The organism is Faecalibacillus faecis (genome assembly GCF_003024675.1).
GTDB classification, from domain to species: domain Bacteria; phylum Bacillota_I; class Bacilli_A; order Erysipelotrichales; family Coprobacillaceae; genus Faecalibacillus; species Faecalibacillus faecis.
Genome location: NZ_PYLP01000002.1, coordinates 57,672 through 270,256 on the forward strand (window position 1 = coordinate 57,672; position 212,585 = coordinate 270,256).

The 212,585-nt window shown below is 29.9% G+C and carries 250 protein-coding genes, 1 other RNA gene and 4 pseudogenes (1 of these 255 only partly in view); 192 read left to right on the top strand and 63 right to left on the bottom strand.

Features of this window, described 5'->3' with window-relative positions; translation table 11 throughout:
* The 3 genes from pnuC to C7U55_RS02160 form a co-directional block, all read left to right on the top strand.
* Positions 1-607, top strand: the 3' end of a protein-coding gene (pnuC, locus tag C7U55_RS02150; protein WP_106987143.1) for a nicotinamide riboside transporter PnuC. 620 nt of this gene lie to the left of the window's left edge; only the last 607 of its 1,227 coding nucleotides appear in the window; its start codon lies beyond the left edge, outside the window; its stop codon occupies positions 605-607.
* Between the two features lie 119 nt (positions 608-726).
* Positions 727-1,284, top strand: a complete 558-nt coding sequence (efp, locus tag C7U55_RS02155) for an elongation factor P (RefSeq protein ID WP_022001501.1) — start codon at positions 727-729, stop codon at positions 1,282-1,284.
* 17 nt (positions 1,285-1,301) lie between these two features.
* Positions 1,302-2,048, top strand: a complete 747-nt coding sequence (locus C7U55_RS02160; protein ID WP_106987144.1) for an SDR family NAD(P)-dependent oxidoreductase — start codon at positions 1,302-1,304, stop codon at positions 2,046-2,048.
* 39 nt (positions 2,049-2,087) lie between these two features.
* Here the strand turns inward: C7U55_RS02160 and C7U55_RS02165 are convergent, their stop codons facing one another.
* Positions 2,088-3,341: a methionine gamma-lyase family protein gene (locus C7U55_RS02165; protein ID WP_106987145.1), complete on the bottom strand. Its 1,254-nt coding sequence runs from the start codon at positions 3,339-3,341 to the stop codon at positions 2,088-2,090.
* Positions 3,342-3,491: 150 nt separating this feature from the next.
* On the opposite strand from C7U55_RS02165, the gene C7U55_RS02170 reads away from it, so the two are divergent.
* From C7U55_RS02170 to rbfA, 34 genes are all read left to right on the top strand, one after another.
* Positions 3,492-4,163, top strand: coding sequence for a response regulator transcription factor (locus C7U55_RS02170; RefSeq protein WP_048923858.1), 672 nt, complete (start codon positions 3,492-3,494; stop codon positions 4,161-4,163).
* A complete protein-coding gene (locus tag C7U55_RS02175; protein ID WP_106987146.1) occupies positions 4,164-5,537 on the top strand; it encodes a HAMP domain-containing sensor histidine kinase in 1,374 nt (457 codons plus the stop codon).
* A gap of 10 nt (positions 5,538-5,547) precedes the next feature.
* Complete coding sequence (locus tag C7U55_RS02180) at positions 5,548-6,120, top strand: xanthine phosphoribosyltransferase (RefSeq protein WP_106987147.1); 573 nt, start codon at positions 5,548-5,550, stop codon at positions 6,118-6,120.
* Between the two features lie 15 nt (positions 6,121-6,135).
* Complete coding sequence (locus C7U55_RS02185; RefSeq protein WP_106987148.1) at positions 6,136-9,096, top strand: chromosome segregation protein SMC; 2,961 nt, start codon at positions 6,136-6,138, stop codon at positions 9,094-9,096.
* 3 nt (positions 9,097-9,099) lie between these two features.
* Positions 9,100-10,086, top strand: a complete 987-nt coding sequence (gene ftsY / locus C7U55_RS02190; protein WP_106987149.1) for a signal recognition particle-docking protein FtsY — start codon at positions 9,100-9,102, stop codon at positions 10,084-10,086.
* Positions 10,086-10,415, top strand: a complete 330-nt coding sequence (ylxM, locus tag C7U55_RS02195) for a YlxM family DNA-binding protein (protein WP_106987150.1) — start codon at positions 10,086-10,088, stop codon at positions 10,413-10,415. The genes ftsY and ylxM overlap by 1 nt, the downstream gene beginning before the upstream one ends.
* 9 nt (positions 10,416-10,424) lie before the next feature.
* Positions 10,425-11,813, top strand: coding sequence for a signal recognition particle protein (gene ffh, locus C7U55_RS02200; RefSeq protein ID WP_048923853.1), 1,389 nt, complete (start codon positions 10,425-10,427; stop codon positions 11,811-11,813).
* An 86-nt stretch (positions 11,814-11,899) separates the two neighbouring features.
* A complete protein-coding gene (rpsP, locus tag C7U55_RS02205; protein WP_106987151.1) occupies positions 11,900-12,172 on the top strand; it encodes a 30S ribosomal protein S16 in 273 nt (90 codons plus the stop codon).
* Positions 12,173-12,174: 2 nt separating this feature from the next.
* Positions 12,175-12,423, top strand: coding sequence for a KH domain-containing protein (locus tag C7U55_RS02210; RefSeq protein ID WP_048923851.1), 249 nt, complete (start codon positions 12,175-12,177; stop codon positions 12,421-12,423).
* Positions 12,424-12,458: 35 nt separating this feature from the next.
* A complete protein-coding gene (gene rimM / locus C7U55_RS02215; protein WP_106987152.1) occupies positions 12,459-12,959 on the top strand; it encodes a ribosome maturation factor RimM in 501 nt (166 codons plus the stop codon).
* On the top strand, positions 12,949-13,668 hold the full coding sequence (trmD, locus tag C7U55_RS02220; RefSeq protein ID WP_106987153.1) for a tRNA (guanosine(37)-N1)-methyltransferase TrmD: 720 nt from the start codon (positions 12,949-12,951) through the stop codon (positions 13,666-13,668). Before rimM ends, trmD begins: the two co-directional genes overlap by 11 nt.
* A 106-nt stretch (positions 13,669-13,774) precedes the next feature.
* Positions 13,775-14,125 (top strand): 50S ribosomal protein L19, encoded by a 351-nt coding sequence (rplS, locus tag C7U55_RS02225; RefSeq protein WP_048923848.1) that lies wholly within the window; start codon positions 13,775-13,777, stop codon positions 14,123-14,125.
* Between the two features lie 69 nt (positions 14,126-14,194).
* Positions 14,195-14,737 carry a signal peptidase I gene (lepB, locus tag C7U55_RS02230; protein ID WP_396129964.1) on the top strand — a complete coding sequence of 181 codons (543 nt, stop codon included), beginning with the start codon at positions 14,195-14,197 and terminating at the stop codon, positions 14,735-14,737.
* Between the two features lies 1 nt (position 14,738).
* The gene (ylqF, locus tag C7U55_RS02235; protein WP_106987155.1) at positions 14,739-15,596 is read left to right on the top strand and encodes a ribosome biogenesis GTPase YlqF; all 858 of its coding nucleotides are present in this window, start codon (positions 14,739-14,741) and stop codon (positions 15,594-15,596) included.
* Positions 15,589-16,212, top strand: a complete 624-nt coding sequence (locus tag C7U55_RS02240) for a ribonuclease HII (RefSeq protein WP_106987156.1) — start codon at positions 15,589-15,591, stop codon at positions 16,210-16,212. The genes ylqF and C7U55_RS02240 overlap by 8 nt, the downstream gene beginning before the upstream one ends.
* Before the next feature lie 67 nt (positions 16,213-16,279).
* On the top strand, positions 16,280-17,038 hold the full coding sequence (gene dprA, locus C7U55_RS02245) for a DNA-processing protein DprA (RefSeq protein ID WP_227279195.1): 759 nt from the start codon (positions 16,280-16,282) through the stop codon (positions 17,036-17,038).
* A gap of 65 nt (positions 17,039-17,103) precedes the next feature.
* Positions 17,104-19,179, top strand: coding sequence for a type I DNA topoisomerase (gene topA, locus C7U55_RS02250; RefSeq protein WP_106987158.1), 2,076 nt, complete (start codon positions 17,104-17,106; stop codon positions 19,177-19,179).
* Positions 19,180-19,215: 36 nt separating this feature from the next.
* Positions 19,216-20,520, top strand: coding sequence for a methylenetetrahydrofolate--tRNA-(uracil(54)-C(5))-methyltransferase (FADH(2)-oxidizing) TrmFO (trmFO, locus tag C7U55_RS02255; protein ID WP_106987159.1), 1,305 nt, complete (start codon positions 19,216-19,218; stop codon positions 20,518-20,520).
* Positions 20,495-21,409, top strand: coding sequence for a tyrosine recombinase XerC (gene xerC / locus C7U55_RS02260; protein WP_227213187.1), 915 nt, complete (start codon positions 20,495-20,497; stop codon positions 21,407-21,409). Before trmFO ends, xerC begins: the two co-directional genes overlap by 26 nt.
* Positions 21,410-21,554: 145 nt before the next feature.
* A complete protein-coding gene (rpsB, locus tag C7U55_RS02265) occupies positions 21,555-22,388 on the top strand; it encodes a 30S ribosomal protein S2 (protein WP_048923841.1) in 834 nt (277 codons plus the stop codon).
* Between the two features lie 81 nt (positions 22,389-22,469).
* The gene (gene tsf / locus C7U55_RS02270) at positions 22,470-23,351 is read left to right on the top strand and encodes a translation elongation factor Ts (protein WP_106987160.1); all 882 of its coding nucleotides are present in this window, start codon (positions 22,470-22,472) and stop codon (positions 23,349-23,351) included.
* A gap of 55 nt (positions 23,352-23,406) precedes the next feature.
* Positions 23,407-24,123 (top strand): UMP kinase, encoded by a 717-nt coding sequence (gene pyrH / locus C7U55_RS02275; RefSeq protein WP_106987161.1) that lies wholly within the window; start codon positions 23,407-23,409, stop codon positions 24,121-24,123.
* Position 24,124: 1 nt separating this feature from the next.
* Positions 24,125-24,670: a ribosome recycling factor gene (frr, locus tag C7U55_RS02280; RefSeq protein ID WP_106987162.1), complete on the top strand. Its 546-nt coding sequence runs from the start codon at positions 24,125-24,127 to the stop codon at positions 24,668-24,670.
* Between the two features lie 100 nt (positions 24,671-24,770).
* Entirely contained in the window at positions 24,771-25,502 is a 732-nt protein-coding gene (locus tag C7U55_RS02285) for an isoprenyl transferase (protein WP_106987163.1), read from the top strand.
* Complete coding sequence (locus C7U55_RS02290; RefSeq protein WP_106987164.1) at positions 25,502-26,284, top strand: phosphatidate cytidylyltransferase; 783 nt, start codon at positions 25,502-25,504, stop codon at positions 26,282-26,284. The genes C7U55_RS02285 and C7U55_RS02290 overlap by 1 nt, the downstream gene beginning before the upstream one ends.
* 3 nt (positions 26,285-26,287) lie before the next feature.
* The gene (locus tag C7U55_RS02295; protein ID WP_106987165.1) at positions 26,288-27,436 is read left to right on the top strand and encodes a 1-deoxy-D-xylulose-5-phosphate reductoisomerase; all 1,149 of its coding nucleotides are present in this window, start codon (positions 26,288-26,290) and stop codon (positions 27,434-27,436) included.
* Entirely contained in the window at positions 27,437-28,516 is a 1,080-nt protein-coding gene (locus C7U55_RS02300; RefSeq protein WP_106987166.1) for a M50 family metallopeptidase, read from the top strand. It begins immediately after the preceding gene.
* Between the two features lie 54 nt (positions 28,517-28,570).
* Positions 28,571-32,887 carry a PolC-type DNA polymerase III gene (locus C7U55_RS02305; protein ID WP_106987167.1) on the top strand — a complete coding sequence of 1,439 codons (4,317 nt, stop codon included), beginning with the start codon at positions 28,571-28,573 and terminating at the stop codon, positions 32,885-32,887.
* Between the two features lie 99 nt (positions 32,888-32,986).
* The gene (locus C7U55_RS02310; protein ID WP_048923832.1) at positions 32,987-33,454 is read left to right on the top strand and encodes a ribosome maturation factor RimP; all 468 of its coding nucleotides are present in this window, start codon (positions 32,987-32,989) and stop codon (positions 33,452-33,454) included.
* 12 nt (positions 33,455-33,466) lie between these two features.
* The gene (gene nusA / locus C7U55_RS02315) at positions 33,467-34,762 is read left to right on the top strand and encodes a transcription termination factor NusA (RefSeq protein WP_106987168.1); all 1,296 of its coding nucleotides are present in this window, start codon (positions 33,467-33,469) and stop codon (positions 34,760-34,762) included.
* 11 nt (positions 34,763-34,773) lie between these two features.
* A complete protein-coding gene (rnpM, locus tag C7U55_RS02320) occupies positions 34,774-35,028 on the top strand; it encodes an RNase P modulator RnpM (RefSeq protein ID WP_106987169.1) in 255 nt (84 codons plus the stop codon).
* A complete protein-coding gene (locus tag C7U55_RS02325) occupies positions 35,021-35,323 on the top strand; it encodes a L7Ae/L30e/S12e/Gadd45 family ribosomal protein (protein ID WP_227213814.1) in 303 nt (100 codons plus the stop codon). The genes rnpM and C7U55_RS02325 overlap by 8 nt, the downstream gene beginning before the upstream one ends.
* Before the next feature lie 4 nt (positions 35,324-35,327).
* A complete protein-coding gene (infB, locus tag C7U55_RS02330; protein WP_106987170.1) occupies positions 35,328-37,172 on the top strand; it encodes a translation initiation factor IF-2 in 1,845 nt (614 codons plus the stop codon).
* 13 nt (positions 37,173-37,185) lie between these two features.
* On the top strand, positions 37,186-37,533 hold the full coding sequence (gene rbfA / locus C7U55_RS02335) for a 30S ribosome-binding factor RbfA (RefSeq protein ID WP_048923829.1): 348 nt from the start codon (positions 37,186-37,188) through the stop codon (positions 37,531-37,533).
* 67 nt (positions 37,534-37,600) lie between these two features.
* Here rbfA and C7U55_RS02340 read toward each other — a convergent pair whose 3' ends face one another.
* The 4 genes from C7U55_RS02340 to C7U55_RS02355 form a co-directional block, all read right to left on the bottom strand.
* Positions 37,601-38,707 carry a site-specific integrase gene (locus C7U55_RS02340; RefSeq protein ID WP_106987171.1) on the bottom strand — a complete coding sequence of 369 codons (1,107 nt, stop codon included), beginning with the start codon at positions 38,705-38,707 and terminating at the stop codon, positions 37,601-37,603.
* Positions 38,708-38,771: 64 nt separating this feature from the next.
* Entirely contained in the window at positions 38,772-38,963 is a 192-nt protein-coding gene (locus C7U55_RS02345) for a hypothetical protein (RefSeq protein WP_106987172.1), read from the bottom strand.
* Between the two features lie 4 nt (positions 38,964-38,967).
* Positions 38,968-39,423, bottom strand: a complete 456-nt coding sequence (locus C7U55_RS02350; RefSeq protein WP_106987173.1) for a hypothetical protein — start codon at positions 39,421-39,423, stop codon at positions 38,968-38,970.
* A gap of 150 nt (positions 39,424-39,573) precedes the next feature.
* The gene (locus C7U55_RS02355) at positions 39,574-39,981 is read right to left on the bottom strand and encodes a TIR domain-containing protein (protein WP_106987174.1); all 408 of its coding nucleotides are present in this window, start codon (positions 39,979-39,981) and stop codon (positions 39,574-39,576) included.
* Between the two features lie 60 nt (positions 39,982-40,041).
* Between C7U55_RS02355 and C7U55_RS02360 the strand changes: the two genes are divergently transcribed.
* Entirely contained in the window at positions 40,042-40,287 is a 246-nt protein-coding gene (locus C7U55_RS02360) for a hypothetical protein (RefSeq protein ID WP_193446925.1), read from the top strand.
* Here C7U55_RS02360 and C7U55_RS02365 read toward each other — a convergent pair whose 3' ends face one another.
* From C7U55_RS02365 to C7U55_RS02375, 3 genes are all read right to left on the bottom strand, one after another.
* On the bottom strand, positions 40,288-41,208 hold the full coding sequence (locus tag C7U55_RS02365) for a DUF4231 domain-containing protein (RefSeq protein WP_106987175.1): 921 nt from the start codon (positions 41,206-41,208) through the stop codon (positions 40,288-40,290). It abuts the gene before it with no gap.
* Positions 41,209-41,233: 25 nt separating this feature from the next.
* Positions 41,234-42,070 (bottom strand): DUF4145 domain-containing protein, encoded by an 837-nt coding sequence (locus C7U55_RS02370; protein WP_106987176.1) that lies wholly within the window; start codon positions 42,068-42,070, stop codon positions 41,234-41,236.
* A 100-nt stretch (positions 42,071-42,170) separates the two neighbouring features.
* Positions 42,171-42,830, bottom strand: a complete 660-nt coding sequence (locus C7U55_RS02375) for a helix-turn-helix domain-containing protein (protein ID WP_106987177.1) — start codon at positions 42,828-42,830, stop codon at positions 42,171-42,173.
* A gap of 162 nt (positions 42,831-42,992) precedes the next feature.
* Here C7U55_RS02375 and C7U55_RS02380 point away from each other — a divergent pair, with 162 nt between their 5' ends.
* From C7U55_RS02380 to C7U55_RS13490, 14 genes are all read left to right on the top strand, one after another.
* On the top strand, positions 42,993-43,205 hold the full coding sequence (locus C7U55_RS02380; protein WP_106987178.1) for a transcriptional regulator: 213 nt from the start codon (positions 42,993-42,995) through the stop codon (positions 43,203-43,205).
* A gap of 37 nt (positions 43,206-43,242) precedes the next feature.
* Positions 43,243-43,425 (top strand): hypothetical protein, encoded by a 183-nt coding sequence (locus C7U55_RS02385; protein ID WP_106987179.1) that lies wholly within the window; start codon positions 43,243-43,245, stop codon positions 43,423-43,425.
* A gap of 17 nt (positions 43,426-43,442) precedes the next feature.
* Positions 43,443-43,598: a hypothetical protein gene (locus tag C7U55_RS13480; RefSeq protein ID WP_155522369.1), complete on the top strand. Its 156-nt coding sequence runs from the start codon at positions 43,443-43,445 to the stop codon at positions 43,596-43,598.
* Between the two features lie 15 nt (positions 43,599-43,613).
* Entirely contained in the window at positions 43,614-43,805 is a 192-nt protein-coding gene (locus tag C7U55_RS14200) for a helix-turn-helix transcriptional regulator (protein WP_106987180.1), read from the top strand.
* 390 nt (positions 43,806-44,195) lie between these two features.
* A complete protein-coding gene (locus C7U55_RS02395; RefSeq protein WP_106987181.1) occupies positions 44,196-44,435 on the top strand; it encodes a MerR family transcriptional regulator in 240 nt (79 codons plus the stop codon).
* Positions 44,436-44,610: 175 nt separating this feature from the next.
* Positions 44,611-44,745, top strand: coding sequence for a hypothetical protein (locus tag C7U55_RS14070; RefSeq protein WP_275666238.1), 135 nt, complete (start codon positions 44,611-44,613; stop codon positions 44,743-44,745).
* An 18-nt stretch (positions 44,746-44,763) separates the two neighbouring features.
* Complete coding sequence (locus C7U55_RS14075) at positions 44,764-44,895, top strand: hypothetical protein (protein ID WP_275666239.1); 132 nt, start codon at positions 44,764-44,766, stop codon at positions 44,893-44,895.
* A 217-nt stretch (positions 44,896-45,112) separates the two neighbouring features.
* On the top strand, positions 45,113-45,367 hold the full coding sequence (locus tag C7U55_RS02400; protein ID WP_106987182.1) for a hypothetical protein: 255 nt from the start codon (positions 45,113-45,115) through the stop codon (positions 45,365-45,367).
* Between the two features lie 60 nt (positions 45,368-45,427).
* Entirely contained in the window at positions 45,428-45,640 is a 213-nt protein-coding gene (locus C7U55_RS02405; RefSeq protein ID WP_318025903.1) for a 3D domain-containing protein, read from the top strand.
* 2 nt (positions 45,641-45,642) lie between these two features.
* A complete protein-coding gene (locus C7U55_RS02410; RefSeq protein WP_106987184.1) occupies positions 45,643-46,023 on the top strand; it encodes a hypothetical protein in 381 nt (126 codons plus the stop codon).
* Complete coding sequence (locus tag C7U55_RS13485; protein WP_155522370.1) at positions 45,989-46,156, top strand: hypothetical protein; 168 nt, start codon at positions 45,989-45,991, stop codon at positions 46,154-46,156. The genes C7U55_RS02410 and C7U55_RS13485 overlap by 35 nt, the downstream gene beginning before the upstream one ends.
* Positions 46,137-46,850, top strand: a complete 714-nt coding sequence (locus C7U55_RS02415) for a lambda-exonuclease family protein (RefSeq protein ID WP_106987185.1) — start codon at positions 46,137-46,139, stop codon at positions 46,848-46,850. The genes C7U55_RS13485 and C7U55_RS02415 overlap by 20 nt, the downstream gene beginning before the upstream one ends.
* A 21-nt stretch (positions 46,851-46,871) precedes the next feature.
* The gene (locus tag C7U55_RS02420; RefSeq protein ID WP_106987186.1) at positions 46,872-48,317 is read left to right on the top strand and encodes a DUF1351 domain-containing protein; all 1,446 of its coding nucleotides are present in this window, start codon (positions 46,872-46,874) and stop codon (positions 48,315-48,317) included.
* A complete protein-coding gene (locus C7U55_RS13490) occupies positions 48,317-48,457 on the top strand; it encodes a hypothetical protein (RefSeq protein WP_155522371.1) in 141 nt (46 codons plus the stop codon). Before C7U55_RS02420 ends, C7U55_RS13490 begins: the two co-directional genes overlap by 1 nt.
* Here C7U55_RS13490 and C7U55_RS02425 read toward each other — a convergent pair.
* A complete protein-coding gene (locus C7U55_RS02425) occupies positions 48,454-48,633 on the bottom strand; it encodes a hypothetical protein (RefSeq protein WP_106987187.1) in 180 nt (59 codons plus the stop codon). The two genes, C7U55_RS13490 and C7U55_RS02425, sit on opposite strands and share 4 nt — an antisense overlap.
* Positions 48,634-48,690: 57 nt before the next feature.
* On the opposite strand from C7U55_RS02425, the gene C7U55_RS02430 reads away from it, so the two are divergent.
* The 58 genes from C7U55_RS02430 to C7U55_RS02725 all read left to right on the top strand — a co-directional run bounded on the left by C7U55_RS02430 (position 48,691) and on the right by C7U55_RS02725 (position 86,905).
* The gene (locus C7U55_RS02430; RefSeq protein ID WP_106987188.1) at positions 48,691-49,680 is read left to right on the top strand and encodes a recombinase RecT; all 990 of its coding nucleotides are present in this window, start codon (positions 48,691-48,693) and stop codon (positions 49,678-49,680) included.
* Positions 49,681-49,696: 16 nt separating this feature from the next.
* Positions 49,697-50,026 (top strand): cyclic nucleotide-binding domain-containing protein, encoded by a 330-nt coding sequence (locus C7U55_RS02435; RefSeq protein ID WP_106987189.1) that lies wholly within the window; start codon positions 49,697-49,699, stop codon positions 50,024-50,026.
* A gap of 230 nt (positions 50,027-50,256) precedes the next feature.
* Positions 50,257-50,772 carry a replicative helicase loader/inhibitor gene (locus tag C7U55_RS02440; RefSeq protein ID WP_162297393.1) on the top strand — a complete coding sequence of 172 codons (516 nt, stop codon included), beginning with the start codon at positions 50,257-50,259 and terminating at the stop codon, positions 50,770-50,772.
* Positions 50,744-51,208, top strand: a complete 465-nt coding sequence (locus C7U55_RS02445) for a single-stranded DNA-binding protein (RefSeq protein WP_106987191.1) — start codon at positions 50,744-50,746, stop codon at positions 51,206-51,208. The genes C7U55_RS02440 and C7U55_RS02445 overlap by 29 nt, the downstream gene beginning before the upstream one ends.
* A gap of 141 nt (positions 51,209-51,349) precedes the next feature.
* The gene (locus C7U55_RS02450; RefSeq protein WP_106987192.1) at positions 51,350-52,144 is read left to right on the top strand and encodes a hypothetical protein; all 795 of its coding nucleotides are present in this window, start codon (positions 51,350-51,352) and stop codon (positions 52,142-52,144) included.
* Positions 52,119-52,595 carry a RusA family crossover junction endodeoxyribonuclease gene (locus tag C7U55_RS02455; protein WP_162297394.1) on the top strand — a complete coding sequence of 159 codons (477 nt, stop codon included), beginning with the start codon at positions 52,119-52,121 and terminating at the stop codon, positions 52,593-52,595. Before C7U55_RS02450 ends, C7U55_RS02455 begins: the two co-directional genes overlap by 26 nt.
* Positions 52,596-52,632: 37 nt before the next feature.
* A complete protein-coding gene (locus tag C7U55_RS02460; RefSeq protein WP_106987194.1) occupies positions 52,633-53,118 on the top strand; it encodes a Cas9 inhibitor AcrIIA9 family protein in 486 nt (161 codons plus the stop codon).
* Positions 53,096-54,478 (top strand): PcfJ domain-containing protein, encoded by a 1,383-nt coding sequence (locus C7U55_RS02465; protein ID WP_162297395.1) that lies wholly within the window; start codon positions 53,096-53,098, stop codon positions 54,476-54,478. The genes C7U55_RS02460 and C7U55_RS02465 overlap by 23 nt, the downstream gene beginning before the upstream one ends.
* A gap of 186 nt (positions 54,479-54,664) precedes the next feature.
* Complete coding sequence (locus C7U55_RS02475) at positions 54,665-54,889, top strand: hypothetical protein (RefSeq protein ID WP_106987197.1); 225 nt, start codon at positions 54,665-54,667, stop codon at positions 54,887-54,889.
* Positions 54,879-55,250, top strand: coding sequence for a hypothetical protein (locus C7U55_RS02480; RefSeq protein ID WP_106987198.1), 372 nt, complete (start codon positions 54,879-54,881; stop codon positions 55,248-55,250). The genes C7U55_RS02475 and C7U55_RS02480 overlap by 11 nt, the downstream gene beginning before the upstream one ends.
* Positions 55,251-55,256: 6 nt before the next feature.
* Positions 55,257-55,511: a hypothetical protein gene (locus C7U55_RS02485; protein WP_106987199.1), complete on the top strand. Its 255-nt coding sequence runs from the start codon at positions 55,257-55,259 to the stop codon at positions 55,509-55,511.
* Positions 55,511-55,780 (top strand): hypothetical protein, encoded by a 270-nt coding sequence (locus C7U55_RS02490; RefSeq protein WP_106987200.1) that lies wholly within the window; start codon positions 55,511-55,513, stop codon positions 55,778-55,780. The genes C7U55_RS02485 and C7U55_RS02490 overlap by 1 nt, the downstream gene beginning before the upstream one ends.
* Positions 55,781-55,790: 10 nt before the next feature.
* Complete coding sequence (locus C7U55_RS02495; RefSeq protein WP_106987201.1) at positions 55,791-56,003, top strand: hypothetical protein; 213 nt, start codon at positions 55,791-55,793, stop codon at positions 56,001-56,003.
* Positions 55,996-56,190, top strand: coding sequence for a hypothetical protein (locus C7U55_RS02500; protein ID WP_106987202.1), 195 nt, complete (start codon positions 55,996-55,998; stop codon positions 56,188-56,190). The genes C7U55_RS02495 and C7U55_RS02500 overlap by 8 nt, the downstream gene beginning before the upstream one ends.
* Complete coding sequence (locus tag C7U55_RS02505; protein WP_106987203.1) at positions 56,187-56,516, top strand: hypothetical protein; 330 nt, start codon at positions 56,187-56,189, stop codon at positions 56,514-56,516. Before C7U55_RS02500 ends, C7U55_RS02505 begins: the two co-directional genes overlap by 4 nt.
* Positions 56,506-56,859: a hypothetical protein gene (locus C7U55_RS02510; RefSeq protein WP_106987204.1), complete on the top strand. Its 354-nt coding sequence runs from the start codon at positions 56,506-56,508 to the stop codon at positions 56,857-56,859. Before C7U55_RS02505 ends, C7U55_RS02510 begins: the two co-directional genes overlap by 11 nt.
* The gene (locus C7U55_RS02515; RefSeq protein WP_106987205.1) at positions 56,843-57,025 is read left to right on the top strand and encodes a hypothetical protein; all 183 of its coding nucleotides are present in this window, start codon (positions 56,843-56,845) and stop codon (positions 57,023-57,025) included. The genes C7U55_RS02510 and C7U55_RS02515 overlap by 17 nt, the downstream gene beginning before the upstream one ends.
* On the top strand, positions 57,022-57,204 hold the full coding sequence (locus C7U55_RS02520) for a hypothetical protein (RefSeq protein ID WP_106987206.1): 183 nt from the start codon (positions 57,022-57,024) through the stop codon (positions 57,202-57,204). Before C7U55_RS02515 ends, C7U55_RS02520 begins: the two co-directional genes overlap by 4 nt.
* A gap of 149 nt (positions 57,205-57,353) precedes the next feature.
* Positions 57,354-57,851 (top strand): hypothetical protein, encoded by a 498-nt coding sequence (locus C7U55_RS02525; protein WP_106987207.1) that lies wholly within the window; start codon positions 57,354-57,356, stop codon positions 57,849-57,851.
* A gap of 343 nt (positions 57,852-58,194) precedes the next feature.
* Positions 58,195-58,812 carry a terminase small subunit gene (locus C7U55_RS02530; protein WP_106987208.1) on the top strand — a complete coding sequence of 206 codons (618 nt, stop codon included), beginning with the start codon at positions 58,195-58,197 and terminating at the stop codon, positions 58,810-58,812.
* A complete protein-coding gene (locus C7U55_RS02535) occupies positions 58,799-60,085 on the top strand; it encodes a PBSX family phage terminase large subunit (RefSeq protein ID WP_106987209.1) in 1,287 nt (428 codons plus the stop codon). The genes C7U55_RS02530 and C7U55_RS02535 overlap by 14 nt, the downstream gene beginning before the upstream one ends.
* The gene (locus C7U55_RS02540; RefSeq protein WP_204638380.1) at positions 60,085-61,416 is read left to right on the top strand and encodes a phage portal protein; all 1,332 of its coding nucleotides are present in this window, start codon (positions 60,085-60,087) and stop codon (positions 61,414-61,416) included. Before C7U55_RS02535 ends, C7U55_RS02540 begins: the two co-directional genes overlap by 1 nt.
* The gene (locus C7U55_RS02545) at positions 61,417-62,910 is read left to right on the top strand and encodes a minor capsid protein (protein ID WP_106987210.1); all 1,494 of its coding nucleotides are present in this window, start codon (positions 61,417-61,419) and stop codon (positions 62,908-62,910) included.
* The gene (locus C7U55_RS02550) at positions 62,903-63,088 is read left to right on the top strand and encodes a hypothetical protein (protein WP_106987211.1); all 186 of its coding nucleotides are present in this window, start codon (positions 62,903-62,905) and stop codon (positions 63,086-63,088) included. Before C7U55_RS02545 ends, C7U55_RS02550 begins: the two co-directional genes overlap by 8 nt.
* Positions 63,089-63,134: 46 nt before the next feature.
* A complete protein-coding gene (locus C7U55_RS02555) occupies positions 63,135-63,428 on the top strand; it encodes a hypothetical protein (RefSeq protein ID WP_106987212.1) in 294 nt (97 codons plus the stop codon).
* A gap of 58 nt (positions 63,429-63,486) precedes the next feature.
* Positions 63,487-63,705 (top strand): hypothetical protein, encoded by a 219-nt coding sequence (locus C7U55_RS02560; RefSeq protein ID WP_106987213.1) that lies wholly within the window; start codon positions 63,487-63,489, stop codon positions 63,703-63,705.
* A gap of 31 nt (positions 63,706-63,736) precedes the next feature.
* Positions 63,737-64,045 (top strand): ribosomal-processing cysteine protease Prp, encoded by a 309-nt coding sequence (locus C7U55_RS02565; protein ID WP_162297396.1) that lies wholly within the window; start codon positions 63,737-63,739, stop codon positions 64,043-64,045.
* 137 nt (positions 64,046-64,182) lie between these two features.
* Entirely contained in the window at positions 64,183-64,806 is a 624-nt protein-coding gene (locus tag C7U55_RS02570) for a DUF4355 domain-containing protein (RefSeq protein ID WP_106987215.1), read from the top strand.
* Between the two features lie 17 nt (positions 64,807-64,823).
* The gene (locus C7U55_RS02575; protein ID WP_106987216.1) at positions 64,824-65,723 is read left to right on the top strand and encodes a hypothetical protein; all 900 of its coding nucleotides are present in this window, start codon (positions 64,824-64,826) and stop codon (positions 65,721-65,723) included.
* Entirely contained in the window at positions 65,723-65,977 is a 255-nt protein-coding gene (locus tag C7U55_RS02580; protein ID WP_193446926.1) for a hypothetical protein, read from the top strand. The genes C7U55_RS02575 and C7U55_RS02580 overlap by 1 nt, the downstream gene beginning before the upstream one ends.
* Before the next feature lie 2 nt (positions 65,978-65,979).
* Positions 65,980-66,303: a phage head-tail connector protein gene (locus C7U55_RS02585; RefSeq protein WP_106987217.1), complete on the top strand. Its 324-nt coding sequence runs from the start codon at positions 65,980-65,982 to the stop codon at positions 66,301-66,303.
* Entirely contained in the window at positions 66,300-66,608 is a 309-nt protein-coding gene (locus tag C7U55_RS02590; RefSeq protein ID WP_106987218.1) for a hypothetical protein, read from the top strand. The genes C7U55_RS02585 and C7U55_RS02590 overlap by 4 nt, the downstream gene beginning before the upstream one ends.
* Positions 66,601-66,951: an HK97-gp10 family putative phage morphogenesis protein gene (locus tag C7U55_RS02595; RefSeq protein ID WP_204638381.1), complete on the top strand. Its 351-nt coding sequence runs from the start codon at positions 66,601-66,603 to the stop codon at positions 66,949-66,951. The genes C7U55_RS02590 and C7U55_RS02595 overlap by 8 nt, the downstream gene beginning before the upstream one ends.
* 8 nt (positions 66,952-66,959) lie before the next feature.
* Positions 66,960-67,376 carry a DUF3168 domain-containing protein gene (locus tag C7U55_RS02600; RefSeq protein WP_106987219.1) on the top strand — a complete coding sequence of 139 codons (417 nt, stop codon included), beginning with the start codon at positions 66,960-66,962 and terminating at the stop codon, positions 67,374-67,376.
* The gene (locus tag C7U55_RS02605) at positions 67,366-67,914 is read left to right on the top strand and encodes a phage major tail protein, TP901-1 family (protein ID WP_239985141.1); all 549 of its coding nucleotides are present in this window, start codon (positions 67,366-67,368) and stop codon (positions 67,912-67,914) included. The genes C7U55_RS02600 and C7U55_RS02605 overlap by 11 nt, the downstream gene beginning before the upstream one ends.
* A gap of 49 nt (positions 67,915-67,963) precedes the next feature.
* Positions 67,964-68,341 (top strand): tail assembly chaperone, encoded by a 378-nt coding sequence (locus C7U55_RS02610; RefSeq protein ID WP_106987220.1) that lies wholly within the window; start codon positions 67,964-67,966, stop codon positions 68,339-68,341.
* Positions 68,342-68,439: 98 nt separating this feature from the next.
* Positions 68,440-68,667, top strand: coding sequence for a hypothetical protein (locus tag C7U55_RS02615; RefSeq protein WP_106987221.1), 228 nt, complete (start codon positions 68,440-68,442; stop codon positions 68,665-68,667).
* Between the two features lie 6 nt (positions 68,668-68,673).
* Positions 68,674-71,730, top strand: a complete 3,057-nt coding sequence (locus C7U55_RS02620; protein ID WP_106987222.1) for a tape measure protein — start codon at positions 68,674-68,676, stop codon at positions 71,728-71,730.
* The gene (locus C7U55_RS02625; RefSeq protein WP_106987223.1) at positions 71,731-73,281 is read left to right on the top strand and encodes a distal tail protein Dit; all 1,551 of its coding nucleotides are present in this window, start codon (positions 71,731-71,733) and stop codon (positions 73,279-73,281) included.
* Positions 73,278-77,471, top strand: coding sequence for a phage tail spike protein (locus C7U55_RS02630; protein ID WP_106987224.1), 4,194 nt, complete (start codon positions 73,278-73,280; stop codon positions 77,469-77,471). Before C7U55_RS02625 ends, C7U55_RS02630 begins: the two co-directional genes overlap by 4 nt.
* A gap of 1 nt (position 77,472) precedes the next feature.
* Positions 77,473-77,727, top strand: coding sequence for a hypothetical protein (locus C7U55_RS02635; RefSeq protein ID WP_106987225.1), 255 nt, complete (start codon positions 77,473-77,475; stop codon positions 77,725-77,727).
* The gene (locus C7U55_RS02640) at positions 77,717-78,097 is read left to right on the top strand and encodes a hypothetical protein (RefSeq protein WP_106987226.1); all 381 of its coding nucleotides are present in this window, start codon (positions 77,717-77,719) and stop codon (positions 78,095-78,097) included. The genes C7U55_RS02635 and C7U55_RS02640 overlap by 11 nt, the downstream gene beginning before the upstream one ends.
* 18 nt (positions 78,098-78,115) lie before the next feature.
* The gene (locus tag C7U55_RS02645; RefSeq protein ID WP_106987227.1) at positions 78,116-78,379 is read left to right on the top strand and encodes a phage holin family protein; all 264 of its coding nucleotides are present in this window, start codon (positions 78,116-78,118) and stop codon (positions 78,377-78,379) included.
* 10 nt (positions 78,380-78,389) lie between these two features.
* Positions 78,390-78,698 carry a hypothetical protein gene (locus C7U55_RS02650; protein ID WP_106987228.1) on the top strand — a complete coding sequence of 103 codons (309 nt, stop codon included), beginning with the start codon at positions 78,390-78,392 and terminating at the stop codon, positions 78,696-78,698.
* 29 nt (positions 78,699-78,727) lie between these two features.
* The gene (locus tag C7U55_RS13870; protein ID WP_239985142.1) at positions 78,728-79,168 is read left to right on the top strand and encodes a crAss001_48 related protein; all 441 of its coding nucleotides are present in this window, start codon (positions 78,728-78,730) and stop codon (positions 79,166-79,168) included.
* 12 nt (positions 79,169-79,180) lie between these two features.
* On the top strand, positions 79,181-80,167 hold the full coding sequence (locus tag C7U55_RS02665) for a peptidoglycan recognition protein family protein (RefSeq protein ID WP_106987229.1): 987 nt from the start codon (positions 79,181-79,183) through the stop codon (positions 80,165-80,167).
* 439 nt (positions 80,168-80,606) lie between these two features.
* Positions 80,607-81,062, top strand: a complete 456-nt coding sequence (locus tag C7U55_RS02670; RefSeq protein WP_106987230.1) for a Panacea domain-containing protein — start codon at positions 80,607-80,609, stop codon at positions 81,060-81,062.
* Entirely contained in the window at positions 81,062-81,532 is a 471-nt protein-coding gene (locus C7U55_RS02675; RefSeq protein ID WP_106987231.1) for a hypothetical protein, read from the top strand. The genes C7U55_RS02670 and C7U55_RS02675 overlap by 1 nt, the downstream gene beginning before the upstream one ends.
* A gap of 366 nt (positions 81,533-81,898) precedes the next feature.
* Positions 81,899-82,777 carry an aldose 1-epimerase family protein gene (locus C7U55_RS02680; protein ID WP_106987232.1) on the top strand — a complete coding sequence of 293 codons (879 nt, stop codon included), beginning with the start codon at positions 81,899-81,901 and terminating at the stop codon, positions 82,775-82,777.
* A gap of 39 nt (positions 82,778-82,816) precedes the next feature.
* A complete protein-coding gene (locus C7U55_RS02685) occupies positions 82,817-82,984 on the top strand; it encodes a sporulation protein Cse60 (protein WP_106987233.1) in 168 nt (55 codons plus the stop codon).
* Positions 82,985-83,034: 50 nt separating this feature from the next.
* Positions 83,035-83,187 (top strand): DUF1540 domain-containing protein, encoded by a 153-nt coding sequence (locus C7U55_RS02690; RefSeq protein ID WP_106987234.1) that lies wholly within the window; start codon positions 83,035-83,037, stop codon positions 83,185-83,187.
* A gap of 64 nt (positions 83,188-83,251) precedes the next feature.
* Entirely contained in the window at positions 83,252-83,740 is a 489-nt protein-coding gene (locus tag C7U55_RS02695) for an MACPF domain-containing protein (protein ID WP_106987235.1), read from the top strand.
* Positions 83,724-84,440: a pseudouridine synthase gene (locus tag C7U55_RS02700; RefSeq protein WP_106987236.1), complete on the top strand. Its 717-nt coding sequence runs from the start codon at positions 83,724-83,726 to the stop codon at positions 84,438-84,440. Before C7U55_RS02695 ends, C7U55_RS02700 begins: the two co-directional genes overlap by 17 nt.
* Before the next feature lie 12 nt (positions 84,441-84,452).
* Positions 84,453-85,112: a tRNA (guanosine(46)-N7)-methyltransferase TrmB gene (gene trmB, locus C7U55_RS02705; protein ID WP_106987237.1), complete on the top strand. Its 660-nt coding sequence runs from the start codon at positions 84,453-84,455 to the stop codon at positions 85,110-85,112.
* On the top strand, positions 85,105-85,425 hold the full coding sequence (locus tag C7U55_RS02710; protein ID WP_106987238.1) for a thioredoxin family protein: 321 nt from the start codon (positions 85,105-85,107) through the stop codon (positions 85,423-85,425). Before trmB ends, C7U55_RS02710 begins: the two co-directional genes overlap by 8 nt.
* Before the next feature lie 16 nt (positions 85,426-85,441).
* Positions 85,442-86,176: a hypothetical protein gene (locus tag C7U55_RS02715; protein WP_106987350.1), complete on the top strand. Its 735-nt coding sequence runs from the start codon at positions 85,442-85,444 to the stop codon at positions 86,174-86,176.
* A 3-nt stretch (positions 86,177-86,179) separates the two neighbouring features.
* Positions 86,180-86,497, top strand: a complete 318-nt coding sequence (locus tag C7U55_RS02720) for a holo-ACP synthase (protein ID WP_048923823.1) — start codon at positions 86,180-86,182, stop codon at positions 86,495-86,497.
* A 96-nt stretch (positions 86,498-86,593) separates the two neighbouring features.
* Positions 86,594-86,905: a hypothetical protein gene (locus C7U55_RS02725; RefSeq protein WP_106987239.1), complete on the top strand. Its 312-nt coding sequence runs from the start codon at positions 86,594-86,596 to the stop codon at positions 86,903-86,905.
* Between the two features lie 303 nt (positions 86,906-87,208).
* Here C7U55_RS02725 and C7U55_RS02730 read toward each other — a convergent pair whose 3' ends face one another.
* Positions 87,209-87,703: a helix-turn-helix domain-containing protein gene (locus tag C7U55_RS02730; RefSeq protein WP_164488709.1), complete on the bottom strand. Its 495-nt coding sequence runs from the start codon at positions 87,701-87,703 to the stop codon at positions 87,209-87,211.
* Positions 87,704-87,974: 271 nt separating this feature from the next.
* Between C7U55_RS02730 and C7U55_RS02735 the strand changes: the two genes are divergently transcribed.
* From C7U55_RS02735 to C7U55_RS02760, 6 genes are all read left to right on the top strand, one after another.
* Complete coding sequence (locus tag C7U55_RS02735; RefSeq protein ID WP_106987240.1) at positions 87,975-88,439, top strand: MarR family winged helix-turn-helix transcriptional regulator; 465 nt, start codon at positions 87,975-87,977, stop codon at positions 88,437-88,439.
* Positions 88,426-90,648 (top strand): ABC transporter ATP-binding protein, encoded by a 2,223-nt coding sequence (locus C7U55_RS02740; protein ID WP_106987241.1) that lies wholly within the window; start codon positions 88,426-88,428, stop codon positions 90,646-90,648. Before C7U55_RS02735 ends, C7U55_RS02740 begins: the two co-directional genes overlap by 14 nt.
* The gene (locus C7U55_RS02745; RefSeq protein WP_106987242.1) at positions 90,641-92,491 is read left to right on the top strand and encodes an ABC transporter ATP-binding protein; all 1,851 of its coding nucleotides are present in this window, start codon (positions 90,641-90,643) and stop codon (positions 92,489-92,491) included. Before C7U55_RS02740 ends, C7U55_RS02745 begins: the two co-directional genes overlap by 8 nt.
* Positions 92,492-92,567: 76 nt before the next feature.
* Positions 92,568-93,284, top strand: coding sequence for a GntR family transcriptional regulator (locus C7U55_RS02750; protein ID WP_162297397.1), 717 nt, complete (start codon positions 92,568-92,570; stop codon positions 93,282-93,284).
* Positions 93,285-93,345: 61 nt separating this feature from the next.
* Positions 93,346-93,804, top strand: coding sequence for a COG2426 family protein (locus C7U55_RS02755; protein ID WP_022001761.1), 459 nt, complete (start codon positions 93,346-93,348; stop codon positions 93,802-93,804).
* Positions 93,805-93,843: 39 nt separating this feature from the next.
* Positions 93,844-94,884 carry a molybdopterin-binding protein gene (locus C7U55_RS02760; RefSeq protein ID WP_106987244.1) on the top strand — a complete coding sequence of 347 codons (1,041 nt, stop codon included), beginning with the start codon at positions 93,844-93,846 and terminating at the stop codon, positions 94,882-94,884.
* Here C7U55_RS02760 and C7U55_RS02765 read toward each other — a convergent pair.
* Positions 94,847-95,728 carry a LysR family transcriptional regulator gene (locus tag C7U55_RS02765; RefSeq protein WP_106987245.1) on the bottom strand — a complete coding sequence of 294 codons (882 nt, stop codon included), beginning with the start codon at positions 95,726-95,728 and terminating at the stop codon, positions 94,847-94,849. The two genes, C7U55_RS02760 and C7U55_RS02765, sit on opposite strands and share 38 nt — an antisense overlap.
* 110 nt (positions 95,729-95,838) lie before the next feature.
* On the opposite strand from C7U55_RS02765, the gene C7U55_RS02770 reads away from it, so the two are divergent.
* The 27 genes and pseudogenes from C7U55_RS02770 to C7U55_RS02885 all read left to right on the top strand — a co-directional run bounded on the left by C7U55_RS02770 (position 95,839) and on the right by C7U55_RS02885 (position 118,181).
* Positions 95,839-97,116, top strand: coding sequence for an adenylosuccinate synthase (locus C7U55_RS02770; RefSeq protein ID WP_106987246.1), 1,278 nt, complete (start codon positions 95,839-95,841; stop codon positions 97,114-97,116).
* A 15-nt stretch (positions 97,117-97,131) separates the two neighbouring features.
* Positions 97,132-98,679: a glutamine-hydrolyzing GMP synthase gene (gene guaA / locus C7U55_RS02775; protein WP_106987247.1), complete on the top strand. Its 1,548-nt coding sequence runs from the start codon at positions 97,132-97,134 to the stop codon at positions 98,677-98,679.
* Between the two features lie 688 nt (positions 98,680-99,367).
* Complete coding sequence (locus C7U55_RS02780) at positions 99,368-99,553, top strand: hypothetical protein (RefSeq protein WP_048923804.1); 186 nt, start codon at positions 99,368-99,370, stop codon at positions 99,551-99,553.
* A complete protein-coding gene (locus C7U55_RS02785; RefSeq protein ID WP_106987248.1) occupies positions 99,550-99,861 on the top strand; it encodes a hypothetical protein in 312 nt (103 codons plus the stop codon). Before C7U55_RS02780 ends, C7U55_RS02785 begins: the two co-directional genes overlap by 4 nt.
* 125 nt (positions 99,862-99,986) lie before the next feature.
* Positions 99,987-100,798, top strand: a pseudogene (locus tag C7U55_RS02790) (DUF362 domain-containing protein).
* A 139-nt stretch (positions 100,799-100,937) separates the two neighbouring features.
* A complete protein-coding gene (locus tag C7U55_RS02795; RefSeq protein WP_106987249.1) occupies positions 100,938-102,062 on the top strand; it encodes an aldo/keto reductase in 1,125 nt (374 codons plus the stop codon).
* 272 nt (positions 102,063-102,334) lie between these two features.
* Positions 102,335-102,481 (top strand): hypothetical protein, encoded by a 147-nt coding sequence (locus tag C7U55_RS13495; RefSeq protein WP_155522372.1) that lies wholly within the window; start codon positions 102,335-102,337, stop codon positions 102,479-102,481.
* Between the two features lie 48 nt (positions 102,482-102,529).
* Complete coding sequence (locus tag C7U55_RS02800) at positions 102,530-102,916, top strand: hypothetical protein (protein ID WP_106987250.1); 387 nt, start codon at positions 102,530-102,532, stop codon at positions 102,914-102,916.
* 58 nt (positions 102,917-102,974) lie between these two features.
* On the top strand, positions 102,975-103,382 hold the full coding sequence (locus C7U55_RS02805; RefSeq protein ID WP_106987251.1) for a DUF3842 family protein: 408 nt from the start codon (positions 102,975-102,977) through the stop codon (positions 103,380-103,382).
* A gap of 152 nt (positions 103,383-103,534) precedes the next feature.
* A complete protein-coding gene (gene larE, locus C7U55_RS02810) occupies positions 103,535-104,338 on the top strand; it encodes an ATP-dependent sacrificial sulfur transferase LarE (protein ID WP_106987252.1) in 804 nt (267 codons plus the stop codon).
* Positions 104,301-105,047 (top strand): nickel pincer cofactor biosynthesis protein LarB, encoded by a 747-nt coding sequence (gene larB / locus C7U55_RS02815; RefSeq protein WP_048923797.1) that lies wholly within the window; start codon positions 104,301-104,303, stop codon positions 105,045-105,047. Before larE ends, larB begins: the two co-directional genes overlap by 38 nt.
* A complete protein-coding gene (gene larC / locus C7U55_RS14080; RefSeq protein WP_275666240.1) occupies positions 105,047-105,835 on the top strand; it encodes a nickel pincer cofactor biosynthesis protein LarC in 789 nt (262 codons plus the stop codon). The genes larB and larC overlap by 1 nt, the downstream gene beginning before the upstream one ends.
* Positions 105,836-105,837: 2 nt before the next feature.
* Positions 105,838-106,236 (top strand): nickel pincer cofactor biosynthesis protein LarC2, encoded by a 399-nt coding sequence (larC2, locus tag C7U55_RS14085; protein WP_275666241.1) that lies wholly within the window; start codon positions 105,838-105,840, stop codon positions 106,234-106,236.
* A gap of 10 nt (positions 106,237-106,246) precedes the next feature.
* Entirely contained in the window at positions 106,247-106,954 is a 708-nt protein-coding gene (locus tag C7U55_RS02825) for a class I SAM-dependent methyltransferase (protein WP_106987253.1), read from the top strand.
* A complete protein-coding gene (locus tag C7U55_RS02830) occupies positions 106,954-107,892 on the top strand; it encodes an ABC transporter permease (RefSeq protein WP_106987254.1) in 939 nt (312 codons plus the stop codon). The genes C7U55_RS02825 and C7U55_RS02830 overlap by 1 nt, the downstream gene beginning before the upstream one ends.
* Entirely contained in the window at positions 107,870-108,682 is an 813-nt protein-coding gene (locus C7U55_RS02835; protein ID WP_106987255.1) for an ABC transporter permease, read from the top strand. The genes C7U55_RS02830 and C7U55_RS02835 overlap by 23 nt, the downstream gene beginning before the upstream one ends.
* The gene (locus tag C7U55_RS02840; protein ID WP_106987256.1) at positions 108,679-110,196 is read left to right on the top strand and encodes an ABC transporter substrate-binding protein; all 1,518 of its coding nucleotides are present in this window, start codon (positions 108,679-108,681) and stop codon (positions 110,194-110,196) included. Before C7U55_RS02835 ends, C7U55_RS02840 begins: the two co-directional genes overlap by 4 nt.
* Positions 110,193-110,951 carry an ATP-binding cassette domain-containing protein gene (locus tag C7U55_RS02845; protein ID WP_106987257.1) on the top strand — a complete coding sequence of 253 codons (759 nt, stop codon included), beginning with the start codon at positions 110,193-110,195 and terminating at the stop codon, positions 110,949-110,951. The genes C7U55_RS02840 and C7U55_RS02845 overlap by 4 nt, the downstream gene beginning before the upstream one ends.
* Positions 110,938-111,666, top strand: a complete 729-nt coding sequence (locus C7U55_RS02850) for an ABC transporter ATP-binding protein (protein ID WP_162297398.1) — start codon at positions 110,938-110,940, stop codon at positions 111,664-111,666. Before C7U55_RS02845 ends, C7U55_RS02850 begins: the two co-directional genes overlap by 14 nt.
* Before the next feature lie 100 nt (positions 111,667-111,766).
* A complete protein-coding gene (locus tag C7U55_RS02855) occupies positions 111,767-112,387 on the top strand; it encodes a TetR/AcrR family transcriptional regulator (protein WP_106987259.1) in 621 nt (206 codons plus the stop codon).
* On the top strand, positions 112,387-113,148 hold the full coding sequence (locus C7U55_RS02860) for an ABC transporter ATP-binding protein (RefSeq protein WP_081918938.1): 762 nt from the start codon (positions 112,387-112,389) through the stop codon (positions 113,146-113,148). Before C7U55_RS02855 ends, C7U55_RS02860 begins: the two co-directional genes overlap by 1 nt.
* On the top strand, positions 113,148-114,329 hold the full coding sequence (locus tag C7U55_RS02865) for an ABC transporter permease (protein WP_106987260.1): 1,182 nt from the start codon (positions 113,148-113,150) through the stop codon (positions 114,327-114,329). The genes C7U55_RS02860 and C7U55_RS02865 overlap by 1 nt, the downstream gene beginning before the upstream one ends.
* Positions 114,316-115,461, top strand: a complete 1,146-nt coding sequence (locus C7U55_RS02870; protein ID WP_106987261.1) for an ABC transporter permease — start codon at positions 114,316-114,318, stop codon at positions 115,459-115,461. Before C7U55_RS02865 ends, C7U55_RS02870 begins: the two co-directional genes overlap by 14 nt.
* A gap of 4 nt (positions 115,462-115,465) precedes the next feature.
* Entirely contained in the window at positions 115,466-115,612 is a 147-nt protein-coding gene (locus C7U55_RS13500) for a hypothetical protein (RefSeq protein WP_155522373.1), read from the top strand.
* A complete protein-coding gene (locus C7U55_RS02875) occupies positions 115,591-115,833 on the top strand; it encodes a DUF3781 domain-containing protein (protein WP_106987262.1) in 243 nt (80 codons plus the stop codon). Before C7U55_RS13500 ends, C7U55_RS02875 begins: the two co-directional genes overlap by 22 nt.
* Before the next feature lie 558 nt (positions 115,834-116,391).
* Entirely contained in the window at positions 116,392-116,835 is a 444-nt protein-coding gene (locus C7U55_RS02880; RefSeq protein ID WP_032089980.1) for a MarR family winged helix-turn-helix transcriptional regulator, read from the top strand.
* Positions 116,835-118,181: an MATE family efflux transporter gene (locus tag C7U55_RS02885; RefSeq protein WP_106987263.1), complete on the top strand. Its 1,347-nt coding sequence runs from the start codon at positions 116,835-116,837 to the stop codon at positions 118,179-118,181. Before C7U55_RS02880 ends, C7U55_RS02885 begins: the two co-directional genes overlap by 1 nt.
* A gap of 209 nt (positions 118,182-118,390) precedes the next feature.
* On the opposite strand, the gene C7U55_RS14310 is transcribed toward C7U55_RS02885, so the two are convergent.
* Together C7U55_RS14310 and C7U55_RS02895 are read right to left on the bottom strand one after the other, a co-directional pair.
* Entirely contained in the window at positions 118,391-118,672 is a 282-nt protein-coding gene (locus tag C7U55_RS14310; RefSeq protein ID WP_048923781.1) for a hypothetical protein, read from the bottom strand.
* Positions 118,673-118,860: 188 nt separating this feature from the next.
* Complete coding sequence (locus C7U55_RS02895; RefSeq protein WP_106987264.1) at positions 118,861-119,214, bottom strand: hypothetical protein; 354 nt, start codon at positions 119,212-119,214, stop codon at positions 118,861-118,863.
* A gap of 115 nt (positions 119,215-119,329) precedes the next feature.
* On the opposite strand from C7U55_RS02895, the gene C7U55_RS02900 reads away from it, so the two are divergent.
* The 3 genes from C7U55_RS02900 (at position 119,330) to C7U55_RS13725 (ending at position 123,093) form a co-directional block, all read left to right on the top strand.
* On the top strand, positions 119,330-120,220 hold the full coding sequence (locus C7U55_RS02900; RefSeq protein ID WP_106987265.1) for a hypothetical protein: 891 nt from the start codon (positions 119,330-119,332) through the stop codon (positions 120,218-120,220).
* Positions 120,221-120,434: 214 nt separating this feature from the next.
* The gene (locus C7U55_RS02905; RefSeq protein WP_204638382.1) at positions 120,435-122,417 is read left to right on the top strand and encodes an AAA domain-containing protein; all 1,983 of its coding nucleotides are present in this window, start codon (positions 120,435-120,437) and stop codon (positions 122,415-122,417) included.
* On the top strand, positions 122,371-123,093 hold the full coding sequence (locus C7U55_RS13725) for a C-terminal helicase domain-containing protein (RefSeq protein WP_204638383.1): 723 nt from the start codon (positions 122,371-122,373) through the stop codon (positions 123,091-123,093). The genes C7U55_RS02905 and C7U55_RS13725 overlap by 47 nt, the downstream gene beginning before the upstream one ends.
* Positions 123,094-123,236: 143 nt before the next feature.
* Here the strand turns inward: C7U55_RS13725 and C7U55_RS02910 are convergent, their stop codons facing one another.
* Positions 123,237-124,196, bottom strand: coding sequence for an HNH endonuclease domain-containing protein (locus C7U55_RS02910; protein WP_106987266.1), 960 nt, complete (start codon positions 124,194-124,196; stop codon positions 123,237-123,239).
* 279 nt (positions 124,197-124,475) lie between these two features.
* Here C7U55_RS02910 and C7U55_RS14165 point away from each other — a divergent pair, with 279 nt between their 5' ends.
* The 33 genes from C7U55_RS14165 to C7U55_RS03065 all read left to right on the top strand — a co-directional run bounded on the left by C7U55_RS14165 (position 124,476) and on the right by C7U55_RS03065 (position 151,477).
* Positions 124,476-124,694, top strand: coding sequence for a beta/alpha barrel domain-containing protein (locus C7U55_RS14165; protein WP_204638384.1), 219 nt, complete (start codon positions 124,476-124,478; stop codon positions 124,692-124,694).
* Between the two features lie 27 nt (positions 124,695-124,721).
* The gene (locus tag C7U55_RS14170) at positions 124,722-124,937 is read left to right on the top strand and encodes an oxidoreductase (protein ID WP_204638385.1); all 216 of its coding nucleotides are present in this window, start codon (positions 124,722-124,724) and stop codon (positions 124,935-124,937) included.
* Positions 124,938-125,001: 64 nt separating this feature from the next.
* A complete protein-coding gene (locus tag C7U55_RS14095) occupies positions 125,002-125,454 on the top strand; it encodes an oxidoreductase (protein WP_204638386.1) in 453 nt (150 codons plus the stop codon).
* A gap of 271 nt (positions 125,455-125,725) precedes the next feature.
* A complete protein-coding gene (locus C7U55_RS02920) occupies positions 125,726-126,157 on the top strand; it encodes a recombinase (RefSeq protein ID WP_106987267.1) in 432 nt (143 codons plus the stop codon).
* 17 nt (positions 126,158-126,174) lie between these two features.
* Complete coding sequence (locus tag C7U55_RS02925) at positions 126,175-127,017, top strand: spermidine synthase (RefSeq protein WP_106987268.1); 843 nt, start codon at positions 126,175-126,177, stop codon at positions 127,015-127,017.
* A gap of 267 nt (positions 127,018-127,284) precedes the next feature.
* On the top strand, positions 127,285-127,800 hold the full coding sequence (locus C7U55_RS02930; RefSeq protein ID WP_106987269.1) for a hypothetical protein: 516 nt from the start codon (positions 127,285-127,287) through the stop codon (positions 127,798-127,800).
* A 17-nt stretch (positions 127,801-127,817) separates the two neighbouring features.
* Positions 127,818-128,012, top strand: a complete 195-nt coding sequence (locus tag C7U55_RS02935; RefSeq protein ID WP_239985145.1) for a chloride channel protein — start codon at positions 127,818-127,820, stop codon at positions 128,010-128,012.
* A 102-nt stretch (positions 128,013-128,114) separates the two neighbouring features.
* A complete protein-coding gene (gene lepA, locus C7U55_RS02940) occupies positions 128,115-129,923 on the top strand; it encodes a translation elongation factor 4 (protein ID WP_106987270.1) in 1,809 nt (602 codons plus the stop codon).
* 117 nt (positions 129,924-130,040) lie between these two features.
* Entirely contained in the window at positions 130,041-132,173 is a 2,133-nt protein-coding gene (locus tag C7U55_RS02945; RefSeq protein WP_227279068.1) for a penicillin-binding transpeptidase domain-containing protein, read from the top strand.
* 72 nt (positions 132,174-132,245) lie between these two features.
* Positions 132,246-132,395, top strand: coding sequence for a 50S ribosomal protein L33 (rpmG, locus tag C7U55_RS02950; RefSeq protein ID WP_022001550.1), 150 nt, complete (start codon positions 132,246-132,248; stop codon positions 132,393-132,395).
* A 33-nt stretch (positions 132,396-132,428) separates the two neighbouring features.
* A complete protein-coding gene (locus tag C7U55_RS02955) occupies positions 132,429-133,052 on the top strand; it encodes an MBL fold metallo-hydrolase (RefSeq protein ID WP_106987271.1) in 624 nt (207 codons plus the stop codon).
* A gap of 78 nt (positions 133,053-133,130) precedes the next feature.
* Positions 133,131-134,087 (top strand): ATPase, T2SS/T4P/T4SS family, encoded by a 957-nt coding sequence (locus C7U55_RS02960; protein ID WP_106987272.1) that lies wholly within the window; start codon positions 133,131-133,133, stop codon positions 134,085-134,087.
* Positions 134,080-135,081 carry a type II secretion system F family protein gene (locus tag C7U55_RS02965; RefSeq protein ID WP_106987273.1) on the top strand — a complete coding sequence of 334 codons (1,002 nt, stop codon included), beginning with the start codon at positions 134,080-134,082 and terminating at the stop codon, positions 135,079-135,081. The genes C7U55_RS02960 and C7U55_RS02965 overlap by 8 nt, the downstream gene beginning before the upstream one ends.
* 40 nt (positions 135,082-135,121) lie before the next feature.
* On the top strand, positions 135,122-135,430 hold the full coding sequence (locus tag C7U55_RS02970) for a competence type IV pilus major pilin ComGC (RefSeq protein WP_106987353.1): 309 nt from the start codon (positions 135,122-135,124) through the stop codon (positions 135,428-135,430).
* On the top strand, positions 135,417-135,827 hold the full coding sequence (gene comGD / locus C7U55_RS02975) for a competence type IV pilus minor pilin ComGD (protein WP_162297399.1): 411 nt from the start codon (positions 135,417-135,419) through the stop codon (positions 135,825-135,827). Before C7U55_RS02970 ends, comGD begins: the two co-directional genes overlap by 14 nt.
* Positions 135,811-136,035, top strand: coding sequence for a type II secretion system protein (locus C7U55_RS02980; RefSeq protein ID WP_106987275.1), 225 nt, complete (start codon positions 135,811-135,813; stop codon positions 136,033-136,035). The genes comGD and C7U55_RS02980 overlap by 17 nt, the downstream gene beginning before the upstream one ends.
* Positions 136,011-136,421, top strand: a complete 411-nt coding sequence (locus C7U55_RS02985) for a prepilin-type N-terminal cleavage/methylation domain-containing protein (protein ID WP_106987276.1) — start codon at positions 136,011-136,013, stop codon at positions 136,419-136,421. Before C7U55_RS02980 ends, C7U55_RS02985 begins: the two co-directional genes overlap by 25 nt.
* Entirely contained in the window at positions 136,402-136,776 is a 375-nt protein-coding gene (locus C7U55_RS02990; protein ID WP_106987277.1) for a hypothetical protein, read from the top strand. The genes C7U55_RS02985 and C7U55_RS02990 overlap by 20 nt, the downstream gene beginning before the upstream one ends.
* 68 nt (positions 136,777-136,844) lie before the next feature.
* Positions 136,845-137,402, top strand: coding sequence for an elongation factor P (gene efp / locus C7U55_RS02995; protein WP_048923711.1), 558 nt, complete (start codon positions 136,845-136,847; stop codon positions 137,400-137,402).
* Positions 137,403-137,473: 71 nt separating this feature from the next.
* Positions 137,474-137,935, top strand: coding sequence for a SpoIIIAH-like family protein (locus tag C7U55_RS03000; RefSeq protein WP_106987278.1), 462 nt, complete (start codon positions 137,474-137,476; stop codon positions 137,933-137,935).
* 60 nt (positions 137,936-137,995) lie between these two features.
* Positions 137,996-138,310, top strand: a complete 315-nt coding sequence (locus C7U55_RS03005) for an Asp23/Gls24 family envelope stress response protein (RefSeq protein ID WP_106987279.1) — start codon at positions 137,996-137,998, stop codon at positions 138,308-138,310.
* Positions 138,311-138,397: 87 nt separating this feature from the next.
* A complete protein-coding gene (nusB, locus tag C7U55_RS03010; RefSeq protein WP_106987280.1) occupies positions 138,398-138,796 on the top strand; it encodes a transcription antitermination factor NusB in 399 nt (132 codons plus the stop codon).
* A complete protein-coding gene (gene xseA / locus C7U55_RS03015) occupies positions 138,789-140,114 on the top strand; it encodes an exodeoxyribonuclease VII large subunit (protein ID WP_106987281.1) in 1,326 nt (441 codons plus the stop codon). Before nusB ends, xseA begins: the two co-directional genes overlap by 8 nt.
* Before the next feature lie 4 nt (positions 140,115-140,118).
* Entirely contained in the window at positions 140,119-140,343 is a 225-nt protein-coding gene (gene xseB / locus C7U55_RS03020; RefSeq protein ID WP_048923706.1) for an exodeoxyribonuclease VII small subunit, read from the top strand.
* The gene (locus tag C7U55_RS03025) at positions 140,336-141,184 is read left to right on the top strand and encodes a polyprenyl synthetase family protein (protein ID WP_106987282.1); all 849 of its coding nucleotides are present in this window, start codon (positions 140,336-140,338) and stop codon (positions 141,182-141,184) included. Before xseB ends, C7U55_RS03025 begins: the two co-directional genes overlap by 8 nt.
* A complete protein-coding gene (dxs, locus tag C7U55_RS03030) occupies positions 141,185-143,062 on the top strand; it encodes a 1-deoxy-D-xylulose-5-phosphate synthase (protein ID WP_106987283.1) in 1,878 nt (625 codons plus the stop codon).
* A complete protein-coding gene (locus C7U55_RS03035; RefSeq protein WP_106987284.1) occupies positions 143,043-143,843 on the top strand; it encodes a TlyA family RNA methyltransferase in 801 nt (266 codons plus the stop codon). Before dxs ends, C7U55_RS03035 begins: the two co-directional genes overlap by 20 nt.
* A gap of 14 nt (positions 143,844-143,857) precedes the next feature.
* Positions 143,858-145,501 (top strand): DNA repair protein RecN, encoded by a 1,644-nt coding sequence (gene recN, locus C7U55_RS03040; RefSeq protein WP_106987285.1) that lies wholly within the window; start codon positions 143,858-143,860, stop codon positions 145,499-145,501.
* Positions 145,502-145,555: 54 nt separating this feature from the next.
* Positions 145,556-146,521 carry a SpoIVB peptidase S55 domain-containing protein gene (locus C7U55_RS03045; RefSeq protein WP_106987286.1) on the top strand — a complete coding sequence of 322 codons (966 nt, stop codon included), beginning with the start codon at positions 145,556-145,558 and terminating at the stop codon, positions 146,519-146,521.
* Between the two features lie 201 nt (positions 146,522-146,722).
* The gene (gene spo0A / locus C7U55_RS03050) at positions 146,723-147,526 is read left to right on the top strand and encodes a sporulation transcription factor Spo0A (protein ID WP_106987287.1); all 804 of its coding nucleotides are present in this window, start codon (positions 146,723-146,725) and stop codon (positions 147,524-147,526) included.
* Between the two features lie 37 nt (positions 147,527-147,563).
* A complete protein-coding gene (locus tag C7U55_RS03055; RefSeq protein WP_106987288.1) occupies positions 147,564-148,742 on the top strand; it encodes a DNA polymerase IV in 1,179 nt (392 codons plus the stop codon).
* A 631-nt stretch (positions 148,743-149,373) separates the two neighbouring features.
* Positions 149,374-150,303, top strand: a complete 930-nt coding sequence (locus C7U55_RS03060) for a site-specific tyrosine recombinase (RefSeq protein ID WP_106987289.1) — start codon at positions 149,374-149,376, stop codon at positions 150,301-150,303.
* Positions 150,293-151,477 carry a phosphopentomutase gene (locus tag C7U55_RS03065; RefSeq protein ID WP_106987290.1) on the top strand — a complete coding sequence of 395 codons (1,185 nt, stop codon included), beginning with the start codon at positions 150,293-150,295 and terminating at the stop codon, positions 151,475-151,477. The genes C7U55_RS03060 and C7U55_RS03065 overlap by 11 nt, the downstream gene beginning before the upstream one ends.
* Positions 151,478-152,083: 606 nt before the next feature.
* Here the strand turns inward: C7U55_RS03065 and C7U55_RS03070 are convergent.
* Positions 152,084-152,518 carry a hypothetical protein gene (locus C7U55_RS03070; protein ID WP_106987291.1) on the bottom strand — a complete coding sequence of 145 codons (435 nt, stop codon included), beginning with the start codon at positions 152,516-152,518 and terminating at the stop codon, positions 152,084-152,086.
* Positions 152,519-152,564: 46 nt separating this feature from the next.
* Complete coding sequence (locus tag C7U55_RS13440) at positions 152,565-152,789, bottom strand: hypothetical protein (RefSeq protein WP_146139605.1); 225 nt, start codon at positions 152,787-152,789, stop codon at positions 152,565-152,567.
* A 101-nt stretch (positions 152,790-152,890) separates the two neighbouring features.
* Between C7U55_RS13440 and C7U55_RS03075 the strand changes: the two are divergent.
* Positions 152,891-153,160: pseudogene (locus tag C7U55_RS03075) on the top strand (ATP-binding protein); the annotation flags it as partial.
* A 374-nt stretch (positions 153,161-153,534) separates the two neighbouring features.
* Here the strand turns inward: C7U55_RS03075 and C7U55_RS14100 are convergent.
* On the bottom strand, positions 153,535-153,657 hold the full coding sequence (locus tag C7U55_RS14100; RefSeq protein ID WP_275666242.1) for a hypothetical protein: 123 nt from the start codon (positions 153,655-153,657) through the stop codon (positions 153,535-153,537).
* Positions 153,658-153,891: pseudogene (locus C7U55_RS14205) on the bottom strand (DUF4230 domain-containing protein); the annotation flags it as partial.
* 641 nt (positions 153,892-154,532) lie between these two features.
* Here C7U55_RS14205 and C7U55_RS03085 point away from each other — a divergent pair.
* Entirely contained in the window at positions 154,533-155,204 is a 672-nt protein-coding gene (locus C7U55_RS03085) for a hypothetical protein (RefSeq protein ID WP_106987294.1), read from the top strand.
* A gap of 1,042 nt (positions 155,205-156,246) precedes the next feature.
* Here the strand turns inward: C7U55_RS03085 and C7U55_RS03095 are convergent.
* The 9 genes and pseudogenes from C7U55_RS03095 to C7U55_RS03135 form a co-directional block, all read right to left on the bottom strand.
* Complete coding sequence (locus C7U55_RS03095; protein ID WP_106987354.1) at positions 156,247-156,561, bottom strand: PTS sugar transporter subunit IIB; 315 nt, start codon at positions 156,559-156,561, stop codon at positions 156,247-156,249.
* Positions 156,562-156,915: 354 nt separating this feature from the next.
* Positions 156,916-158,013, bottom strand: a pseudogene (locus C7U55_RS03100) (IS256 family transposase); the annotation flags it as partial.
* A 127-nt stretch (positions 158,014-158,140) separates the two neighbouring features.
* Entirely contained in the window at positions 158,141-158,500 is a 360-nt protein-coding gene (locus C7U55_RS03105; RefSeq protein ID WP_106987297.1) for a hypothetical protein, read from the bottom strand.
* 141 nt (positions 158,501-158,641) lie between these two features.
* Entirely contained in the window at positions 158,642-158,866 is a 225-nt protein-coding gene (locus C7U55_RS03110) for a hypothetical protein (RefSeq protein ID WP_106987298.1), read from the bottom strand.
* 271 nt (positions 158,867-159,137) lie between these two features.
* Positions 159,138-160,550 carry an amidophosphoribosyltransferase gene (gene purF, locus C7U55_RS03115; RefSeq protein ID WP_106987299.1) on the bottom strand — a complete coding sequence of 471 codons (1,413 nt, stop codon included), beginning with the start codon at positions 160,548-160,550 and terminating at the stop codon, positions 159,138-159,140.
* An 86-nt stretch (positions 160,551-160,636) separates the two neighbouring features.
* Entirely contained in the window at positions 160,637-162,001 is a 1,365-nt protein-coding gene (locus C7U55_RS03120; protein WP_106987300.1) for a PFL family protein, read from the bottom strand.
* Between the two features lie 12 nt (positions 162,002-162,013).
* Positions 162,014-162,286, bottom strand: a complete 273-nt coding sequence (locus tag C7U55_RS03125) for an ACT domain-containing protein (RefSeq protein ID WP_106987301.1) — start codon at positions 162,284-162,286, stop codon at positions 162,014-162,016.
* Between the two features lie 104 nt (positions 162,287-162,390).
* Positions 162,391-162,705 (bottom strand): PTS sugar transporter subunit IIB, encoded by a 315-nt coding sequence (locus C7U55_RS03130; RefSeq protein WP_048923694.1) that lies wholly within the window; start codon positions 162,703-162,705, stop codon positions 162,391-162,393.
* Between the two features lie 74 nt (positions 162,706-162,779).
* Positions 162,780-163,097, bottom strand: coding sequence for a PTS sugar transporter subunit IIB (locus tag C7U55_RS03135; protein WP_048923693.1), 318 nt, complete (start codon positions 163,095-163,097; stop codon positions 162,780-162,782).
* A 155-nt stretch (positions 163,098-163,252) separates the two neighbouring features.
* On the opposite strand from C7U55_RS03135, the gene C7U55_RS03140 reads away from it, so the two are divergent.
* On the top strand, positions 163,253-163,792 hold the full coding sequence (locus C7U55_RS03140; protein ID WP_162297400.1) for a metallophosphoesterase family protein: 540 nt from the start codon (positions 163,253-163,255) through the stop codon (positions 163,790-163,792).
* Positions 163,793-163,802: 10 nt separating this feature from the next.
* Here the strand turns inward: C7U55_RS03140 and C7U55_RS03145 are convergent, their stop codons facing one another.
* The 8 genes from C7U55_RS03145 to yqeH all read right to left on the bottom strand — a co-directional run bounded on the left by C7U55_RS03145 (position 163,803) and on the right by yqeH (position 170,800).
* A complete protein-coding gene (locus C7U55_RS03145) occupies positions 163,803-164,141 on the bottom strand; it encodes a helix-turn-helix domain-containing protein (RefSeq protein WP_048923690.1) in 339 nt (112 codons plus the stop codon).
* Positions 164,142-164,259: 118 nt separating this feature from the next.
* Complete coding sequence (locus C7U55_RS03150) at positions 164,260-166,563, bottom strand: peptidase U32 family protein (RefSeq protein ID WP_106987303.1); 2,304 nt, start codon at positions 166,561-166,563, stop codon at positions 164,260-164,262.
* 11 nt (positions 166,564-166,574) lie between these two features.
* Complete coding sequence (locus C7U55_RS03155; RefSeq protein WP_106987304.1) at positions 166,575-167,261, bottom strand: 5'-methylthioadenosine/adenosylhomocysteine nucleosidase; 687 nt, start codon at positions 167,259-167,261, stop codon at positions 166,575-166,577.
* Positions 167,262-167,264: 3 nt separating this feature from the next.
* Positions 167,265-167,978 carry a class I SAM-dependent DNA methyltransferase gene (locus tag C7U55_RS03160; RefSeq protein WP_106987305.1) on the bottom strand — a complete coding sequence of 238 codons (714 nt, stop codon included), beginning with the start codon at positions 167,976-167,978 and terminating at the stop codon, positions 167,265-167,267.
* Positions 167,978-168,319 (bottom strand): ribosome silencing factor, encoded by a 342-nt coding sequence (gene rsfS, locus C7U55_RS03165; RefSeq protein ID WP_106987306.1) that lies wholly within the window; start codon positions 168,317-168,319, stop codon positions 167,978-167,980. Before rsfS ends, C7U55_RS03160 begins: the two co-directional genes overlap by 1 nt.
* Positions 168,312-169,409, bottom strand: a complete 1,098-nt coding sequence (locus tag C7U55_RS03170; protein WP_106987307.1) for a nicotinate-nucleotide adenylyltransferase — start codon at positions 169,407-169,409, stop codon at positions 168,312-168,314. The genes rsfS and C7U55_RS03170 overlap by 8 nt, the downstream gene beginning before the upstream one ends.
* Positions 169,406-169,693: a ribosome assembly RNA-binding protein YhbY gene (gene yhbY / locus C7U55_RS03175; RefSeq protein ID WP_048923686.1), complete on the bottom strand. Its 288-nt coding sequence runs from the start codon at positions 169,691-169,693 to the stop codon at positions 169,406-169,408. Before yhbY ends, C7U55_RS03170 begins: the two co-directional genes overlap by 4 nt.
* 12 nt (positions 169,694-169,705) lie before the next feature.
* Positions 169,706-170,800: a ribosome biogenesis GTPase YqeH gene (yqeH, locus tag C7U55_RS03180; protein ID WP_106987308.1), complete on the bottom strand. Its 1,095-nt coding sequence runs from the start codon at positions 170,798-170,800 to the stop codon at positions 169,706-169,708.
* Between the two features lie 134 nt (positions 170,801-170,934).
* Here yqeH and sigK point away from each other — a divergent pair, with 134 nt between their 5' ends.
* A complete protein-coding gene (gene sigK / locus C7U55_RS03185; protein ID WP_106987309.1) occupies positions 170,935-171,627 on the top strand; it encodes an RNA polymerase sporulation sigma factor SigK in 693 nt (230 codons plus the stop codon).
* Between the two features lie 9 nt (positions 171,628-171,636).
* On the opposite strand, the gene parC is transcribed toward sigK, so the two are convergent.
* Both parC and parE read right to left on the bottom strand, forming a co-directional pair.
* Positions 171,637-174,249, bottom strand: a complete 2,613-nt coding sequence (gene parC, locus C7U55_RS03190) for a DNA topoisomerase IV subunit A (RefSeq protein ID WP_106987310.1) — start codon at positions 174,247-174,249, stop codon at positions 171,637-171,639.
* Positions 174,250-174,258: 9 nt separating this feature from the next.
* Positions 174,259-176,181: a DNA topoisomerase IV subunit B gene (gene parE, locus C7U55_RS03195; protein ID WP_106987311.1), complete on the bottom strand. Its 1,923-nt coding sequence runs from the start codon at positions 176,179-176,181 to the stop codon at positions 174,259-174,261.
* A 104-nt stretch (positions 176,182-176,285) separates the two neighbouring features.
* On the opposite strand from parE, the gene plsY reads away from it, so the two are divergent.
* On the top strand, positions 176,286-176,891 hold the full coding sequence (gene plsY / locus C7U55_RS03200) for a glycerol-3-phosphate 1-O-acyltransferase PlsY (RefSeq protein ID WP_106987312.1): 606 nt from the start codon (positions 176,286-176,288) through the stop codon (positions 176,889-176,891).
* A 27-nt stretch (positions 176,892-176,918) separates the two neighbouring features.
* On the opposite strand, the gene C7U55_RS03205 is transcribed toward plsY, so the two are convergent.
* The 17 genes from C7U55_RS03205 to C7U55_RS03285 form a co-directional block, all read right to left on the bottom strand.
* A complete protein-coding gene (locus C7U55_RS03205) occupies positions 176,919-177,545 on the bottom strand; it encodes a histidine phosphatase family protein (RefSeq protein ID WP_106987313.1) in 627 nt (208 codons plus the stop codon).
* Between the two features lie 24 nt (positions 177,546-177,569).
* Positions 177,570-177,770, bottom strand: coding sequence for a YneF family protein (locus tag C7U55_RS03210; protein WP_022001278.1), 201 nt, complete (start codon positions 177,768-177,770; stop codon positions 177,570-177,572).
* A 16-nt stretch (positions 177,771-177,786) separates the two neighbouring features.
* A complete protein-coding gene (locus C7U55_RS03215) occupies positions 177,787-178,149 on the bottom strand; it encodes a sporulation inhibitor of replication protein SirA (protein ID WP_162297401.1) in 363 nt (120 codons plus the stop codon).
* A gap of 68 nt (positions 178,150-178,217) precedes the next feature.
* The gene (gene tkt, locus C7U55_RS03220; RefSeq protein ID WP_106987315.1) at positions 178,218-180,194 is read right to left on the bottom strand and encodes a transketolase; all 1,977 of its coding nucleotides are present in this window, start codon (positions 180,192-180,194) and stop codon (positions 178,218-178,220) included.
* An 83-nt stretch (positions 180,195-180,277) separates the two neighbouring features.
* A complete protein-coding gene (locus C7U55_RS03225; protein WP_106987316.1) occupies positions 180,278-180,508 on the bottom strand; it encodes a DUF896 domain-containing protein in 231 nt (76 codons plus the stop codon).
* A 21-nt stretch (positions 180,509-180,529) separates the two neighbouring features.
* A non-coding RNA gene (gene ssrS / locus C7U55_RS03230) (6S RNA) lies at positions 180,530-180,689 on the bottom strand.
* Between the two features lie 33 nt (positions 180,690-180,722).
* Positions 180,723-182,006, bottom strand: a complete 1,284-nt coding sequence (yfmH, locus tag C7U55_RS03235) for an EF-P 5-aminopentanol modification-associated protein YfmH (RefSeq protein ID WP_106987317.1) — start codon at positions 182,004-182,006, stop codon at positions 180,723-180,725.
* Positions 182,006-183,268, bottom strand: a complete 1,263-nt coding sequence (gene yfmF, locus C7U55_RS03240) for an EF-P 5-aminopentanol modification-associated protein YfmF (RefSeq protein ID WP_106987318.1) — start codon at positions 183,266-183,268, stop codon at positions 182,006-182,008. Before yfmF ends, yfmH begins: the two co-directional genes overlap by 1 nt.
* Positions 183,269-183,357: 89 nt before the next feature.
* The gene (locus C7U55_RS03245) at positions 183,358-184,323 is read right to left on the bottom strand and encodes an ABC transporter permease (RefSeq protein ID WP_106987319.1); all 966 of its coding nucleotides are present in this window, start codon (positions 184,321-184,323) and stop codon (positions 183,358-183,360) included.
* A complete protein-coding gene (locus C7U55_RS03250) occupies positions 184,323-185,414 on the bottom strand; it encodes an ABC transporter permease (protein WP_106987320.1) in 1,092 nt (363 codons plus the stop codon). The genes C7U55_RS03245 and C7U55_RS03250 overlap by 1 nt, the downstream gene beginning before the upstream one ends.
* A complete protein-coding gene (locus C7U55_RS03255) occupies positions 185,404-186,936 on the bottom strand; it encodes an ABC transporter ATP-binding protein (RefSeq protein ID WP_106987321.1) in 1,533 nt (510 codons plus the stop codon). The genes C7U55_RS03250 and C7U55_RS03255 overlap by 11 nt, the downstream gene beginning before the upstream one ends.
* 98 nt (positions 186,937-187,034) lie before the next feature.
* Entirely contained in the window at positions 187,035-188,096 is a 1,062-nt protein-coding gene (locus C7U55_RS03260) for a BMP family lipoprotein (protein WP_106987322.1), read from the bottom strand.
* Between the two features lie 93 nt (positions 188,097-188,189).
* Entirely contained in the window at positions 188,190-190,499 is a 2,310-nt protein-coding gene (locus C7U55_RS03265) for a DNA translocase FtsK (RefSeq protein WP_106987323.1), read from the bottom strand.
* Positions 190,500-190,560: 61 nt separating this feature from the next.
* The gene (locus tag C7U55_RS03270) at positions 190,561-192,255 is read right to left on the bottom strand and encodes a ribonuclease J (RefSeq protein ID WP_106987324.1); all 1,695 of its coding nucleotides are present in this window, start codon (positions 192,253-192,255) and stop codon (positions 190,561-190,563) included.
* A 78-nt stretch (positions 192,256-192,333) separates the two neighbouring features.
* On the bottom strand, positions 192,334-192,924 hold the full coding sequence (locus C7U55_RS03275; RefSeq protein WP_106987325.1) for a dipicolinate synthase subunit B: 591 nt from the start codon (positions 192,922-192,924) through the stop codon (positions 192,334-192,336).
* Positions 192,917-193,522 carry a hypothetical protein gene (locus C7U55_RS03280; RefSeq protein ID WP_106987326.1) on the bottom strand — a complete coding sequence of 202 codons (606 nt, stop codon included), beginning with the start codon at positions 193,520-193,522 and terminating at the stop codon, positions 192,917-192,919. The genes C7U55_RS03275 and C7U55_RS03280 overlap by 8 nt, the downstream gene beginning before the upstream one ends.
* Before the next feature lie 45 nt (positions 193,523-193,567).
* Entirely contained in the window at positions 193,568-193,894 is a 327-nt protein-coding gene (locus C7U55_RS03285; RefSeq protein ID WP_106987327.1) for a hypothetical protein, read from the bottom strand.
* A gap of 79 nt (positions 193,895-193,973) precedes the next feature.
* Between C7U55_RS03285 and C7U55_RS03290 the strand changes: the two genes are divergently transcribed.
* On the top strand, positions 193,974-194,444 hold the full coding sequence (locus C7U55_RS03290) for a hypothetical protein (protein WP_106987328.1): 471 nt from the start codon (positions 193,974-193,976) through the stop codon (positions 194,442-194,444).
* On the opposite strand, the gene C7U55_RS03295 is transcribed toward C7U55_RS03290, so the two are convergent.
* The gene (locus C7U55_RS03295) at positions 194,410-194,985 is read right to left on the bottom strand and encodes a DJ-1 family glyoxalase III (protein ID WP_106987329.1); all 576 of its coding nucleotides are present in this window, start codon (positions 194,983-194,985) and stop codon (positions 194,410-194,412) included. The two genes, C7U55_RS03290 and C7U55_RS03295, sit on opposite strands and share 35 nt — an antisense overlap.
* A gap of 140 nt (positions 194,986-195,125) precedes the next feature.
* Here C7U55_RS03295 and coaBC point away from each other — a divergent pair, with 140 nt between their 5' ends.
* Both coaBC and C7U55_RS03305 read left to right on the top strand, forming a co-directional pair.
* Positions 195,126-196,304, top strand: a complete 1,179-nt coding sequence (gene coaBC, locus C7U55_RS03300; RefSeq protein WP_106987330.1) for a bifunctional phosphopantothenoylcysteine decarboxylase/phosphopantothenate--cysteine ligase CoaBC — start codon at positions 195,126-195,128, stop codon at positions 196,302-196,304.
* Between the two features lie 2 nt (positions 196,305-196,306).
* Entirely contained in the window at positions 196,307-197,077 is a 771-nt protein-coding gene (locus C7U55_RS03305; RefSeq protein ID WP_106987331.1) for a type III pantothenate kinase, read from the top strand.
* 70 nt (positions 197,078-197,147) lie between these two features.
* On the opposite strand, the gene C7U55_RS03310 is transcribed toward C7U55_RS03305, so the two are convergent.
* Genes C7U55_RS03310 through C7U55_RS03320 form a run of 3 tightly spaced genes read right to left on the bottom strand, consistent with a single transcriptional unit; the run spans position 197,148 to position 200,614 of the window.
* Entirely contained in the window at positions 197,148-197,768 is a 621-nt protein-coding gene (locus tag C7U55_RS03310; RefSeq protein ID WP_106987332.1) for a DUF421 domain-containing protein, read from the bottom strand.
* A 49-nt stretch (positions 197,769-197,817) separates the two neighbouring features.
* Entirely contained in the window at positions 197,818-200,274 is a 2,457-nt protein-coding gene (locus tag C7U55_RS03315) for a heavy metal translocating P-type ATPase (protein WP_106987333.1), read from the bottom strand.
* A 1-nt stretch (position 200,275) separates the two neighbouring features.
* Positions 200,276-200,614, bottom strand: a complete 339-nt coding sequence (locus C7U55_RS03320; RefSeq protein ID WP_106987334.1) for an ArsR/SmtB family transcription factor — start codon at positions 200,612-200,614, stop codon at positions 200,276-200,278.
* A 107-nt stretch (positions 200,615-200,721) separates the two neighbouring features.
* Here C7U55_RS03320 and C7U55_RS03325 point away from each other — a divergent pair, with 107 nt between their 5' ends.
* Positions 200,722-201,249 carry a cysteine hydrolase family protein gene (locus tag C7U55_RS03325; protein WP_106987335.1) on the top strand — a complete coding sequence of 176 codons (528 nt, stop codon included), beginning with the start codon at positions 200,722-200,724 and terminating at the stop codon, positions 201,247-201,249.
* A 111-nt stretch (positions 201,250-201,360) separates the two neighbouring features.
* Entirely contained in the window at positions 201,361-202,389 is a 1,029-nt protein-coding gene (locus C7U55_RS03330) for a branched-chain amino acid aminotransferase (RefSeq protein ID WP_048923013.1), read from the top strand.
* Between the two features lie 76 nt (positions 202,390-202,465).
* On the opposite strand, the gene C7U55_RS03335 is transcribed toward C7U55_RS03330, so the two are convergent.
* Positions 202,466-203,800 (bottom strand): citrate synthase, encoded by a 1,335-nt coding sequence (locus tag C7U55_RS03335; protein ID WP_106987336.1) that lies wholly within the window; start codon positions 203,798-203,800, stop codon positions 202,466-202,468.
* Positions 203,801-203,939: 139 nt separating this feature from the next.
* Here C7U55_RS03335 and C7U55_RS03340 point away from each other — a divergent pair, with 139 nt between their 5' ends.
* Positions 203,940-206,285 carry an HAD-IC family P-type ATPase gene (locus C7U55_RS03340; RefSeq protein ID WP_106987337.1) on the top strand — a complete coding sequence of 782 codons (2,346 nt, stop codon included), beginning with the start codon at positions 203,940-203,942 and terminating at the stop codon, positions 206,283-206,285.
* Positions 206,286-206,321: 36 nt separating this feature from the next.
* On the opposite strand, the gene C7U55_RS03345 is transcribed toward C7U55_RS03340, so the two are convergent.
* Positions 206,322-207,092, bottom strand: a complete 771-nt coding sequence (locus C7U55_RS03345) for an HD domain-containing protein (protein ID WP_106987338.1) — start codon at positions 207,090-207,092, stop codon at positions 206,322-206,324.
* Between the two features lie 54 nt (positions 207,093-207,146).
* On the opposite strand from C7U55_RS03345, the gene C7U55_RS03350 reads away from it, so the two are divergent.
* Both C7U55_RS03350 and C7U55_RS03355 read left to right on the top strand, forming a co-directional pair.
* Positions 207,147-207,587 carry a GAF domain-containing protein gene (locus C7U55_RS03350; protein WP_106987339.1) on the top strand — a complete coding sequence of 147 codons (441 nt, stop codon included), beginning with the start codon at positions 207,147-207,149 and terminating at the stop codon, positions 207,585-207,587.
* A 31-nt stretch (positions 207,588-207,618) separates the two neighbouring features.
* On the top strand, positions 207,619-208,782 hold the full coding sequence (locus C7U55_RS03355; RefSeq protein WP_106987340.1) for a polysaccharide deacetylase: 1,164 nt from the start codon (positions 207,619-207,621) through the stop codon (positions 208,780-208,782).
* Positions 208,783-208,785: 3 nt separating this feature from the next.
* On the opposite strand, the gene C7U55_RS03360 is transcribed toward C7U55_RS03355, so the two are convergent.
* From C7U55_RS03360 to C7U55_RS03370, 3 genes are all read right to left on the bottom strand, one after another.
* A complete protein-coding gene (locus C7U55_RS03360) occupies positions 208,786-211,314 on the bottom strand; it encodes a translation factor GTPase family protein (RefSeq protein WP_106987341.1) in 2,529 nt (842 codons plus the stop codon).
* A gap of 17 nt (positions 211,315-211,331) precedes the next feature.
* Positions 211,332-212,042 carry a tRNA threonylcarbamoyladenosine dehydratase gene (locus C7U55_RS03365; protein ID WP_204638388.1) on the bottom strand — a complete coding sequence of 237 codons (711 nt, stop codon included), beginning with the start codon at positions 212,040-212,042 and terminating at the stop codon, positions 211,332-211,334.
* 51 nt (positions 212,043-212,093) lie between these two features.
* Positions 212,094-212,585 (bottom strand): family 4 glycosyl hydrolase (locus C7U55_RS03370; protein ID WP_455550091.1); only part of this gene is annotated, 492 nt, incomplete at its 5' end.

Consider the following 212,585-nt stretch of genomic DNA (forward strand, 5'->3'; position numbering starts at 1 on the left):
ATTCTTAAATATTTTATGTGAATTACTGATATCTAAACAATCAAGGTATAATTTCTTAGTTTCTGTCTTGGTAGAAATTGTAGAAATTGTTTCTTGTGTTGTTTTAATGTATCGTTTTGCGACAATGGCAACAACTTTATTTTTCTGGCTACCTATTGATATTATTAGTTATATTAACTGGTCTAAACATCGCGATGATGAAGAAGATGAACTTACAATGGTAAGAAAATTAAAAGGATATCAAGAAGTTTTAGTTATTATTGGTATTATTGTTTGGACAGTTGTTGTAGGTTATTTTATTAGTGGTTTAGATATCGCTACTGATTTTTATAACAATAAAACATTAGAAACAGCAATTATTTATATTGATGCTTGTGCTTCAGCAGTTGGAATCGCCAACGGTCTCTTTATTTTCTTTAGATTAAGAGAACAATGGATTGCTTGGTATATATGTGCATTTTTAGAAGCAGTAATTAACATAATGTCAGGACAATATGTTTTACTTGCTTTAAAACTGGGTTATTTTACAAATACAACTTATGGATATATTAAATGGAGTAGATATATCAAAGAACACCAAAATAAAGAAAAAGTATCTTTATTTTAAAAAATAATTTAAAATAAAATATTTTCAAAGCACGAGGAGTTTTTCAGGAGTACTTGAGAATGTTGATTGAAACTGTTACAATAAGACGTGTAAAAAATTATTAATAGGAGAGATAGTATATGGCAATTAGTGCAGGAGATTTTAGAACAGGATTAACTTTAATTATTGATGGTGATCCTTGTCAAGTGTTGGATTTCCAACATGTTAAACCTGGTAAAGGAGCGGCTATTTTAAAAACTAAAATGAGAAACTTGAAAACAGGAGCTATTCAAGAAAAAAACTTCAATGCTTCAACTAAATTTGATCAAGCTAATATTTCTAAAAAAGCAGCTCAATTTTCTTATGAAGCAGATAATACTTTCTACTTCATGGATATGGAAACATATGATACATATGAATTATCTGAAGAACAAGTTGGTTATAATAAATACTTTATTGTTGAAGGAACTGAAGTTTATTTAGTATTCTTTGAAGGATTATTATTAAATGTTTCTGTTTCTGAAAAAGTAGAATTAACTATTGTAGAAACAGATCCAGCTATCAAAGGAGCACCATCTAACCAAACAAAAGACGCTAAAACTGAAACAGGTCTAACTCTTAGAGTTCCTCAATTTATTGAACAAGGTGAAAAAATCGTTGTTTTTTCAGCTGATGGAAAATACGCAGGAAGAGCTTAATAAAGCTCTTTTTTATCATGGGTAAAGTTGTATTAATTACAGGTGGTGCTAAAGGTATTGGTAAAACCATTGCTTTGGAATTAGCAAAAAATCGATATGATATCGTTATTAATTATTTAACTTCTCATCAAGAAGCAAAATGTTTAAGAGAATACATTATTCAACAATATCATGTACGTTGTTTGGCTTTAAAAGCAGATGTTTCTAAAGATGATCAAGTTGGAAAGATGATAGAAGAAATTGATAATCAATTAGGTGGCGTTGATATTTTAATTAACAATGCAGGAATTGATTTGTCTAATTTATTTCATTTAAAAACAGCAGATGAATTTAGAAAGACCTTAGATGTCAATGTTGTAGGTGCTTATAATTGTAGTAAAAGTGTTTCAGCACATATGCTTAAACAAGACTATGGACGTATTATAAATATTTCCTCGACAAATGGGATGAATACATATTATCCTATGTGTATTGATTACGATGCTTCAAAAGCAGCACTTATTTCTTTAACTCATAATTTAGCGTTTGAGTTTGGACCTTATATTCATGTAAATTGCATTGCACCAGGATTTATTGGTACAGAAAATGAACTTGATGGTTATGATGAAGAATTTTTAAAAGAAGAACAAGAAAAAATTATGGTTAAACGCTATGGCAAACCTGAAGAAGTGGCTTATTTAGTGAAGTTTTTGATTAGTGATGAAGCTGATTTTATAAATAATTCGATTATTCGAATTGATGGCGGACAAATAGGGAGTATGTAAAAAAGACTCAATTGTTGATTCAACAGTTGAGTCTTCTTTTTATTTGTTTTTCATTTGTGTTAAAGCAAGTAAGATGGAAAGTTTCCCGTATTCAATTGATAAACCACCTTGCATATATAAAGTATAAGGTTCTTTTACAGGAGCATCGGCACTTAATTCAATGGTACTTCCTTGCGTAAAACTTCCACTAGCCATCACTTCATCAAAGGGATAACCAGGCATTGGGGCAGGAAGAACACGTACAAAGGAATCGATTGGACTTGATGATTGAATTCCTTGAGTAAAATTCACTAATTTTTCTTTACTATGTAAATCTAAAGTTTGAATAAGATCTGTTCTTTTTTCATTGTAACGAGGTGATACATGTTCATATCCTAATTTTTCTAACATGTATGAAGTAAAAATAGCTGTTTTTAATGCATTTTTTACAGCGTTTGGTGCCATGAATACACCTTTAAAGAAAGCGTTGTTAAGATTAAAGTTAGCACCTAAGTCTTTACCAATACCAGGAGCGGTAAGTCTTTGTGCAACTTCATAAACTAAATCTTTATTACCAGCTACATAACCACCTGTTGGAGCAATTCCACCACCTAAGTTTTTCATTAATGATCCGACAACAATATTAGCACCAATATCTCCTGGTTCTTTTGTTTCTACAAGTTCACCGTAACAGTTATCCACCATAATAATGACTTCTTGATTAACTTTTCTAATTTTATGAATAATTGATTCTATTTTATCGATTGTAAGTGATAAACGTTGACTGTATCCACGAGAACGTTGAATTTCAACAAGTTTTACATTTTTTTGTTGAAGTCTTTCAATAATACTTTTTTCATCAAACTCATTATCAATTAAATCAATTTGTTCATAATTAACGCCATAGGCTTTTAACGATTGATTGGAATTACCACTTATACCAATCATTTCTTGTAAAGAATCATAAGGTTCACCGCTAATAGAAATCATGGTATCACCGTGTTTTAATAAAGCAGAAAGCGTTAAATATAAAGCGTTTGTTCCTGACATGATTTGTGGTCTTACTAAAGCATCTTCGCATCCTAAAATAGAGGCGAAAATTCTTTCTAATTTATCTCGACCCTCATCGTAATTTCCATAACCATTGATATCTGTAAAATCACTATAAGAAACTTGATTTTCTATAAAAGCAGATAAAACTTTATTTGAATTAATAAGACATGTTTCATCTACTTTAGCATAGATTTCTTTTAAATCGCTATCTGATTGTTTTGCTAAATCTAATAAATCTTGATCTATTTTTTCTAATATCATTTCTACATCCCCTTTAATCTTGCTCTATTATACAATAAATATTTTTTTTGTGTATCTTTATTGATAAAGTTCTTGTAAAGTAAATCTTTGTAAGATTGTATTATTTTATGGTTTTATGATATAATTTTGAATTGAATTGAGGTGTAGAAAATGAAACCAAAAGTATTAGTTGTTGATGATGAACAAGATATTAGAGAATTACTCAAGTTTTATTTAAATAAAGAAGGTTATGAAGTCTTAGAAGCCGGTGATGGGGAAGAAGCCTTAAACATTTTTGAAAACGAATATGTGGATTTAGGAATCATCGATGTCATGATGCCTAAAATGGATGGTTTTGAACTTGTTGAAAATATGAAAGAGTTCAAAGATGTTCCATGTATTATGCTTACGGCCAAAGGTGAAAGCAAAGATAAATTACGTGGTTTTTCTTCTGGGGTTGATGACTATGTCGTTAAACCTTTTGACCCAAATGAATTAATGGCGCGTGTAAAAGCAATTATGAAAAGATATGATATTAATACATCGCATATTATTCATTTAAAAGATGTTGAATTAGATGGGGATAAATATGAAATTAGATATAAAGATGAATGTATTCATTTGCCATTAAAACAATTTGAATTGCTTTTTGAACTTGCTAAACATCCAAATCAAATTTTTTCAAGAGAACAATTAATTGAAAAAATTTGGGGAATGGATTATGACGGATTTGATCGAACGGTTGATGTACATATTAAAAGAATTCGAGAAAATATTGGTCATTTACCAGGATTCAATGTTGTAACAGTACGTGGTTTAGGTTATAAAGTTGAGGTTGATTAAATGAAATCCATTTATTCTAAATTAATTTTTGGCTTTTTCATTACCATTGTTGCATCATTTTCGGTAGCTGGTTATGTGTCATTAAAATTGAATGATGAACAAATTGAATCAACGGTAGAAGAAGATTTAATTACGACCAATGACTATGTTATAAAAGTTATTTCTAATGGAAATATAGAAAATAAAGATGATATTATAGATCTTTATGCTAAAAGTAGTGAGATGGCAATTACTTGTTATTCCCTGAAGGATGGTTATGTTGCTTATGGAAATAAGAAATATAATCCATCTCCAGAGGAAATGACGCTTTTTTTTGAAAAAAAAGATGAAAATTTTTCAAAAAAATTAAGAGATGAAATCCTATCTTATGGAACAAAGAATAATATCAACGGGGTAGATTATTATATTTATGTTCAAAAAGATACAAGTGGACAAAAAAGTGCGATTGCCAATTCAGCTATTTTGATTTTAGGATGTGTCTTTTTAACAGGAAGTATTGTTTTCCTAGTGATAGCTGATATTATTGTTAAACCATTGACGCGTCTTACGAATGCTTTGAAAGAGTTAAGTAATGGAAATTATGACGTACGTGTTGATAATGTAGGACAGGATGAAATTTCAAAATTGAATCAAGGTTTCAACCAAATGGCGAGACAGCTTGCAAAACAAGATGAAACACGACAAAAATTCATTTCAGATATTTCACATGAGTTCCAGACACCATTAACTTCGATACAAGGATTTGCGAATATTTTAAAAGAAGAAGATCTTCCTAAAGAACAACGCGTGAAATATGCAAATATTATTTTATATAATAGTAAAAGGTTATCTTCTTTAGCGAAAAATATGTTACAATTGACCTTGCTTGATAGAGAAGAAATAGAATTAGAAATTTCTACGTATTCACTTATTGAACAAATGAATCGTGTGATTTCTACTCAAGAAAACCAAGCAATGGAAAAAAATATTGAAATAGAGTTCCAAGTTCCTAAAAAAGATATTGTTATTGATGGTGATGAACAAAGATTAGAACAAGTCTGGACAAATATTGTTTCTAATGCCATTAAATATACAAATGATGGGGGATTAATTACAATCTCTATGAAAAAGACTTCTAAAGAAGTAGAAGTTTCTATAGAGGACACGGGAATTGGAATGTCTAAAGAAGTTGTTTCTCATATCTTTGAACGTTTTTATCGAGAGGATAAAGCACGTAATGTAGAAGGAAATGGTTTAGGACTTGCCATTGTTAAATCCATTGTCGATTTACATAATGGAAAAATTGATATTCTTTCACAGGTTGATGTGGGAACTGTCTTTATTGTAAAATTACCTATAGAAAAACAAAAATTTATGAATCGTTTGAAATTGTAAGGAGATAAGTATGCAAGAATTAAAAGAAAAGATTTTAACTGATGGAGAAATTATTGAACCAGATATTTTAAAAGTGGATAGTTTTATTAATCATCAAATTGATCCAAAAACATATAGATCGATTGCAGAAGAATTAAAAAGACGTTTTAAAGATGAAAAAATTGATAAAATTCTAACAATTGAAGCTTCTGGAATTGCTTTAGGTTTAGCTTTAAGTTATGAATTAAATGATATTCCTGTTGTTTTTGCTAAAAAAGGAACATCTAAAACAGTTAACGATGATTTATATACAAGTGAAGTTTATTCTTATACAAAGGGGAAAAGATACATTGCTTGCGTTAAAAAGAAGTATTTAAACGAAGGTGAACATATTTTACTTGTGGATGACTTTTTAGCGGATGGAAATGCAATGATGGGACTTGTTGATATGTGCCAACAAGCAAAATGTCAAATTGTTGGATGTGGTATTATTATTGAAAAAGGATTCCAAAAAGGACATCAAAAACTTGTTGATTTAGGACTTAAAGTTGAATCACTAGCGATTATTGAATCTTTTAAAAATGGAAATATTACATTTAAATAAAAGAAAGGAGCATCTATGTATTTAAAAAGAATTGAATTACATGGATTTAAATCGTTTGCGGATAAAGTTAATGTCGAATTTCAACCAGGAATTACAGGAATTGTAGGACCAAATGGTTGTGGTAAATCAAATATTTCAGATGCAGTACGTTGGGTTTTGGGAGAACAATCGGTTAAATCATTAAGAGGAAGCAATATGGCAGATGTCATTTTTGCGGGTTCTGAAGATCGTCGTGCACAAAATTTAGCGGAAGTAACACTTGTCTTTGATAACTCAGATCGAACACTGAATTATGATTATAATGAAGTAGAAATTACCCGACGTCTTTATCGCCAAGGAAATGAAGCAGAATACTTATTAAATAGACAGCAATGTCGTTTAAAAGATATTACAGATTTAATTTTAGACACTGGATTGGGAAGAGATTCGCTTTCTATTATTTCTCAAGGAAATATCTCTAATTTTGCGGATAATCGTCCTGAAGAGAGAAGAGTTATTTTTGAAGAAGCAGCAGGTGTTTCAAAATATAAAAAAAGAAAAATAGAAGCAATCCGTAAATTAGAAAGAACAAAAGAAAACTTGGATCGTATTGGGGATATTGTTTATGAATTAGAAAAACAAATTACCCCTTTAAAAAAGCAAAAAGAAAAAGCTGAAACCTATTTAGAGTTAAAAGAAAAATTAACATCTATTGAAGTGAATGTATTAGTACATGAAATTTCAGAAACCAATGCATCATTAGAAGAACTTTCAAAGATTTTAAAATCATTAAATGAAAAACAAGCTGCATTAGATGCGGAAATCTTGTTAAAAGAAAGTGCAAATGATGAAATTAAAAAGAAGATGTTTGTTTTAGATAATGAGATCAACGCTTTACAAAGTCAACTTTTAGAAGCAATGTCTGAAGTTTCAAGATTAGAAACAAGTAAAGTAGAAGTGGATCAAAAGCGTAAACATGCTTTAGAGTCAAAAGATAACAAGGATATTGCTCATAAATTAGAAAATTTAAAAGCTATTTTAGCGGATGTTGTTGAAGAATATAACAACCGTGTGGGACGTCTTGAAGAAACTGAAAAAGAATTAAATGATTTATCTAATAAACAAAAAAAAATGACTTTAATGATTCAAGAAAAACATCAATCAATAAGTCATTTAACTCAAGAAATTACTAAAGATAAAAATAGACAAGAAATTTTAATTGATTTAGTAGAAAATAAATCAAATTATCATAGTGGTGTTAAGGCAGTGATGTCTCTAAGTAATCAAAATCCTGATATTATTGGTGTTTTTGGTGATCTCATTAAAAACGATCAAGAATATGACCTTGCTATTTCTACAGCGCTTGGAAGTGCTTTACAATTTATTGTAACAAAAGATGATTTACAAGCACGATTAGCTATTAAATTTTTAAGGGATAATAAAGCAGGTCGTGCAACCTTTTTGCCATTAGAAACAATGGAACCACGTTTGCTTCGCGAAGAACATGAAATTTTATGTCCGACTTTAGATGGCTATTTAGGTGTGGTCAGTGATTTTGTTTCTAGTGATAAAAAAATAGAGAATGTTATTTTAAATCAATTAGGAAATGTAATTTTAGCGGATAACATTGATCATGCTTCAGAAATTTCTAAAGCAACATACGCACGTTATAAAGTAGTAACGCTTGATGGAAACATTGTTAATGTTGGTGGTTCTTTAACCGGGGGAAGTGCCAATAAACAACAATCCTCGATTATTCAAAAACGCGAGCTTGAAAAAGTTAAAGAACATTTAAAAGAACTTGAAAACAAACTTGCAAAAGAAAAGAATGAATTGAATTCATTAGAAAATGAATCAAAAGAAATTTCTCATACATTATTGCAAAAACAGATGTCTTATGCAAAATTAGAAGTTGTTGTCCAAAATAAAAAAGAAGAGTTGATTGTAGCCAAAGGGGAATACGAAGACTTATCTCATCAAAATGTTGAATTGGAAGATTTTAAAAGTGGTAAAATCAACAATCAACTTGTTATTGAATTAAATGAAGCGATTCAACATCGTGATCAACTTACAGAACAAATTAAATCAAAACGTGAAATGAGAATGTCTTATGTCAATGAAAATGAACAACTTGAAAATGCATTAAAAACACTTCGTAAAGATTTAAAAGATATTCAAAGTCAAGTTAATGAAAAAGCAATTGCTTCAACTAAACAAGAAGCTTCATTAAATAACTATTTAAATCGTTTATCTAATGAATATGCTATGACTTATGAATATGCCAGTGAAAATTATCAAGAAGAATTAGATATGGAATCAGCACGTTATGAAGTTGCAGTCTTAAGAAATGAAATCAATGCTTTAGGTCATGTCAATCTTGATTCGATTGAAGAATATGAAAAAGTTTCTAAACGTTATGAAGATATGAATGGTCAACGTTTAGATTTAATTCAAGCACAAGATAAAATTATTCAAGCAATTGATGAAATGGATGATATCATGGTTGAAAAATTCTCAACAACGTTTGATAAAATCAATTATCAATTCAATCTTGTTTTTAGAGAATTATTCGGTGGCGGAAGAGCTGAAATCAAATATACAGATCCTAATAATATTTTAGAAACAGGAATTGATATTGACGTTCAACCACCAGGGAAATCAGTTTCCAATATTACTTTGTTTTCAGGTGGAGAAAAGGCATTAATTGCGATTTCATGTTTATTTGCAATCTTAAAAGTACGACCAGTACCAATGTGCATCTTAGATGAAGTCGAAGCTGCACTTGATATGGCCAATGTTGAAAGATTTGCAAAGTTTTTAAGAGAATTTTCTTCGCAAACACAATTTATTGTTGTAACACACCGTGAAGGAACGATGGAAGAATGTGATCTTCTTTATGGAGCAACGATGCAACAAAAAGGTGTTACAAAACTTGTAAGTGTTAAATTAGAAGAAGCTGTTGATTTTTCAAATGATCAACATCAAGGAGGTGTCTAATAAATGGGATTTTTTAAAGATATAAAAGAAAAATTAGTAGGTAAATCGACAAAACAAAATGAAAAATATGTAGCAGGACTTGATAAATCTTCATCAACTTTTTCAGATCGTATTAATGAATTAGCTGCTAGATTTAGAGAAATCAATGATGAATATTTTGAAGAATTAGAAAATATTTTAATTATGGCAGATGTTGGAGTTTCAATGGTTATGAAAATTGTTTCTGAAATCAAAGCAGAAGTCAGAATTCAAAATATCACAGATCCTCGTGAAATTAATGATATTATTGTTGATAAAATGTTTGTAATCTATGCAAATGAAAGTGTTATGTCGACAAAAATCAACTATGCGCCTGAAGGATTAACTGTTATTTTAATGGTTGGTGTCAATGGTGCAGGAAAGACAACAACAATTGGTAAACTTGCGCATCGTATTGTTCATGATGAAGGTAAAAAAGTTATTGTGGCAGCGGGAGATACTTTTAGAGCAGGAGCAATCGATCAACTTGCTGTTTGGGCTGAAAGAGTAGGCGTTGATATTATCAAAGGTAAAGAAGGTGGCGATCCTTCAGCTGTTGTTTTTGATGCTTTAAATAGAGCTAAAGAAACAGGAGCGGATGTCTTAATTTGTGATACGGCCGGAAGATTACAAAATAAAGTGAATTTAATGAACGAGTTAGAAAAGATGAATCGTATCATTAAACGTGTTGTTCCTGAAGGTCCACATGAAACATTACTTGTTGTAGATGCAACAACAGGACAAAATGGTGTTTCGCAAGCAATAGAATTTTCTAAAATTACAGATATTACAGGAATTGTTCTTACAAAAATGGATGGAACAGCTAAAGGTGGTATTGTCTTATCAATTAAAGATCAATTAAATATTCCCGTTAAATTTATTGGATTAGGTGAACAAGTAGATGATTTACAAGAGTTTGATCTGGAACAATACATCTATGGCTTATGTAAAGGACTTGTAGAGGAAGTATAATGGAAGATACATTAGAAAAGAAACAAAGAATGAATTTGTTGATGGATCTTTATGAAGATTTATTAACGGAAAAACAAAGAGAATATCTTGATCTTTATTATCATGAAGATTTATCTTTGTCAGAAATTTCTTTAATTAAAAACGTTTCAAAAAATGCAGTTTTTGATAATATCAAAAAAGCGTGTTTACATTTAGAAAATTATGAAGAAAAATTACAGTTATTAGAAAAACATCAAAAACGTTTAGAAATTATAGATGATCTAGAAAAAGATATTAAAGAAGAACATAAAAACATTGATGAACATTTACAAATGTTAAGAGATTTATAGGAGGTTTATATGGCATTTGATTCATTATCTGAAAGATTGCAGTCTACTTTGAAAAAAGTTTCTGGACAAGGGCAATTAACAGAAAGTAATATGGAAGAAATGTTGACAGAAATCCGTCTTGCCTTATTAGAAGCGGATGTCAACTATCAAGTTGTAAAAGAATTTATTGCGTCAACAAAAGAAAAAGCAATGGGGGCAGATGTTGTTGGTTCGTTAAAACCAGGACAAGTTTTAGTTAAAATCGTTCATGATGAATTAGTACATTTATTGGGTGATGAAGTATCTGAAGTTGATTTTAGCAAAAAGCCGACTGTAATTATGATGGTTGGTTTACAAGGTTCTGGGAAAACAACAACTTCTGGAAAGATTGCAAAATTAATTACAAGTAAATATGGTAAAAAACCATTACTTGTTGCTGGAGATATTTATCGTCCTGCAGCCGTTGATCAATTAGTCACTTTAGGAAAACAATTAGATGTACCTGTTTATGAAAAAGGAACAAGCGAATCTGCAGAAAATATCGTAAGAGGTGCTTTAAACTATGCAGCCTTAAATAATAATGATGTTATCATTATCGATACAGCTGGGCGTTTACACATTGATGAACCATTAATGCAAGAACTTGCAAATGTTAAAGAAATTGCAAAACCAGATGAAATTTTATTAGTTGTAGACTCATTAACAGGGCAAGATATCGTTAATGTTGCAGCTTCATTTAATGAAAAATTAAGTATTACTGGGGCTGTTCTTACAAAATTAGATGGGGATGCTCGTGGTGGGGGTGCTCTTTCAATTAGACACATTACCCATGTCCCTATTAAATTTATTGGTACTGGTGAAAAACTAGATGCGATTGATTTATTCTATCCAGATCGTATGGCTGACCGTATTCTTGGTATGGGGGATGTTGTTTCTTTAGTAGAAAAGGTACAAGATGTTTATGATGAAAAAGAAACAATGAAAGCCATGAAAAAGATGCAATCTGGTCGCTTTGGTTTAGATGATATGTTGGAACAAATGCATCAATTAAGAAAATTAGGGCCACTTTCAGGAATTTTAAAAATGATTCCAGGAATGCCATCAATGCCTAATTTAAATGATGAAACAACAGATCAAAGAATGAAAGAAACAGAATCCATCATTTATTCAATGACATTAGAAGAAAGACGTGACCCAAGCATTATTACGTTATCAAGAAAACAACGTATCGCTAAAGGGTGTGGAAAAGATTTAGCTGCTATCAATCGTCTTTTAAAACAATTTGAACAATCTAAACAAATGATGAAACAAATGTCAAATATGGACAGTGCAACTGGTTTACCAAAAATGGGCGGAGGACACTTTGTAGGTGGACCTAATCGTAAAAAAGTTCGTCATAAAAAGAAAAAGAAAAAATAATTAAAGGTGTCAAGTAAAAAAGCTTGACACCTTATTTTATCTGTGTTAAATTATGCAAGTAATATAAATCAAGGAGGAAATTATAAATGGCAGTAAAATTAAGAATGACAAGAATGGGTGCTAAAAAAAGACCTTTCTATAGAATTGTTGCGGCTGATTCAAGATCACCAAGAGATGGTAGATTCATCGAATTATTAGGAACTTACAATCCTTGCACTAACCCTGCACAAGTTGACTTAAAAGAAGAAGAAATCTTAAAATGGTTAAATAATGGTGCTCAACCATCTGATACTGTTAAAAACTTATTATCTAAACAAGGTATCATGAAAAAATTTGCTGATTCTAAACAAGGTAAATAATTATGGATTACGTAAAAACACTCAAAGATATCGCGATTGAATTAGTTGAAGATAAAGAACATTTAGAAGTAAGACAAATGCCTTCATTAGATGAAAATGTGATTGTTTTATATGTTTATTCAGCAAAAAATGATATTGCTAAATTAATCGGTCGTAAAGGTGTTATGGCTAATTCTATTCGACAATTAATGTCTGTTGCAGGACGTCTTTCTGACAAAAAATTAGATATTAAATTCGAATCATATGAATAGATGTGTTGAACACATCTATTTTTTTTGGAGGATATATGGAAAAACTTAAAATAGGTAAAGTTTTAGGAACGCATGCTTTAAAAGGAGAATTAAAAATACGTTCTTATAGTGATTTTAATGATCAAAGATTTGTAATTGGAAATAAGCTTTATTTAAATAATATTGAAGATCCTTTTATCATCAAGACAGTAAGAATACATAAAGGAAACTATTTAGTAAGTTTTGAAGGCTTACAAGATATTAATTTAGTTGAAAAATATGTTGGTAGTATCGTTTATGGTTTAAAAGAGGATGTTGTTTTAGAAGATAATGAGTATTTTTATGATGATTTGATTGGTTGCAAAGTAAAAGAAAATGATCAAGTAATAGGAACAGTTGAATCTATTTATTTTAATGGAGCACAAGACATTTTAAACGTTAAAACAACTAAAAAAACAATTGCTATTCCTTATGTAGATGCATTTATTGTTGATGAAGATATTGAAAATAAAGTCATTGAAGTTCAATTGATTAAGGGTATGTATGATGAAGATTGATATTTTATCACTTTTTCCAGAAATGTTTGATGGCTTTTTAAAAACATCAATTATTAAAAGAGCAATTGATAAAGAAGTTGTTGATATTCAAATCCATAATTTTAGAGAATTTACACATGATAAACATAAACATGTCGATGATTATCCTTATGGAGGAGGACAAGGAATGGTATTGATGTGTCAACCAATTCTTGATTGTTTAAAGACTTTAACGACAGATGACTCATTAGTGATTTTAATGTCACCGCAAGGAATTACTTTAAAACATGAAGTAGCAACCAAACTTTCTTTAGAAAAACATTTAATTATCATTTGTGGGCATTATGAAGGTTTTGATGAAAGAATAAGAGATTATGTTGATTTAGAACTTTCTATTGGGGATTATGTTTTAACAGGTGGAGAATTAGGAAGTATGGTTACTTGTGATGCTGTTATTCGTTTATTAGAAGGGGCTATTCGTCAAGAAAGCCATGAAGATGATTCTTTTGCAGATGGTTTGTTAGAGTATCCTCAATATACAAGACCTTTAGAATTTGATGGAAATGTTGTGCCTGATGTGTTGCTTTCGGGACATCATGAAAATATTCGTAAATGGCGTAAATATCAATCGTTAAAAAAGACATACTTAAAACGACCTGATTTATTAGAAAATTATGAATTTGATAAAGAAGCATTAGAAATGTTTAATGAAATCAAAAAAAAGAGTTGATATCTTTTTAAAAGATGCTATAATAGGCTAGGTCAGTATGACTGCATATGTTCCGCTGGTTAATCGAATGAACATACAAGACTATAAATGAAAAGGAGAAATAGAGATGAATTTAACATTAGTAGATCAAATTACTAAAAAACAATTAAAATCTGATATCCCTGTATTCAAAGCTGGAGATACTTTAAAAGTTTACGTAAAAATCAAAGAAGGTAACAAATACCGTATCCAATTATTCGAAGGTGTTTGTATCGCAAGACAAGGTAAAGGAATTGCTGAAACTTTCACAGTTAGAAAAATTTCTTACCAAGTAGGTGTAGAAAGAACTTTCCCAGTTCATTCACCAATCATTGATAGAATTGAAGTTGCTAAAGTTGGTAAAGTACGTAGAGCTAAATTAAATTACTTACGTGGATTATCTGGTAAAGCTGCTAGAATCAAAGAAATCAGAAAATAAGAAATGGGCAACCATTTCTTTTTTTTTACTTTGAAATGAGCTATAATACAAAATAGCTATAAAGGAGTAGTGATTGATTTGAATAAAAAGAGAATAAAAGACGTTATTGAATTCCTTATAGTTTGTATGGGCGTTACCTTTGTGTTTCGTTTTGCTATCATGCCAATAAAAGTAGATGGTTCCTCAATGTATCCAACGTTACAAGATCATGATTATGCGTTTATGTCGAGAATTGATTTAAATCATATAGAACGTTTCGATATTGTGACATTGAATTGTAAAAAATTAGGAAATATTATTATAAAACGTGTGATTGGTTTACCTGGTGAAAAAATTGTTTATAAAGATGATCAATTATATATAAATGATGAGAAAATAGAGGAAGCTTTTTTAGATATTTCTTATATAGAACAGGTAAAAAAAGATTATAATATTAGCTGTTTTACAGAGGATTTTGAATATACAATTGGTGATGATGAGATTTTTGTATTAGGAGACAATCGTTTGAATTCTCTTGATTCAAGATTATTAGGATGTTTTAAGGAAAAAGATATTTTATCCAAAAAAGGGTTTGTATTATTTCCTTTTAAAAATATGAAAGAGGTGGATTAAAATGGCACAAATACAATGGTTTCCAGGACATATGGCAAAAGCTAAAAGAGAAATCGCTGAAAAAATAAAATTAATTGATATTGTAGTAGAATTAGTAGATGCAAGAGCTCCTTATTCAAGTAAAAACCCATTATTTAATGGTATTGTCAACAATAAACCTAGATTAATTGTTATGACAAAAGAAGATCTTGCAAATCCAAAAATTACTAAAAAGTGGATTCAATATTATAAAGATCATGGTTATTATGCAATGAGTGTTAATCTTAAACAATTCAATGAATATAAAAAAATTATTCAAGTTTGTAAAGAAATCTTAAAAGATAAAATGGAAAGAGAAGCTAAAAAAGGATTAAAACCTCGGGCGATGAGAGCAATGGTTTTAGGAATTCCTAATGTTGGAAAATCTACATTTATTAATCGTTTAGCCAAAAGGAAAGCAACAGTTACAGGAAATAAACCAGGGGTAACAAAAGCACAACAAATCATTAAAGTTGACAAAGATTTTGAATTATTTGATACACCAGGAGTTTTATGGCCAAAATTTGAAAATGAAACAGTTGCTCGAAATATCGCTTTGATTGGATCAATCAAACAACAAATTTTACCAAGAGAAGATCTATTTATGTATGCTGTAGAGCATTTAGTAAAAAACTATCCAAGAAGTGTTGAAAATCGTTATCAAATAGAAATTGATTTAGAAGGAGATTGGATTGAAAAATGTTATGATGATATTGCTTCTAACAAGAAAATCAAACCAGTTAGAGGAATTACGGATTATGAACGTGTGATGGATATGTTCTTTACGGACTTATTTGATGGTGCTATTGCGAATGTCACATGGGAGTTACCATATGAGTAATTTACTTGAATATGAAAATAAATATTATGATTTAGGTTATAATTATATTATTGGTCTTGATGAGGCAGGAAGAGGACCCATGGCAGGGGAACTTGTTGTTGCTGGTGTTATTTTTCCTAAAGGTTTCTATGATGAACGCATTTTTGATTCAAAACAGTTAACAGCAAAAAAAAGAGAGGCAATGTATCAAATTATTGTTGAAAATGCGCTAGCCTATCATATTGAAGTGATTTCTGTAGAAGATGTTGATCGTTTAAATGTTTATAGTGCAAGTCAAAAGGGTATGGAAAAATGTTGCCAGATATTAAAAAAAGAAAAAATGTTTGCTTTGACAGATGCGATGCCTTTACATGATATTGAGCATCTTTCTATTATTAAAGGCGATACTTTATCCATGTCAATTGCAGCGGCAAGTATACTTGCAAAAGTGACAAGAGATCATTTAATGATTGAATACGCAAAGAAGTATCCTCAATATGGTTTTGAAAAACATAAAGGATATGTTACAAAAGCTCATAAAGAAGCACTTGCTAAATATGGACCTTGTCCGATACATCGTAAATCATTTAAACCTGTTCAAATGGTTATGAAAGAACAAATGTCATTCGACATTTAGTTCTTTTTTATTTTTTTAAAAAAAAGAAGAAAAAAAGTAAAAAATGGCTTATATACGTAGTGAGGTGATGATATTGAAAGAAATCTTACTATTTTTTGCTTTAAAATATGATGGAGATTTTCAAAGTATTTTAAAAGCGCTACAAAGAAAAGAAAAAGTAACGAATCAACAAAGAGAGGAGGCAGTTTCGAAAGTACAATCAAAGTATACAACGATTTTATGTGATGACTACCCAGAAGCATTAAAACAGATTTCATGTCCACCATTTGTCTTGTTTTATCATGGGAATTTGTCATTGTTAGATGAAAAATGTATTGGTGTTATTGGTAAAAGAGTACCAAGTGAATATGGAACAAGTGTAACCGATAAAATAGTGTGTGATTTGGTAAAAAATGAATATACTATTGTAAGTGGTATGGCTCTTGGAATTGATACACTGGCTCATCGCAGTGCCATGAATAATCATGGGAAAACGGTTGCTGTTTTAGGAAGTGGCATTAATTATTGTTATCCAAAAAGAAACAGAGAGCTCTATTTGAAACTTAAAGAAGAGCACTTAATTGTGAGTGAGCATCCTAATGATTATGTGCCACAAGCAAAAGATTTCCCAAGTAGAAATCGTTTAATTGCTGGGCTTAGTGAATCAGTTGTGGTAACAGAAGCGGAAAAAAGATCGGGAACCATGATTACGGTAGGGTATGCCCTTGACCAGGGAAAAGATATTTTTTGTGTACCCTCAAGAATAGGAGATCCTATTGGTTGTAATTTACTGATACAACAAGGGGCAAAACTTATTTTAGATATAAATGATATTATAGAAGAATAGAGAAATGGAGTTGACAAAGTGAAAAAAAACAATAATAATAGTTTTTGCGTAAAGGAGGATACATTATGTACGATAAATTAGTTATTGTGGAATCTCCTTCTAAATCAAAAACAATAGAAAATTATTTAGGGAAGGACTATCATGTTACTTCTTCTAAAGGACATATTCGTGATTTATCTACATCAGGTAAAGATGGTTTAGGAATTGATCAAGAAAATGAATATAAACCAAAATATGTTATTTCTAAAGATAAAAAAGATGTTGTTAAGGAATTAAAGGCTGCAGTAAAAGAAGCAAAAACAGTTTATCTAGCAACCGACCCTGACCGTGAAGGGGAAGCAATTTCTTGGCATCTTGCAGATGTTTTAGGTTTAGATATGGATGCGGATAACCGTGTTGTTTTTAATGAGGTTACAAAAGATGCCGTCGTGGATGCTTTAAATCATCCTCGTAAAATAGATCAAAATCTTGTTAAATCACAAGAAACAAGAAGAGTATTAGATCGTATTATTGGATTTAAGCTTTCTAAACTCTTACAAAGAAAAATTAAATCAAAATCTGCAGGACGTGTTCAATCGGTAGCGTTACGTTTGATTGTTGAAAAAGAACGTGAAATTGAAGCATTTGTTCCTGAAGAATATTGGAAAGTAAAAGCAAACTTTATCAAAGATGATATTGATTTTGTAGCAGAACTTAACAAAAAAGGGACAAAGAAAGTAAAAATTTCAAATGAAGCAGAAGCACTAGAAATCTTTAATGCATTATCAAAATCATTTGTTGTTGATAGTGTTAAAAAGACAAGTAAGAAAAGAGAATCAAAGCCTCCTTTTATTACTTCGACATTGCAACAAGAAGCTTCTTCAAAATTAGGGTTTAAAGCAAGAAAAACAATGATGATTGCTCAAAAGCTTTATGAAGGGGTTCAACTTGAAGATGAAACAGTTGGGCTTATTACTTATATGCGTACCGATTCAACAAGACTTTCTGATGTGTTTGTTGAAAGTGCAACAAACTACATTAAAGAAAAATATGGTGCAAATTATGTTGGAAAAGTAAAAATAAGTAAGAAAAAAGAAAATGTTCAAGATGCCCATGAAGGAATTCGTCCAACAAGTGCCATGCGTACACCAGAATCTGTAAAGGAACATTTAACAAACGATGAATTTAAACTATATTCATTGATTTATGCAAGAGCAATTGCTTCTTTAATGGCTCCTTCAAAATTTGATGCAACAAGTCTTGTTTTAGAAAATAATGATTATTTCTTTAATGCAAGTGGATCTGTATTAAAGTTTGATGGGTATTTACGTGTTTATAGTCAATACGAAAAACAAAAAGATGAAGTCTTACCAGAAGTGGTAGAAAATGAAGTTTTAGAAAGTCAAAATATTGAAAAAACACAACATTTTACAAAACCACCAGCAAGATATACAGAAGCAAAACTTATCAAAGAAATGGAAGAATTAGGTATTGGTAGACCAAGTACGTATGCAATGATTATTGATACAATTCAAACAAGAGGTTATGTTGAACTTGTTGAAAAAGCGTTTAAACCAACTGAAAGTGGTATTCTTACAAGTGATCGTTTAACGCAATTCTTTAATGATATTATTAATGTTGAATATACAGCTCAAATGGAAAAAGAACTTGATGATATTGCAGAAGGCGAAGACGATTATTTTGATGCGATTGATCATTTCATTAAAAAATTCCAGCCATTATTAGATGAAGCAAATGAAAAAATGGAAGTTATTGCCCCAAAGAAAACGGGTGAAAAATGTCCAGAATGTGGACACGATCTTGTAGAACGTCATGGGCGCTATGGTAAATTTGTTGCGTGTGAAAATTATCCAGAATGTAAATATATCAAAAAAGAAAAAGTGGAACCTGAATATACTGGTGAAACTTGTCCAAAATGCGGTAGCCCAATGGTTTTCAAAACAGGGCGTTATGGCAAATTTGAAGCATGTTCAAATTATCCAGAATGTAAATATATTAAAAACTCTAGAAAAAAGGCAGAACCAGTTATGACGGATGAAGTGTGTCCTAATTGTGGATCACCTGTCGTTATTAAAAAAGGACGTTGGGGTGAGTTCAAAGCTTGCTCAAATTATCCAAAATGTAAAACAATTATTAAGTAGAACATCTGTTCTACTTTTTTAAAAAAGGAGAAAGATATGAATCAAAATCAAACAGTACATGTTATTGGAGCTGGACTTGCCGGCGTAGAAGCCGCTTATCAAGTAGCAAAGAATGGAATAAATGTTAAACTCTATGAAATGAGACCGGTTAAAATGACACCAGCACATCATACGGGTAATTTTGCGGAACTTGTTTGTTCAAATTCGTTAAGAGGGGATAATTTTAATAATGCGGTAGGTGTCTTAAAAAATGAAATGGAAAAATTAGACAGTGTTATTATTAAATTTGCTAGAGAAAACAGTGTTCCTGCTGGTGGGGCGTTAGCGGTCGATCGTGAAGCTTTTTCTAAAGCTGTTACTGATTTTATAAGTAATCAGCCCCTTATTGAAGTTATTCATGAAGAAGTTACTACTCTACCTGAAGGACCTACAATTATTGCAAGTGGACCTCTTACAAGTGATGCTTTATCAAATGAAATCAAAGATTTATTAGGTGAAGAATATTTTTATTTCTTTGATGCGGCTGCGCCAATTATTGAAAAGGATAGTGTTAATTTTGATATAGCTTACTATAAATCAAGATATGATAAAGGTGAAAATGAATATATTAATTGTCCTATGACAGAAGATGAATTTAATCTTTTCTATGATGAGCTCATGAAAGCAGAAGTGGTTAAACCAAAAGATTTTGAAGAAAAATTCTTTGAAGGTTGTATGCCATTTGAAGAAATGGCAAGAAGAGGTAAGCAAACTTTATTATTTGGACCAATGAAGCCTGTAGGTTTATCGAAACCTGATGGAACAAGACCTTATGCAGTTGTTCAATTAAGACAAGATAATGTGCAAGCAAGTTTATATAATATTGTTGGTTTCCAAACGCATTTAACATGGCCTGAACAAAAAAGAATTATTCATCTAATTCCTGGACTTGAAAATGCAACATTTGTAAGATATGGTGTAATGCATCGTAATTCATTTATCTGCTCACCTAAATATTTAAATCAAGATTATAGTTTAAAAAATCATGAGGGACTTTATATTGCTGGGCAAATTACAGGTGTTGAAGGTTATGTAGAATCGGCACAAAGTGGAATGATAGCAGGAATGAATATGGTTCGCCATTTAAATAAGCAAGAACCAATTATTTTTCCTCGAGAAACGGTAATGGGTGCTTTATCTTATTATATTACACATTGTGAAGCAGAACATTTCCAACCAATGAAAGCTAACTTTGGTATTTTACCTGATTTAGAAACGCGTGTAAAAAAGAAATTAAGAAAAGAAGCTTATGCTAATAGAGCGGTTGAAGTAATGGATGAATTTATCAATGGACTTAAATAAAGATAAAGAAAGCTTTATGGATTATTTAAAATACCAAAAACATTATTCTGAAAATACAATTGAAAATTATGAAAGAACACTCAATGAGTTTATCGGATTTTTAAACAAAGAAAGCATTGATGCGTTTTCAAAGGTGAAATATCCTTTAATGAGAGGTTATTTAACGTATTTAAATGAAAAGGGTGTATCTAAAAATACGATTAATAATCGTATTAGTTGTTTGCGTTCTTTATACAAATATTTAGTCAAAGAAGAATTGGTTGAAAATAATCCAATGACACTTATTGAAAATGTTAAGATATCTAAAAGAAATCCAGATTTTCTATTTCCAGAGGAAATGATTGAATTATTAGATAGTATTGATACAAGCGATGATTTAGGTGTTCGTAATAAAGCTATGTTAGAGCTTATGTATGCTTCAGGCTTGCGTTGTTCAGAAGTGGTGAATCTAACATTAAATGTGATTGATTTTGATAATCGTATTCTTTTGATTCATGGAAAAGGGAACAAAGATCGTTATGTACCATTTCATGAATATGCTTCTAAATGGCTTATAAAGTATCTTGAAGAAGGTAGGGGTAATCTTGTAAGTCCAAACGAAGGACCGGATTATGTTTTTGTTAATAACAGAGGACAACAAATGACGAATAGAGGCGTTCAAGATATTATTAAAAGAATTGGAAGAAATTATGATCCTACTAAAAAAATACATCCTCATACATTTAGACATTCTTTTGCCACACATTTATTAAATGCGGGTGCAGATATTCGTACTGTTCAAGAATTACTAGGTCATGAAAATCTTTCAACAACACAAATTTATACACATATTACAAAAGAACGTCTAAAAGATGTTTATTTACAGGCACATCCACGAAATAAAGAATAAAAAAGTCTTGTTTTGTGTTGAATGTTATGATAATATACTTAAGGTATTAAAAAATACACACATTATGAATTCATTTATCGAGTGCCTAATGGTGGTAAATGTTTGAAATAATGGAGGAAAAAAACGAAAAAGGAGGAAATTACACATGTCAGTAATTTCAATGAAAAAATTATTAGAAGTAGGTGTTCATTTCGGACATCAAACAAAAAGATGGAATCCAAAAATGGCTCCATACATTTTCACATCAAGAAATGGTATTTACATTATTGATTTACAAAAATCATCTAAAAAAATCGATGAAGCTTATAAAGCAATGAATGAAATCGCTGAAAAAGGTGGAAAAGTTTTATTTGTAGGAACTAAAAAACAAGCTCAAGAAGCTGTTAAAGAAGAAGCTATCCGTTCAGGAAGTTACTATGTTAACTCACGTTGGTTAGGTGGAACATTAACAAACTTTAAAACAATTCAAAAAAGAATTAGAAGATTAATTGAATTAGAAAAAATGGAAAAAGATGGAACTTTTGATCTTTTACCTAAAAAAGAAGTTATCTTACTTAAAAAAGAAGCAGCTAAGTTAGAAAAGAACTTAGGTGGTATCAAAGAAATGAGAAGATTACCAAGTGCTTTATTTGTAGTAGATCCTAAAGCTGAACACAACGCTGTTGCTGAAGCAAGAATCTTAGGAATCCCTGTATTTGGTATTGTTGATACTAACTGTGATCCAGATGAAGTTGATTATGTAATCCCAGCAAATGATGATGCTATTAGAGCTGTTAAATTAATTGTTGCAGCTATGGCTGATGCAATTTGTGAAGCAAAAAGTGAACCTTTAACTGTTGCTTATGTTAAAGATGAAGATGAAAAAGAAGTAACTATGAATGATGCTGTATCTTCTGTTGAAAACAATAATAGAAGAGGGCCAAGAAATAAAGCTGGTAGACCAGCTCAAAGAAGAGAAGCTAAACCAACTCAAGAATAATCAAGGCTGGAAATCATAAATATGTTGTGATGGGAAAGCAAAGCTTTCCCTTTTTAATAAATAAAAATGGAGGACAAAAAAATGGCAATTAGTGCAAAATTAGTAAAAGAATTACGTGAAAAAACTGGTGCTGGAATGATGGATTGTAAAAAAGCATTAGAAGCATGTGATGGTGACATCGAAGCATCATTCGACTGGTTAAGAGAAAAAGGAATTGCAAAATCTGCAAAAAAAGCTGACAGAATTGCTGCTGAAGGTTTATCAGCATTCGCAATCAACGGTAACGTTGCAGCTATGGTTGAAGTTAACTCTGAAACTGACTTCGTAGCTAAAAACGCTGAATTCGTTGCATTAGTAAACACAGTTTGTGAAGCAGTTGCTGCTAACAATCCTGCTGATTTAGAAGCCGCAAAAGCAATCGAAGTTGATGGAAAAACTCTTGAAACTACAATTGCTGAAGCTTCAGGAAAAATTGGAGAAAAATTATCTTTAAGAAGAATTAAAACTTTCACTAAAGATGATAACGAAGTATTTGGTGCTTACTCACATATGGGTGGGAAAATGGTATCAATCGTTAAATTAGCTGATGCTACTGAAGAAAAAGCAAAAGACATCGCTATGCATGTTGCTGCTATCAACCCAAAATACATCTCTCAAGATGAAATTCCACAAGCTGAAAAAGATAGAGAAGATGCTGTACAAACTGAAATTATGGCAAATGATCCAAAATTAGCTAATAAACCTGAAAAAGTATTAGAAGGTATTAAACGTGGTAAATTAAATAAAGTATTCTCTGAATGGTGTTTATTAGATCAAGAATTTATTAAAACACCAAAAGAAACAGTTGCTAAATACTTAGGAAATAGTAAAGTATTAGAAATCGCTCGTTTCCAAGTTGGTGAAGGTATCGAAAAGAAAGAAGAAAACTTTGCTGAAGAAGTAGCTGCACAAATGAAACAATAATTATCAAGGACACTTTAAGTGTGTCCTTTTTTTGAAAGAAGAAGGAGATTATCTTATGAAATACAAAAGAGTCTTATTAAAATTAAGTGGAGAAGCATTAGCTGGTGAAGACAATTTTGGTATTAATGCTAAAACCGTAGCAGATATTGCAAGACAAATTAAAGAAGCTAAAGAACTAGGTGTTGAAATTGCTATTGTATGTGGTGGTGGAAACATTTGGCGTGGTGTCACAGGTGCACAAATGGGAATGGAACGTTCTTCAGCGGACTACATGGGAATGTTAGCTACTGTTATGAACGGTTTAGCTGTACAAAATGCTTTAGAACAATTAGGAATTCAAACACGTTTACTTTCAGCAATTGAAATGCGTCAAGTTGCTGAACCTTACATTAGAAGACGTGCTGTAAGACACTTAGAAAAAGGTAGAATTGTTATTTTTGGTGCAGGAACTGGTAGCCCATATTTTACAACTGATACAACAGCTGCTTTAAGAGCTGCTGAAATTAATGCAGATGTTATTTTAATGGCTAAAAATGGTGTTGACGGTGTTTATTCAGCAGATCCAAAATTAGATGCAAATGCTGTTAAATTTGATGAAATTTCTTATGCTGATGTTTTAACTAAGGATTTAAAAGTAATGGATCAAACAGCTATTACCTTATGTAAAGATAATAATATTGATTTATGTGTATTCAATATGCAAGAAGATGGTAATATTGCCAAAGCTTGTGATGGTCAAAAAATTGGAACAACAATTTCTGGAGGAAAATAAAATGATTAACATGATCTTAGACGACGCAAACGATAGAATGCAAAAAGCTATTGAAGCTTATCAAAGAGATTTAGCTACTGTAAGAACAGGTAGAGCAACTCCAGCAATGCTTGATCGTGTAATGGTTAATTACTATGGTTCACCAACACCAATTAATCAAATGGCTGGTGTTTCTGTTGTAGAAGGAAGACAATTAGTGATCAAGCCTTATGATAAATCTGCTTTAAAAGATATTGAACATGGAATTTATGAAGCTGATTTAGGCTTAACTCCTCAAAATGATGGAGAAATTATCCGTATTACAGTACCTGCTTTAACAGAAGAAAGACGTAAAGAATTTGCTAAAAACGTATGGAAATTTGCTGAACATGCAAAAGTTGCGGTTAGAAATATCCGTCGTGATGCAAATGATGAAATCAAAAAATGTGATGGTAGTGAAGATGAAATCAAAGATGGACAAAATAGAGTTCAAAAATTAACAGATAAATTTGTTAAAGAAATTGATGAAATTGGAAAAGCTAAAGAAAAAGATATTATGACAGTTTAAAAAGGAATACTTCGGTATTTCTTTTTTTCGTTTCTAGGTAAATTTTGTTTTTTGTATGTTTTATGTTATAATCTTTCTTGACTTTAAGGAGGGTAACTCTATGGATAAAGAAGATTATCAATTAGATATGAATAATATACCAGCGCATATTGCTTTTATTATGGATGGTAATGGACGTTGGGCTAAAAAAAGAATGATGCCAAGAACATTTGGGCATAATGAAGGAACAAAAACCATTAGAAAAGTTGCTTTAGAAGCCAATCGTTTAGGTGTTAAAGCAATGACTGTGTATGCTTTTTCAACTGAAAATTTTGCACGTCCAGAAGAAGAGGTACAATTTATTTTTAAATTGCCTAAAAAATTCTTTGAATCTTATTTAAAAGAATTGATAGAAAATAATGTGCAAATTTGTATGATCGGTCACCTTGACAAAGCACCAAAAGCAACAAGAGATATTATCAATAGTGCTATTGAACAAACAAAAAATAATACAGGATTGAAATTATGTTTTGCTTTTATTTATGGTGGTAGGGATGAAATTGTTCATTCTACAAAACAAATTGTTCAAGATGTTCAAGAAGGAAAAATTAGTATTAATGATATTACAGAAGATTATTTTAATTCAACATTAATGTCAGCTAATTTACCTGATGTAGATTTAATGATTCGTACTAGTGGAGAACAACGCTTATCGAATTTTATGTTATGGCAGTTAGCGTATGCTGAATTTATTTTTACACCTGTTTATTGGCCTGATTTTGATGAAAAGGAATTGCATAAATCAATTTGGCTCTATCAAAACAGAGAGCGTCGATATGGAGGATTAAAATAGTGAAAGAAAGAATTAATACAGCTTTATGCCTTATTGCAGTCGTCGTACCTGCTGTTGTTTTTGGAGGAATTTTTTATAAAATTTTGATTGCTATTGTCATGGGGCTAAGTATTTACGAAATGCTTCATATCTGTTCAAGACCACGTATAGGTTTATATATGTATTTTCTTGTAGGAGCATTTTTTGTTGGAGGTTTTTTGTTAAGTAGAGATAGTTTACTTATTTCTAATTACCTTATTTTAGTGTACATGGCTTGCGTTTTGGCTTGTATGATTTTTGATGAAACGTGTAATATTGAACGTGCAGCTTATGTATTTACAATGGGAACACTTGTCTGTGCTGGATGCCATGCTTTGCTTGTTATGCGTTTAAGTTATGGTTGGGAGTATTTATTGCTTCTTGCCATTGCTACTTTTGGAAGTGATACAGGTGCCTACTTTACAGGGATGGCAATTGGTAAACATAAGTTGATTCCTAGACTTTCTCCTAAAAAAACCATTGAAGGATCTATTGGTGGAATTATTTTAGGAAGCGTTTTAGGTCTTATTTTTGCTTATTTTACCGGGATACTTGCTAAACATTGGATCATTGTTCCAGCGGTTATTGTTATGACTTTGACAGGACAAATTGGCGATTTGATCTTTAGTGCGATTAAAAGATATTTTGAAGTCAAAGATTATTCAAAATTATTACCAGGACATGGTGGAATCTTAGATCGTATTGATAGTTTAACGTATAATGTTTTAATATTTAGTTTCTTTTTAATGATTGTGGGGTTATAGAAGATGAAAAAAATTACCATATTAGGAGCAACAGGTTCTATAGGTCAACAAACAGTGGATGTTTGCTTACATCATCAAGATGAATTTGAAGTTGTTGCTGTTTCTGCAGGAAAAAATATTAAATTACTTGAAGAAACAATTAAACAAATCAAGCCAAAGGTTGTTTGTGTTATTGATGAAAAAGATGCACTTTATTTACAAGAAAAATATAAAGAAATCAAATGCGTTTATGGACCTGAAGGACTTGATTATATTGCAACTATAGATGAGGTAGATATTGTCTTAAATGCGATTGTTGGTTTTGCTGGTTTATTACCAACGATCCATGCCATTGAAGCTAAAAAGGATATTGCACTTGCTAATAAAGAAACTTTAGTTGTTGCAGGATATATTATTACAAAATTAGTTAAGGAAAATGGTGTAAAATTATTACCAGTAGATAGTGAACACTCAGCAATTTTCCAATCTTTACAAGGAAATAAAGGAAATAAAATTAAACGTATTCTGTTGACTGCAAGTGGTGGGAGCTTTAGAAATAAAACAAGAGAAGAACTTGTAGGCGTTTCTGTAGAAGATGCTTTAAAACATCCAAATTGGTCAATGGGTGCGAAAATTACTATAGATAGTGCAACACTTTTTAATAAAGGACTTGAAGTTATTGAAGCTAAATGGCTTTTTGATGTTGATTATGATCAAATTGAGGTATTAATTCATCCAGAAAGTATTTTACATTCTGCTGTTGAATATGAAGATACTTCAGTTATAGGACAAATGGGAACACCAGATATGCGCCTAGCAATTCAATATGCTTTAACATATCCAAAAAGAGAAGTTCTTGTTAATGGTGAATCTTTGGATTTGACAAAGATTGGTTCACTTACTTTTATTAAGCCTGATTTTAATAGATTCCATGCTTTAGAACTTGCATATAAAGCAGGAAAAATTGGTGGAAGCTTACCTTGTGTTTTAAATGGAGCAAATGAAATGGCAAATTTGCTTTTTAGAGAAGGCAAAATAGAATTCTTACAAATTGAAGAACTTGTTGAAAAAGCAATGAATGCACATCAAGTTATTCAAGATCCAAATGTATCACAATTATTAGAAATTGATTGTTGGGCAAGAGATTTTGTTTTAAAGGAGATTAATAAATAGATGCAAACGATTATAAATATTATTGTTTTCTTTTTGATTCTTGGAGCTATTGTCTTGATTCATGAATTAGGTCATTTTTTAACAGCAAAACTTTTTGGAGTTTATTGTGCTGAATTTTCTATTGGAATGGGTCCTAAACTTTTTTCAAAGAAAAAAGGTGAAACAGAATATCAAATACGTGCGCTTCCTATTGGTGGTTATGTTGCCATGGCAGGAGAAGCTGATCAAGAAGACAATGAAATCATGAAGGATGTTCCCTATGAACGAACATTAAAAGGAATTAAAACGTGGAAGAAATGTGTTATCATGCTTGCCGGTGTTTTTATGAACTTTGTTTTAGCTCTTGTTTTATTAATTGGTATTTATTCTTTTGTAGAAGTACAAACAAACACTTCAGAAATTGGCAGTGTTGTCAAAAATAAAGGAGCAGCTCTTGCTGGAATTGAAGCCGGTGATGTCATTAATAAAATTACAATTAATAATGAAGAACATATCATTGCCTCTTTCTCTGATATTCAAGAAGTTCTAGATAATGAAAATCTACAATTGGATACAGATACAGTAACCATGAAAGTAGGACTTACAAGAAATAAACATTATTTAGAAAAAAAGGTAACAGCAAAATACAATAATGAAACAAAATCTTATGTCATGGGAATTACAGCTGCAATGAAGCAACTTACTTTTGCAGAAGCAATCCGCCAAGGAATCAATCAATTTATAGAATATGCCTTATTAATTTTTACAACATTAGGTAAATTGATTACAGATATGACACATACAGTTTCTCAACTATCGGGACCGGTAGGGATTTATACAGTTACTGCACAAGTCACACAAACGGGTTCAATTAGTACCTTACTTTCATTAACAGCTTTATTATCTACAAATATTGGAATGTTCAACTTACTTCCAATACCTGGTTTAGATGGAAGTCAAGTACTCTTTGCCCTTATTGAAAAAGTGATTCGTCGTGAAATACCAACACGCATTAAATATGCTTTACAAATGGCAGGGCTTATTCTTGCTTTTGGATTAATGATTTTTGCAACTGTAAATGATATAGGAAAATTCTTTTAAAAAAAGGCTTTTGCCTTTTTTTGTGTTATAATAAATGCTGTTTCGAGGTGGAATATGAATAAATTAATTATTTTATTAAAACAATTGAATATTATAGATCAAGTCAGTATTTTAATGCATGCTAATTTAAAAAAAGTTGTTGTACATCAAGATAATGAATATAGTTTTTATATTGAAAGTAAGGATTTTATTCCTTTTGAAGAATATCAATTATTGATCAATTCAGGTGATCAATTTCCTTATCCTATTGAATTTATTTTTAATTATCCAGATAATTTTTCATATGAACAAGATTGGTCTTATTATTTAGGCTATATTATTGAAAAAATGAAATTATTATCTCCATTATTTACCTCTTTAAAGATAGAAGATATTGAAATTAATCAAGTTATAAAAATAGGGGTTTTAAATGAAATCCAATTAGAACAATACCAACAATTACAAAATAGGATTAAACAATTATTTAAAGAAATTGGTTTAAATAAATCATTTCAATTCTATATTAAAGAAGATGTAGCAGAATTAGAAAGTTTGCTTCAAGAAATGGACAGTTATGAACCTGTTGAAATTGATTTAGCTGACTTCAAAAAAGCAGAAGCACCTAAACCAAAGTTTGATTATAAAAATAATTATCGACGTGAAAAAGGAGAAGCAACTTTTTTAAAACTTCATGAAATTACTAGTCAAACAATGGAAAATAACTGTACGATACAAGGATATGTTTTTAAAACAGAACTTATTAAAACAAGAGCAGGGAAACATATCCAAACTTTATGGATAACAGATTATACAGATTCCATTATGGTAAAACGTTTTGAAAATAATACAAATAATAATATTGATGATATTAAAATATTAGATAAAGGAAAAGTATGGATCAAAGCTACTGGTGAAATTCGCTTAGACAATTACGCAAGAGAGACTGTCATGATGGCACGTTCTATTGAGATTGTTAAAGAACCTGCTTCAAAACAAGATAACGCGAAAGAAAAACGTGTAGAATTACATACACATTCGAAAATGTCTGCTATGGATGGTATTGGTAATATTTCTGATTATATCAATCAAGTTGCCAAATGGGGACATAAAGCGATTGCAGTCACAGATCATGGAAATGTTCAATCTTTTCCAGAAGCTCAAATTGCAAGTTTAAAAGCAGGTATTAAAATGATTTATGGGGTTGAATTAAATATGATTGAACCTTATTTCAATATCGTTTTTAATGAAAAAGACATGTCTATCGAAGATGCAACTTATGTTTCTTTCGACTTAGAAACAACAGGATTTTCTGTGATTCATGATGGTATTACTGAATTTGGTGCGGTAAAAATAAAAAATGGAGAAGTTATTGATCGACTTCAAAGCTTTATACATCCAGGTAAATCGATTGGAACAAGAGTTTCACAACTGACAAGTATTACCAATGAAATGGTTGCTGATGCGCCCTCAATTAAAGAATTCTTACCAAAGATTTTAGAATTCTTCGAAGATTCAATTCTTGTGGCCCATAATGCAAAATTCGATATTGGTTTTTTAAATGAAAGTTTAAAAAGATTAGGTCAAGAACCTATTCAAAATCCAGTTATTGATTCTTTGGCGCTTGCTCGTGCAATCATGAAGCCAATGAAGTCTTATCGCTTAGGAAATGTTTGTCGTGTTTATCGTGTAAATTATGATGATGAAGTAGCCCATCGTGCCGACTATGATGCGGAAGTATTAGGTTCTGTGTTTACGACAATGCTTCATTCTATCATGCAAAATGGTCACTATAATTTACTTGATTTAAATAAATTACAAAAAGACGATGCTTATAAAATCGTTTTCCCATATCATATGACAGCTCTTGCTTTAAATAAAGAAGGTCTTAAAAATATGTTTAAGATTGTATCAGAAGCCAATACAACTTATTTCCATGATGGCTCACGTATTCCTAAAGAAAGACTTGAATATTATCGAAAAGGATTACTTTTTGGAACAAGCTGTTACCGTTCAGATGTTTTTGAAGCGGCTTTGAATTCTTCTGATGAAAAATTAGAAGAACTCTTAAAATTTTATGATTATGTAGAAATTCAACCTTTTGACGATTACTATCATTTGATTGATCGAGGACAAATTGAATCAAAAGAAGATTTAATTATTTCAATTAAAAGATTGATTACAGCTGCTAAAAAACTCGATAAAATTATTGTGGCTACAGGAGATGTTCATTTCTTAAATGAAAAAGATAAAATCTATCGAGATGTTTTTATTTCTCAACCAAAAATTGGTATTGGACATCGCGCGCATCCTTTATGTGACCGTAAAAATCCACGTGCTTTTACACCATCACAATATTTAAGAACAACAGATGAAATGTTGAAATGTTATGATTATTTAACATCTGAAGAATGTTACGAATATGTTGTTACAAATACAAATAAAATTGCAGATATGGTAGAAGAAATTCGACCAATTCATGATAAATTATTTACACCAACAATCGATAATGCAGATGAAAATCTAACAAAAATTTGTTATGATACAGCGCATCGTCTTTATGGTGAACAATTACCTGAAATTGTAGAAAAACGATTAGAAAAAGAATTAAGTAATATTATTAAACATGGATTTGGGGTTATTTATTATATCTCTCACTTGTTAGTAAAAAAATCCAACGATGATGGATACCTTGTAGGATCTCGTGGTTCTGTAGGTTCATCCTTTGTTGCGACAATGTCAGGAATTACAGAAGTTAACCCATTACCACCGCATTATTTATGTTTACATTGTAGCCATAGTGAATTCTTAGAAGAAGGTGTGGTCGCTGATGGGTATGATCTTCCAGATAAGATCTGTCCTGTTTGTGGAAAGCCAATGAAAGGGGAGGGACATAATATTCCATTTGAAACCTTCCTAGGATTCAATGCCGATAAGGTACCTGATATCGACTTAAACTTCTCAGGAGCTTATCAAGCCAATGCTCATGCTTTTACTAAAACGATTTTTGGTGAAGATCATGTCTTTAGAGCGGGGACTATTTCAACAGTTGCGGAAAAAACAGCTTATGGTTATGCCAAAGGTTATGCTGAAACACTTGGGGTTGAAAATGAAATGCGAAGTGCAGAATTAGAAAGAATTGCTCGTGGTTGTGGTGGTGTTAAACGCACAACAGGACAACATCCAGGTGGTATCATTGTTATCCCTAGAGATTATGATGTTTTTGATTTTACACCTTATCAATATCCTGCGGATGATTTGTCAGCTGAATGGCGTACGACTCACTTCGACTTCCATGCAATTCATGATAACGTCTTAAAATTTGATATTTTAGGACACGTCGATCCGACTGTTATTCGTATGTTACAAGATTTAACAGGTGTGGATCCTAAAACAATTCCTACAAATGATACAAAAGTGATGTCACTTTTTACAACGAGTGAAGCTTTAGGTATTGATTTATCTTATATTAATTGTAAGAGTGGAGCGTTAGGTTTACCCGAATTTGGTACAACCTTTGTACGAGGAATGCTTGATCAAACACGACCAACAACTTTTAATGATTTAGTTATTATTTCAGGATTATCTCATGGAACGGATGTTTATCTTGGGAATGCAGAAACACTCATTAAAAATGGAACTTGTACCTTAAAAGAAGTTATTGGATGTCGTGATGATATCATGGTTTATTTAATTGAAAAAGGACTGCCAAATAAAGATGCCTTCGATATTATGGAATGTGTTCGTAAAGGAAAATCGCCAGCAGTTTTCCCTGAAAAGAAATATGAAGAATTAATGAAAAAATATAATGTGCCTCAATGGTATATTGATTCATGTAAAAAAATCAAGTACATGTTCCCTAAAGCCCATGCCGTCGCTTATGTACTTTCAGCGATTCGTGTGGCTTGGTGGAAACTTTATTATCCAAGAGAATATTATGCTGTCTATTTTTCAACGCGTTGTGATTTCTTTGATATTGATACGCTTGTTGCTGGAAAAGATGCAATTCTTGCAAGACGTAAAGAAATTGAAATGTTAAGAGAAAATAGACAATCTTCAAATAAAGATGAAGGATTATGGGATGTTTTTGAAATTGCTTTAGAAATGATTGACCGTGGGTTCCACTTCAGTCCATTAAATTTAGAAAAATCGGATGCAAGTAATTTTATCTTGGACCCTGATGATCCAAGTGGTTTATTACCACCATTTAGCTCTGTTGATTCACTAGGTGAGTCTGTAGCTAAAACAGTTATTGAAGCAAGAGAAAGAGGACCGTTCTTATCGAAAGAAGATGTGATTAAACGTACAAAATTAAATAACTCTCATATTAAACAACTGACAAAAATGGGAGTCTTTAATGGAATGCAAGAAGAAAATCAATTATCACTTTTCTAGTGACTTGATTATCTATTCAGTTTATGCTATATTATTTATAGTTTCATAGATAGAAACGAGTGGGGGAACCCACTCTTTATTATTGAATGGGGTGAAAAAATGGAATTATTAGAAAGTATTAAAAATATGGTATTACCTTTTATTGAACAACATGATTGTTACTTAGATGACATTGAGTATGTCAAAGATGGTAATGATATGTATTTACGTATTTATATTGAAAAGAATGAAGGTTATTTAGATATGGATACATGTGTTGCTGTAAGTGAATTAATTAGTGATAAATTGGATGAAGTTGATCCAATAAAAGAAGAATACATTTTAGAAGTTTCTTCACCAGGTATTGAAAAGCCTTTAAAAACATTTGAACAAGTAGAAAAATCGATTGGGGAATATGTTTATGCAAAATTTAAAAACCCTAAATCTGGTTTACATGAAGTAGAAGGATATTTAAAGTCAATCGAAGATCAACAATTAGAATTTGAATATCTTGTTAAAAACATTAAGAAAAAGATTGTTGTTGATTATGATAATATTCAATTTATTAGATTAGCTGTAAAGTTTTAGGAGGAATTAAAAGTGGCTAGTAAAAAATTTATGGATGCATTAAATCTTTTATGTGAAGAAAAAGGGATTGAAAAAGATGTTTTCTTAGAAATGCTTAAAGAATCAATTGCGAAAGCATATAAGAAAAACTATATGATTCCTGAAGCAAATGTACGTGTTGAAATCAATGAAAAAACAGGAAAATTTAGATTGTTTGAAATTAGAACAGTTGTTGATGATTTAGAAGATGAAGATTTAGAAGTTTCATTAGATGAAGCAAGAGAAATCAATGAGAATTACCAAGTTGGTGATATTATTGAAACAGAAGCTGACGTAGATCATATTGGACGTTTAGCAGCAATTCAAACAAAACAATTATTCAGACAAAAAATACGAGAAACTGAAAAAGAAACATTATATAATGAATTTGCAGATAAAAAAGATGATATCATTACTGGTATCGTTGATCGTGTTGAACCTAAATTTGCCATCGTTAATATTGGAAAAACAGGAGCTTTCTTAGGATTAAATCAACAAATTCCAGGTGAAACATTACGTGAAGGACAACATGTTAAAGTTTATGTAAGTGATGTTGATCGTGGAACTAAAGGAACACACATTGTTGTAAGTAGAACAGAACCTCAATTTGTTAGAAGATTATTTGAATTAGAAGTACCTGAAGTATTCGATGGTACTGTTGAAATTAAATCTGTTTCTCGTGAACCAGGAGAAAGAAGTAAAGTTGCTGTTTATACAGCTGTTGAAGGATTAGATCCAATTGGGTCATGTGTTGGACCTAAAGGATCACGTGTTAAAAATGTGGTTGATGAATTAAATGGAGAAATGATTGACATTATTGAATGGTCAAATGACCCGGTTGTTTATATTTCTCATGCTTTATCACCATCAGATGTTTTAACAGTTTCTGTAAATGAAGAAGCACACAGTGCTTTAGTTATCGTTCCTGATGATCAACTTTCATTAGCTATCGGTAAACGTGGACAAAATGCAAGACTTGCTGTAAGACTTACTGGATGGAAAATTGATATCAAATCATTATCAGAAGCAAAAGAACTTGGTTTAATGGATGCCATTGCACAAAAAGAAGAATCACCTGTTGATGATGATTTCCAAGATGAATTTGCTCAAGAAATGTTAAATAATGAAGAAGTTGTAGAAGAACCTGTTGCTGAACAACAAGCAGATGTTAAAGAAGTTGTTGAAGATGATTACGATGAAGATTTTGAAGACTTCGAAGATGACGATTACAGCAAATATGATGAAGATATCGACTATGATGAATATGACAAATATTATGATGAAGATTAAGGTGGGTTTCTATGAAAAAAATACCGCTTAGGAAATGTCTTGCAACAAATGAACAATTACCAAAAAAAGAATTAATTCGTGTTGTAAGAAATAAAGAAGGTCAAGTTTTTGTTGATCCAACTGGAAAAATGAATGGACGTGGCGCTTATCTTAAAAAAAGTATTGAAGCAATTGAAATTGCTAAAAAGAAAAAGCTTTTAAGTCGTTCGTTAGAAGTTGAAATTCCTGATGAAATATTTGAGGAGTTGAAATCTTATTGTGATTAATAAAAACTATTTAAATATGTTAGGTCTTGCAAATGCAGCAAGAGCGCTTGTAAATGGAGAAACTTTAATTAAAAGTATTTCTGCTAATAAAGTTGAACTTGTTTTAATTGCAAATGATGCAAGTGATAACACAAAAAAGAAAATTACAGATAAATGTCAATTTTATCATGTTGATTATTTTATAGTTGATGATATTGAAACAATTTCAAAAGCAATCGGTAAACATAATCGTGTTGCTGTTGGTATTACAAATCAAGGATTTGCAAAAAAAATTAAAGAAATGATAGGAGGTTGATTTTATGGCAAAACAAAATAAAAAGAAAAAAGGTGCACCAAAGAAAAAACAATTACAATCCAACTTTCCTACTAAAAAAGAAACAGTAGAAGTAAAAGATGGTGTAATTTCTTATGAAGAAGGAATTACAGTTGGTGAACTTGCAGAAAAATTAGGACAAACCCCTGCAAATGTTATTAAAGTGTTATTTTTATTAGGTACAATGGTAACAATAAATTCGGCATTAAATGATGAACAAGTAGAACTTATTTGTTTAGAATATGGTTGTGAATGTGAAAAACATATTCCTGTAGATGAAATCAATTTTGAAAATATTGAAGTAGTTGATGATGAAAAAGATTTACAACCACGTTGTCCTGTTGTTACAATCATGGGCCATGTCGATCATGGGAAAACAACTTTATTAGATACAATTCGTAAATCAGCAGTTGTTGATGGTGAATTTGGTGGAATTACGCAACATATTGGAGCTTATCAAGTAGAAGTCAATGGTAAAAAAGTAACTTTCTTAGATACTCCAGGCCACGAAGCATTTACTGCCATGAGAGCACGTGGAGCTCAAGTAACAGATATTGTTATTATTGTTGTTGCTGCTGATGATGGAGTTATGCCTCAAACAAAAGAAGCTATTGACCATGCCAAAGCAGCAGGAGTACCAATTGTTGTTGCAATCAATAAAATTGATAAAGAAGGTGCTGATCCAGAAAGAATTAAAGCAGAAATGGCTGAAGAAGGATTATTACCAGAAGAATGGGGTGGAGATACAGTTTATTGTGAAATCTCTGCGAAAAAGAAAATTGGTATTGAAGAACTATTAGAAACATTAACAGTTGTTGCTGAATTAGCTGATTTAAAAGCTAATCCAAATAGATATGCTTATGGTAGTGTTGTTGAAGGTAAATTAGACAAAGGACGTGGTGCTGTTGCAACTTTATTAGTTGAAAATGGTACATTAAGGGCAAGTGATCCAATCGTTGTTGGAGCTGCATTTGGTCGTGTACGTCAAATGTTAGATGATAAAGGACGTGTTATCAAAGAAGCTTTACCTGGTACACCAGTAGAAATTACAGGATTAAATGAAGTTCCTGTTGCCGGTGATAAATTTATGGTCTTTGAATCTGAAAAACAAGCACGTAGTGTTGGTGAAACACGTATGAAAGCTAAGATTGAAAAAGATCGTAATTCAGGAGCTGCTTTATCATTAGATGATTTATATTCACAAATAAAAGAAGGTCAAATTATTGATTTAAATATTATCGTTAAAGCTGATGTACAAGGTACGGCAGAAGCAGTTAAAGCGTCCTTAGAAAAAATTGATGTTGATGGTGTACGTGTAAATGTAATCCGTTCAACAGTTGGAGCAATCTCTGAATCAGATGTTATTCTTGCAAGTGCTTCACAAGCAATTATTTACGGATTCAATGTAAGACCTGATGCAAAAGTAAGAAGTAAAGCAGAAGAAGAAAATGTTGAAATTCGTTTACACAATGTCATCTATAAGATGGTAGAAGAAATTGAAACAGCTATGAAAGGTATGCTTGCTCCAGAATATCATGAAGTCGTTACTGGACAAGCTGAAATCCGTCAAGTAATCAAAGCAAGTAAAGTAGGTAATATCGCAGGATGTTATGTAACCGATGGTTCTATTAAAAGAAATAGCGGTATCCGTTTAATTCGTGATGGTATCGTTGTTTATGAAGGAAAACTTGCTTCACTTAGACGTTTTAAAGATGATGTTAAAGAAGTTAACTCTGGTTTTGAATGTGGCTTAAATATTGAAAACTACAATGATATCAAAGAAGGAGATATCATTGAAGGATATGTTATGGAAGAAGTAGAAAAGAAATAGGAGCGAATGATTTATGTCATTAAAAACAGAAAGAATTAATGCTCAAATTCTAAGAGAAGTTTCATTGATCTTACAAAATGAAGTAAGAGATCGTGATTTACGCTTATGTACAATTACAGCGGTTGAAACAACAAATGATTTATCTATTTCCAAAATTTATGTTACTTTTTTAGGAAAAAATTATAATCAAGAAAAAGGAATGGAAGCTTTAGAAAGATCAAAAGGATTTATTCGTAACCTTTTAGCAAAAAAACTAAAAATTAGAAAATGTCCAGAATTGCATTTTGTATTAGATACTTCTTTAGAATATGGAAATAAAATTGAAAGTATTATTAATTCATTACATGAAAAAGACAATTAATGTCTTTTTCTTTTTTAATTAAATAGTTAAAAAACGTTGATATATCAATACTTTTACGAGATTTAATTTAGTTAATTTTCATTTTTGGCATACTTTTGACATCTTTTGCCTTGAAAACGTTATTTATTGTATCTAATTTCTTGGTTTCTTTTAGATGAGTATAGACATTTAAAGTAGTGTTGACATTACTATGTCTAAGCAACTCTTGTGTCGTTTTTATATCAACATCGTTTTCATATAAAGTAGAAGCAAAAGTATGTCTTAAATTATGAAAAGTAAAGTCATATTCTCTTTTTAAAATTCTATCCAAATTACTAACATAGTAGAATTGATTATTTTTTTGACAAATGTATTTGCTATGATGCGTTTTTAGGTATTCTATTAGTAAATCTTTTAATTGATCATTCAAAGGTATGAAGTCCTTTGATTTTTTTGTTTTCAATTTAGAAACAACTTGATAGTCGTTTATATTTCTTCCAGAATATATCAATTGGTTATTAATGCTTATTAAGTTGTTTTCAAAATCAATATCATCTTTTTTTAAGGCTAAGATTTCAGCAATCCTCATACCTGTATAGTATCCAATAGCAATAGTGATTGCATAACAATCTTCTAATTCGTTGTAGGCTTTTAGAAAAACTTCAAAAGGCACAACATTCATTTCTTTTTTTTCTTTTTCTATTACTTTAAGTGTTACTAGTGAAATAGGGGAATTGTCTATATATCCCATTTTAATCGCAAACGAAGTTACATTTTTTATAATATCCTTGATTGCTCTAACAATTGACATTGTTTTATCTTCAAAACCATTGAAAATTTCTTGTAAAAAAGCATAATTACTGAATAATGTTATTTTTGAAGCTCCAAATGAATTTCTAATATATTTTTTAAATGTACGTTCTTTCTTTTCAATGGTATTCAATGCAAATCTATCGCCCTCAGTTTCCATAAACTCCTTGAATACTTCATTAAAAGTTTTATTTGCTTCTTGATTTAAGCTGCCTTTTTCTTTCAATCTAGCCTTCATTTCAGTTTCATGTATCTGCGCCTCTTTTTTTGTTAAAAACCCACTTTTAGAATAATACTTTCTTTTGTCAAATATGTCTCTGTAATAAAAATAAACTTGATAAGTATATCCGTTCTTTGCTTTTTTTGCAGGTCTTTTTCTGATCATATATCACGACTCCTCTCATATTTTGTATAATAAAACGCCCATAACGGAAAAACAGGCGTAATATCTAGTTTAAACTTCTAAACTTATCTGTCTTGAAAGCTTCTATCATTTGCATGATATCAGCCATATCTTCAGGAGATATTTCATGATCAACAGCGAATATAGAATTTTCATATACATTTATATAATCATCTAACAATTCAGGATGGTTATCATAAAGAAAATCTAAATTGTTATCATGGTTGGTTTTCTTCATTTGATTATTGTTTCTTTAACTCAAATGTTTTACTTACACCTTGCATAGATGCAGTAAATGAAATAATACCGTTATTATATGAAAATTCCTTTGTATCATCAGTTGATGCTAAAATAGAAGTCTCAGTTTGCTCATGATTATTGTTTGATGTCCATTTATATTGATTAACATCAGTAGTAGGTGCATCATAAGAACCAACCCAATATATTGCGCTTTTATTTTCGTCAACAAAAACCCAATCAATTTCAATAACGTTATTAGAGATAGTGGCTTTTAAATATGTTCCATCAACTGGATCACATTGCCAAGTTCCTGTTAAATTTAAAGGTTCTTTCTTTTCTTCTTTTTTTGTTGTAGTTGTTTCTTTTGAAGATGGATTGTCTTTTGAACTGCTATTTCCACATGCAGTTAGAGATAGAGCTAAAGCCCCAATTAATGCTAGACTTAATAATTTTTTCATTTGCATTCCTCCTTTTTTATTTGATTTATTTATGCTTGATATGATAAAATTCAATGTGTAAAAGGGCTTTTGAGATGGTTCTTTTTATTAAGGTATTGGTAGTACCTTATTTTTACTCTCCTGTTGGTAGCGGGGGAGTTTTTTTACTTTCTATGCATTCGAATTGCGTTTTACTGCATCAACAACACTTGAACTTTGCCAATTAACTATTTCATCAGCATAGTCTTGAATTTTTTGAGGCATTTTTTCATTTCCCCATGGTTTTACACCTACAATAGGTTTTCCTAACCTTACTGCTTCATCAATTTCATAATCAATCCATTCGCTATGTGCTGCGTACATACCTGCAAGTATTACAACACAGTTGACTTGATTAATTTTGTTTGTGATTTTTTGCTTTAATTCTTTTTTTGAATCAAAATCTACGGGATTAGTAATTGGAATTGAATAATTGATCCAATTGAAATAACTTGCTTCATCAAACCAACCTGTTATTGTTTCATACTGATCAGAGTATTTCCACGAATGACTAATAAATAATCTATGAGTCTTTGACATCTTTTTCACTTCCTTTCTCTAATGAATTTGTTATAATTAACCTTGAAAGGAATTGATATTATGATTAATAAATATACTAAGAAACCAGTAACTATTGAAGCTGTTCAATGGAACGGAGATAACACAAATGAAATAATTTCTTTTTGTGGATCATGTTGTGTTCCAAAACAAACTTATTTAATCATTCAAACCTTAGAAGGTAATCATATTGCTGATATTGGTGACTATATAATCAAAGGAATAAAAGGAGAGTTTTATCCTTGTAAACCTGATATTTTTAAAAATACTTATTCGAAAGCAGACTAATTAGTTTGCTTTTTTTTCGTTTAATTGAGCCCATGTGCCGTTTTCGGTTGCCATAATGCTTTCACATCTTTCAACAAATAACTGTTCATTTGTCATTTCATCAGTTCTTTTATATTCGCCTGATTGATACAAATATAACTCTTTTTCTTGCTTTAATTTTTCACATGTCATTCTAAATTGATAAAATAAGTCGTTATATTTTTTTAGTTTATCAATTGCTTGTAATACTGTTATAGTTGCAGCAAGCAAAGCGGATAAAAATGTAATTATACCTTTGCAATTGGGCAATATATCTATAAAAGCAGGTACAAGGGCAATTAAAGCTGAAATAATAATTGTTGCAAGAGAAATATTCTCATGTTTCTTTTTGTATTCAATTGACTTTAAATCATAATATTTTATTTGATCATCAAGTCTGTCATTTATGTATTTTTCAATTGACATTTTATTTTCTCCTTTTTTATTTTCATTTGGATGTGTACTTGAAACATTATTTTGTTGTTTTGATCCTTCAATATCATCATGTGAAGTATTGTTTTCTTTGTTTTTTTCTTGAAAAGCTGTAAGTATTGTCCAAAGCGTAACACCAAAAGCTATAACTGATAATCCGGAAAATGTATTTGAAACTGTATTAGGATCACCGTTAAAAAACTTCATTATAAAAATTCCTATGGATAGAGAAAGTATACATGTTGCAAATATTATTGCTTCTACATGAGGATTTATTTTACTTAAAAAATAGGAAGATAATTTATTCTTTTTTGGTCTCCATTCATAAATTATTACAAGAAGAATAAGCACTATTACAACTATAAAAAATGAGTAAGATTTACTTATAGGGAAATTTATTCGTGGAATATATCCAAGTAAAGCAATATTAATAATAATCATACATCCTAATATAGATAATAAATACCACATCAGTTTTTCCTCCTTTGCTGGTTATTTATACATTGTCAAATTGCTTGCTTAAAGCTAATAGCCTTTGAGGTTGCTCATATGCTATTTCTAAGATGTATTTAAAAGCTAAATCTATTTTATGTATTAAATCAATATCCATTTTATCTTGGATTGATAAATTACCGTTATTTGTATGAATAGATTCATTTCCTAATTTTTTTATTACTTCAAGAATATTTTTTGGAATACTATATGCCCATTCAGGAGCGTTTTTATTATCAATATCTTTAAAAAAATTATTTAATTTTTTCCCTAACATACCAGCTTTGTAACCATTAAGGTGCATCAACCATTCTAAAGCACTTCTATACATTGAGACTGCAGCGCTATATGCACCTATTGCTCTACATTTAAAAGCTTCTGTTAAATAATATTTAATTTCATCAGGGGTATTAGGAGTAATTGCACCAGTATAGGTATCATATAAAAAAGCATATTTTAATTTCTGGTTAGCATCTAAATAAATTAAAGTAATTACTTGAGAATTACATTGTAAACATGTACATTTTAAAATTATTGGAAATTTAGAGACTGCAATTGACTTTTTTTCTTTTGTTGAATTTAAATTGTTTGGATAAATAGTTCCATGAGGTGCTCCCATTGAGTATCTATAAGGGTTTCTGTCGTCATCAAAATGTTTTAATTCAATTTCCATCCTTCTTTCATCACCACAATGGGGACAAAATGCAATTATTTGATCTTTGTAACTTCTAAATATTTCCCAAAAAAAATCATATAATTCTTCACGAGAATTTATCTTTTCAATTTCTTCTAACTTGTGAATTTTGTAATTTGGATCACTAAATGTAAATTGAGTTTTCATTAAAACACCTCCTAGTTAATACATTAAATAATATCGTTTTGAAAAGTATAAATTTGCAAGTTTTTTATTAAAATAAGTGCATATTTATATAATTTTAATCTTAATAATTGTTACCTAACATTTCATTAGGGTTAAAGCTTACTTCTACCACTTTACCAATTATTTCAGCATGATTATTGTCAAAGTCATCTTTCTTTAATATAAGTGGTTTATTGGTTGGATCAGTAGATAATGGCTGTAATATAACTGTATCATCATCAAAAATAACTTGCTTAACAGTTGCTTCATTACCGTTTACTCTTACTACAGCAATTTGATTATTTTCTACAATAACTTTTTTTACGAGGACGAGTGAACCTTCAATAATACCGATAGCATTCATGCTATTTCCTGTCACACGAAGCCAAAAACATTCAGCACCTTTAGCTTTACTTTTATCAACAGGTTTATAGCCCTCGATATTTTCATCACAATATAAATTATATCCTGCTTTTACAACACCAAGAATTGGTTTAAGAACTTGTTCACTGTTTATTTCATATGTTTCTGTGTTTGAAAAAACAGGTAAAGTATCTAAAAGTTCATCCAGTTTAACATTAAAAATCTCTGCCATTCTTTTTAAATCCATAGAAGATGGGTCACGTTCTTCTTTTTCCCATAAAGCTATTAATGTTTTAGACTTGTTTAATTGGTCTGCAAGCCTTTGCTGTGTTAAATTATTTAATTTTCTAAGTCGTTTGATATTTTCTCCTAAAGGCATAGTCAAAACCTCCTTTGTTAACTTAATGTTAACATCACATTGAAAGGAATTTAAGTGAAAGTAACTAAAAGTAAACAAAATTATTGACAATTACATTACTATAAGTTACTATAGTAATGTAAAAGATGTTTACAAATAGTAATCTTACAAGGGGGTGGTGATATGAATAAAGTAAAAGGATATAGAAATATGCTTAATGAAACTCAACTTGATTGGGCTAAATTACTGAATATTTCTAGAACATCGTTCAATAAGAAAGAAAGTGGGCAAGTACCATTTAATGATCGTGAGAAAAAGAAAATAAAGTCTCACATCAATAATGCTTTACAGAAACAAAATGAAAAGCTGGTAACTATTGATGAGTTATTTTTTTAATCAAAATGTTTACATATAGTAAACGATAAGAGGCTTTATGTTTAAAAAAGGAGAAGTAGCGATGAATGGCTTAAATCAGCAAGAAATTATAGAACTATTAAAACTTTTACAAAGAATGAATCTAAAACAATTAAAAAAATTAAAAGAAATCATTGTTGAAGTAGAAAATGGAACAAAAAGACTAGAAAGTCTCATAAATGATTTCAATAAGTTGGCATAAGAAAGGAGCAAAGAAAAATGGAAAATGTTGAACAAAGATATCCAATTACCATGGCTGTTTTAAGAAATTGTATGGATAGAATAGCAAACTGGAAAAACGTAACCCCACAAGCAAAAACAAGAAAGCAATCGGAAATTGCGGTTGTTATTGTTGCTTTATCAAACACGTTATAGAAAGGATAAATCTAAATGGACAAATTAAGGAAATTCAGGGAGAGCTTGCATATGTCTCAAAAGAACATGGCTAAGAGAATAGGCGTTTCTCCATCGTACTACTACAAAGTGGAAAGTGGTTATCAAAATCCCAGTTATGAATTTCTAGCAAAATTTAAGAGAAGTTTTCCAAATGAGAGTGTTGATCAAATATTTTTCAGTAAATAAAAAAGCCATTAGTAGTGTTGGTACTAACGGCTGCACGATTTGTTTACTTCTTTGATATCCAACACTTATCAAGTCTCAAACTTAAAGCAGTATGCATCTGCTTTGTTACCCTACAATGAGACAAATAGAATTTACCTTAAAGCTACAGTTTATAAAATAGCCGTTTTTCTTGAAAACGTACTAGTCGTTTATATAAATAAATTGGCTGTCACTAGTACAAACAAGCATCACCTGCTAGCACATGAATGTGTAAATTTTATTTTAGAAGAATAGGGGAGTTTAAAGCCGCTTTTAACATGCGACCACCTCCTAACTAGATATTAACTTTCGATATCGTAGTGTAACAATATTTTATCACAATTTGGAAATTTTTGAAAGGAGGAAACACACATGGAAGTCAGACCAACAAAGATGCTCACTGAAAAAGAATTACGTGAAGATCTAGGAATTTCAAGAGACCAGTTACTTAACTTTATTGACCTTGAAATATTTCATCCTATCAGATTAGGGCGTGGTAGAAAGTTCAGTCAACAAGAAATCTTGGAATTTCAAAGAAAGTATGCAGGTCTTGACGTAAGCAATTATCACAAGGCAAAAAAAGCTAAAGAATATGTAGATAGTTTAGCTTAAAACAATTAAATAAATTACTAGTCATCAAAGGGCCAATCTCAACTCCTTTTATAAATAAAAAATTCTTTAGTTTTAACGGTTGGTACTTAAAGTCATAGACATTAATTGTGAAATATTTCATTTTAAACACAAGAGGTTGGTCCTTTGATGGCTGGTAATGGAAAGGAAAAATAGTATGGATAGAGAAAATCAAATAGGTATTATCAAGTTCAAAATCAAAAATGAAAAAGAGTATTTAAAAAAGCTTGTTAAACGTAAAGAAAAAGCTACAGAAGAATTTAAAAATTGTTCACCAAATGAAGCTAATTAAAAAATGTGTGAATTCGATATGGAATGTTCACATGTTTCTGATCAATACATCAGAGTGAAAGCAATTATTGAAGTTGCTTGTGCGTTGGATTTGATTTCAAGCATTGAATTTGAAGAGCTGTCAAGTGAAGTACGTAATTTAGTTCTTTAGAAAAGGAGCAATTGCTATGGAAAGATTATCAGGAAGAGGTCTTGCAACAGTAATAGGTCTTGCACTAATACTTGCAAAGCTATGTGCGATTGGAGTTACAAGTTTTATCGATGCATTTATCAAATGAAAAAATCAGCACTTATCAAAGCACTGATTTAATCAAATAAAAACCAAAATAACCAAATAAATTATAAAAAATAAAAGGAGAAAATGCAATATGAAGCTAACTAAAAAGGCATATTTCTTAATTGGAATATTGCTCTTTGGATGCTTTGCAGGTCCTGTTTGCTATTACGAAAGTAAATTGGATCAATGTAATGAAGCTATCAAGGAGCAACAGGAACAGATGGCGTTGTTAAAGGATTATTACAATGAATCGGTATCTCAAAAAGAGAAGTATCAGGAGCTTTATACAAGTGCTCAAAAAGATAATGAGTATCTGATAAAGCAAGTGGAAGAACTTCAAAAATGAAGAGTTCTCGGCCAGTTCGTTATCACTTATTACTGGCCCGGAGAAGATCGATACGGTCGTTTGACCTCAACAGGTGTTATTGCTGAAGAAGGAAAAACAATTGCAGTAGATCCTTCAGTTATCCCTTATGGCTCCGTAGTCCTAATCAACGGTAATGAATATATCGCCGAAGATTGTGGAGGTGCCATAAAGGGCAATAAGATAGACATTTTTGTTGAAAGTCCAAAGCAACAGAAATATCAAGTAGAAGTCTATATAAAAAGAGAGGAATAGTTATGGATAAAAAATTATTAGAAGACATCATCCAAGCCGCAAAAGCTGCAGGTGCAGATGTCAAGGTTGTTCAAATTGGTTCAACTGAAAAGGAAACAGGAACATATGAAAGACCAGCAGTACCATTACTTAAATTAGAATTAAGCATCAAGAAAGATGGAGATGCGCTTTCGGTATTAGCTGATGCTGATTGGAACATTTTAGGAAGTCTTTTCTTAGAAATGGCTCCAATTGATATTGATGTTGATAAAGTCAAAGAAATGTTTGTACCGGCTAAAAATGCTTTCATGCATTGCAGTAATGAATTGGATAACTACATCCAAGAACAATTTAAAGGAGCATTAGAAGATGAAGAAGAAAGAATTAGAAGAGAAAGTTGCTGATTTAGAAACAAACATCATGTGTTTAAGCTGTAAGGATTTGCTAACTAATGAAGAACATATGGAACTCAATTCAATGGAGCAAAAACTTACCAAATATCAAAAGGATCTAGAAGATGGAAACTACGAACTATGAGAAGTTCTTTCCTAATTGCAATATTGATTATGTCAAGAATGAAGAACATTGGCATCGATTAAGAGGCCAAGGAATTGGCGGTTCTGATGCAGGAATTGTGATGAACGTAAGTAATTACAAGACTCCCTATGAACTTTGGGAAGAAAAAACAGGTCGTAAAAAGCCTGTATTTCAAACAAGTGAAGCAATTGAAAAAGGGAATGCATTGGAACCAGTTCTCATTGAATTGTTCGGTGTGCTCTATAAAAATAAGTTCGAACTAGTTGATACAAAGGATATCAGTTTATCAAACAAGAAATATCCATTTTTAAGAGCAAATCTTGATGGGTCAATGATTGAGATTGCAACTAAAGAAAAATGGGGATTGGAAATCAAATCAACCACTATTCAAAATAGTGCAATGCTCAAAGAATGGACTAATGATCATATTCCAATTACTTATTACTTTCAAGTCCTGCATTACATGATAACCACAGGATTAAGACATTTTGTCTTATATGCAATTTTAGATATCCCTTGGGCTAACAATGGCGCAGGGAAGCAAGAAACAAGAGTTGTTTATCTTCACTATGATGATTTGGTGCTAGATGCAAAATATCTATTTAAAACGGAGTTGTGGTACTGGAACTTAATCGAAACACAAACACCACCACCGTTTTTAGAAAATAGAAACAAAGAATTAAAAACAATTTAAAGATTATCAGGAGGAAAAGAAATGAACGAATTACAACAAGGATTGCTCAATGAATTTGTAGCAGTCAGTATTTCAACCAAAGAAGATTTTGATAAGGTAATCAACTTCTTATCAATCAATAACTGTTTTCTTTCAAATGGGGAACCGGTTATCAAATTACCTTATCCAGGAAACCAACCAATTACAATCTTAATGCAAAACAAGATTGTTTATTGGCAAACAGCATCACAAACAATTGATCCAAGATACAAAGTAGTCAATACGATTGAATTCTTTAGACCAGCGGATGAAGAAAAAGTTATTGAAGCAAAAGCTGAAATCATTGATGAACAAGTAAACATTGATGAAAAGCATCTTTCATTGGAAGTTCAAAAACGTCCTGCAAATGAAGCAATCGTTTCAAATATTGATGACATTGTCAAACTGATTCCAGCAATTGAAGCTAAAAAGGGTGTAGTTGTTGATGAAAGCAACTATAAGGACTTTGTTAAAAAAGGAGAAGGAATGGTTCCATTATATCGTTCGTATGCTAAAAAATTAGATGCTGAAAGAAAAGCATTAGAAAAGGCATATAAAGAGCCTTTAGAAGAGTTTAAGAAAAAAGTAGGTTCAGTCGTTAATGCACTAAATGAAACTGCAGATATGGTCGCTGAAAATGTAGATGTGTATGTAAAGAAACAAAAAGACGCTCTAAAAAAAGAGTATCAAACAGCAATCGACCAATTAAAAAAAGCATTGGTTTCAAAAGGAATGCTTTCTCAAGAATATGCTGATCTATTCGTTTTTGATGAAAAATGGCTAAACACTTCAACATCTAAAAAGAAATTCAAAGAACAGGTAGAAGCACAGTTCAATGATTTAATGGAAAAAGAAAAGAACTACAAATTGAATCTAGAAATGGTCGAAAAAACAATCACAAATGCATGTCATATTGCAAACGTTGATGAAAAACTCATTTCAAGAAAAAAATTTCAATCACTTTTAAAAACTGAAGGACTTCCTAAAGTGACTGAAATGATTACTGATGAAGTAGACATTATCAAAAAACAATCTCAGGCGTTAGCTAAACAAAAAGAAGAATTTGAGAAGAAACAAAAAGAAGTGGAGCTTCAACATCAAAAGGAATTGGAACAAGCAAGAAAACAAGCTATTCACTCAGCTGATGAAGCAACTCAACCAAAATACACACCAGTTAAACGTGGAGATGAAACAATTGCAAATGTAAATGATAAATATGTCGTTACTGAAATCAAACAAACGCCTCCAAAATTTGAAGGTCAAAAATGGAAAAGAACATTTGAATTTGAAGGTGATTTAGCAGCGCTTCAAATGTTAAATCGTTACATGGATGTAATTAAGAGCATCAATCCAACATTCAGCTTTGGAGAAGTGAAACTAACTGAAAAAGAATTAAGTGATCCTCAAACAGGAGTGATCAATAAATATAACGTAAAGGAAGTAAACTAATGAACAGCGTAAAAGAAGTGGCTGAATTAAATAGTTTGAAGGAAATAGCAATTAGAATCCAAAGCGGAAAATGGATAATTCTAAATGTATATTTCCCTCAACCAGATAATCCAGTAATCGTTATGGGGAGAATAGCTTAATAGCTAATTTTCCCTAAACAATAATAAATTTGTTGAGTAGGTACTCCAGGGAACTGTTTAGATTCATATGTAACTGCATAGCAATTTAAAAAAATGTAGTAACCAGTATTTAATAATCTATTGCATTCATATTCTGAATCAACCTCTATTACCTCACTCACAACATTTTCATTCATTTTATCACCTCACTTTCGAGGTAAATTATAACACTAAACAAAAGGAGAAAATAAATTATGGCAGTACAAAGCATGGTACAACAAGCAACTAAAAATCCAGTAGCAACTGGTATCAAAAAATTCAACAATTTAATCAATTCAAGCATCATGAGAACTAAAATCCATCAAATGGTTGGCGCAACTGATTCACAAGAATTTATCACATCAATTACAAGTGCAGTTAATACAAATCCAGCATTAGCTGAATGTGATCCACAAACAATTATCAGTGCAGCATTGCTTGGGCAAAGTTTACATCTTAAACCTAGTCCTCAACTTGGATATTTCTATATGGTTCCTTATAAAAATAAAAAAAGAAATTGTACAGAAGCACAATTTCAAATTGGTTATAAAGGGTATCTTCAATTAGCAATCAGATCAAATGAATATGTTGATATTGATGCTACGGAAATTAGAGAAGGAGAATACAAAGGACGTAATAAGTTAACAGGTAAGCCGGAGTTTGAATTTGTTCAAGATGATGATGTAAGAGAAAATCTACCAGTAGTTGGATATATGGCTTACTTTGAAATGAAAAACGGATATATCAAACGTTTATATTGGTCTAAAGAAAAGATGCTTAATCACGCTGATAAATATTCACAAGCATTTTCTAAAGAAGCAACAACAGGAAAATATCCTAAAGTTTCATTTGCTGATTATGAAGCTGGAAAATATGATCCTAAAACTGAATGGCAATATTCAAGCTTTTGGTATAAGAACTTTGATGAAATGGCTAAGAAAACAATGCTTCGTCAATTATTATCAAAACATGCTTTATTATCAACTGAAGCAATTGAAAAAGCTATCACTTCAGATAATGCAGTAATTGATGAAAACTTAAATCCTCATTTTGAAGATGAAAATGTTGTTGATGGAGTTGCTACTGAAAAAGAAACACATCAAGCAATTGAAGCAAACACAGCTCCAACAATGCAAGATGTAATCAGCGAAGAAAAACAAGCTGAACCAGTTCCAGTAGACAGTTTCGACCCAATGTCAATGTAGTAAAGGAGTCCTTTAGATGGCAAAAGAGGTAGATACAAAAGGCTATGTAAAAATGTATAGAAAAGCACAGGAGGATGAAGTATTCAAAAATCCTTATGCATGGCAGTTATTTACGTACTGCCTCTTCAATGCCACTTTCGATAGTAGATATGGTGAGGTTGGTACGTTGATAACTTCAAAAAAAGAAATATCGGAAGATTTAAATATCACAAGGCCTACTTTAGATAAATTTATGAAATTCCTAAAAGAAAATAAGGTAATTGATTACAAAAGTTTTCGTGGTGGGATAGGTAAAACTGAGATAAAGGTACTCAATTACAAGAAATATCAAGACAGTTCAATGTAAACGAAATATACATTGAAAGTAAATCTAATTTACATTGAATGTAAACGAAATATACATTGAAAGTAAATCTAATTTACATCCTATCTTTATTATATAAGAACGTAAAGAACGTATAAGAACGTAAAGAACGAGTGGTGTGTGCACACTCACAAATAACAATCCTTCGCATACGACTTTGCAGATTGCTATATATAGTAGGCACACAACATTCAGAAAGGAATTTAGAAAATTTGGAAAAATTAGAAATTAAAAAGATTTTGAAATTTTACAAAAGTATTTATCCAAATTCAAAAATAGCCATAACACAAGATACGATTGAAACATGGATGATGATGTTTGGAGAATATTCATATGAACAGGTTCAAAAGGCAATTGTCAAGTTTTCAAAGTCTAACAAATACATTCCTAATCTTGCTGAAATCATTTCTAACATTGACGGAGACATCTATTCAGTAGAAAAGATCAAACCAAATACAGTAATTATTCAGTATGAAGATGATGGCTTTGGAAACTTTCCATTTAGATTTTCAAACTCACAAGAAGCTAGAGAATATTCAAAAAAATTCAAAGACTGCAACTACGATAAGGAAATGGTCAAAATCCTACATGATGAACATGTTAGAAAACGTAATGATGGTGTTCTTACATACAGGGGAGAAGCGAAAGCAAGATTAGAACAAAAACTTCAAAATCAAAATAACAAGGGAAGTAGAAGATATGATAAACAGAGTGGTTTTAGTTGGTAGGATGACACGTGATCCAGAACTTAGAAGAACTCAAAATGGTTCAGCAGTTACAGGTTTTACTTTAGCAATGAACCGTCCAAAGAGAAATGATGAAGAACAACAAGCGGATTACATTTCGTGTGTTACCTGGAACAAGGTTGCTGAGAACGTTGAAAAGTATTGTTCAAAAGGTTCATTGGTTGGAGTTGAAGGAAGACTTCGTTCAAGAACTTATGACAATGTACAAGGTCAACGTGTTTATGTTACTGAAGTTGTTTGTGACTCAGTTCAGTTTCTAGAAACAAAACCTAGAGACAAATATGAAGAACAACAATATCATCAACAAGCACAGGCACCAGCAAACAGTTATCAACAACCTGTTCAAAACCAACAACAAGATAATTTTATGAACGAACAACCATCTTACAACATCATGGAAGATGATATTCAGTTCTAACTAAAATAAAAAACTTAAAATTTTCATTTCTAGTGAGTGTTTGCTATAAAGATGATTAACTTTACCAATTATCTTAAAACATTCGTTAGAATGAAGATTTTGCTATAAAAACAAGAAGTTAAACAAAAAGGAGAAACCAAAATGCTAATAAAAAAGAACGAAGAACCGTTTTTTCATAGATTTCTTTCAATTGCAAAGGAAATCATCAAGAAAAACAGTGCATATCCACCAGTATTTTATGGTGATGATGAAAAACTTTATTTAGTATGTAACAACTATGCAGCAGTTTATGACTTTCAAAGCAATCTTCTCTTAGACGATGAATTAAGAGAATTTGGAAAAATCCCTTATGAACTGTCGGAATTACCAAACGGAGATATGATGCTTTCTAAAGCTGAACATTTCAACTGTCAGGAGTCCTATCTGATTGCAGTTAGAAATTTCTTCAAACATGCAGGGTATCTTTCAAGAAAAGTATTTTCCGTTGAAAAAGGTGATCCATACAAAATACCAAAAATCGTTGAAGTAACAAATCGTTGGATTTCGGAAGACGACAACAAGATTTTAGACAGGATAGGATCTCCTGATATCTACTTGCTGGATGAAGAACGTGATAGTGAATTTACTACCCTGACTGGTGATTGGAACCAATGCTACTTGGCGGCTTATGACCAAATTGAACTTAACGGTGGTCAAACAACAATTGCTATGACAATTTACTTCAATATCAAAGATGATCCTAAAAACAATGCGTATGATCAACAGGAAATGGAGTTTGTTCAACAACCTGCAGAATATGATTCGTTTGAAAATATGGATGTTGAAGAACCTGAAGAAACTTATCGGGAAGAACAGGAACTTGACTCATTGATGAATGAAACAATCATTGAAGAAACAAGAGGTGTTGAGGATGAATTCGACCCAATGCGAGCTTAATCTTGGAATACAAGCGGACTACAAGAAGTTTTGGTTCACTGTACCAGGAGCAATCGTTGGAAAAGGTAGACCAAGATTTACAACACAAGGAAGATTTGTAAGAGCTTATACACCTAAGAAAACAAGAGATTATGAACAAAAAATAGCAATGTATTATCGAAAAACTACAAGTTACAAAAGTAACAAGGCTCTAAGAGTAAAGATATTCGCATACAGAGAAGTTCCAAAATCAACCACTAAAAAATTAAAGAATTGTCTTTTGGATAAAACGTTTTTTTGCACAGTAAAACCTGATATCGACAACATCATCAAAGTAGTTTTGGATGCTCTCAACGATGTTGCTTACTATGATGACATTCAAGTATGTCAATTGGTTATCATGAGAGAATATGCTGAAAATGAATGTTTAAAAGTGTGTATTGAAGAAATTGGAGAAAGAAAACCAAATTAAATAATCAAAAACCAAAATAACAGGAGGATTTAAAATTATGGATTTATGGTCATTATTGGATGAAGAAAAAAAAGAACATGAAAAGGTCAAAAAAGTAAAAAAAGAAGTTGAACAAGTTGCTGATCAACAACCTGCTCCAGTTGTAGAAGACGAAAAACAAGCGACTGGAGAACAAAAACAAGCAACAGTTCAAGCAACTGAAACTGAAAAGCCTAAAACAGAGGAAAAGCCTGCAGGTAAAAAGAAATCCGCAAAAGAAACAAAAAAACCTAAAACACTTGAAGAACAAATTGCTACTGTTCCAGATAATCTAAAAACACCAATTGATAGAATATTTAAATATTTGATGTCCGTACCAGGGATGGATGAAAAAATGAGAAATCCTAAAAAATCAATTACAGATATGTGGCAATTTGTGGAATCTAATGCTAGAAAACAAGCCACAGGAAATACAGCTTGTATTGAAGATGAAGTAGTTTATGGATGGGCGGTGCATTACTATGACGAAGACGACCCAAAATAACTTGGATTCTTTGCTGGAAGAACTTAAAACAGCAAATTTGGAAGATCATTCTAACTATTTAGCAAATGAATATTTTATTTCAGAAGATGGCAATGATGACATATGGAAATACAAGAAAAAATTTCATGGAGTTGTAACTGATTTTGTAACTCGGTACGAACTTTGGAATGGAAGATTGATTGCTAGAGTTTACTTCGTTTGGCAAGGATGGCTAGATAAGAAAAAACAAAAAAGAATTGTTGAAGTACAAAGATACCTTGGTGGGTGTCGAAATAAGTTATCCAGATATGTTTATCAAGGAAATTATGGAATCAAGTGCTTGATCAATTACATGTTTTACACTGAATCAAGATTTCAAGAAGAGTCTAAATGGAATGTAACGAAACATACTACCCTTGATATTTTAGGAGAATGCTATCGTGGTTCGTATTACTATGGCACTTATATTGAAAACGAAGAATATGCAAAGCATGTAGTATCGAAAGAATGTGAAGAATCCAAACATAGGTACTGTGCTTTTTCTTACAGTAAATGGCAAGAATATAGAATTTTTGAATGGCTTGAACTATATGAAAAACATCCTCAAATCGAAATGTTTGCAAAACTTAATCTAACATGGGCTCTCACTACGGGAATGAACTATTTCAGATGGTCAAAAAAAGGCTTGGCAATATTAGGATTAGAAAGTAAAAATGAACTCAAATACTTACAGGCTTGTGGCAGTATTGCTTATTATCGTGAATGCAAAGAAGATATATTTAAATATAACTTGGATACGTATGATAAATTCATTGGCTATTTAAGAATGAGCAGAAACAACATGGAAATCAATAAAAAAAGCCTCAAATACATGATGGATAATAATTTTAATATTTATTTTTATCTTGATTATCTTAGGTTTGTAGAAAAGCTTGGATTGCCTAAAACATCTAAGATACTATATCCACAAAATTTAAGAGAATCACATGATAAATTAGAGAAAAAAATTCAAGTCATTGATTCAATGGAAAAACAAGAGCAGATAAAGAATCGTGTTATCAAGGAACTTTATAAATATCGTTTTGGTGATAATGAATTTATTATTACACCTGCCAATAGTCCATTGGATCTAATAAATGAAAGTAAGGAACTAAGTCATTGCGTACGTACTTACATCGATAAGTATGCAGCAGGAGATACAAGTATCTTTTTGATTAGAAAACGTGAAAATGTAAATCATCCTTACTACACATTGGAATTAAGACGAAACGAAGTTATTCAATTAAGAGGCAAAAATAATTGTAGGCCTACTGATAGTGTTGTTGCTTTTGTTAATAAATGGGCAAAGAAAAATAAGCTTTCAGGGGCATATATAAACTGATGTCAAAGTGTAATGAATTAAGAAAATTACTTTTGGAATGGGGCGAAGATAAATATTTGCCTCTCCAAGAGAAAATTAAGTATCTTGAAAATGAGAATTATCGTTTGAGAATGCAAAATCAAAGAATTCAAGAAAGGAATAAAAGACTTTCAATGATTGTTAAGAAAAGAAGAGAGGAAGCAAATAATGAGAATAGACAGAGGAATTGTTCAATGTGATAGATGCAAGAGAATTTTCAAAACTAAAGAGGTTACAAATTATAAAATCTCATATCAAGCGTATGGTTTTAAAAATGATGGTGGCATGGGACTTGTAACAAAGAAAGCAGAAATATGTTCCGATTGTAATATGGATTTTGATGATTTTATGCGTAATAGACCAGTTAGAGGACGTGATATCAATGACAGGTAAAGAATGGTCAAAATTATGTAAGGAACATGGTGTTGTTGTCATTGATGTAAACCACAAGAATATGACGCATGAAGATGCTATTAAGTTTTTTGATTTATTAAATACTGCAATGGATTATGCTTTTGCTAGAAAATATGATTTGGAAACTGACCAATATGAAGATTATGCATTGCCTGCAGGAGCTACATATTACGAAGATGATATGAACAAGAAAATTGCTTGTTGCGAATGTGGGAAAGAAATCACATATGGAGCTTCTTATACATCGAGAATTATTTTGGATAAATACGGTTTCGGATATGCAGTTTGCAAGGAATGTTATTTTAAAAATGATTTGAAAGATATCGTTAAGAAAGGTTAAGAAATTATGACAGCACAAGAAATGTTTGAAGAAATTGGATTACAAGAATTAAAGTTTAATTCCGAAGAAATGATGTATGATGATGAAGAAAATGACTTATTAAATACATATGTTTCGTTTAATAAATCACGATCTTTTAGAGATGATAGACAAAAACCAAGAAATGAAATTGAAATATTTTTCTTTCCTGATGAATGTATTGATTTTGATAAATTTATTACTGCAGTAAAAAAGAGAATGGAAGAAAAAGGGTGGTTGTAATGGATGATGCTTTATTTGAAATCGACAATATGTGTCATGCTTTAGGGTTTGATCCAAATAAAATTAGAAAAGGTCAAAGAGTTTTTGAATATTATAGAAACTTCTTTGTTGCTAGTGGAAAATACAAAGAAAGCTGGGAAAAGTTAGTTAAATGGGGTTATGCAGGGAAAGCATCTAATGCTATTGTTGACAGTTATTATTACGTAACACAAGCAGGATTAGATTTTTTAAGCAGTATTTATAAGATTAAGTTTAAACCAATGAAATAGAGGTGGCTAGATGAAACAATATTGTAGATATTGTGCTAACTGTACTTATGCTGATGGTGCTTATTGTGGTGTGAAAAAGAAAGTAATGAGAGATAGCACAATCAAATCAATAAACAAGTGCAAAGATTTTCAATTTAATGAAATAGATGTCCTTGATTTTGATAAAACATACAAACCAAGAAAAAAGAAAAATTATGAGCAATTGGGGTGGTTAGATGATTAAACCACTAACACCTCAATTTAGAAGTGATATTCTAGAAAGTTTTAATAAACAATTAGAAGAACTTGATAGTTGTGGAAACAACTCTTATGTAGCTTTACAAAAAAATACAATTAATCAATTTAAAAAATTAATCAAGTCATTGCCTGATGGTTATCCAATTCCAGTTGAGAGGAGAAATGGAAGATGAATAAATATCAAGAAGCACTAAACACATTAAAAGCAAGTGATATTAAATTATATGTTTATGAAGATCAAAAGAATGTCATAGAAGAACATCAACCAACTATTTTTGATTTTTACCATAGTGAAATATTCACTTTGCAAGAGTTGGTTAATAAATGTTGTCAATTAGAAAAGGCACTTGATAAAATGTGCAGAATTTTTGATGAAGAAATACACAATTGCGATTTCTTGTTAATAAGAAACTGTCTTTGTGATAGTAAATGTACACTTTGCAACAAAGAAAAAAGAGTTGAATTAATGAAAGAGTGGGTGATGAAAAATGTTGACTAAAACAAGATGCATGAGTTTATTGGATGATATCGCTGGATATGCTCATAGAGCTAACATTGGTCCTAATGGTATTAATGAAATAAATGAAGATTACAATGGATTGAAAAAGTTAATTGAGGAGCATTTCACTCCTCAACCTCTTGAGTTTAAGAATTTAAAACCTGGTATGTGGGTTATAGATATGTGGACAAGAACTATTTCTAAAATAAAGAGAATAGATGAAAATAGAAATGTCCATTTAAATGTTCAGGAAGAATATGATTACCTTACGCCTTTCAAAGAAAATAGATTTTATCCAATTGTAGTTCCAAATGTAGGAGATAAAAATGAGAAGCACATATAGAAATCTACAGATCATAAAACATGCTTTGCAGTACTATATCTCTAGACCAGACGCCAGCGAGAAAGATTTAGCAAGAGAAAAGAGCTTATTGGAACGTATCGAAGATGAAGTTGAATATTATCAAAAAGCATATCATATTCCAAAAAAAAGAGGTGGGAACAAATGATTAAATATTGTCCAGATTTAACCGGATTTGAAATAAGAGAATCGTATTTACGTGGCGGAGGAACGAATAAAACAGTTATTTTAAATCATTGTTTAAAAGATGCATGCGTCGCTTATAAGAATGGTAAATGCATTAAATACAATAACAATGTAGAAATAATAAAAGAGGAGAAAAAATAAATGAAAAAAGGTGATTGAAATGATAATAAATTTAATACGTTTTGGTGCGGAGTTGCTGCAACTATCCTTGTCGAATTGGCAGGGATAATTGCTTATGCTATTTATCAAGATCATAAAAATTAGTAATTAACTATTTAGGAGGATAAGGGATGAATTTTACAGAAGAAGAAAAAGAAACAATCAAAGAAGTTAAGGATTATCTAAAAGAGCTGAGAAAAATCAATCTAGAAAAGTTTTCTTTGACTTTTGAAATAGAGGACATCCCAAGTCCTCAATCTATAAAATACAGTGATGAAATGCCAGGAGGTTTTTCAAAACCTAAAGGAGAACAAATTACTTCTAATATGTTACGTAGAGAGCTTCTAACAAAGCGTGTGGCGCTATTTAATCAAGAACTGGATAGATTTATGCCATTGTTATATTTGCTCAATGCAGGGCATAGAAACATCATTAGAACGTATGTGTGTTCAAGAGGATATTCTGAAATGATTAGAACGCTTGATGAATCTTATTGCATAAGTGTTTCAACTTACAAAAGAGAATTCCCAAAGGCGTGTTTAGAATTGTCCAAGTATATTAATTTCAATAACGAGCCATCTTTAGAAGAATTGAATAACCGTTTTTTTAACAATATCAAGGGTGAATAATTATGTTCATTCTTTTTATTTTTATCACAAATGATAACTTTTTATTAAAAGTGGACCCAATTTGGACCTAGTTTGGACCTAGTTTGGACCCAAAATGAACCCAAAGTGAGCCCTAATTGGACCCAATTTGGACCTAGTATGAACCCTAATTTCCATGTTATTATGCTATTGTGGTTTTAAGAGAAAAGAAAAAGAACTTTTTTAACCACACAACATTTCGTTCTAAATGGTAAATCTTTGTTAAAAGCTCTATTCTATAGGGCTTTTTTCGTAATTATTTAGAATAAGAAGCTCAAACGCTTTTATTATACATATAAATCATTTTTGGAGGTGGTGATATGGCTTGAAAGAGAAATACGAGTTAGCATACCAGGATTATTTAGATGGGATGAAATACAAAGATATAGCTGCTAAATATGGTGTGTCAGTTAGTGCTGTCAAGTCATGGAAAAGTCGCTACTGGAAGAATAAAAAGTTGCAACCAAAAAAACCAAAGGTTGCAACCAAAAAGGTCGCTAAAAAGATAGCAAAGGAGATAGTTGAAAATGAAGAGCTGAACGAAAGACAACAGCTCTTTTGTGTTTACTTTATGAAGTATCATAACGCTACGAAGGCATACCAACTAGCATATGGTGCTAAGTATTCTACAGCTATGGTAAAAGCTTGTGATTTAAGAAAAGAACCTAAAATACAAAAAGAGATACAACGATTGAAAGAATTAATGTATCAGGAGATTCTTCTTGATCCAAATGATATAGTCCAAAGATATATTGAAATTGCATTCTTGGATGAAAGCGAGATGGATGGGAAAGCAGTGAAAATGTCAGATTCACTAAAAGCACTTGAATGGTTGGATGAACACTTGAAAGATAAAAATGAACAAAACAATATTGGAAATGATGGTTTCTTAGATGCATTAAACGCCAGTGCTAAAGAGGATTGGGAAGATGAAGAAGAGTAGAGCTGTATTCAAATTCAAACCCTTTAGCAAGAAACAACGAAAGGTTTTAAATTGGTGGATTGATAATTCACCAGTAAAAGATAAAGATGGAATTATAGCAGATGGTTCAATTAGATCAGGAAAGACAGTTTCAATGTCTCTTTCTTATATGATATGGGCTATGTCTAATTTTACTGAATGCAACTTTGGAATGTGTGGTAAGACGATTGGTTCATTTAGGCGTAACGTTTTGAATATTTTAAAACTGATGCTATGGTCAAGAGGTTATAAATTGAAAGATCATCGAGCTGATAACATGGTTGAAATCAGCAAAAATGGAATAACCAATTATTTTTACGTGTTTGGCGGTAAGGATGAAAGCTCTCAAGATTTGATACAAGGTATTACGTTGGCTGGTTGTTTCTTTGATGAAGTGGCTTTGATGCCAGAATCATTTGTTAACCAAGCAACTGCTCGTTGTTCGGTTGAAGGTTCGAAGTGGTGGTTCAACTGCAACCCTGACGGACCATTTCATTGGTTTAAAGTTAATTGGATTGATAAAGCAAAAGAAAAGAACATCATTTATTTGCATTTTACAATGGATGACAATCTTTCTTTAAGTGAGAAAATCAAGCAAAGATATAAAAGTCAATGGAGTGGTGTTTTCTATGACAGGTACATCAAAGGTCTTTGGACTGTTGCTGAAGGTATCATTTACGATATGTTCAATAAAGAAAAGCATATTGTTGATGATTGTGATTGTTTGATTGATAACAAAAACTATAGATATGTCAGTTGTGACTATGGTACTCAAAACGCCATGGTCTTTTTGCTTTGGAATAAAGGAACTGATGGCATTTGGTACTGCGTTAATGAATACTACTATTCAGGACGTGACAGGAAAGTTCAAAAAACTGATAGTGAATATGCGGATGATTTGGTTGAATTTCTTGATGGAAAAGAAATATTTCAAATTGTCGTAGATCCCTCTGCAGCATCATTTATTGCTGAATTAAAGAAAAGAGGGTTTAGAGTTAAAAAAGCTAAGAACGATGTATCAAATGGTATTAGATTGGTAAGCACAATGCTCAATCAATGCAAAATTAAGTTTTTTAGTAAATGTAAGAATACAATTAAGGAATTTTCTGTTTATGCATGGGATCCTAAAGCAAGTGCCAGAGGAGAAGATGCACCTATCAAACAAAATGACCATGCAATGGATGCTATCAGGTATTTTATCTATACAATTTTAAAAGGTTCAGGATTGAACACGGATCTGGAAGGAGGTATTTAATGAAGACATTAGAGGTAATTGCAAAAGATGAAATTTTTACCATTTCTGATGATGAAACAATGGACATTAAACATTTGAATAAATATATCGCTAAACATCAGCAATTGAATAAATCAAGATATAAGAAATTAAAGGATGGATATGAAGGCGTCTATCCAATTATGTCGTACCAGGATAAACCACAATACAAACCAGATAACCGTATAATCGTAAACTTTGCTAAATACATAGTTGATACGTTTAACGGATTTTTTATTGGTATCCCAATTAAAGTATCATCAACGGATGAAGAGGTTGCTATTTACATTAATGAATTGGATAAGAGAAACCATCAGGATGATAACAATGCTGAAATTTCAAAAAACTGTAGCATTTATGGTAAGTGTTATGAAATGTATTTTATCAATGAAGAAGCAAAAGTAGGTATTAAGTACATTGAGCCGACCAAGGGATTTATCGTATATGATGATTCTGTTGTTCCAGAGCCAAGATACTTTGTCACATATTATTATGATTCAAACGGAACAATGCATGGCTATCTGAGTAACGATTATTATGTTTATGAATTTAGCAATAAAAGTGGTATGCATTTCGTTGATGATGGTTCGCTTCATGGGTTTGATGGTGTTCCTGTTACTGAATATGTTGAAAACGCTGAACGAATGAGTGCTTTTGAAAGTACGTGGTCAATGATCAATGCCTACAACAAAGCAATAAGTGAAAAGGCAAATGATGTTGATTATTTTGCTGATGCTTATCTAAAAATCATTGGTGCAAAAGTTGATAAAGACGGAATTATTCATATTAGAAATAACAGGATCATTAATTTTGATGAAGAATCGAATACGGTTGATGTAGGATTCCTTGAAAAACCAAATGCGGATGGCTCACAGGAAAATCTTATCAATCGTCTTGAAAGATTGATTTTTCAGATGTCTATGACACCAAACATCAATGATGAAAACTTTGGTACAAGTTCGGGAATTGCTCTTAAATATAAGTTGCTTTCTATGTCAAACTTGGCCAAGACGAAAGAAAGAAAATTCACAGGTGCTCTAGATAGAAGGTACAAGTTGATTTTTAGTAATCCAATCAACACAATTCATGAAGATAAATGGGTTGATATTACTTACAAGTTCAGTCAAAACTATCCGGCAAATGTACTTGAAGAAACTCAAATTGCTCGAAACTTAGAAGGAATTGTTTCTAAAGATACTCAATTATCTTCTCTTTCAATCGTTGAAGATGTTCAAGAAGAAAAAGAAAAAATCAAGCTAGAAGATGAAGTTTCTAAAGAATCTATTGTTGATAAAAGGATGTTTAATCAATAGATGAATAGTGCCGAATATTGGCGTTTAAGAGAAGAAAAACAACGCTTGAAGAATATCAAATACGAAAAAGAATATGATAAGAAGATTAAAGAAATCTATCAAAGAATGATGGATGAAGTACAATCTGAAATCAATAACTTCTACGCTAAATATGCAAAGGATACTGGTATCACAATGGCTGAAGCTAAAAAAAGAGCTTCTAATTTGGATATGGAAGTTTATTCAAGAAAAGCTAAACAGTATGTAGAAGAAAAAAACTTTTCACAACAAGCAAATGATGAAATGAAGCTTTACAACTTAACAATGAAAGTCAACAGACTTGAGTTGTTAAAAGCAAATATTGGTTTGGCTTTAGTAAGTGGCCATGATGAATTAGAAAAATATATGGATAATCTTCTTGAAAATAGAACACTTGATGAAATTCAAAGACAGGCAGGCATTTTAGGATCAACAATTTTAGATAACGCTGATACTGCTCATTCTATTGTCAATGCATCTTTTCATAATGCAACATATAGCGATAGAATATGGATGCATCAAGATTTGCTTAAACACGATCTTGAGAGTTTGCTAGCATCAGGACTTATCCAAGGAAAAAATCCTAATGAGTTGGCCAGATTATTAAGAAAACGTTTTGATGTTAAAATCAGTGATGCACAGCGACTAATGAGGACTGAACTTGCTAGAGTTCAAATTGCTGCGCAGCAAAAATCATATGAAGCAAACGGATTTGATGAATATGAATATATAACATGTGGAATCGGCGATGCGTGTGATACTTGCAGAGCGTTAGATGGCAAGGTTTTTCCAATAAATCGGATGAACATTGGAGACAACGCTCCGCCAATGCATCCAAATTGTCATTGTTCAACAGGCCCTCATATGGATAGAAAAATCTATAATGAATGGCTCGATGGACTTGCAAATGGAAAACACAGTTTGAGATTGGATGAATATAAAAAGATTTCAGATGTAAAAAATGATTTAAAAAAACAAGTCACAGTTCTATCTAAAAGTGAAAAAGAAATTCTTACAAGATATACTGGCAATCTTGCTATGCAAATTAATTTTGCTTTAAATACTGGACGTGAAAGAAAATTCAAAAAGGAAATAGCAATGTTAGATCATGCACTAAGTAAAGGAAAGATTCCAGATGATTTAATTTTATATCGAAAAATAGATAGTAAAGTTCTACTAAATAAAAGAAATGTTTCTGATAATGACATGTTTAGTTTAAAAGGTACTACGAAAACAGAGAAAGGATATTTGTCTACATCATTTAAAAACTTTGATTATAAATTAAGAGATGTAAATCTTGTTATGAAAATTCCAAAAGGTTATAAAGGCGCATTGTATATTGAACCATTAGCAAAAGAAAGTTATAAAAATCAAGATGAGGTTTTGTTTAAAAGAGGTGTGTGCTACAATATATGTGAAGTAAAAAAAGAAAAAGATAAATACACTTTAATAGTGGAGGTAAAGATAAATGATTGATTACGATAAATACCAATTTCATATTAAAGTTATAGGAAGCAAAGAAGAATTTATAAAGCATATTGAAGATTTTAAAAAAGCTGCTCCTTATTATACAGAGGAAGACATAGTAGCAATTCTTGATGAAGAACAAGACAAAAAAATAAGGCCTTCTTTTTGGAATAGACCTTGGATGTAAGCCGACAAATAGTCGGTTTTTATTTTTTCAAAATTAAGGAGTAGATATGGAAGTTAATATTTTAGGAACAACTTATGAAATTGAAAAGCTGGATGAAAAAGATTCATGCATGTTTAAAAATAATGCTGATGCATATGTTGATTACACAGAAAAAAAGATATTTTTGCATAAGGGCGATGTTATGATCAATGTATCATTAAGACATGAATTAGTTCATGCTTTTATGTATGAAGCAGGAATTGAATTTGGGTATCAATTTCATAATGAAGATGTTGTAAATTATATAGCAACTATTTTTCCAAAATTGGAAGAAGCATTTAAAACAACAAAATGTATTTAATGAGCAAGTTTAAATGACTTGCTCTTCTTTTTGCAAAAAAATAGAAAGGAGGGAGTCTATGGCTGAAGGATTAAGACCACATTATCATCAAGAATTTGAATATTATACTATTCAATATTTTGATAAGAAAAGACATGTTATTGTTAAGAAAATTCAATACATGTGTATGATTTGTGGGCGTATCCGACATGAGAAATATGACTGTTACGTACCACCACCTAAATCAAAAACAAAATCATTAGAACGAAATAAGAAGAAATATGGCAATCGTGAGTGATTGTTTTTTATTTTCTAAAAGAGGAATTTATATGATTAAAATTACAGTTGGAATCTCTAAAGAACATATAGCAGTTAAATGTGTTGGTCATGCAAATTACAACATATGTGGTGAAGATATTGTATGTTCTGCAATTTCCACACTCTTACAAACGCTTTGCTATAGTTTGGAAGAATTGACATCAAACAAAATAAACGTTTCTCTAGAAAAAGGAGAAGGATATATAGGTATATATCATCCAACATGTAAAGCAATTACATTAGTTAATGGCTTTGTAATTGGATGTAGAGAGGTAAGTCATACTTACCCTGATTATGTACAATTAGAAATCAAAGAATAGCACTACAATGAGTGCTTTTTATTTTGTCCAAGCATTTACGACATTAAAAGATATGGATGAGTCAGGCGTGGAAACTTTAAGCTACGGAAAAGAGCAGGCGTGTAACTCTCTAAAAGATACGGATAGGAGAAATAAAAATGAAAAAAGAATTAGAAAAATTATTATCCCATAAAAGAAACTTAAATTTACAGTTATTCGCTGAAGAAGGCGGAGATGGTGAACCAGGCAACGATGATCCTGAAGACAAATCAGGAGATGGTGGAAATGATGACAAAAAATACACTGACGAAGATGTAAACAACATCATCAATCGAAAATTTGCTGAATGGGAAAAAAGACAAAAAGAAAAAAGCGCAAAAGCTGCAGAAGCTGAACGATTAAAAAACATGACCGAAGAAGAAAAAAGAAAACATGAAATGGAAGAACTCCAAAAGAAAATCGCCGGTTATGAGAAAGAAAAAGCTATTGGAGCAATGACAAAGGTTGCCAGAGGAATCTTAAACGATTCCAAAATCGTTGTTAATGATGAATTATTAGTAAATCTAGTAGCAGAAGATGCTGAAACAACAAAAACAAATGTAGAAAGCTTTGTAAAAAACTTCAATGATGCTGTTCAAAAAGCAGTAGCTGAAGCATTAAGGGGAAAAACACCTCGATTAAAGGATGGCTCAAAAGAATTGACAAAAGAAGATATTTTAAAAATCAAAAATAGAACTGAACGTCAAAAAGCAATGGCTGAACATCCTGAATTATTTAGATAAAAAAAGGAGAAAACTATATGAGAAAACAATTCAATTTACAATTATTTGCTGCACCAACAAATACAACAGTTACAACTGATTTAGAACCAGGTATTTCTATCGATTATACTTCTAGAATCAGTTCAAATATTAATGAATTACAAGATTTATTAGGGGTTACTGAATTAACACCAATGTCTTCAGGAACAACAATCAAAATCTATAAAATGGAGGTTGGCACAGTTGCTCCTCAAGTTGGAGAAGGTGAAACAATCGGTTTAACTAAAGTAACTAGAAAGAAAGTCAAAGATATTGACCTAGTATTAGAAAAATATCGTAAATCAACTACTGCCGAAGCAATTCAACGTTCAGGACGTAATATTGCTATCAATCAAACTGATGAAAAAATGGTCGGTGTCATTCAAGGACAAATCAAAAAGACTTTCTATTCTACATTAAAAGAAGGTACTGGTACTGCTACTGGTAAAACTTTACAATCTGCCTTATCTGCAGTGTGGGGAGAATTAGTTAAACATTATAAAGATGAAACAGTTACACCTATTTATTTTGTATCTACAGATGATATTGCTGAATATTTAGGTTCAAAAGAAATCACTTTACAAACTGCTTATGGATTCACATACTTAAAGAATTTCTTAGGTTTAGGTGATGTCATCGTTTCACCTGAATTAGAAAAAGGTACAGTATATGGTACTGCCAAAGAAAACATTGCGGGTGCTTATATCCCAACAAACAATGGGGATGTTGCTGATACATTTGGCTTAACAAGTGATACAACAGGTCTAGTAGGTATGGTTCATACTTCTAAAACAGACAATGCAACAATTGAAACATTATTAATGTGTGGTGTTAAATTCTTCGTTGAATATGTTGATGGCGTATTCAAAGGAACAATCACTCCGGGAGATGCTGCTTAATGTATGTTGCAATTAAAAGATTTTCTGATTTAACAGATGATGATCATATTTATGATACTGGTGATGTGTACCCTAGAGATGGCTTTGAACCATCTAGGGAACGTATCATTGAATTGGCAACATCAAAAAATAAACTAGAAACACCACTCATCACTTATATTGAGGATGAAGAAAAAAACATTGAAGAAAATGATAAAGTAGAAGATGAAAAGCAAACGCCTAAGAAAACAACTAAAAAAGCTAAAAGTGAATAGTTATGGCAATCATTGATGATGTAACTGCGTTATTAGGATTTCCTGAAGAAAAACCTAACAGGACATTAGATGTGATTATTCGTCTTACTACTAATCGTTTAAAAACACTATTGGATGTTGAAGAAGTACCAACTGAATTAGAATATATTGTTACTGAAGTTTCAATTGTTAGATATAACAAGATTGGTTCTGAAGGAGTCACAAGTCATTCCGTTGAAGGAGAAACCATGTCATTCAGTGACAATGATTTCAAGGGGTATCTAAATGATATAGAAGTTTGGAAAAATAAAAAGAACGAAGTAAAAGGAGTTGTCAAATTCTTATGAGATATGACACTCCTATTTATTTTCAAAAAGTTACACAAGGTGAGTATGATCCTACTACCGGAGATTATGGAGAGGATACAGTAGATGAAACCTGTGTAATGGCATCTGTCATGGATACAAGGACTGAAACAATGCAAATTGTTTATGGTTCTATCAAGCAAGGAAGCAAAACGATTCATATTCAAAACCATTATGATAAGTCCTACGATTCTATTAGAATTGATAATAAGATTTATCGAGTGGATTATTCTAGAAAACTTAGAAATAAACAGTCGTTTATCGTTCATGAGGTGCAAAATGGGTAGAAGCATAAAAATTACAGGCGTTAAAGAATTAGAGGCTAAACTAAAGAAAAATGCAACTCTTGATGATGCTAGAACTGTTGTTAAGAAAAATGGTGCGGATTTGCAATCGCGAATGACAAGAAATGCGGTCTTTGTCAAAGGATACTCAACCGGTGCAACTAAAAGAAGTATTAGAAGTGCATTTACAGATTCTAATTTGACTGTAACAGTTGAGCCAACAACCAGCTATGCATCTTACCCGGAATATGGGACACGATATATGGCGGCCCAACCTTTTGTACGGCCATCTTTCAACATTCAAAAAGAAATCTTCAAAAGAGAACTAAAGAAACTAATGAAATGAGGTGTGTTATGGATCCTCAACAAGAATTATTCAGTTACTTGTTAGTAACGCTAAAAAAAGAATATCGGGATATGGTTTTTGATGGCTTTATGCCACCTGAAAAAACAACATATCCTTTTATTTATCTTGCTGACAGTCAACAAACTGATGACTATAGCAATAAAACAGCCATCTTCAATAACGTGTATCAAACCATTCACATATGGAATGACTCGCCTAAAAAAAGAGGAACTGTTTCTAATATGGCATTAAAAATAAAAAACATTGTAAGAAGATTGGAATACACGAGCAATTACAAGTGGGAAATTAGAAATATTGAACAAAGAATTTTGGAAGATACGACAACTAAGACACCACTTATGCATGTTGTGTTAGAGTTAGAATTCAAATCTTCTAGTAAAGGAGGAAAAAGAAGTGATCAATAAAATTGATTTGCAATTATTTGCTGATGAAAGTCCTGAAACGATTTCAGGAAAAAAACTTGTCTACTTATTTAGAGTGGCAGAAGATTCAAAAACAGAAAATGCAGGTGCTTTAGCTTTTGTAACCGAAAATGAAAGAACAACATCTAAAGATGCTGATTCTACACAAACGAAAGATGGAAATGTTCGTACACCTGGTGCTGCTGAAATTGAAATCACAAGTACATCATTATTGCCTAAAGGGGATAAGATGATTGATAAATTAGAATCAGCAATGCTAAATGACAAACTTGTAGAATGCTGGGAGGTAAATTTAGCTGAACCTGGTTCTAGCGCAAATAGTGGTAAATATAAATCAAAATATTATCAAGGATATATTACTGAATTAGGAATTTCTTCTAATGCTGAAGATAATGTTGAAGTAAGTATCACTTATGGAGCTAACGGTCAAGGTGCAGATGGATACGCAACGTTGACTGATGAGCAAAAAGAAATTGCATCTTACGTCTATAAAGATGTAATAAAAGAAAGCGGAGAATAGGACGGGTATTTATATCCGTTCTTTTTATTTGGATTGAGAGGAGAAAATTATGGAATTAACTATTGAAAACAAAACATATAATTTTAGATTTGGAATTGGATTTGTAAGATATTTAGATGGAAAATCTTCAATTGAACAAAATGGTGTTCAATTTGGAATTGGATTGGAAACATTGATTCCAAACTTATTAACAGGAAATACTGTTACTTTATCTGATTGTTTATTTGTAGCAAATAGAACTGAAAACCCAAGAGTCACTCAAGAACAGCTTGATAATTATATCGATAATGAAAATACAGATATTGATGGCCTTTTTGACGATGTGTTAAAAGAGTTAAAAAAGTCGAATGCTACAAAGAAGAAAGCAAAGATGATAATGAAAGAGTACGAAGAAAAAATGCAAGAAACACAGGATCAAGCAATGTAGTAACATATGAAGAAATAATCGAAAATTGTTTTCGCTATTTAAACATCAATGATATTGATAAAATCAATAGATTAACAATCAAAGATTATAGATGTTTGATGAAAGGCGCTCAAAAGAAAAAGATTGATGAATCAGAACAGTTATTTCTCTTAGCATGGGTTATCAGACAAGCAAAAGCACAAAAGAAAAGTGGTAGATATGTATATAGAACTTTCAAACAGTTCTTTAATCGAAAGAAAATCGAAAGCAGTATAGAAAATCAAAATAATGAAACTTCTCTCATTGAACGAATTAGACAAGCTGTAGAAATTCAAGGAAGGAAGTGATAATTATTGGAAACATATAGTGTAAAAGCAATACTGAGTGCTGTTGATCAAAACTTTACAAGCACTATGAAAATGGCTAACAGTAGTCTTTCAGGCATTAAAAGTGCAAGTGAAGGAGCTACTAGTTCAATAATGAAAATTGCTAGTGGCATAGGGGTTTTTAAAGCTTTAAGTGCAAGTGCTAACTTAGTTAAAAGTTCTATTTCAAGTGCCATGGGTAGACAAGATACTATGGAAGCGTTCAACCGTACTATCACACAGATTACTGGCAGTGCTGAAAATGCCACTAAGGCATTAGAAGATTTAAAGAAAATCACTAAAGGTACTGCGTATGGATTGGACATTGCAGCAAAAGCAACTCAAAACTTTGTTACTCGTGGTATGGATTTATCAAAAGCAACCAAGTCTGTTGGTATTTGGGCAGATGCAGTCAGCTTCTATGGAAAAGGAACCAATGAACAGTTAGAAACAGTTACGGATGCTCTAGCGAAAATGAGAACTAAAGGAACGGTTGAAATGGACCAATTAAATCGTATGTTTGATATTGGAATTGATGCCGTGGGTATTTATGCAAAAGCAGTAGGAAAGAGTTCTCAAGAGGTTTCAAATAGTTTATCGGATAAAACAATAAGAACTGATGAATTTTTGAATGTAGTAGAGAAAGCTATGGAAGAAGGCACTAATGGTGTTCAGAAGATTGCAGGTGCTGCTAAAGAAGCTGGTGCATCTTGGACAGGAACGATTGATAACATGAAAGCTGCAACAACACGTGGTGTTCTAAGCATCATGCAAGCAATTGATGACATGCTATCAAAAAACAAGCTACCTCAAATGAGAGAAATGATTTCTCAATTTGGGGAAGGTGCTGAAACCACAATGAATACTGTTGCCAATGGCATTAAAAATTTAAAAGACGTTGGAGCACTAATTCCACAAATTGGAGCACTGGGAAGTGCTCTTTTTGTCGTTGGTGGAAGTGTTGATTATATAAAAGCTTTAGGTGGAGGGTTTGATGCTCTTTCACTTAAAACAAAGCTATTTAATAAAAGTTTAGCTGATACAAAAAATAAAATTTCTGTAGTAAGTAAAGTGCTTAAAGGAAATTTGTCATTAGGAACTAATGAATTTAAAAGACTGACGGCTAGTAGCCAAGTTCTTGCCGAAAAGGTAACAATTTTAAAAGGTGCACTTAACGGACAATTTGGATCAGATGCATTTGGAAAATTGAGCAAAACAAGCCAAAAGTTTGCAAATGACATAGAAAACATTTTTCCACGCTTTGATAATATTACAAATAAGCTAGATGAAGTAAAAAGTAAATTTTCAAAATTAATGCCTGATTCAACAAAATCAAGTATTGATAATTTTAAAAATTTAATAAGTGGTAGCATGTCTATTGGAAAAGATAAAGTAAATGCTGTAGGTGATTCAATTGCTCAAATGTCATTCAAATTTCAAAGTGCGACAGGAAGATTTTCAAAAGACGGTCCTAAAATTTGGAAAGTTTTTAACAAACTCTCTAGTGTATCAGGGTATATATCAAACAAGATATCGCCAAAGTTAGGAAAAGCTATAAGTGCAGGATTTAAACAAATTCCTAACGCAGGTGCTAAAGCTTTAACATCAATGACTAGTGCTATGTCAAAAGTATTTGCGATTGCTATGAAATCAGTAGGACCTGCAGCTATTTTAGGATTGGTTGTTGCTGGTTTAGGAATTGTAAATAATCAGTTTGGAAGTCAAATTGATCAGATGATTGCCACGGTTGTTACACAGGCGCCTAAAGTGATTAGTAATTTTGTAAAAGGAATTACCAGTCAAATGCCTATGTTAGCAAGTTCAGGAGCACAGTTACTTGTTCACTTATCAGTCGGAATAGCCAAAACATTACCACTTGTTGTAAATGCAGGTATGCAAATATTGAATTCAATTATTCAGGGAATATCAGCTAACGCTCAATCAATTGTTAAAAGCGCATTGCTAATTGTTGGTACTTTAGGTGGCGCAATATTAAATGCTATACCTCAATTGCTTGGAATTGGATTACAATTCATTGTTTCAATTACACAAGGTATTTTAGATAACATGCCTTTAATATTGGTAGGAATTCAAACTATGATTACCAATATTACAACAGCGATTCAAACACAACTGCCTACAATGATACAAATGGGCGTTCAAATTCTACAAAATATTGCTACCGGTATTGTTCAAATGCTACCTCAATTAGTTGTAGGAGCTATTCAAATTATAACTACACTGATTAATACAATCAGTGAAAATCTTCCTACAATCCTTAATGGTGCAGTAGAAATCATCAATACATTAGTTGATGGTTTAATCAATAATTTACCACAAATAATCGATGCTACAGTTGAATTGATAGGAGCAATTTTAAACGCAATTATTACAAATCTCCCTCAAATCATGACTGCAGGTGTTCAAATTATCTTGAAGTTGGTTTCAGGATTGATTTCAGCAATACCTCATGTTATTTCGGGTGCGGCTAAAATTGCTAAGAAAATTATTTCAACTTTCAAGGATACAAACTGGTTAGAAATCGGTATTAATATCATCAAAGGAATCGCAAAAGGAATTTCTAGTGCTGCTGGTCAGTTATGGAATGCAGCTAAAGGTGTTTTAGGCGGTTTCAAAGACAAAGTTCTAGGGTTCTTTGGTATTCATTCGCCTTCTCGTTGGGGTAAATGGGTAGGAAAAATGATTGATACTGGATTTGCTAAAGGTGTTGGCAATAATATTCGTTTGATTGCAAATCAAGCTCAAAAAATGTTTGATACTGTACAATCTTACGTTTTTGATGTCAATACATTAGGTATGAACCTTTCGCTCGCTGATGGACTTAGTGGTACTTTGAATCGTTATATAGAATACAATGATCGCTATATTGATGATGAAGGTGGTAACGATGATAACACAGAATATAACTTCAATATTACAACTGAAATTGATGGTAAAACAGCTGGTAAAGCAATGGCAAAATACACTAAAGAAGAACTTGATAGGATGGACAAACATTCAAGAAGATTGAGAGGTGATATCTAAATGTTATATGATTTTATAGACACAACTTCGAACATATCAGCAGGTAATTATTTGCCTGCTGAAGCAATGTCTTTTAATGGCGTTTATTTAGAAAATGAGATTGATGGTTATCGAACCCTCTCGGTTCAAGGCAGAGAACTTGCATCTTCTTCAATTAATGACATTGAAATTAATAGTAAAGATGGTACACATTATAAATCAAGAAGGTATGATTCGAGAATTATTACTGTTAAATATCAATTGATTACTAAAAGTAATAGTGAGTTTAGAAAAGCATTTAATAAAATGAACAGCATTTTTGCCGTTGAGCAAGCACAAATTATTTTTAATGATGAGCCAGATAAATTTTTTATTGGAACCACACAAGGAAATCATGAAATTGAAGGTGGTTCAAACTCCGTAATAGGTGAGATTGAAATATATTGTGCGGATCCATTTAAATATAGCGTTAAAGAAAAAACAGTAACTGCTACATTAGATAACGGTTATACTTTTGAAATAGATTACAAAGGAACTAGAAAAGCTTATCCAAAAATCGAAGCTGTAATGCATGGTGACAATGGTTTTCTTGCTTTAGTAAACGATCAAAAGAAAATTCTACAGTTTGGAAATCCTGATGAAGTCGATGGAGAAAATTACACACAAAATGAATACTTATGTCATTTGTCAGATTTTGCTAATTTACCAAACGACTCTCCCGATTATTATAGACCTTATATTAGAACCGGTGGCGGAATGATATATCAAACTTACAATGGAAGTAATTATAACCCTTGTTTGTACATGACATCGGTAGCACAATCAGGACATTTTTGGACAGGAGCTTGCAGATTATTAACAATTCCAGCAGATTCAAATGGCGAAAGAGGAGCAAAGAATTTCTACTGCTATATGAATCAATGGTTCTCTATCGGTATATCAGGTCAAACAGGCATTCAAGAAATATCATTTTTAACGGATGATAACAAAGTAATTTGCGGAGTATCTATCAATAAAACAGACGCTGCAGGGGAAGGTGCCTACGTATCATTCTTTATCAATGGTGATAATGTTGTTAAAAATATGTTATTTTATCCATACGAAGATCAACAGTTAAATATGTTTGATAATGCAAGAGGTCATAATTGTGTTGTAAAAGAAGGCGGAACTATTAAGTTCTATTATCAAGGAACATATTATCAATATACAGTACCAGAAGTAGAAAATATGGTTTGTACAAAGATACAAGTTGGTATGGCTCAATGGGGCGAAAGAAACATGAGTGAACAATGGATATCACATAATTGTATTCGTGCTATCGATTTTCAAAAGATGTATGTAACTAAATGGCGCGATGTCCCAAATAAATTTAGAAATGGAAACAAATTAACCATTGAATGCGAGACTGCAAATGTTTATTTGAATGGTGTTAGAGATCCATCATTAGGTGCTTTAGCAAACAACTGGGATAATTTCTATTTGAAACCTGGATATAACCAAATCAAATTTATACATTCAACATGGGCTACTAAACCTACGGTTACATTAAAATATAGAGAGGTGTTCTTATGATTATTTATTTAGCTGATAGACATATGAACATCGTTGCTACATGTTCAAATAATCTACCAAAGGGCTTAAAATTTCAAAATGATTTAAAAGCAGAAGATGTTGAGTCTGGTGTTGCTACTTTTTCAGTCGATATTTTGTATGATGAAGAAGATGCAGTTAAAACAGCTCAATATTGTGAATCAGGAAACTACGTGCTTGTCTACGATGATAATGGGGAAAATGGATTCTACACAATCATCGAAGCTGAAAACGACAGAAAAGAGCACAGTATTAATATTTATGCAGAAGATGGCGGTTTGGACTTATTAAATGAGGTAGTTGATGCTTATACAGCAGATGGGCCTCATCCAATCGCCTTTTATATTGAAAAATTCTCATACGACAGTGGATTTGAAATTGGATTAAATGAAGTAAGTGACTTGAATCGTACGCTTTCATGGACCGGACAAGACACTTGTACAGCAAGAATCTTAAGTGTTGCAAATTCATTCGATGCTGAAATTGGATTCAGTTTTACTGTCAAAAATATGGCTATTACTCATAAGTATATCAACATCTATAAGAAGCGTGGAAATGAAAATGTTGCTCAATTACGTTTGAATACGGACATTGATAACATCATCGTTAAAAGTTCCATTTCAGATTTGATTACTTGTTTGATTCCAAGCGGTGGAACTCCTGAAGGTTCTGAATATCCGATAACATTAGCTGGATATTCCTATGATGATGGAGATATCTATATTAATGAAATTGGATGGCTTGCTTCAAGGTCGGCATTAGCTAAATGGAGTCGTTATCAATGGGAAACATATGGAAGTTATGGCGGTCATATCGTTAAATATTATACTTACGATACAACAAGCCAATCAGAATTATGCAACAGATCGATTTCTTATTTAAAGAAATACTGCGATATCATTTACAACTATGAAGTAGATATTGCTATACTTCCTGATAATGTTCGAATTGGAGATACCATCAACATTATTGATGAAAATGGTGAACTTTATCTAAGCGCAAGGGTCTTGAAATTAGAAACCTCATCTTGTGATAAAACTGCAACAGCAACATTAGGAAATTTCTTGATCAAATCAGGTGGAATCAGCGAAAAAGTCAAAATGATGGCTGAACAGTTTAAAGATTATGTAGTTAAGCAAAGAGAACAAACTTACAAGACTCAACAGTTAGCTAAGTCGGCTCTAACAAAGGCTAATGAAGCAAGCACTACTGCAACCAATGCAAGTAAGAAAGCGGATGATGCGAAGACAAGTGCTGCTGAAGCTATAACTAATTCGAATACAGCTATTAATCAATCAAATGAAGCAAAGACTGCCGCTAATGAAGCAAAGACTGCCGCTAACGAAGCTAAAGCCAGTGCTTCTGATGCGTTAAATAGAGTTGACTCGGCACAGGAAGATATTAAAAAAGCTAAAGAAAATATCAATAATTTACAAAAAGACATTACATCGACAACTAAAACACTTGATGAAATGGCGTCTCAAGCTGAAAAGACAAAAGAAACTTTGGATGGTCTTAGTGGTGACTTACAAGAGACGAAAGAAACTCTTGAAATGAGCTATGCTAAAAAGACTGATCTAAGTGAAACTGCAGCAAGTCTTAAAGCTGAAATTACTAAAAGTGCAACCGAGTTGTCTACAAACATTGAAAAGACATATGCCGGTAAAAGTGATGTGACTGAGATTGAAGGAAGACTTCAAAGTCAAATTACTCAAAATGCTGAAGGTTTAACAAGTCAAGTTAATAAAATAGCTAAACTTGAAAATGATACGACCGATGCTCAAGAAAAGATTACTGCTGCTCGTAAAGCTGCTGAAGACGCTCAAACGGCAGCCAATGAAGCTCAACAAAAAGCAAATGATGCTAAAACTGCAGCTAAGAATGCTCAAACTTCAGCCGATTCAGCAAGCGCTAATGCTACTGATGCCCAACAAAAAGCAAACGAAGCAAAAGCTACAGCTGAAAATGCGAACAACAGATTACAGTCTGCAGAGTCAGATTTGTCTGCTGCTAAAGAAAATTTAAAAAATGTTACTGCTGATGTCAACGCGACAAAAGAACAAGTTCAAGCTGCCCAAAATGCAGTAACTGAAGCCGAAAAGAATGTATCAAAAGCTCTTCAAGATGCCAATGATGCACAAACTACAGCTAAGAATGCCCAAACGGCTGCCGATAATGCTCAAAGTGCCGCTGACGATGCTCAACAGGTTGCCGACGATGCAAAGACGAAAGCTGAAGGTGCATCTACCGCAGCTGAGATTGCAAAGTCAACCGCACAAAAGGCTCAGGAAACGGTTGCGGCCTTGACAAAACGAATTGAAACTGCTGAAACAAACATTAACCAAAATGCGAAAAGTATTTCGTTGACTGCTCAAAAAGTTGATGAAGTTGGTGATCAGTTAAAAAATAATTATTACTCTAAGATTGAAACTGATGCTGCAATCAAAATCGAATCCGATAAAATCGACAGCATTGTACATAGAGTTGATACAATTGACTCTATATCTAACGAGGCTATTACCCAAGCAACTCAAACTGCGGATAAGTTTAACTGGCTTGTTAAATCAGGTACAAGTGCGACTGACTTCACTTTAACTGATCGTACTGCTACATTGATTTCTCAATATATTAATCTTAATGGATTGGTTACTTTTAGTGGATTGAACTCTGAAACACAATCGAAAATCACTAATGCTTCAACTAATGCCTTAAATGCAATATCTAAGGCAGATTCAGCAAACACCTTACTTTCTTCATGGTGTTCAGCAAATGACAAAACTCTTATTAACGGTGCTAAAATTTATACCAGCTCAATTACTGCTGAAAAAATAAGCGTAAATACTTTAAGCTCGTTATCTGCCAATCTTGGTTCAATTACAGCGGGATCTATCAATATTAATAACAAGTTTATTGTAGACTCAGTTGGTAATCTAAAAGCGACTTCAGCTGAATTAACTGGTAAAATCACAGCTACTAGCGGAACAATTGCTGGTATTAATATTAAATCTGGTCGTCTTTACACGAGTAAAGAATCTATCGTACATCATCAAACAGGAGACCCTGTATCTAGCACCGATGCGAACAGGTGTTATGTGTTGAATACAACAGAGATATATGATACAGGATATTTTAAAGTCAAATCTGATTATACTATACACTCACAACTCGCTGAGGACGGTAATGACTTATCTGGAAGTATTGGTACAAGTATTATTAGAGGTGGATTCTTAACGATTAAACATAGCATTAAGGGTGGCGGATATACAAGTATAAAAGGTCATGAAATTATAGCATCTAGCAATAATTATGGAATCACTACTATTTCTGGCGGATCAATTGGTACAGATACGTTGCTCGTATCAGATAACGGATGGTTTGGTAAACAATATTTTTCAGGTGGTGACTGGGTTGGTTGGTATAATAAGCAAAATGGAACTCGACAAGGATGGATTGGTCATAATAAGACAACGAATTTTTATATAATTAACGAAGCTGGAGGAGAAATCAGTCTGAAGGGCGGGCATGTTCGTATCAATGGATATGTTTTACCGAAACTTCTTCAGACAAACTATACTGATAATAGTTTAGGTCAATTTTGGGATAGCTATGATAACGGTAATGCACGATTAAGGTTGAATGTGTACAGTAAGTACAGAGGCGGATGGGGTAGTGAATATCATTTCATACTGCATTCAAATGGTATGAACTCGTTTAGACCCGGTTCCGATGGGTCTGCTAATCTAGGAACATCAAATTGTAGATGGGCGACAGTATATTCAACAAGCGGTTCCGTAAGTACTTCAGATTTAAAACAAAAAGATGTTATTGATGATTACGATTTCAAAGCGAGAGACTTTATCATGGGGCTTAAACCAATTGCTTATCGATTAAATGCTAAAGGTGCGAGCGGTAAAAGAATTCATATGGGATTTGGGGCTCAACCTGTTTATAAATTAATTAACAATCTTGAACTTGGAGATTTGTCATTAGTAGAAGCATGGAAGATTCGAGAAGATTCAGATATTGAGGAACCTTATTATGGCGAAAAAATGGATGACAAATATTTAAGATGGGGTATGAAGTATGAAGAATTACTTGCTCCATTAGTAGCTTTGGTTCAAGAACAACAAATCAAAATAGAAAAACTAGAAAAGATTATAGGAGGAAACTAGAATGGCTTTAACAGTTAAAGAAACTAAAAATCTCACAATGAGAAAAGAAATTTATGTAGATGATAACTTAATTAAAACATTATCAGCTACTATTGATTCTAATACGAATAATATTTCATTCAGTACAGATTATATTCAAAATATGGAACTTTACAAAGCAAATAAAGTTGAGATTCGAAGAATTGAAGCTGAGTTTGAAGATAGTGCATTTGAGCAACAAGAAAAAATGTTAGGAGATGTCTCAAATGGTAATTAAAGATATTTTAGACAGCATGGAAGCTCTTAACAAATTAAATAATGCTCATGGAATGTCTAGTGTTGTGGCTTTTCGTATTGGTAAAAACATCAAAGCTATTGAAGGCGAAGTTAAAGTATTTGATGATGTTCGTACAAAATTATTAGAAGAATTTGCTAATAAAGATGAAAACGGTAAACCAATCATTGATAAAGACACTAACCAATACAATGTTCCAGCTGATAAATTAGAAGCTTTGGAAAAAGAAATTAAAAAACTTCAAAATGAAGAGGTTAAAGTAGATATTAAAAAACTATCTCTTGATGATGTTGAAAAAGCTGATTTATCTCCAAGAGAGCTTATGTCTATTGAATATATGTTGGAAGATTAGAAAGTGAGGAAAATAAATATGGATCTAAGTTTTATTACTAATTATTTTGTTCCAGTCGTTATGGCTGGATGTTTAGCAACAGGTTACGTTGTAAAAAAATGGATTAAGGATGTAGATAATAAATACATTCCTACAATCGTATTTATTGAAGGTGCAATTTTAAATTGCATTGTAATGAATAATATTACTGTAGAAACAGTAGTAGGTGGTGCTATTTGTGGTTTGGCATCCACTGGACTTCATCAAGCTTTTACACGCTTGATTGAAAATAAAGAAAATTAGAGGTGTGTGTATGCAAGAAATTTTGATGCAAACATACACTATTGCTTTACCTATTGTATTAGGCTATATCGTATGGTTATTACAAAATCAAAAAAAATCACGTGATGCAAATTCACGTGGTACTATGCTTCTTTTAAGGGTACAACTTATTGAATATCATTCCAAATACACTAAAAGAGGGAACATTCCAAGCTATGCATATGAAAATTTCAATGAAATGTATGGCGCTTACCATGATTTAGGCGGGAATGGAATGGTAACTCACATGAAAGAAGAAGTAGAACAGTTACATTTTAATAAAAATGAAGAGAGCGAATAGCTCTCTTTTATATTAGGAGGAGAATAAGTGTGAAACAATATGTAGGAGTTAAATTAATTGAAGCAAAACCAATGACAAGAGGAGATTACAACAAATATCGTGGATGGACTATTCCAAAAGATGAAAACCCTAATGATGAAGGATATTTAGTTAAGTATTCAGACGATTATGAAAGTTGGTCTCCTAAAAAGCCATTTGAAGATGCTTATAGAGAATATGATGTAAATGATTTACCTCAAACAGCCATTGGGATGATTAGTGCAGATTACAAAGAAAGATTTAAAGCTGAATATTATCAAGCAAAAATTCGTTATGACAAATTACATGCTATGACAATTAAATATGAAGCAGGAACTTTAAATTTTACGCCTAGTTGCTCATTAGAACTGTTAAAAGAGCAAAAATCTTATATGGGTAATTATATTAGAACTTTAGAAATTAGAGCTGAAATTGAAGGAATTACATTATAGGAGGGAAATAAAATGTCATATGTATTAAAACAAAATTTAGCAAATCAAGGTAATTATGGAAGTAAAAGAGATACTTCTAAAATCAAATACTTAGTTATTCATTATACAAGTAATGATGGTGATAGTGATGAAGCAAATGGAAAATACTTTGCAAACAATGTAGTAAAAGCATCTGCACATTACTTTGTCGATGATAATTCAGTAACTCAATCAGTTCCAGATGATTATGTTGCTTATGCTGTAGGTGGTAAATGTCAATCAAATCATCATCCAATGTATAAAGTAATCACAAATACAAACTCAATTTCAATTGAAATGTGTGATAATCACAAAGATGGAACTGTTCATATTTGTGATGAAACATTAGCAAATACCTATGCATTAGCAAGAGCTTTAATGAGCAAATACAATATTACTATTGATCGTGTATATCGTCATTATGATGTCAATGGTAAATTATGTCCTAATTGTAATGGATTGTTAGAAGATGCAATTTGGCAAAACTTCAAAAATAACATTGTTAATTCAACTGTTGGAAATCTAGGGACTTCAACAGCAACTACTGTTCCTACTCCTGCAGTCAATCCAAATAAAGATTCAGTCGTATCAAGAGGACAACAACATTCTATTAATTTTACAGGTCATACAATTTCAACTGATGGTATTTGCGGAACAAAAACATTGGCAAACATTGCTCGTTGTTTCCAACATGCGATTAATTTAGATTACAAAGAATCATTAGCTGTAGATGGTGCTTTTGGTACTAAATCAAAAGAAGCGTTAGGAAAACATTATGTTAAAAATGGAGAAAAACAATATTTAGTTACTGCTGTAGAAATTGCTTTAATGTGCCGTGGCTATAATGTAAATGGTGTTGAATGCCCAGGTATTTTCGGTGATGGTTTAGAAAAAGCTGTAAAACAATTTCAAAGAGATAGAGGATTAAACGTTGATGGTGTTGCAGGAAGAAAGACAATTTTAAAATTAATTGGATGTTAATCATTCAAATGATATAATGATTATGGTTAGGGTTTAGTGAATGTTTTTATTTTTCACTATTCAATAAATGAAGTGAAATGATGTCTAAAAACATTGTTTCACTTTTTGCTTTTAAATGATGTATAATTAAGTAGTAAAATATTATATGTATTATAACTATTTATTTTAGTATAATAATTCAACGTCAACACAACTGAATATTTTACATTTGACCTGCTTATAATGGCAGGTCTTTTTTTATTTTGATGTATTTTTTTATAAAATATGACATATAAATAAAATAGAGTAATTTAAAGTAATATAAAGTGTTATAAAGGAGTTTAAAAGGTTTCTAAATGAGAAAAAATGTTGCCAAATTGTGAATAACGTTGCTATAATAACGTTGAAAATGTGAATAACTTTACATTAATGTGACTTGTTTGTATGGAGGAAGATGATTATGAAAGGGAAATATTCTGCTTTAACAGTAGCAAAATGGTTTTTGTGGTACAATGATAAAATTCTAGAAGAAGAAGATGCTGATTTAATATCCAATTTAAAATTGCAAAAATTATTGTATTATGCTCAAGGATGTTATTTAGCATTAAAGAATGAACCATTATTCAATGAGCAAATTGTAAACTGGGCTCATGGACCTGTTGTAGAAGAAATTTATCATGAATATAAAAATAATGGTTCAAATGGAATAGAATATCAAGGGGATTATGATAATTCTATTGATAATAATACAACTGCAGTTTTAGAAGAAGTATATGATATTTTTGGTAAATATTCTGCATGGGGATTAAGAAATATGACTCACCAAGAAGAACCTTGGTTAAAAACGCAAAGAAATGAAGTGATTCCTTTACCTTTGATAAAAGATTATTTTGAAAAAACATACATTACTGACTAATGGGAAAATTAAAACGAAAACAAGAAAATAATAAAATATCTAAGCAAGAAATAAAAATAAAATGTTTGTTTATGAATGACCATGATACGATATTATTTTCTTTTAAGTATCTTACAAATCAAGATAAGTATAATTTAAAAGGATTTAAAGGAAGCAGAAATTTTAGAGACGATATAGATGTCTTAAATGCTTTCCATGATTGTTTAAGTAGAATGAGTACTGATGGATGGGAATCCTTGAGAAATAAAAATAAATTTCAAGGTGGAAGAGAATTATTAGAATATTCTCAAATTAATTTTAATGCACTAGATCCTCAAAATGAATTGGACCTTGCTAAAGATACTAAGGTGTGGGTTATTAGATTTGGAGGAAACAAATATCGTTTAATAGGATATAGAAGCAAAAAATGTCAGGCTATATTTCATATTTTAGGTATAGACCATGACCATTCAGCCTATGATCATGGCTAAATTTCTAATGTACATAAAAAGCCTACTCAATTAATTTGGGTAGGCAATTTTTTTGTTTGGTTTTTAATTTTCTCTATCCTTATAATATATAGGGATAATAATTGCAAAAAAGCAATCAAATTTATTTTTGACATATTTTTGACACATTTCTAACTTGCTATCTACTGTATAGCTACTGTATGTCTACTGGCATTTTGAAATTTTTTATCAAAAATTGGCTAAAACTATGAATGATACTCTACTTGATAGCTACTGTATAGCTATCGACATTTCAAAAAAATAGAAGGTAAAGACAATTAATGTCTTTTTCTTTTTTTATTAAAATTAATCTATGCTATAATGTTTATATAGACAAGGAGGATTATCATGGTAGAATTATCAAACCAATATTTAACAGTAAACTTACACCCAAAAGGAGCAGAAATTATTTCTATTGTTGGAAATCAAGATCATATTAACTATATGTGGAAAAGAGATGCTTGCCAATGGGCCAACAGTGCACCTATTTTATTTCCAATTGTAGGAGCTATTAAAAATGATACATGTCGTATTGATGGAAAAGAATATCATATGACACAACATGGATTTGCCCGTCATAATGAATTTGAAATTAAAAATCAAAGTCAAACTGAAGTAACATTTACACTTGTATCAAATGATGAAATTATTAAACAATATCCATTTTTATTTGAACTTAATGTGACTTATAAATTAGTAGAAAATACATTAACTTGTTTTATTAATGTAAAAAATAAAGATCATCAAACAATTTATTTCCAAGTGGGTGGACATCCTGCTTTTGCTTGCCCATTTATGGAAAATGAATCAAGTAATGATTATTACGTAGAATTTGCTGAATATGAAACACGTAATCAAAAAGTAATTGATGTGGCTAAAAGAGGGATGTCACATGTACAATTACCATTCTTTGATCATGAAAAGAGATTTTTTGTAAGACAACAACTATTTAATAATGATGCGATTGTTATTAAAGATTTTAAATCAGAAAATATTTCAATCAAATCATTAAATCATCAAAAATCAATTGTTTTCCATATGCAAGGATTTGATCATGTAGGTTTATGGACAGCGAAACATGTTGGTGGTTTACTTGCTATTGAACCATGGATTGGACATGCAGATTATGTTGATTTTGATGGTGAATTTAAAGAAAAGGAAAGCTGTGTAGCTTTAGATACTGATAAAGAATTTAATGTTCAATTTGCTGTTGAAATCAATCAATAGTTGACAATTTTTTTAAATGATTTTTGTTAAAATCATTTTATGAAAATAAAAATAATTGAATGTAGTCACGAATTGGATTTGCAAGATGAAATCAATGATTTTTTAGAAAAAGGAAAACGAATTATTGACATGAAGTACCAAGTAGCAATGTGTTTTTCGGCAGAACTGGAATATTCTTTTAGTTGTTTTATCCTTTATGAAGATTAAAAAGTATAAAAAAAAGAAAATTGTTTAAACTCAATTATGGAGGTGAAATCATGGCAAAGGATGTAAGATGTTCTGTTACAACATGTGCTTATCATGATCAAAATGATTGCTGCAAAGCAAATGAAATTCGTGTTTCAAAATGTAATTGTAGTTCGCCTTGTGAAGAACAAGAAACAGAATGTGGAACTTTTAAATTAAAATAGGAAATTTCCTATTTTAATTTTTTTTTACAAGTTTGATATGCTATAATGGAGTGGGTGATTATATATGAAAAGGTTTTTTGTTTTTTTGATACTATTTTTAATATTAACTGGTTGTCAAAACACACAAAATCAAGATACTGTCTCAAAACAGTTATATAATCAATACCGCCAGTATTATCAATTAGTAACATCATCTCATAATTTCCAAACAGAATGTGAGGAATGTTCAATTCAATTGGTTGTTAATAAAACATCGAATGATCAAATTCGTTATGATGTTATTATTAATGCTCCACAAATAGAAATGGATAATATTAAAGCAATTGCATATGTAGAAAAAAAGAATAAAGATATACCAAGTATTGGTTTATTAGAAGAAAATTCTTTTTCTTTAAAACCAAATTATGTAAATAAAGAAGAAGGATTTTATAAAGGAATTAATTTGTCAGGTCTAACAACCAAAACAGAGTTTAAAGTAAAAATCTATTTTACATATGAAAATAACGGAATACTAGAAGAAAGGTATGTAATATTAAATGGCAATGCGTCTTGATAAGCTTTTAGCTCATTATGGTATTGGAACAAGAAAAGAAGTTAAAACGTATATAAGAAAAGGGTATGTTCAAGTTAATGGACAAATCATTAAAAAGGATGATTTTAAAGTAGATTATGAAAAGGATCAAATTCTTTTTGATGGACAACCTATAAATTATAAGCCTTATGTTTATCTTATGCTTAATAAACCTTCAGGTTATGTTTCTGCAACAAAAGATAATGTACATCCAACAGTTGTTGATTTAATAAAAGGTTATCATCAATATGATCTTTTTCCTGTAGGTAGACTTGATTTAGACACAGAAGGATTGTTATTACTTACAAATGATGGTGATTTTGCGCATAAGTTGTTAGCACCAAGCAGACACCATTCTAAATTATATTATGCAAAAGTCGACGGTATTATGAATCAAGAGGATGTACTTGAATTTGAAAAAGGAATGATGATTGATCATTATCAATGTCAAAGTTCACATTTAACAATTTTAAATACAAATGAAAATACATGTGAAGTTTTGATTGAAATTTTTGAAGGAAAATTCCACCAAGTAAAAAAGATGGTGGAAAAAGTAGGAAAGAAAGTAACTTATTTAAAAAGAATACAAATGAGAAATTTGAAATTAGATGAGAATTTAAAACTTGGTGAGTATCGCGAACTAAGTGAAGAAGAGCTCAATGATTTAATGAATGATTTATAAGGAGGATTTTTTGTGAGATTAAGAAACAACCCAAAGGCTTATGATATTATGGAAGAAAATGCGGATTTTGTTATTTTGGATCCTGAATCTCATAAGGGTAAATATCACCAATTATTCAAAGAAAATAAACCTGTGTTTGTTGAAATTGGAATGGGGAAAGGTGATTTTATTTATCAAAATGCTTTAAAGCATCCAGAAAATAATTATATTGGAATTGAAAAGTTTCCAAGCGTTTTAGCGGCAGCTATTAATAAAATAAACAAACAGGAAAAATTAGATAATTTAAAATTGATGCATTATGATGCATTAGAATTATTAAATGTTTTTGAAAAAGGAGAAATTGATCACTTATTTTTAAATTTTAGTGATCCATGGCCTAAAAAAAGACATGCTAAAAGACGTTTAACATCTCCTGATTTTTTAAATGTTTATCGTCAATTATTAAAAAAAGATGGCTTAATTGAATTTAAAACAGATAATAGAGGATTATTTGAATATTCATTACAATCTGTTACAGAAAATCATTATCATCTTGATTACGTGAGTTTAGATTTACATAATTCGCCTGAAGCTGAAGATAATATTATGACAGAATATGAAAGAAAGTTTTCAGTGAATGGACCTATTTATAAAATGATTTTAAGTGATACAATGGAGAAGAATAATGGATAAATTTATTGAAATAAAAACAGTAGATGATTATAAAAAAGCAATTCAAAATAAATCGATTTTATTATTTACAGCGAATTGGTGTCCAGATTGTATGTTTATTAAACCATTTATTGGTGAAATTGTTGAACAATATCAAGATTATATTTTTTATAGTGTTAACCGAGATGAAATGCTTGAATTATGTCAAGAGTTGGATATCTTAGGAATTCCTTCTTTTGTAGCATTTGATCAAGGAAAAGAAATTGGGCGTTTTGTAAGTAAATTAAGAAAGACAAAAGAAGAAATTATTGATTTTATTGATTCATTATCATAAGAAAGGAAGTCTAGTTATGTTTAAAAATTTTTTTAAAAGAGCAAATGATGAAGATATCTTTGAAACTGTAGATCCCATCGTAGAACAAAGAAGAAATGAAAAATTCTCAAAACCATTAATTTATGATGAAGAATTTAAAAAAGAACAAGAAGCAAACAAAAAGAAAGTAGAAGCTTCAAAAAAGGAAAAAGCCAAAGAAGTTCCCAAAAAAAACATAAAACAAACAGCACCTAAAGTTGAAGAACCTATTTCTAAAAAAGGATATGAAATGATTGATATTATTTCACCTATATTTGGAATGAAAGAAGAAAAAATTGAAACAGAAAAGGTAACTAAAAAGCCCTCTGTAAAAAAATCAAAGAAAAAAGATAATTCACTTATTCAAGTTATTTCACCGTATTATGGAAATTTTGAAGAAAAGGTTGTAGAAGAAGAAAGCGAAGCAATCTTAACTTCAGCAAATGAAGAAACAGAAGAAACTATTGAAAATATTGAAGAAAGTGAAACTACAGAAACAGTTGAAGATGAAGAAGAAAAACTTCCAACTGTGGAAGATAATTTAAGAAATATTGCAAACATCGTAAAAGAAGAACAAGATCAATTAAAAATCATTGAAGAAAGAACAGGTGAATTTAAATTAGATTTTGGTGCAAATAAAGATGAAGAAAAGACAACATTAATTGATGAAATCGATGATAATATGTCTTTAGATGAATTAATGAGTTTATATGAAAAGAAGTTTAAGGACTAGGTTATGATTAAAGGTATTGGTGTAGATATTTGTGATTTAAGAAGATTAACATCATTAGATAGCCTTGCTAAAAAAATTCTTCATGAAGAAGAACTAAAAATCTTTTGTCAAAAGAAAAATGAAAAAGCAAAAAGAGAATTTTTAGGTGGTCGCTTTGCAGTGAAGGAAGCGTATATAAAGGCATGTGGTCCCGCATCTTTAAAAGAAATTTGTTGTTTAAATGATCAACAGGGATGTCCTTATTTATTAAACAGAAATGGACATGTTTCTATTTCTCATGAAAATAATTATGCAGTAGCATTCGTAGTGGTAGAAGAGTAATCTTCTACCACTTATGCATTTAAATAGGCTATTTAGCGGTTTTATGATGATACAGGAATTGAATTTATTTACGATGTTATTTAAGGAGGAAAGTAAATGTTAAATTCAATTTCAGTAGTAGGAAGAATCGTTAAAAGTGTTTATCATGTTCATGATAAAGCCTTTATCGATATTGAGGTTAAAAAGCCATTTCCTTTGGAAATAGGTTATGAATCGTGGGATGTTTTTTCAGTTCAATTGTGGAAAGGACTTGAAGGAATGATGGATGATGTAGGTGAAATTGGCATGTTTCTTGCTATTAGAGGAAGACTTGTTGTTAATACAGAAAACGATAAACATTCAATGATAAAAAATACGGTTATTTATGCTGAACTTATAGAAACTTTGAATAAATATTTTTATAAATAAATTACTAAAGTGAAAAGTTAAATTCCACTTTAAAAAAAGAAAAAATAAAAGTAGAATTAAGTCTTTCATAAAGTAGAAATCATAAGGATATTAGGAGCTTTTCCTGATATTCTTTTTATTTTATAGGTTGAATTAAGTTCTTAAAATGTAAAAAATAATGAGATTAGTAGAAACTGAGACTATTTAGAGCACATTAAAGCTATGGGATTTCATCATTTTTTCGAGGTGTAAGACTAAATTCCACTTGGATAATACGTTGGATTGTCAATCTGCTACCTTGTTTCATACATTCTTTGAATGATTTTATTTTTTATCTTTTAATAAGTAGGGTTTTAAAACAATTTGATCTCTTTCGATTTTTTCAATTCCATATTCAATGAATCTTTTATAAAGTTCAGAATTCAAAAACTCCATCATTTCTAAAGGTGATTTTGCCTTTAGATTTTCTTTTGACTGAGAGTTGATATGTGAAACCATGAGATCCGCTTTTTCTTGACAGTTCAATCCCAGTTTTTTCAAATCTATTTCTATAGGACAAATATAACATTTAAAGGGTTTAAAATCAGGACAACCGGAACATACGTGATTGTGAGAGCATTCATCCTTATTTGCGCATGCAGGATTATAAGAAGATTTGTAAGTTTGAAATCTGCGAGATATGATTCCTTTGCCGATGGTAGATTTGTCTTTGCCAAGGGTCAAAGTGATAGCGGTTTTAGTAGGACCGTTTTCGATACCTTTTTCAATGATGATTATGTCTTGATCAGTAAGATGTAGATTTTTATTGTTGGTAGACATAGTGATCGACCTTTCATGAAAGAAGAAAACAGATATCATAATAATTATACAAGAGAAAAAGTAAATTCCACAAAGGAAGTGTAAAAGTAAGTTCAACTGTAAGAGTAAAATCCACTGGAAGTTTGTGAAAGACTAAAATCAACTTTGACATATCTAAAGTGGAATTTAACTTTTCATTATAAAAAAATTAATTAGTGTACTAAATATATTGACATTGATTAGTGCGCTAACTATAATATTTAGCATACTAACTAATAAAAGGAGGCGTCTTATGGATCCATTGGAATTTGAAGATATTAAAGAGATCTTTCTACAATTTAAATCTCTTCATAAAATTATTCATGAATTTACGAGTAAAAAAAGTAGCATAGAAGGCTTATCAGCTGATCAACGTTATTTGTTAGCTCTTATTGATCGATTTGATCATCCAAATCAAAAAATACTTGCTGAATGTTTGAAAATTACACCAGCAACGTTATCAGTAAGGTTACAACGTTTAGAAAAAGCAGGTTTTATTGAAAAAGTTGTAAGTAGACATGATAAAAGAAATGTCACATTACATATTACGGAAAAGGGAAACAAAGAAATTAAAAGTTGTAAAGATGATATGAAAATATTTACCACACGCTTATTTGAAGGAATAAATAAAGAAGATTTAGATAGAATGAAAGCGTATTGTCAAATCTTTGAAAAGAATATTCGTTTGATGAAGGAGGAATTAGATGATCAAGATTAAAGGATATTTAAAGAAATTCTGGTACTTGATCTTAGCTTGTATTTGTTTATTGTTTGTACAAGCACAAACAGAATTAACTTTACCCGATTATATGAGTGATATTGTTTCAGTAGGAATTCAAGCGGGAGGATTTTCTTCACCTATTTCAGATGTCTTAACAGAAGAAACATATCAACATTTATTATTGTTTGTTGATCAAAAAGATCAAAAGACAGTAAAAAACGATTATAAAAAAATCAATAAAGTAGATCAAGAGATGCTTGATACTTTTCCTAAAGCAAAAGGGAAAACAGTATATCAATTAAAAGATTTATCAAGTGATGAAGAAAGTAAGTTAGAAAATATTTTAATGAAACCGATGTTGCTTATTACTTCTCTTGATAGCATGGATACTTCTAGTAAAGAATATCAAGAGAAATTCGGTCAATTACCGCCCAATATGACGGTTTATGATGCTATTTCTTTTATGGATGAAAGTCAAAAAGCAAAGATGTTTGAAGACATTGATAAAAAGATGGATACCATGGGAGAAAGTACTTTGAAAATTGCCGCTGGTAATGGTGTTAAAGCGGAATATAAAAAATTAGGTGCAGATATTGATAAAGTTCAAACGGATTATATTTTAAAAACAGGTTTAAAGATGTTGGGAATTGCTTTAATCGGAACACTTGCTGCGATTTCAGTTGCATTCTTTGCGACCAAAGTTGGGGCAGGGGTCGCTCGTGCTTTAAGAAAAGATGTCTTTGAAAAAGTTGAAAGTTTTTCAAATGAAGAATTCAATCATTTTTCTACAGCTTCATTAATTACACGTACAACAAATGATATTACCCAAGTACAAAATGTAACAATGATGCTTTTACGTATTGTTTGTTTTGCTCCAATTATCGGAATTGGTGCTTTAATTAAAGTTTTAACAGATTCACCTTCAATGGCTTGGATTATTGCAGTTGTTATTCTTGTTATTTTTGGAGTCATGGCTGTTGCTTTTGCTGTAGTTATGCCAAAATTCAAAATTATTCAAAATTTAATTGACCGTTTAAATTTAACAATGCGTGAAAATTTATCAGGAATGCTTGTTATCCGTGCTTTTGGTAATGAAAAACATAGTGAAGATCGTTTTGATAAAGCCAATAAAGATGTTACAAATTTAAACTTATTTGTTAATAGATCAATGGCTTCAATTATGCCAATTATGATGTTTATCTTTAATGTAGTTACTTTAGTGATTGTCTATTATGGTTCTAAACAAATTGATTTAGGAAACTTAGCGATTGGACAAATGATGGCTTTTATGCAATACGCAATGCAAATTATTATGTCCTTTTTAATGATTGCGATGATTGCTATCATGTTACCTCGTGCCAGTGTTGCTGCTAATCGTGTTTATGAAATTATTGAAACTAAGCCGACAATTCAAGATCCTACAAATCCAATTGCTTTAGATGAATGTAAAAAAGGTCTTGTTGAATTTAATCATGTTTCTTTTGCGTATCCAGGAGCAAATGAACCAGTGTTAAAAGATATTGATTTTGTTGCTAAACCAGGACAAACAACAGCATTTATCGGTTCAACGGGTTCGGGGAAATCGACGCTTATTAATTTAGTTCCTCGTTTTTATGAAGTTAGTAAAGGAAGTATTAAAGTTAGTGGTGTTGATGTTCGTGATATGACACAACATGAATTACGTAATCATATTGGACTTGTTCCTCAAAAAGGAAATTTATTTTCAGGAACAATTCGTTCTAATTTAAAATATGGCGCACCAGAGGCAACGGATGAAGAATTAGAAGAAGTCATTCGTATTGCTCAAGCAAAAGAATTTATTGATCAAAAAGAAGAACGCTTAGATACGGAAATTTCACAAGGTGGTACAAATGTTTCAGGGGGTCAAAAACAAAGACTTGCGATTGCTCGTGCTATTGCGAAAAATCCAGATATTTATATTTTTGATGATAGTTTTTCAGCACTTGATTTCAAAACAGATGCTAAACTTCGTCAAGAATTAAATCAGCTAGTGAAAAAGACACAAAGTACAGTTTTATTAGTAGGACAACGTATTGCTTCTATTATGGAGGCAGATCAAATCATTGTCCTTGATGAAGGTCAAATTGTTGGTAAAGGAACACATGATGAATTAATGAAATCATGTCAAGTTTATCAAGAAATTGCTTATTCTCAATTATCTAAGGAGGAACTAAGTCATGAGTAATGAAAGAAGAAGACAAGGGCCTCGTGGACCAATGGGTCATGGAATGAGAGGAAATGGTGAAAAAGCCAAGAATTTTAAAGGAACATTAAAGAAATTATTTGTTTATTTAAAACCTTATTATTTTAAATTAGCGGTTGTTATTATTTTTGCGGTAGGGTCAACGATTTTTACGATTGTAGGACCAAAGATTCTTGCTAAAGCAACAGATAAATTATCTGAAGGAATTATGGCAAAGGTAAGTAATACAGGAGGAATTGATTTTGATTATATTGGTATGATCTGTTTGATTCTTGTTGGTTTTTATCTTGTTAGTGCACTTTTTAGTTTTATTCAAGGATTTATTACATCTTCGATTTCACAAAAAGTTGCTTATGATTTAAGAAGCTCTTTATCTAAGAAGATGTCAAGAATGCCTTTAAGTTATTTTGATAGACATTCTAGTGGAGACACTTTAAGTAGGGTAACCAATGATATTGATACAATTGCTCAATCACTCAATCAAAGTTTATCGCAAGTGATTACATCTTCTGTTACAGTTGTTGGAATCTTTATTATGATGCTTACCATCTCTGTAAAGATGACATTGATTGCTGTACTTGTTTTACCACTTTCCATGTTACTTATTATGTTTGTTATGAAACATTCCCAAAAGTATTTTAGTAGACAACAAAAAAGTTTAGGGGATGTCAATGGACATATTGAAGAAATGTATGGTGCTCATGATGTTGTCAAAGCATTTAATGGGGAAGAAGATTCTGTTAAAACTTTTAATGAATATAATGATGCGCTTTATGATTCAGCATGGAAATCTCAATTTTTATCAGGTTTAATGCAACCTTTAAGTAACTTTGTAGGAAACTTAGGATATGTAAGTGTTTGTTTATTAGGTGGTTTTTTAGCAGGGGGTAATACGATTACGATTGGTGATATTCAAGCATTTATCCAATATGTACGCCAATTCAATCAACCTATTGCTCAACTTGCTCAAACAATGAATATGTTACAAAGTACAGCAGCGGCAGCTGAACGTGTATTTGAATTTTTAGAGGAAGAAGAATTAGAAACTGAAACAGTTAAAATTGAAAAAAATGAAGTTGAAAAATTACATGGTTCAGTTACTTTCAATCAAGTAAACTTTGGTTATCTTCCAGAAAAAACAATTATTCATGATTTTAATATGCATGTTCATGCTGGGCAAACGGTGGCTATTGTTGGTCCAACCGGTGCAGGAAAAACAACGATTGTTAAATTGTTAATGCGTTTTTATGAATTAAATAAAGGCTCTATTATGATTGATGGTCATGATATTAAAGATTTTTCAAGGCATGATTTAAGAAGCTTATTTGGAATGGTTTTACAAGACACATGGCTTTTTAACGGAACAATTAAAGAAAACTTAATGTATGGTAAACTAGATGCCAGTGATGAAGAAGTAAGAAATGCTTGTGAAATGGCGTATGTAGATCACTTTGTCAATACTTTAGAAAATGGTTATGATACGATTCTTGATGAAGAAACTTCAAATATTTCACAAGGTCAAAAACAATTATTGACAATTGCGAGAGCATTTCTAAAAGATCCTAAAATTCTTATTTTAGATGAAGCAACATCTTCGGTCGATACTCGTACAGAAGTTCTTATACAAAAAGGTATGGAAAAATTAATGGAAGGGCGCACAAGTTTTGTTATTGCACATCGTTTATCAACAATTCGTGATGCCAATACAATCATTGTCATGAAGGATGGCGATATTGTAGAAATTGGTAATCATGATGAATTGTTAGAAAAAGGTGGATTCTATGCCTCACTTTATCAATCACAATTTGAAGGTAGCGAAATTTAGAAGCAAAGAAATTTGCTTCTTTTTCTTTTCAAAACATGTTTATATATGGTATAGTACATGCCGAGGGGATGATGTTATGGTGAAAAGAAAACCACAATATGTCAAGATTAAAGAATATATTATTCAAAATATTGAAGATGAAAAATATAATGAAAATGAACAAATTGAAAGTGAACATGCTTTGTGTGAACTTTTTGGTGTTACCCGAATGACAGTGCGCCAAGCTTTAACAGAGTTGATTAATGAAAATGTGATTTATTCTGTACCTAAGGTAGGTTCATTTGTTTGTAAAAAATCCAGATTTAAAAGTTTTGATGGATTAAACAGTGTTACAGAAGATTGTGCTAAGAAAAAAGAAGATTGTACAAGTCATGTTGTTTTAAATGAACTTGAAGAAGCTACAGCTTTAATGAAAAAAGAAATGGCTTTAGAAGATAATAAAGTATGGCACGTTAAACGTGTAAGACTTGTAAACGGAGAGCCTTTATGTTTTGAAGATGATTACTGTAATTATGATTTAACAGGAGATATTCCTTTAGAAGTATCCAGTACATCTTTATTTAATCATTTTGAAAATGATCTCAATTTACATATTGCTTTTTCCGATCAACAAATTGATGCGGTTTTAGCGGGTGAAGAACTAGGAAAATATTTACAAGTTGATCCAGTGACACCTTTGCTTAGAGTTTTATCGATTACATGCTTACATAATGGTAAATGTATTGAATATGGGTATACTTATTATCGTGTAGACAAGTATACTTTTAACCAAGTTGCATATCGTAGAAAATAAAAGGATGTTGTCAAATCCGTTTGGTTTGTTATAATGAGGATGTTAAAAAAGGAGACTTTAGATGAATTATTTATATATTGCATTAATATCAATGGTACCTTTAATTGAACTTAGAGGAGCAATTCCTGTTTCTCAAGGATTAGGATTACCAATTATTCCATCTTATATTGTTTGTATTCTTGCTAATATGGTACCTGTACCTTTTATTTACTTATTTGCTAGAAAGGTTTTAGTATGGGGTTGTGATAAACCAGTTATTGGTAAATTTTTCACTTGGTGTTTAGACAAAGGTGAAAGAGGTGGAAAGAAACTTCAAGAGAAAGTAGGAAGAAGTACTTTTGTTGCTTTATTATTATTTGTAGGAATTCCACTTCCAGGGACAGGTGCATGGACAGGAACACTTGCAGCTAGTATTTTAGATATGGATTTTAAATCAACAACGATTGCCGTTATGCTAGGAGTTTTACTTGCTGGTGTAATTATGATGGTGGTTAGTTTTTTAGGATTTTCATTAATTTAGAAGTGTTTTACGCTTCTTTTTTTGTAAAGGAGGACGGTTATGAATGTAGAAATTATTAATGTAGGAACTGAACTATTACTTGGTGAAATTATCAATACTAATGCAACTTATTTACAAAAAATGTGTAAGGAATTAGGTTTTAATGTTTTCTTTCAAACGGTGGTGGGTGATAATCCACAAAGATTTTTAGATTGTTTAGATATTGCTTTTAATAGAGGATGTGATTGTGTCATTACTACAGGAGGATTAGGACCTACTGAGGATGATCTTACAAAAGAATTATCCGCAAAATATTTAGGATTAGAAATGATTTTTGATGAAGATGAAGTAAAGAAAGTCAATGATAAATGTTGCTTTGTAACACAACTTGATAAAGTTAGTGATAATAACTTTAAACAAGCTTACTTTCCTAAAAATTGTTATGTGTTAGATAATCCTATTGGAACAGCCAATGGCTGTGTGATGTCTAAAGATAAAAAAATGATTGTTAATCTTCCTGGACCACCTAAAGAGATGACTTATGTAGTTGATCATCAACTAAAACCTTATTTAGAAAAATATCGCCAAGCGAAAATTTATACGTACGACTTAGTAACACAAGGCATTGGTGAATCAGCAGCGGCTACTTTGATTGATGATATTGTTCAAAGTCAAAAAGATATTTCTATTGCTTTGTATGCTTCTGAAGAGTATGTAAGGGTAAGACTAGGGGTTAAAGCAAAACATCAAAGTGAAGCCGATGAACTTGTTAAGCAAACAAAGAAAATGATTGAAGAAAAATTAAAGGATTATCTTGTAGAAAATCCTAATTTGTTTGAAGAAGTGATGAAAAAGGTCAATGGTTTTACGATATTAAATGAATGTGATTTTTCATTAAGTGATTATTTTGTTAATAATGGAGGGCCAGTCTTTATTCATTTAACTTTGAAGGAACATCCATTAGGTGAAATTGTTCATGTGTTATTAAAATATAAAGAAAAAGAAATATCTTTCGATATTCCTTTACTTGTCAAAGCAAGTCTTTCTTTACCTAAATTAGAATCTAAATTGATTTATCAAATTGATCAATTAATTCGATAAATTTTAAAGTTGCTTGTGATAAGCTTCTTCTTTTAAGATAAGTATAGCCAATGCTTCTTGAAGGAAGGGGCTTTTTTAATTGTATTTCATAAACTTTATTTTTGTCTAAAAAATCATGAGAGAATTCTTTAACAACACACGCATTTCCTAAATTGGCATGAGTAAATTCTAAGAGTAAGTGATGGGCTCCTAATTCCATTTCAGGATTTAATAAAATTCCATGTTTAGCAAAGTATTTATCAATATAATTTCTTGAATTACTTGATTTTTCTAAAAGAATAAGATTCTTTTTCGCAATTTCTTGATAGCTGTAAAGATGATCATCTTTTTCTTTAGAAATAAAGATATCATGAATTGTTAAACATTCTTTCATCGCTAGACTTTCATCATCAAAAGGAAGATTGATAAAGGCAAGATCAATCGTTCCATTTTTTAAATGTTCAACTGTTTCAATAGAAGTTCCATTGACAACATTGATTTTGATTGTTGGATAAAGATGATGAAATTGTTTTAATAAATCAATTAAGTAATTTTCACAAATTGAATCACCCGCACCAATATTTAACTGTCCTGAAAGTAATTCATTATAATGAGAAAGTTCATTTTCAACACTGGTAATTAAAGCAAGGGCTTCAGTAATGTTTTTATGAAGGAGCATCCCTTCTTTAGTAAGAGTAACGCCTTTGTTTAAACGAATGAAGAGTTGAGTATTGAGTTCTTTTTCTAAAGCATGGATTGTTTGAGAAACAGCGGATTGAGAAATGAAAAGATTTTTGGCTGCTTTTGAAAAAGAAAGGGTAGAAGCCGCTTCGTTAAATATCTTATATTGTTCTAGTTTTATCATATTAGTACTCCTTATATCAAATATATTATATATTAATTTTACTTATATTAAAATATAGCATATAATAAAAATGTATGAAAAAGCCAATGATAGAAAGGTGGAAATGAATTATGGCTGGTGTAGTTGTTGTAGGAAGTATGTGGGGAGATGAAGGTAAAGGAAAAGTTACCGATTATCTTGCACAAAAAGCAGATGTTGTATGTCGTTATGCTGGAGGAAATAATGCAGGTCATACCATTGTTTATGGTGGTAAGAAATTTGCTTTAAAATTAATACCATCAGGTATTTTCTCTGGGCATGAAGTAATCATGGGAAATGGGATGGTTGTTAACCCTAAAGCATTTTTAGAAGAAGTAAAATATTTAAATGATGGTGGTATTGATACAAGCAAAATTAGAATTTCAGATCGTTGTCATGTGATTTTACCTTATCATCTTGAAATTGATGAATTGCAAGAAAAGAGAAAAGGTGATAAAAGTATTGGAACTACAAAAAGAGGTATTGGACCTGCTTATGTAGACAAATATAGTCGTATTGGTATTCGAATGGGAGAATTCATTGATGAAGAATTATTCTTAGAAAGATTAAAAGAAACTTTCCCAATGAAAGTGGCAGAATATCCTGAATTAAAAGATATGTTTACAGTAGAAGGTATTTTTGAAGAATATAAAGAATACGCTAAAATTATTAAGCCTTTAGTTTGTGATACAGGTATGTTATTAGATCAATATTTACGTGAAGATAAAAAAGTCTTATTTGAAGGAGCTCAAGGAGCAATGTTAGATATTGATTATGGTACTTATCCATTTGTTACATCATCACATCCAGGAGCTAATGGGGTATCTGAAGGGGCTGGTATTGGACCTTTATATATCAAAGAAGCAATTGGAATTATTAAAGCTTATACAACTCGTGTTGGATCAGGACCATTCCCAACTGAATTAAATGATGCAACAGGTGATTTAATTAGAGAAAGAGGACATGAATATGGTACTGTAACTGAACGTCCAAGAAGAACTGGTTGGTTTGATGCAGTAGTTGTTAATCAATCAAGAAGAATGTCTTCTTTAACAGGTATTTCATTAATGTTATTAGATGTTATGAGTGGATTTGATACAATCAAAATCTGTAAAGCTTATAAATTAGATGGTAAAGAAATTTATGGTTTACCTGCAACTGTTAAAGATATTGAAAGATGTGAACCTGTTTATGAAGAATTACCAGGATGGAAAGAAGATATTACACATGTAAAATCTTTTGAAGAATTACCAGTAAATTGTCAAAATTATATTCGTAAAATCGAAGAACTTGTTCATTGTCCAGTAAGAATGTTCAGTGTTGGACCAGATAGAGAACAAACAGTTGTTTTAAAAGATATTAAATTTTAATAAAGGAGGTCTTTCATGAAAAGAGAATTAGTCATTGTCATGGATTTCGGTGGGCAATATAATCAATTAGTTGCTCGTCGTGTTCGTGAATGCAATGTTTATTGTGAAATCTATTCTTATAAAACACCTTTAGAAAAAATTAAAGAAATGAATCCTAAAGGAATCATTTTAACAGGTGGACCAAATAGTTGTTATTTAGAAGATTCACCAACTTATTCTAAAGAATTATTTGAATTAGGTATTCCTGTATTAGGTTTATGTTATGGTGCTCAATTAATGCAACATGTTTTAGGTGGAAAAGTTGAAAGAGCAGATGTAAGAGAATATGGTAAATCAATTTTATTAGTTGATCAACCACAATCTAAAATTTTAAAAGGTGTTCCTGAAACATCTACAGTTTGGATGTCACATTTTGATTATATTTCAAAAATTGCACCTGGTTTTGAAATTACAACACATACAAAAGATTGTCCAGTAGCATCTTGTGAAGATAAAGAAAAAGATTTATATGCGATTCAGTTCCATCCAGAAGTTTTACATAGTGAATATGGTAAAACAATGCTTTCTAACTTTGTTTTAGATGTATGTAACTGTGCTGGTGATTGGCGCATGGATTCTTTCGTTGAAGAACAAATCAAAGCTATCAAAGAAAAAGTTGGTGATGGTAAAGTATTGTGTGCTTTATCAGGTGGTGTTGACTCATCTGTTGCAGCCGTTTTACTTTCTAAAGCTATTGGTAATCAATTAACTTGTGTCTTTGTAGATCATGGTTTACTTCGTAAAAACGAAGGGGATGAAGTAGAAGCTGTCTTTGGACCTGATGGAAATTATGAATTAAATTTCATTAGAGTAAATGCACAAGAAAGATATTATGAAAAGTTAAAAGGTGTTACTGAACCAGAAGCTAAACGTAAAATCATTGGTGAAGAATTTATTCGTGTTTTTGAAGAAGAAGCAAAGAAAATTGGAGCAGTTGATTTCTTAGTACAAGGAACAATTTATCCAGATGTTGTTGAAAGTGGTCTTGGTGGAGAATCTGCGGTTATCAAATCACATCATAATGTTGGTGGATTGCCAGATCATGTTGATTTTAAAGAAATTATTGAACCATTACGTGATTTATTCAAAGATGAAGTACGTAAAGTTGGTTTAGAATTAGGAATTCCTGAATACTTAGTATTTAGGCAACCATTCCCAGGACCAGGTCTTGGTATTCGTATTATTGGTGAAGTCAATGCTGAAAAAGTAAAAATCGTGCAAGATGCAGATGCGATCTATAGAGAAGAAATCGCTAATGCAGGATTAGATCGTTCAATCGGTCAATACTTTGCTGCTCTTACAAACATGCGTTCTGTAGGAGTTATGGGTGATGAAAGAACTTATGATTATGCAATCGCCTTACGTGCGGTTAATACTATCGATTTCATGACAGCAGAAGCTGCAGAAATTCCTTATGAAGTATTAAATAAAGTTATGTCACGTATTATAAACGAAGTTCGTGGGGTAAACAGAGTAATGTATGATATTACAAGTAAACCTCCAGGAACAATTGAGTTTGAATAATCCAAATCGCTTAAAAGTGCCTATTTACAGGCACTTTTTTTCGCTGAGAATGTTTTGAGAACAATATTGTTATCTATTATTTTGTGTTGTACTCATTTTTGAGGTCATTTTTTATGAAAAATCGGTATTTCTGCTGAATCTCATGAAAAATTTCATTTTTTTTTGATAATTTTAAAGAATTACTCATTAAAATTTCAAGTTGCTTACAAGTTCGTTTTTAGGTCATTTGGATTTTATGTGGCTTACAAGTATTCGGCGTTCTAAAGTGGCTATCAAATAAATTGGTATTTATGCTTATCATTTTAGTGGGAACACTTTACTTTTCTCTTTCGTTCTCATTGCAAGTATCATTTCTAAAACCCAAATCATCATTTCTTCATCATCATCTTGAATAGAGGAGTACCATACATTTTAACAAATCTCACTAATTCATTGTATAAACTCCTAAACACAAAGTGTTTCCGTAACTGTTATTTCTTTATCTAGTATACAACCAAAGACAAAATTTTTCTTTACTTCATTAAAATATGTATTTATATTGCCTTTTTCCTTTATAAAAAATAATAAAGAAAATATTAAGATAAATAATATCTCTTTCTAATCATTTTTATAAGTTTTACTTATAAATAGACATTGTTTTAAAAGAAATATTAGGATAAAATAATAAAAATTATAAGGAGTAAATAAGATGAAAAACTACATGTTTAAACAATTGGATAAACAAGATGCAAAAGCAATGTTTCAACTCATTCTTGAAAGAATAGATTGGTTCGAACAAAAAAGGATACAACAATGGAAAAAAGGGGATTATGAAATTATTTATCCATTAGAATATTATGAAAAAGAAAGCAAAAAGGACATCTCTATGGATTGATTGATCAAGAAACGAATCAACTTGTATGTGGAGCTGTTTTATTAGAAGAAGATGCGCGTTGGAAAGATCAAGCAAATGCGTATTATATTCATAATTTGGCTTCTAATCCTTATCAAAAAGGAACAGGAAAATTATTCTTTTCTTATTTAGAAAGTTTCACTAAAGAAAAAGGAAAAGAATATTTAAGATTAGATTCTTTACGCGGAAATGAAACTTTGGAAGATTATTATTCAATGCTTGGTTTTGTAGAAAAAGGGACATGTGTTGATAGAAATTATCATGGTATTTTAAGAGAACGAAAACTTTAAAAAATATTAAAAATCCTCTTGACTCTAAACTCAACTTTAGGTTTATAGTTTGTTTGAAAGGAGGATTACTTATGAAATCAAAAGTTTATTTTACAAGAATAATAACACCTGAAAAGGTTTTAGAAATGTATGAAGTATTAGGAAAAAAATTAATAGGAAAGATTGCTGTTAAACTTCATTCAGGGGAAGAAGGAAATCAAAACTTTTTAAAACCTGATTTTTGGAGAGCAATTATTGATAAGTTAAATGGAACAGTTGTGGAGTGTAATACAGCTTATGAAGGATCTAGAAATACAACTGAAAAACATTTAAAAACAATTGAAAAACATGGATGGTCTAAATATTTTGAAGTAGATTTAATGGATGCTGAAGGTCCTGATATGATTCTAGATATTCCTGAAGGAAAAGTGATTCAAAAAAACTATGTTGGAAAAGATATGAAAAACTATGATGGAATGATTGTTTTATCTCATTTTAAAGGACATCCAATGGGTGGTTATGGGGCGCTTTAAAACAACTTTCAATTGGTTGTGCCTCATCTTATGGAAAAGCTTATATTCATGGGGCAGGAGAACCTGAAAAGATTTGGACAGCTGATCATGATTTGTTTTTAGAATCAATGGCGGATGCAGCTAAGTCAGTTCATGAATATTTTAAAGGAAACATTGTTTATATCAATGTTATGAAAAATATGTCTGTTGATTGCGATTGTTGTGCAGTGGCAGAAGATCCATGTATGGATGATATTGGTATTTTAATTTCAACGGATCCAATCGCTATTGATCAAGCATGTATTGATTTAGTTTATGCTAATGATAAGGGAAGAGACCATTTAATTGAAAGAATTGAATCTCGTCATGGTATTCATACCATTGAAGCAGCCTCAGCACTTGGATATGGTTCAAGAGAATATGAACTTATTGAAATAGATGATTAATCTGTTCCATGCTTAAAAGACATAGTGTGCTATTTAAAAGAGGCATTTGCCTCAATTATACAAGAATGATAAAATAATAAAAGGTAAGAATACTTACTTGAAGGCTAATTTAAGGAAAATAAATAGGAGGAAAAAGGAAATGAGTCAAAAGAAATTAGGTTTTGGTTTAATGCGTTTACCATCATTAGATCCAAACGATGCTTCAAAAATCGATATTGAACAAACAAAAAAGATGGTTGACACATTTATCGAAAAAGGTTTTACATATTTTGATACTGCATGGATGTATTGTGGATTTGCAAGTGAAAATGCAGCAAAAGAAGCACTTGTATCACGTTACCCAAGAGATGCTTATACACTTGCAACAAAATTACATTCAGGTTTTATTAAAACAAAAGAAGATCGTGATCATATCTTTAATGAACAACTTTCAAAAACAGGTGTAGAATATTTTGATTATTATTTATTACATGATATTAATACACATAGTATTGAAGTTTATAATGAATTAGATTGCTTTAACTGGATACAAGATAAAAAAGCAAAAGGTTTAGTTAAAACTATTGGTTTTTCTTATCATGATGGTCCTGAATTGCTTGATCAAGTTCTAACAGAACACCCAGAATTTGAATTTGTACAATTACAAATCAACTATCTTGATTGGGACAGTGTTGGTGTTCAATCAAGAAAATGTTATGAAGTAGCTACAAAACATCATAAACCTGTTATCGTTATGGAACCTGTAAAAGGTGGAACACTTGCGAAAGTACCAGAAAAAGTTGAAAAGATGTTTAAAGAATATCATCCGGATATGTCAATTCCTTCTTGGGCTATTCGTTTTGCAGCAAGTCAAGAAAACGTTATGATGGTTTTAAGTGGTATGTCTAATATGGAACAATTAGAAGATAACTTAGGTTATATGGAAAATTTTAAACCATTAAATGAAGAAGAATATGCTTTAATTAAAAAAGCAGTTACTGCCATTAATTCAACAATTACTGTCCCATGTACAGGATGTGCTTATTGCGTTGATGGTTGTCCTATGAATATTGCCATTCCAAAATACTTTTCATTATATAATGCAGATTTACAAGAAGTAGAAGAAAAAGGATGGACACCACAAGGAGAATACTACAACAACTTAACAAAAACCTTTGGTAAAGCAAGTGATTGTGTTGAATGTGGTCAATGTGAAGGAGTATGCCCACAACATTTATCAATTATTCAATACTTGAAAGATGTTGCAGGTCATTTTGAAAAATAACGGAATATAGAAAATTGCTACATAGAAATGAAGAAATAAATATTATTAGTTTAGGGGGAGATTCTTTAGAATAAGTAAGTCAAGAAGTAATCAAATTTACTTACAAATTCATTTTGGTGTTGAATATTCATCAGAAGAGTATGGTTGGACAACGAATTTAAAACCTATTATGGTGCTTTAGATTATATATTAGATTAAAAAAAGCAACTATTCATCATATTGATTTATCATCACATTCGCTAAAACTTGTTCATCAAGTTTTAGATATTGACATGTTTAGTATTGATTCAGCTTATGATTTGAAGTTTGAAGACTTCGCCATTGATGAATTTGATGAACGTATGGATTTATATCGTTGTCTAAAAAAAGAAGGCGTAGGTATTACTGTAATGAAAGCCTTTTGTGGAGGAAAACTTTGAGAAGAAGATGAGTCACCATTTCATTAAGCCTTGACAGAAACTCAATATATGCAGTATGCTTTAGATAAACTGTCTATTTTAACAGTTTTGCCAGGAATTAGAAATGATGATTTAACACGTACTCTTCATTATTTAGAAGTATCTGATGTAGAAAAAGATTATTCAATTTTAAGAATATTTCCAATATTAGAAAATTGTAATCAATTTGTTTATTATAAACATTGTCATCCTTGTTCAAAAGGGTTAGACACTACCTTGATTAATAAATATTATGATCTTGCTCGTTTAAAAGATGAACTTGCTGCAGATCATTATCATCATTTAGCTTTAAAAGCAAGTGATTGCATTGTTTGTCACCATTGTGATAAACGATGTCCATTTCATGTTCAACAAAGTGAACATATGCAAGAAATTACTGATTATTTTCATGAATAAGATATAGAGATACGAAATCGAAAATAAACAAGAAGTTTATTATATATCAGGAGGAAAAATGGAAATTGTTGTTATTGATGGACAAGGGGGCGGAATTGGAAAAAATATTATACAAGTTTTAAAAGAAAAACATCCAGAATATACCATCATTGGTATTGGAACCAATAGTATGGCAACAACACAGCTAAAAAAAGGTGGTGCTGATATTATTGCAACGGGGGAAAATGCTGTTGTTTATAATGTTAAACATGCCTCTATTGTTGTTGGTCCGATTGGAGTTGCTTTTGCAAATTCAATGTATGGTGAAATTACACCAGCTATGGCAAATGCTATTGGAGAAAGTGAAGCGCGTAAATATTTTATTCCTGTTTCTAAATGCAGTGCTCAAGTTGTAGGTGTTGCATCTAAATCAATATCTGAATATATTGATGACCTTGTCGTTATGATTGAAAGATTAGAAAAATAGAGGATATCGTATACATGAAGTATCGATTATAGTTGAAACTATAAACTGCTTATGTATACGATATTTTTTTAAGTAAAATAATAAATATAACTTTTTTCAATATTAAATGAAGCCTTTAAGTAGAAGTCATAGAGGAGTTTAGGGGGATTTATATGAATAAATTAGAATTATTACAAGAAGAATTAAGAAATTATGGAAAAGTTGCGATTGCTTATAGTGGGGGTGTTGATTCCAACTTTTTATTCCATGTAGCTCTTGAAACATTAGGAAAAGAAAATGTTTTACCTGTTTTATGTCGAGGAGCAATGATGTCAAAAGAAGATATTGAAGGTGCTCTTGAACAATTAAAAGATTCAAATCATGTGGTTTTATCAGTCAATCCATTAGACGTAGAAGCTTTTCATTTTAATCATAAAGATCGTTGTTATCATTGTAAAAGAAGCATTATGTCAAAAGTTATTGGCGTTGCTAAAGAACATGACTTTACTTATGTTTTAGATGGGAAAAATAAAGATGATGAAAAAGTGTATCGACCAGGATTAAAAGCTTGTGAAGAATTAGGTATTATTTCTCCTTTAGCGAACAATAATTTAGTAAAACAAGAAATTAGAGATTATTCTAAACAGCTTGGTATTGCTACTTATAATAAACCATCCAATGCCTGTCTGGCTTCTCGTTTTGACTACAATACAGACCTTACTTTAGAAAAATTAAAACTTGTTGAAACAGGTGAAAAATATTTACATGATTTAGGAATGCTTCATGTACGTTTAAGAGTACATGGAGATGTGGCACGTCTTGAAGTAGAACCAGAAGATTTTATGAAAATAATTGAAAATAAAGAATTGATTCAAAATATTAAAAATCTTGGATTTAGATTTGTAACACTTGATTTAGAAGGAATTAGAAGTGGGGGTTATGATATTGAAAACATTAGAAATTCTACAAAAGGTTAAAAATAATGAACTAACAATTGAACAAGCTCAAAAAATGATTGAACAACCCTTAGATTATGCAACGATTGATTATAATCGAAAAAAGAGAACAGGAAATAATGAAGTAATCTATGGGGCTGGAAAAACCAAGGAACAAATCATTGGGATTGTAAAAGACATGTTGGACCATGATATTCATTCTATTTTAATTACACGTGTTGACCAAGAAAAAAGTGAAGCTATCTTAAAAGAATTTCCACAAATGATTTATGATTCTTTATCGCACATTTGTTATATTGATGAAGAACAAAAAGAAATCAATAAAGGAAAAATTGTTGTTGTTTGTGCTGGAACATCAGATTTACCGGTTGCTCGTGAAGCTATGCTTACAGCTCAATTTTTAGGTAACGAAGTTGAACTCATCAGTGATGTGGGTGTTGCTGGTATTCATCGTTTGTTTCATCGTTTAGATACTATTCAAAGGGCAAATGTTTTAGTTGTTTGTGCAGGAATGGAAGGGGCCCTCGCTTCCGTTGTTGGAGGACTTGTTGATAAACCAGTTATTGCCGTACCAACATCCATTGGGTATGGCGCTAACTTTGATGGATTGTCTGCTCTTCTTGCCATGCTTAATAGCTGTGCTAGTGGGGTTAGTGTTGTCAATATTGATAATGGATTTGGGGCAGGATTTATGGCTCATACCATTAATTGTTTAGGAGGAAAGAAATAGTGAAAGTATTATATTTTGATTGTAGTAGTGGAATCAGTGGAAATATGACTTTAGGAGCGTTATCTGAATTGATTGATGATCCTCATTATTTAGTTAATGAATTAAAAAAATTACATGTAGATGGGTATCATATCCATATTTCTAAAGAAAAGAAAAATGGTATTACAGGAACTTATGTTGATGTTCATTTAGAACACGAACATCATCATGAGCATGAACATGAACATTTACACCATGAACACGTTCATCACCATGAACATCGTAATTTATTCGATGTTAATAAAATTATTGATGAAAGTGAAATTGATGAAAAAGCGAAAGATCTTGCTAAACGTATCTTTTTAAGAGTTGCTAAAGCTGAAAGTAAAGTTCATAATGAAAGTTTAGAAAATGTTCATTTTCATGAAGTAGGAGCAATTGACTCTATTGTTGATATTATAGGAACAGCGATTTTATTATGTAAAATCAATCCAGATGTTATTTATAGTAGTGTCGTTAATGATGGATATGGATTTATTGAATGTGCTCATGGAGTGATTTCTGTTCCTGTACCTGCAACGTCTGAAATCTTTGCAGCAAGTAATGCTATCACACGACAAATTGATGTAGATACAGAACTTGTAACACCAACAGGTGCCGCAATTATTGCAGAAATTGCGAGTGAATTTACCGCAATGCCTGCAATGAATGTTCAAAAAGTAGGGTGGGGAACAGGTACAAAAGATTTAGTGATCCCAAATGTTTTAAAAGTTTCTTTTGGAGAAATTAAAAAAAAAACGAAATTATAGTCATGGAAACGAATATTGATGATTGTAGTGGAGAAATGCTTGGTTTTGTAATGGAACAGCTTTTAGATAAAGGTGCATTAGATGTTTTCTTTACGTCTATTTTTATGAAAAAAAATAGACCAGCTTATCGCTTGACAGTCGTTTGTAATGGAGAAAAGATGGATCTTTTACAAAAAGTGATTTTTACGCAAACAACAACTATTGGTATTCGTTATCGTAAGGAACAAAGAACTGTTTTAAAAAGACAAATTAAAGAAATTGAAACACCTCTTGGAAAACTTCAAGTAAAAGAAGTAGAAATTGATGGTGAAAAAAGATGTTATCCAGAATATGAAAGTGCTAAAAAATTAGCGTTAAAACATCAATGTTCTTTACAAGAAATATATCATCTTGTTAAATAAAGGAGAATTTATGACAAGTCAGTTAAATAAAATTGAAGATTATTGGAATCAACGTTCTTTTGGTTATTCTTTGGATAACCAAGAAGAACTTTTACATGATCAAGAAAAATGGATAGAATTAATAAATCGTTATCTAAAAATAAATAAAGGAATGAAAGTGTTAGATTTAGGGTGTGGCCCAGGATTTTTTTCTGTTATGCTTACAAATTTAGGATGCCAAGTTATTGGCATTGATTATAGTGATAAGATGTTAGAAGAGGCTAGAAACAATGCACGCAAGTTTAAGGCAAATGTTGAGTTTCAGAAGATGGATGTTCAAGATTTAGCTTTTCAAGATGAAATTTTTGATTTGATTATCACACGTAATGTAACATGGAATTTAGAAAAGCCTGTACAAGCCTATCAAGAGATGGTTAGAGTTTTAAAAAAACAAGGACATCTTTTAAATATTGATGGCAATCATTATTATCATTATCAAGATCAAGATTATAATAGAGCTGGTCATAGTGATCATCAACATATGGAAGGTATTGATGTTTCTATTATTGATAATATTGCTAAAGAATTAAAGTTATCTTATGTTTTACGACCTCAATATGATATAGAAATTCTAAAAGAAATCGGTTTTCAACAAATTGGAAGTGAAATACTTTCAAAAGAAAAAACAAAGGAAGGAAAAGAATTGATTCGTCAATTCTTAATACATGCGATTAAATAATGAAAAGAATTTTATCATTATTTTCAGTTCTTTTCTTGGTGACACTTGTTACCTTTATTATGACAGATTTGGCACCAAGTGATAGTGCTGAAATGTATTATTTATCTAAAGGAATTACACCTAGCGAGGAAGTTTTAAATGAAACACGACATGAAATGGGTCTCGATAAAAATATTGTTGTTCGCTATGTTGACTGGTTGAATGATTTTGTTCATGGTGATTTAGGTTATTCTTATCATTATGGACAAGATGTGAATCAACAAATGTTATCAAAGTTACCAAATACTTTAAAATTAGCGATATTTTCATTTGTTGTTGTTTTAGCTTTTTCGATTCCTTTAGGAATTTATAGTGCTACTCATCGTCATAGTTTGATTAATTCTATTTTAAAAAATATCGCTTTTTTAGGTTTATCTTTACCTAATTTTTGGTTAGCACTTCTTTTAATTCTGCTTTTTTCAGTAAAGATTCAATTGTTTCCTGTTATTAGTGGAAGTAGTTTAAAAGGTCTTGTTTTACCTGTTTGTTGTTTAAGTTTTCCGCTGATTTGTTCTTATACAAGAATGATTCAAAATGCTATTTTAGAACAATTAAATCAAGATTATGTTATTGGACTCAAAGCACGAGGAATGAAACAATCAGAAATTTTACTAAAACATGTTTTACCTCATGTTTTTACGACACTTTCTTCTTTATTAGGTCTTTCTATTGGACATTTACTTGGTGGAACAGCAATTATTGAAACGATTTTTTCATATCAAGGTTTAGGTAACATGGTTGTAGAAGCTATTCGTTATCGTGATTATCCAATTATTCAAGCTTATGCAATTTATATGGCATTGATCTATGTTTTTGTTAATCTATTTGTTGATATTTTTCAACAAGTATTAAATCCACGATTAAGGAGGCGTTTCAATGAAAAGAAAGTTAAAAATTGAAATTGGTCTTGCTGTTTTGTTATTACTTATTGCTCTATTTGGTTCTTTTTTAGCGCCTTATGATCCTTTAAAAGTCAATTATGATTTTTCCTTACAACCACCAGGTTTATTACATATTTTTGGTACAGATAAATTAGGAAGAGATGTATTGAGTCGTATTCTTTGTGGAGCTAAAACTTCTTTTGGTTTGACTTTTTTGTTGTTATTTTTAATTGTTTTTATTGGAATGATTATTGGCTTAATTGCAGGATTGTCTAATGATAAAGCAGAATCTTTTTTTAATAATATAATTAATGGTTTACTTGCTTTTCCTGATACTATTTTTACCATTACAATAGTAGGAATAGTTGGAGCTGGCCTTTTTAATACAGTGTTTGCTTTAGCACTTATTTGGTGGACAAAATATGCAAGATTGACTCTTGCTCTTGTTAAACAAGAAAAGAAAAAGAGTTATTTAGTGATATCTAAAATGTCGGGTGTCCCACCACTTCAAAGAATCATTCGTTATTTATTACCAAATATTTTATCACAAATACTTGTAACAGCTTTTTTAGATATTGGAAATATGATGATTTCACTTGCAGGTTTAAGCTTTTTAGGACTTGCCAGTCAACCACCGCAACCAGAATGGGGAGCGATGCTTTATGAAAGTAAACAATTTATGCAAGTGGCTCCATGGATGATGTTTTTTCCAGGACTTGTTTTATTTATTTGTGTGCTTATTTTTAATTTATTATCAGAAGATATAAGGGATTATTTGGATCCTAAACATTATGAGGAAAAATTATGAAAAAAATAAAATTATTGCTTTGTTTATTTATGTTAACAACTTTATGTGGATGTTCTAATTCAAACAAAAATGAATCAAGTAAAACACTTAATGCTGCCATGTTTTGGATTTCAACGTCTTTAGATCCAACAAATAATTATGATGGATGGGTTTTAAGTCGTATTGGGGTAGGAGAAACATTGTTAAAACTTAATGAAAAATATGAGGTGGAACCAAGTCTGGCAAAATCCTATGAACAAATTGATGATACAACTTGGAAATTGACTTTAAAAGATCATATCACTTTTTCAAATGGTAACAAAGTTACAGGAGAAAATGTAAAGGCATGTTTAGAAAGAGCTTTTGAAAAAAACACAAGAGCAATCGATTATTTTGATTTAAATCATGTTGAAGCTGACAAACAAGATGTTTATCTTTATTTAAATAAATCAAGTGGAGCAATCTTAAATAATCTTTGTGAACCACTTTTTACTATTTATGATGCAAGTCAAAGTGAAGAAGATATTGCTAAACACCCTCTTTGTACTGGACCTTTTGTAGTGGATGATTTTGTTTCAGAAAAAACAATTGATACAAGTAAAAATAAAAAATATTACGATGGTAAAGCAAAACTTGACCATGTTCATTTTAGTCAAGTGGCAGATTCTGATGCACGTGTTTTAGCGTTACAATCGGGTGAAGTTGATCTTGCAAATACGATTGATTATTCAAGTTTAAAATTATTTAGAAATAATAAAGATTATCAGGTTTTAGAAGTTTTAGGGCCACGTACAAATGTCATTTATATGAATAATGAAACAACATTTTTAAGTGATTTAACGATTAGAAAAGCTTTATCTTATAGTGTAGATCGTAAAAGTATTGTTAAATTGATTGGAGGAAAAGAAGCAACTGGGCTTTATTCAAGTGCTTTACCCTATGGAAATGTTTCTAATGGCTATAGCCTTGATTTAAAAGAAGCCAATCGTCTTTTAGATGAAGCAGGTTATGTTGATACCAATAAGGATGGTATTAGAGAAAAGGATGGACAAGAAATTATTTTAAATTATTATGAAAGTGCGGATCATGGATCGGCAGATGCAAATATTATTGCGCAATCTATGCAAAGCGAAGCTAAAAAAATAGGTATTAAAATCAAACTTAATCAAGTTGAAAATGCGAATGATATTAAAGCAGCAGGAACTTTTGATCTATGTTCAGCTAATGATTCAAGTGCACCTACAGGCGATCCAGAAACCTTTATTCAGCAACGTTATTTATCAACGGGTTCAAGTAATACAGGGCGTTATAAAAACGTAAACCTTGACAATTTGATTCAACAATTTTCCACAATTTATGATTTAAAACAAAGACAACAACTTGCTATTCAGGCAAGTGAAATGATTTTAGATGATGCTGCCAATATTTATGTTTCTTATGTTCCTTTAAATACGGTTACTTCTTCTAAGGTCAAAGGAGCTATTTGTCATCCGGTTGACTATTATATGATTACAAAGGATATTGATCTTAAATGAGTATATTAAATTATCAAAATTTAACATTGACTTACAATGAACAAGAGATTTTACATCATATAGATTTAATAATTCCTAGAAATCAAATTACGGTTATTGTCGGTCAAAGTGGTAGTGGAAAATCAACATTACTTAAAGCAACAATAGGATTGTTAAGTGATGATGCAAAAATTACAGAGGGAAAAATTTTATTTAAAGAAGATAATTTATTAAAAAAGAATTTAGATGGTTATAGGGGAAAGAAAATAGGCGTGATTTTTCAAAATCCTCTCACTTATTTTGATGATTATCAAAATATTGAAGAACACTTCTATGAAAGTTTGCATACACATTTTAAATATTCAAAAAAACAATCACGTAAAATAGCTATTCATTATTTAAAACAAATGGGGTTAGAAGAAACTATTTTAAACAAGTATCCTTTTGAATTATCAGGAGGAATGGCTCAAAGAGTGATGATTGCATTAGTGTTGTGTTTACAACCTTCGCTTGTTTTAGCGGATGAACCGACAAGCAGTTTAGATGTCGTTATTCAAAAACAAATTTTAGATTATCTTTTAAATCTAAAAAAACAAACAACCTTTGTGTTTGTAACACATAACATTCAAGTGGCACGTTATATTGCAGATCAAATTGTTGTCATTAAAGAAGGGATGATTGTAGAAAAAGGGAATGTAGAGACTATTTTTAATGCGCCTAAGCATCCCTATACAAAGTCACTATTACGAAAGGAAAAGAATAATGCGCCTATTTGAAGCTAAAAATCTTACAAAGAAATACGATAAGACTGTTTTAGATCATCTTGATTTTAGTATCAATGAAGGTGAGGTTGTTGGTGTTATTGGTGTTAGTGGGTGTGGAAAAAGTACCCTTGCAAGACTTGTTTCAGGTATTGAAAAACCCTCTTCAGGTTCTTTATTATATCAAGGAAAACCAGTTGATTTTAAAAAGGGACGTAAAGATATACAACTTATTCTTCAAAATTCAATTGAAAGTTTTTCACCAAGAATGAAAATCAGAGTTTTTTTGTATGAACCTTATCATTATTTTTATCATCTTCATAAAAATGAAGCTTTAGATTGTATAAAAAAAATCTTAAAACAAGTAGGAATGGATGAAAGTTGTTTAGAAAAATATCCCCATGAACTAAGTGGGGGACAATTACAAAGAATAGCTATTGCGCGAGCTTTGATTATTCACCCACGATTACTTATTTGTGATGAAATTACCAGCAGCTTAGATCATGTTGTACAAAGAGAAATTATTGAACTCTTAAAAAAGTTTGTTGAAAAGAATCATATCTCTATTCTTTTCATTAGTCATGATCTTTCATTGGTTCATGAGTTTTGTCATCAAGTTCTTGTTTTAAATAATGGAAAAATCATAGAAAAAGGAACAATACAACAATTATATAAAAGTGAAAATGAAGTTGTACAAAATTTATTAAAAGCAGCTTACTTAAATAGTTAGGATATTTTGAAATATCCTTTTTTCTTTACAATGATAAGAAGATATTGTTATAATTATAACAAGAGTTATATATAACGTGAGTTATAGAAAGGAGGCTTTTATGCCGGCAAAAAGAAAAATACAAAAAGAAGATATTTTAAAAGCAAGTATTTCAATTATTAGCCATGAAGGACTAAATGCTTTAAATGCCAGAAAGCTTGCAAAGAAATTAGGCTGTTCAACACAACCACTTTTTTATATTTATGAAAATATGGATGATTTAAAAAAAGATGTGATTGATGAAATTGTAAAGATTTTTGATCGTGAAGTTTTGAAAAGTGAAACAGGTCAATTAGAATACAGAGATATTGGAATCAACTATATTCGCTTTGCCAAAGAAGAACCAGAATTATTTAAGCTTATGTTTAATAATGATATGAATGAAGAAGCTTTTGATTTTATTAATTTGTTTCATTCTACCAATAAAATATTTGAAACGATTTCTAAACAAACGGGTATGTCAAATGAAAATGCTAAACAATTTCATTTAAGAATGTGGTTGTATGTTAATGGGATTGCGAGTTTAGTAGCACATCAAACTGTTGAATTTAATGATGAAGAAATTGTAGATTTGTTGAAGGATCAATATGTTTCAATGCTTCTTTATGAAGTAAAAAAAGGAAATGTAAAAGAAGAAATTTTGGTACAACTTGCTATAAAGAATAGGGAAGGAAAAGAATGATGGAAAAAGTAATAGAGGTTTCACATCTTACAAAAGAGTATAAAAATTTAAAAGCAATTGATGATTTATCCTTTAATGTTTATCAAGGAGAAATTTTAGGATTATTAGGACCTAATGGTTGTGGAAAAAGTACAACTATTAACTCTATTTTATCATTACTTAAATATCAAGAAGGATTTATTAAGGTTTTTGGTAAAGAAATGAAACCTGATTCTTATGATTTAAAAGCAAAAATAGGGGTTATTTTTCAAGAAGTTGCTGTTTTTGATGAATTGAATGTTTATGATAATATCAATTATTTTTGTGGTTTATATATTCGAGATAAAAAACAAAGAAAACAATATGTTGACGATGCAATTAACTTAGTAGGATTAAATGATTTTAAAAAGTTCTTACCTAAACAACTTTCCGGAGGTTTACTTCGAAGATTGAACATTGCCTGTGGTATTGCTCATAAGCCTAAACTGATCTTTTTAGATGAACCAACTGTTGCAGTTGATCCACAAAGCCGTAATCATATTTTAGATGGTATAAAAAAATTAAGAGATCAAGGGGCTACAATTGTTTATACAACACATTATATGGAAGAAGTAGAAATACTTTGTGATCGTATTATTATTTTAGATAAAGGAAAGATCATTGCTCAAGGAACAAGTGATGAATTAAAGAAAGAAGCAAATATTGAGGAAAAGATTGAACGTGTAGGTCCAACTCTTAATGACGTTTTCCTAAAATTAACAGGAAAGGAATTGAGGGATTGATGTTTATTCATAATCTAAAGTATACAGTTAAAATACTTTTTAAAAATAAAGTTCTTATTTTTTGGATGTTTGTTTTTCCTATTATTTTAGGTGTTTTCTTTCACATGGCTTTTGAAAATATTGAAAAAGACGAAGCTTTACAAGTTTTTGATATTGCAGTTATTGACAATAAGGAATATCAAAACCAAACAATTTATCAAGAAACCTTTAAAGAGCTTTCTAATAAAAAAAATAAGGATCAGTTATTTCATATTCATTTTGTAAATAAAAAAGAGGCTAAACAGCTTTTAGAAGATAATGAAATAGAAGGATATGTTCTCTTTAATAAACAAGAACCACAAATTGTGATTAAAGAAAATGGTATGGAACAAACAATCTTGCAATTTGTTATGGATGAAATTAAACAAAATAAGAGGATGATAGAAGATTTAACAAAGAAACAAATTGAAGATGAAATACAGCAAGGAAACTATAATTTTAATGTTCAACAAATTGTACATGATATTCTTCAAAAGCTCAATAACCAAGAAGTATCTTTAAAAGACACATCAAGTAGTCATTTAAGTTATATGCAAATTGAATATTATACATTAATTGCCATGGCCTGTATGTATGGTGGAATGTTAGGTTTAACAGCTATTAATAATCAATTGGCGAATATGTCCGCTAAAGGGAAAAGAGTTTCTGTTTCACCAAATAAAAAAGGAATACTTGTCTTATCTTCAGCACTGGGTTCTTATTTAGTAAGCCTTGTTGGTTTAGCAATCCTTTTAATCTTTTTAAATTTTAGTTTAAATGTTGAATTTGGTAGTCAATGGCTTTATATAATCATTCTTTCTTTAGTTGGTGATTTAGCAGGTATTTCGATGGGAATATTTATTGCTTCTGTTTTTAGAGTTTCTGAACAAGCAAAAACAGGAATTAATATTGCGATTTCTATGTTTTTCTCGGTTCTGTCTGGAATGATGGGTGTTACTTTAAAATATGTTATTGATAAAAATATACCTATTGTTAATCTTATCAATCCTAATAATTTGATTACTGATGGTTTTTATGCTTTATATTATTACAATACATTTAATCGATATATCAGAGATATTTGTTGTTTAGGAGTATTTATTATTGTATGTTTATTTATTTCTTTTAGGACTTTAAGGAGGGAACAATATGATTATATTTAGTACCGTTTTTAAAATCTTAAATAAATTAAAAGGAAACTTAATTCTTTATACAGTGATCTTACTTGCAATTACATTATTTAATACAACTTCTGGTAATATGAATCATTATGAGGCAACAAAACCAGATATTTTGATTGTAAATAAGGATCAAAACAATGAAATAACCAAAGGATTTGTTTCGTATTTAAAAGAACAAGCGACATTAAAAGATATCGACATCAATGATCAAGAAAAAGTAGACGATGCCTTATTTTATCGTGATGTAAGTTATGTTGTGTATATTCCTGAAAACTTTGGTGATGATCTTGTAAATGATAAAAATCCAACGATTGAATATAAATCAAATGGTAATGAAAATGCATCTTTTACCCAAATGTTAATTGAAAAATATATAAAGACAGTAAATCTTTATAAAGAGCATTATCAAGGTAAAGCTTTAAATCAAAAAGTCAAACAAGTGATTAACCAAAAAACAAAAGTAAAACTCAACACATCCTTAGATATTTCTAAATTGAATCAAGTAAATGTTTATTTTAATTTCTTAAACTATGCCTTACTTGCTGGGGGAGTTTACTGTATGACAATGATTCTTGCAAGTTTAAATCAAGAGGGTGTACGAAAAAGAACAATTACGAGCAGTTTTTCATATCGTAAATATAATTGGATTGTTTTTGCTTCCTTAGGTCTTGCTTCTTTTATTGTATGGTTAGCCTATATGATTATTAGTTTTATCTTATTTAAAGAAATTATGTTAAGTGGGAATGGGATTGCTTATATTTTAAATTCATTTGTTTTTTCAATATGTAGTTTGGCCGTAGGATTCTTAATTGGAACTATTACCCATAATAAGCAAGCTATTGGAGGTATTGTCAATGTTGTTGCTTTAGGAACATCGTTTCTTTGTGGATGCTTTGTGCCAATATCATTTATGCCAAGTTATGTTTTAAAAATTGCTCATATTTTACCAACGTATTATTTTGTACAAAATAATGAACTTATTAAAACATTAGAATATTTTAAATTAGAAACATTACAACCAATAATTATTAATGGTATTATTGTTTTAGGATTTACCTTAAGCTTTGTTTTGATTACCTTAATGATTAATAAAAGAAAACAAAAGATAGGGTGAGTGTATGAAAGAATTTTTATTAATTGTTGTCATTGTTATTTTAATGAATACAAAGAAACAAATATCAAAAGATCATTATTTAAGTTTAGGTATGTTAATGGCCTATTTTAAAAAGGACAAGTCATCAAGATGGATAAGAATGAATTATTAATGAATATTTATAAAATTCATACAACACATTTAGTTATATCAAGAATTAAAAGAAATTTAGGAATTGAAGAAGATGTTGTAGAATTTTGTAAGAATAAAGTTTTAGATAAAAAGAGTTTGATATACCGTAAAGGGAAAAATTGGTATATTGAAAATGGTGCTATAAAAATAACAATTAATGCTTCAAGCTATACCATTATTACGGCACATATAATAAAATAGATTTTCACAAGTTGTGCACATTATGCACATTTTATTCACATTGAAATTAAAATATAAAGTTAGGTTATCATCATTTTGATATAGGACAATCATATGGTAATGAAAAAGGTATAGACAAAGATATCCGTAAACATGTCAAGTAACCAAAGAAAGTATAGTTCAAACCATTGAAACAACGGGACTTGGTTATTTAGATAGGATGATTATTCATAGAGCTTAACCTTAGGAGAAAGTCAATCCAAGCAATGATCGTTATCTAGAAGGAAATAAAATTGCTTGTAAAGTTTTAGAAGATGTTTATAAGGAAGGTAAGTTAAAAGCAATTTGTGAAATTTTATATTAAGAATTTCGTGTAGAACACATGGATTTTATTGCTGGTCCAGCTACTAATACTTCTATTTTAGATGAAGATTTAAAAGTGATGTTATTTGGGTTTGCTATAGAGTATAACGATTAAAAGATATTGACAATTTGTTAGTATCTTTTTTCTTGACAATCTTTTTTATAATTATATAATTACCAATGATAATTACCATCGGTAATTAATAGGAGAGATTAATGAAAAGTGAAAAAGTAAAAGAAATGTTAGATAGCTGTTACATGGCTAAAAGGATTTTAGATATGTTGCCTAAACTTCCTGAAGGAGTTTTACCATCCTATGTACGTTATTTAGAAACGATTATCGAACTTGAAGAAAAAAATCAAAAAGTGAAGGTTTCAGATGTGAGTGAAGTTTTAAATCTTCCTCGTCCGGGAGTTACACGTACAATTCATGCAATGGAAGAAAAAGGATATTTAAAAAAAGAAACAGCTAAACATGATGGACGTGTCACTTATGTAACCGTTACAAAAGAAGGAAAAATGATTTTTGAAAAATACAATAAAGATTATTTTCAAAAATTAGCCTTGTGTTTGAATCATGTTTCTAACGATGAAGCAGATTGTATGATTCAAACTATTGAAAAGTTTTATGAAGTTATGTGTGAAGGGAGAGAAAAATAATGGATCACTCTAAATCAGATTTTACGCAGGGAAGTATTTTAAAAAAATTATCATTATTTATGATTCCCGTTTTAGGAGCGCTTATTTTACAAGCGGCCTATGGAGCGGTTGATTTACTTGTTGTTGGAAGATTTGGAACAACAGCAGGACTTTCAGCAGTTTCTACAGGAAGTCAAGTTTTAAACTTGATAACATTTGTGGTAACACAATTTGCGATGGGAATTACAGTTTTAATTGCAAGATATATTGGTGAAAAGAAAATGAATTCGATTGGTGCTTTAATAGGAGGAGCAACGGTAGTTTTTGCAATTATTTCTGCAATCATATTTGTAGTTATGATTACGTTAGCATCACCAATTTCAACTTTGATGCAAGCACCTCAAGAAGCACTTGGTTTAACTGCTACTTATGTGAGAATTTGTGGGGCAGGTATTTTCTTTATTGTTGCTTATAATCTATTATCAGCAATCTTTAGAGGGTTAGGAGATAGTAAATCACCTCTTTTATTTGTGGCAGTTGCCTGTGTTATTAATATTATTGGTGATTTAGTTCTTGTTGCAGGATTACACTTAGATGCAGCAGGAGCCGCCATGGCCACTGTCTTTGCCCAAGCAATCAGTGTTGTGTTTGCTTTAATGTTATTATTTAAAAGAAAATTACCATTTGAAATTACAAAGCATGATTTTGAAATCAATCCACATTGTGTTCGAGCTTTAAAAATTGGGTTACCATTAGCACTTCAAGAATGTTTAACACAAATTTCATTTTTAGCTTTATGTGCTTTTATTAACCGTTTAGGATTAGAAGCATCATCCGGTTATGGTGTTGCTTGTAAAATCGTTAACTTTGCCATGTTAGTACCAAGTTCATTAATGCAATCAATGGCTTCTTTTGTTGCCCAAAATGTGGGTGCTGGTGATGAAAAAAGAGCAAAACATGCAATGTTTACAGGAATGGGTATTGGCTTAATAATTGGTGTTGTTGTCTTTGTCTTAGTTTTATTTAAAGGAGATTTACTTACAAGTATTTTTACAACAGAAAAAGCCGTTATTTTACAAGGTTATGCTTATTTAAAAGGATTTGCTATAGAAACAATTGTAACAGCAATATTATTTAGTATGGTTGGTTATTTTAACGGTCATTATCAAACGGTATGGGTCATGGTACAAGGACTTATTCAAACACTTCTTGTACGTTTACCACTTTCTTACTATATGTCAATTCAACCACATGCAAATTTAACAAATATTGGTTTAGCTGCACCAATTGCGACAATTGTTGGTATTATACTAAATGTATGTTTCTATATCTATTTAAGTAAAAAAATGAAAAAAGAAAATGCTTAGGAAGTGTGAAAAACACTTCTTTTTTTAATAAGAAGAATTTTTTGTGTTGGAGCTACTGTTGCCATTGCTGTTGCAATTGAAGAAGCTGTAAATATTGATGAATATTTTATTGCTCTATCTTTACAATTACACTGAAAATTAATGGATTTTCAGTGTAATTGTAAAACACCTGTTATAAGTATATTAGATGAAAAAATGCTGAATACGTTTTAATCAGCATTATTTTTATTTATAAAATTTTCCATTAAAAAATCTTTAAATTGTTTTTTATGTACATCATTATTCGAAATTTGAATACGTCCACCAAAACCGATGATCCATGAAAAAAATGTACTATTTATAATGTGTCTTACTTGGACACAATAAAGATTTTCATTTATTTTTTTAGGATGAATATCTTTACCAAATTTATCAATCATATTGGAATAGACATTTGGTGTAAATTCAAGTTCAATAACTTCAATTTTCCCTTCACCATACATGTACGTCATATTATTGAGCTTCTTTTCAAATGAGTTTAATTGATAATCATCAAATTTTACATCACTATCTTTAACGATCTCAACATTTTTTACATAGTCTAAACGATATTGAATGCATGTATTTTGATCTTTTGCACCTTGGCATAAAAGATAATATTCATTGTTAGAAAAGACAGTATCGATAGGAGCTAACTCGGTTATTTTATTTTTTCATTAAAGATTAAAGAAGGTTTTTGATAGTCAAAGCGAATTTTTTTCTTTTCTTTGATAGCTTTGGCCTCCATTAAGTCTAGATTTGGATTTTCATAATAAAAGTAATTATTTCTTCCTTCTTTATAAGTTTTAATGATTGTATCTTCATAATAATTATTATAGTTTTCTACAAATTTTTTTACGATTCTAAAATCTATTTTAAAATCATAGCCTTTATCATAAATCAAATCTTGAATTTGATTAATCGTGATTGGATTTTTTTCATCACTATTTTTAATAATTAAATCAATCACAGATATGTATTTAATATAAGAATCACTGTCTTTGTTTCTATTCATTTAAATCACCTCGTATCAATATCATAAATGAAAACATAAGTTAATACCTGCTTATATAAGACGGTATTGGCTTTTTTATCATTATATAATAGATTCAAAGAAAAGGGGGATTTGCATGTTAAAAAGAATCATAAATAAAATCAAATATCATTTGATTAAAGAAATTGTTTTAGTAGATAGTGAAAATATTGGTTATCAAATACCAGAAGAAATACCAAAGCATACATTAGTTTATCTTTTTATTAGTGATCCGTATATTGATGAGAAGATAAAGGATTATAAAAATAATAAACATATAAAACTTATCAATATTTCAAATATCAGAAAAGAATGTATAACAAAAAATATTATGGATTTTTGTATTGTTGTAGAACTTACAAATTTACTTTCTTATGTTTCAAAGAAAACAAGAATTGTCATTTGTTCAAAAGATAGAGGATACGATGCAAGTATTTTATATTTAAAAGAAAAAGATCCAAAACATTCAGTTTCAAGACATCCTGGATCATTTTGTTATTACTATAATGAAGGAAATGAAGATTATCTTTCTATTATGTCAAAGGTAGATGATTCTTTAAGAAAGAAAATATTAAGTTATACATGTATGGATTCTTTGAAATATTCTCTAAGTAAAAATGAAAAGAAATTATTTGTTGTAGAAGAATATATTAATACAATTGGTATGGTTAAAACATTTATTGAATTTGATATTTATCAAATGAGTTATGAACTTTATTATTCTGGAACACATGTTGGATCTTTTGAAAATAAAGAGGATGCTTTATATGAATATCACCAATGTATTGAAAAACTTCATCATATTTATGATAAATATGAATCTCATGAAAGGTTTTTAAAATCAAGACATTTTCACATTAGACATTATATTGAAGAAGCATCAATGCAAAATCTACCATTAGAAGAAGGTTTAATTAATCATTTAGGAAAGGAACAAGGACATTCTGTTTATAAAGAATATGTTAGTTTAAAAGTTAGGAGGTGGTAATTATGTGGACAATATTTAAATTATTTTTTACATCATCATTTTACCATTAAGAGCAATTTGGTGTTTGTTGATGTCACTGTTTGGAATGTATAAGAAATAAAATGCAAAGATTTAATCTAGCAATATGAGACAATTACTTAATAAAGAAAATGAATTTAAAAATTTCTTTTAATAAGGTATGATGTATTTAATAATAGTTAAAGCGGTGATAAAGATGAATACAACAAAATACATGATCATTATAAAAGGTGAAATAAAAACAAGAGATATCAAATTTTTGGAACAAGATGATGCAAGTCACAAAATGAATGTTACGTTTAATAATAGAAAAACATATTCTTATATTTTGGATAATGTTGAATTTCTAGAGAATCCTAAGTTTCTTGATCCAAGAAAATATCATTTAAGTAAGGATGGGAAAAATTTTTTTAGTGTAGAAGCAATTTATGAATTTGTAGGAAAAGATGCAACTTATATTCATGTTTGTTTCAAAAATAATGTGGAAAGAGATTATTATAAAAGTCAATTAGATATTCAAGAATCCTACTTAAATAAAAAAGATGCAGCAAATGTATTTGATTATATTAAAGAAACATCAAAATTAAGTAATTTAAAAAATGAAAGTAATGGGGAACAATTGTTACCTAAAAAGTTTAAAAAAATTTCATTTCTTAGAAGTGATGTTGCACTTACCAAATATCTTAATCCAAAATCATTAAAAGAAAGTATTGATGGAGAATACATGCCTATTTTCCCATTTGGCTGTAATAATAGTCAATATGTTGCAGTTAAGCGAGCTATGGAAAATCAAATAAGCGTGATACAAGGTCCACCTGGCACTGGAAAAACGCAAACAATTTTAAATATTATTGCTAATATATTAATTCAAGGAAAAACTGTTCAAGTTGTTTCTAACAATAATTCCGCAACTGAAAATGTTTTTGAAAAACTCTCATCGTCAAAATATAATTTGGGATTTATTGTCGCAACGTTAGGGAAAAGTGATAATAAAACAAATTTTATTAATAATCAAAAAACAAATTACCCAGATTTTACGTCATGGAAAAGTGATGACATTCAAGATGATTTTATGCAACAGGTTCAAGAAAATTCAAAGAAATTAAAAACAGTATTTGATAAACAAGAAAGATTGGCACAATTAAATCAAGAACTGAATCGTCTTAAAATAGAACGAAAGTATTTTAATGAATATTTAAATGAAACAAATGTAACTGTGGATTATACAAAATATAAAAGAAGTATGAAGTCGAATAAATGGATGAAGTTATGGCAAGAATGTCAAAGTATTTCAGAAGTAAATAAGGATATTAATTTCTTTTTTAAACTTAAATTCTTTTTTAAATATGGTTTATACAATTTTAGTATTTATTCATTAGAAATATCTCAAATTATAACAACTTTCCAAGCTTTTTATTATGAAACAAGAGAAAATGAAGTCTTAAAAGAATTGAATGACATTACAGCATATTTAAATAATACAAGTAATCATTTATTAGATAATTTAACAAATGATTCGATGAAATTCTTAAAAAATTATCTGGCAAACAAGTACGAAAAAAATACTTACAGGCAGTTATTTACATCAGAAGATTTCTTGAAAAATCCTTATGATATATTAAATGAATATCCGGTAATATTAAGTACAACATTTTCCTCAAGAGATAGTTTGAATGATAATGTCGTTTATGATTATGTAATTATGGATGAAGCTTCACAAGTTGATATTGCTACTGGAGCACTTGCTATGTCCTGTGCTAAAAATATGGTCATTGTTGGGGATACAAATCAATTACCAAATGTTGTAGATAAACATACTGAAATACGAGCAGATGCGATATTTAATCAATACAATTTAAGCAAAGGATATCGATTTACAAACAGTTTTTTACAATCTGTTTTAGAAGTTATGCCAAATGTGACACAAACGATGTTAAGAGAACACTATCGTTGCCATCCTAAAATAATTGAGTTCTGTAATCAAAAGTTTTATCGAGGCAATTTGATTATTATGACAGAAGATCATGGCGAAAAAGATGTTTTAAAAGTAATTAAAACAGTAAAAGGAAATCATTCTCGAAATCATTTTAGTCAAAGACAAATTGATATTATAAAAAATGAAATCATACCAAATGATATTACAAATAAGAAAGAAACGGGTATCATATGCACCATATAATAACCAAGTTCAGTCTTTGAAAGAACAAATAGATGGCATTGAACAAGCAACAGTACATAAATTTCAAGGAAAAGAAAAGGATACTATTATTATTTCTACTGTCGAAGATGAAATAACTGATTTTGTTGATGATCCGTATTTGCTCAATGTTGCTGTTTCAAGAGCAAAGAAAAAATTGATATTGGTTGTTACTGGAAATGAACAAAATAAAGAAAGAAATATAATGGATTTAATAGATTACATTCAATATAATAATTTTGAAGTTGTAGAGAGTAATGTTTATTCTATTTTTGATTATTTATATAAACAATACACAAAAGAAAGAAAGTTATTTTTGAACAAAAATAACAGAAAATTAGAATATGATTCAGAAAACCTAATGTATACTTTATTAGAAGAAATATTAAAAAATGATGATTATAAAATGTTAGATTTTGTGTGCCATTTTCCTGTCAATATGCTTATAAAAAATCCTTATTTATTAAATGATGATGAGTGCTTATATGCTATGAATCCAGCAACGCATGTTGATTTTCTTGTTTATAATAGGATAAGCAAAAGAGCAATTCTCGCTATTGAAGTAGATGGCTATGCTTTTCATCAGAAGGAAACAGCACAAGCAAAGAGATATTTGCTAAAAATCATATTTTTGAACTTTATTATATTCCTTTATTAAGATTTTCTACAACAGGTAGTGGGGAAAGAGAAAAAATTATTAATATGCTAAATAAAATCTTAAATATAGGTGATTTAAAATAACAAGATGTACTTTTTATTTTAAAAAAAGTGATATTCAAAAAAGAAGACAAATTGATGTTACTAGATTTTCATAGCTAAATAAAACTTATCAACATAATCATTTTCTATAGCTAAAAGTAATTCATCTTTATACTTGTTATCGTTAATTAATTTAACTAGTCGAGCATTCCTTTCTTTTAAACTCTCTATTACACCTTGAGAAGGAATGATATTTGATTTTGATGAATTATTTGATTTGCTTGTTAAAACTAAGTTCCAAATATCATTACTGTACATGAAAGACCACGGAATGACATGATCAACAGAAATATCATTTTCTTGTAATACTTTTCCAGTATAAAAATCAATTGCTTGATAGTTATTGCTTTTTAAAAGAATATTTTTATATTTTGTTAAACTGCTTCTTTTAATAGTATTATCAGAAATACCTTTTACTTTAGAAGCAATTCTTGGAGAATGATTAAATTTTTCAAGAAGTTGAGCCCATTTAAAATTAATAAGTTGAGATAAAACAAAACTATATTCTTTAAGCGATAGTACTTGTTGTTTAGTAAAAGAAATAAACATGCAATTTTTATCTAAATAATAAAGATCATATTCTTTTTTATTTGCTAATTTAAATCTCCAAGAAACATCATTTTTTAATGTTTTAGCACTGTCGTTTATAATTTTACGATATTGTTTTTCATGTTTTAAAATAGTCTCAGCTTTATCAAACCAAACAGGAACATGAGTACGTTGAATAGATTCATATAGATCAATTAGAAGCTTGACATTTTGAACTAAAACGGGAATTTTCTTTTTGTTTGGACTTTGATCAAGATGAAAGAAATAGGTTTGATTCCAATAATATTTAATCATCTTTTTTGCAATATGCTGAAATGTAAAAGTTACTTGTTCATCTAATTGATTTGTTTCAAAACATAGTTCAATAATAGCTCTTCCCCATGCAAGTTTATATGTATTATCATTATTCATATTTTCTATAATTTCTAACCACTGTTTGATATAGCTGTTCATTTTATTTCTCCAAATATTTAATATTATTTCTTTATAAATTTTAACATAAAGAAAATAGATTTAAAAATTAATTTCTCTATATTTTGTTTGATAGCACTTTTGCATAATGCTATGATTAAGAGAAAAAAAGCAAATGCTTAGGAGGAAAAAGAAATATTTGATAAATTATTTGAACCAATATAGATTCGTGGCATGAAATTAAAAAATCGTGTTGTGATGTCTGCGATAGGTACGCATGAAAGTGTGAAAAGTGAAGGCAGATAAAGTGTTATAGATAAGTTGATTGTTTATCATGTAGCACGTGCTAAGGGTGGTAATGGTTTAAATATGGGTGAGGTTATTGCTGTTGATAAAGCAAGTGCACATTTTGGGTTTTTATTTATAGCTGAAGATAAGTATATTAATGGCTTAAAAAAATTAAATGATGTAGTACATGATGCTGGTGATAAAACATGTATTCAACTTTTGCAAGGAGGTTTAGCTATTGATTTAGATTAAAAAGCAAAAATTCTAGTTCAAAATGATATGCCACTAAGTGTAGAATATACTGTACCAGGAATTACTTCTGAAAGATTATGGGATATTGTTAATAAAATTATTGAGGTAGCTAAATGTTCAGTTGAAGCTGGATTTGATTGTTCAGAATTTCGTTTCGCTCATAATTATTTACCACACTCAATGCCTTCTAGTGAAATCAATCATCGAAGTAATGAATGGAGTGGGAGTTTTGAAGATCAATAGAAATTTCCACTTGAATGTATTAAAGCTATTCGTTAAAATATACTAGAAGCCGTGCCTTTATTTTTTGAAAATAGATTGTCATGATGATATGTTTGAAAGTGGATTAATTATTGAAGAAGTGATTGACTTTTGTAAAGATGCCAAAGAATATGGTGTCGATGTTTTAAATATATCACGTCGAAATATTATAACAGTTGTAACTCTTTATGAAGTAGCTCCTGTAGATATTGAAAATGGATTCAATGTAGAAGATGGTGCATGTATTCGTAAAGAAACAGGAATGTTTACAATGCCTTGTGGACATATCAATACTCCTGAATTTGCTGAAAAGATATTAGAAGATGATAAAGTAGATTTAATTATAATGGCGCGTACGCAACTTACCGATGCAAATTTTTGTAATAAAGATAAAAATGGTCAAATGAATCAAATTCGTTATTGTATTGGATATAATCAAGGTTGTTATGATTGCTTCTGTAATTCTTTGTATGATCCAAGTATCAAACATATTACGTGAATAAGAAATCCAGGATTATTAGAAGAAGCAATAGATAGTCTCTCTATGACTTCACATCCTAAAAAAGCAAATGTTGCTTAGATGCGTTTAGAGATGCATGTTATGCAGTATTAGATATTAATAAATAATAAAACAGGATGAACAACAATTGTGTTGTAATATTCCTGTTTTTAAATTATTTTTAGAATTACTATAGAACAATTATTAAATATGATAAAATTAGATAAAAGGAAGTTGATTATAATAATTTAAAAACAAAGGAGATCTGTCTATGTATTTTAAAGAACCGTTTGACAAAGAAAAAATTGTAAAACAACATGAAGAATTATTAAATATTTTTAAAGAAGATCTTTCAAATCTATCTGATAAAACAATTAAGAAACATATACAAAATGTTGATTTCTTTATCAATGAATATTTATTAAATCGTAATAATGCAAATTATGAAGAAGTTAATAATGAAGTAGATTTGTTCTTTAGAGATTTCTTTATTAGAAAATGTATGTGGTCTTCACCAAATTCTATAAAAGAAACAGCAGCTAGTTTTAAAAAGTTTTATAAATCAATGATGAATCATGATAAATTAAAAAAAGATGACTATGAATGTTTATGCGATACCATTAAAGATGAAATGAAATCTTGGCAAGAATCATGTGATTACTATGATAGCGGAAAACCAAATTGGGATCCGTTTAAATTTTAAAGGTAGGGTAATAAAAATTGTATAACGATAAGATTGAAATAGAAAGTCCTTATGGGCATATTACCATTAGCTATGGTCGACATGATAAGCATCGAGTAAGAGTTCTTGATATAGATGGTGGTATGGAATCAGCAACTTATATAGAAGAAGAATTACAAAATGAATTACTTTTTGAATATATGTATTTATTTGATTTAATGTTTGATGAAAATTATTTAGAAGATAGACAAATTAATGATGTTTTGTTAATTGGTGGTGGTGCTTTTCATTATCCTAAATATTTTTTAGCACATCATCAAGGAAATATTGATGTTGTTGAAATTAACAAAGTTCTTTATGATATTTCTAATAAATACTTCTATTTAGAAGAAACTATTAATAAATTTGATAAGAATAAAAATAGATTTCATTGTTATTTTGAAAACGGAAGAGATTATATAAATAGGAACAAAAAGAAATATGATGCTATTTTAAGTGATGTCTTTATTGGTGAAAATTTAGTATTAGAACTTCATTCGTTGGAAGCAATCAAAAGAATAAAAGAATCTTTAAATCCACAAGGAATTTATATAACAAATATCATTGGTTCATTAAGTGGTAAATATAGTCAAAATATAAAGAATGTTGTAAAAACACTCAAACAATGTTTTAAATATATTTATGTCTTTAAAGCACAAGAAAAGAATGATCATCAAAAAAGACAAAACTTAATCGTTGTTGCTGTAGATCAAGAAGTTCATTTTAATATTATAAGTTATCACAATATTAATCAAAAGAGATATCATCAAGGAATGATCAATCATGTAGATGATTTGGATTTAAGTAATGCTCGTGTTTTGTTTGATGAAAATATTAAATAAAAATACAAGAATCAAACTTTTTTCATCGTTTCATAGATAACTTTTGCTCGATTATTAATATTTAGATTTTATCGAATAATGTCTTTTTTATTTAACAAATAAAGTCTCCCTAATGATATAACAAAAGAAATAAGTAAAGAGGGTGATGTTTTTGTTAAATACTGAAGAAAAGTTTATTCAAAAGAATAACTCTTATGATCTCTCGTCAGATAAATTGGTAACGAAAGTAAATGATTATGGCGATTTTTCACAAGAAGAGTGGGTGTTTTGATTGATAAAATCAAGAATAGTACATTTATTAGAAGAAAAGTAAAAGAATTTACTAAAATAGTAGGAAAAGATATCTCTCAAACAAAGTTAAAAAAACATTTAAGTACTCAATTAGGAATTACAGTTGCCAAGATTTCTGATTTAAAATATCATACGTGTTTAGATGAAGAAACATGTAATCAATTATTTGAACTTATTTTGCAAGAATCACTATTAAAAAATGAATTTGTTGAGATAGTAAAGAGATCTATACAAGATACATCATTAAGAATGAATAAGGGCGCATATGATTTTGAATTATGTTATACTTTTTTAATCGCTAAATTTTACGTGGATTATTATGATTATCAACAACAAAATATAACTTATCTAAAAAATCAAATTAATAATCTCATACATATGTCAAACGAAGAAATAAGTAACTTGGCTGAAGAACTAAATAAAAGTGATAAAGAAGTTCAAGAGAAATATGACCAAGATTTAATAAATGAAAATGAATTAACTGAAAAATAACAGATGCTATTTTACCAATAGAACTATGTGCAGCCTTAGGTTATGTTGCTGTTTTTGCTTCAGCAACGAATACATTAATAGCACCTATGATGATTAGTATAGAAGTGTTTGGTGGAAATAATATGATGCTCTTTATTATTGTTTGCATTTTTGCTTATTTAGTAAATGGAAATCAATCGATTTATGGAGCACAAATGAAACATTTAGATTAAATCATTTTTTTAAAAGAAGCAGCAAATAATTATTTCTATAAATAAATTGTCAATTGCTTTATTTTTTGTTAAAATGAGTTACTGAAAGTCGGTGAATATATAATGGCGATAGAACAACATAAAATAAGAAACTTCTCAATTATAGCTCATATTGATCATGGAAAAAGTACCTTAGCAGATAGAATTCTAGAAATGACAGGAGCTGTTTCTGATCGTGAAATGAAAGCTCAGTTATTAGATAGTATGGAGCTAGAAAGAGAAAGAGGAATTACAATTAAATTAAATGCAGTGCAATTACAATATAAAGCAAAAGATGGACAAACTTATTTATTACATCTGATTGATACTCCAGGTCATGTTGACTTTACATACGAGGTTTCTCGTTCCCTTGCAGCATGTGAAGGGGCAGTATTAGTTGTAGATGCTGCACAAGGTGTTGAAGCACAAACACTTGCAAATGTGTATTTAGCTTTAGATAATGATTTGGAAATTTTGCCAGTTATTAATAAAGTAGATTTACCAAGTGCTAATCCACAACGTGTTATTAAAGAAATAGAAGATGTTATTGGCTTACCTGCAGATCATGCACCTCTTATTTCAGCAAAAAGTGGTCTTAATGTACAAGATGTCTTAGAAATGATTGTAAGAGATATACCAGCTCCTCAAGGAAGTGCAGATAATCCTACACAAGCATTAATATTTGATTCATTCTATGACAGTTATCGTGGTGTCGTTGTTTTTGTAAGAATTAAAGAAGGATCTATTAAAGTAGGTGATCATATTAAATTTATGGCCACTGGTGCCACTTATGAAGTAACAGAAGTTGGGGTAAGAACACCAGCCGAAATCAAAAAAGATGAACTTGTTTGTGGTGAAGTTGGATGGATTTCAGCAGCAATTAAATCAATTCAAAATGTACATGTTGGGGATACAATTACAACTTTAGAAAATGAAAGTTATGAACAATTACCTGGCTATCGTAAATTAAACCCGATGGTCTATTGTGGTCTTTATCCGGTAGATAATTCTAAATATAAAAACTTACGTGAAGCTTTAGAAAAAATCCAATTAAGTGATTCATCTTTAGTATTTGAACCAGAAACATCACAAGCTTTAGGGTTTGGATTTAGATGTGGCTTCTTAGGATTATTACACATGGATGTTATTCAAGAACGTCTTGAAAGAGAATTTGATTTAGAATTGATTGCGACAGCACCATCAGTTATTTATCGTGTTTATTTAACAGATAAAACAATGGTTGAAATTGATAACCCAGCGATGATGCCTGCACCTCAAGTGATTGATTTTATTGAAGAACCTTATGTTAAAGCTTCAATTATGACACCAAATGAATACATTGGTTCTATTATGGAATTATGTCAATCAAAACGTGGTGAGTACGTTGATATTGAATATATTGATGATACACGTAGAAATATCATCTATAATATTCCTTTATCAGAAATCGTATATGATTTCTTTGATAAATTAAAATCAAGTACAAAAGGGTATGCTTCTTTCGATTATGAGTTGATTGGTTATCGTGAAAGTAAACTTCAAAAAATGGATATCTTATTAAATGGAGATGTTGTAGATGCACTTTCTTCCATTGTTCATAAAGATTTTGCTTATAGTCGAGGTAAAGTCATTTGTGAAAAATTAAAAGAAATTATTCCTAAACAAATGTTTGAAGTACCAGTTCAAGCAGCACTTCAAGGAAAAATCATTGCCCGTACAACCATCAAAGCAATGCGGAAAAATGTCCTTGCTAAATGTTATGGTGGAGATATTTCTCGTAAAAAGAAATTATTAGAAAAACAAAAAGAGGGTAAAAAACGTATGAAAGCTGTGGGAAGTGTTGAAATTCCTCAAGAAGCATTCATGGCAATTTTATCTGTTGATGATGAATAGCAGCTTGAGCTGCTATTTTGATATAAAAATGTGAAATTATTGTTTTTAGACCATAATTCAAATTTACTATTTAATTAAAGTATAATATAATACACATGCGGAAGGAGGCGTAATATTTTGAAATTGTTTAATAATAAAAATAACTCAAAAGTACGTTTTCATGGTTTTAGTGAAGAAAAGGAATATCAAAATAGTAAGACAGAAATTATTGTTTCAAAAAGATTAATTGAGCTAATATGTCTGACAATTATTTTGATTATTATATTAATTATTAGACTTGGTTATGTGCAATTAACGCAAGCAGATAATTTAAAAGTGAAGTTGGAAACTTATGGAACTTCAACATTTACAAATGATGCTCCTCGTGGAGAAATCTATGATCGTAATTATACAAAACTTGTAGGTAATGAAAATGTTATATGTGTTAATTATTATGCGCCAAAATCAATTACAGATAAAGAAATTACATACATTGCAAAATTTTTGAGTAAAAAATTAGATATTGATTTTGAACCAAAGAATGTAAATAATGTCACAGAAAGAAATATCAAAGATTATTTTATCATTGCCCATGAAAAACTTGCTGAAAGTTTGATTAGTAATAAAGAGTTGTCACGATTAAAAAAAGATAATCCTGATAGTACGGATTATGAAAAAGCAAAGAAAAATCTAATCGTTTCCAAATTAACGTTAGACTATATTTATCAAAATATGACACATGATGAAATTGAACAAGTTCGTTTTGAATATTTAATGAAACGATGTAAAAAAGGATCTGTGACACTTGCTGAAGGAATTTCTGTTGAAGAAGCGAGTGTTATTGGTGAAAATGCAAATGTTTTAAAAGGTATTCAAATTAGTAGTGGTTGGTCACGTCAATCAATGGTGGATGGACAACTTTCTTCTATTTTTGGAAAAGTAACTACAAAAAGACAAGGATTACCTTCAGAAATGAAAAATGAACTTTTAGCTTTAGGATATACAAATGATAGTCGTGTTGGAACGAGCGGTTTAGAAAAACAATATGAAGATATTTTAAAAGCAACAAATTCATCTTACTCTATTAAATACAATAGTAATGGAGATCCTATTGTGACAAATAGCATTAATGGCCAAAAAGGAAATAATATTCGTTTGTCAATTGATTGGGAGCTACAAGCATTAGCAGACGAACTAATTACTAACGAATTAAAAGCATGTAATAGTTTTAACAAATACTTTGAAAAAATGTATTTTGTAATGATGGATCCCAATACTGGTGAAGTATTAGTGATGTCAGCAAAGAAAATTGATAAAACCACAGGTGAAGTATCTGATATTTCTTCTTTCAACTATTTAGGACAAGTTGAAATAGGGTCTACATCAAAAGCAGGAACACTTTATACAGCTTTTAAAGAAAATATTATTGTTCCAAATACGTATTTTGTCGATGAACCGATTAAAATTAAAGGTTCAAAAGAAAAGAAATCATACAAAAATATGGGAAATATCAATGAAGTTGATGCACTAGCGTGGTCTTCAAACGTTTACATGTTTAGAATTGCAATGAAACTTGCCGATGTCAATTATGTTCCAAATGCGTCCTTAAACGTTGATTTCAATAAATTTGTAAAAACACTTACAATTATTAGACGTGATTTTGGTGAATTAGGTTTAGGAGTAAAAACAGGACTTGATGTACCAAACGAAGGTGATGGATATAAAGGACAAAGATCTGAAGCTGGTTTATTATTAGATGCTTGTATTGGACAATATGATACATATACACCAATTCAATTAGCACAATATACATGCACGGTGGCAAACATGGGTAAAAAAGTACAACCTCATTTCTTAGTTGAATCATTTAAAACAGATGATGCAGGGAACAATGTTTCAACTTATAAATTTAAAACAAATATTCAAGATGATGTTTCTTCACAAGTAGAAGCCTTCCAACAAATCAAAAAAGGAATGCGTGCTTGTGTTACAAGAAGTGATGGAACATCTCATACGTATTGGTCTCAAAAGCCTTATGCGGCTTACTGTAAAACAGGAACTGCAGAAAAATATGATCCTGGTGATAATGTCGATCATCCTAACCACTTACAAATTGGTTATATTTCAGCAACAGAAGATAGTAAACCAATTGTTGCCTTTGCAAGTATTGCTGAACGTGAAGATCGTTCTTCTACTGGTGCTGATTCATCTGCGCCAATTATTGCAAATCAAGTTGTCGATAAATATGTAGAAAAATATGGACTAAATTAAAAAAATGCTAGTATTTCATAAATTATTATGTTATTATGTGTAAGAAAGTTTTAGTGATGCGGAGGTGTAATCATGAGAGATAATATCATTTTAAAATGTACAGAATGTGGTGAAGAAAATTATATCAACACTAAGAATAAAAGAAATCATCCAGATAGAATGGAAGTTAATAAATATTGCCCAAGATGCAATAAAAAAACTGTACACAAAGAAAAAAAATAAGCTTCGGCTTATTTTTTATTATGAGGAAAAAATATGGAAGAACTCAAAATCAAACATATGACACTGGGTCAAATGGCAACAAATTGTTATATTATTGAAAATGGTAATCAGTCTTTAATTGTTGATCCTGGTGCTGAAAGTGAAAAAATAATACAATATTTAAATGAAAACCATTTAAATATTTCAGCTATTCTTTTAACGCATGGACATTTTGATCATATTGGCGCCGTTGATGACTTGGTAAATAAATATCAATGTTCTGTTTATCTTCATGAAAGAGATTATAATTGTTTCTATGATGATGACATTAATTTATCTAATTATTCAAAACCATTAAACATGCAAGCAAAAATAACTCTTGTAAAAGATTTCATAGAATGTGCAGGTTTTAAAATTCAATTTTTAAATTTACCTGGACATACTCATGGTTCTTGTTTTGTGATTTTTCAAGATCATCATATTATCTTTTCTGGGGATGTTATATTTAAAGGTGCTGTTGGAAGATATGATTTTCCTAATTCTTCATTAGAAGAAACAATTGCTTCTATTGAAAAAATTAAAGGTATTTCAGGAAACTATCTTATTTATCCCGGGCATGGACCATCAACAACACTCGATGATGAAAAAAGGAATAATCCGTACTTAAATCGTTTGTAAAAACGATTTTTTTGTTTTTTTTCATTTTTTTGAAGAAAAAAACAAAAAAAGAGCGAATAAACTAGTAGGAGGAACAATATGAACGAGTTATTTGAACAATTAGTCTATGACGCTCTTAAAGAGAAAGTAAGTGATATTCACTTATTATCTAAAGAAAAAGGTATTATAAAGTTTAGAAAGAAAGGGAGGCTTTATGATTACGATACGATTGATTCAAAACGAATGACAAAACTATTAAATTATATTCGTTTTATTTCTAAAATAGATTTAAATTATTTTAGAAAGCCACAAACAGGACATTGTATTTTTGAATATAACAATAGAAAATATAATCTCAGAATTTCATCTTTGATGGGAAAAGAGATGGATTCACTTGTTATTAGAATACTGAATAATCATCAAAAACTTACATTAAATAACTTAACTTATGATTTTCATGTAAATCAATTTCTAAAACAAATAGCAAAACAAGAAAATGGTTTATTTATTATTAGTGGGGCGACGGGATCGGGAAAATCCACAACACTCTATGCTTTACTTGATGAAATCAATAAACATTATCAAAAGAATATTATTACATTGGAAGATCCTATTGAAATTGAAAAAGATTATTGTCTTCAAATTGAATTAAATGAAAAACAAGGAATTAATTATAACGAATCGCTTAAACAAATATTAAGACATGACCCTGACGTAATCATGATAGGTGAAATACGAGATGAAACAACGGCGCAACTTGCGTTAACATGTGCTTTGACAGGTCATTTAGTTTTGACAACACTTCATGCAAGTCATTGTATAAACACATTAAAAAGACTTGTAAATTTGAATATCCAGTTATTAGATTTAGAAGATGTATTAATTGGGGTGATGACACAAAAAATGAACATCAATAAAAAACAAAAAATTGTTGTTGAAAGTGAATTTCTGGATAAGCAAAGTTTACAAAATTATTTTAAAAACAAAAAAGTCAATTATTACGATTTTAAAAAAGCTCATAAAACATTGGTTGAAAAAGGTATTTTAGATGAATAGAGTAACATTAGATTTTATAGAATATATGATTTTCTTTTTAAAGCAAGGATATTCAATACATGATTTGTTGGATTTATGCAAAATGCTTGATTTTAAAAAACAAGTAAGTGATTTGAAAAAATATCTTTATCAAGGAGAAACAGTAGATGAAGCATTACTAAAAATGAATTTACCTGGTTTATTTAAAGAATATTTTTCTTTCTTTAAACATGATTTTTCAATTGACGATGCTTTAGAAAAAACACTCGCTATTTGTAAGAAAAGAGAAGAAATCAAAAAAATTCTTATAAAGAAATTAGGTTATCCACTTTTTATGTTGATTTTTCTCTTTGTTTTTTCTATTTTTGTTGTTTTATTTCTATTACCACAAGTAGAAATTCTATTTATTGATTTTAACATTGAAAAAAGTTTAATTACTGAATTTTTCTTTACACTTCTTAAAATTATTCCTTTGTTTTTGATACTTGTTTTTGTTGTAGTTGTTTCTATTGTTTTGTTTGTAAAGATTTCTGTAACACATCAACATTTTCAATATATTGATTTTATGATCGAACATACGCGATTAGTTAAAAATGTTATTTGTAAGTATTACTCGCTTAAATTTGCTATCTATTACGATGAGTTGCTGATGAATAATTATGATGCAACAACTATTATTGAACTTCTTTATAACAAGATAAAAGATAGCGATATTAAGATGATTGTTTATGAATTGTATAATTCTATTTTAGAAGGAAGAAATATTGATTCTGCCATCCAAGCATTTCCTTATTTTTCAGATGATTTTAAGATGTTTATCGTTCTTATTCATAATAAAAATGAAAAAAAATCTTTAAAAGAGTATATAGATATTTCGTTTATGCAAATAGATCGTTTAATTTCACGTATTATTAAAACAATTGTTCCTTTGATTTATGGATTTGTTGCAAGTTTTGTCATTGTTGTTTATGTATCTATTATAATTCCAATGATGAATGTTGTTTCAACTCTATAAATAAAAATAAAAGAAAGGAAAACTATAGGTGAAAATGATGATAAAAAAAGAAAATGGGTTTACATTGATCGAAATGATATTTTGTATATCAGTTATTTTAGTGATTTTACTTCTTGTTATTCCTGAAGTGACCAGCAAAAATCGTATTGTTAAAGAGAAAAGCTGTGACGCTCAAATTGAAGTTGTCAACTCTCAAATTGTGTTATACGAGATTGAGCATGGAGAACTACCAACAAGCATGTCACAATTAACTTCTGGAAGTCATCCTTATTTAAAAGAAAAGCAAGCTGTTTGTCCTTCTGGACTTGCAATTCAAATTAATGACGGGGAAGCTTATGTTTCAAAATAAAGGATTCACTATGATAGAAATGTTGTTTGTGTTATCTATTATTGTTTCAATAACATTACTTACCATTCCATATTATTTTACACATCAAAATAATTACAATTTTGAAAATGTACAAAAACAAATAGGAATGATGATTGATCAGGCTAAACAAGAATCATTAATTTCTCATCAAAGAATTGATTTATGTTTTACCAAAAAGGAAGTTTATTATTTAAAAGATGAACAAAAGATTAGTTTTCAACTTCCTGATAAGTTCTATTTTGATAAAATTAAAGAGGTTTATTTTAATAAAAATGGTAATATCAATCAGGCAAATCATATTGTTTTGGCTAATAATCAAAAAAAGATAAAAATTGTTTTTCATTTAGGAAGTGGTGAATATGAATTCCAATCGTAAAGGATTCACTTTAATTGAAAGCTTGTTTGCTTTTAGCGTTTTCATTTCTGTTATTGTTTTACTTGTTTCGTTATATACGTTAAATGGAAAAACAAGGCTAAGAATTGAAAAGGAATATCAAGAATATATTTCTATCCAGAGTAATCAAGAACAAAAATTAAATTTAGAAGAGGGAATTGAACAATGTCTAAAAGAGGCTTTACATTAATAGAAGTTTTATTAAGTCTTTTAATTACGTCCTTGATTGTCATTAATTGCTCATTTCTTTATAAAACTCTTTATTTTTCTAATTATGGAAATAAAATAGATGCACGTTTAGAAAATGGAGTAGCTACGTTATCAAAAGAATTAATAACAGCGCATTCTATAGAATATGGAAATAGTTTAACTTTTAAAAACGAAAAAGACGAACAATGCCAGGTTATCTTACAAAATGATCGTTTGGTTTTAACACCAGGGCATAACATTTTATGTAATGCAATCGATGAAGTCCGATTTGAAGGAGGAGATAGTTTGATTCGAATGGAGATTAAAAGAAATGACATTTGGTCTTGTTATATTATAGGAAGTGATTATGAAATTAAAAACGAATAATGGCTCTGCCTTACAAATAACTCTTGTTTTGCTTTTAATTCTATCTTTAAATATTTTTTCTTTATGCCAAATAACAATTTTAAATAGTCGCAGTTTTAAGGGGTTAAAAGAAGTGAACGAAACACGACTTATTGAAAATATATTATTAGCGAATTATAAATATGAAAATAAAAATAGTATTTTATTAAGCGATTATTTAACTATTGACGACTATGCCATTAGTTATACTGTAGATGACATGGGAAATTATTTTTATATCGAAACAACTATAGAAAAAGAAAATAAAAAACATCTATTCCATGTTGAATTAAATAAAGAAAAAAATATTATTCAAAAAATAGAAGAAATTAACTAGAAAAAATATTCCATTCATAATAATTATTTGTTATAATCATCGAGAGTATTAATAAAAAGGAGATTATTATGATTAACGTTAGTGATTTAAAACCTGGAGTTACTTTCCAATTAGATGGAAATTTATATGTCGTGTTAGATTATTCTCACAATAAAACTGCTAGAGCTGCAGCAAATATTAAAGTTAAAATGAAAAATTTACGTACAGGATCAACTACTGAATTAACTTTCGGTGGGAATGATAAAGTAAAAAGAGCTCAAATCGATAAAAAAGAAATGCAATACTTATATAATACAGGAGATGCATTTGTATTTATGGATGGTGAAACATACGAACAAATTGAAATTCCTGCAGAAAACTTAGAATGGGAAAAGAATTTCTTAAAAGAAAGCGCAACTGCTACAATTCGTAGTTTTGAAGGTGAAGTATTAGGTGTTCAATTGCCTGATAAAGTTACTTTACAAATTACAGAAGCTGAAGCAGCAGTTAAAGGAGATACTGCAACTGGAGCTACTAAAAATGCTGTTTTGGAAACTGGTTTCCAAATTAAAGTTCCTTTATTTATTGACGAAGGAGAAATGGTTGTTATTTCAACTGCTGAAGGAAAATATTCAGGTAGAGCTTAAACACTAGATTATTCTAGTGTTTTTTCATATAAAAAAGATTTCTTCATATAAATGATAGAGAGGGGATTTATATGAATAAACAGGCTATTACTTTTTTATCACTTTTTACACTTATTCTTGTTTTATCAGTTTATTATTTAGTTGTTCCACCTATTGATCAACAAACAAATGTTCAAACAAAACAACTTAGTAAAATAGAGGTTCTTCAAAATCAATTGAATGAAAATCATGAAAATACACTTGCTGAAAATAATGATGTAATTGCATCGGCTAAATCATCAAAAAAACAAATACAAGAGGCGTTGACATCTATTGAAAAAACAAATTCAGATATTGAAACTGAAAATACAATATGTAAATTATTAAAAGAAAAAGGGTATAAAGAATGTTTTGTAGAACTTGATGATACTCATTTGAAAGTTGTTATCAAATTAAAAGAAGCAACTTCAAAAGATGCAAATCGCGTCATTAAATGTATTCAAGGGAAATATAATAATATATTTGATATTGAAGTAAAGTTTGTAGAAGACTAAACTTGAATAATTGGACAATTTTATATAAAATATAGGTATATTTAAAGAAGGAGTAATCATATGGAATATTATGTTGTAGAAAAGAAAAATAATTTAGGTGAACAATATATTGAATTATCTGTTTTTCAATCTATTACAACTCATGAAATGAGTAAAATAGAAGGTGTTGATTTTGATGGTGGAAAAGGTGCTGTTAATGTTGAAATTAATGATCATAATCAAGTTGTTATTGATTTAAATATTTGTATTGATTATGGTTTAAATGTTGGAAAAGTTGTTAACCAAATTCAAAGTGAAATTATTAATACTATTGATCGATATATTGGTTTTAGAAATGTAAAAGTTAACATTAATGTTAATAAGATTAAATTTTAGGAATTGTTTAAACGATTCCTTTTTATTTGTTTAAATTGCCTCAAATATATGATAAAATAGTAATATATTTTTGGAAGGAAATGTTTTATGGAAAAAGTAAGAAAAAAATTAATTAGAGAAAAAGCAGTTATTGCTGTTTATCAATATTTATTAACAAATGCAACAGATAAAGAAATTGAAAATTATTTGAATAATTATTATAAACCTAGAATGGAAGATAGAGAAGTGGCTTTATGCAAAACACTTGTATTTAATACAATTTCTCGTATTGATGAATACAAGCCTCTTATTCAAAAACATTTGAAAAAAGGATGGACATTAGAAAGACTTTCATTAATGGAAAAGGCAATTCTTTATGTTTCTATTTATGAACTTAATGATTATTCAAAAGAAATTGTTGTTAATCAAGCAGTTGAACTTGCTAAAAAATACTGTGATGAGGATACTTATAAATTTATCAATGGAGTTTTAGCATCTATTGACTAAAAAATATTTAACGGTTTCTGCGTTAAACAACTATTTAAAAAGAAAAGTAGATATAGATTCTCAATTACAGATTATTTATATAAAAGGTGAGATTTCAAACCTAAAAAGAAATATTAATTCTGGTCATTTATATTTTACATTAAAAGATGAAAAATCAAATATAAGTGCTATCATGTATAAAGGTTTTGCAAAGCAATTAACATTTGATTTAAAAAATGGAGATCATGTCTTAATAGAGGCTAGTGTTTCTGTTTATGCAGTAACTGGCTATAATCAACTTATTGTAAGAACAATTGAACCCGACGGTATTGGTGTTTTGTATTTACAATTTGAAGCTTTGAAAAAAAAGTTGTATCAAGAAGGATTATTTGATTCAAAATATAAAAAAGACATTCCTTTATACCCAGGAAAAATTGCTGTTCTTTCGGCTTATCCAAGTGCTGCTTTAATGGATGTTATGCAAACAATCAAATCAAGATTTCCAATTTGTCGAGTTATCATTTTTCCAATACCAGTTCAAGGAAAAGATGCCTATCTTCATATTGTTAAAACGTTAGAATATGTAGATCAATTAAAATTTAACACGATTATTCTAGCAAGAGGTGGGGGTTCGTTAGAACATTTATTGAACTTTAATGAAGAAACACTTGCAAGAACAATTTTTGACTTGAAAACACCGATTATTACAGGCGTTGGACATGAAACCGATTTTACAATTTGTGATTATGTTAGTGATTTTCGTGCTTTGACACCTACTGCAGCAGCTATTAAAGCGACACCTAATTTATTAGAAATGCAAGATAATTTAATGCAGCTTACAAATTTATTGAAAACAAATATGAAATACAAAATTGAATCATCAAAAAAAGAATTAATTCGTTATGAAAATTATTATTTATTTAATAATCCTGAAAAAATTTATGGTGATTCAGCGCAATATTTAAATCATATTCAAGAAAGATTAATTAATGGGATGAAAAATAGATTACAAACTTCTAAAACAAAGCAAAAAGAATTAAGTCTTGTTTTAAGTTCTCGTAATGAAATCTTTATAAATGAATATAATCAACATATTGCTGCACAAGTCAATTTATTAAAAAAGAATATGAAACATAAAATAAAATACAGTAAAACTGATTTTATGTCTTTGGTTTCAAAATTAAATGCTTTAAGTCCACTTCATACTTTGGAAAGAGGATATGCAATTGTCAGTAAAAATGATAAAAATATTTCATCAATAGATGATGTTTCTAATCAAGATAAAATATCAATTCTTTTTAAAGATGGCTATGTAAATGCAATAGTGCATAAGGAGTGATAAAATGGAAAATATGACATTTGAACAAGCGCTAAATCGATTAGAAGAAATTGTTCAATTATTAGAAAAAGATACAACTTCTTTAGATCAAAGTGTTGATCTATTTCAAGAAGGAATTCAACTTTCTAATTATTGTTCAAAAAAAATAAATAATGTTGAAGATAAAGTCGCAAAAATTCTTTTAAATGGAAAAATTGAAGACTTTGATGTAGGTGAACAACATGAATAATATTGTAAATGAAATTAATCAAAGATTAAAAACGATTTTAAATGATTATCCAAAGAGTAAAGTAAAAGAAGCTATGCTTTATTCTTTACAAGCTGGTGGAAAAAGAATTAGACCTTTTATTGTTTTGCAAGTCATTAGAGCTTATAATCAAAATTATCATGATTATATAGATATCGCGTGTGCTTTAGAAATGATTCATACATATTCTTTGATTCATGACGATTTACCAGGAATGGATAATGATGATTTAAGAAGAGGAAAACCGACATGTCACAAACAATTTGGCGAAGCAACAGCTATTTTAGCTGGTGATGGTTTATTAAATGAAGCAGTAAATATTATTATAAAAACATCTTTGGCTAGTGATTTAAAAATTGCCTTGATTTCTTGTCTTTATCAAGCAAGTGGTATTTCAGGAATGATTTATGGACAAGAATTAGATATTGAAAATGAAAATAAAAAATTATCTATTGATAAACTCAATACTATTCATCATTATAAAACAGGCAAATTGTTATCATGTGCTTTTCAACTTGGTGGTTTGATTGCAAGTCCTCAAGATGTAAAAGTTTTGAAAGAAATTGGATATAAAGTAGGGCTTGCATTTCAAATTCAAGATGATATTTTAGATGTGATTTCTGATAGTAAAACCTTAGGAAAACCTGTTGGCAGTGATGCAAGCAATCATAAAGAAACGTATACGACTTTAATAGGTGTTGAAGCTTCACAAAAAGAAGTAGATAAATTATTTAAAGAAGCAATCAAGCTTGTTTATTCTTTATCAATTAATCATGGCTTAATTATTGAAATTATTGAGCTTTTATGGAAAAGAGTGAGTTAAATGGATTTAAATAAAATAAAAGATCCAAGTTTTTTAATGGAAATGAATATAGATGAATTAAATGAATTGGCATATAAAATTCGTCAATTTATTATTCAATCTGTTTCAAAAACAGGGGGGCATTTGTCAAGTAACTTAGGAATTGTTGAGCTGACAATTGCGTTACACTATGTTTTTAATTCACCAAAAGATAAGATTTTTTTTGATGTTGGACATCAAAGTTATGTTCATAAAATCTTAACGGGACGGGCAAAGCAATTTCCAACATTACGTCAGTTTAATGGCTTATCAGGGTTTCAAAAGCGCTGTGAAAGCAAACATGATGTTTGGGAAGCTGGACATTCTTCTACTGCACTTTCAGCTGCGGTTGCTATGGCGATTGCGAGAGATTTAAATCATGAATATTTTGATGTTATACCTGTTATTGGTGATGGGGCTGTTGTTGGTGGTGAATCTTTAGAAGCATTGAACCATTTAGGATCAATACAAAATAAAGTGATTTTAATTTTAAATGATAACCAAATGTCTATTTCTAAAAGTACGGGTGCGATGAATAACTTTCTCAATAATATACGTATTTCTAATACTTATAATCGTATGAAAGATGATTATCGTACAATGTTACAAAAGGGTAAACTTGGTGAAGGTGTTTATAAAGCAACAAAATATTTGAAAGATTTTGTAAAACATGGTTTTTTAGATGATACCATTTTTGAAGATTTTGGTATGGATTATTTAGGTCCTATTGATGGACATAATATAGGAGAACTTATTCGTGTCTTAAATATCGCAAAAACAAATAAAAAAAGTGTTGTTGTGCACGTTGTTACAGAAAAAGGAAAAGGTTATTCTTATGCAGAAAATGATAAAGAAGGAAAATGGCACGGGACACCACCTTTTAATGTAAAAACTGGAAATGTTCTAACATCTACCAATAAAAAATCTTGGTCATCTATTGTTTCTGATCAAGTATTTCAATGGATGAAAATTGATAAGGATGTTACTGCTATTACACCTGCTATGATGAAAGGATCAGCGATGGATAATCTTTTTAAAGTTTTTCCTGAACGTTGTTTTGATGTAGGAATTGCTGAGGAACACGCCATGACTTTTGCTGCAGGTTTGTCAATATCTAAGAAAAAACCTTTTATTTCTGTTTATTCTTCTTTTATTCAAAGAGCCTATGATCAAATTAATCATGATATAGCTCGTATGAAGTTACCTTGTTTATGTAGTATTGATCGTGCCGGAATTGTTGGTGAAGATGGACCAACACATCATGGTGTTTTTGATATTGGCTTTTTAACACCGATACCTAATATTGTCTATTTTGCACCTAAAGACGCTAAAGAATTAAGAACATACGTTAATACATGTTTCACTAATTTTAATAAACCTTATTTTTTACGTATTCCAAGGGGCAGTATAGATGACCATCCAGTTGATTATCATAATACTTTGAAAATTGGAACGTGGACAATAGAATGTCGAGAAGAAAATTATGAATTAACGATTATTTGTTATGGTGAAAATGTAATGAGAGTTAAAAACATGATTGAAGAAAACCATTTACCTATTCGCTTAATTAATGCAAGATTTATTAAACCAATAGATTATAATATGGTACATACGATTTTTAAAAATGACGAGAAACCAATTATTGTTTATGAAACTGTCTTAAAAACGGGTTCTTTAGGTTCTATATTACTTACATATTGTAATGAAAATCGAATTTTAAGAAGTTTTGAACATATTGCTATTCAAGATCATTTTTCAAAACAAGGAAAAGTTAATGAAATTTTAGAAGATGAACATGTGGATATTAAATCGTTATTATTAAAATGTGAGGAATTACTTAATGGAAAAAAAGAGAATTGATTTATTGTTAGTTGAACAAGGTTTTTTCGATTCAAGAGAAAAGGCTAAACGTGCTATCATGGCAGGAATTGTTCATAATGATCATGAAATAATTGATAAGCCTGGAACAAAAGTGCCAGTTGATATGGAATTATTTGTAAAAGAATCTGTGATGCCTTATGTCTCTCGAGGTGGTTTAAAACTTGAAAAAGCCCTTAAATATTTTGATATAACAATGACAGATCGTGTTATGGTTGATATTGGATCTTCAACAGGTGGTTTTACAGATTGTGCTTTACAAAACAAAGCGAAACGCGTATACGCTGTTGATGTAGGTACGAACCAACTTGTTTGGAAATTAAGAAACGATCCACGTGTTGTTGTTAAAGAAAAAACAAATTTTAGACATGCAACAACTGATTTATTTGAATATGAACTCCCAAATATTGCAACAATTGATGTATCTTTTATTTCATTAAAACTTATTTTTGAACCTTTAAAAGATATTTTAAATGATGGGGACGATATAGTTGCATTAATCAAGCCACAATTTGAAGCAGGTCGAGAAGACGTCGGAAAAAAAGGAATTGTTAAGGATGCTAAAATACATCAAAGAGTCATTGAAAATGTGATTTCTTATGCAAATGAATGTCAATTTAGTATTCAAAATTTAACGTATTCACCAATTACTGGTGGAGAAGGAAATATTGAATTCTTAGCACATTTTAAAGTAGGAGGAACAAATTCTTTACTTCAAGTAGAACAAGTCGTACAAGAAGCACATGATTGTTTTAAAGGATAATGGAGGTGTAATTTATGCTTGAAAGTTTGTACATTGAAAATTTTGCAATTATTAACCAAATTCAAATTGATTTTCATTCAGGAATGACTGTATTAACTGGTGAAACTGGTGCTGGGAAATCAATTATTATTGATGCCATTGGACAACTTTTAGGTCAAAGAACGCAACCAAACTTCGTTAAAGAAAATCGAGATTATGCCTATATTGAAGGTGTGTTTACTTCTAATGAAAAAATAAATACACTTCTAGATGAAATGCATATACCAAGTGATACACAACTTATTGTTTCTAAAAAGATTACAAAGGATGGGAAATCAAGCATTAAAATTAATTATCGTTCAACAACCCAAATGTTATTGAAAACAGTTATGTCAAATCTTGTGGATATTCATTCACAATTTGAAACACACCAATTATTTAAGCAATCTTATCATTTACAAGTTTTAGATGATTATTGTGGAAAAAAATTAAGTATTTTAAAAGAAAAATATTTTAATAATTTTAATCAATACAAAAAGCTAGAAAAAGAGTATAAACAGCTAAAAAATGAAGAATTATCAGATGAACAATATGATTTTTATCTCTCACAAAAAAACGAAATTGATGAACTTCATTTAGATGATTTTGATGAAGAGGAATTTATTAAAGAAAGAAATGAATTAAATAATTTTGAAAAAAATGCTAAACATATTTCACAGTATAAAAATATTATGGATTCTTCTAAAGGAATGATGTCTTTATTTAAAGATGGGTTAAATGAACTTGCATCTATAGATAGTTCTAAAATACAAGACCTTCATGATCAATTATATGATGCTTATTATTCTATTGAAGGAATTAATGATGATATCTATGATTATCTTCAATTATCAAACTTTAGCGAAGAACGATATAATGAGGTTCAAGATACTTATTTTAAACTTAATAAATTAAAACGCAAATACGGGGCAAGTATAGAAAATATATTAGATTTTAGAGCTGAACTTGATAAAAAAATACAATATTTTGAAAACAGAGAGAGTGTTATTTCAACTCTTGAAAGCAAACTTAAAACTAATCAAGAAAATGCATTTAAAATTGCTTTAGATATTTCAAAATTACGTCAAGAAAATGCTCTTATATTAGAAAATGAAGTAAAAGAGATCTTAAAAGATCTTTATTTACCTCAGGTTGATTTTAAATTTCAATTTGAAAAAACAAATTTAACAGAAAACGGTATGGATTCTGTTTGTATTGTTGTTTCTACAAATGTAGGGCAAGTTGCTAAACCGTTACAAAAAATTGCTTCAGGAGGAGAATTATCACGTATTATGCTTGCTATTAAAACAGCATGTCAGCATAATGAAAATAATACAATTATATTTGATGAAGCTGATACTGGTGTAAGTGGTAAAGTTGCTGAAAGCATTGGAAAAATCATGAAAGAAATTTCAAAAAATCAACAAGTAATTTGTATTACACATTTAGCCCAGGTTGCTTGTTTTGCTAATCATCATCTTCAAATAAGTAAGCAATTAAAAAGCAATGATACAAATGTTAAAATAACTATTTTAAGTGATGAAGACAGTATTATCGAACTTGCTAAAATGATCTCTGGTAAAGAAATTACTGAACAATCCATAGCTCATGCAAAACAACTTAAAAAAAATAATGTATAATAAAAAGCATAGATGCCAAACTCAAATGTAGTCTATTGACTACAGGAGGTATCTATGCTTTTTAAAAAGCTTACAATTTCCCTCGTTATATGTTTATTATCCATAATGTGTATCACTCAAATTTATGGTCTTGATGTGATGATTGGTGGAGAATCAATAGGTATTGTTTTAAATTATGATGCTATTTGTATCACAGGTTTTTATGATATTGAAGTAAATCAACAAATAATTGATCCATCTCGTTATTTTAAAATTAATGATTTAATCATTGAAGTAGAAAATCAAAAAGTAACATCAATTGAAGAACTCACAAATAGCATAAAAGCACTTTCAACAAATACAGTTCATTTTATAGTTGAAAGAGAAGGTAAACAAATACCAATTCAAATGGATATCTATAAAAAAGGGGATGAATTTAGTACGGGTCTCTATGTTAAAGATAGTACAAAAGGAATTGGTACAGTTACTTACTATCGAATGGATACAAATGAATTTGCAAGTTTAGGGCATTGTTTAAATGATAATGAAAATATTATTGAACAAGGTAATATTTATGAAGCGCCTATTAGTTCTATTAAAAAAAGTTCAAATTTAGAAATTGGACAAAAAATTGGAAATATTCAAAATTCTAGTCTTGGAAAAATTGAAAAAAATAATGATTATGGTGTCTTTGGAACAGTAGGCTCTTTACCTAAAAATAATGTATATCAAACAGCATCACAAGAAGAAATAAAAACAGGAGATGCTTATTTTTTAACGGTTCTAAAAAATAATGAGATTAAAAAGTGTAAAATACGTATTGATCAGATTATAAAACAAGATCAACCAGCTGAAAAAGGCATTCATTTTACACTTATTGATCAAGATGTTATTGATTTAACCAATGGAATAGTTCAAGGAATGAGTGGTTCACCAATTATACAAAATAATAAATTAATTGGTTGTATAACACATGCAAGTTCACAGAATAATTTGCAAGGATATGGAATGTTTATCCAATGGATGATAAATAATTCGTAAAAAGAGATGTTTTTATCATCTCTTTTTTACGAAATTCGACATTTGTAATGCATATTTAAAAAAATATGTAGATATTTTTAGTATTTCACTAAAACTAAATAAGTAAATTAATAAAAATGAAAAAAATTTTTTATAAAAACTAAACATAAATTGTAATAATTTATATAATAAACGTGTTGGTAGGTGAATAGGGAGGTAATCATGGATAAAAGTAGAATTTATATTATTGAAGAAAATCGTGAGTTGTTAGATAAAATTACAAAGCAAATAAATAAAGTACAAAATTACCAAATTATTGGAACTGCAACTCATGCCGTCGATGCTATTACTTTTTTTGAAACAAACAAATGTGATTTAGTAATCGTCGATTTAATGCTATCGGATATTGATGGTATTGGCGTTCTTGAAAAAGTAAATGAAATTAATAAAGATGCTTTTCAACACGCAATATGCCTTACAAGTTTCACAAGCCCTTTAATAAGTAGTACTCTTGAAAAATTAAATGTGAGCTACTGCTTCAAAATACCTGTCGACTTTGACTACTTTATGGATGTTTTAAAAAAGGTTTTAAATAGTAAAGCAGAGCTAGAAGTCGATAAGAAAAACGAAGATAAAAAAATTCAAAAGATCAAAATTGAAAATGAGATTACAGAGATTTTACATGAAGTTGGTATTCCTGCACATATCAAAGGATATATGTATTTAAGAAGTGCAATCATGACAACTTATTATAACATTGATATATTAGGACAAGTTACAAAAGTGCTCTATCCTGAAATAGCAAGAAGTTATAATACCACTTCATCACGCGTTGAACGTGCAATCAGACATGCTATTGAAGTTGCTTGGAACCGAGGTAATACTGAAGCCATTGATGATATTTTTGGTTATACAGTATCTGCTTCTAAATCAAAGCCAACAAATTCTGAATTTATTGCAATGATTGCTGATAAACTTCGTCTAGCACATAAAACAGCGTTAGCACATAAAGAACGTTATTTTTAATCATAAATATGTTACAATATGCATAAGAGGTGATTAAATGCAAATTATATTTCATATTGATTTAAATGCCTTTTATGCAAGTGCTGAAGTTTCTGTCGATCCAACATTGGAAGGAAAACCACTTGTTATATCTGGAAATAGTCGAAGAGCGATTGTTTCAACAGCCTCTTATGAGGCAAGAAAATATGGTATTCATTCAGCTATGCCATTATTTCAAGCAAAACAGCTTTGCAAAAATTTAGTTATAAAGCCTGTTAATTTTACTTTGTATAGAAATTTATCGCAAAGCTTTTTTGAAATTATACGAAGTTATAGTTCTATTTTAGAAGTTGCCAGTATTGATGAATGTTATGTTGATTTTTCTGATTATTTTTCAAAACATCCAAGTAATCCTGTTTTACTAGCAAAACAAATTCAAAATGAAGTCTATGAACAGTTAAAACTTAAATGTTCTATTGGAATTTCTCCAAATAAATTTATGGCCAAAATGGCTAGCGATATGAAAAAGCCTATGGGAATCACTGTTTTAAATCGACACAATTATAAAGAATTAATGTGGCCTCTTGATATTTCAGATATGTTTGGGGTTGGTAAAAAAACAGCACCTCGATTAAAAGAAGTTGGTATTTTAACGATTGGGGATGTTGCTAATTATGATAATTACAATAAACTAAGGCAAATTATTGGTAAAAATGCTTTATTGCTTTATAGAAAAGCTAATGGAATTGATACAAGTAAAGTAAACTATCAAAAAGGCGAATTAAAATCTGTAGGACATTCAACCACTCTACAATTTGATACAGCAGATGTTGTTGTATTAAATGACACATTAAAAGAATTAACAATGAAAGTTTCTAAAAGAGCAAAAGATAAGAATCTTATTTCAAACTCTATAGGTATAACACTCAAATATTCAAGATTTGAAACAGTATCAAGACAAACACTCATTAACGATTATACCAATGAGTATGAAACCATTATTTCCACAGTTAAATACTTGTTTGATAATAACTTTGATGGTCGTCCTGTTCGTTTATTAGGTGTTTCATTGAATAATACGATCAATCAAACAAAATATTTAAAACAAATGAATTTATTTGAAGATATTAAACATAAATCTTCAAATAATCATATTGAAGATTTTATCAAAAATGTAAATCATAAAAGCAACTATAAATTGATGACAGCAGCTCAGCTATTAAATAAAAAAGAATAACTCACATTAGATATCATATATTTCAGTAGGGAGGAATTATATGATATCTTTTTTCTTTCGTAAAAATAGATTATATTTACATCAATACTTATGCATTAATGTTGTCTATTCAATTTTTTTTCTATGTGTTTTTTTTATGACACGAAAAAACATAAACATTTCTCATCTTTTTTATACATTGATTTATGCAAAAGCCGTTCCTATTAATTCTTATTTACTTTGTACCTCTGTGTACATAGTTATTGTTTTTCTTTCTGCAACCAGTTTTATAGGTGCACCCATCATTTCACTTTCATTAATCTATCGTATAAGTTGTATTATTTTTTCTTTAAAAAGTATAAATTTTTCATCTCAGACGTTTTACAGTATAATAGCTGTCATTATTCCTCAAATTATTTTAGAACTTCTAATAAGCTATATTTTATCGTATATGGGAACATATTTATCTTTACAGTCATTTAAGCTTACTTTTATTCAAAAAGATAACTTCAGATTAAAATTCTTAATAAATTATATGCTCAACTATTTAATAATTGTTGTTTTATGTCTATTTTTATCATGTTTCATAAAAATATATATTTTATAATTTTATTAAAACAATTCAACATGTTATAATATGTTTGGTGATTAAATGAAAAATAAAGATGCTCTTTTAGAATTTAAACAATATTTGATTGTAGAAAAAAATGCAAGTGAACGTACGATAGAAAACTATATAAGAGATGTACAAGCTTTTTTTAATTATATAGAAGCAAACCATCAAATTGATCAGATTGATGATATTCACAAAGAACATATCCGCTTTTATTTAAAAACATTGTCTCATTTATCTGCATCAACCGTCTCAAGAAAAATGGTTTCATTAAGATCATTTTATAAATATCTATTAAAAGAAGAAATTATTGAACGTAACCCTATGGAATCTTTTGATTTACCAAAATCTCAAAAAAAGCTCCCAACAGTGCTTAGCAAACAAGAAGTAAACATACTTTTAAATAGTATAGAAATGAATGATTTTATTTCCGCAAGAAATAGAGCAATGCTTGAATTGCTTTATGCAACAGGAATACGTGTATCAGAACTTGTTTCATTAACGATCTATCAATTGAATTTGAAAATGAAATACTTAAATGTTATTGGAAAAGGTGACAAAGAAAGACTTATTCCTTTAACTGATTATGTTTGTAAAATTATGGGAAAATATATTTATGATTATAGAAATCCTAAATTGGATTTTAAAGATGTTGATTTGCTTTTTTTTAATAACCATTTAAAAAAAGTTTCTAGAGAAGATTTTTATGCAATATTACAAAAAGAAGTAAAAAAAACTTCTATTCAAAAAAAAATATCACCTCATACGTTACGTCATACATTTGCCACTCATTTATTTGAAAATGGTGCAGATTTAAGGTCAATACAAGAATTATTAGGACATAGTGATATTTCAACAACGACAATCTATACACACGTATCAAATGAAAAAATGATAGAAGATTATAATAAATTTCATTTAAGAAGTCATAAAAACATTGAAAAGGAGAGCGATAAAAATGAACTATAAAAGAATATTTGTTATTGTATGTGATTCTATGGGTATTGGAAATGCTAAAGATGCCGATAAATATGATGATTTGGGAACAAATACTGTTCAACATATTTGTGAAAAATGTGATGGTTTAAATGTACCTACATTAGAAAAGCTAGGCTTTGGTTTACTTGGTGATTTTAAAGGAATTAATAAAATTTCATATCCAAAAGCCTATGTAATGAAATTGAATGAAGTATCGAATGGAAAAGATACAATGACTGGACATTGGGAAATGATGGGATTAAAAACAGTAAAACCTTTCATTACTTTTACTGATACAGGATTCCCAGATGAATTTATTAAATTATTTGAAGAAAAAACAGGACGTAAATGTGTTGGAAATATAGCATGTAGTGGTACAAAAATATTAGATATGTATGGTGAACATCAATTGAAAACTGGAGACTGGATTGTTTATACTTCTGCTGATTCTGTATTTCAAATTGCTGCGCATGAAGATATTATTCCATTAGATGAGCTTTATAAAGCATGTGAAATTGCTAGAGAAATTGCTATGGATGATCGTTGGAAAGTAGGTAGAGTTATTGCCCGTCCATATATAGGTAGTGGGGAAGGCCAATTTACTCGTACTGCAAATAGACATGATTATGCTCTTGCTCCATTTGCTAAAACAGCTTTAGATGATTTAAAAGAAAATAATTTTGATGTGATTGGTGTTGGTAAGATACCTGATATTTTTGTTGATCAAGGAATTACTAAAAAGATTAGAACTGTTAGTAATGAAGACGGAATGAATAAAACCATTGAACTTGCTAAAAATGAAGATTTTAATGGACTTGCATTTATTAATTTAGTAGATTTTGATGCAATGTATGGACATCGTAGAAATTCAATTGGTTATGGTCAAGCAATTGAATCATTTGATAATCAATTAAAAATACTTATTGATGAATTAAAAGATGATGATTTACTTATGGTTACTGCTGATCATGGTAATGATCCAACATATAAAGGAACAGATCACACTCGAGAACAAGTACCATTAGTCATTTATTCTAAACAATTTAAAGATCATAAACAATTAAATGAAGAAAATACATTTGGTATTATTGGTGCTACGATATGTGATAATTTTGATGTTAAATATAATGGAATTGGGAAATCCATTTTATCCAAATTGAAATAAAATGGATTCAAATAATAAAAAAATAATTACTACAGCTTTAGCTGCAGATTTTATTGCAGTATTACTATTCATTTTTGCATTACAAACAAAGATAAGTATAATCATTATTCTATTTTATATTATAAATTTATTGTTATACTTATCGAGTTGTGTTGCAATTCTTAAAAATATCAACAAAACCAATAAAACTATATTTATAAGCACATTTATAGTAACACTTATTCCATTTGTCATATCAACAATCTATGTAATTCAAAATACATAAAATTTACATAATATACATTATGCGAAGTATAAAGTATCCATTTTTATCCCTTTGCCTCAAACACTAGTCCCAGTATAGTGTTCCACCGATTGCCCCTCATAAGTGGTATAACTTTAACTGAGGGATAAATCTTAGGAATTCATAATGCGTTTTATGTAAAAAAATCTTAAATTTATCTTAAAAACATAAGAAAACACAACACATTTCTTATATTTATAAAAATTAAAATGTATAGATGCAGCATTCAAAACAGTTGAGATTTATCCCTTAATTATTTTGAAAATACTGCATCTTTTTATATTTTTATAACATCATATAAACAATTAAAACATTCTAGTAATCTAGTTTAATGACGCACTGTTTTTACTTCTATTTGCATTTTGGTACTTAACAACTAGTCCTTGTAATCTTTTGATTTCTTTAAGTGAATCATTATATTGCTTTTGTAATTGTTCGTATTCTGTTTTTAATAACATGTGTTCTACATCATGATTTTTTAATAGTTTGTTTTCTCTTGCTAATTCAGTGATTTTGTTGGTTTTATAGTAGATAAAATCATTAAGAATCGTTTTGTGTTCCTTGTTTCTTTTGTTAATGAATTTATCAATGCATGGATGTGTGTTTGCAACATTTTTACCTAGTCCAACATCAGATAATACTTTTGAAGTAGAAATACCATTAAAATTTACCTTTTTCGTAAATTCTTCTAATTCTGATAATTTATCATTATAATATTCATTTGTTTTTTCTAAACTTTCTAATTCATAATTAGTCAATTCATTAATATCGATATTTAATGCCTTAAGATATTCGTTTAAAGTTTTATTTCTTTATTTTTCCATTGTTCCATTGTTCCATTTCTCTTCTTATTTTTTCATAATTGTCTTTGTAAAATTGTAGTGATGAATATTCAGAAATTAAATTACTTATAGAATTATCATCCATGTGTAATTTCAATTCATCCATTTCTAATTTTGTTCTAATATAATACTTAATATTGTTTAATGATTTTTCAGCTTCTTCATTTCTGTATAGCTTCGAGTCCAAACTATTATAATAATTATCAATTTCTTTTTTGAACTGTTGATAATAAAAGTTAAGATTGAAGATAAAGAAATGTTGATTTGGACAAATAAGGAACTTACAGAAATAAAATAAGACAGTATGAAAGATGTGATCTTTTGATATTGGACGAATGGTTGTTGGTAACGACAAACAACATTGAACAACAAGATATTCTAGAAGTATTAGAAAAAAGATATCGAGTACATTCAACGATTCTATGTTCTCAATTTGATGTTGCAGGATGGCACAGTAAACTTGGCGGAGGTGCATTAGCTGACGCTATATTGGATAGAATTGTATCAAAATCACAAACAATAAAAATCAAAGGTGACAAGTCAATGAGAAGCAGATAAAAATATGTCCTGGCTGGTATTATACAGTCAGGATTTTTAGATGGTCAGGTGCATCGGAATAGTTGGTCAACCTAATCGGAATGAGTGATCAACTAGAGTGGAATAATCAGAAATAGGTATTTATTTGCAACAAATTTTAAAACTAAAAATGTAAAAAAATATTATTCAAAAACTTTCACGACCCCATCTGAAATTTCAAGCACTTACGAACTCTTGGTATATTCCAATAGATATGATGCTGAAAACGGAGATTATGATATGGACACAGTAAGAATATCAAACATTAAACTTGAAGAAGGTTCAAAAGCAACACCGTATGTTGAATAATATAATCACGAAAAAGAAATAGCAGACGAAATTATCTGCTATTTTTTCTATTCTTTAATTGTTTTCCCTGCAAAGTTTGTTTTTGGTTTATCTTTGATGGTATCTTGTTTTGTAAAATTACATTTTACTTTATAATCTTTATAAGTATCGAATTTTGCACGAACAATCATTTCCATTTTTTCTTGTGTTTTAGTATGTACATAATCTAATACGCCATCTTCTATATCTTGTTGTTCAGCATCTTTTTTGTGGTCTGCTCTAAACTTGTCACCATCTTTTATGCTAATTGGATTAAATATATTTGTTTCTTCATCAAAATATTTTAATGATTTATCATCAATAGTATGACTTAATCTGTATATTTCCGGAATGTCAAATGTTACTGTCTTTGTAATATCATTAATTTAAAAGAATATGAATTTAAGTAGAATAGTAAGAAGGATGTAAAACAAAAAGTTAAAAATTAGAAAAAGGTGCAAAAATAAAAAGGACAACTTAATGTCCTTTTTGCTAACGGCAATAATATATTCTACACTTCAAAATTTTGGATTGATAAATTATTTTCTAATATAGTTTTTCTGTCATATTCGCGCTGTTTAAACTAGACGCAAATTTGATTTAATTAATTTTAAACGATAACTATCCTAGTGCTAAATACACTAGTTTTTTGCCATCAGCAAATTAATTTTACCACAAATTAGAAATTTTGAAAACAGGAAAATAAGCAGGTCGTTTTTATTTTCTTATTTTTAAAAAGTTTAAAACGTTTAAAAGATTGAAAAGAAAAAAAGTAATCACCAGCCTGGAAAGTTTGTGATTACTTTTCTATGTAATACGATAAACTAATCAGAGCAATCTTTTTACTCCTCTTATATTTTATTCTTTTATTTTAATTTTTCAATGAACGGGATTTTTATTCTTGAAATTAGTCCTAAAAGTTATATAATCTATATCCCCCCCCCCCGAAGATTTTTGTATCATGCAGGTATAGTGGATTCTTTTTTATGAGTAAAATCTTAAGAAAGGAAATTTTATATCTTAATATATGAAAAAATTTTTCGAAGAATATGGATCCGTAGCAATTATCGTAATTGTTATTGCTGTATTACTTTTAATTGTTGGTAGTGTTAAAGGATTGGATGAAGTCACAGGTAAAGTTAATGGTTTTGGGGTTGCAAGTATTGTTGGTAATGCTTATGCGAAGGCGATTAATAAATTTGATGAAAGTTTTGACAACACATTAAACGGAGCGGACCCTAGTAAAGAAATCGCAAAGAAATTAGGTCTTAATCGATTTGGAATAACTTCAATCAAACAAACATGTAGTGACAAATATTCATACAATCGTGGTGAGCTAGTTGGTTATAATATTGAATATCAGGTTCGTACCTATAGTTTTGCAAGCTATGCTAGACCGGCATTACATGTAATTTCATACTCTAACAGGTTGTATTTTGCAGAAGCTGATTATGATGTGGATTCAGAAAAAAGCATAAATTTAAACCGTTCCGGAAATTTATTTGCAAAAAACAAAGGGGATTCTTCTTTTTTAAATAGCGATGATAGTCGCGACTTTTTAAATAAAATTTCATACACGAATTCCTGTTTAGAAATTGTAAATAGAAACGGAGTCCCAATCTATTTTTCAAATGATGATACTGGTTTTTCGTGTTATGCTTTGGACGGCGAGTGGCATATACTCAATGAAGGTAAGTAAGCTTTTATCATAAAAGCGTAAAACGCAAGAATGAATATTCTTGCAAAATACAGTACTTAAATTAATATATATAACATATCAAAGACTTATAGATTTTCTACTCTTAGATGCTATAAGTTTTTTTCTGTAATTTCAATTTCTGTTATGTTATTAATATCAGATTCTTTGAATGATTTAATATATAATTATCGGTCCATACTCCGTTAGATTTGTTATACATATTATTAAGAACCTCTACAGAATCTTTAACCATACCTTCAAAAACCACATTGCCATTATCTTTAATTATTATTGAATTATCTCTATTAATGATTTTTAAGATATCTATTAATTTTACTGTGCCCATAATTATCATACCCCTTACAACTCTGTTAAAAATATATTAACACTAACAAATCTGCATAATGATAAATTTCCATTAATTAAAAATAAATTGTTTATGAATTTTAAAAATTGATTAAAAACACCTATTATTTTTATTAATTTGGACAATTCTATATGTATAATTTCTAAATATAAATTTTTCTATACAGAATATTTAGTAGCATTTTTATTTAAACAACGATAATATTATTTCAAAGAAAAGGTTTCCGTAAAATGGGAAACGTAGAATTATTCTAATATACATATGCTAATACCCTTATAATGATTAAATTTACAACAGCTTAAAACAACATATCAACTTAATAATTTTAGCTAAAAAGTATCCCTCTTATCTTTAGAAACTTATATACTTTTTATAACTATATAAATACCTCCAAACACTAGTAATATCAATAGGTTTAAGAGATAAGGGATATAAATGAAATTGACATATTGCGAAGTCATCCTAATAAGAAAACATGTCTACTTTTCTAAATAATTTATTATAGTAAAAAACTATGTTATATTTATATGCGAATATGTTACATAAATATAATATAGTTTTTTTGATAATTTACGTGTGTTTGTTTCTTATCATTAATTACAACACTTATGGAAAAATAGCAGTTTTCGCCATAAAAAAAGAGAACCACTTATGATTCTCTGTGTATTAAAATAATTATGCACCCATTAATTTTTTAGCATGTGCGTAAACTTTTTCCCCGTTCATCATACCATAATCTTTCATATCAATAACTTCAACAGGAAGACCAGGATTTACTTTATCAGCTTCTTCTTTGATTTTACCTAAATTAAATCTTACTTGTGGACCAAGTAAAACACAATCAACAGTAGGAATTCTACTCATTCCATCAGACATTGGTAATGCAAAAATTTCTACTTCATCCCCTAATTTTTTTGCAGATTGTTCCATTTTTGTCACTAATAAACTTGTTGACATACCAGCTGAACATACTAACATAATTTTTTTCATATTCATTATCTCTCCTTTAATTATTTTTAATCCTTACTTTTATTTTATATTTAATTCATTTCTTATTCTACTTATAACGTTTATTTGTAAAAAGATTACAAATAAACGTTATAAAAAAAAGAAACATAAAATTTATTTTCACATTCACAAAAAAGCACTTAATATTTTATTAATAAAATATTAAGTGCAGCTCTCTCTTTTAGTGATGTATTATCAACTTTTTAGACTATAAACTTTATATAAATATATATACTTTAATTCAATTTGGATATTCTATCGATAGTGTCAAGAATCTTGTGTAAATTCTTATTTCCTGTAAATTAAGTTTTCAGTAGATAAGGTTAGTTGTTATCTATTAAATTGATTGAATTGTGATACTAAGTATTTTTCCATTGATGTTTCGGTTGGAAACTGTTCCTTCAACTTAAATTTCTTCTTAAGTTGCTTGTTGAAACCTTCAATCAGATTCGTTGAATAAATACTATGTCTTACTTCCTTTGGATAATCAAAATACGTTAATAGATACGTATTTTTATCTAAAATATCAATTACTCTAGGATATTTTCTTTTCCATTTTGAAGTAAATGTTTCAAGATTTGATAATGCTTCTTCTAATTTGGATGCATTATATACTTCTTTGAAATCATCTAGTATTTCTTTTCTATCTGTTACACGTACTTTGGCTGCTATATTTCTAGATATATGTACTAGACATCTTTGAATTTTAGCTGTTGGAAAAGTCTGTTCAATAACTTCTTCCATACCAGCTAGGCCATCTGTACAAAATAACGATACACTTTCTAAACCTCTTGATTTGAAATCTTCTAGAAGTTCTTTCCAAATTTCAGCAGATTCATTGGGTGCTATAGAGTATCCTAAAATCTCTTTTGTGCCTTCAACAGTAATACCAACTGCTATATGCACTGCTTCTTTTGCGACAGTATCTCTTCGTAAGGCCATGCATGTTGCATCCGTATAAACAACAGCGCATTCTTTAGATAACTGTCTAGATTTGAATTTATCAATGTTTTCTATGCATTTATCTGTAATATTGCTTACTGTTTGTTTAGAATAACTAGCACCGCATAAATGATTGACAATACTAGAAATATCTTGATTGGATAATCCCTTATCAAATAGATCAATGATTGTTTGATCAGTAGAATGATCATGTCGACAATATTTAGGAAGCAGACTTGAATAAAATAGACCTAAACGATCTCTAGGTATTTTAATATTGAGTACACCATATTTAGTATTGAATGTACGAATATAGCTTCCATTTCGATAATCTTCATTATTACTTCTGTCATAACGTTCATAATCTATAAATAAAGTTAATTCGTGTTCAAGAATTTCATTGATAGATTTTTCAAGAGCTTCCTCAAAAAGAGGAAGATTATTGTCATTAGTAATTAGATTTTTCATCAAAGATGTAGTAAAATAGTTCATGGGCATATCTCCTTAGATTAATGTTTTGGTCGACTTAATTTTACTAGGAAATATGTCCATTTTCTATAATTGAAAAATCATAATTTACACAAAATATTTTACACTATCGTTCTATCACTTTTATATACTAACTATTTAAAATTTTTAATCTCTCTATACATTGGAATATTTTTTTATCTTGAAAAAATGAATATTGAGATTCTTCAATACATTTTTCTGAACAAAAAATACCAACAAGTAATGCTAAAACAGCTTTTAAATTTAATTTTGAAACATCTACAGCATGCATTTCATTCATACTCCATTCTAAATCATTTTCCTCTAATGTTTTGATAAAACGATTCATTTCTAATTCAGGATGTTTCATTTCAAAACGACATAATTCTTTTTGCAATCTCCATTCGATTAACTTGTATTGATCAAATGACATTGCTTGATTTGATACTTCATTTAATGCGAGTAAAACATTTGTTAATTCAGATAGCACGATAATAAACACTCCTTCCTACTAATAAAATTTAATATCTCTATCAGCATCTATAATTTTATCAAAAAGGATATTTTATAACAAATAATACAATTATTTTATCTTTTTTTATTTAGGATTATTCGACAATTAGAGTGAATTTTATAGAAAATTATCACAAAAAAAGCAATATTTTGTTGTATAATGACGAATTTTAACAAATGAAAAAAGTAATCCACCAGAAAATCTGGTGGTTTTGCTTTCATCGCCCATAGGGCTCAGCATCTCGCTTAAGCCCCCTAGGCCTCTGCTGACCTGACACTTGCTTACTGTCGCTTCTCTCCCCTTAAAAGGGTCGTTAAATTCCATTCGCATTTGTTCAGACATTCTATTCTCTTGTATTTGATTTGTTATATACTCATTGATCTTTTTTGTATTCTTTCTTACTGTATCTACATGGAATTGTTATCATTTATTTGATTCATTCCCTTTTCTCCTTGTATTTAATTTTTTTGCAGTTTGCAGGTCGCAATCTTATTATAATACAAGGAGTTTCTTTATTCATCGCTAAAGCTTCACGGAACCCCTAGACTATTTAGGGGTTTTAGAGTATACAAAAAAGGCTGTTATTTCCAACAGCCTTCCTTTCACTAATCAGTTATTTTTCAAATTTGTTTGCTTTATCAAAGGAATCATATAAATTTGTTACATAATTCCCATTAAAACATGACATACATAATCCACATTTTTGATGATCGAAATGAATTGATTTATGAAGTCCTTCTTCACTAATGAACGCTAAACTATCTGCTTCAATATATTCGCATAATTCATCCACAGACATTTTATTTGAAATAAGTTCTTCGATGGTAGAAGTATCTACCCCATAAAAACAAGGAAATTTAATTGCTGGTGAAGCAATACGAACATGGACTTCTTTTGCTCCCGCATCTTTTAAGTGTCTTACAATTCTTTTTGATGTAGTTCCTCTTACAATTGAATCATCAATCATAACAACTTTTTTCCCACTTACAATAGAGGAAACAGCAGAAAGTTTCATTCGAACACCTTGTTCCCTCATTTCTTGTGTAGGTTGAATAAATGTTCTTCCAACATATTTATTTTTTACAAGTCCCATTTCATAAGGAATACCTGAAGCTTCAGCATAACCGATAGCAGCTGAAATAGAGGAATCAGGAACTCCGATAACAACATCTGCTTCAATAGGATTTTCATAATAGAGTTGTTTACCTGCAAGTTTACGTGTTGTATGTACATTAATACCATCTAAATTACTATCAGGTCTAGAAAAATAAATGTATTCCATTGCACAAATTTTGTCTTGTAATGAATCTTTTGTATAAGTTTTACTAAGTAATTTGCCATCTTTTACACGAACAATTTCACCTGGTTCTACATCACGTACAAATTTAGCACCAATAACATCTAAAGCACATGTTTCAGATGCAAACACATAAGCACCATTAGATAATATTCCAATAGAAAGAGGTCTTAAACCGTATTTATCTCTTGCTGCATAAATACGTCCTTCAAGCATAACTAAAAAGGCAAATGCACCATCTAATTTATCTAAAGAAGCACAGATTCGATCAATCATATGTCCTTCTTGTCTTTTAATTAAATGGCCTAAAACTTCTGTATCTGAAGTAGAAGAAAAAATACTTCCTTGATCTTCCAATTCTTGTTTTAAAATATTTGCATTTACTAAATTTCCATTATGACAAATACTCATTGAACCTTCCATTGTGCGGAAAACAAATGGTTGTACATTAGATAAACCACCACCACCAGCAGTTGAATAACGAACATGTCCAATTGCAACATTACCATTTAAATTTTTCAATTTATCTTGATCAAAAACTTCAGTTACAAGGCCTTCACCTTTATAAATATTCATTTTACCATTACATTCACAACAAATACCAGCAGCTTCTTGCCCCCTATGTTGTAAACTATGTAAACCATAATAACAAATTTGAGCTGCATCTTGATGTCCTACAACACCAAAAACACCGCATTCTTCATGTAATTCTCTATCTTGATGAATCATAATATACCCCCACGTGATGTTTTTATTGTATAATGCGAATTTATTATCGTCAATATTTTTTTATAGAAAAAAATTAGAGTAAAACTCTAATTTTTAAAACTATGAATTGGTGCAGGGATTCTTCCTCCACGATTAATAAACTCAGAACAATCAAAATTATTTACTGGCATGATTGGTGCATAACCTAATAATCCACCAAATTCAACAGTATCACCAACATCTTTACCAGCAACTGGTATAATTCTAACAGCCGTTGTTTTTTGATTAATCATACCAATAGCCATTTCATCAGCAATGATACCAGAAATTGTTGTAGCAGAAGTTTTTCCAGGAATTGCAATCATATCTAATCCTACACTGCACACACAAGTCATTGCTTCTAATTTTTCAAGTGTAAGTGCTCCTCTTTCAACGGCATTGATCATTCCTTGATCTTCACTTACAGGGATAAAAGCACCACTTAATCCACCTACATATGAAGAAGCCATAACGCCACCTTTTTTAACTTGATCGTTTAAAATGGCAAGTGCAGCTGTTGTACCAGGAGCACCAACAGAAGCTAAACCCATTCCTTCTAAACAATCAGCAATACTATCACCAACGGCAGGTGTTGGAGCTAAAGATAAATCAATAATTCCAAATGGAATATTAAGCATCTTTGATGCTTCTTGAGCAACTAATTGACCAACACGAGTGATTTTAAATGCAGTTTTTTTAATAGTTTCACACAACTCACCAAAATCTTTTCCATTGCATTTATTAATAGCATTTTTAACAACACCTGGTCCACTGACCCCAACATTAATAATACAATCCGCTTCGCTTACACCATGAAAGGCACCTGCCATAAATGGATTGTCATCAGGTGCATTACATAACACAACTAGTTTAGCACATCCAATTGAGTCATCTTCTTTTGTAATTTCTGCAGTATCTTTAATAATTTTCCCTAACATTTTTACAGCATCCATATTTATACCTGTTTTTGTTGATCCAACATTAACAGAACTACATACGTTTTGTGTAACTTTCATTGCTTCAGGAATAGATTCAATTAGCATTTTTTCTGCATTTGTCATCCCTTTAGATACAATAGCACTATATCCCCCAATAAAGTTAACTTTTAATTCATGGGCACATTGATCAAGAGTTTTTGCAATTTTAACAAAATCTTTTGGCGATTTACATGCATTTGCTCCAACAAAACCAATAGGTGTAATAGAAATACGTTTATTTACAATTGGAATACCGTATTTTCTTTCAATTTCTTCACCTGTTTTTACAAGATCTTTTGCTATACTAGTAATTTTTTTATAAATATTTTGACATAAAACATCAATATCGTGATCCATACAATCGAGCAAACTTATACCAATAGTAATTGTTCTAACATCTAAATTTTCTTGCTCAATCATTTTATTTGTTTCTGTGACTTCAAATAAATTAATCATTCTTCTTCTCCTTTAAATACGATGCATTTTATTGAAAATATTTTCATGTTGTAATTTAATATTCACACCAATTTCTTTTCCTAAATTTTCAAGCTCATCACAAATAAGCCCAAAATCCTTTGATGAGTTTTGTAATTCAATAATCATCATCATATTAAAGTATCCTTGAATAATTGTTTGCGAAATATCTAAGATATTTAACTTGTTTTCTGCTAAATATGTACATACTTTCGCAATAATACCAACCTGATCCTCACCTACAACAGTAATAATGCCTTTTTCCATAAAGTATCCCCCTATTTTTATATTTTTAGTTATTATATCATAGCTTTTAAAAATAAAAAAGGGTAAAAAAAGTGACTGTCAACCAGCCACCTTTATAAATGAAATTATTCACCCATCATAGCTTTAGCTTTTTTGTAAACAGCTTCACCATTCATCATTCCATAATCTTTCATATCGATTACGTCACATGGTTTGCTTACACCAGCAGCATCCATAGCTTTTTCAATGGTATTTTTTTGGAATCTAACTTGTGGGCCAAGTAAAATACAATCTACATCTCCAACTCTTTTTTCACCTTCAGAAATAGGTAATGCGAAGATTTCTACTTCATCTCCCATTGCAGCAGCAGCTTTTTCCATTTTTGTTACTAATAAACTAGTAGACATACCTGCAGCACATACTAACATAATTTTTTTCATAATATTTAATACCTTCCTTAACTAATTTATAAAAAAGATTATTAAAATAATCTTTTTTAATATATTTTATTTAATTAATCTCCGATTAATTTTCTAGCCATTTCGAAAACAGCTTTACCATTCATTGTACCATAATCTCTCATGTCAATGACTTCAACTGGGATAGGTCCTTTTTTACGACCAGCTGCTAATTTTTCAATAGCACCTTTTTGGAATCTAACTTGTGGGCCAAGTAAGATAACATCAACATCTTCTAATACTCTTGGTGCATCAGAAAATGGTAATGCAAAGATTTTTGCTTCATAACCTGCATCTTTAGCAGCACCTTCCATTTTTGTTACTAATAAGCTAGTAGACATACCAGCTGAACAAACTAATAAAATTTGTTTCATTTTTTAACACTCCTTCTCATTTCTTAACTAAACTTATTTTACCAATTATAGAAATAAATGTAAACCCTTTCCGCTTATTTTTTCTATTTCAGAAAATGGATTTTTTTATAAAAAAATGTATAATATATTTTATATTGATATATTGGAGGTTTTTTATGAGACTACTTGTTGTAAGTGATAGTCACGGATATGATGAAGAATTAGAATTTGTTTTAAAAAATATAACTTATGATGCTGCAATTCATTGCGGAGATTGTCATTTTGATAAAAAAAGTTCTTTTTTAAAATTATTTGATGTTATTGTTCAAGGAAATCATGATGAAGATTTTTTACCATTAGAAATGACTTTTAAAACACCTTTGGGTGAAATATTTATTTGTCATGGTCACACTTTTCATGTCTACAAAGGGTATGATGAACTATCAAGGTATATCAACAAAAAAAATTTTTCAATATGTTTTCATGGACACACGCATGTTCCACATATTGAAAAATTTGAAAACATTCTCTTCGTTAATCCTGGAAGTATCATGTTTAATCGGGGATTAAGTGAATGTGGAAGCTATGCAATTGTTGAAATCAACCATAAAATAGAAGTTACTTTTTATGATTCTAGAACATTAAAAAAAATACCTCAATCTGTTATCGATAAAGATCAAGATATTTTAAATGAATTCAAATTATTTGCTAAATAATTTGAATTTTTTATTTATTTTTTTGACGTTCTTCATTTCTTTTTCTTTTATATTCAATAATAAACATTACTTCTTTCAAGTCGTCATCTGTAAGTTCAGTAAGTAGACGTGCGATATTGGCAATGTTGTAATAATCATATTTCTTGCCACTAATTATTTCCTCGACACTTCTTCCATATAAATTAGAAAAAACTTTTAATTCACTAACTGTAATATCACGTTTACCATTTTCTATATCTGAAATTGCTGAATGAGGAACATTAAGATGCATTGCTACATCTTTTTGTGTTAAGTGTTTAAAATTACGATATGAGCGTAAACGTTTCGCTAATTCAATATCTATTGCCATATAATCACCGATCCTCCTTACAAAAATTTTAGCATTTTCATGAATTACATTCAATTACAAATTAAAAATATAAAAAACTCTTTTTATTTCTAACAAATAGAAAATATCAAAAAAGTGATTAATCTGAAAAATAACCTAAAAAAGTGTCATACTTTCTTTTTTCTATGCTTTTATTTCCTTGAATAATAGATTTAAAATCGACAATAATTCTTTCTATTTCATCATGAGATTCGTCAATAAAATTAAGTAGTAAATAATCTACGTTTAATGTTTGAATCTGATCAAAATAAAAACGATGAGAATGAATAATGTAATTATTACAATAATTATCTGTTATAATTTTAAATTCTTTTGATTTACGATCAATCAATGAATAATGATGTTTTTTACACATTTGACAATTTTTTACTTTCTTTGAAAAATGATAATCAGAAATAATACAATGTTTCATATTCATATTCTTGATTTGTGAATATCCCGTAAAGTAAATTTCTTTATCAATACAATAGTCTTGAATATCTTTTTTTGAAAGTTCATAAGGAACAACAAAAGACTGATTAAATTCAATAGCTGTCAAATTGTTATTAACATTCATATGATATCCTAAAACAATTTCTTTATCTTTTATTTGATGAAGTGCTCCAAAGTCATTTACTTGTATTTTATTACACAAATGATAGTAATCAGAATTTAGAAATTCTTTAAATTGATTTTCATCATATAAAAATGGAACATAAGGCACATATTTGTCATTTTGGCCTTTATATTGATAAAATGGAACAAATACTTCTTTAACTTCACTTAAATCAATACCTTCTAATTGACAAAGATTATTTACTTGTAAAACAATTCCTTTTAAGGCATGTTTTTTTGATTGATATTTATGCAAATGAATATCTTTTCTTTCTCTTGTTTTATCAACAAGTGCTGTTTCCAATTTTGAAATTGCTTCACGTCTTAAGTTATTAAGTTCTTTAATTGGAAAAGTTCCATTTTCAGGGAAATGAATACGAATTATATCTAAAGTAAAAGTTGTATTTCCTAATTTAGATAATTGTTCTAAAATTCTTTCCTTTGATAACGGTGTTTTATAGGCTTCTTCGATGATTGCATCACTCTTAACAGTAACCTTCTCTTTTTTATAAGTTAAAGTTAGAGTAATTGGCGAATGAATCACACCATCTAGTGACATTTGAACAGGAAGTTTAACATGTTCTTGTTTTAAAAATTGCTCTGTTTGACTAACAATCTTTGAATCAACAACTCTAAAAACATCTTGCATTTTTAAACGTGTATCTAATTCAATTGCAACTAGATCACCCTTTTTACCATGATTTACAAGTTTTCCCTTTTTGTATAGTTTTGTAATACTTCTTGTAAAATCATCTTTAGGAAAATAAATACGATCTCCTTGATAAAGTTCTTCTTCTAATAAAATTTGAAGAAGTTTTTTCTTTGGAGAATATTCAACCATTTTGCCTATTTTAACACCTTGGTTACCAGGTATTTTTTTAGCAAGTTCTAAAGAATTATTAAATAAAAATCCTTTAGTGAATCCTCTATTGAAAACCTTTTTCATATTTAATATATCTGTTTCAACAGATTTTTTTTGTTTTAAAAAATAAGTATCAATCGCTTTTCTATAAGCTTTTATAACTTCGCCAACATATTCTGGACGTTTCATACGCCCTTCTACTTTAAATGATTTTATACCTGCTTCAATAAGCTGATCAACATTTTCAATACTGCATAAATCTTTAGGAGATAAAAGATAACAATCATGTAAGGAAACAATTTTATTATCTTCTTTTAATTGATAAGGAAGTCGACAAGGTTGTCCACATTCTCCTTTATTCCCACTACGTTTTGCAATCATTGAAGACATTAAACATTGTCCTGAATATGACATGCATAAAGCACCATGAACAAAAACTTCAATATCAATATCACAATTATGACAAATTTCAGAAATTTCTTTGATAGACATTTCCCTAGCTAAAACAACGCGATCAACCTGTTGTTCTTCAAAGTATTTAACCCCTTCTAGGTTTCGTACACTAGCTTGCGTAGACATATGTATTTCAATATCAGGAAAATTATTTTTTATTAAATGAAATAGACCCATATCTTGAATAATTAAAGCATCTACGTTGATTTCATATAAGTACTGAATATAAGATATAATATCTTCAATTTGTTGATTTGTATAAAGTGTATTAACTGTAACATATAATTTCACATTTCTAAGATGACAATAATTTACTGCTTGTTTCAAAGCCTCATAGTCAAAATTATGTGCAAAAGCTCGTGCACCAAATTTTTGGCCACCTAAATAAATGGCATTGGCTCCATTTTGAACAGCCGCTTTTAAAGCATCAAAACTTCCTGCAGGAGCTAGTAATTCTATATCTTCTTTTTTCATAAAGAGTATCCTTAATCTTTAATAAGTTCAATACATAAACGTGCTGATTGCTCACTTGCTACTTTTAAATATTCGTCAAATTGAATAGACGAAGCCCCTTTACCAAAAACATCAGAAAGTGAGCGTGTAATGATAAATGGAATATTATATTTATAACATGTATGTCCTACAGATGCCGCTTCCATTTCACTACACAAAGCTTCTGGAAAATCATTCTTTATTTTAGACACCTGATTTTCTTGACTGATAAATTGATCTCCCGATACAATAAGACCAACATTTTCTTGAATACCCATACCATCTAAAATTTGAGATGCCTTTTTTACAAGTCCTTTATCTGCAGAAATAAAACGAGGTAAATCTGGTAATTCACCTTGTGGTCTTGCAAAAGCAGATAAATCAACATCATGATAGGCTACCGCATTTGATACAACCACATCTCCAACATTTTGTTCTTGTTTTAATCCACCAGCAGAACCAATGTTAATAACATAATCAATGTCATAATTTGTAAGTAGAAGAGAAACGCAAATTGCTGAATTAACTTTACCAATTCCACCTTGTAAAATAACAACTTCTTTTCCTTCAATAATGCCTTCATAAAAAACAGTATCTAATAGTTTATTTTCTTTTGTTATTTCAGCTTTATTCAATAAAGCTGAAACTTCTTCTTGCATTGCACCAATTATTCCAATCATAGTTTATCCTTTCTTACAAACAAAAATATTTCTTTCACATTCTTCATTATATACGTTAAAATCACTATAAACTTCGATTTCTTTAAATCCTACTTTTTCAAGTAAATCACGATAAATTTCGATATCAAAGGTTTTTTGTGAATGTTCTTCATAAACACGTTCTTGATTAACTTTATCAATGATTTCTACACTATGTTTGACAGACCCTTTTTCTAAATGATCAACATGCCAATGAAAATAAAAATCTTCATCATCATTTTCTTCATCATAATTAGCTAAAATTTTTTCCATTTTATACATTGAATCAACATCAAAGATAAATGTACCATCTTTTTTTAGGGCATCATATGTATTTTGGAAAACATTTTTAACATCTTTTAAATTTGTTACATAATTTAAAGAATCACATAAACATAAAATTAAATCAAGCTTTGTATCAACAACAAAATCACACATATCAACACGTGAAAGCATAACATCTACTTTAAAATCAATACACTTATATTTAGCAACCTCGAGCATATCTTTTGAAATATCTGTTGCACAAACATTTTTCCCTAAGTGTGCTAAACGAATTGCAATTTCTCCTGTTCCACAGCCAAGTTCTAAAACAGTTTGATATTTTTTTACATGTTTGTTGATAAACTGTATGTAATCATTATAAAACTCTTGATCCATCAAACTGTCATAGTAATAAGCAAAAGCTTCATAAGACATTATAAAATATCCTCAATCGAAATAACGGGTTTATCAGACCACAATTTTTCAATCCCGTAATTTTTTCTTTCTTCAGTATCAAATAAATGAACAATAATATCTCCATAATCCATTAAAATCCATTTACTATTTTTTCTACCTTCGATATTTTTAACAAAATATCCTTCTTTATCACAAGCTTCTTCAATATGATCTTTTAAAGCTAATAATAATCTTTCATTACTTGCACTTGCAATAACAAAATAATCACAAATTGGACTATCAATTGACATATCAATAACAGTAATATCATTTGCAAGTTTCTCATCTAATACTTTAACAATAGTTTTTAATTTATTCATTACAATCTCCTTTACAATACTTTTGATATACATCAAAAAAACATTCATCAATATCTCTATTTTTTTCTTTAGAAAAATTATAAAAATTAACTAATTCACCTTTAAATCCTTCTAAAATATCTTCTTTACATAAAGCAATTTGTTTGGAAGAATCATATCCCCTTAAAGGATCTAATTTATCCGCACAATAAACACACATATCAAGTTTAGACATTTCCATCGAAGCCGTTGTATGATTGGTAATTGCCTGCAAAATAGCTTCATCTTCAATATAAAAATCTTTCTTAGCTAAATAAGTAGAAAGCCATTGATGATAAATTGGTCTTGGTTTTAAGACAAATTGAGGATAGTATTCCTTCATTAAATGCATTTCTTCATCACGATCCATTTCTTTAGCAATATCATGAAGCATTCCAGCAATATATGCCTTTGTTCCATCTACCCCATTACAGTTTGCAAATTTTCTTGCAAGTTTAGCTACGGAACAGGTATGATCAAAACGCTTTTTAGACATATATTTTCTTACAAAGTTTTCTAAATAGAGTCCATGTCGAAAAGCATACATAAGAACTTTTTTATCTACAACATTTCTTTTTCCTTTTTTCAAAGCGGTGCTCGATTCATCTGTTTCTTTTGTTTCAATGAATTTAAAATGATATGTATTTATATTTTCATTTATTTGATAGCCAACTCTACCGAAAGCAACGAGTTGTACTTCTTGAGAAATTTCTTGAGCACACTTCCATTTGTCAAATTGACTTGCTTGATCCATTCCCATAATAAAATAAAGTTCATCACTTGGATAAAGTTGTTTTAAAGTTTTAATTGTATCAATCGTATAATTTTTTTCATTTGTTGGATTATCAAGTTCAATACGAGATATTTCATATTGTTTGTTTCCTTCCATTGTCAAATGAATCATATCAATACGTTGTTTGTCATTAGCAACACAATCATCTTTCCAAGGGTTGTGCTTTGTTGGCATAATGAGCATCTTATCAAGATTTAATTTAGAAATTGTTTCATTAATAATACGTTTGTGTCCTAAATGGAAAGGATCAAACGAACCACCAATAATTCCTATTTTCATGGTAAACGATAAATTTCCTTTTCACTTTCACGATATAAAATAATTGTGCGCCCTAAAATTTGGACAATTTCTGCATCAAGTTTTAAAGATAACTCACTAGCAATTTCATTTTTATCCTGTTGACAACTTTCTAAAATTTTTACCTTTATAAGTTCTCTTGATTCAAGTGCTTCATCAATTCCAATAATTTGTGTTTCATGAAGACCATCTTTTCCAATTTGGAAAATAGCATTTAAATGATGTGCTTCATGTCTTAAAAATCTTTTTTGTTTTCCTGTTAACATTTCTTATCTCCTTTATATTAATGCTTCTCTTATAAAGACACCAACATTTTCTGGTGTTTTTACTTCTATAATTGCATCAGGACAATTCATCGTTACAAAACCAAGCCCTGATATAACAATATCGACTTTTCCTTTTGGTAATTTAAATTGATATGTTTTAAAAGATTGAATATTTCTTTTTTCTTTTGGTTCCGGTTTTAATGTCATATGACGATTATATAATTCATCTGCTTTTTCTAATTTCGTACGATGAATTTGTAATCTTCGATGGAAATAACATACTAAAGATGTTCTTTCACCCGTTATAAAATCAAGACGAGCCAAACCACCAAAATAAAGAGTTTGTTGGCTATTTAACTGATAATTCACCGGTCTTAATTCACTTTGTGGTAAAATGTTTTGTAATTCTTTTTCATCAACAATATGAGCTATTTGATGTCTATTAACAATTCCTGGACTATCATAAATAGAAGAATGTTCATCTAAGGGAATTTCAATTAAATCTAATGTTGTACCTGGAAACTCACTTGTTGTAATTAAATTTTCGTTTTCATTACTATAAGCTTTTAATAAAGCGTTGATGAGTGATGATTTTCCAACATTTGTAGCACCTACAACATAAACATCTCGTCCTTTACGATATTGATCAATCATCGCCATCAATTCATCTAAATGATAATTCTTCTTACCACTTGTAAGCAATACATCGACAGGTTTAATCCCTTCTAATTTAAGTTGTCTACGTAGCCAATGAATGATTTTTGTATCTTTGATTGATTTTGGAAGAATATCTCTTTTATTTCCAATCACTAACAAATCATTATAATTAACATGTCTTGCTAGTCCTTGAATTAAACTTCCATTATAATCAAATAAATCTACCATATAAACAACTAAACAATCTCGTTCACCTATTTTATTTAAAATTTCTAAAAAATCATCATCTGTTAAATTTGTTTCTTGTAATTGATGATAATTCTTTAACTTAAAACATCTTTTACATAAAACTTCGTTTCTACTTAAAGCGTTTTTAGGGACATACCCTACTTTTTTTTCATCATCACTTTGAATGATTGCTCCACAGCCATAGCATCTTAATTCTTCCATAAAATACCTCTCTTTTTCACATAACAATTGTACCCTATTATACTTGATTTTTAAAGAAAAGTTAAGCAAAACAAACAATAAATTTATTTATCATTTTTTGTATTATTTTGCATTAAATATAGAGAGGTGATTTTGTGTTTTCTTTACTTTTAGCACTCTTAAACAACGCCTATTTTATTTCCTATATAAAATCAAAAACTTTTGATTTACCCCTTAGCGCAAAAGAAGAACGATTTTATTTAGAAAAGAAAGAACAAGGCGATAAAAACGCAAGAGATTTGCTTATTGAAAAAAATTTAAGGCTTGTTGCACATATTGCTAAAAAATATAATAACAATAAAGATTTACAAGAAGATTTAATTTCAATTGGAACGATTGGCTTAATAAAAGCTATTGACAGCTATTCTCTTGATAAAAAAACAAAACTTGCTACTTATGCATCAAAATGTATTGAAAATGAAATACTTATGCATTTAAGAAAGAATAAAAAACTAAACTTAGAAGTTTCTTTAAATGAAGTGATTGGTGTAGACCGCGATGGCAGTGAAATCGTCTTAGAAGAATTAATTGATAACAAAGAAAAACCTATTATTGATCAAATTTATCAAAAAGATAATATCGATACCTTTTTAAATATTTTTCATATATTGACTCCAAAAGAACAAGATATTCTTTCTAAACGTTACGGCTTAAATAATTATGATAAAATGACGCAAAATGAGATTGCAAGAGAATATCATATCTCTAGATCCTATGTTTCTCGTATTGAAAAAAAAGCACTTATTAAATTATTAAAATGTTATATAAATAAAGAAAAAGACGATTAACGTCTTTTTCTAAAAGTTATCATCTTTTAAAATATCTTCTAAACTAATTTTTTCATACTTAGTATTTGTTTCTTTTTTGATAGATGTCTTATGATTCTTTGGTACTTCTATTTCTTGAATATCATAATCATCTAATAATGTTTTTTCTTTGACTTCTTTTACTTCTAATACTTCTTCAGATTTATTTTCTTTTAAAGTATCATAATCACTTGTTGAATAAGAATGGTCTTTTAAAACACATAGAATATGTTCACCCTTTTTCAATTTGATAAAAGATGAAAATCTTGATTCTAAAGTAGCGTAATTAAAATCAGTTGCTTTTAAATCATATGTTTCTTGATCTGTATAAACTTTGGCTTCATCTTTATTTGTCATAATAAGCGCACTATGAACATAGATTGTTTTTGTTTTCAAGTTCTTATAAAGTGTTATACCTTTTGTAGTACGTTTACATGCCGGTACATCACTTAGTTTTAATCTTTTCATTTGACCATCTTCACTAAAAAGCATGATTGAGTAGGTTTCCATTGGATTGAAAGTCTCTACTGATTGAATAGTATCATCTTTTAAATTTAAAGCTTTAATTCCCGCTGCTTTTAAACCAATAACAGAAACTTCTTTTTCGCTATATAATCCACCATAACCAGCACGTGTTGCAATAAAGATTCCTTGATGATCATCCGTAAGCTTCGCACTTACAATTTCGTCGTTATCTTTTACTTTCATACACATAATTGATTTTGAATAACGTGTTACTTCGAAATCTTTTAAAAGTGTTCTTTTAATTTGACCATTTTTAGTAGCTAATAAAACATATAATGGAAGATTAAAGTCTTTTACTAAAATAGTTGAAATAATCTTTTCATCTGAATTAACTTTAACTAAATAGCTCACATGTTTACCAAGATCTTTCCATTTAAATTCTTCAATCTTATGAACAGGTACAAATAAATAATTTCCTTTATTTGTAAAAAGCAATAAATGACTTAGTGTATTTGCTTTATAGAGTGAAATTAAAATATCATCATCTTTTTTACCAAATGGTATATTTGTACTGGCATTGATTGAGCGTTGAGAAATACGTTTAATATAACCATCTCTTGTAATAGAAACGTAAATATCTTCAGAAATGATCATTGCTTTTTCATCAATTTTTACTTCACTTACTTTTTCCTTGATTTGTGTTAATCGAGGCATTGGATATTTTTGTTTGATTTCTCTTAATCTTTTAATAATAACATTTCTTAAAACATCATCACTATCTAATATTTCATTAAGTTCATGAATACGTTTTTCAAGTTCCGCCTTTTCTTCTTGTAATGAAACAATATCTGTATTTGTTAAACGATAAAGTTGTAACATAACAATAGCTTCTGCTTGTTTTTCAGAAAATTGATATTCTAAAATTAAATTCTTTTTGGCATCCGCCTTATCTTTTGAACTTCTAATTGTTTTTACAACATCATCTAAAATAGAAATAGCTTTAATAAGTCCATCAACAATGTGTAAACGTTCATTGGCTTTACTTAAATCATAAAGACTAGCTCTTGTAACAACATCAATTTGATGGTCAATGTAACCATCTAAAATATCAACAATTCCCATTAAAACAGGGCGTTTATCTTTAATAGCCACCATATTGTAATTATAATTTTTTTGAAGATCGGTATTTTTATAAAAATAATTGAGTGTATTTTGAACATTTACAGTTTTCTTTAAATCAATAACAACACGTAATCCTTCTCTATCTGATTCATCTCTTACTTCTAAGATGCCATCGATATTTTTATTAAAACGAATTTCATCAATTTTACGAACAAGTTCTGCTTTATTCACTTCATAAGGAATTTCAGTAACTACAATCTGATTCATATTCTTTTGTTCAACAATTTCTGTTTTCGCGCGAACAATAACTTTTCCTTTACCTTTTTCAAAAGCATTTCTAATTCCGTCAATACCCTCGACAATTGCTCCTGTAGGAAAATCAGGTCCTTTGATAAATTCCATTAATTTATCAAGAGAACAATGAGGATATTTAATACGATGAATCGTTGCATCTATGACTTCTTGTAAATTGTGTGGTGGTATATCTGTAGCATACCCTGCTGAAATACCAGTAGAGCCATTAACTAATAAGTTAGGATAAGCAGCTGGTAACACTGTAGGTTCATATTCGGTATCATCAAAGTTTAAAGACATTAAAACAGTATCTTTATCTAAATCTCTTAATAATTCACTTGCAATAGGTGATAATCTCGCTTCTGTATAACGCATTGCAGCAGCTGGGTCATTATCAATCGAACCATTATTTCCTTGCATATCAATAAGTGGTGCACGAATTTTCCATTCTTGTGAAAGACGCACCATCGCATCATATACAGAAATATCTCCATGAGGATGATAGTTACCAATAACATTTCCAACTGTTTTTGCGGATTTACGATAAGGTTTGTTATAAGTATTTCCTTCTTTGTTCATGGAATATAATATTCTTCGTTGTACTGGTTTTAAACCATCTCGCACATCAGGAAGTGCACGTTCTTGTATAATGTATTTTGAATATTTTCCAAAGCGGTCTCCCATAATCGCTTCTAAATTCATTACAATTTTTTTATCGCTCATGCTAACCTCCTAAATTTGATAATTATCTTCTAAACTGAATTGAACATTTTGTTCAATCCATTCACGTCTTGGTTCTACTTTATCACCCATTAAAACAGTGACATTTCTTTCAACAACAGCGGCATCTTCAATAGAAACTTGGATTAATGTTCTTGTTTCAGGATCCATTGTTGTTTCCCATAATTGAGAAGCATTCATTTCACCAAGACCTTTGTAACGTTGTACATTATAGCCACGTCCAATTTTCTTTTTGGCTTCTTCAAGTTCATAATCTTCCCAACAATAAATAACTTCTTCTTTTTTACCACTTTTTTTAGAAACCTTATAAAGAGGTGGTAAAGCAATATAAACTTTTCCAGCTGTAATTAAATCTTTCATATAGCGATAGAAGAAAGTCAATAATAAAATTTGAATATGTGCCCCATCGGTATCAGCATCGGTCATAATAATAATTTTATCATAATGACTGTCTTCTACTTTAAAATCAGCACCAAATCCCGCACCAATTGTATTAATTAAAGTTGCAAGTTCTTCATTTTTTAAAATATCTTGTAAAGAAACCTTTTCACTGTTCAACACCTTACCTCTTAAAGGCAAAATTGCTTGATATTTACGATCTCGTCCTTGTTTTGCACTACCACCGGCAGAATCTCCTTCGACAAGATAAAGCTCATTTTTCTTTTTATTTTTTGTTTGAGCTGGCGCAAGTTTCCCACTTAAAATTCTTTCTTGTCTTGTTCCTTTTCCTTTTCTAGCGGCTTCTCTTGCTTTTCTGGCAGCATCTCTTACTTGAGCAGCTTTGATCATTTTCTTGACTAAATTATCCGCAATTTCTTTATTTTCTTCTAAGAAATAAGAAAGTTTTTCATAAACAATACTATCAACAATATTTCTAGCTTCGGGTGTTCCTAATTTGGATTTAGTTTGTCCTTCAAATTGGAGAAGGTGTTCAGGAACTTTAACAGAAATGATGGCAGATAAACCTTCACGGACATCATTTCCTTCTAAATTTTTATCTTTTTCTTTTAATAAACCATATTTTCGAGCGTATTCATTAAACGTTTTTGTAAGCCCTGTTTTAAATCCTGTTTCATGAGTTCCACCATCACCCGTTCTTACTAGGTTAACAAATGAAAGTGTTGTTTCTTGATAACCCGAAGTAAACTGTAAAGCAATATCAGCTTCTAAACCATTTTGTTGTCCTTCGATTGAAATTGTTGGATGCAACACATCTTTATTTGTATTTAAATAATCAATAAATGCTTCTAAACCATTTTCAAAATGGAATTCGTCCATTTTTCCTGTACGTTCATCTTTTAAAACAATTTTGATTCCTTTTAAAAGAAAAGCACTTTCTCTTAAACGTTCGCTTATTGTTTTATAATTAAATTCAGTTGTCGAAAAAATTTGGTCATTAGGCAAAAAATGAATCAATGTACCTGTTTCTTTAGTTTTACCAATTGTTTTAAGTTTTCCAATTTTTTCTCCACCTTCTTCAAAGCGTTGTTGGAAAATTTTACCATCACGGCAGACCGTTACCTCTAACCAATGAGATAAGGCATTAACAACAGAGGCCCCAACACCATGAAGTCCTCCTGAAGTTTTATAACCACCCTCTTCAGAAAATTTACCTCCGGCATGAAGAATTGTAAGAATGACTTCCGTTGTAGGTCTTCCTGAAGCATGCATCCCTGTAGGCATACCTCGACCATGATCTTGTACTTTAATGCTATTATCTTTACATATTGTGACTTCGATGAGATCACCATAGCCAGAAAGAGCTTCATCTATTGCGTTATCTACAATTTCCCATACAAGGTGATGCAATCCTCGACTATCTGTAGAACCAATATACATTCCTGGTCTTTTACGAACTGCTTCTAGTCCTTCGAGGATTTGAATATTCGACTCATCATATGTATTTTTTGACATATCATTCACTCCTTTATTACACTTGCCTTATTATATCAATACTCTCGTTTTTTTTCAAAGTTTAATTGCAATTTTATTAGATAACAGTATAATGGGTTTTGGTGATGAAAGTGTATGAAATTTTATTAATTCTATTGGGTTATTTTTATGGATCTATTCCTTTTGCCCTTGTTATTGGAAAAGTTTTCTATAATACAGATGTTAGAGAGAGTGGTTCAGGAAATTTAGGTGGAACAAATGCAGGACGAGTTCTTGGAAAAAAAGCTGGAATGTCTGTAATTATTCTCGATGCTTTAAAAGCTGTTCTTGTTTATTATATAAGTTATTTTCTTGCTGGAAAGTTGAATTTAAATCCAGATATTAAGTATATTGCTGGATTGGCATGTATTTTTGGACACTGTTATCCAATTTTCGCTGGATTTAGAGGTGGTAAAGCTGTTTCAACGTGTTTAGGATATTTTTTATGTATTGAACCACTTTATGCAATAGTTGCAATCATTGTGTTTTTATCCGTTTTAAAAATTTCGAAATATGTTTCACTTTCTTCTATTTCAACATCATTAATTGTTTTAGCAATTACGCCATTTCTTGATTTACCTCTGACAGCAAAAATTTGTATGACTTTTGCAGTTATTCTTCTTGTTTATAGACATAAAGAAAATATAAAACGCATTAAAAATCATACTGAATCAAAAATCCAATGGATGTAAAAAGATTAGCAAAAAAATGCTAATCTTTTATTTATAACTTATTTTTGTCTTTCTAGATTCAAGAAAATCATCTTTCCCAATATAATCAATTTTAAATTCTTTCCCATTATACTCAAATAACGATAATGAACAACCTCGTACAATATTTTGATTGACTTCATTAAAATGTTCAATTGGAAGATTTAAAAACAGACCATTTAAAACAGTAAATAACATTCCATGTATTGTAATAAAAATACATTTTTTATTTTCCTTGTATTTTTCTTCAATAAAATCTAATACTCGATCAACAACTTCCTGATATGTTTCTCCATTTTTAATAGAAAAGTCACCTTGTGGTTCATTCCATAAAGTATAATAATCTTTTTCTTTTTTTAATTCATCGATAAATTTGCCTTCATAATCTCCAAAATTCATTTCCTTTAAACGATCATCTTCAATAATCGTTTTATTTGGAAAAATCAACTGTGCTGTTTCTTTAGCACGCTTTAAAGGTGAGGAATAAATTCCATCAAAAGATTGATTCTTTAAATAATTTCCTAAACGCTTAGCATCTTCTAAACCTTGTTTTGTAAGATCAGAGTTTTTCCATCCTTGTAATCTTTTTTCTTCGTTCCATGTAGTAAGTGAGTGGCGCGTAATATATATTTTCATATAAATAAAAATAAGGGTATCCCCTTATTTATATTGTGATTTCACTGAAGCCATAATTCTTTTAATTTGAGCCTCACTTGGTTTTCTTCCCATTTCCATATACATAGCACGAATCATTTTTTCATTGATAGGTGGATTTTTTTGTAATTGTTTTTTAAAGAAATAACGAGACGCAAAGAATCCGGCAATTAATCCAACGATTAATCCAAGAATAGCATATAACATTCAATAATACCTCCCTTTACAAATTCCCGTTTATTATAACATAACTTTTTAAATTATGATAGAGAATATCGAAGAATATATTGTTTTTATCCCTAGATTCGACTTCAATAGCATACTTTTTTACTTCTAAATGAATAATTTCATGAGTTAGTTGATTTTCAAAAATATGTAAATGCCCAATACGATGATATTCTTGCCGTTTACTAAGGGCACTGTAAATAACATCGTTTAAATAATCAACATTTTTATAAGCACATTCCATAAGTTTAATCAAATAATTATTATCCAATGTCAAACTATCAAAATAATCTTTTAAATGAGGATATTGTTCAAAAAGTTTTTCCATTCCTGTTGCGTATTCATAAATAATATATTTCATGTTCATCACCAAAAACATCATATCATGATGTGATGGAGAAATTTGTAAAAAAAATAAGGGCTAGACCCTTATTTTACTAATTTTTCAACATTTTCAACAACTTTATCTACAGTAAACCCAAATGATTCAATCACTTGATTAGCTGGTGCACTTCTTCCAAATTCATCAATCGACATCACAATACCATCTAAACCAACATATTTATGCCATCCAAATGAACTTGCCATTTCTACTGATAAACGTTTACGTACATCATTTGGTAAAACAGATTGTTTATAAGCTTTATCTTGTTGATCAAAGATTTCTTGACATGGCATTGATACAACACGGACATCAATCCCTTTTTTAAGTAATTCAGTTTTTGCATTCATTGCAAGATTAACTTCTGAGCCTGATGCAATAATAATTGCATCACATTGTTTTTCTTCTTTACCAATGATATAGGCACCTTTTGAAACACCTTCTACTGAACTTCCTGCCATTGTTTCAACATTTTGTCTTGTTAAAATAAGAGCAGTAGGATTTTCTTTTGATTCAATTGCTAATTTCCATGCCGCAGCCATTTCTACAGCATCACCTGGACGAATAACATGCATATTTGGAATTGATCTTAACATTGCAAATTGTTCAATTGGTTGATGTGTTGGACCATCTTCTCCAACAGCAATAGAGTCATGTGATAATGGTAAGATAATTGGTAATTTCATTAAACAAGCCATTCTTACAGCTGCTTTGAAATAATCAGAAAAAACTAAGAATCCACCAGCTGAAACTTTAACACCTTTATGTAAAGTCATCCCGTTTAGAATAGCTACCATTGCAAATTCACGAATACCAAATACTAAATTACGTCCACTATAATCTTCAACGCTGAAATTATTTTGACCTTTGATTTGAGTTTTTGTTGAGCTAGCTAAATCTGCAGTTCCTGATAAGAATGTAGGATTTTGTTTAGCTACTTCTTGAATAATTTCTAATGATGTATTTCTTGTTGCATCATTATGACCTGCAGGATAATTTTTTATAATTTCTTCTACATCTAATGTATATTTTCCATCAATTGCATCTTCTAATTGTTTTGCTTCTTGAGGGTATTGATTTTTATATTCTTTAAATAACTTATTCCATTTATTAAACTTAGATTTACCACGTTTGATTGACTTTTTGAAATCTTCATAAACTTCTTCTGGAACATAGAATTCTTCATGATCAAAACCATAAGATAATTTGGTATTTTTACCATCTTCTTTACCCAGTGGCGCACCATGAACTTTATTTGTTCCTTGGTTTGCAGAACCAAAACCAATAACAGTATTAACAATAATTAATGTTGGTTTATATTGTTCTTTTTTTCCTTTTTTGATAGCTTTATGAATTTCTTGAATATCATTCCCATCTTTAACTTCGATAACTTGCCAATTACAAGCTTCATAACGTTTTTTCACGTTTTCGCTAAATGACATTGATAAAGGACCATCTAAAGTAACTTTATTTGCATCATACAACACAATTAATTTTCCTAAAGATAAATGTCCTGCTAAAGAAGCTGCTTCATAAGTAACCCCTTCTTGCATATCTCCATCACCACATAAAACATAAGTATAATGATCAATAATATCAAAATTTTCTTTGTTATATTGGCTTGCTAAAAACTTTTCAGCCATAGCCATTCCTGTAGCCATAGGAATACCTTGACCTAATGGACCACTTGAGGCATCTACACCATGAGTCATTTCAATTTCAGGATGTCCTGGTGTACGTGAATGAAGTTGTCTGAAGTTTTTTAAATCATCGATAGTGACATCAAAACCATCTAAATGTAATAAGCTGTATAACAATGCTGAAGCATGTCCACTTGCTAAAACAAAACGATCTCTATTGATCCAATTTTCTTCTTTGTTATAAATATTTAACTCTTTGTTAAATAGTGTGTATAAAGCCGGTGCTGATCCCAACACCATTCCTGGATGTCCAGAATTTGCTTTATTAATAGTATCGATTCCTAAACTTCTAATTGTTGCGATTGATAAATTTGAAATATCCATTTACTTTTTCTCCCATTTTTAAATAAGTCAAGACATATTATACACATTTTCTACAAAAATTAAATATGTATTCTTTTAAAACCTTAATTTTTTAGTTTTTCTCTTTTTAGTTTTTCTGGAGTAATATCATTCCCTTTTTCATCTACAACTTTAATTGTTTTAAGTTGAGATTTAAAACCTTCTCTAAATAAGCGAATATATTCTTTTCTTAATTTATCTTGTTCTTTTAATTCTTCAGGGGTAATTGTTCCCTCTTTCTTTTTCTTTGCCAGAACATTAATTCTATCTATAAGTTTTTGATCTATTGCAGCCATAAAAGACCTCCTTCATTGTATTAAAAAACTAGAGAGCTTTTAGATTATCCCTGTTTTGTACAGGTGGGCACCTTTAAACAATTTTAGGATTCCTATTCAAAGATAGGCCTTCAACACCATTGTTTAGATCAGGTTCCCGTATCTAACGTGTAGGAAATTTATTGACACTCTCTAGTCGGATTCATTATACCATATTTTTTTTTGAAATATACCTCTATTTATCTTTTTTTACAATATAAGTAGAAGCATACTCTTTGTTAAAATATTTTTTAACTTCATTTAAATCAGCTATTGTTATTTTACTTACATAGTTTACTAACTCAAAAGAACAAATTCCTTCAAAATAATAACGACTAAAACTATTTGCAATACTTTCTGGACTATTATAACTATTTATAAAATTTCCTATTGTTTTTCTCTTTATTCTTTCAAAGTCCTCTTGTTCAATAACTAAATCATCAATATGTTCTATAAAGTCAAAAATTGTCTTTTGTAATAAGTGGTAATCATCTTGATCTCCACCTATTAAAATAAAAGCATAATCTCTTTCTTGGGTAAAATTCGCACTAAATGTTTCATTAATATACCCTTTTGATAACCATTCATTGTATAATACGGAACTTTTTGAAAAATATAAATCAAAAAGTAAATTAAATGAAAGTTCTCTTTTAATTTTTTCTTGTGGATTTGTCATAATATCATTAACTTTGATAGATACAATTAATTTATTCATTTCTACTTGCATTATATCTATTTGTTCTTTAACAGCTACAGATTCAGGTTCTTCAATTTTCTTTCTTTGAATTGAAGTTTCAGGTAAAAAATGTTTTTTGTTTTGATTTTCTTTGATAACATCCATTAATTCTTCAGGTTGAATATTTCCTACTACAAAAAGCATCATATTATGTGGATGATAAAATGTATGATAACAAAGTTCTAACATATCTTTATACGTATTATTAACTGTATCACAGGTTCCTGCAATATCAATTCTTACAGGATGTTTATGATATAAATTAGCAATTGCACCAAAATAAACACGCCAATCAGGATCATCATCATACATTTTAATTTCTTGACAAATTATTCCTTTTTCTTTTTCCACACTCTCATCTGTGATATCTAAGCTTTGAACAAAATTCAATAAAAGCTCAACACATGCATTTTCATTTGTTGTTGTTGAAAAAAGATAAGCCGTTCTACTTGATGAAGTAAAAGCATTAGAACTGGCTCCTAACTTTGCAAATTTATCTGCCGCATCTCCATCTTTCATATCAAACATTTTATGTTCAAGAAAATGAGCAATTCCATCTTCAACTTTTATCATTTCCTTTTGTCCCAAAGGAACAAATGTTGTATCAATAGAACCAAAGTTTGTTGAAAACAAACCATATGTTTTTTCAAATCCAACTTTTGGTAATAAATACACTTCTAAACCATTTTCTAATTTTTCATGAAACAATGTTTCCTTTAAAGTTTGATAATAAATCTTTTCCATTATTCATTTCTCCCTCTTAATAAAAATATTGTATCGAGTTCAATATCTTGACAAACATCAATGATATCTTGATAAGTAACATTTTCGATATTTTTTAAATAATCCTCATTTGTTTCTTGCTTTTCTGTTATATCTCTGTTGTATTGAACAGCGATTTGACTCAATGGTTCATCACATGTTTTTTTCATAGAATTATTTATCATTAACTTTGCAATATCAATTTCATTTTGATCAAAATGGCCCTCTTGCATTTCATTTAATTGTTCTTTAATTAGTTGAATTGTTTGTTGATAGTCCTTGCTTTCAATTCCAGCCGTTATAATCATTAACCCATTAAAAGCATCATAACTTGAAGAAATATAATAACATAAAGAATTCTTTTCTCTAACCACTTTAAAGAGTTTTGATTGACTCATTCCTCCAAAAATCGCATTAAAGACAACAAATGCATAATGTTGACTACTTTTATAATTAGCAGGTATACGATACCCCATATTTAATTTAGCTTGTGTAATATCTTGTTTTTCAATAATTTCTAATAAATCTTTTCTGTTTTTTTCAAATGAATAAACAGTATCAAAATGACTTTCATTTTGATCAAACAATAGATTTTTCTTAAAGACATCAACAATAGATTCTTGAATATTACCAACCACATAAATATGTTTTTTATCATGTATAATACACTCTTGAAAATATCTGAAGAGTTCTTCATTTGTAATCTTTTTAATATCTTCTATTTCTCCATGAGAAGATATACCTAAACATGTTCCTTTACCCATATATTCAAACATTTTTTCCAAACTATAATAGAACTTGTCATCTTGATTACTAATAAGCCTTTCAATCAATTCCTTTTTCTTACGATCAAACATCGTTTGATCAAAATATCCATTGGAAGCATTTGGCTTAAAAAAGATATCATTTAATAAACAAATTTGTTTTTCTAATAAATTCTCTTGATAAGGTAAATATTCCTGATTAATACAAATAGAATTTACATTAATAATATGGCTTTTCCCTTTGGTAACAACATTTGCGCCTAATTTCATGCCATACATGCTCTCCAAGTATTTTGATAACTCTTGGGTAGACGGATAATCTTTTGTCCCCGTTGTAAGCATAAAAGAAAGTAAGGTTCTTTTTGTAACAGTTTCTTTATCTAAAGTATTTTGTAGTTTAAGTGAAATTGTAATATTTTTAAATTTATTTGTAGGGATAAGATGTAAATCATATCCATTCATTTTATAAACTTTTTCCATAATCATTTCCTTTCGTCTTTATCTATTATACACAAATTCAGCAAAAATAAAAAAAGTATTATTTCATTTGAAACAATACTTTTATAATTCTATCGTTTTGATTTATCGTAAGGTATTCCTGAAGCCTTAGGGGCAGCAGAATTTTTAGAAGTAAAGGCTAATAAAATTAATGTTGCTACATAAGGAATTAATTTATAAACAACACTAGGGAAACCTAATGCTGATAAAAACGGAATTGCTGTATAGGTATAAGCAAGTGTCTTCATAATACCAAAGAATAATGAGGCTGCTGCAATACGATAAGGTTGCCAGTTACCAAAGATCAAGATAGCTAGTGCTAAAAACCCATATCCACCAACATCACTGTTAAATACAGTTGAAATTGGAATGATGTAGATAAGACCACCCATACCACCTAAAAATCCTGATAATAGAACACCAATATAACGATATTTATAGACACTTACACCAGCAGCATCTGCAGCTTGAGGATTTTCTCCACAAGCACGTAATCTTAAACCAGCTCTTGTTTTATTTAAGAAAATAACTGATAAAATCAAAATAATAATTCCAAGATAAGTTGTAATGTAAGCACCTTTAAATAAGATAGGTCCTAAAATTGGAATTTGTGATAAAACAGGAATCTCATGAATTCTAAATGTATTAGAAAAAGGTACACTTGAATTTCCATTAAAAATTAATTTAGCTAAGAAAAGTCCCAATCCAGGAGCTAACATATTAATTGCAGTCCCTGAAATCGTTTGATCGGCTTTCAAGTTAATTGCTGCAAAAGCATGAAGTAAACTTAATAAAGCACCAAAAACACCTGCAACAATTAAAGATAAAATTAATAGTAATTGAGGATTTAATGATGTATTTGCTAATTGCATTAAATAAATGAAATAAACACCTACAAATGCTCCCCCAATCATAATTCCTTCCAACGCAATATTAACAACACCGCTTCGTTCACTAAACATTCCACCTAAAGCAACTACTAAAAGAGGAATCGTAAAGACTAATGTTTGATTTAAGACATTTAAAATAATATCCATTATTCTTGACCTCCTTCAACAGCAACTTCTTTTTTATGTTTTTTCTTCTCACGATTTTGTAAATATAAACGAATCATTAAAGCAAATGAACTAAAGTAAATAATAACCGCTGAAATGACATCAATGATTTCCACTGGAATATTACATGCTTGCATATAATTACCACCAACATTGATGTATGAAACAAATAATGCTGCTAAAATACAACCAAGTGGACTATTCATTCCTAGAAGTGCAACAGGTATTCCGTTAAATCCTTCAGGAAGTGTAACTTCTGCAGTTGTAAAGGCTCTACCCGTACCACCAATATAAACAAGTCCACCACCGATACCAGAAAAGAATCCCGAAATAACCATAGATAAAATAACAATTTTCTTTTCAGACATACCTGCATAGCGACTTGCTTCTGGATTATAACCACATGCTTTTAGTTCATAGCCAAAAGTTGTTTTGTTTAAAATGATGTAAGCGACGACACATAAAGCAATCGCAATAATAATTCCACCGTTAACATCTGAACCTGGGAAAATATGGTTTAATCCCATTTTGGGAACAGCAATTTTAGATGTTTGTGAACGAGCACCAGCTGAATCATAGATAAAAGCTTTAACTCCTTCAATAACAAGATACATTCCAATATAATTAAACATGATACCAGAAATAACGATATTTACATTTCTATATGCTTTTAAAATTCCTGGGATCAATGCCCAAAGAGCTCCCGCTAAACCAGCAGCAATTAAACAAATAATCCATAATAATGAGTCAGGGACAGTTTGATAAAGCGTATTTGCAAGAAATAACGCTACAAAACCACCTACTGTATATTGTCCAGTTGTCCCAATATTAAAGTTTCCGCATTTAAAGGCAAAAGCCACAGAAAGACCTGTCATCATGATTGGAATTGCTGAATAAAGTACTTGTCCTGTACTTCTTAATCCTTTATAAAAACCACCAGATAACATAATTCCCATCGCTCTAAATGCTTGAGATGGATTTGCAATTAAAATGACAATAAATCCAATAAGTAATCCAATTAAAATAGCAAGTAAAGAAGCTATCAGATTTTGTTTAGATTCGCTATTTTTCATATCCTTCACCTCGTTTACTTCCTGACATATAAAGTCCTAATTCTTTTTCATCAATTTGTTTTGGATCTAAATTAGCAACGATTTCACCTTCATACATAACTAAAATACGATCTGAAACATTCATAACTTCATCTAACTCTAAAGAAACAAGTAAGACTGCTTTATTGTCATCTCTTTGTTTAACAAGTTGTTTATGAATAAATTCAATTGCTCCAACATCTAATCCACGTGTTGGTTGAACTGCAATCAATAAATCAGAATTTGATTCAACTTCCCTAGCAATGATGGCCTTTTGTTGATTTCCTCCTGACATACCCCTCGTAATAGATTTAGCACCTTCACCTGAACGTACATCATATTTATCAATCAATTGATTTGCAGTTTCATACATCTTATCAAACTTAATAAACCCTTTATTTTGATATTTAGGATCAAAATAATCCTTTAAAATAAAGTTTTCTGCAAGATTATAGTCCAAAACAAGACCATGTTTATGACGATCTTCTGGAATATGAGCTATTCCTTTTAATGTACGTGAACGAATACTGTCATGTGATAAATCTTCCCCATTTAATAAAATTTGTCCACTATTATGTTTAATTAATCCTGATAAAGCATAAACAAGCTCTGTTTGTCCGTTTCCATCAATACCCGCAATACAAACAATTTCACCACGGCGGACATCAAAAGATACATTATTTAAAACATTTTTAGAAGAATGTGCAGGTTTATAGCACAAGTCTTTTACTTCTAGAACAGTATCTCCTAATTTTGGTTCATCTTTTTCAACGATGAAATTAACTTTACGTCCAACCATTAATTCAGATAATTTTTCTACAGGAGTTGAAGCAACATCAACTGTATCAATATATTTACCTTTTCTTAAGATTGTACAACGATTCGCAACTGCTTTAATTTCATTTAACTTATGCGTAATGAAAATAATTGATTTACCTTCTTTAACCAAATCCTTCATAATAAGCATAAGTTCTTCAATTTCTTGTGGTGTTAAAACAGCAGTAGGTTCATCAAAAATTAAAACGTTATTATCTCTAAATAACATTTTTAAAATTTCTACTCTTTGTTGCATTCCTACAGTAATATCCGAAATTAAAGCATCTGGATCAACATTTAATTTATATTTTTCAGATAATTCAACAACTTTTTTACGTGCTGTATCTTTTTGAATAAAAGTATGTTTTGTTTCTTCTATCCCTAAAATAATGTTTTCTAACACTGTAAAGTTATGTACAAGTTTGAAATGTTGATGCACCATACCAATATTATATTTATTGGCATCATTTGGATCATTGATTTCAACAGGTTCTCCATTTATTTTTATTTGTCCTTCATCTGGTTGATATAAACCAAACAAAATAGACATCAGCGTCGATTTTCCGGCACCATTTTCTCCTAACAATGCATGTATTTCACCTTGTTCTACTTGTAAGGTAACATTATCGTTTGCTTTGATACCAGGAAACTCTTTCGTTATATTAAGCATTTCTATTGCATATGACATTAAGCTTCCCCCTTTTCGATACAATTATACATGAATTTGTATCTGTAGAAAAGTTTTTTCATAATAAAAAACGCCAGATTACTCTGACGCAATTTATCTTATTCAAAATTAACTGTTAAATTATCGAATGAAATACCTGAAGGATCTCCAGTTTTTTCATTAACATCAGCAGAAGATTTTAATTCTAAAGAACCATCTTTGATTTTTTTATCAACAGCATCATGGTCTTCTTTAGAGAAGTTCTTTAATAATCCTGGATAAACAATTCCACCAGTATTTTTTAATATAATTGTTTTTCCACCTTGGAATTTATCTTTCTTATAAGCATTTAATGCTTCAATAGTAGCACCTTTTACATCTTTTAATGCAGAAGTAACAACAGTATCAGAATCACCACTTTGGTCAGTATCTACACCAATAGTGTATTTACCAGCTTCTTGTCCAGCGGCAAAAATTGAGTTACAAATTTGTCCACCACATGAGAAGATGACTTCAGTTCCACCTGCATACCATGATGAAGCTTTAGATTTGATATCTGGTGATTCAGAGAACGTACCAGTATATGTATAGTTAACAACAACATTAACGTTCATTTCTTTAGCAGCATCACTTGCTCCTTGAAGGTAACCAACACCATAGTTTTCTACAGCTGGTAAAGCCATACCACCCATGAATCCTAATTTAGTATACCCTTCTTTAACTGCAGCATATCCTGCAACATATCCAGATTCTTGTTCAGAGAATAAATAACTTACTGTGTTATCTCCAACCTTTGTTTCTCCACTACCATCTTTTTGTGGTTCAAAGTCGATTGTAACGAATTTTACATCAGGATATTTTTCTTGAGCTTGATATAAAGCACCTGAGAAGTTAAATCCTGGAGTTACAACAACTTTAGCACCATTATCTACTGCATCATCAATTGTAGACAATAATCCTGCTTGGTCAGTGTCTTTTGGTGCGTAATATTTATATGTAATATCATTTTTTTCACCAAATTCTTTAACACCTTCATAAGCAGATTGGTTGAATGATTTATCAGTAACTGATCCAGAGTCAGTGATCATTGCGATTTCATAAGTATCATCGCCACCACTAGTACATCCAGTAGCACCAAAAATCATTCCTAAGCATAAAATACTTGCGAAAAATTTTTTCATATTCTTCTTCCTCCATTTAATTTTTCCTATACTATTGTAACATTAAAAAAAACATTTGAAAATAATAAACACAATAAAAACGGCAAATGCCGTTTAGATTTCTTCTTCACTATAGCCACGAATATAAACTTCTCTTGGTTTTGAACCAATTTGTGGACCAATAACTCCATCTGATTCTAACTGATCAATTATTCTTGCCGCCTTATTATAACCAATTCTAAATTGTCTTTGAAGTAATGATGTGCTTGCTTTTTGTGCCTGAATAACAAAAGCACGACACATTTCATATTCTTCATCTTCTTGTTCTTCTTTAGAGGCAGCACCAGACGAAATTGGTTTAACATTTGTATAGCGTTCATCGTAAGAAGCTTCTTGTTGTTTTGTTGTAAAATAAGTGATTGCTTCAACTTCGCTGTCATCCACGTATGCCCCTTGAACACGAATTGGAGAGTTAGAACCCATCGGTAAAAAGAGCATATCTCCTTTTCCTAAAAGTTTTTCTGCTCCTGTACAATCAAGAATTGTTCTAGAATCAATACTTGAAGAAACAGCAAAAGCAATCCTTGAAGGAATATTTGCCTTAATAACCCCAGTAATAATATCAGTCGATGGACGTTGAGTTGCCACAATCAAATGGATACCAGCCGCACGCGCTAATTGGGCAATACGCATAATGCAATCTTCCACATCTTTACTAGCAACCATCATTAAATCAGCAACTTCATCAAGAATAACAACAATATATGGTAATTTTTCAAGTTGATGATCCTTATCATTTTCTTGATTTTTCTTTTCTATATATTGATTATAAGTTTCTATCTTACGAACATTTGCCCCCGCAAATAAATCATAACGTCTTTCCATTTCAGCAACTGTTTCGCGAAGTGTAGCCGCCGCCTTTTTAGGATCCGTAACAACAGGTGCCAATAAATGAGGGACCCCATTATAATTTGACAATTCAACCTTTTTAGGATCGACTAAAATAAGTTTGACTTCATCAGGTTTCGCACGCATTAAAATACTGCTGATAATAGTATTAACACAAACAGATTTACCTGAACCAGTTGCTCCAGCAATAAGTAAATGCGGCATCTTATTAAGTTCTGCATAAATAACTTGTCCGTTAACATCTTTTCCTAAAGGAACAACGAGTTTATTATCTTTATATTTTTCTGGAATATTTTTAAATACTTCTTTAAAAGAAACCATTGATGAAACTAGATTAGGAATTTCAACACCTACTGCTGGTTTTCCAGGAATCGGTGCTTCAATACGAATATCTTTAGCAGCCAGTGCAAGTTTGATATCATCTTGTAATGACATGATTTTATTGACTCTTGTTCCTGTTTCTAATTTTAATTCATATTTTGTTATAGAAGGTCCTATAGAAATATTATTAATAGAAGCATGGACACCAAATTCATTTAAAACTGCCGTTAATCTTTCAGCACTTTCCACTGCATGATTTTTATTTTCACCTTGTTTCTTATTGACAACATTATGTAATAAAGTAACAGGTGGTAATTGATAATGATCATTTTTTTCAGGTAGAACCGTTTCTAAATCAGCAGTTTTTTCTTGATCAAAACCAGTATCTTCAACAATCGGATCTTCTAATTCTTTCATTTCTTCTATTTCTATTTTTGGTTTTTTATCAACAATATCAATTTGTTGATTTTCTTGATTATAAGCTAACCTTTGTGAAAGAGAAGCATCTTCTTTTTCTATTTCTTCAAAATACGTTGGTGTGATATCTTCTTCATCTTCAAAAATATCATCATCGAAAAAAGCAGTTTTACTTTGCTTTTTCTTAAAGAAATCGCTGAAATATGTGGAGCTATTTTTTAGAGATGTTTTTGTTTTATCAAAATTCATCTTTGCCTTCTTTTGAATTTCTTTTTTATGTTCAAAATAGAACTTACTTCCTAATAATATAATTCCTACAATAATAATAAATACCGCAGCAATGATTGAACCCACATAATCAAACAATGCCGACAAGCATCCATAAAGAAGCGCCCCAATAAACCCACCACGATTTAAGGGCATTTGTGAAATATAACTTTGAATCACTTTCATTCCTTTAAGTGTTGGTGTTGCTGAAATAAAAATCGTTACTCCAACGAGTAAAAAATAAATACCAACTGCTTTAGGACCATTAAATTTTGGATAACTTGCTTTAAAAACAATATAACTAAAAACACTAATCAACAATAAATAGACAATGCCATTTAAATTACCAAAAAGATAACTAAAGATATAATCTAAATGTTCACCAATAAAACCGAGCTGCATCGCTGAAATAATAAGAAGAAAAATAACGAATAGACAAACAATTCTTAATTTTAATTCTTCACTTATTTGATCTTGTTTACTTTTTCTTTTTCTACTTGTCTTTGCCATAACTTCACCTTCTTCCCTATCTTATTTTAAAAAGAAAACAAAAGCAAGTTTAAACTTGCTTTTATAATTCAATAATAACTGGTAAAATCACAGGTCTTTTTCCTGTTTCTTTGATAATATAACGATTTGCCTTATCTTTGATTGTTTGACGAACATCGCGAATATCACCATTATCATCTTTTTTATAAGCTTCTAATTCTTTTTCAGCCATTTCAATAATAGCTCTAACAATGTTTTCAGAGTCTTTTAAATAAATAAATCCTCTTGTTTGAACATCCGTATTTGCGACAATTTCTTTTGTTTTACCATCAATTGTCATCCCAATAATAACGACACCATCATTTTGAAGTTGATTACGATCATCAATAACTTTAACACCAACATCACCAATACCTAATCCATCAATCATTACATCTTCAATTGTAATCGAATCACGATAATCTTGAAGTTTACCATCATTAAATGTAATGATTTCGCCATTATCTACAATAATAATATAATCATCTTTAATACTCATTTTTTTGGCAACATCACTTACTGCCACAAAGTGTTGATATTCTCCTTTAATAGGAATAAAGTATTTTGGATTTAAAATTTGAATTAAAACTTTAATATCTTCTTCACTTGCATGCATTGATTGAAGTTCTTTATTTTTTAACACATGAATTTGTGTGTCTGTTTTATACAATTCATTTATTGCACGATTTGCGATTTTTTCTGTACCAGGAAGTACAGGAGAAGCGACAATAAATGTATCACTCTCTTGTAATTTTAATTTTTCATCCCCTCCATCAATAATATCTAAAATATCATGATATATACGACGTGGACTACCACTTAATAAGACAACGAGTTTATCCATATTCTTTTTATCACTAATAGCCTTACTATCAGCTATATATGATGGATGAATATCTAAAATTGGTCTTTTTGTATGACGGGCAATTCGCATTATTGTATTGGTATTATCATATTTATCACGTCCATAAAAACAAATTTTGCGATTATATTTCTTAGCAAGTTGGGCAATTTCTTGTGTTCTAAAAGCATTTTGAGCGTAACTTGAAATAATAATTCTTCCTGTTGCATCTTCAAAAATACTTTCAATCTTATCTGTTAATTTATGTTTTGGTGACGTATAACCATCATTTTTTGAATAAGAAGATTCACATAGAAGAGCTAAGACCCCTTTTTTGCCAATTTCCATCATCTTTTGAATATTACATCTAAATCTTTCAGGTGCTCCGAAATCTATTATAAATTCACTACTATAGACAACATAACCATTTGGTGTTAGAAATGCGAGTCCAACGCTTCCTGGGATTGAATGAGTTATTGGGAAAAATTCAACAGTAACACCCGCTACTTTTATTGTTGCATTCATATTAACTCTTTTTATTTTATATTTATAAGAAACATGAGAATGTCGCATATATCTTTGTAAAAGCTGATCAATAAGATCTGCTGTCAAATCAGTCGTATAAATAGGCACATTCACTTCTTGTAATAAATAAGGAAGTGCCCCCATAACATCATCATGACCATGAGTAATAAAAATAGCTTTAATTTTATCTTTATTTTCTTTTAAATAATCAAAGTTAGGAATAATAACATCTACTCCTAATTTATCCACTTCTGGAAATCTATATCCAGCATCAATAATAAACCATTGATCATCTATCTCTAGGCAATACATACTTTTGCCATTTTCTGCTTGACCCCCAATAGGAGTAAGCTTTACTACACTTTTATTCATTATTTCCTCCTTTAAATTTATTTCTTATTTCGTTTTCTTTGTTTCTATTCTAACAAATAATTCATAAAAGAAAAAGTCTCATTTCTCTTTCTTTAAAAGAAACAACGGTTGCAATTGTTTATCAACAAGTGCATTGATCATTGTTTGAATGATTAAATCATTCTTTGCAATCAAACTATTTGGTTTTTTAAAAATATCATCTTGAAACATAGGAACAAGATAAAAATGTTTTGTATTTAATATTTTCATCATATTCATACCACTCGTTGAAAGTAAGTCATTACTACATAGACCTAAAACAATATTTTTTTGATTACGAAGTGTCGACTTAACTGCCATCGTTACTGCATTATCATTAATGCCATGCGCTAATTTAGCAAGTGTATTGGCACTACACGGATAAACAACCATCATATCTAACGGAAGTTGGGGACCAAACACTTCTGCTTCAACCACATCTGTAACCACTTTTTTACCAATAATTTTTTCAACTTGTTCAATAAATTTATTTGCTTTAAAAAAACGTGTATCTTCTTTAAAGACATTTTCACTTACAAAAACATAAAGATCCACAGGGTAAGACTTTAATTCTTTTAAAAACAAAAGACAAGATTTAAGTGAACAAAACGATCCTGTAATTCCTATTCCAATTTTCAATCCCTCAAACATGGTTCATCACTTCTTGAATCGCAAAATACATTATAAGTGCTGCTTCATAAGGAAAAGAGCGTTCAGGAACATTACGTATCGATTGATAATTTTTTAAATGCAGAGTTTGTGCTAAATCAATAATTTTTTGATAAGAAACATTTTGATAATTAATGACCGCACACGGTATTGTATTAATAATCAAATCATACGTACCTTTTAGATTTACAAAATCAATATGTTTATAATTTTGTATGATTTGATCATAATCTTTATAATTTCTATTACATATTGTAACAATATACTGTTTTTTTAAAAGATTTGCAAGTTGCTTTCCTAAATCACCATAACCTAAAATTAAAATAGAATGCGTATCTTTTTTTTGACTTACCAATAAATACGTTCCTATTGCTGTAAGCATATTATTTAAATGACGGAAATGGTAATTTTGATTAAGTGAGACAAGTGAAAAAACATTCTTTCTACTTAACTTTTGATCTTTCACAAAATAAAAATCTGCTTCATCTTCTATAGAATCCACAATCTCAACACCATTTTCTAAAAATAATTCCTTTAAATAAGCACTTCTTTGATCATATACATAAATATACCCTTTCATATGCCACCTCAATATAGTATATGAAAGGGTGTGCTATCCGTGCAATCAGTTCACATTATTTGTTACTTGTTCTGTCATCAACGCAACAATTTCTTCAACCTTTGGGCCAATTAAACTCACAGCTTGCATAACCATTTGCTTTTCATCATCATAGTCATCACATATAAATTCGTATTCACATTTTACACGAAAAATTGGATTATTTTCTTCTTCCACTTTTGATAAAAATAAAAGATTTATTTTATCTTTATCAGATATTTGATATGATACTGACATAATGGCCCTTACATTTTCAAAATTACAAACAGAAACATCTTTTTGTGCACTTAAATGAACGGATAACAATTGTACTTTACGAATATCACATTTCATACTTTTCCTCCTTCATTATGTATATTGGCTCTTTTTTTATTTTTTTCTTTTTTTATTTTAATTTTTAGGAGATTTTATAATGATTCTTGCATTTCTATTATCAATTATCTTATTTTTATTCTTTCATCCTTTATACAATAACTATACAAGTTTAATGTCTACATCCTATGCCTTTCTTTATGATTTTTGGATACTTTATTTAAGTTATACCCTTTGTCATCAATTTTTAAAAATAACAACACATAAAAAAACAATCTATTCTTTAACACTCTGCTTTATCATAGGTTCATTGATTCCTTATAAAAATCATCCTTTTTTACATGTAAGTTTACCAATGGTTACAATCATTCTTTCTATTCTTTTAATTGCTTTTATCATTAAAGAAAAGCAAAAAAATGAGCCCTTTAAAGCTCATTTACTAAATCAATGGTATTTTTATGGACTTTCCATCATTGCATTGTCCCTTATTTTCTTTGGACAAATCAATGGTATTGTGGAAATTTTGACCCTAATCTTTATCTTTTGGATGCTTTCCTTGCTTCAACGTTAATTAAATAATTATATTGCATTCCTTGTCTTAGGTTACTTGTATCATAATCTAACATTTCTAAAATAGTATAACCAAATTCTAAAGCAGCAGCTGGTCCTTTTCCCGTAATAACATTACCATCACGTTGAACAATGGCTTCTTGATAATTTGCTCCATTTAATTGATCTTCAAAACCTGGTGAACACGTACATACTTTTCCGTTTAAAATATCTGCTTTAGCAAGAACAATTGGTCCTGCACAAATAGCACTAACAAGTTTTCCTTTTTCATAAAAATCTTTTACGATTTCAATAACACGATCATCATCCCTTAAATTTGTAGCCCCTGGAAGCCCTCCTGGAATGACAATTCCATCGTATTGGTAAAGATTTTCATTAAACAAACAATCCATTTTAATCGTAATTTGATGAGAACTTGTTACCTCTTTTTGATCCATTCCTACTAAATCAACATGAACACCAGCACGTCGTAAAATATCAACTGGTGTTAAAGCTTCAATTTCTTCAAATCCTTCTTTACATAAAACAGCAATTTTTTTCATATAAAAACCCCCTTTTGTTATAAAATAGTACCACAAAAAGAAAATATTTGAAATAAATCTTATTAGTTGTATGCCGTTTCAAAATATATTATAATTACATGCAGTAAACATTATAAAAATTTATCCTTTTTGGAGGTTCTATGAAAAAAGTCGTTATTGGCATTACTGGAAGTATTGCCATTTATAAAACATGTGAAATTATTTCACGTTTAAAAAAGAAAAATTATGATATTGAAGTCATCATGACAGAAAGTGCAACTAAATTCATTACTCCACTTACTTTTGGTGCACTGATCCATAAACCGGTTCTTGTTGATGATTTTGATGAAACAGGTTATCAAATAAAACATATTAATATTGTTAAAGAAGCAGATTGTTTTATTGTTGTACCTGCTACTGCAAACGTTATCGCTAAAATTGCTAACGGTATCGCAGATGATGTTTTAACTTCTTCATTTTTGGCAGCAACATGTCCTAAAATCATTGCTCCCGCTATGAATGTTCACATGTATGAAAATACCGCCACACAAAAGAATTTAGATTTATGTAGATCCTATGGTATTAAAATAGTGGAACCAGAGATTGGTAATTTAGCATGTGGCTATCAAGGAAAAGGTCACTTAAGCGATATTGAAGATATTTTAGATGCTATTGAATACATGATTTCTCCACATCCTTTACAAGGAAAACATGTATTGATTACCGCTGGTCCTACACAAGAATCATTAGACCCTGTTCGTTTTATTTCAAATCATTCAAGTGGGAAAATGGGCTATGCACTTGCCCGTGCCGCTCGAAAGTTAGGTGCACATGTGACTTTAATTAGTGGGCCAAGTCAACTAAGAGCTCCTTATGAAGTAGATATAATCAAAATCCAAAGTGCACAAGGAATGTTTAAACAAGTTTTAAGTTATTTTGATTTCCAAGATTATGTTATTATGGCTGCTGCTGTAGGTGATTATCGTCCTAAAGAAGTCAATGATCAAAAAATCAAAAAGGAAAATGAACGTTTTGATTTAGAACTTGTCAAAAACGAAGATATTTTAAATTATCTTGGTCATCACAAAACAAAACAAACAATATGTGGTTTTGCTATGGAAACGGAAAATGTTATTGAAAATGCTAAAAATAAATTTTTAAAGAAAAACTGTGATTTATTAGTTGTTAATGATTTATTTGAAGAAGGTGCTGGTTTTAAAACCAATACAAATAAAGTTGCTCTAATCACAAAAAATTTTGTTGATTATTTAGATTTAATGAGTAAAGATGATCTATCTGATCTTATTTTAGATAAGCTTATCAAAGTTAAAGGAGAATAGAAATGTTAGTCGTTGTAGATATGGGTAATACAAATATTACCATGGGATTATATAAAGAAGATACATTAATTGGAAATTATCGTTTAACAACAAAATTACAAAGAACTTCAGATGAATATGGATTTATGATTTTATCCTTTTTACAAGCTTATCAAGTGACAGTTGAAGATATTAAAGATGTCATTATTTCAAGCGTTGTCCCTAAAATCATGTATTCTTTTACAAATTCTATTCGTAAATATTTCCATAAAGAACCCATTATTGTTGGTCCTGGTGTCAAAACTGGGATTTCAATCAAATATGATAACCCACGTTCTTTAGGAAGTGACCGTATTGTAGACGCCGTTGGTGCTTATTATAGTCATCATTGTGCTTGCCTTGTTATTGATTTTGGTACAGCAACAACCTTTGATGTTATCTCTTCTAACGGAGAATTTATGGGGGGTGCCATTGCTCCTGGTATTGGCATATCTGCTGAAATGTTATCAAACCGAGCAGCTCAACTTCCTGAAGTTGCTATAAAAAAGCCACAGCATATCATTGGTAAAAATACGGTTGAAGGTATGCAAGCTGGTGTTGTTTATGGTTATATTGGTTTAACAGAGAAGCTGATCAAAGAAATTAAAAAACAATATTCTGAGCCTCTTAAAGTAATTTCTACAGGTGGTTTAGGACGTATGATTTATCATGAGACTGATTTAATTGATGCTTATGATAAAGATCTTACTTTTAAAGGTTTAAAAATTATTTATGATATGCAAAAAAGGGATTAAACAAAATCCCTTTTTAAATTATTTTTTGTATAGAATTGAATTTGATCTTGACTATCCAAATAAAGGATTTCTATGTTTTTTCTTCTAAACCATGTACCTTCAAAATATGTTTTAGCCATTCTTCGTTACGATTGACAAACACTAAATTTTTTTTAATCACATTTCCTTGCAACATCAATAAAACAGGTATCTTTTCCTTTTGTACTTGATGATTTAAATCACTCAACTTAAGCGGCCTTGATAATGTCTTAGGATAAAACGAAAATTTTCCATTTGTTTCTAAAATAATTTTATCAATTTCATTTAAATCAAAATAACCATTCATGCGACAATTCATCAATAACTCATTTAAATCAATCTTTGCTTTATCCAATGCCTTTGAATAAAGTTTATCATTTTCATATAAAATCAAAGGTTTTCCTTCTACAAAAAAACGAAACTTCATGTAATTCTTTGTTAAAATTGAAATCAACCAAGTAAAAACTGCATAAACAATCATTCCTAACAATGGTTTTAATATCTCCTCAAAGTCACACATAATCAGTTCAGAAGCAATTGATCCAATTGTAATTCCAATAATATAATCATATAAAGAAAGTTCTGTCACTTGTCGATAACCCATAAGTTTTGTTAAAAAAAATAAAACAATTAAAGAAATCAACGGTAATAGGATATATTCTAATAGATTCATTTTCTTCACCCATTAAAGTATATCCAAAAAATAAAAAAAGAAGTCAAAATTATGACTTCTTATATAAAATTCTCATTGAATTACAAATAGCAATAAGAGTAACACCAACATCTGCAAAAACACCCATCCACATATTTGTAAGACCAAAGAGTGTTAAGATAAGAACACCAATTTTAATAATCAAAGTAAATGTTACGTTTTCTTTTAAAATAAAGTTTGTATAATGAGATACGTCAATTGCTTTAGCGATTGCAGTAATATCATCACTCATCAAAACAACATCGGCTGCTTCAATTGCAACATCACTTCCAACACCACCCATAGCAATACCAATATCACTTCTTGCAAGAACAGGTGCATCATTAATGCCATCTCCAACGAAAGCCACAACATGTTCATCTGACATAAGATTTTCTAATTGTGAAACTTTGTCTTGAGGGAGTAAATCACTATAAACTTGATCGATTCCTGTTCTCGTAGCAATATCATTTGCTACAGTAGAATGATCCCCTGTAAGCATCACTGTTTGTTTAACATGTGCTTTTTTCAAATCTTGGATTCCAGGAATTGTTGATTCTTTAATGACATCCGCTACCACAATATAACCAAGATATTGATCACCACAAGCAATATGAACCATTGTTCCAATTTTTTCAGGTTGTAAAACAGACAGATTCAATTCTTTAAAATATTTTTCATTACCTAAATAATAGTGTTGATGATCAATAACAACTGTTAACCCTTTACCTGCAATTTCTTTGAAATCTTCAATACGTGAACTATCAATTTCTTTACCATAAGCTTTAACAATACTACGTGCAATTGGATGATTTGACATATATTCCCCATAAGCACCAATTTCTAATAAATCATCATTTGAAGTTTCAACCACTTCAAATTCTCCTTTTGTAAGAGTTCCTGTTTTATCAAAAACAACTGTATCTATATCTTTAAGCAATTCCAAATAATTTCCACCCTTAACTAAAACCCCTAATGCACTCGCTTTACCAATACCAGCATATAAGCCTAAAGGAACAGAAATAACAAGAGCACATGGGCATGATACAACTAAGAAAGTACATGCACGATAAAGCCAAGTATAGAAGCTTTGATTCGGTAAAATAATCATTGGCACGATTAATAATAATATTGCTAGGCCAACAACTGTTGGCGTATAAACTTTTGCAAAACGTGTAATAAATTTTTCAATTTTAGCTTTCTTACTTGCTGAATTTTCAACCAAATCAATAATACGACTTACTGTACTATCAGCATAATGTTTTGTAACTTCTATATATAGAATATCATTTAAGTTAACAACACCAGATAAAACTTCATCCCCTACTTCAACGCGGCGAGGAACAGATTCACCTGTTAAACTTGCAGTATCTAACATACTGTTTCCTTTAATAACTTTTCCATCAAGTGGTACTTTTTCTCCCACTTTAACAACAATCGTTTCACCTACATTTACTTCTTCAGGTGTAACTTGAATCATTTGTTCATCTTTTACAATTGTTGCATATTCACTTTTAATATCCATTAAAGAAGAAATAGATGAACGTGTTTTGTTAACCGCATACCCTTGGAAAATTTCACCAATAGCATAAAATAACATAACGGCAATTGCTTCGCTATAATCTCCTAAGGCAATCGCACCAAATGTAGCTAAACACATTAAGAAGTTTTCATCTAAGAAATCTTTATGACCAATATTTTTAATCGCCTTTAAAATAACCTTATAGCCAATTAATAAATAAGCAAATAAATATAAGAATGTAGAAAAACCACCTGTAAATAAATGGGCTCCGATAAAAATAATAATACCTTCAACCAATTCAATATTTTCTTTTAAATTAAATAATTTAGGTTTATTATATTCTTTTTTATCATCTTCTTTAGATAAAGTAACACCTTCTTCTACAGAATCAACAACAGCTTGTAATTTATCCAACAATTGAGGATCATTCTTTGCTTTAACCATTAATTTTTGTGTTGAAAAATTAACAACGGCATCGTCAATATATGATTGTTTTTTTATTTCCGTTTCCACTTTACTTGCACAGTTTGCACAATCAAGACCAACAATATTATATTTAATCGCATTTGTAAGTTCTCGATGATCTTCTACATGTTCATGATGGTGGCCACAACCGCATTCATGGTCGTGATGATGATGTTCATGTCCACAACAATCATGATCATGTTCATGATGACAACCACATTCATCATGATGTTCATGTTCGAAATCATGTTTATGTTCTTCATGGTGTTCATGATGTGTTATATTTGATAATAAGTTTTCAATTGTTACTTCATCTTCAATAGATTGCATAAAAGAAAGCAACTCATGATCATCGATATCATATTCACTTTCAAATGTCATCATTCCTGTAGCAAAAGAAATGACACAATCATTAATCTCCTCTTTTTTATTTAAACTATCTTCTAGTTTTTGCGTGCAATTGGCACAATCAAGTCCGTTGACTTTATATTTGTATTTCATATTATTTATCCTCCATGATATGACGATATCCAGCTTCAAAAATAAGTTTGACGTGTTCATCATCTAATGAATAATACATCATCTTACCTTCTCTGCGATTTTTTACTAATTTATTTGCTTTTAAAATTCTTAGTTGATGTGAAATAGCTGATTGTGTCATATCTAAGCAAGCAGCTAAATCATAAACACACATTTCCTGATCAAATAAAGCACAAATAATGCGGATTCTTGTTGAATCACCAAACACTTTAAAAAGTTCTGCAATATCATATAGTAATTCTTCATTAGGCATTGTTTCTTTTACTTTTTCTACAGTTTCACTGTTAACGATCTTATCCATGGTTACTCCTTTCGTATGAATATATGTTCATATGAATATTATATGATATTTATTTACAAAGTCAATACATATGATAAGATTAAATAAAAAATGATTGGAGAAATTTTATGAAAAAATTATTGATTGTCATTGATTATCAAAAAGATTTTGTAGATGGAAGTTTAGGATTTAAAGAAGCCCAAGATATAGATGATTATATTACTTCTTTAATTAATCAATATCACAAAAATAAAGATGATGTCATTTTTACTTTTGACACACATCAAGAAAATTACTTAGAGAGTCAAGAAGGTAGAAATTTGCCTATCCCTCATTGTATTAAAGGAAATGATGGATGGCAGCTTTATGGAAAAGTAAATGATGCAAAACAAAAAGAAGATGTCTGTATTGAAAAACCTACCTTTGGTTCTTTAGAATTAGGTAATTACTTAAAAGAAAAATCTTACCAAGAAATCACATTAGTAGGTGTTGTTTCTAATATTTGTGTTTTATCAAACGCCATTATCGCTAAAAGTGCTTTGCCTGAAACCTCTATTTGTATTGACTTAAAAGGTATTGCGAGTAATGATGTTTCACTTGAAAAGAAAGCAATTGATTTATTAAAGAGCTTACATTTTCATATTGTTAACGAATGATATGCAATTATATACAATTAATAAATTCTTATTAAAATAAGTTATTGACACTCAAGATATTGAGGCGTAAAATTTGCCTAAAGATATATATAGGAAAGGAAGTATTAAAAAATGTCAAAAAAAGATATTGATTGGTCAAATATCGGTTTTGGATATATGCCAACAGAAGCAAGATTCGTATCAAATTATAAAGATGGAGCTTGGGATGAAGGCGTGCTTACTGCTGATGACAAAGTTGTTATTAGCGAATGTGCAGGTGTTTTACAATATGCACAAACTTGTTTTGAAGGATTAAAAGCTTATAGAACAAAAGATGGGAAAGTTGTTTGCTTTAGACCTGATTTAAACGCAAGTCGTATGGCTGATTCTTGTAGAAGATTAGAAATGCCTGTTTATCCTGAAGATAAATGGGTTGAAGCCATTGAAAAAGTTGTAAAAGCTAATATTGATTATGTGCCACCTTATGGATCAGGAGCTACTTTATATGTTCGTCCATATATGTTTGGTTCTAACCCAGTTATCGGTGTTAAACCAGCAGATGAATATCAATTCAGAGTACTCGTTACTCCAGTAGGACCTTATTTCAAAGGTGGAGTTAAGCCAATTACAATTCGTGTCACTGACTTCGACCGTGCTGCACCTCATGGTACAGGACACATCAAAGCTGGATTAAACTACGCTATGAGTTTACATGCAATCGTTGATGCTCATAAACAAGGATTTGATGAAAACATGTATTTAGATGCAGCTACTAGAACTAAAGTTGAAGAAACTGGTGGAGCAAACTTTATTTTTGTTACAAAGGATAATAAAATCGTTACTCCTAAATCTGACAGCATCTTACCTTCTATCACTCGTCGTTCTTTAATGTATGTTGCCAAAGAATATTTAGGATTAGAAGTTGAAGAAAGAGAAGTTTATCTCGATGAAGTAAAAGATTTCGCTGAATGCGGTCTTTGTGGTACTGCTGCAGTTATCTCACCAGTCGGTAAAATCAATGATCACGGTAAAGAAATTTGTTTTCCAAGTGGTATGGATGAAATCGGACCTGTTCTTAAAAAACTTTATGAAACTTTAACAGGTATTCAAATGGGTACAATTGAAGCACCTGAAGGTTGGATCAAAGTTATTGAAGAATAACAATTTTAAAGCTTGTCAATTAATGACAAGCTTTTTCTTTGCTTAAAAGCAAAAAAGCATTGATAAAACAATGCTTTTAACGATTTTCCATTTTAATATATTCTTTTTTTTCGCCAACGTATTTTCCTGCTGGACGAATAATTTTTCCTGAATAAAGTTTGTTTTCAATATTATGTGCAACCCATCCAACAGATCTTCCAATAACAAACATCAAAGTATAAAGATCTTTAGAAAGCCCTAGCATGTCATAAACGAGACCACTATAAAAATCAATATTGGCACATACGTTTATTCCCTTTCTTGCTTTAATTTCAGCAATAGCAAGTTCTTCAAAACGATGGTATAGTTCATATTCTTCCAAACGATTTTTTTCGATAGCCAATTGTTTACATTGTTTAGAAAGAATTTGACAACGAGGATCGCTCAATGTATAGACTGCATGTCCAATTCCATAAACAAGACCCGATTGATCATTAAACTTCTTATCTAAAATATCCTTAATGACCTGTTTTAATTGTTCATCCGTTGCATTAAGTCCTACTTTATCAATAACAAGTTCCATTTGTTTAGCAACCGCTAAGTTAGCACCCCCATGCTTAGGACCTTTTAATGAACCAATAGCTCCTGCAAAACAAGAATATATGTCTGTTCCTGTTGAAGACATAACAACATTTGTAAAAGTCGAGTTGTTTCCTCCACCATGATCAGCATGTAAAACTAAACACATATCTAAAACACTCGCTTCTGTTTTTGTAAAAGAGCGATCAATCCTTAACATTTGGAGAATATTTTCAGCAATTGAATATTCAGTATTTACTGGATGAATAAACAAACTATCACTATCAAAATAATGTACTTTACAACGATAAGCATAACAAACGATTTCTGGAATCTTAGCAATTAAATCCAAGCCTTTATTTAGCGTTGCTTCTGGCGAAATATCATCAGGTGTTTCATCATAAGTATAAAGCATTAACACTTCTTGTTGTAATTTATTCATCATATTTTGCATTGGAAACCCTAAAATACGCGCTTGTAAATAATTTAACGGCAATTCGTAACGTGAAGCAAGTTCTTTTTTGAAAGCTTCTAATTCATCTTTATTTGGCAAATAACCAAAAAGAATTAAAAAGCAAACTTCTTCAAATAAAAAACGATTTTTAGCGTCATGCCCTTTTATAAAATCAGAAACTTTAACTCCCCTATAATAAAGTTCCCCTTCTGTATCAATTTTTTTACCATTTTCCTTTTTATATCCAACAACATCTGAAATACGTGTAAGACCAACGAGAACTCCAGTTCCATCTTCATTTCTTAAACCATTTTTAACATTGTATTTAGAGTATAAAGAATTATCAATTTTATTTAATGATGTACTTCTTTGAAAGACATAATCAATAAATTCACTCATATTTAAGCCCCCTTATCATAGTGTTAGTAATATCATATCACAAATTTGTATAATTGTATACAATTATTTATTTGTCTTACTTTGTTAGACATTGTCAAATAAGAAAAAGTATTCTAAAATAGAGTGTAGGTGATAGAAAATGAAAATATTTGATCAAGAATTTAAAGGTTTATCTCAAAATGAAGTTTTAAAAAGAATCCAAGATGGGAAAACTCATTTTGTGGAAAGTAAATCAACAAAAACATATCAAGAAATAATTATAAACAATATTTTTACCTTTTTCAATTTTATTAATATCATACTCTTTGCATGTATTATTTTTGTCGGGTCTTATCGTAATACTCTCTTTATTTCTGTTGTCTTTTTTAATACCCTTACAGGTATTTATCAAGAGATAAAAGCTAAAAAAACACTTGATAAATTGAGCATACTTACAAAACAGAAAATTGAAGTATTAAGAGATAATCAACTCACTAAAATCAACGTTGAAGAGATTGTTCAAGACGATTTCATTATTTTAAATACAGGTATGCAAATACCTGTCGACTGTACACTATTAGAAGGTCATGTTGAAGCAAATGAATCCCTTCTTACTGGAGAAAGTGATGCTATTTTAAAAGTAAATGGTGATTCCCTTCTTTCAGGAAGTTTTGTCACTTCAGGACGTGCCATTTGTAAAGTTACCCACGTTGGAAAAGAAAGTTATATTCATAAATTGACCGCTCAAGCAAAGGAGTTTGATAGTAAAAAATCAGAACTTTCTCAAGCCCTTGATCAAATATTAAAAATTATTTCTATTATTCTTATCCCTATCGCTTTTCTACTGTTTTGTAAAGAATTTTTCATTGGACACTACCCATTTAGTGAGACTGTCGTTTCAGTTGTAGCTGCTGTTTTAGGAATGATTCCTTCTGGTCTTGTCTTACTTACTACAATTGCTTTATCTTTAAGTATAGTTCGGCTTGCCAAAAAAAGTACCCTTGTTCAAAATCTTTTTTGTATCGAAACACTCGCTCGTGTTGATACTATTTGCTTAGATAAGACCGGTACACTTACTGAAGGAAAACTTAAATTAGATGATGTTATTTGTTTAGATGATTCTTTTGACCTAGAAAAAATTATCAAAAATTTAAATTATTGTTTAGAAGATACGAATATGACATCACAAGCACTTCACCAACGTTTTTCTAAAGAAAAAAATTATCAACCTTTTTTTGTCATTCCTTTTTCATCACAAAGAAAATATAGTGCTGTTTCATTTTGTGATTTTGGCACAATTTATTTAGGAGCCAGTCAATTTATCTTTTCTAAACTTGATCAAAAAATAAAAGATAAAATTCAATTCTATACATCCAAAGGTTATCGTGTCCTTTGCATTGGTTATACACCAACAATCATTAATGAAAATAGACGAGTGAATGATTTAAAATGTATTGGTTTTCTTATTTTATCAGATATTATTCGTAAAGACGCTAAAGAAACTTTAGATTATTTTAGAAAACAAGATGTGCAAATAAAAATCATTTCAGGAGATGATCCTTCTACAGTTTCTGCCATTGCTAGACGTTGTCATCTTTTAGATTATGAAAAATATATTGATGTTTCTTCTTTGTCGGATGAAGAAATCAAAGAAGCCGTAGAAAAATATACGATTTTTGGACGTGTTTCTCCACAACAAAAAAAAATAATGATAACAACCCTTCAAGAAAACAACCATACTGTGGCTATGACAGGTGATGGTGTCAATGATGTACTTGCTTTAAAAGCTGCCGATTGTTCAATTGCAATGGCTTCTGGTAGTGATGCCGCAAAAAGCGCTTCACACATTGTTTTATTAGAAAACAATTTTAATGCAATGCCCCACATCGTTAATGAAGGACGACGTGTTATTAATAATATTACTGCTTCAGCTTCGATGTATTTAATTAAAACAATTTTCTCTGTTGTTTTATCAATTGGGATGATTTTATTTGGTCATGGTTATCCATTTAAACCTATTCAGCTTACTGTGATTTCAGCATGCTGTGTTGGTATCCCTACTTTCTTTTTAACTTATGAACCCAACTTTAAAAAAGTATCTGGAAACTTTCTAAAAATCGTTTTTAAAAATGCCTTTCCTTTTGCCTTTATGATAGCAATTTGTTCAACGATCATTGTTAATGGTGGCCGAGTATTAGGTTTTGAAAAAGAAATGCTTTCTACAATTTGTGTTTTACTTACAAGTTGGTGTTATTATAGTGGTTTAAGACATATTTATGCGCCGCTAAGTCATTATCGTATTTTTGTTATTTATATTATGCAAATCGTTCTTTATATTTCATTAATTGTCGGTCATCAATTTTTAGGACTTGATAATATTGATTATATTGGTGCTATTACTTTAATGTTTCTTGTTACTTTTTCAAAAGTTATTTATTTATTCAATTTTGAATTATTTGATTATGTTTATTTATTCTTACAAAAACGATATAAAAAACATCATTAAAAAAAAGAGAATTTTTCAAAAAGAAATTTTCTCTTTTTAGTTACAACATTTTTCTTCAATAAAACTTTGACATGTTTTTTCTACAAACAGCATATCTTCTTTAAGTCCCTCTTTAAATTCTAATCGTTCCATATTTCTGTGGATATAATCATTTTCTTTAATGAATTGATAGCTAGATTTAAAATTCAAATCAAACACAAATGCAAAATAAGAAACCCACATATCCACTTCATTATGACGATTTTCTTTTAAAATCAACCGATGATTTTCTATGTCATTCAAAATATTTTTTGATACTCTTTGACTATAAAAAATTTCATCACTAATACTAAATAATGTTTGAATCGATTCAATATTTTTCACTCTAAAATTATCAAGTTTATCACTATCTCGAATAAGTAAAACTTGTTTCAATAAAAAAGAATCTAACCCTTTTGGTACTTTATATAAAGAATGATATGCTATCGCTTTTCTAATCACTTCATCATATTGATCATCTTCAATAAATTGACGAATCATTCCTTCATCAAATAAAACCTGTACTCCTAATGTCGCATGATCAACATTACGATCATCAAAACTATTAAAACGTTTTATCTGTTCGAAACGTCCAATATCATGCAATAAGGCAATTAAATACGCTAAATCTTTTTCAATTCCTGTTATATTTTCATGTAAACATAAATATTCTGTTGTATGTACCACTTCTAATGTATGAATAAGTTTTAAATGAATCTTGTCATTTGTTAAATCAAACTGTTGAACATAATTCATAAAACAATCTTTTGCTGTATTTATATCTAACATTCTTGACCTCACCTCTATTTCTATTTTATACTATAGCATAAAGTGAGGTATAATATGAATAATTTATTAAAACAACAATATATTAGATTAATCGAATGTAATAACGAAGAGATATCAATTCTCGCAAATACAAGCGCCTTTATCATGCAAAATTTTGATGATATTTCTTGGGCAGGATTTTATTTATTAAAAAATGATGAACTTATTTTAGGTCCCTTCCAAGGAAAAATTGCCTGCACAAATATTCCACTTACTAAAGGTGTATGTGGTAAAGCTGCATCATCAAGAAAAACTGTTCTTGTTGAAGATGTTCATCAATTTGAAGGACATATTGCCTGTGACAGTGAAAGTAATAGTGAAATCGTTGTCCCATTAATCAAAAATAATCAATTATATGGTGTTTTAGATTTGGATTCAACATCATTTGGTCGTTTTAGTAAAGAAGATCAAATTATTTTTGAAGAAATTGCTGAAATACTTGTTCAACATTTATAATTCTTACATATCTTTGAGATGAGGAGGATTCATGAAATACAAATATCTTTTATTTATCTCGATAATAATAAGTTTATGTATTTGGGGATACTTTTCTTTTCAAAGAAAGATTATTTTTATTGAACATCCAACATTAGAAATTAATAGTGTATTCCATTATCAAGAATATATTTATAAAATAAAAAAAGGTTCTATTAAAGAAGTCACTTATAATGCAAAGGATTTAAACATACATGCCTTAGGTCATTATCAAGTGACTTATTTTTTTAAAGGAAAAGAATATCATTTAAAAATAGAAGTGATAGATTCAAAGAAACCTCATATCAAAGAAACAAGATCTTTAAAAATAGAAAAAGGAAAAAAATATGATTTAAAACAAGGATTATCCATTAATGATAATTCACATCAATACAATCTTACAATTGATCCGCAAAATTTCAATTCCCATAAAACGGGATCATATACAATCATATACAAAGTTACTGACTTATCAAATAATCAAACGCTTTTTAAACGTCAAGTAAAAGTGGTAGAAAAGTTAGAAATTGGTACTTCTATCGAATCAAACGAAAAAATTGTTTATTTAACATTTGATGATGGTCCAAGTGAAAATACAGATAAAATTCTAACAATCTTGGATCAATATCAAGCTAAAGCCACTTTTTTTGTCACAGGTTGTCATCAAGAATATAATTATCTAATAAAAAAAGCTTATCAAAAAGGACATACCATTGGCTTACACAGTTACCAACATGAATATCCTGATATTTACCAATCAAAAAATGCTTATTTCAATGATCTTGATAAAATTGGCAAAATGGTTAAAGAAATTATTGGTTTTACTCCCCATTATATTCGTTTTCCTGGTGGCAGTTCCAATAAAGTATCTAAAAATTACTGTACAGGATTAATGACTATTCTTACAAAAGAAGTTATCAAACAAGGCTATCAGTATTATGATTGGAATGGTGATACCAACGATGCTTCTTCAAACAATGTTAGCGTTCATGAAATTATTTCTTCAGCAACTAACGAAAACCATCAAAATATTGTGATACTTGCTCATGATACTAACGCTAAAAATACAACAGTTGAAGCGCTACCCTCTATTATTTCTTTTTATCAAAAAAAAGGCTATTCATTTCAAGCCATTAATGATGAAAGTTTTTACGTTCATCATCATGTTCAAAATTAGCCTTTAATCTTTATATTTTTGAAGATCTTCTAATAAATAATTCTTCATCTGTTTATTTTTACGATTAAATTCTTTTAGTTCATTTTCATGCGTCTCTTTAACAAGTAACTCAAATTCTCTTGCCGAAATACGCATTGCTCCTGTTGAAAAAACAATTGTTTGTTCTAGGGCATCAGATGTTGCCACATAAACACGATAGTTTTCTGCTAAATCATGGGTTACTTTTTCTATATAATTATCGGCAGTTTGCGCTTCTTTGGTGTAAACGACATAGATATTATCATTTTTCTCAAAAGAACCCACATTCTTTTTTATCTTATACGCATCAAAAACAACAATAAGAAGGCATTTACGATAACCTTGATAATTATTCAACATTTCCATTAATCGTGTACGAGCATGGTCTAAATTCGTTTTTGAGAGTTCATTTAATTCATCCCATGAAAAAATAATATTATAGCCATCAACTAAAAGACATTCTGGCAAAATCGTTCTTTTTTCTTCTTTTTGTTCTTCGATTTTTCGATTCATTTCTTTAGAAAGTCTTCTTTTGATAGGCCCATACGTACGAATAAAAATTTCTTCTAACTCTTTATCGTCAACTTTGTAATTATTACGTGTTACTTTTGGTTTATTTTTTTGGTAAACATAAGGGAGATGCATATAATCTTCAACTTCATCATAAGTAACAAAAAAACCTGCCCCATGTTTACAAAAAATAGAACCTGTTGGGAACAAGAGATCATCTTCACTATTATAATTTATTTCCTGCACGATTTGTTCTTGATCAAGACATTCATAGTATCCATCCAATTGATAAAAGAATTTCCCATTTCCTTTTGTAATGGAAAGAAAGTCTTTTTGATAATTCATTAAATATCTTACCGGAGCTTTTCCTTTTATGATAGTTAGCGTATTTTCATAGCTTATTTGATAATCTCCGTGAAAAGTATCCAAATCATAGATGACTTTACTTGAAACATCCGTATCAACAATCATTTCAAATTGATAATAAGGTTCTATTAAAACTGACTTTGTTCTTTTTAAACCTTGACGAATCGCACGATAGGTGGCTTCTCTAAAATCGCCACCTTCTGTGTGCTTAAGATGCGCTTTTCCAGTAACTAATGTCAATTTCATATCAGTAATTGGTGACCCTGTTAAAACCCCACGATGTTGAATTTCTTGTAAGTGTGTCATCACAAGATTTTGAAAATTAATTGGTAAAGTATTTCTTTGACAATTGTTTTCAAAAACAAGTCCACTCCCTCTTTCTAATGGCTCAAGTAAGACATGAACTTCTGCATAATGACGCAACGGCTCAAAATGTCCAACCCCTTCAACTTTTTGGGAAATAGTTTCTAAATAACTAATTCTACCTTCATCATAAGAAATTAAAAAGCCATAACGTTCTAAAATAAGATTTTGTAATGTATCTAACTGAATTTCACCCATGATTTTTACGGATAAAATTTCTAATTGTTGATTATATTCAAATTGTAAACTCGGATCTTCCTTATTAATACTCAAAATTTGTTGAATAGCTTTACTTTTTTCAATATTATCAGGAAGTTGAATTTGATAAGACATAAAAGGTTTTAAAATCGTTTGTTGTCTTTGATTTTGATGTCCAAAAGTATAACCAATCGGCAGATTTTCCAACCCTTGACAGGCAACGATATCTCCTGGATAAGCAACTTGTACACTTTGATAACCTTGTCCTGTATAAATTCTTAACTCATCAACTTTACAATCTCCAATGAGATCTTTTGTATGTAAAGTTCCACCCGTAACTTTTAAATGCGTTAAATATTTTTGTTTATGAAAAGATTTTTTAAAAATGATGCCACTTAAAATATCCAACGGTTCTTTTTGATAAGTATACTGATCCAATACATTCATAAAATCTTCAATACCTTCATCTTTTAAAGCAGAGCCTAAACAAACAGGATAGATTTTTCTTGTCGCGATGACTTCTTGAATATCTTTCTTTGTTATTGTTCTTTCTAAATATTTTTCTAAAAGTTCATCATTTACTAAAGAAACGTTTTCTAAAAAATGATCATCTAACAAAAAACAATTTTCATTTAATTCGTTTTGAATGTCTTGGATTAATTGTTCTTTAGTTGAATAAGTACAATCCATCTTATTAACAAAAATAAAAGTTGGAATTTGATATGTTTGGAGTAACTTCCAAATGGTTTTCGTATGTCCTTGAATACCATCTTTAGCAGATATCACTAAAACTGCATAATCTAACACCTGCAAAGTTCTTTCCATTTCACAACTAAAATCATTATGTCCTGGTGTATCAAGAAAAGTCATTTGACTATTTTGATAAGAAAATGAAATTTCTTTAGAAAAAATAGTAATTCCTCTTTTTCTTTCTTGTTGATCATAGTCTAAAAAAGAATCAGCTTTATCCACACGTCCTATTTTTTTGATAACCCCAGCATGATATAACATTGTTTCAGATAAAGTTGTTTTTCCTGCATCAACATGAGCTAAAATCGCAAAAGTTACTTTTTTCATGAGAATCACCTTCTTTCTTAATAAATAATCTTTAATAAATCTCTAACAACGACACTTGCAATAATGAGTCCTGCACAACTTGGTACAAAAGAAATACTTCCTGGCGTTTTTTTATGCGTCTCTGGATCAACAGGCGCATTTGTTTCAATCGGCTTTTCAGTTGAATAAACAACCTTTAATGCTGGAATTTTCCTTTTTTTAAGTTCTCTACGCATCACACGTGCTAAAGGACATATAGAGGTTTTATAAATATCTGTTACTTCTAACTTTGTGGGATCTAATTTATTTCCTGTTCCCATTGAAGAAATAATTTTAATCTTTTTTTCTTGAGCAATTTCAACGAGTCTAATTTTAGCAGTTACGGTATCAACAGCATCTACAATGTAATCAAATTCATCAAAAGGAAAACGATTCACTGTTTCAGGCAAAAAGAAATCATCATATGTTTGAACATTGCAACGAGGATTGATTGATAAAATGCGTTCCTTCATGACTTCAACTTTTTTTCGATCAATTGTTTGATGCGTTGCAATAATTTGTCGATTAAGATTTGAAATAGAAACAATATCGTGGTCAATAATATGAATCGTACCTATACCAGCACGTGCGAGTGCTTCAACAACAAAACCACCAACACCACCAACACCAAAAACAGCAACCGTACTGCTTTGCAAAGTTTCTATTCCTTCTTTTTTTATTAATAATTCAGTTCTTGAAAATTCTTCCATTATAATCACCTGTAACATCATACCATAAAATAAAAAAGGCGGTAGCCTTTTTTATAAACCTTTTTCAGTTAATTCACGTGCCACATCATCTTTGATTGTAACACCTGCTGCTTTTAACTCGGCAATCTTATCTGCAAATTGTGGTAAGTATTTTTCATGAGCAATCAATAATTCATTTAAAACATTCACCATTTTTTGTCCTGATACTGTTTGTGGATTTAAAATGAATGCTTGCATTAATAACCCATAATCACCAGTTACAGCTGCTTCTTCAACACATAACTCCATGTTTTTCATGCATTGTAACCATCCTCTTTGAGCTGGTTGTAATGAGCCAAAAGCAATTGCTCTTGCCCCTGTTGAACCAATATAAGATGAAACTTCTACCGCACAGTCAGCTGGTAAATCTGGTACAGATCCATTATTTTTAGTTGTTACTACGATATGTGATAATTTATTTCCATAAATAGAAGCAATTGTTTCACAAGCCGCATCTGAATAATGTGCTCCTCCACGTTTTGCTAATTGTTCTGGTTTATGATC

What these genes read in the sequence shown, in the direction of transcription:
- efp (WP_022001501.1), top strand. Translation starts at nt 727, where the DNA reads ATGGCAATTAGTGCAGGAGATTTTAGAACAGGATTAACTTTAATTATT.
- C7U55_RS02160 (WP_106987144.1), top strand. Translation starts at nt 1,302, where the DNA reads ATGGGTAAAGTTGTATTAATTACAGGTGGTGCTAAAGGTATTGGTAAA.
- C7U55_RS02165 (WP_106987145.1), bottom strand. Translation starts at nt 3,341, where the DNA reads ATGATATTAGAAAAAATAGATCAAGATTTATTAGATTTAGCAAAACAA.
- C7U55_RS02170 (WP_048923858.1), top strand. Translation starts at nt 3,492, where the DNA reads ATGAAACCAAAAGTATTAGTTGTTGATGATGAACAAGATATTAGAGAA.
- C7U55_RS02175 (WP_106987146.1), top strand. Translation starts at nt 4,164, where the DNA reads ATGAAATCCATTTATTCTAAATTAATTTTTGGCTTTTTCATTACCATT.
- C7U55_RS02180 (WP_106987147.1), top strand. Translation starts at nt 5,548, where the DNA reads ATGCAAGAATTAAAAGAAAAGATTTTAACTGATGGAGAAATTATTGAA.
- C7U55_RS02185 (WP_106987148.1), top strand. Translation starts at nt 6,136, where the DNA reads ATGTATTTAAAAAGAATTGAATTACATGGATTTAAATCGTTTGCGGAT.
- ftsY (WP_106987149.1), top strand. Translation starts at nt 9,100, where the DNA reads ATGGGATTTTTTAAAGATATAAAAGAAAAATTAGTAGGTAAATCGACA.
- ylxM (WP_106987150.1), top strand. Translation starts at nt 10,086, where the DNA reads ATGGAAGATACATTAGAAAAGAAACAAAGAATGAATTTGTTGATGGAT.
- ffh (WP_048923853.1), top strand. Translation starts at nt 10,425, where the DNA reads ATGGCATTTGATTCATTATCTGAAAGATTGCAGTCTACTTTGAAAAAA.
- rpsP (WP_106987151.1), top strand. Translation starts at nt 11,900, where the DNA reads ATGGCAGTAAAATTAAGAATGACAAGAATGGGTGCTAAAAAAAGACCT.
- C7U55_RS02210 (WP_048923851.1), top strand. Translation starts at nt 12,175, where the DNA reads ATGGATTACGTAAAAACACTCAAAGATATCGCGATTGAATTAGTTGAA.
- rimM (WP_106987152.1), top strand. Translation starts at nt 12,459, where the DNA reads ATGGAAAAACTTAAAATAGGTAAAGTTTTAGGAACGCATGCTTTAAAA.
- trmD (WP_106987153.1), top strand. Translation starts at nt 12,949, where the DNA reads ATGAAGATTGATATTTTATCACTTTTTCCAGAAATGTTTGATGGCTTT.
- rplS (WP_048923848.1), top strand. Translation starts at nt 13,775, where the DNA reads ATGAATTTAACATTAGTAGATCAAATTACTAAAAAACAATTAAAATCT.
- ylqF (WP_106987155.1), top strand. Translation starts at nt 14,739, where the DNA reads ATGGCACAAATACAATGGTTTCCAGGACATATGGCAAAAGCTAAAAGA.
- C7U55_RS02240 (WP_106987156.1), top strand. Translation starts at nt 15,589, where the DNA reads ATGAGTAATTTACTTGAATATGAAAATAAATATTATGATTTAGGTTAT.
- dprA (WP_227279195.1), top strand. Translation starts at nt 16,280, where the DNA reads ATGATATTGAAAGAAATCTTACTATTTTTTGCTTTAAAATATGATGGA.
- topA (WP_106987158.1), top strand. Translation starts at nt 17,104, where the DNA reads ATGTACGATAAATTAGTTATTGTGGAATCTCCTTCTAAATCAAAAACA.
- trmFO (WP_106987159.1), top strand. Translation starts at nt 19,216, where the DNA reads ATGAATCAAAATCAAACAGTACATGTTATTGGAGCTGGACTTGCCGGC.
- xerC (WP_227213187.1), top strand. Translation starts at nt 20,495, where the DNA reads ATGAATTTATCAATGGACTTAAATAAAGATAAAGAAAGCTTTATGGAT.
- rpsB (WP_048923841.1), top strand. Translation starts at nt 21,555, where the DNA reads ATGTCAGTAATTTCAATGAAAAAATTATTAGAAGTAGGTGTTCATTTC.
- tsf (WP_106987160.1), top strand. Translation starts at nt 22,470, where the DNA reads ATGGCAATTAGTGCAAAATTAGTAAAAGAATTACGTGAAAAAACTGGT.
- pyrH (WP_106987161.1), top strand. Translation starts at nt 23,407, where the DNA reads ATGAAATACAAAAGAGTCTTATTAAAATTAAGTGGAGAAGCATTAGCT.
- frr (WP_106987162.1), top strand. Translation starts at nt 24,125, where the DNA reads ATGATTAACATGATCTTAGACGACGCAAACGATAGAATGCAAAAAGCT.
- C7U55_RS02285 (WP_106987163.1), top strand. Translation starts at nt 24,771, where the DNA reads ATGGATAAAGAAGATTATCAATTAGATATGAATAATATACCAGCGCAT.
- C7U55_RS02295 (WP_106987165.1), top strand. Translation starts at nt 26,288, where the DNA reads ATGAAAAAAATTACCATATTAGGAGCAACAGGTTCTATAGGTCAACAA.
- C7U55_RS02300 (WP_106987166.1), top strand. Translation starts at nt 27,437, where the DNA reads ATGCAAACGATTATAAATATTATTGTTTTCTTTTTGATTCTTGGAGCT.
- C7U55_RS02305 (WP_106987167.1), top strand. Translation starts at nt 28,571, where the DNA reads ATGAATAAATTAATTATTTTATTAAAACAATTGAATATTATAGATCAA.
- C7U55_RS02310 (WP_048923832.1), top strand. Translation starts at nt 32,987, where the DNA reads ATGGAATTATTAGAAAGTATTAAAAATATGGTATTACCTTTTATTGAA.
- rnpM (WP_106987169.1), top strand. Translation starts at nt 34,774, where the DNA reads ATGAAAAAAATACCGCTTAGGAAATGTCTTGCAACAAATGAACAATTA.
- infB (WP_106987170.1), top strand. Translation starts at nt 35,328, where the DNA reads ATGGCAAAACAAAATAAAAAGAAAAAAGGTGCACCAAAGAAAAAACAA.
- rbfA (WP_048923829.1), top strand. Translation starts at nt 37,186, where the DNA reads ATGTCATTAAAAACAGAAAGAATTAATGCTCAAATTCTAAGAGAAGTT.
- C7U55_RS02340 (WP_106987171.1), bottom strand. Translation starts at nt 38,707, where the DNA reads ATGATCAGAAAAAGACCTGCAAAAAAAGCAAAGAACGGATATACTTAT.
- C7U55_RS02345 (WP_106987172.1), bottom strand. Translation starts at nt 38,963, where the DNA reads ATGAAGAAAACCAACCATGATAACAATTTAGATTTTCTTTATGATAAC.
- C7U55_RS02350 (WP_106987173.1), bottom strand. Translation starts at nt 39,423, where the DNA reads ATGAAAAAATTATTAAGTCTAGCATTAATTGGGGCTTTAGCTCTATCT.
- C7U55_RS02355 (WP_106987174.1), bottom strand. Translation starts at nt 39,981, where the DNA reads ATGTCAAAGACTCATAGATTATTTATTAGTCATTCGTGGAAATACTCT.
- C7U55_RS02360 (WP_193446925.1), top strand. Translation starts at nt 40,042, where the DNA reads ATGATTAATAAATATACTAAGAAACCAGTAACTATTGAAGCTGTTCAA.
- C7U55_RS02365 (WP_106987175.1), bottom strand. Translation starts at nt 41,208, where the DNA reads ATGTGGTATTTATTATCTATATTAGGATGTATGATTATTATTAATATT.
- C7U55_RS02370 (WP_106987176.1), bottom strand. Translation starts at nt 42,070, where the DNA reads ATGAAAACTCAATTTACATTTAGTGATCCAAATTACAAAATTCACAAG.
- C7U55_RS02375 (WP_106987177.1), bottom strand. Translation starts at nt 42,830, where the DNA reads ATGCCTTTAGGAGAAAATATCAAACGACTTAGAAAATTAAATAATTTA.
- C7U55_RS02380 (WP_106987178.1), top strand. Translation starts at nt 42,993, where the DNA reads ATGAATAAAGTAAAAGGATATAGAAATATGCTTAATGAAACTCAACTT.
- C7U55_RS02385 (WP_106987179.1), top strand. Translation starts at nt 43,243, where the DNA reads ATGTTTAAAAAAGGAGAAGTAGCGATGAATGGCTTAAATCAGCAAGAA.
- C7U55_RS13480 (WP_155522369.1), top strand. Translation starts at nt 43,443, where the DNA reads ATGGAAAATGTTGAACAAAGATATCCAATTACCATGGCTGTTTTAAGA.
- C7U55_RS14200 (WP_106987180.1), top strand. Translation starts at nt 43,614, where the DNA reads ATGGACAAATTAAGGAAATTCAGGGAGAGCTTGCATATGTCTCAAAAG.
- C7U55_RS02395 (WP_106987181.1), top strand. Translation starts at nt 44,196, where the DNA reads ATGGAAGTCAGACCAACAAAGATGCTCACTGAAAAAGAATTACGTGAA.
- C7U55_RS14070 (WP_275666238.1), top strand. Translation starts at nt 44,611, where the DNA reads ATGGATAGAGAAAATCAAATAGGTATTATCAAGTTCAAAATCAAAAAT.
- C7U55_RS14075 (WP_275666239.1), top strand. Translation starts at nt 44,764, where the DNA reads ATGGAATGTTCACATGTTTCTGATCAATACATCAGAGTGAAAGCAATT.
- C7U55_RS02400 (WP_106987182.1), top strand. Translation starts at nt 45,113, where the DNA reads ATGAAGCTAACTAAAAAGGCATATTTCTTAATTGGAATATTGCTCTTT.
- C7U55_RS02410 (WP_106987184.1), top strand. Translation starts at nt 45,643, where the DNA reads ATGGATAAAAAATTATTAGAAGACATCATCCAAGCCGCAAAAGCTGCA.
- C7U55_RS13485 (WP_155522370.1), top strand. Translation starts at nt 45,989, where the DNA reads ATGAAGAAGAAAGAATTAGAAGAGAAAGTTGCTGATTTAGAAACAAAC.
- C7U55_RS02415 (WP_106987185.1), top strand. Translation starts at nt 46,137, where the DNA reads ATGGAAACTACGAACTATGAGAAGTTCTTTCCTAATTGCAATATTGAT.
- C7U55_RS02420 (WP_106987186.1), top strand. Translation starts at nt 46,872, where the DNA reads ATGAACGAATTACAACAAGGATTGCTCAATGAATTTGTAGCAGTCAGT.
- C7U55_RS13490 (WP_155522371.1), top strand. Translation starts at nt 48,317, where the DNA reads ATGAACAGCGTAAAAGAAGTGGCTGAATTAAATAGTTTGAAGGAAATA.
- C7U55_RS02425 (WP_106987187.1), bottom strand. Translation starts at nt 48,633, where the DNA reads ATGAATGAAAATGTTGTGAGTGAGGTAATAGAGGTTGATTCAGAATAT.
- C7U55_RS02430 (WP_106987188.1), top strand. Translation starts at nt 48,691, where the DNA reads ATGGCAGTACAAAGCATGGTACAACAAGCAACTAAAAATCCAGTAGCA.
- C7U55_RS02435 (WP_106987189.1), top strand. Translation starts at nt 49,697, where the DNA reads ATGGCAAAAGAGGTAGATACAAAAGGCTATGTAAAAATGTATAGAAAA.
- C7U55_RS02445 (WP_106987191.1), top strand. Translation starts at nt 50,744, where the DNA reads ATGATAAACAGAGTGGTTTTAGTTGGTAGGATGACACGTGATCCAGAA.
- C7U55_RS02450 (WP_106987192.1), top strand. Translation starts at nt 51,350, where the DNA reads ATGCTAATAAAAAAGAACGAAGAACCGTTTTTTCATAGATTTCTTTCA.
- C7U55_RS02455 (WP_162297394.1), top strand. Translation starts at nt 52,119, where the DNA reads ATGAATTCGACCCAATGCGAGCTTAATCTTGGAATACAAGCGGACTAC.
- C7U55_RS02460 (WP_106987194.1), top strand. Translation starts at nt 52,633, where the DNA reads ATGGATTTATGGTCATTATTGGATGAAGAAAAAAAAGAACATGAAAAG.
- C7U55_RS02465 (WP_162297395.1), top strand. Translation starts at nt 53,096, where the DNA reads ATGACGAAGACGACCCAAAATAACTTGGATTCTTTGCTGGAAGAACTT.
- C7U55_RS02475 (WP_106987197.1), top strand. Translation starts at nt 54,665, where the DNA reads ATGAGAATAGACAGAGGAATTGTTCAATGTGATAGATGCAAGAGAATT.
- C7U55_RS02480 (WP_106987198.1), top strand. Translation starts at nt 54,879, where the DNA reads ATGACAGGTAAAGAATGGTCAAAATTATGTAAGGAACATGGTGTTGTT.
- C7U55_RS02485 (WP_106987199.1), top strand. Translation starts at nt 55,257, where the DNA reads ATGACAGCACAAGAAATGTTTGAAGAAATTGGATTACAAGAATTAAAG.
- C7U55_RS02490 (WP_106987200.1), top strand. Translation starts at nt 55,511, where the DNA reads ATGGATGATGCTTTATTTGAAATCGACAATATGTGTCATGCTTTAGGG.
- C7U55_RS02495 (WP_106987201.1), top strand. Translation starts at nt 55,791, where the DNA reads ATGAAACAATATTGTAGATATTGTGCTAACTGTACTTATGCTGATGGT.
- C7U55_RS02500 (WP_106987202.1), top strand. Translation starts at nt 55,996, where the DNA reads ATGATTAAACCACTAACACCTCAATTTAGAAGTGATATTCTAGAAAGT.
- C7U55_RS02505 (WP_106987203.1), top strand. Translation starts at nt 56,187, where the DNA reads ATGAATAAATATCAAGAAGCACTAAACACATTAAAAGCAAGTGATATT.
- C7U55_RS02510 (WP_106987204.1), top strand. Translation starts at nt 56,506, where the DNA reads ATGTTGACTAAAACAAGATGCATGAGTTTATTGGATGATATCGCTGGA.
- C7U55_RS02515 (WP_106987205.1), top strand. Translation starts at nt 56,843, where the DNA reads ATGAGAAGCACATATAGAAATCTACAGATCATAAAACATGCTTTGCAG.
- C7U55_RS02520 (WP_106987206.1), top strand. Translation starts at nt 57,022, where the DNA reads ATGATTAAATATTGTCCAGATTTAACCGGATTTGAAATAAGAGAATCG.
- C7U55_RS02525 (WP_106987207.1), top strand. Translation starts at nt 57,354, where the DNA reads ATGAATTTTACAGAAGAAGAAAAAGAAACAATCAAAGAAGTTAAGGAT.
- C7U55_RS02535 (WP_106987209.1), top strand. Translation starts at nt 58,799, where the DNA reads ATGAAGAAGAGTAGAGCTGTATTCAAATTCAAACCCTTTAGCAAGAAA.
- C7U55_RS02540 (WP_204638380.1), top strand. Translation starts at nt 60,085, where the DNA reads ATGAAGACATTAGAGGTAATTGCAAAAGATGAAATTTTTACCATTTCT.
- C7U55_RS02545 (WP_106987210.1), top strand. Translation starts at nt 61,417, where the DNA reads ATGAATAGTGCCGAATATTGGCGTTTAAGAGAAGAAAAACAACGCTTG.
- C7U55_RS02550 (WP_106987211.1), top strand. Translation starts at nt 62,903, where the DNA reads ATGATTGATTACGATAAATACCAATTTCATATTAAAGTTATAGGAAGC.
- C7U55_RS02555 (WP_106987212.1), top strand. Translation starts at nt 63,135, where the DNA reads ATGGAAGTTAATATTTTAGGAACAACTTATGAAATTGAAAAGCTGGAT.
- C7U55_RS02560 (WP_106987213.1), top strand. Translation starts at nt 63,487, where the DNA reads ATGGCTGAAGGATTAAGACCACATTATCATCAAGAATTTGAATATTAT.
- C7U55_RS02565 (WP_162297396.1), top strand. Translation starts at nt 63,737, where the DNA reads ATGATTAAAATTACAGTTGGAATCTCTAAAGAACATATAGCAGTTAAA.
- C7U55_RS02570 (WP_106987215.1), top strand. Translation starts at nt 64,183, where the DNA reads ATGAAAAAAGAATTAGAAAAATTATTATCCCATAAAAGAAACTTAAAT.
- C7U55_RS02575 (WP_106987216.1), top strand. Translation starts at nt 64,824, where the DNA reads ATGAGAAAACAATTCAATTTACAATTATTTGCTGCACCAACAAATACA.
- C7U55_RS02580 (WP_193446926.1), top strand. Translation starts at nt 65,723, where the DNA reads ATGTATGTTGCAATTAAAAGATTTTCTGATTTAACAGATGATGATCAT.
- C7U55_RS02585 (WP_106987217.1), top strand. Translation starts at nt 65,980, where the DNA reads ATGGCAATCATTGATGATGTAACTGCGTTATTAGGATTTCCTGAAGAA.
- C7U55_RS02590 (WP_106987218.1), top strand. Translation starts at nt 66,300, where the DNA reads ATGAGATATGACACTCCTATTTATTTTCAAAAAGTTACACAAGGTGAG.
- C7U55_RS02595 (WP_204638381.1), top strand. Translation starts at nt 66,601, where the DNA reads ATGGGTAGAAGCATAAAAATTACAGGCGTTAAAGAATTAGAGGCTAAA.
- C7U55_RS02600 (WP_106987219.1), top strand. Translation starts at nt 66,960, where the DNA reads ATGGATCCTCAACAAGAATTATTCAGTTACTTGTTAGTAACGCTAAAA.
- C7U55_RS02610 (WP_106987220.1), top strand. Translation starts at nt 67,964, where the DNA reads ATGGAATTAACTATTGAAAACAAAACATATAATTTTAGATTTGGAATT.
- C7U55_RS02615 (WP_106987221.1), top strand. Translation starts at nt 68,440, where the DNA reads ATGAAAGGCGCTCAAAAGAAAAAGATTGATGAATCAGAACAGTTATTT.
- C7U55_RS02625 (WP_106987223.1), top strand. Translation starts at nt 71,731, where the DNA reads ATGTTATATGATTTTATAGACACAACTTCGAACATATCAGCAGGTAAT.
- C7U55_RS02630 (WP_106987224.1), top strand. Translation starts at nt 73,278, where the DNA reads ATGATTATTTATTTAGCTGATAGACATATGAACATCGTTGCTACATGT.
- C7U55_RS02635 (WP_106987225.1), top strand. Translation starts at nt 77,473, where the DNA reads ATGGCTTTAACAGTTAAAGAAACTAAAAATCTCACAATGAGAAAAGAA.
- C7U55_RS02640 (WP_106987226.1), top strand. Translation starts at nt 77,717, where the DNA reads ATGGTAATTAAAGATATTTTAGACAGCATGGAAGCTCTTAACAAATTA.
- C7U55_RS02645 (WP_106987227.1), top strand. Translation starts at nt 78,116, where the DNA reads ATGGATCTAAGTTTTATTACTAATTATTTTGTTCCAGTCGTTATGGCT.
- C7U55_RS02650 (WP_106987228.1), top strand. Translation starts at nt 78,390, where the DNA reads ATGCAAGAAATTTTGATGCAAACATACACTATTGCTTTACCTATTGTA.
- C7U55_RS02665 (WP_106987229.1), top strand. Translation starts at nt 79,181, where the DNA reads ATGTCATATGTATTAAAACAAAATTTAGCAAATCAAGGTAATTATGGA.
- C7U55_RS02670 (WP_106987230.1), top strand. Translation starts at nt 80,607, where the DNA reads ATGAAAGGGAAATATTCTGCTTTAACAGTAGCAAAATGGTTTTTGTGG.
- C7U55_RS02675 (WP_106987231.1), top strand. Translation starts at nt 81,062, where the DNA reads ATGGGAAAATTAAAACGAAAACAAGAAAATAATAAAATATCTAAGCAA.
- C7U55_RS02680 (WP_106987232.1), top strand. Translation starts at nt 81,899, where the DNA reads ATGGTAGAATTATCAAACCAATATTTAACAGTAAACTTACACCCAAAA.
- C7U55_RS02685 (WP_106987233.1), top strand. Translation starts at nt 82,817, where the DNA reads ATGAAAATAAAAATAATTGAATGTAGTCACGAATTGGATTTGCAAGAT.
- C7U55_RS02690 (WP_106987234.1), top strand. Translation starts at nt 83,035, where the DNA reads ATGGCAAAGGATGTAAGATGTTCTGTTACAACATGTGCTTATCATGAT.
- C7U55_RS02695 (WP_106987235.1), top strand. Translation starts at nt 83,252, where the DNA reads ATGAAAAGGTTTTTTGTTTTTTTGATACTATTTTTAATATTAACTGGT.
- C7U55_RS02700 (WP_106987236.1), top strand. Translation starts at nt 83,724, where the DNA reads ATGGCAATGCGTCTTGATAAGCTTTTAGCTCATTATGGTATTGGAACA.
- C7U55_RS02710 (WP_106987238.1), top strand. Translation starts at nt 85,105, where the DNA reads ATGGATAAATTTATTGAAATAAAAACAGTAGATGATTATAAAAAAGCA.
- C7U55_RS02715 (WP_106987350.1), top strand. Translation starts at nt 85,442, where the DNA reads ATGTTTAAAAATTTTTTTAAAAGAGCAAATGATGAAGATATCTTTGAA.
- C7U55_RS02720 (WP_048923823.1), top strand. Translation starts at nt 86,180, where the DNA reads ATGATTAAAGGTATTGGTGTAGATATTTGTGATTTAAGAAGATTAACA.
- C7U55_RS02725 (WP_106987239.1), top strand. Translation starts at nt 86,594, where the DNA reads ATGTTAAATTCAATTTCAGTAGTAGGAAGAATCGTTAAAAGTGTTTAT.
- C7U55_RS02730 (WP_164488709.1), bottom strand. Translation starts at nt 87,703, where the DNA reads ATGTCTACCAACAATAAAAATCTACATCTTACTGATCAAGACATAATC.
- C7U55_RS02735 (WP_106987240.1), top strand. Translation starts at nt 87,975, where the DNA reads ATGGATCCATTGGAATTTGAAGATATTAAAGAGATCTTTCTACAATTT.
- C7U55_RS02740 (WP_106987241.1), top strand. Translation starts at nt 88,426, where the DNA reads ATGATCAAGATTAAAGGATATTTAAAGAAATTCTGGTACTTGATCTTA.
- C7U55_RS02745 (WP_106987242.1), top strand. Translation starts at nt 90,641, where the DNA reads ATGAGTAATGAAAGAAGAAGACAAGGGCCTCGTGGACCAATGGGTCAT.
- C7U55_RS02750 (WP_162297397.1), top strand. Translation starts at nt 92,568, where the DNA reads ATGGTGAAAAGAAAACCACAATATGTCAAGATTAAAGAATATATTATT.
- C7U55_RS02755 (WP_022001761.1), top strand. Translation starts at nt 93,346, where the DNA reads ATGAATTATTTATATATTGCATTAATATCAATGGTACCTTTAATTGAA.
- C7U55_RS02760 (WP_106987244.1), top strand. Translation starts at nt 93,844, where the DNA reads ATGAATGTAGAAATTATTAATGTAGGAACTGAACTATTACTTGGTGAA.
- C7U55_RS02765 (WP_106987245.1), bottom strand. Translation starts at nt 95,728, where the DNA reads ATGATAAAACTAGAACAATATAAGATATTTAACGAAGCGGCTTCTACC.
- C7U55_RS02770 (WP_106987246.1), top strand. Translation starts at nt 95,839, where the DNA reads ATGGCTGGTGTAGTTGTTGTAGGAAGTATGTGGGGAGATGAAGGTAAA.
- guaA (WP_106987247.1), top strand. Translation starts at nt 97,132, where the DNA reads ATGAAAAGAGAATTAGTCATTGTCATGGATTTCGGTGGGCAATATAAT.
- C7U55_RS02780 (WP_048923804.1), top strand. Translation starts at nt 99,368, where the DNA reads ATGAAAAACTACATGTTTAAACAATTGGATAAACAAGATGCAAAAGCA.
- C7U55_RS02795 (WP_106987249.1), top strand. Translation starts at nt 100,938, where the DNA reads ATGAGTCAAAAGAAATTAGGTTTTGGTTTAATGCGTTTACCATCATTA.
- C7U55_RS13495 (WP_155522372.1), top strand. Translation starts at nt 102,335, where the DNA reads ATGTTTAGTATTGATTCAGCTTATGATTTGAAGTTTGAAGACTTCGCC.
- C7U55_RS02800 (WP_106987250.1), top strand. Translation starts at nt 102,530, where the DNA reads ATGCAGTATGCTTTAGATAAACTGTCTATTTTAACAGTTTTGCCAGGA.
- C7U55_RS02805 (WP_106987251.1), top strand. Translation starts at nt 102,975, where the DNA reads ATGGAAATTGTTGTTATTGATGGACAAGGGGGCGGAATTGGAAAAAAT.
- larE (WP_106987252.1), top strand. Translation starts at nt 103,535, where the DNA reads ATGAATAAATTAGAATTATTACAAGAAGAATTAAGAAATTATGGAAAA.
- larB (WP_048923797.1), top strand. Translation starts at nt 104,301, where the DNA reads ATGATATTGAAAACATTAGAAATTCTACAAAAGGTTAAAAATAATGAA.
- larC2 (WP_275666241.1), top strand. Translation starts at nt 105,838, where the DNA reads ATGGAAACGAATATTGATGATTGTAGTGGAGAAATGCTTGGTTTTGTA.
- C7U55_RS02825 (WP_106987253.1), top strand. Translation starts at nt 106,247, where the DNA reads ATGACAAGTCAGTTAAATAAAATTGAAGATTATTGGAATCAACGTTCT.
- C7U55_RS02830 (WP_106987254.1), top strand. Translation starts at nt 106,954, where the DNA reads ATGAAAAGAATTTTATCATTATTTTCAGTTCTTTTCTTGGTGACACTT.
- C7U55_RS02835 (WP_106987255.1), top strand. Translation starts at nt 107,870, where the DNA reads ATGAAAAGAAAGTTAAAAATTGAAATTGGTCTTGCTGTTTTGTTATTA.
- C7U55_RS02840 (WP_106987256.1), top strand. Translation starts at nt 108,679, where the DNA reads ATGAAAAAAATAAAATTATTGCTTTGTTTATTTATGTTAACAACTTTA.
- C7U55_RS02845 (WP_106987257.1), top strand. Translation starts at nt 110,193, where the DNA reads ATGAGTATATTAAATTATCAAAATTTAACATTGACTTACAATGAACAA.
- C7U55_RS02850 (WP_162297398.1), top strand. Translation starts at nt 110,938, where the DNA reads ATGCGCCTATTTGAAGCTAAAAATCTTACAAAGAAATACGATAAGACT.
- C7U55_RS02855 (WP_106987259.1), top strand. Translation starts at nt 111,767, where the DNA reads ATGCCGGCAAAAAGAAAAATACAAAAAGAAGATATTTTAAAAGCAAGT.
- C7U55_RS02860 (WP_081918938.1), top strand. Translation starts at nt 112,387, where the DNA reads ATGGAAAAAGTAATAGAGGTTTCACATCTTACAAAAGAGTATAAAAAT.
- C7U55_RS02865 (WP_106987260.1), top strand. Translation starts at nt 113,148, where the DNA reads ATGTTTATTCATAATCTAAAGTATACAGTTAAAATACTTTTTAAAAAT.
- C7U55_RS02870 (WP_106987261.1), top strand. Translation starts at nt 114,316, where the DNA reads ATGATTATATTTAGTACCGTTTTTAAAATCTTAAATAAATTAAAAGGA.
- C7U55_RS13500 (WP_155522373.1), top strand. Translation starts at nt 115,466, where the DNA reads ATGAAAGAATTTTTATTAATTGTTGTCATTGTTATTTTAATGAATACA.
- C7U55_RS02875 (WP_106987262.1), top strand. Translation starts at nt 115,591, where the DNA reads ATGGATAAGAATGAATTATTAATGAATATTTATAAAATTCATACAACA.
- C7U55_RS02880 (WP_032089980.1), top strand. Translation starts at nt 116,392, where the DNA reads ATGAAAAGTGAAAAAGTAAAAGAAATGTTAGATAGCTGTTACATGGCT.
- C7U55_RS02885 (WP_106987263.1), top strand. Translation starts at nt 116,835, where the DNA reads ATGGATCACTCTAAATCAGATTTTACGCAGGGAAGTATTTTAAAAAAA.
- C7U55_RS14310 (WP_048923781.1), bottom strand. Translation starts at nt 118,672, where the DNA reads ATGACGTACATGTATGGTGAAGGGAAAATTGAAGTTATTGAACTTGAA.
- C7U55_RS02895 (WP_106987264.1), bottom strand. Translation starts at nt 119,214, where the DNA reads ATGAATAGAAACAAAGACAGTGATTCTTATATTAAATACATATCTGTG.
- C7U55_RS02900 (WP_106987265.1), top strand. Translation starts at nt 119,330, where the DNA reads ATGTTAAAAAGAATCATAAATAAAATCAAATATCATTTGATTAAAGAA.
- C7U55_RS02905 (WP_204638382.1), top strand. Translation starts at nt 120,435, where the DNA reads ATGAATACAACAAAATACATGATCATTATAAAAGGTGAAATAAAAACA.
- C7U55_RS13725 (WP_204638383.1), top strand. Translation starts at nt 122,371, where the DNA reads ATGATATTACAAATAAGAAAGAAACGGGTATCATATGCACCATATAAT.
- C7U55_RS02910 (WP_106987266.1), bottom strand. Translation starts at nt 124,196, where the DNA reads ATGAACAGCTATATCAAACAGTGGTTAGAAATTATAGAAAATATGAAT.
- C7U55_RS14170 (WP_204638385.1), top strand. Translation starts at nt 124,722, where the DNA reads ATGCCACTAAGTGTAGAATATACTGTACCAGGAATTACTTCTGAAAGA.
- C7U55_RS02920 (WP_106987267.1), top strand. Translation starts at nt 125,726, where the DNA reads ATGTATTTTAAAGAACCGTTTGACAAAGAAAAAATTGTAAAACAACAT.
- lepA (WP_106987270.1), top strand. Translation starts at nt 128,115, where the DNA reads ATGGCGATAGAACAACATAAAATAAGAAACTTCTCAATTATAGCTCAT.
- rpmG (WP_022001550.1), top strand. Translation starts at nt 132,246, where the DNA reads ATGAGAGATAATATCATTTTAAAATGTACAGAATGTGGTGAAGAAAAT.
- C7U55_RS02955 (WP_106987271.1), top strand. Translation starts at nt 132,429, where the DNA reads ATGGAAGAACTCAAAATCAAACATATGACACTGGGTCAAATGGCAACA.
- C7U55_RS02960 (WP_106987272.1), top strand. Translation starts at nt 133,131, where the DNA reads ATGAACGAGTTATTTGAACAATTAGTCTATGACGCTCTTAAAGAGAAA.
- C7U55_RS02965 (WP_106987273.1), top strand. Translation starts at nt 134,080, where the DNA reads ATGAATAGAGTAACATTAGATTTTATAGAATATATGATTTTCTTTTTA.
- comGD (WP_162297399.1), top strand. Translation starts at nt 135,417, where the DNA reads ATGTTTCAAAATAAAGGATTCACTATGATAGAAATGTTGTTTGTGTTA.
- C7U55_RS02980 (WP_106987275.1), top strand. Translation starts at nt 135,811, where the DNA reads ATGAATTCCAATCGTAAAGGATTCACTTTAATTGAAAGCTTGTTTGCT.
- C7U55_RS02985 (WP_106987276.1), top strand. Translation starts at nt 136,011, where the DNA reads ATGTCTAAAAGAGGCTTTACATTAATAGAAGTTTTATTAAGTCTTTTA.
- C7U55_RS02990 (WP_106987277.1), top strand. Translation starts at nt 136,402, where the DNA reads ATGAAATTAAAAACGAATAATGGCTCTGCCTTACAAATAACTCTTGTT.
- efp (WP_048923711.1), top strand. Translation starts at nt 136,845, where the DNA reads ATGATTAACGTTAGTGATTTAAAACCTGGAGTTACTTTCCAATTAGAT.
- C7U55_RS03000 (WP_106987278.1), top strand. Translation starts at nt 137,474, where the DNA reads ATGAATAAACAGGCTATTACTTTTTTATCACTTTTTACACTTATTCTT.
- C7U55_RS03005 (WP_106987279.1), top strand. Translation starts at nt 137,996, where the DNA reads ATGGAATATTATGTTGTAGAAAAGAAAAATAATTTAGGTGAACAATAT.
- nusB (WP_106987280.1), top strand. Translation starts at nt 138,398, where the DNA reads ATGGAAAAAGTAAGAAAAAAATTAATTAGAGAAAAAGCAGTTATTGCT.
- xseB (WP_048923706.1), top strand. Translation starts at nt 140,119, where the DNA reads ATGGAAAATATGACATTTGAACAAGCGCTAAATCGATTAGAAGAAATT.
- C7U55_RS03025 (WP_106987282.1), top strand. Translation starts at nt 140,336, where the DNA reads ATGAATAATATTGTAAATGAAATTAATCAAAGATTAAAAACGATTTTA.
- dxs (WP_106987283.1), top strand. Translation starts at nt 141,185, where the DNA reads ATGGATTTAAATAAAATAAAAGATCCAAGTTTTTTAATGGAAATGAAT.
- C7U55_RS03035 (WP_106987284.1), top strand. Translation starts at nt 143,043, where the DNA reads ATGGAAAAAAAGAGAATTGATTTATTGTTAGTTGAACAAGGTTTTTTC.
- recN (WP_106987285.1), top strand. Translation starts at nt 143,858, where the DNA reads ATGCTTGAAAGTTTGTACATTGAAAATTTTGCAATTATTAACCAAATT.
- C7U55_RS03045 (WP_106987286.1), top strand. Translation starts at nt 145,556, where the DNA reads ATGCTTTTTAAAAAGCTTACAATTTCCCTCGTTATATGTTTATTATCC.
- spo0A (WP_106987287.1), top strand. Translation starts at nt 146,723, where the DNA reads ATGGATAAAAGTAGAATTTATATTATTGAAGAAAATCGTGAGTTGTTA.
- C7U55_RS03055 (WP_106987288.1), top strand. Translation starts at nt 147,564, where the DNA reads ATGCAAATTATATTTCATATTGATTTAAATGCCTTTTATGCAAGTGCT.
- C7U55_RS03060 (WP_106987289.1), top strand. Translation starts at nt 149,374, where the DNA reads ATGAAAAATAAAGATGCTCTTTTAGAATTTAAACAATATTTGATTGTA.
- C7U55_RS03065 (WP_106987290.1), top strand. Translation starts at nt 150,293, where the DNA reads ATGAACTATAAAAGAATATTTGTTATTGTATGTGATTCTATGGGTATT.
- C7U55_RS14100 (WP_275666242.1), bottom strand. Translation starts at nt 153,657, where the DNA reads ATGATTGTTCGTGCAAAATTCGATACTTATAAAGATTATAAAGTAAAA.
- C7U55_RS03085 (WP_106987294.1), top strand. Translation starts at nt 154,533, where the DNA reads ATGAAAAAATTTTTCGAAGAATATGGATCCGTAGCAATTATCGTAATT.
- C7U55_RS03095 (WP_106987354.1), bottom strand. Translation starts at nt 156,561, where the DNA reads ATGAAAAAAATTATGTTAGTATGTTCAGCTGGTATGTCAACAAGTTTA.
- C7U55_RS03110 (WP_106987298.1), bottom strand. Translation starts at nt 158,866, where the DNA reads ATGTCTGAACAAATGCGAATGGAATTTAACGACCCTTTTAAGGGGAGA.
- purF (WP_106987299.1), bottom strand. Translation starts at nt 160,550, where the DNA reads ATGATTCATCAAGATAGAGAATTACATGAAGAATGCGGTGTTTTTGGT.
- C7U55_RS03120 (WP_106987300.1), bottom strand. Translation starts at nt 162,001, where the DNA reads ATGATTAATTTATTTGAAGTCACAGAAACAAATAAAATGATTGAGCAA.
- C7U55_RS03125 (WP_106987301.1), bottom strand. Translation starts at nt 162,286, where the DNA reads ATGGAAAAAGGCATTATTACTGTTGTAGGTGAGGATCAGGTTGGTATT.
- C7U55_RS03130 (WP_048923694.1), bottom strand. Translation starts at nt 162,705, where the DNA reads ATGAAAAAAATTATGTTAGTATGTGCTGCAGGTATGTCTACTAGTTTA.
- C7U55_RS03135 (WP_048923693.1), bottom strand. Translation starts at nt 163,097, where the DNA reads ATGAAACAAATTTTATTAGTTTGTTCAGCTGGTATGTCTACTAGCTTA.
- C7U55_RS03140 (WP_162297400.1), top strand. Translation starts at nt 163,253, where the DNA reads ATGAGACTACTTGTTGTAAGTGATAGTCACGGATATGATGAAGAATTA.
- C7U55_RS03145 (WP_048923690.1), bottom strand. Translation starts at nt 164,141, where the DNA reads ATGGCAATAGATATTGAATTAGCGAAACGTTTACGCTCATATCGTAAT.
- C7U55_RS03150 (WP_106987303.1), bottom strand. Translation starts at nt 166,563, where the DNA reads ATGAAAAAAGAAGATATAGAATTACTAGCTCCTGCAGGAAGTTTTGAT.
- C7U55_RS03155 (WP_106987304.1), bottom strand. Translation starts at nt 167,261, where the DNA reads ATGATTGGAATAATTGGTGCAATGCAAGAAGAAGTTTCAGCTTTATTG.
- C7U55_RS03160 (WP_106987305.1), bottom strand. Translation starts at nt 167,978, where the DNA reads ATGTCTTATGAAGCTTTTGCTTATTACTATGACAGTTTGATGGATCAA.
- rsfS (WP_106987306.1), bottom strand. Translation starts at nt 168,319, where the DNA reads ATGAATAAATTAAAAACTATTGTTAAAGTATTAGATGAGAAACTTGCA.
- C7U55_RS03170 (WP_106987307.1), bottom strand. Translation starts at nt 169,409, where the DNA reads ATGAAAATAGGAATTATTGGTGGTTCGTTTGATCCTTTCCATTTAGGA.
- yhbY (WP_048923686.1), bottom strand. Translation starts at nt 169,693, where the DNA reads ATGTTAACAGGAAAACAAAAAAGATTTTTAAGACATGAAGCACATCAT.
- yqeH (WP_106987308.1), bottom strand. Translation starts at nt 170,800, where the DNA reads ATGGAAGAATTAAGATGCTATGGCTGTGGAGCAATCATTCAAAGTGAT.
- parC (WP_106987310.1), bottom strand. Translation starts at nt 174,249, where the DNA reads ATGAGCGATAAAAAAATTGTAATGAATTTAGAAGCGATTATGGGAGAC.
- parE (WP_106987311.1), bottom strand. Translation starts at nt 176,181, where the DNA reads ATGTCAAAAAATACATATGATGAGTCGAATATTCAAATCCTCGAAGGA.
- plsY (WP_106987312.1), top strand. Translation starts at nt 176,286, where the DNA reads ATGAAAGTGTATGAAATTTTATTAATTCTATTGGGTTATTTTTATGGA.
- C7U55_RS03205 (WP_106987313.1), bottom strand. Translation starts at nt 177,545, where the DNA reads ATGAAAATATATATTACGCGCCACTCACTTACTACATGGAACGAAGAA.
- C7U55_RS03210 (WP_022001278.1), bottom strand. Translation starts at nt 177,770, where the DNA reads ATGTTATATGCTATTCTTGGATTAATCGTTGGATTAATTGCCGGATTC.
- C7U55_RS03215 (WP_162297401.1), bottom strand. Translation starts at nt 178,149, where the DNA reads ATGAAATATATTATTTATGAATACGCAACAGGAATGGAAAAACTTTTT.
- tkt (WP_106987315.1), bottom strand. Translation starts at nt 180,194, where the DNA reads ATGGATATTTCAAATTTATCAATCGCAACAATTAGAAGTTTAGGAATC.
- C7U55_RS03225 (WP_106987316.1), bottom strand. Translation starts at nt 180,508, where the DNA reads ATGGCTGCAATAGATCAAAAACTTATAGATAGAATTAATGTTCTGGCA.
- yfmH (WP_106987317.1), bottom strand. Translation starts at nt 182,006, where the DNA reads ATGGAAAAGATTTATTATCAAACTTTAAAGGAAACATTGTTTCATGAA.
- yfmF (WP_106987318.1), bottom strand. Translation starts at nt 183,268, where the DNA reads ATGGAAAAAGTTTATAAAATGAATGGATATGATTTACATCTTATCCCT.
- C7U55_RS03245 (WP_106987319.1), bottom strand. Translation starts at nt 184,323, where the DNA reads ATGGATATTATTTTAAATGTCTTAAATCAAACATTAGTCTTTACGATT.
- C7U55_RS03250 (WP_106987320.1), bottom strand. Translation starts at nt 185,414, where the DNA reads ATGAAAAATAGCGAATCTAAACAAAATCTGATAGCTTCTTTACTTGCT.
- C7U55_RS03255 (WP_106987321.1), bottom strand. Translation starts at nt 186,936, where the DNA reads ATGTCATATGCAATAGAAATGCTTAATATAACGAAAGAGTTTCCTGGT.
- C7U55_RS03260 (WP_106987322.1), bottom strand. Translation starts at nt 188,096, where the DNA reads ATGAAAAAATTTTTCGCAAGTATTTTATGCTTAGGAATGATTTTTGGT.
- C7U55_RS03265 (WP_106987323.1), bottom strand. Translation starts at nt 190,499, where the DNA reads ATGGCAAAGACAAGTAGAAAAAGAAAAAGTAAACAAGATCAAATAAGT.
- C7U55_RS03270 (WP_106987324.1), bottom strand. Translation starts at nt 192,255, where the DNA reads ATGAATAAAAGTGTAGTAAAGCTTACTCCTATTGGGGGTCAAGCAGAA.
- C7U55_RS03275 (WP_106987325.1), bottom strand. Translation starts at nt 192,924, where the DNA reads ATGTTTGAGGGATTGAAAATTGGAATAGGAATTACAGGATCGTTTTGT.
- C7U55_RS03280 (WP_106987326.1), bottom strand. Translation starts at nt 193,522, where the DNA reads ATGAAAGGGTATATTTATGTATATGATCAAAGAAGTGCTTATTTAAAG.
- C7U55_RS03285 (WP_106987327.1), bottom strand. Translation starts at nt 193,894, where the DNA reads ATGAAATGTGATATTCGTAAAGTACAATTGTTATCCGTTCATTTAAGT.
- C7U55_RS03290 (WP_106987328.1), top strand. Translation starts at nt 193,974, where the DNA reads ATGATTCTTGCATTTCTATTATCAATTATCTTATTTTTATTCTTTCAT.
- C7U55_RS03295 (WP_106987329.1), bottom strand. Translation starts at nt 194,985, where the DNA reads ATGAAAAAAATTGCTGTTTTATGTAAAGAAGGATTTGAAGAAATTGAA.
- coaBC (WP_106987330.1), top strand. Translation starts at nt 195,126, where the DNA reads ATGAAAAAAGTCGTTATTGGCATTACTGGAAGTATTGCCATTTATAAA.
- C7U55_RS03305 (WP_106987331.1), top strand. Translation starts at nt 196,307, where the DNA reads ATGTTAGTCGTTGTAGATATGGGTAATACAAATATTACCATGGGATTA.
- C7U55_RS03310 (WP_106987332.1), bottom strand. Translation starts at nt 197,768, where the DNA reads ATGAATCTATTAGAATATATCCTATTACCGTTGATTTCTTTAATTGTT.
- C7U55_RS03315 (WP_106987333.1), bottom strand. Translation starts at nt 200,274, where the DNA reads ATGAAATACAAATATAAAGTCAACGGACTTGATTGTGCCAATTGCACG.
- C7U55_RS03320 (WP_106987334.1), bottom strand. Translation starts at nt 200,614, where the DNA reads ATGGATAAGATCGTTAACAGTGAAACTGTAGAAAAAGTAAAAGAAACA.
- C7U55_RS03325 (WP_106987335.1), top strand. Translation starts at nt 200,722, where the DNA reads ATGAAAAAATTATTGATTGTCATTGATTATCAAAAAGATTTTGTAGAT.
- C7U55_RS03330 (WP_048923013.1), top strand. Translation starts at nt 201,361, where the DNA reads ATGTCAAAAAAAGATATTGATTGGTCAAATATCGGTTTTGGATATATG.
- C7U55_RS03335 (WP_106987336.1), bottom strand. Translation starts at nt 203,800, where the DNA reads ATGAGTGAATTTATTGATTATGTCTTTCAAAGAAGTACATCATTAAAT.
- C7U55_RS03340 (WP_106987337.1), top strand. Translation starts at nt 203,940, where the DNA reads ATGAAAATATTTGATCAAGAATTTAAAGGTTTATCTCAAAATGAAGTT.
- C7U55_RS03345 (WP_106987338.1), bottom strand. Translation starts at nt 207,092, where the DNA reads ATGTTAGATATAAATACAGCAAAAGATTGTTTTATGAATTATGTTCAA.
- C7U55_RS03350 (WP_106987339.1), top strand. Translation starts at nt 207,147, where the DNA reads ATGAATAATTTATTAAAACAACAATATATTAGATTAATCGAATGTAAT.
- C7U55_RS03355 (WP_106987340.1), top strand. Translation starts at nt 207,619, where the DNA reads ATGAAATACAAATATCTTTTATTTATCTCGATAATAATAAGTTTATGT.
- C7U55_RS03360 (WP_106987341.1), bottom strand. Translation starts at nt 211,314, where the DNA reads ATGAAAAAAGTAACTTTTGCGATTTTAGCTCATGTTGATGCAGGAAAA.
- C7U55_RS03365 (WP_204638388.1), bottom strand. Translation starts at nt 212,042, where the DNA reads ATGGAAGAATTTTCAAGAACTGAATTATTAATAAAAAAAGAAGGAATA.